A 190,658-nucleotide genomic window follows, 5' to 3' on the forward strand; every position below is an offset into this window, starting at 1 on the left:
TGAGGTGACCACGTTCCAGCCGGCACGGCCCTTGCTGATGTGGTCCAGCGACGCGAACTGGCGGGCGACCGTGTAAGGCTCGCTGTAGCTGACCGTCAGCGTACCCACCAGGCCGATGTTGCTGGTGGCGGTGGCCAGCGCCGAGAGGATGGTCAGCGGCTCGAAGCGGTTCAGGTAGTGCGGGCTGGATTTCTCGGTGATGTGGACGCTGTCGGCCACGAACAGGAAATCGAACTTGCCCTGCTCCGCCAGTTTCGCCTGCCGCAGGTAGAAATCGATATTGGTGCTGGCGGTTGGATCGGCATCCGGATGACGCCAGTCGCCCCAGCCGGGGCCGACGCCGTGCAGGATGAAACCGAGTTTGAGTTGACGCGACGCTTGTGATGTAGTCATGACGATGCTCCTGATATGGGATGGGAACCGGGGATGGGAACCGGAGTTAAGCCGGCCGGAAAAGCGTGGTGTCGACCAGCCGGCTGGCATCGACCCGGCGCGGGAACAGCTTCGCTTCAAAAAATGTATCGGCCACCTGCTGCAACTGCGTGACGATCTGCTGATCGACGGGGCGTAGCTGCGGACGGTCGCGATCGACCACCAGCTTGACCACATCGGCCGGTAAACCGGTCAGGCGCTGGAAGACTTCGGCGTACTCCTTGGGGTGCGCGTTGGCCCAGGTGTTGGACAGCGCAAGGCGCCGCAGTACGTCGGCCAGGGCGGCGCGCTTGCCCGGATCGGCCAGCGCAGCATCCGACGCGGCGATCACGCCGATGCCGGAATTGATGCCCACGCCGTCGCGCAACACGCGCGCGCCGTGGATCTCGGCGTTGGCCTGGTAGGTGCCGAAGGTGGCCCAGGCTTCGATCTTCCCGCTGGAAAAAGCGACGGCGGCGTCGCTCGGCAGCAGGAAGCCGGTGGTAACGTCGTCCGGCTTCAGCCCCGCCTCGCGCAGCGCGCCAAACAGCAGGTAATGCGCGACGCTGCCGCGCGCCGACGAGACGATGACGTTGCGGCCTTTAAGATCGGCGACGGACTTGATCGGCGATCCGGCGGGCACCAGTATCGCCACGCCGGTCGGCGACGACACGCTGGCCGCCACCACCTTGACGCGGGCGCCTCCCGCCGCCGCCGCAAGGGCCGGCGTGTCGGCCGCCATCGCGGTATCTACATCGCCCGAGACCACCGCCTCGAACAGCGGCGCGGCGCCCTGGAAGCTGGCCCATTGGATCTTGTACGGCACGTCGGCGAGCACGCCGGCCGCTTCCGCCTTGGTGCGCAGCAGCTTGACCTGGTCACCCAGTACCACGGTTACCTTGGACAGGTCGACCGGAGCCGGGGCGGCCGAAGCACCGGAATTCCCCGACTCGGCGGCCTTGCCGCAGGCGCCCAGCAGCGCGGCCGCCGGCAGCATCGCCAGCAAGCGCCGGATGCGATCGGGATCAGAAGTCATAAGTGACCTTGCCGTAGTAGTAGGCGCCGCTCGGCGCGAATGGCGCGGGGCCGTAGACAAAGCCGCTGCTGCCGGAGTTGGCGTCGCCCGGACCGTTGCGGTCCGGCTTGGTGTCGAACAGGTTGGCCGCCCCCAGTACCAGCTTGGCGCGTTTGGTGACGGCGTAGCTGACATCGAGGTCGGTCAACCACTTGGCGCCGAAATGGTAGTCCCTGGCGCGATCGGCGGTGGTTTGCCAAGTGGAGGAATCGTAGCGGGTGGTTTGCAGATTCGCCTCCACCGGTCCGATGAACCAGCGCGCCGACAATATCAGCTTGGTCTTGGGAGTCGCGGTCAGGTCGCCTATGCCGCCACCGGCCGAGTAACCGAACCATACCGAACTGCCACCCGGATTGGCGCCCAACGCCGTGATCTCCGATGGTGTGGCCTTGATATTGGTGATCCTGGTGCGATTCCAGTTGACCGCCGCGCCCCAGCGCACCAGTCCATAGCTGCCGTAGTCGCTGGTGATGTCGGCCACCAGGTCGGCGCCGCGCGTGCGGGTATCGACCCCGTTGGCGAAGTACTGCACCCACTCGGTGCCGGTCAGCCCACCGGCCACCAGGGTCGGCGCGAAGGCCGGGCCGAACATGTAGCCGGTGCGGATGATGCGGTCCTTGACCTTGACCTGGTAACCATCGAGCGTGATGTTGATGTTATCGGCAGGCTTGAGCACCAGGCCGATGCCGAAGTTGACCGACTTCTCGGGATCGAGGTCGCGCGCGCCGAACTGACGGGCCAATGCCGAATCGTTGCGTAGCAGCTTGGACAGGCTGGGCTCCACCACCCCGGTGACCGGGTTGATGTTGGTGCGGTTGTCGGTCTGGGAGTAGCCCGATTGCGTCAGCGAAGGCGCGCGGAACCCGGAACCGACGGTGCCGCGTACCGCGAACGTCGGCGAAAAGTCGTAGCGGCTGTTGATCTTGCCGCTGGCGGTATTGCCAGCACTGTCGTTGTAGTGCTCCGCGCGCACCGCGCCATCGACGAACAGGTTCTCGACCGGATAGAAGCCGATGTCGTTATAGATCGCCAGCACCGTGCGTTGGATGCGGGTCGCGTCGGCGGGCGACAACGCCACGCCGGCCTGCGCGCCAACGGCGGCCGGCTTGCCGACATTAGGATTGCCCTCCTGGTCGCCGGGTTTGAAGATGTAGCCGCCGTTGATGTAACCTAGCGGATCGCCGGCATAGGTGGTGAAGCGCTCGACGCGCTGTTCCAGGCCCCACGACCACTGCAATGGCTTTTTCAGGCCGATGTCAAATGCGCGCGTGAAGTCCTCGTTGGTGGTCCATTGTTCGAACTGATAGACGGCCAGGTTATCGAAGCTGGTCGGCGACGTCGGTCCCAGCGAGGGATTCAAGGTCAGGTTGCTGTATTGGCGGGCGCGGTTCTTGCCGTAGCCGGTGCTGATATCCCAGTTCCAGCCGGCGGTGCGCCCGCGCGCGCCGGCGTTCAGCTGGAAGTCGAAGGCACTCATATTATTCAGCGCGAAGTAGCCGTCCGGATAGACCTGCGCTAGCGTCGCCAGCCCGTTGGGACGGCGGAAGTTATTGCCAGCCACCGTGTTGCGGGTGCCGGCGGTGCCGAACGCGTACAGCGTGATGTCCTTGTTGAACGGTTTCTCGGCGTTGAAGGCCAGGTCGTAGGCTTCGATGCCCGGATCGCCGTTGTGCGCGCCGTCGCGGTTCCAGGTCGCGTTCTTGGGATTCGACGCGGGCGAATAGGCGACCAGATTGGTCGACGGGAAGTTGTTCCAGGACTGGCCGCGCTTGCGCAGCGCGGTGGCGACATGAACGAAGCCGTCCTCGCCCAGCGCGAAGCCAACGTCGCCTTCCAGCTTTTTGTTGGATAGGTCGCCGGCTCCGCTCTTCAACTCCCCATAGCTGGCCGAGATCTGGCCGCCGTGGTTACCCGTTTTGAGGATGACGTTGACCACGCCGGCCACCGCGTCCGAGCCGTATTGCGCGGCCGCGCTGTCCTTGAGCACTTCGATATGGTCGATGGCGCTGAGCGGAATGGTATCGGGGTCAATCGCGTTCACACCGCTGGTATCGCCGCCGCCATTGGTCAGCAGCGCCGAATTGTGGCGGCGCTTGCCGTTGACCAGTACCAGCGTGTAGGCCGGTCCCAGGCCACGGTTACTGACCGGGCGCACCACCGAGTTGACGCCGGCCTGGTTGGTTCCAAAGTTAAACGACGGCAGCAGACGCCCCAGCGCCTCGGCCAGCTCCGCGCGGCCGGTGTGGATCAACTGCTCGCCGCTGATCACGTCGATCGGCGCCGGGCTGTCCGCCACCGTGCGCGCCTCGCCGCGCACTCCGGTGGTAACCACCACGTCCTGCACCTGCCCCACGCTGGTCTGCGCCAGTGCGGTTGCGCCTCCCAGCAGGCCGGTCGCCAGCAGCGCCAGACGCAGGGACTTCAGTTTTGGTTGGTTTTTCTTATAATGCTGCATGCAGTGATTCCCTATATCGTGAAGGTTATTTTGGTCAGGCCAGGTACTTGGCAAAGCTACGGTCCCAGATTGGCTTGACATCGACGCGGCGCGCCAGCAGGCCGGCATCGGAAAACACATCGGCTACCTGCTGCTGCGACTTGATCGCCGCATCGTCCACCGCCACCAGCTTGTAGGGCTGGCTGCGCTGGGTGGCCTGGTTCAGGAAGAACTGCGGCGGCACGCCGGCGATCTGGCCGCTCTTGGCCGCCCATGGCTTCGGATTTCGGTTGATCCAGTCGTAGACCTTCGCTACGCGCTGAAGGTAATCGCCTATGGCGGCGTGCTTGAGCGGATCGGCGATCGCATTGGCAGATGTGCTGATCACATAGTTCCCTGACAGGTAACCGTCCGCCGTGCGCAGCACGCGCGCGCCCTCCTGGCTTTTGGCCAGTTCCACCACCAGGCCGTAGATCACCCACGCATCGAGCTGCCCGCTCTTGAACGCCGCGAAGGCGTCCTGCGGGGGCAGTGCCACCGGCTGGATATCCTTGAACCCAAGGCCGTTTTCCTTCAACAGCTGCAGCAGGAAGTAGTGCGAGGTGGTCGACCGCGCGTAGCCGATGCGCTTGCCCTTGAACTGGGCCGGATCGGTGATGGGCGAGCTTTTCGGCACCAGCACCACCTGGTTGTTGACGTCCCCGCGCAGCACCGCGATCACCTTTAACGGCGTGCCGCTGGCGGCGGCGAAGATCGGCGGGATTTCACTCATGGAGCCGAAATCCAGGGAACCCGACGCCAGTGCTTCGACGATCAGGTTCCCGGCCGCGAATTCGGCTAGCGCCGTCTTGTACGGGATGGCGGCGACGCCTGCCTCGTTGAAGTAGTAGGAGTCGCCGCCCTTGTAGGTGCCGACCCGCAGCGTGGTATCGCGCAGTTGTGCGGCCGCCGCGCGGGTGGCGTTGCTCCAGCCGCCCAGCAGCGCGGCCAGTCCGGCGCCGGCGCCCAATCGCGCGCTCCTGCGCAAAAATTGACGGCGAGTGTCGCCCTTCGAAGTGATCGAATCCATTTTTGATGCCTCTGTAAAGTATGTGTTTAGGGCGCGGGCGCTTCCGAGACCAGCGCGATGCGGGCGTAGCCGGCGTCGTTCAAGGTTCCCATCGTCTTGACGATGCGGCCGTAGGCCAGCGCCTGGTCGCCGCGCAGGTGGATGCGGCGCTCTTTGTCGCCGGCCGCTTCCTGCGCCATCAGCGGCAGCAGCGTATCCGGTGTCGTGGCGGTCTGGTTGACGAAGACCGTGCCGCTGGCATCGATGCTAACGACGATAGGCGGCTTGGGCTCCTCCAGCGGCTTGGCGCTGGACGTCGGCAGATCAACCTTGACGCCGGCCGTCATCATCGGTGCCGCCACCATGAAGACGATCAGCAGCACCAGCATGACATCGACCAGCGGCGTGACGTTGATATCGCTGACCGGACCTGGGCGGTGGGCCGGGCCTGAGGATAAACGGACGCCCATGTCAGGCTCCCTGCGCCGCCAGCGGCGTGACGTTGCGCGCGGCGCGGTCGGCCTTGGCCGGCGCGGCATCGATAGTCTCCACCAGCGCTTCACCCGCTTCCAGTTGGCGCGATAGCTGCACCTCCACCAGTCCGACCAGAGTGGAAAGACGGGCGGCATAACTGTTCAAATCACCGGATGCGCGGTTGTAGGCGACGACGGCGGGAATCGCCGCCACCAGTCCCAGCGCGGTGGCAAACAAGGCCTCCGCGATGCCCGGCGCCACCACGGCCAGGCTGGTGCTGTTGCTGGCGGCGATCCCCTGGAACGCGTTCATGATGCCCCAGACGGTGCCGAACAGGCCGACGAAAGGCGCGACCGAACCGACTGTCGCCAGTATCGACAGGCCTTTTTGCAGCTGCTCCACCTCGACGTTGCTGCTGATCTGGCCCACGCGGTTGATGCGTTCCTTCAGGCTGTCGCGCCCCGCCGCGTCGACATGCAGATGCTGGCGGTGGCTGGTGTGCCATTCATCGACAATGGCGTGATAGATGCGGGCGAACGGGTCCTGCGTATTTTGCTTGAGCTCCTGCGCCAGCCGCGTCAGCGAGCGCTGTCCGGCCAGCGCGCCGGTCCAGGCGACGGCGTTGCGGCGCAGGCGGGAAAAGCGCAGCAGCTTGTCGATGATGACGCCCCAGCTGGCGAGCGATGCCAGCACCAGCACCACCATGATGGATTTAACGATAAAGTCGGCCTGCTCGAACAGCTGCAACGGCGACAGATGAGCAACAGACTGGGCAACAACTTGGGTAGCACTCATGGCGTTTTCCTTGACTAGTTAATTTTGAAGACGATGTTCCCGGCCAGCAGATAGGTGCTACCGCCCAGATCTGGCAACCGGGGGAATGGCGCCGCGCGCCGAATCGCGTCGCGCGCCGCCTCGTCCAGCGCTTCCACGCCGGACGACTGGATATCGAAGGAAATCAGCGCGCCCTGCGGGTTGAGCGTCAGCCGGTAGCCGACCTTGCCCTGCTGGCGGCGCATCTTCGCTTCGCGCGGATAATCGGTATTGCTGTTGATGCGGGCGTAGACCTGGTTCACATAGTCGGTCGGAATGCCTTCGGTGCTGATCTGCTTGGGGGCGGCGGCCACCGGCGCGGGAGCCGGGGGCTGCGGCGGTGCCGGCGCCACCGGCGTCACCGGTCCGATGGGCGCGGCCTGCACCGGCGGCGCGGGCGGTGTGTAGGTCTCGGCCTGGTCGGCGGATGTCTCCACCGTCTTCGGCGTCGGCAAAGCCTGGGCCGCTGGCTTGGGCGGCGCCAGTCGCACCGGTTTCTCCTTCACCGGCTCCGGCTTGGGCGGCGCCAGTTCCTTCTTGGGCTCCGGCTGCAACCGAATCAGCTCCACCACCGGCGGTGTCACCGGCGGTTTGACGACGGCGCTGGAAAAGCTCCAGATGGCCAGCAACGCCGCGCCGTGCACCAGCACCGTACCGGCGGCACCGGGGCTGCGCAGCCAGCCGGCCGGCTTGGCGGCCGCCGCGTTCAGGTAGGAAGTAGCGAATCCAGCACTCAGCGCTACTGCGTCGACCTGGTCGGTCTGGTATGCGTCGTTAAATGACAATGTGGCGCTAGACATGATGGTCCTCCTTGATTAGTCGAACAGGTCCGGCTCTTCACGCGTGATGACGTCCCACAGCGGCTGGAAGCTGAACCAGCCGCCTGCGTCGGAGCCAATCTGGCCGGCCGTGTGCAACGCCACCTCGTGCGGAATCGGCTTGGTCGGACCTGCCGCCTCGGACAACAACTGCGCCTGGGCGGCGTTCTCGAAGGCGATGTACCGCCACACCGCCGACTCCACCGACGCACCGACCGTCAGCAGGCCATGGTTCTGCAGGATCACCGCCTTGCGCTGGCCCAGAGTGGCGGCGATGCGTTCGCCCTCGCTCGAATCGAGCACCACGCCGCTGAAGTCCGCGAAGATCGCGTGGTCCTGGTAGAACGCGCAGGAGTCCTGGGTCAGCGGGTCGAGCAGCCTGCCCTGCGCGGCGAACGCCTTGCCATACAGGCCGTGCGAATGCGCGGCGGCGATGACATCCGGCCGCGCCTTGTGCAGCTCCGAGTGGATCGCGAACGCGGCGCGGTTCAGCAGACCGTCGCCCTCCACGACCTTGCCGTCGTGGCTGACCAGGATCAGGTCCGATACGCGAATATGACCGAAGTAGACGCCGGCCGGATTGACCCAGAAGTGGTCCGGAAATTCCGGGTCGCGCGCGGTGATGTGTCCCGCTCCGCCCATGTCGTAGCCATAGCGCGCGAACAGGCGGAAGGAAACGGCCAGCCGCTCCTTGCGGTACTGGCGTTGGGCTTCGATGGTCGGCGGCGGTGGCGGCTCGGCGAAGATGACGCTGCCGTTGGCGTCGCGCGGCGCCGCGTAGATCGCCGGACGCGGTGTGTTTTTGCCGACCTGGCGCAGGTGGGGCCGCGACAGCGGCGCCGAGTACAGTGGTGATGAGCTACTCATGATGGTTCCTTGTAAGTTCAGTAGCCGCGCGCGGTGTCGACCACGTCGGTCAATGGTTCACCGCTGCGGAAGCGGTCCAGGTTCAGCACGAACTTGTCGATCAGCGCCGGCACGATCTGGTCGGTGCTGGGCGATATGTGCGGCGACAGGCGCACGCGCGGATGGCCATAGAACGCGTGCCCCGCCGGCAGCGGTTCGGGATCGGTCACGTCCAGCGTCGCCAGCGCCACCTTGCCTTCGTTGAGCGCGTCGAGCAGCGCCTGATGGTCGACCAGATTGCCGCGCGCGATATTGATCAGGTGCAGACCGGGCCTGGCGTGGGCCAGCGCGGCGCGGCTGATGGCGTGCCGCGTCTCGGCGGTCGACGGCGCCGCCAGCACTAGATGGTCCGAACGCGCCAGAAGTTGATCCAGCGAGTCGACCCGTTCGACGCCATCGACATCGAAAGGGGTGTCGGAACGGCGCAGCGCCACCACCTTGATGCCCAGCGCGAGCGCCCGCTGCGCCAGCGCCCGGCCAATCGAACCGAAGCCGTAAAGACCCAACGTGGTCCCCTGCACCAGGCCTAGCGTCAGCCGGCGCCAGTCGCTGGCCTGCTCCAGCCAGATTTGCGGAATATGCTTGGCGGCCGTGAAGATCGCCGCCAGCACGTATTCCGCGATCGCCACCGAGGCGGTGCCGCGCGCCGAGGTGACCACCGGCCCTTCGAACAGCCAATCGGGGTAGTAGTCGATGCCGACCGACGCCAGTTGCACCCAGCGCACCTCGCTCCACCCCGCCGGGGCTGGTGTCTTCAACAACGTCTGGCCTTTCGGCGCGGGCAGCGCGAACAGGACGTCCGCTCCCCGCGGCAGCGCCGTCAGCGGCCCAGGTGGCACGTCGCGCACGGCCAGGCCGGTGCGCTGGGCCAGCAGCGCGTTGACCTTGGGGTCGAACTGGCTGGCGACGATTATGTCGCCGTTCTTCAAGCTGGTCGTTTGGCTCATCGACTACTCCGTATTCAGGCGGCCAGGCGCGAAGGCTGGCCGGCTTGCTGCGCTTCGCGCTCGGCCACCGCCGCGCGCACCAGGGGAATCAGCTCGCGGCCGTACTGCAGCGCGTCCTGGATCGGATCGAAGCCACGGATCAGGAAGGTGGTCACGCCCAGTTCCCAGTACTTGAGCAGCGCGTCGCGCACCTGTTCCGGCGTGCCCACCAAGCCGGTGGAATTGCCGGCCGCCTTGGTCAGCGCCGCGATGCCGGTCCACAGGCGCTCGTCGACCACCTTGCCCTGCGCGGCGGTGTCGAGCAGACGCTGGGATCCTGCGTTCTGCGGCTGCTGCGGGCGTTGGCTGAAGAATGTATTGCCTTTGACCCGCTCCGTGGCGGTGGCCAGGATGGCATCCGCCTTGGCCCAGGCTTGGTCTTCGGTGGCGGCCAGCACGGGGCGCAGCGACAGGCTGAAACGGATTTTGTCGGCGCGGCCATGCTCGGCGGCGGCCGCCCTGACGCGAGCGATGGTCTCCGCCACCTGGGCCAGCGATTCGCCCCACAGCGCATACACGTCCGCGTGCTTGCCGGCGACTTCGATCGCCGCCTCGGACGAGCCGCCGAAGTACACCGGAATGTGCTGGTTGTTCAGCGGGCGCACGCCGGCGTTCTGACCTTTGAAGCGGTAGATCGGTCCCTCGTGGTCGAACGGCCCTTCCGAGGTCCAGGTCTTACGGACTACATCCAGATATTCGTCGGTGCGCTGGTAGCGCTGGTCGTGGTCGAGGAAGTCGCCGTCGCGCTGCTGCTCGGTATCGTCGCCGCCGCTGATGACGTGGACCGCCAGGCGGCCATCGCTGAAGTGGTCCAGCGTGGCGAACTGGCGCGCCGCCAGGGTCGGCGACACGAAGCCCGGACGATGGGCCAGCAGGATGCCCAGCTTCTCCGTCTGCGAGGCGATATAGGAGGCGACCTGGAAGCCGTCCACCGAGGCGCTGCTGTGGGCCACCAGCACGCGGTCGAAACCGGCGTATTCGTGGGCGCGGGCGACCGCGCCGAGGAAGCTCTTGTTGACGACGGACCCTTGCGGCAGCACGGTTTCGGATACTTCCTGGGTGGCGCTAAAGCCGATGAATTCGATGCTCATGATGCTTCCTTTGCAGTGATGGATGAAATACCGGCCACGCCGGACGAGGAGGTTTTTCTAGCGGCGCGGGCGGCGAAAGCCGCTTTGCCGCTGTTGACTAAAATGGTGTCGTTCTGCGGCGTGTGGATACGGCTGCATAGCACATCGCGGTAGTGGCGCTGTAGCGGGTTGGCGCGCGACAGGCCCGGATTTCCGCTTAGCTCAATCGCCTTCTCCACCACCTGGATCGCCTGGTTGGTGACCAGGTATTTGATGCGGAAGGCGTCCGGTGCCGGCACCGCGCCCTTGGCGGCGGCGTCGATCAGCACGCGGTTGGAGAACAGCCAGGCGTCCAGCTGGCCCAGCGCCTCCTGGAAGCGCGGCAGCGTCGAAAGCGGCGCGCCAAGGTTGGCGGGCACGCGTTCTTCCAGCCAGGTCGCCAGCCAGTCGCGGGCCGAACGGGCCACCGCATCGTAGATCGCCGACAGCAGCACCGACATCCATAGCAGCAGCGAGGCATCCAGATCCGGCGCCGCGCCGGCCGGCGCCACTTCCACCGCGTGGTCGAGCGGCACCAGCACATCGTCGAACACCACCTCGTGGCTGCCGGTGGCGCGCATGCCCAGGTGATCCCAGTTTTCGATCACGGTGATGCCCGGCGTGTCGCGGCGCACCAGCCAACTGCCGACCAGCGGTTCCGGATCGTCGCTGCGGGCCCAAACGCCCAGCCAGGTAAGGCGGGGTATGCCGGTCGAATAGATTTTCCGGCCGCTGATGCGCCAGCCCTCCGGCGTGCGCCGAGCGGTTGTCGCGGGCAGGCCGCCGCGCGCGGGCGTGCCCAATTCGGGTTCCACGCGCAGCGCGTTGATCAGCGCGCCGTCGCGCAGGGTCTCTTCGACAACACGCTGCAGCAGGTGGGGCGGCCACTTCGACTGCCGGCCCGACGCATGGTGCAGATACTGCATCGTCAGTACCAGCGCGGTGGACGGTTCGCCACGCGCCACGGCGGCCACCACGCGCGCGGTCTGCGCAAGGTTGGCGCCGAGGCCGCCGAGGGCGCGCGGCACGGTCAAACCGAGCAGACCCAGTTCGTGCAGGCGTTCGAAATTTTGATGCGGGAAGCTGGCGTCACGATCGTGCTGTTCGGCGGTGGCGGCGAATTCGGCGCTCAGGCCCTCCAGCAACGCGGCGAATTCCGGGCTGTCCAGCTGATGGGCGGGATCGATGACTGGCAGGCGAAGGACGGATGTGGTCATGATCAGATCGAGAAGTTACTGAAGTTGAACGGGGTATGGACCGGCGCCGGCACCTCCGGCTCGGGCGCCGGGGCCGGAGCATCTGTTTCCACGCCCAGCAACTGCAGCAGCTGGGCGCGAACCCGCTGGAACTCCGGCCGCTCGGCGCTGCGGGGACGGGGCTGTGCGATCGCGATATCGGAGACGATGCGGCCCTTTTCCAGTACCAGCACGCGGTCGGCCAGCAGCACCGCCTCGTCGACGTCGTGCGTCACCAGCAGCACGGATGGCCGGTGCTGGCGCCACAGCGCCAGGATCAGCTGGTGCATGCGGATGCGGGTCAACGCGTCCAGCGCAGCGAAAGGCTCGTCGAGCAGCAGCAACTGAGGCTCGCGCACCAGCGCCCGGGCCAGCGCCACGCGCTGCGCCTCGCCGCCGGACAGCGTCGCCGGCCAGGCGTTCTCGCGATGGTCCAGCCCCACCTCGGCCAGCGCCCGGCGTGCGCGTTCGCGCGGATGGTCGATCTTCAGTCCCAATGTGACGTTGCGCCAGGCGCGCTTCCACGGCATCAGACGGGGCTCCTGGAACACGGCGGCGCGGGCTTGCGGCACCTCCAAGGTACCGGAGGTGATGCGATCCAGTCCCGCCATTGCGCGCAGCAGCGTGGTCTTGCCGGAGCCGCTGCGACCCAGCAGCGCGACAAATTCGCCAGCGCGGATGTCGAGATTGAGCTGGTCGAGAATGACGTTCTGGCCGAAGTACTTGCTCAGCAGGCGTGCCTGCACCGGAGTGCGCGGCGGGACCGGCGCCTCGGGACGAAAGCTGGAGGCGCCGTCGTTGCGCGCGGCAATTCCGACACCGGGGCGGTCGAGTTGTATGGTTTGCATGCTCAGTCCTTGATGAAAGTCGGACGCCAGGCCAGCGCATAGTGTTCGATGGCGCGCACCAGCAAATCGGTGGCGAGGCCCAGCAGGCTATAGACCAACAGGCAAACGACGATGACGTCGGTGCGCATGAAGTCGCGGGCGTTGTTAATCAGGTAGCCCAGGCCCGCCGTGGCGTTGATCTGCTCCACCGCCACCAGCGACAACCAGCTGACACCGAGCGAGTAGCGCAGGCCGACCAGAAAGGATGGCAAGGCGCCGGGCAGGATCACATGAACGATCAACTGCGGATAACTCAGGCCGAACAGGCGCGCCGCCTCCACCAGCTTGGAATCGATGCCGCGTATGCCGCTGTACAGCGTCAGGTACATCGGGAAGGTGGTGGCGAAGGCGATGAGCGCGATCTTGGTGAACTCGCCGATGCCGAACCACAGGATGAACAGCGGGACCAGGCCGAGGAAGGGCAAGGTGCGCGCCATCTGCATCGTCGAATCGACCGCCACTTCGCCCTGGCGCGACAGGCCGGCGATCAGCGCCAGCGCGGTGCCCAGCGTGAGCGACACCGACAAGCCGGTGAGAACGCGGTGCAGCGACACCCACACGTTGCTGCCCATTTCACCGGATGCGATCAACTCGCCCAGCGTGACGAAGATCTGCGACGGCGCCGCCAGCACACGCTCCGGCAGGTAGCCGGTGCGCGAAGCCACTTCCCACAGCGCGAGCAGCACCAGCGGGCTGGCCGCGCGCCGCAACGCGGAGAGCAGAACGGAAGGCTTGGTTTTGGCGGGCGCCGTATCAGGAACTGATGCGGGAGACGATACTGGTACTGTCGCGGCGCCGTAGGCAGGAGTTGAAACCGACATGTCTTTGCTTCCCTATGCTGAGGATTCGAAGGCCTTTCGAGCCGTTGAAATCTAGTATAGGTAGCAAATGATTATGTCAAAACTAATTGTTTCGACTATTGATATATGATTTTCAGGAATAATTACAAACTAGCGCGCGGCCACCTTGGGCACCGCCTTCAGCGGTGCCTCGGCGAACGCGTGCTGCACCGCCTGCGCGAAGAAATCGATGGCGTGCTGCACCGGGCCTGGCTGCAAAGGCTGCACCAGCCAGATATCGAGCACCGGCTTGAAGTCGACCACGTTGACGATATCGAGCTGCGCCCGATGGCGGCTGCGCTCCAGTATCGGGCGCGGCATCAGTCCCAGACCCAGTCCGCTGGCGGCCAGTCCCAGTTGCAGGTCGGTGCCGAAAGTCTCGAGATTGATCTTGAACGACAGCCCCTGCTCCATCAGCGCGCGCGCCAACCCGGCGCGGAAGCCGCAACCGTCCGGATTGAGCACCCAGCCGGTGCTGAAAATGTCGCGCAGCTTGTAACTGCGCTTGGGCATGGCGCCCTTCTGCGCGACGATCACCAGCTCGATGCGGCCAAGCGTGCGCCCGCGCAGCCCTTCGGGCAGCACTTTCGTGGCAGGGAACAGCGCCACGGCGGCGTCGATCTCCGCGTTGGAGACCCGCTCGACCAGCTGGGAACCCCAGCCCGACGTCACTTCCGTATGCAAGCCGTCGAAGGTGCGGTTCAGCTTTTGCAGCGTATCGAGCAGCACCACGTCGCCGATGGTCTGAATGACGCCGATGCGGAACACGCCGGTGGGCGCCTGGTCCACCTGCACCAGGTCGCGCAGGCGATCCACTTCCAGCAGCACTTTTCCACACTGCTCGAACACCTGCTTGCCCATCAAGCTGGGTTTGGGCGGCTTGACGCTGCGGTCGAGCAGTTCCACTCCCAGCTCCTGCTCCAGGTTCTGCACGCGGCGCGTGATCGCCGACTGCGTCAGCCCCAGCGTCTCGGCGGCGGCGCTGACCGACTGGCTGCGCACCACCGCCACGAACGCACTGATGTCATCTATTTTCATGTAAGTATCGACGTAAGTATCGAATTAAGCCCTGCAAAAACAGACGCCATATTACCCCCTAATCAGAACTTGTAGTTCGCCCTGACATAGTAATAGCCGCCGTTGAACGGTATCTGTGCGGCCGCCGTATCATACTGATAGACGCCCAGATAGCGGCTGATGGGCGGCACCTTGGTCGGATAAACGTCGAACAGGTTGGTCGCGCCGGCGGCCAGTTGTAGCTTTTTAGTCACCGCGTAGCGTACTTCCAGATCGGTCAGCGTCTTCGGCTTGTTCTCTATGTGGTTGAACACCGTCGTCGAATAAATATTCGGTCCCGAATAAAAAGTCGCCTCGGTCGCGGTTTTGCCGTAACGGGTGGCGTGCAGGCTCACGCTCCAGTCGTCCAACGTCCAAACGCCGCCGATAATCAGCTTGTTCTTGGGCGTGGCAGTGGTCAGGTAACCGACTTGCTGGGCATTGAGCAAGGTCTGTCCGTTGCCGTCGTTGGCGACCTTGGTCACCTTGCTGGTATTGATGTTGGCGCTGAAGTCCCAGTCGATGCGGCCCAGGCTCCCCAGGTTGGTTGGATAGCCCGCGACAAAATCCAGTCCCTGCGTGCGGGTATCGACACCGTTAGCGTAGTAGCTGGCGCTCACCGACGACAAGCCGCTCGGCAAGCTGATGCCGGCCGCCGTCAACGCGTCGATGGCCGCCTGGCCGGTGTACGTGCCACCCTGGACGATACGGTCGCGGATCAAAATGCGGTAGGCATCGACCGTCACATGCAGATTCTCTATCGGCTCGGCGACCAGGCCCAGATTGAAACTGCGCGACTTTTCCGGCCGCAGCGCCAGGGCGCCCAGTTTGCGGGCCGCCTCCGAATTGACGGCCAACTGGCCGCCGGCCGTGGTGGGCGAGACGGCGAGGCTGGTGTAATTCGCCTGCGCCAGCGATGGCGCGCGGAAGCCGGTGCTGGCCGTACCCCGCAAGGCGAAGCGCGGATTGAACTCATAGCGCGTCGAAATCTTGGCGTTGCGGGTGCTGCCGGCGTCGCTGTAGTGCTCATAGCGGCCGGCCAGTTCGGCCTCCCACTGGCTGGTCAGCTTGGTCGAAAAATCGACATAGGCGGCCCCGATATTGCGCGAATGTTTGCCGGCGCTGACTGGAGAAAGTCCGGGCAAAGCCTGCGAGCCGCTACCGAAGTAGGACGCTTCGTCACCCGCCCCCACCTCATAAGTCTCCCGGCGAAACTCGGCGCCCAGCGCCACGCTCAAGGAGGAAGGCAAAAAACCGGTATCGAGCGCGCGGGCCAGATCCGCGTTGGCGCTTTGCTGGATATTCTTGTACTGCGCCAGATGGAAGCTGGTGGGCGTGGCGCCGGTGGCCGCGTACAAATCGGTGTTGGCGGAATCGACCATGTTGATTTTGACGTTGTCGATGCCGTAGCTGGCGCTCAGGTCCCAGCGCCATCCCGCCAGATCGGCACCTTTGATACCGGCGGTCAGCGCGGCATCGGTCTCGTTGCTGGTTTCGATGGGACTGAAGCCGTTCGGATGCACCTGCGGCAACCGCGACGGCAGCCGGTAGTTTTGATAGCTGCCGCCCGTGCGGTGGGCGGCGGTACCGAACGCATACAGCTCGACATCCTTATTCACCACGATGCCGGCGTTGGCACCAAACGACTCACGGCGGATTTGCGGGTCGCCGAGCGTGCGGTTGACGAAAGTGCCGGTGCGCTCGTCGGCGCCGCTGCGCATGCTGTGTTCATGCCGTCGGTATTCCGCGCTCAGATGCAAGAAGCCGTCCGCGCCGAGCGGCAGGCCGATATCGGCCGCGCCGCCCAGTGTGAAACCGTCATGCTTGTAGTACTCGCCGGCCGTGGCGGTCACGCTGCCACCCTGGCTCGACGATTTGAGTATGACGTTGATCACGCCGGCGATGGCGTCCGAGCCGTATTGCGCCGCCGCGCCGTCGCGCAGCACCTCGATATGGTCGACGGCGCTGACCGGTATCAGGTCGATATCGACCGGCGTGGCGCCCTGCTGCGAGCCTGCATCCGCCGTAATGTTGGCCGACGTGTGGCGGCGTTTGCCGTTCACCAGCAGCAGAACGTGATTGGGACTGAGCCCGCGCAACGTCAACGCGCTGGTCAGGTTGGCGGCGTCGCCGGTCTGGGCCAGCCGGTTGATCGACGGCAGCAGCTTGACCAGCGCGTCGCGTAAATCGGTCTGGCCGGTGCGCTGCAAATCCTTGGCGCTGATCACATCGATGGGACTGAGGCTTTCCCCGGCCGAGCGCTGAATATCGCGGGTGCCGGTGACGACGACATCCTGCACGATGGCGGCGGCCAGCGCCGCCGCTTCGGGTTCGGCTTCGGCGGCCATGGCCGGCGAGGCGGCCGCGTACAACAACGAAAGAGCCAATGCTACGGGACGAAGGCGTGGTCGGATCGATGACGGTTGATTCATGCGGTTCAGCTCCTGAAGGATATAAAAGTTATGGCTTGACGCGGGCGGCGACCAGGTCGATCTCCACCAGGGCGCCAGGCAGCGGCAGTGCGGCGACCTGCAAGGCTGTTCGGGCCGGCTTTGCCGGTTGCGCGGCGGTGCCGAAGAACTGGCCGAAGGCGGTATTCAGTCCGTTGAAATCGAGTTTGTTATCCAACTTCGGATCGCCCACCAGGAACACGCGCAACGAGACGACGTCGCCGAAGGTCAAGCCTTCGGCCGCCAGCGCGGCCTGCAGCTTGCGTAGTACCGACGCGGTCTGCGTCTCGGTACTGCCATACGCGGCCGGCGTTCCCTTCGGCGCGGCGGCGTCCGCGATATCCGGCAGCACACCGCTGAAATAGATGGTTTCCGCGTTGGCCGGCACCGTGACGGCGACCGAGATCGGGAAATTCGAATTGGGGATCGGCGTGCGCTTGATCTGCTGCGCCTGGGCGGCGGCGGTGGACAACAACAGGCTTGCGAAAAGTACTTTTGCGGTGGTTTTCATGGCGTGGTCTCTCATAGTGAAAAAAATCAGGCGGCGCGCTTGGCGACGGCAGCGCCGGAAGCAACGCGCTGTGCGATGGCGGCGATGGCATGATGGGCCGATAGCGCGGCGCCCTCCTGCCAGGCGCCGATCTGGCTCAGGTACTCGCCGGCGAAGTGGACGCGCCCCTCCGGCTTATTGAGTAATGTGTATTCCTTCTCCGCCGGCGTGGCCCAGTGCACCCAGGACCCAAGGCTGTACGGCACCTTGTGCCAGGCCACGCTGACGGGACGCTGCAGTTCGGCGCCGCGCCCCGGATGCACGCGGTCGATGACACCGCGCGAGGAAGCGAATTGCGCGGCCAAGGGTTTGGCGGTGAAATCTCGCGCGGCCTGGCCGATGTTGTAGCACCCGACCAGCACGCCGCTGGCCTTGTGAAAACCGCCACTTGGATACCAGATCAGCCCCGTCTCGTGCTTGACGATGGAGATGCCGCCGTAGATATGGGTATCCGTCTCCCAGAAGCGGCGCGACTGCCAGGCGATCTTGCTGGCGGTGTCGTAGTGGACACCGGTGATCGCGGCTTTCACCTCCGGCGAGAAATTCGTGTCGACCAGCGCCAGCACCGGCAACGGGAAAGTCGTTATGGCGAAATCGGCCGACAACACCTGCTCCTTGCCGCTGGCGCGGTCGCGTACCGTCACATCGACGCCAGTGGGCTTGTTGCGGATGGCCTTGACCTCGGTGTTCAGCCGCACGACATCCTTCAGCCGTTCGTGGAAGGCGTGGGGGATGCGGTCCATGCCGCCTACCGGCTGCAGCATCGTCGGCTGGAAGATCAGCAATTCATCGAAGATCAGCGAGGTCCAAAGATCCGGATCGAGCAAGGCCTCCAGCGACAGCGGCTCCTGGCGTTCGCCGACCTGCTCCGCCGATCCCGGAAAGACCTTGTAGCCGGAGCGTTCGGTGCCCTTGAACTCCGCCTTTGGCGTCAGGTCGCCATAGACCTTGAGGAATTCGACCAGCCGCGCGCGGTCGTCGGTGCTCAGCTCTTGATCGAGCGCGCCGCGATTGACCGACTTGGCCAACAGCTCGGAGATATGGCCGCGCGCGTCGTTGATGGCGCGCCGCAGCTGGATCGGCTGTCCGCCCTTGGCCGCATCGGGCAGAAAATAGGCGCTGCGGCTTGTGTTGACCTCAGCCTCCAGCTCGACGCCGAACTCGCGGCAATATCCGAGGATGGTCTGGTGATGGCTGGGCAAACGCGCCGGCCCCGCGTTGAAATAGTGGTCCGGCTCGAATTCGGCGGTCTGCGTGGTACCGTCGTCGTACTCAATGCGTGTGCCATTGCGGATCGTCCAATTACGGCCGCCAACGCGGTCACGCGCCTCCACCACCTGCACCTCGTAGCCTGCTTTTCGCAACTCGTAGGCCGACACCAGGCCGGCGACGCCCGCACCCAGCACCAGCACGCGCAAGCCCTTCCCCGAGCCGGGCGCCAGCTGCAAACCGGCGGTTTGGCCGGCGGCCGCGATCGCCGGCGCGCCCAATCCCAAGGTCGTCATCGCGGCGGCTGCGGCGGCGTAGCCGCTGGTGGCAGCAAGCTGCACAAGGAAGGTCCGACGCGACACTGTCATAAGTTAGCTCCACAAGTTGGTTAAGTCGGAGCGATCTTATGACGCGGATAATTATGTAGAAACTAATTGTTTATCATATTCAAATATGAATTTTGAGAATAATGTATTTACGTGGACGATATCTGCTGGCGCTATATCCAAACGCGAAACCATTCGTTCCAGCACCGGCGGCAGACGACCTACAATCGAAAGATAACCAACTTCCGGAGCCTTCATGTTCACCCCGCGCCGCCGTACCGTGCTATCCCTGTTTGCGCTGACATCCTTGCTGCCACTGGCTTCCTTGCCTGCGATGGCGCAAAAACCGTCGACGCTGCGCATCGGCTATCAGAAGTCATCCACCCTGCTCACCATCCTCAAGGTGCGCGGCCAACTGGAACAGGATCTCGCACCGCTGGGCGTCAAAGTCAGTTGGCATGAGTTCTCCAGCGGCCTGCCGCTGCTGGAGGCGCTCAATGTCGGCGGCGTGGATTTGAGCGCGGACGTGGCGGACACCGTGCCCGTCTTTGCGCAGGCGGCCGGCGCGCAGCTAACCTATTTTGCGCAGGAGTCGCCGTCACCATCTGCACAGGCGATCGTCGTGCGCGCCAACGCGCCGTATGCGACGGTGGCTGATTTAAAGGGGAAGAAGATCGCGCTGACCAAGGCGGCCGGCAGCCACTATCTGCTGATCGCGGCGCTGGACAAGACGGGCCTGCGTTTCAAGGATATCGAACCTGCGTATCTGACACCGGCCGATGGCCGCGCGGCGTTCGAGCGTGGCAGCGTCGCAGCCTGGGTGACTTGGGACCCGTACCTGGCAGGCGTGCAGCGGCAGTCGTCGGTGAAGATTTTGGCGGACGGCCGCAATATCGCCGACTACCAGCGCTACTATCTGGCCGCGACCAGCTATGCGGAGGCGCGTTCGGATGTGCTGGCGGTGGTTTTTGAGGCCTTGCGCAAGACAGGCAAGTGGGTCAAGCAATCGCCGAAGGAGGCGTCCGAGTTGCTGGCGCCGGCGTGGGGGCTGGATGCGAAGACGGTGGAACTGGCCAATAGCCGGCGTAGTTACGATGTGCGGCTTGTGCAAAAGGATGCGCTGGGAGAGCAGCAGCGCATTGCAGATGCGTTTTACGGCGAGGGCCTGCTGCCGCGCAAGCTGGATGCGACGGCCGTGCCGCTGTGGCGTGGCGCGAAATAGCATTTGGCGCAGCTTGATACATCGCGGAGACACGTAGGGCGGATTAGGCGAAGCCGTAATCCGCCATTTGTGAGCCGCCGACGAAGCATGCATTGGCGGATTACGCTGCGCTAATCCGCCCTACGTGATTGCCGGGTATGCAGCCGCCTCGGCTTCGCTCTGAATTTGAAGTATCCGTTCGTAATCGGTATCGCCTCGATATTCAAAGCCGCTGATACTCAACACCTCCATCGGCTCCCGCAACCGCGCACTCGGCCGCAGCAAAGCCGCGCGCAGCCGCAGCACCAACGCCTCCTCCACGCCGCCGCCCGCAATCAAAGGCAACCCCGGCGACACCACCGAATACCGCAACACCTTCAGCCCCCTCAACGCTCCCGAATCCTCCCGCGCCAGATACCCCCACGTCACACAATCCACCGCCGCGATATCGGCCGCGCCCTGGCGCACCATGCGCACGCTGGCGGCATGGCTACCCGACTGAATCACCCGGCCAAAAAAACGCCCGCCGCGCGAAAGCGGCGCCACCGCATGGCGCAGTACATTCATCCCGCTATTGGAGTTCAAATCATTGACCACCGCTACCAGCCCAACCGCATCGGCCAGCACATCGACCTCCGCCCCCTCGCGCACCACGATCACGCTCGAATAATCGCTACCCGAACACCCGGCGAAATCGTAGCAAGGCGTGGCGACCAATGTCACCTCACCGCGCAACTGGGTCATGTAAGGATAACCGCAAGTCTGGCTAAGCAGCAGATCCCGCCGCCGCCAGAACGCCGGCAGGTCCGAAGGCAATTCCAGCGACACCGCCTGTCCGGCCTCCTCCGCCAGGGTCACCACCAAGTCCTCATACGCCTGCCCAAGCCGCGCGGAGACGTTGTACATGGGCAGAGCGGCGATCCAGGTCATTTGGCTAATCCGGCATGTGGGGATGGACCGGCGCGTCGATCGCGCCGAAACCAAAACGGCGCATCAACCGTCCATAACCCTGGACATGAAAGCCGCCACTGCGCGTATTGTAAGCCAGTCGCCGCACCTTGTAGACACGCGGCAGCAAATACCACGGCACCGAAGGCAGGTCGTGATGAACCAGGTGCAGATTATTATTCAGGAACAGCACCCGCCAGACAAAGCCGGCTTCATTGAGCACGATGCGCTGCTTGTGATCCGCCGCCGGCCGGTGTTCATAGTACGAACGCACCATCGCCAGCGATTGCGCCGGATACGAGATCGCCAACAAATAGTACAGCGGCTCGACGCCGAAGGCCGACCGCACCCACCACAACATCGCCGCCAGCATGACGAGATGGCCAAGCCACATCGGCACGTTGCGCCATTCGCCGCGCAACGGTTCGCGCACCGCCTCGACCCAAGCGCCGGTGACAGCCAGCGCGGGTCCGACGAGCATTCGTCCCCAAAGGGTCTTGTTAAACCAGTGCAGCGCGCGCAAAGGCTTGCCCATGGCCGCCCACCGCGCGGGGGCGACGTAATTGCTCTCTGTGTCCAGCGCCGGCATCGTCAAATGAAAGTCGTTGTGGTGGCGCAGATGGCTGTCGCGGTATAACCCATACGGGTACCAGACCGCCAGCGGCAGATAGCCGAACAGGCGGTTCAGCGCCGGCCAACGGGTGGGATGGCCGTGTATCAGCTCGTGCTGCAACGACATGTACCAGGCGCACCACCAGATCATCAGCAACGTGGCGGGCACCGCGCCGACCTCACGCCAATATGCAAGCGTCAGCAACCAGCCGCCGTGGATGACGGCGATCAGCAGCCAGGTCGGCCACTCGCCCAGCCATAGCAAGCGGCTCCGTTCCGCAGCGACCTCGCCGCGCTGACGCGCATCGATATACTCGGAGGGCCGCTGCTTCAGCATCAGAATCTCGCTTTAACGCGCAGTCCCACAGTGCGGGGACGCGCCATGTACACCAGATTGCCAGGTTGGATGGCGATGTTGTTGGGTACGACGTCGCTCACCTTGGCGCCGTTGGTCAGATTGGTGCCGAACAGGCCGACCTCGTAGGCGCCGGTCTTGTACGTCACCGTGGCGTTGACCGTGTTCGACGACGGAATGCGCGCATAACTGCCCTGCTCCGGCGCGAAATTGGTGTAGGCGTCGCCGCGATACGCATAGCTGGCGGAGATGCCCACTTCGTCCGAACCGCGCACCGGGATGCTGTAGCTGGCGGTCGCGGTGGCCGACAAGCGAGGCGCGTACGGCACGCGGCTGCCTTCGGGGATGTTCTGCGCCGCGATGCCGGTCACCACGGTTCGCGTGGCGTAGGCGTGATTGTAGGCCGCGCTCAGTCCCACCGATGCACGCCGCGTCAGCTTGAAGGCGGTTTCCAGCTCCAGGCCTTCGCTACGGATCTTGCCGGCGTTTTGCGTGAAGTAGTAGGTGCAAGGCAGGCGGTTGAAGACCTGCACGTCCTTCCATTCGATCACATAGGCGCTGGCGTTGAAGGTCATGCGGTGGTTAAGCAGCGTGTTTTTCGAGCCGACCTCGTAATTCCAGAGGCTGTCCGGCTCGAAGGTGGTCGGCGCGTTGATGCCGCAGAAGTTGAAAGGCACCGGCTGGTTGTTGCCGCCATAGCGGAAGCCCTTGCCCGCCGAGGCGTAGAGCGTGTGGTCCGGGTCGAGACGGTAGGCGGCAACGAAGCGCGGATTGGCGCCTTTCGACGTCGCGCTGCTGTTACTGAGTGTCGGCTGCCCGACCGGCGCCGCCGGCGTGGCGCCGACCAGATTGCCGAACAAGCCGCTGAAACGCAGATCGAAGTCTTGCGTGCCACGGAACAGCCTCACGCCGGCCGTCAGGTCCAGCTTTTCCCAGACAGTGTACGTCGCTTCGGCGAACAACGCCGCCTGGCGCGATTTGGTGTTTTGCGCACCCGAGAAGAAATCGTCCGGATTGAAAGCCAGTTCATTGATCTGCGAGTTATAGCCCGGGAAGTTGCGGGTCTCGGCGTAACGCGCATCGAAACCGACCGTCGGCTCGTCCTGCAGCGTATTGCGTTTGCCCTTCTCGAAGAAGGCGCCGGCGGTCCACTTGAACGGACCTTCGCCCTTGGAATTGACGCGGAACTCCTGCGCAAAGTCCTCGACCTTGTTACCGATCGTGTAGGCGGCCTGCATCAGCGGATTTTGTCCGCCGAAGATGAACGCCGTCGCCGGATACTGGGCCGATGTCACGTACAGCGTGTCGCGATGCAGGTAGGAAGTCGAGGAAACCAGCTGCGCGCCGCCCAAATCGTAATTGACGCCGACGTTATACAGCTGCAGTTTGTCGTTGCTGGTCTGCGGGATGAGGGCAAAGGTGGTGTAAGGCGCCAGATCGCCGTAGGCGTCGTTGACGCCAGCCTTGACGTTGGAGGCGGTGACGCTGGCGTCGATCACCAGGTCGCGCGAGGCCTTCAAGCGCAACGCGGCCCTGCCCTGGCTGGTGGAGACGGCGTTGGTGATGGCGCCGTTATATTGGTTGCGGATGTAACCGGAGTCGTTGCCCGTGTAGGCGGTCAAACGAAGCCCAAGCACATCGCTTTTCAGTGGCAGGTTGACCATGCCGCGCAGGTTGTGATTTCCACCACCAAATTTGGAGGTGCTGGAGCCGACCGCCTCCACCGAGCCGAATAAATCGGTCAAATCGGGTTTCTGGGTGATCTGGCGGACCGCGCCCGCCATCGCGCCCGCGCCGAACAGTGTGCCCTGCGGGCCTTGCAGCACCTCGATGCGCTCCAGGTCCAGCACCTTCAGGTCCGGATTGGACGATTTCAGCGTCACCGGCATGTCGTCGATGTACACCGCGACCAGAGATGCGTCCTGAACCTCGGAAGGGACGATGCCCCGCACGACCAATCCACGCATTGTGATGTTATTGATGCCCGGCCCCTGCTCCTGGACCGACATCGCCGGCACCAGGCTGGCGATATCTGTCAGATTACCGAGGCCATATTTGGTCAGATTGTCCGGCTTGAGCACCGTAATCGCCGCCGGCACCTGCTGCACGTCGACCGCGCTGGCGGAACGCGTCGCGGTGACCTCCACTTTTTCTATCCGGTCGCCATCCTGCGGCGGCGCTGATGTCTGCGCCTGAGCGCCAGCGATGACGCCAACCGACAACACGGCCGCGACCCGATAATCCCTCTTCCCCATCATTTTTCCTTTTTAAGCAGGCTATACCATGAGAAAACAGTATATAGACCCGAAAAAGACTGGGAAAGGAAGATAAACGAGCTTGCTTAGAAGAAAATTGGAAAAGAAAGTAGCTGTGCGCCAACGTGGTACACCGCACAGCCGGAGTTTTGTGACGAGGCCACAATAAGACCCATGGATACTTCAAAAGCCCCCAAACACACGCCCGCCGCGCGCGCCCTACATCGCCAGATGATGGCGGTTCAGCGGACCATGTCCGCGCCGACGGTGGAGGAATCGATGCTGGCGTCCAAATGGGCGATGGCCTGGTACTCTCTGGTGCAGCGCAAGCTGGATCAACTCCAGCATGCGCCGAGGTACCTGCACTAAGAAGTTTGAAGCGAAGAAGTACGGATAGAGAAGCTGTTACGCGGCGACGTAGCAGCCGCCGGCACGACGTTCCATGCCGCTGCGATCCAGAACGGTGACGGTGCCGCGACGGTATTCGATCAAACCTTCTTCCTGCAGCTTGCCCGCCGAGCAGGTGATGCTCTCGCGGCGCACGCCCAGCATATTGGCGATCATCTCCTGCGTCACTTTCAGTTCGTTGGAAGTGGAGCGGTCCAGGCGTTCCAGCAGCCAGCGGCACAGCCGCTGCTCGATGCTGCCGTGACGGACACCGGCCACCGTTTGCGCCAGTTGGGCAAACAGCGCGCTGGTATGGCGCATCAGCTGTTGCGCAAGGGCGCCACCGCTGAAGAAGGCTTCGCGCAGCACCGCCGATTTGATGCGATAGCCGTAACCGGCGCTCTGCACCACCGCCGAGCAGTTGGCGCGTTCGGTTTCGTACATCGACACGCCGACCACGCCTTCGCGGCCAACGACCGCGATCTCGGTCGCGCCGCCGTCTTCGGTCACATACTGCAGCGAGACGATGGCGTTGGTCGGGAAGAAGGCGTATTCCATCTTGTCGCCGAAGTCGAACAAGTGTTTGCCGGCGGTCAGAGGCACCAGTTCGAGGTGGTCGAACAGGCTAACCAGCTCCTCACGCGACAGGGCCCGCAGCAGTTCGTTCTGCTGTGCGCCGACGATGCTGATGGCGGGCGACGGGGCAGCGGCAGGGGTGACTGCGTGCATTGCCAGTACTGCGTTGCCCGAGACGTTGGTGTGAGTAGCTTGTTGCATGGCGAGCCTCTTATAGTGTGTTTTATTCCGGTAGATCGTTGCCGACCTGATGGATACACTATATCCCCGCTATGTGCGCTAGCTCATAGGAGCGCGTAGGAGGCATATGTAGGCTGGGAACATAGCACTTTGTCATCCCAGTCCTACGCGATCCCTCTTGTATTCCTACCCTTCCGCCAGTGGGGTTTAAAACGCCCCGACATAATTCTCCGCCAGCGCCGTCGCCATCGCCCGCGAAGTGACGATATTCTCCAGCTCCGCGCGCTGCATCTCGCGCTCGAACGGCGTGGACTCGGCGAAGGTGTGCAGCAACCGGGTCATCGTCCACGAAAAATACTCCGCGCGCCAAATGCGCTTGAGCGCATCGTCGGTGTAGCTTGCAAGCCTCTCGCCGCTGCCTTTCTTGTAGAACTGCTCCAGCCCACGCGCCAGCAGCTTGACGTCGGAGACGGCCAGGTTCATGCCCTTGGCGCCCGTCGGCGGCACGATGTGCGCCGAGTCGCCTGCCAGGAACAAGCGGCCCGATTGCATCGGCGTCGACACGAAGCTGCGCATGCCGATGATATTTTTCTGGAATATCTTGCCTTCGTTGAGCTTCCAGCCATCGTGGTTTTCCAGGCGCGCGTGCAGCTCCGCCCAAATCTGATCGTCCGACCAGTTGTCGACGTGATCCGATGGGTCGCACTGGAAGTACAGCCGCTGCACCGTCGGCGAACGGGTGCTGACCAGCGCGAAGCCGCGGTCATGCTGCGCGTAGATCAGTTCCTCGGACGACGGCGCCGATTCGACCAGGATGCCGAACCAGCCGAAGGGATAGATGCGCTGAAAGTTCTTGCGCTGCTCCTGCGCCGGCATCGCCGGGCGGCTGACGCCATGATAGCCATCGCAGCCGATCACGAAGTCGGCCTCGATCGAGCGCGCCTCGCCGCCGTGCATGAAGGTGGCCGACGGCGTTTGCGTGTCGACGCCGTGCAGCGCCACCTCGCTCACCTCGAACAGGATCTGGCCATCGGCGGCCAGGCGCGCCGCCACCAGGTCCTTGATCACCTCATGCTGCGGATAGACGGTGATGGCCTTGCCGGTCAAACCCGTCAGGTCGATGCGATGGCGCTTGCCGCCGAAGGCCAGCTCGAAGCCGTGGTGCAGCGCACCCTGGCCGCGCATCCGTTCACCGACGCCGGAGTCGTTCAGGATATCCATGGTGCCCTGTTCCAGCACGCCGGCGCGGATGGTCGCCTCGATGTCGGCGCGGGAGCGGGTTTCGACGATGATCGACTCGATGCCGTCGAGGTGCAGCAAATGAGATAACAGCAGGCCGGCCGGGCCCGCGCCGATGATGGCTACTTGGGTACGCATGGTTGTCTCCGATGTGGTTTATGGATGCGATATAGATTCTTCTATGACGCCATCGTAGCGCCGCCGCGCCCTAAAAAAAATGGATGAAACGGCATAAAACTTGTACTATTTAGACAAACCGCCGATTGCACACCATGCCCTCCCCAGCCAAAGAACCACTCGCCGAGATACCCAAGTTTGCCCTCTACGGGGAGCAAACCCGCAAGGAAAACGCTGAATTCGTTCACATAGAGCTGATCGAAACGCGCAGCCGCATGTATGACTGGCATATCGATAACCACACCCATCCGGGGATGTTTCAGGTACTTTTTTTATTCGGCGGCGAAGTGCGCGCCAGCGTCAACGACGCGTTGTGGGAGCGGCGCGGCCCGGCCGTGCTGACCATCCATCCGTCGGTGGTGCACGGCTTCGATTTTTCGCCCGAGGCGCAGGGTTACGTGCTGACGGTGGACCAGAATGTGATTTTCTCGGGGGCCGACAACCAGGGCGATTTGTATTCCACGCTATTCGTCGAGCCGCTGGCGATCGATCTGGCGGGCCTGCCTGAGGTGCGCGCGCGTCTGGAGGCGCTGCTCCAGCAACTGCTGGCGGAAGCGGCCTGGCCGCAATACGGCCACACGCTGATGCTGGAGTGGCTTGCCCGCGCCGCCCTGCTGCTGCTGGTGCGCGTGCAGGCCGACCACCGCTTCGCCGACCAGTCTGGCCGGGGCGACTTCGAGTTATTCAGCCGCTTCCGGGCGGAGGTGGAGCGTCATTTCAAGGAGCAGTGGCAGGTTGGCCAGTATGCCGATGTGCTCAAGGCGTCGCCGGTACGCCTGAACCGCCTGTGCCTCAAGCTGTCCGGCAAATCCGCGTTCGACATCACGCAGGACAGGCTGATGCTGGAGGCGTGCCGCAAGCTGACCTACGTCCCGGCCAGCATCGCCAGCATCGCCTATGAACTAGGCTTCCAGGACCCGGCGTACTTCAGTCGCCTGTTCAAGAAACGCATGGGCCTCACGCCCAAGGAATTCCGCAAGAACGACTAAAGCAAGGCGTTCAGTTCCACCTGCATCTTGATCAGCGCCGGCAGGCAGCGCTCCACCATCTGGTCGAGCGGCATGCGCGCCGCGTGGACGCTGATGTTCATGGCCGCCACCACGTCGCCGCGAAAATTTTTCAGCGGGACGGCCATCGTGCGCAGTCCCAGCTCCAGCTCCTGGTCCACCAGCGCGTAGCCCTGCGCCCGGGCGCGTGCGATCTCCAGCGCCAACCGCTCCTTGCCGACGATCGTATGCTCGGTGATCTGTTCCGGCCGCACGCGGGCCAGAAAGGCGTCCAGCTGGTCCTGCGGCAGGCTCGCCAACAGCATGCGGCCGTTCGCGGTGCACCAAGCCGGCACCCGCGTCCCGGGTTGCAGGGTGGCGGACACCAACTGGCCGGCGCTGACCGCCGCGACGCACACCAATTGATCGTGATCGAGCACACCGACGGATGCAGCCTCCCCCACCGAATACGCGAGCCGGTACAACAGCGGCTGCGCCAAACGCGGAAGGCGCGCCGAATGCAGGTAGGACTGGCCAAGCCGCAGCACCATCGGCGTCAGCGAAAACAGTTTGTTCTCGTGCCGCATATAACCCAGATGCGTGAGCGTGATCAGGTAGCGGCGCGCCGCAGCGCGTGTCAGGCCGGTGCGCTCGGCCACTTCGGCGATGCTCAGGCGGCCGCGCTCCTGGTCGAACGCCTCGATCACCTGCAAGCCTTTTTCAAGGCCGGCGATCATGTCGCGCTTGGCTGGAACGTCGTTTTCGGTGCTCATAACGGAGAAAAATGAGATTTTGGGCGATATTCGCACAAAATGTGCGTATAGCGAATATAACACGCCCCAGGTGGCTTGTGACGGCATGCCCGCTTTCGTACCATCAGCTACAGAACACACACACCATCAGGAGACCAGCAGTGAAATTCGATGCTATCGCGCCCGGCGTCTATCCGGAGCTGATTTACCCAGAATATAAATCCACCCTCAAACGCGGGCCGGTGCAGCCGGCGCTACGCATCGTCGCGCCGGTCCCGGTGACGCAAAACATCGTGCCGTCGTCGCGCATCCTGCTGCCGAACGATATGGACCTGACCGCGCACGGCGAATCGGAACCGCTGGGCGAGAAGATCGTCGTCACCGGCCGCGTGCTCGATGAAGACGGCAAACCGGTACGCAACTCGCTGCTGGAAGTCTGGCAGTGCAACGCGGCCGGCCGCTATCGCCACAAGCGCGACCAGCACGACGCGCCGCTGGACCCCAACTTCAACGGCTGGGGCAAGATGATGACCGACGACGATGGCCGCTACCGCTTCGTCACCATCAAACCGGGCCCGTACCCATGGGGTAACCACGACAAGGCCTGGCGTCCGGCGCACATCCACTTCTCGCTGTTCGGGAACGTGTACGCGCAGCGCCTGGTCACACAAATGTACTTCCCCAGCGATCCGCTGTTCGACTACGATCCGATCTTCCAGAGCATTCCGGACCTGGCCGCGCGCCAGCGACTGATCTCGCGCTTCAGCCTTGAGCACACGGTCGGCGCCGAAATGCTGGGCTATGAATTCGACATCGTGCTGCGCGGCCGCGACGCCACGCCAACCGGCATCTGAGGGGTACCGACATGACCAATCCAGCAAAACCTATCACCACATCGCAGACCATCGGCCCGTTCTCGCACGCGGCATGGCAATGGGCAGTGGACCTCAGCGACGCCGCCAAGCCGGTCGACGTCATCACCATCAGCGGCACCATCTACGACGGCGACGGCGTGGCGATCAACGACGCGCAGATCGAAGCATGGCAGCCGGCGGCAGCCGAAGCGGAAGCATCGCAGCCGTTGGCCGGCTTCCGCCGCGTGCCGAGCGGCGACCAGGGCGAGTTCACTTTGCGCCTGTCGGCAATCCCGCAGGCGCCGGGCCTGCCGCTGGCCTATATCACCGTGTTCGCGCGCGGTTTGGTCAAGCACCAGTTCACCGCCGTTTTCCTGGAAGACGACGCCGGAATCGCGGAATCGGCGATACTTGAGCAAATTCCGGCAGTGCGCCGCCCCACCCTGCTCGCGGTCAAAACCGCCGATGGCCAGTACCGCTGGAACATCCACATGCAGGGCGCGCAGGAAACCGCCTTCTTCGACTATGTTTGAACCAGAACTGGAGCAGCAGTGAGTGTATCCATTTTCGACAGCTTCCTGACTACCACCGACATGATCGCTGTGTTTGACGACGCGGCCATCGTGCAGGCGATGTTCCGTTTCGAGGAAGCGCTGGCGCAGGCCCAGGCCGATGAAGGCATGATGGAACCGTCGGCGGCGCGCGCCATTGCCGGCGTCTGCAACGCGCAGCTCTATGACATCCCCGCCATCATCAACGCCGGGCGCCGCGCCGGCAGCCTTGCCATCCCGCTGGTCAAGGAACTGACCAAGACCGTGGCGCTATACGACGCGGAGGCCGCCGGCAAGGTCCATTGGGGCAGCACCAGCCAGGACGTCATCGACACCGCCATGGTGCTGGCGACGCGGGACGCGCTGCAACTGCTGGACGACGGCCTGCACGACCTGACCGGCCATCTGCTGGAACTGGCGGAGCGGCATCTGGCGACCCCGGTGCTGGCCCGCACCCTGATGCAGCCGGCCCAGGTGACCAGCTTCGGCTTCAAGCTGACCGGCTGGCTGGCGCCCCTGGTGCGTGCGCGCGTGCGCCTGCGCGAAAGCGCGTCGCGCGCGCTGCAACTGCAATTGGGCGGGGCCGTCGGCACGCTGGCGGTGATGGGAGAACAAGGTCCTGCGGTTGCCAACCGTGTCGCCGCCGCGCTGAAACTCAAGGTGGCCGAGGCGGCTTGGCACACCCAGCGCGACGAGTGGGTGCGTCTCGGCCTGGAAGTGGCGGTGTTGTCCGGTAGCCTGGGCAAGCTGGCCACGGACCTGAGCCTCATGGCGCAAGGCGAAATCGCTGAACTGGCCGAACCGTCCGGCAATGGACGCGGCGGTTCCTCGGCCATGCCGCACAAGCGCAACCCGGTATCGGCGATGATCGCGCTGGCCGCCGCAACGCGCACGCCGCAGCACGCGGCGGCGCTGTTGGCCAGCATGGGCCAGCAGCATGAGCGGGGCCTGGGCAACTGGCAGGCGGAACTCGCCGAGTGGCCGAACCTGTTCCTGAGCGCCCACGGCGCGCTGCAAGCGCTGAACGACGCCTTCGCCGGCCTGCAAATCGACAGCGCGCGCATGCTGCGCAATATCGACGCTTTGCAAGGGCTGGTGTTCGCGGAGGCGGTATCTGCCTATCTGGCGGCCACCATCGGCAAGCAGCCGGCCCACACGCTGCTGGAAAAAATGACCGGCGAGGCGCTGTCCAGCCAGCGCCACCTCGCCGACGTACTGGAGGAAGCTGTGAAACAGGACGACAAGCTGCGCACCCACGTCGATGCGGCGCATCTGCGCACGCTGTTCGATCCGGTCAACGCTACCGAGCCCGCACGACGGCTTGCGCAACGACAGCTGCAAAGCCTGCGTGGCGATATCGCCACGCTCAACCAAAAGTGAAGACACCATGAGCTACGATCCCATCGACCACGACTTCGAACGTGGCCTGAACAACCGCCGCGCCATCCTGGGCGACGCGTGGGTGGACCGGTCCCTCGGCAACGCCAACAACTTCAACGCCGATTTCCAGAACCTGATCACGCGCTTCGCCTGGAACGAGATCTGGGGACGTCCGGGCCTGGAGCAGAAGACCCGCCGCGCCATCGTCCTCTCCATCACCATCGCCCTGGGGCGCTGGGAGGAGTTCGACCTGCACGTGCGCGCCGCGCTGCTGGGCGACGAAGCCAATCGCCTGACGCCGGACGAATTGAAGGAAGTGCTGATTCAATCGGCCATTTACGCGGGTGTGCCGGCCGCGAACACCGCCTTCACGCACGCGCTGGTGATCCTGCGCGAAGTCGGCCCGCAGATCGGCTACGAACTCGAACCTGCCGCGCCCACCAACGCCAGCCACCCCGGCGTCGGCCGCGAAGGTAGCACCCAAGCCAAGCCATCGCTGCACTACACCGTGCGCGAACCGCGCAACGGCAAGGCGCCGCGCCACACCGTGGTGCTGAGCCACGCCATCGGCTGCGACCTGACGATGTGGGACGGGCTGGCGAACCAGCTGGCGGAAGATAGCCGCGTCATCGCCTACGATCACCGCGGCCATGGCAGCTCGGAGTCGCCGGCGGGCGCGTACACCATGGCCGATCTGGCCGACGACGCGGCCGCGCTGCTGCGCGAGCTCGATACGGGGCCTGTTGTGTGGGTTGGTTTGTCGATGGGCGGCATGGTCGGCCAGGAGCTGGCGTTGCGCCATCCTTCGCTGGTGCGCGCGCTGGTGCTGGCCAATACCACGTCGGGTTATCCGCAAGCCGCGCGCGACGCCTGGAAGCAGCGCATCGCCACGGTGAACGAGAGCGGCATCGACGCGATAGCCGATGCCGTCATGGGGCGCTACTTCCACGATGGCTTCCGCGCCGATCATGCGGCGACGGTCGCCCGCTTCCGCCGCCGCGTAGTCTCGACCGACACGGTCGGCTACACCGGCTGCTGCAATGCGGTCGGCACGGTCGACACGACCGCGCGCCTGGCGGCGATCCAGGCTCCAACCCTGGTGATCGCTGGCGAACTGGATCAGGGGACGCCGATCGAGATGTCGCAAACGCTGGCGGACGGCATCGCAGGCGCGAAGCTGGAGATACTGCGCCAAGCTTCCCACCTGAGCTACATCGAGCAACCGGCGGCCTTCAGCCAGGCGGTCCGCGCGTTCATCGCGGACCTCTAGACCGACAGGGGAGGCGCCTTAGAATCTATGGTGTATCCCGACACCATAGAAATTGACCGACGTCGCGGCCTTACGCTGCGACGCATCGGCATACAGGAACGTCCGCGTCGAAAGGTTGTACTCGTACCCTACCCCGATCTGTTTGGTCGGCACGACACCATCCGGCGACTTGCGGCCATAACCGGCCAACAGCGTTCCAGGGCCGATATCCAGATTCGCTCCCACCACCCAAGCCTTGGTCACCGAATTCACAGCCACGGTGCGATCCTGGTCCTGGCTCTGATAAGAAGCCATCAGCTTCAGATCGCGCCTTGGCTGAACCGAGGCGGCCACCGACCACAAACGGGTTTCAGCGGCATTCCGTTCCGACGCCAGCATCGCCCCGAACATGCCCGCCTTGTACACCAGCGTGGCCGAATATGGATTGCTGTTCAATTTCGAATTGGCCGGATACTGCGGCGCCGCCGCCGTTCCGCGCCCGATCAGCACCGGATTGCCAAGCGCCTCCTTGCTTGCGACCGTGACATTGAGCTGCAAGCCCGCCAAGATGGGCGAGTTATAAAACACCGCATTGGAAAAACGATTCGCCGACGAACCGGCCGGATCGAGCGGCTGGCTGTTGTAGCCCGCCACCATCAAGTCGGTTTCAAAACCGGCGGTGCTGGGCGTGCCGCGAAACGGCTCGAACGCCACGTTCGAATCCTGATAGGCGGTCAAGCCGCGCCCGATCCGCACCGTACCGAAATCGCCCTGAAGACCGACGCGGCTCTGCCCCTGGAACAGCGGACGCGATACCCCTTCGACGGTCCCGATATCCGGATCGTAGCGTATCTCCAGCTGGAACAAAGCTTTCAAGCCGTTGCCCAGATCCTCCACGCCCCTGAACCCAAGCCGGTTGTTATCGCGCCGTCCCTCGGTCAACGCGCCGCCGGTCTTCTTCGACACGCCCAGATCGATGTTGCCATACACGGTAACCCCGGACTGTGCCTGCGCCGCGCCGCTAGCCGCCAACAACGCCAACATCGCCAGCGCAAAAAACGATTTCGTCATGCTTTTTCCTTTCCATTTAAAACCGCGTGCGCCCGCTCGCGATCGATATCCTTCTCCCATACCGCCACCACCACCGTCGCCACGCAATTACCGACCAAATTGCCGGCCGCGCGCGCGATGCCGATGAACCAATCGACCGACAGCACCAGCACCAGCCCGACCACCGGAATGGCGGGTATCGCCGTCAGCGTGGCCGCGAGGATCACGATGGCGGAACCGGGTACGCCGTGCGCGCCCTTGGAAGTGATCAACGCGATCGCCAGGATGGACACCAGGTCGCCCGTCGCCAGCGGCGTGTTGGTGGCCTGCGCGATGAACACGGCGGCCAGCGTCAGGTAGATCGAGAACGCATCCAGGTTGAAGGAGTAGCCGGTGGGGATGACCAGTCCCACGGTGGAATCCTTGATGCCCATGAACTTCAACTTGCGCATCACCTGCGGCAGCACGCTGTCGGAGGAAGCGGTGCCCAGCACGATCAACAGTTCCTCGCGCAGGTAGCCGATCAGCTTGAAGATGTTGAAACCCGCCGCCCGCAAAATGGCGCCAAGGATGACGAACACGAAGACGATCACCGCGCCGTAGAACAGCAGCACCAGCATGGCCAGTTGCTTGAGCGAGCCGATGCCGTATTTGCCGACCGTGAAGGCGATCGCGCCGAACACGCCGATCGGCGCCAGCTTGATGATGAAGGACATGCACTTGAAGAAGGCGGTGGCCAGGCCATCGATCAGGGTCGCCACCGGCTGCGCCTTCTCGCCGATCAGCGACAGCGCGCAGCCGAATATAATGGAGAACAACAGCACCTGCAGTACGTCGCCGGAAGTGAAGGCGCTGACCACCGTGGTGGGGATCAGCTTGAGCATGAATTCGGCCAGGCCGGCCTTGCGCACGCCTTCCGCGTTATCGACATAGCTGGTCAGCGAGCTGGCGTCGAGCGTGGTGGCATCGATGTTCATGCCTGCTCCCGGATGAAAAACGTAGGCCAGCACGATGCCCAGCAACAGGGCGATCGTCGTCACCACTTCGAAATAGATCAGGGCCTTCAGGCCCACCCGTCCGACCTTGCGCAATTCGCCCGCGCCGTGGATGCCCTGCACCACCACACAAAACACGATCATCGGCACGATCATCTTGATTAATTTGATGAACCCATCGCCCAGCGGCTTGAGACTCCGGCCGATATCCGGGTAGAACACCGCCAGCAATATGCCCGCGCACATTGCGACGATGATCTGGCCAAACAGTGATTTGAAAAACCGCATTGCAATCCCTCCCTAGTTATTCAACACGCACAAAACATACCTTTGGTTTCTTTTCTCAAGCCCGTTCGATCTCTGATAATTATTTTTCACTTCTTAATTCATTGAAAATTGTTTTTCATTCAGCGTCAACATTTTCCTGTCGCTTGCATCGAAATATGCGTGGCGTAGTCGCATTCCTCCGACAACCGCAAACGCCGTGGCGGTGTATATTGGCGCTGCGGCGGGTGATCCTTGCGCGCCTATCCCTGGAATACGATCAATGACAAAAAAAACTCCTTTCATAGACAGCCTCTCGACCACGATCAAGCAGCATCTGGACCAGCTGCCGCAGGCCGAAAAGCGCCTGGCGAATGTGATACTGGAGTCGCCCGGCCAGCTGGCCAGCTATTCGGCTTCGGAAGTGACGCGTATGGCGGGGGTGTCCAACGCGACGATGACGCGACTGGTCCATCGGCTGGGCTATGAGAATTACGATCAGATGCGCCGCCTGGCGCGCGAAGGCAAGGACTGGGGCTCGCCGCTGTATCTGATGGATCGCCGCGAATCGGACGAGGGAGGAAAGGATGGCGGTCCGTTCGACCGCCATGTGTCGGCCAGCGTGCAAAACATCCAGCGCACTTTCGCGGGCATGTCGGCGGCACAGGTGGGCGAAGTCGGCACCGCGATCGCGAAGGCGCGGCAGGTGCGCGTGTTCGGCCAACGAAACAACTATTTTTTTGCCGCGTATCTGCGCTGGCAGTTCATCCAGTTTCGCAGCAACGTGTATCTACTTCCGGTATCAGGGGAAACGATGGCGGAGTATCTGGTGGGATTGCAGCCGAACGATATTTTCATCGTGTTCGGACTGCGCAGGCGCACGCCGGGCTTGGGAGCGCTGATCGCCGCCGTGGGGCGGGCAGGCGTGAAGACAGTGCTGATCACCGATTCGTCGAATCACAGCGACCTTGGCGCCACCTGGGTGTTGAAGTGCGATACGGTCAGCGCCACGCCGCTGGACAATCATGCGGCGGTGATGGCGCTGTGCCACGTGCTGGCGTCGCAGTTGATCGACAAGACCGGCCAGGCCGGCCGCCAGCGTTTGATCAAGATCGAGGAGCTGCACGCACAGCTCAATGAGCTGTGAGCGCGGCCGAATCAAAAATCACACGCCCGGGTCGCGCACCTTATCGACCTTGTCGAACTCCACGTTGAAGAAGGAGCCGCCCGTGGCCTCCGCCTTGCGGATATAAACCGTTTGCACAATATCGCGGGTGCCGGCATCGATGCTGACCGGCCCGCGCACGCTGGTCCACTCCATGCCCTTCATCGCCGCCAACAGCTTGTCGCCGTTGCTGTCGCCGGCGGTCTTCTTGAGCGCCGCATACAGCAGATGCATGCCGTCATACGCGCCGACCGAATGGAAGTTGGGCCGCATCCCCTTGTTCGCCTTGCCGAACGCCTCGACATACGCCTTGTTCTCCGCAGACGGATGCGCGGCCGAATAATGATGGCTGCTGACCACACCTGCGGCGGCAGGTCCGATGCTCGCCATCAGGTCGTCGTCCAATACATCCCCGGTGCAGATCAGGCGAATGCCGGCGCCGGCCAAACCGCGCTCGGTGAACTGTTTAAGCACCGCCGCGCCCTCGCCCGAAGGCACGAACACAAACAACGCGTCCGGTTTCAAATCCTTCACCTTGGCCAGGAACGGCGCGTAATCAGGATTGCGCAACGGCGCGCGCAAGCTCTCGACCACTTTTCCACCACCTTCGTTGAAATCCTTGACGAATACCTTCTCGGCGTCCAGCCCGGGGCCGTAGTCGCTCACCAGGGTCACCACGGTCTTCATCTTGTTCTTGGCGGCCCATTGCGCCATCGGCGCGGTCACCTGCGCCAGCGTGAATCCGGTGCGCACGATGTACGGCGAGCGTTGCGGAATGACCGACGTCGCGGCGGCCATCACGATCATCGGCACCTTGGCCTGCGTGGCCACCGGCGCGGCGGCGAAGGCCAGCGGCGTCAGGCCGAAGCCGGCCAGCACCTGCACCTTGTCGCGCGAGACCAGTTCCTGCGCCAGTCGCTTGGTGACATCCGGCGCTACCCCACCGTCGTCCTTGAGGATGATTTCGATCTGACGCCCGGCGACGGTGGCGCCGTTCTGCTGCATGAACAATTTGACTGCCGCCTCGATCTGGCGGCCGGTGGAAGCGAACGGTCCGGACATGGGCACGATCAGACCCACCTTCAACGGCTCGGCGGCTGCGGCGACGGCCGGCAGCACGCCGGCGGACAAGGCTGCAGCGCCCAGCAGGATGTGACGGCGATGCGTATTGATATTCTCTGACATGGTGTCTCCTTCTTGTTTTTTATAGGTCGAGCACGAGGGTCGGGCTTTTGGAACGGGAACAGCAAGGGGTGAACTGGTCGTTGGCCGCTTGTTCTTCTTCGGTCAAATACAAATCGCGATGATCCGGCACGCCTTCGATCACGCGTGTCAGGCAAGTGCCGCACACGCCCTGCTCGCAGGAAGCCGCCACAAACACGCCGGCGTCGCGCAGCACCTGCATCACGGTGACGCCGGCGGGAACAGTGTAACTCGCGCCGGTGGACGATAGTTTGACTTCGAAGGCCTGGTCGCCACCGGTGTCGACGGCTGCCGCGCCGAAGTACTCAAGGTGCAGCTGCGCCTCCGGCCACTTCTGCGCGGCGGCAGTCGCCTTCACGTAGTCGATAAAGCCGGCCGGGCCGCAAAAATAGATGTGGGTGTCGCGATCCAATCCTGCCAGCAGCGCGGCCAGATCCAGCTTTTGCTCGGACGCGCCGCTATCGTAGTGAAAGTACACCTGCTCGGCGAAGGGCGAAGCGGCGATGCGCTCGCGGAAGGCCGTACGCTCGGGCGAACGCGCACAGTAGTGCATCTCGAAATCCGCGCCTTGGGCCGACAACGCTTCCGCCATCGCCAGCACGGGTGTCACGCCGATGCCGCCAGCCAGCAACAGGCTGCGTCTGGCCTCCACCAGCGGGAAGTGATTTTTCGGCGCGCTGATGGTCAGCGCCGCCCCGGCGTGGATATTCTCGTGCATGCCTTGCGATCCGCCGCGCGATGCCGGATCGCGCAACACGCCGATCAGGTAGCGGTGGGTTTCGTGCGGCGGATTGCACAGCGAGTACTGGCGCACCAGATTCGGCCCCACATGCACGTCGATGTGCGAACCGGCGCTGAAGGCAGGCAGCGGCAATCCATCCGCGCTGACCAGCTCATAGCTGCAGATATCCTCCGCTTCGCTGGTGCGGCGCTCGACCCGGACGTTCAGCAAGTCGGCGCTCATGCCGCCTGCTCCGGCTTCCGTGGCGCGTTCTCCTTCTCCATCCACTGATCCAGAAGACGGCGCGACTGCACGCCACCGGCGTCGATATTCAACATCAGCAGCTTGCGATCGGGATGGCGCAGGATGTTCTGCTGCTGCAGCTCCAGCATTTCCTGGTCTTCGGCGAAGATCTTGCCCTGCCCTTCGCGTATGGTCGCCGTCAATTCCTTGTCCTCCGGCTTGAAGTTGCGCGCCATGCCCCAGAAGTACCAGTGCGACGTCTCCGTCTCCGGCGTGATGAAGTCGACCACGATGCTGGACGCCTTGAACTTCGGATCGGCGTCGTAGCCGCCATTGCCGGCGTGTGCCACGCCCACCTCGATCATCACGTGCGATGGCGGCGTGAAACGGCAAACCTGCCAGCGATCGACCGGCACGTCGTCGGCCAGGCCATTGCCGCGCAGGGCCGAGCGCCAGAACGGCGGCGCCATGATGTTTTCCATATAGCGGCTGGTGATGACTTCCTCGCCCTCGACGCGGGTGTTGACCGGCGCCTCGTCGATTTCCTTCTGGCCGATGCTCGACGCGTGCACATAGGTCTCGTGCGTCAGGTCCATCAGGTTGTCGATCATCAGGCGGTATTCACATTGAATGTGATACAAGCCGCCGCCGTAAGCCCATTCCGGATTGTCCGCCCATTCCAGATGGTGGATCAGGGCCGGATCGGCCAGTTCCTTGTCGCCGGTCCAGACCCAGATGAAGCCATAGCGCTCCTCCACCGGATAGCTGCGAATGCAGGGGAAGCCGCGCACACGCTGGCCGGGCATGCTGATGACCTTACCGTCGCAGCCCATCTCCAGGCCGTGGTAGCCGCACACCAGCTGCCCCTCGCGCACGAAGCCCAGCGACAGCGGCGCGCCGCGATGCGGACAAAAATCCTCCACCGCCGCCACTTTGCCCTCGGCGCCACGGTAGAAAACGATTTTCTCGCCGCAGATCTGGCGGCCCAAGGGTTTGGTTTCAATCTCGTCGGGCGTGCAAGCCACGTACCAGGTGTTTTTTGGATACATCTTGTCTCCTTGTTGGTTTTCAGCTTAACATTCAGTGCACTGAATATCGTAAAGTATAGACCGGAAAACGCGGAAGTAAACACCCAGGCCCAATTCTTTTTGTATTGCGCCGCACAAGCAGAGAATACGCCATGCCAGAAACCGAAAGCACTTTGACCAATTTATACGAACATCCCGGGCACTTGCTGCGCCGCGCGCAGCAGATATCGGTGTCGATTTTCTACGACGAGATGGGCGGCGAACTGACGCCGGTGCAGTACGCGATGCTGCGCAACCTGGCCGGCAATCCCGGCATCGACCAGGTCTCGCTGTCGTCCAGCAGCGGCATCGACACCTCCACCGGTGCTACCGTGTGCGCGCGGCTGGAGGAAAAAGGTCTGCTGGAACGCAAGGTCATTCCGACCAACCGCCGCCAGCGCGCGCTGACCATCACCCGCGCAGGACAACAGCTGCTGGACGATATGATCCCGGGAGCGCAACGCCTGCGCCGCCGCCTTCTGGCGCCGCTGAGCAGCGAGGAGCAGCTCAAGTTCATGGAGTTATTGACCAAGCTGGTACAGGAAAACAATGAGCAAAGCCGCGCGCCGTTGACTGCGCCGGCCAGCCCTTCGGTATTTGCGGGCGCGGCGCCTGGACGCGGTGCTAGCTAATTGAACGATTTGCTCGAGCCACATCATAGTTAAATGATCTCTTTTGCCCACCACCTCATCGTCAGACTATAGATCTTTGCTGAACAAAGTATTGATGTTATTGGCAGGCAAACTGTATAGATTATCTTTTGCCGAGATTGGAATACTCAACAGCCTTTTCGGGCGTGGCGTCATCTACGATTTAGGTCAGAAAAGCTTCCTTGCCGGAATAAGGCTGCGGGATGCGGAAGAAAGTGACAGTCGCCCATGTATTCGCTGCAGTCAGGAATCCACGCCGATTCTTCGATCTTACCGTCAAGGAATTAGGCTGATACTCCCGGAGTTCTATACGTTTTCAATATTTCTCGGAACTCATTTTTGATTAAATACCTCGAAAAAATAGGATCACCTCCAATCGCTAAATTTCTTTTTTTTACTATCCAATCATATTTCTTACATATTTTTATATAAGAAAGTTCGCCACGATCTAAATTTTCTTTTATTTCAGCCAACTGCGCGCGAAGATTTTTTTCTTCAAGATCCAAATATCGCAAGAACAAAATTTGGTTGATTATTGTCACTCTATTTCCTTTAGCCTCGGCTGCATCGATTGCCTGAGATTTCCTGCTACAAAGCGCAAGTAGATAATTATAGAAATTAATGTATAGCATTCCGTCCTCGTCTTCGTCTACTATTTTTGCCCCTCCATACATAGTAATTTGCAAATAATTAATTTTCTCAACTAATTTTAAATTATTTTTTATATCGTTAGAAAATATTATTCTCGGATAAATCGCATTTTTTGATTCAAGTTCATACGCTTCAATCGCTCCCGCACCAACCAATTTTTCACCATTGGTTCTAGAGAATTTATTGGATGCGCCACCTCGAACAAAGAACCCATCTTCTATGCAAGCAGTTGTGTATTCAATTATCCTCAATGCCGCTATAAGTACTGCATTTGCAGAATGAGTAAGCCTTACAGACTCAGGAATACTTTTTATACTTCTCGGGCTAAACGCAACAAAAATAGAATCAGAAATGAAGCAATAATCTATATTGTAATGTTTATATAGATCAAAACCACCTTCCTCTCCGATGGCTTTATAACTTTTTCTTTGCGACTCGGAGTTAGTAGCTCTAAATATATCAGCATTTTCTGTCATTTTATTGAGAAATTTTTCCGCAACTTTATCATCAGAAATTTTTCGAACAACTTCCGAATAACCAAGATGGTCGATAAAGAAACATATGGGCTCAAGCTTAATCACTGCTTCGTTTCTTTCATATTTACATTTATATCTATATCAGCACAGCACTTTAGAGCCGAAATAATCATCTAAGCGTGCAGCAGCACAAATAGGCAGATTTTTTTAACCTCGTCAGCACAAGTGACGAAGTGCACTTCCACAAATTCGCGGATTTTTTTTAATGACGTTTCATTTAAATCTCTGAGCAATTGTTGCTACCATCTTTGAACCCTTCACGTGCTCGGTTGAATCGCTATTTCTCCAATAAAGTTCCTCCCCCACAAACGAAAGATCTTTCTGGGGTGGGATAATTATGACTATAACTCCTAAACCAGAATAGGAGTTGTAATCGATGTGGGACAACACCGAGGCCTTAAGCTTTTCTGACAGTAACGACGCTTTAATGCCATTTTTTATTTTTGACAAATATTCCTCTGGAGAGATCCCAAGCACTTTCGCCTCTCGAACTACGCCAACCACATCCCGAGCACCAATCTTGATAGATTTTATTTTATCAATTTTTTCAATCTTCTGGGTGTCAGCAGATTTATTTGAAACACCGATGAGTAATTTACCACTCCGATCTGGGCCGTTGTTAGCAATTGCGCATATGGTATGAATAAGTTTATCAATCATCCCCGGATCAATGACGCGTTTCGGGCCAAGAGTTAGCAGGCCTTGTTTAAGCTCATAATCGGCAAGTTCAAGCTCCGACCGTCGAATTGTCGCGTTAATATCACTAGTTGCATGCCCACCGCCAACAGCCTTCCGTGGCTTTGCATCTATAAAGTAGCGGCCAATAATTCCCTTAACATGGTCAATATTTTTTCGGCGGTCTTCTGGTGACGTTCCTTTTCGACCGCTATCTAATTTAGAACCGATATTACTTATTGCTTTTTTCACTCCTGGATAATCGGAAATCTGTTTCTTTTCATTGATAATCAACTCATGCATTGCAAGTGCAACAGTGGAAAATATTGCGGGGAAAGGGTTGGTATTCTTTGTTTTGAATACTAGGTCTCTCAGCTTTACAGGTTTTCCAACATGACATACCTTTAATATCTCATCAATGCAGAGCTTAAATTCATCTCCTAAACTCTCCGCCCCATAAACTTTAAGAGCATTCTCAATTCTATCCGACTCTAAACTCTCTGGTTCGTACAAGTTATCTAACGCGTCTTTCGATCGTCCAATCAGCTGGCCACCAGCAATGCAAGCCGTAATGTCCGCAATACACTGCTCATCCAAACTATCACGTAAATCAGTAGATCTCAATATGCCTTGATTTACCCAAAATACTTCGTCTGCTTGAATATCGTATCCATGTTTGGTTTTCGGAAGGTCTACACTAATCGACGGCATCAACTTTAAAGGAAGAATCTCTTTCGATTCGTCTCCGCGAATTGTGCAGGCAATCTTACGGACCATATTGGAAAAATCATTCTGAATTCCAGACTGCCGCCGCTCTTGATCACTTAATCGATGGCCGTAAGTATTAATGCGATCGAAAACATCGTTGATCTCATTGTCTGAAGCATTGCGCATTACGGACAAGGCCATAACGTAATCGAGTAAAATACTCACCTCTTTAGAGTGCAAGTATTTTGCGCCTTTTATTTCTTTAAAATCACCATTCGTCGCGCGACTCTTTGCCGTAGGGAATAGTTTTAAATTAAAATATTTTTCCTCTGCCGTTGGGAAGCCATGTTCTATAAATGAGACGATAGCGTGCAAGCGTTGCAGCCCATCAATAATCTCAAATTTCCCGGATTTATCTTGGGTTTCAGCAATAAGAATTGCAGGAATGGGATATTTTTTTAAAATGGAATCAATCAATTTTTGTTTTTCTTCTAGAGTCCACACTAGCTTGCGCTGATACCGCCGATTTACAAAAAGCTGGTCGTTATTATACCAAGCGTAAATTGCTTGAATTGGTGTTGGTTGTGCGGCCATGTCAGACATTATAATTCCCTTATATTAATAACAAGCGTAGAACTCAGTTATTTCTTATCGTCATTTTTTCCACTCTTCATTAATAGGAGGGTTCTATCATCATCTTCTAAATAACGAGAATACAATACGAAAAATCACGATCCGTATGACAATTTTTAAATTTCAACGCCGAGTTGTAGTTCATTTGAGATCACAAACCAGAGTGTATGAAGGACTTAAACGATCCACAAATTATCTGATGACCTCCATAGCGAGTGCACGATACACAGATACTTGCCTTAGAAATTCTGCAATAAGTACTAGGATTGCGGATTCAATCGTAAGTAGCTACAAGAATAACGATTTTCCCATGAGGAAATCTCACACATTGTCACGACGCCAGAAGTATTCCGTGATCCTTGGACGTGTCACCAACAATAATCGTTATCTTCTTACTAACACAATTCCGTTTGAGTACTCAGCAGGTCAATACGCATTTTGTGCTAGGGCGCAATCGCGACCGCTCGATAGCCTTGTTGAAACGCCAGCCACCACAATTAGTCCGCAAACAGCTCGACGATCACTGAACGCAGCCACGCGTTGGCGCCGTCCTTGGCGAACTTGCGGTGCCAATACTGCTTCAGATCGAATCGCGGTATCTCCATCGGCGGCTCCATCAGCTTGATCGCCGCGAACTGCGCAAAGCTCTCCCCCACCGCGCGCGGCACGGTCGCCACCAGGTCGCCGGCCGAGATCAAAAACGGAATCGACATGAAGTGCGGCGTCTCCAGCACCACGCGGCGACGTATCCGCCTGCGTATCAGGAACTGCTCGAACAGTTCCTGGCTGCGGCCTTCGGCGCGTATCACCGCGTGGCCCATCTCCAGGAACTGCTTCATGCTCAGCGTCCGGCGGCGCTGATGATGCACGGAGCTGAGCAGGCAAACGAAGGAGTGCGAGAACAAACGCTGTTGGAAAAAATTGCGGTTCTTCAGATCCGGAAAATAGCCGACCGCCAGATCGACATCGCCCTGCTCCAGCGCCAGCGCCAGCTCGCGCGGCGGCATCGTCACGGAACAGATGCTGGCGCCCGGCGCGTCCCGCCTTAAGCGGTCGAGCAACCTCGGTAAAAAAGTCATCTCGCCGATATCCGACAGCGCCACCGTGAATTTGCGCTCGGTGGTGGCGGGATCGAACTGCACGCTGGCCAGCACCCCGGTCTCCAGCCGCTGCAAGATATCCCGGGTGGGACTGACCAGAGCCAGCGCGCGCGGCGTCGGCTCCATCCCGTGCGCCGTGCGAATGAAAAGAGGATCGCCGAGGGCCTTGCGCAATTTATTCAGCGCCACGCTGACCGCCGGCTGGCTCATACCCAACTTGCGCGCGGCGCCGCTGACACTGCGCTCCTCATGGATGGCCAGCGCCACCGGCAACAGGTTCAGATCGAATGTCGCCATGTTTTTGTCTCCCACCTCAATTTGAAAATCGCATAAACATTATGCAGTAAATTCTATTTTCAAATACGGCTACTTGCGTGATCATAGCCTCACAACAAAGCTGTAAAACAACCACAACGGAGACAACCATGTATCGCATTCCACTTACGCTGGCGGGCGCCCTGCTATCCATCTCTTTACACGGTCACGCGGAGGAAACGCAGCCGGTGCGCATCGGCGTCATCACCTCCCTAAGCGGTGTGGCAGCGCCTAGCGGCGAGCAAATGAAGGCCGGTATCGATACCTGGCTGCGCATGAACGGCGACACCGTCGCCGGCAGGAAGCTGGAAGTCATTTACAAGGACGATACGGGCGCCCAGGCCGATGTCGCCAAGCGCCTGGCGACCGAATTAATCAGCCGCGACAAAATCGACATCCTCGCAGGTTTCGTTTTCACGCCCAACGCCATGTCGGCGGCCGCCGTGGCGGACCGCGCAAAGAAACCAATGGTGGTCATGAATGCTGCGGCGTCGACGATCACCACCCGATCGCCGTACATCACGCGCACCTCCTACACCATCGCGCAGTCGGTCAAGCCGCTGGCCGAATGGGCCTACAAGACCGGCTCGCGCCGCGTGTTCTCCATCGTCGCGGACTACGCGCCGGGGCATGACGCGCACACCTGGTTCACCAGCAGCTTTACCGCGCTGGGTGGAGCCATCGTCGACAGCGTCAAAGTGCCGCTGACCACAATCGACTTCAGCGCCTACCTGCAGCGCATCAAGGATGCCAAGCCGGACGCCATCCACGTCTTCCTACCCAACGGCCAGCCCATGGTCTCGTTCATGAAGGCTTACAAGGAGAAAGGGCTGGATAAAGCCGGCATCCGCTTCCTTGGCGGCGAAGGCTGGGCCGATGAAGATGTCTTGAACGCCGCCGGCGAGGCGATGAACGGTATCTACACCGCCGGTTTCTACTCGTCGTTCCGCCCCGGCGCGGAGAACGCCGCCTTCACAGCGGCATTCGCCAAAACCGTCAACGGCCGTTTCAAGTCCAACTTCCAGGCAGCATCCGCCTATGACGGCATGGCCTTGATCGCCGCCACCCTGACCCGCACCAAAGGCAACGCCGACGGCCCCACTTTCATGGCCGCGCTAAAAGGCTACAAGGCCGCCAGTCCGCGAGGTACGGTCGGCATCGACGACAAGACCAACGACATCGTCCAGACCATCTACATCCGCCGCATCGACAAACTGGCCGATGGCCGCTACGGCGCCACCGAGATAGACCGCTACGACGGCGTGCGCGATCCCGCCAAACCCAACTAAATCAATCCACAGGAGTAAAGTCATGTTCCCTCTGAATCAATGGTATGTCGCGGGCTTCGCGTGGGAGTTGCAAGACAAACCGCTGGCGCGCACGCTGCTCAATCAACCCATCGTTTTGTTCCGCACCGCCGCCGGCGAGATCGCCGCGTTGGAGGATCGCTGCTGCCACCGCAGCGTGCCGCTTTCCTGCGGTTCCATCGATGGCGGCGGCATCCGCTGCGGCTACCACGGCCTGCTGTATGCCCCGAGCGGCGTATGCATCGAGATTCCGGGCCAGGTGAAAATCCCCGGCAAGGCCAAGGTCAAGGCCTATACGTCGGCGGTACGCAACCAGGTGATCTGGATCTGGTTCGGCGCCGATGCGGACAGCCAGCCGTCCGGCCCTCCACCCGAGGTGCCGGCCCACGACGATCCGCACTACCGCTACAAGGGCGGCGCCTTCCACTATCAGGCGCCGTATCAGCTGATCCACGACAACCTGCTGGACCTCAGCCACGTCGGCTACGTGCACGGCAAAACCATCGGCGGCAACGCCCGCACCCACATGGAGGCTCCCACCACGGTGACTTCCGAGGGCGACAACGTGCGCGTGGTGCGATGGATGAAAGGCTCGCAGCCGCCGGCCACCTACTCCGCCGCCTGGCCATTCAAGGGCGCGATCGACCGCTGGCAGGAAATCGACTTCAAAGGCAGCCATTTGCACATCTTCACCGGCGCCGTCGACGCCGGCGCCGAACCGCTCGACAATCCATTGCGCGGCGGTTTCCATATGCGCGGCTTTCACGGCATCACGCCGGAGACAGATACCACCTCGCACTACTTCTGGACCATGGCCAGTTCCGCCCATCCGGACCAGCCGGACAACGCGGAACTGGTCTACCGCCAGACCGAACAAACCTTCGAGGAGGACCGTGTGATCATCGAGGCGCAGTACCGCAACATGCTGCAGTTCTCCGGCGCTCCGATGATGGACATCCATGTCGACGCCGGTGCCAATCGCGCCCGCCGCATCATCGCGCAGCACATCGCCGAGCAGGCGTGACAGGGATGGAAGCGATCATCACTTCAATCGAGGACTGCGGGGACGTCCGCATCTTCAAACTGCGCGCCGCCGACGGCTCAACGCTCCCGCCATACGAAGCTGGGGCACATATCGACGTCACCCTTGGCAATGGCCTGACACGGCAATACTCGCTATGCTGCCGCCAGCCTTCAAGCGATAGCTACCGAATCGCAGTCAGGCGCGATCCGAACTCGCGCGGCGGCTCCGAGTGGTTGCATCAGGAGGCTGCGGAAGGCAGCACCCTGACGCTAGGCCAGCCGCGCAATGCCTTCTCGCTGCGGCCGTCGACAGGCATGCACCTGCTGTTCGCCGGCGGCATCGGCGTCACGCCGCTGCTGTCGATGACTTACGCGTTGCAGCGCGCCGGCCAGCCTTTCCAGCTAGCGTACTTCGTTCGCGGCGAAGACGCGATTGCCTTCATGGATGAGTTGGAGAACGGCCCACTGGCCGGCCACGTCGTCGTGCTCGCAGGCCTGACGCCGCAAGAGAACGCCGCACGGATCGAGGCCATGATGTATGCCGCACCTGCATCGGAAACCACGGTCTACACCTGCGGCCCGGCGGCGTTCATGGACGCCGTCATCGCTTTGGGCACGGCGCGCTTCGGCGCCAGTTCGGTACACAAGGAATCGTTCGGCGCTCCATCGCCGGCTGCGGGAGAGGCACCGTTCACCCTGCGGCTGGTGCGCTCCGGGCGCGACGTCGATGTCCCCGCCGGTAGCAGTGCGCTCGCATGCCTGCACGACGCCGGCATCACGATTGACTGCTCGTGCGAAGTCGGCGTCTGCGGCACCTGCCGCACGGTTGTACTGGACGGCCGGCCCGAACATCTCGACTCGGTGTTGAGCGACGCGGAAAAGCAGGCCAATGCCTGCTTCATGCCGTGCGTTTCCCGATCACTTACGCCAGTGTTGTATCTCGACCTCTAATCGCATTTCCTCCTGTCAAGCAAACACCTGTTGCGCTAACATGGTTTGTACCGGAACACCGGAAAACAATCCATAACAAGACAGGAGATAACATGAAATCATCCACCCTCGTCCCTTCGCTGGCGGCCATCATGCTGGCCGCCGCGCTGCCGGCGTTCGCGCAGAACGCATCCAAGGCGGAAGTCATTGCACTGGTCGACAAGGCCGTCGCAAACATCGAGAAAAAGGGCGCGGAAGATGCCTGCAAGGACTTCGCCGATCCCAAGGGAGGCTACATCCTGGGCGAGTTGTACGTCTTCGTCCAGGACGAGAAAATGAAGATGACCTGCCACGCGGCCAATCCAAAAATGAACGGCAAGGACATGTCGGAACTGAAGGACGCCAACGGCAAGCGCTTCACCAAGGATATGCTGGACGTCGCGATGTCGAACAAGCCAGGCTGGGTCGATTACACCTGGGTCAATCCGGTGACCAAGGCGCTGGAACCGAAGACCTCTTACATCCGACTGGCGGCCGGCAAGTACACCGTCGGCGTCGGCATCTACAAAAAATAAAGAATAAAAAAGGCGCGCCGCGATGGCGCGCCTGTAAATCTCGTCTGTAAGCCAAAAATTAGGCCACCGACACCAGCTTATCAAGCTTGTCGCCGTCGGCCAGCAGGCTGGCGCTGTCGGAATCATGGACGATGCGACCGCGATCGAGCACGATGGCGCGCTTGGTCAACGACAGCGCCAGGCGCGCGTGCTGCTCCACCACGATCACCGACATGCCCTCCTCCTCCACCAGCTTGCGGATCACCCGCACCAGCTCCTGCACGATGATCGGCGCCAGGCCCTCCATTGGCTCGTCGAGCAGCAGGATGCGCGGATTGGTCATCAGCGCGCGCGCGATCGCCACCATCTGCTGCTCGCCGCCGGACAACTGGTTGCCCATGTTGGTGCGGCGCTCGAACAGACGCGGGAAGATCTGATACACCTTCTGTAAATTCCACGGACCGGGACGCGCGACCACGGTCAAGTGCTCTTCCACCGTCAGCGACGGGAACATATGGCGTTCCTGCGGCACCCAGCCCAGGCCCGAGCGCGAGCGCTTGTGCGTCGGCATGCGCGCGATGTCGTTGCCGTCCCAGCGGATGCCGCCGCCGTGCAGCCGTGTCAATCCCATCAACGTCACCAGCAGGCTGGTTTTACCCACGCCATTGCGGCCCAACAGCGCCAGGCTGTCGCCTTCATTCATCGTAAACGACACATCTTCCAGCACGATAGACTCGCCATAGCCGGCGGTGACTTTATCGAGCGCCAGTAACTCACGCATGTTCGGCCTCCCCCAGATACACTTCCTTCACTCGCGGGTCCGCCGCGATTTCCTCCGGCGTGCCTTCGGTCAGCACCTTCCCGCCCACCATCACGGTGATGCGGTCGGCGAAGCGGAACACCAGCCCCATATCATGTTCGATAAAGAGCACCGTCACATCGCGCGGCAGTTGCGTGAGCACTTCGAACAGCTCCTTGCTTTCGGCCGAAGGGATGCCGGCCGCAGGTTCGTCCAGCAGCAGGATGCGCGGCTTGGTCGCCAGCGCAAGCGCTATCTCCACCAGCCGCTGCTTACCGTAGGCCATGCTGCGGGTGATGCTGTTAGCCTGGTCGGTCAGCTTCAAGGTGGCCAGCAGCTCCATCGCCTCGTCGATAACGTCCGGATGGTTTTCCACCGTCTTGTACCAGACCGACTGCAAGCCGCGACGCTCGCTGATGGCCAGCGCCACCGATTCCAGCACCGTCATCCCCGCGAACAAGGTGTTGAGCTGGAAGGTGCGCGTCATGCCGCGATGTACCCGCTCGTGCTGCGGCAGATTGGTGATGTCCTCGCCGCCCAGATAGACCTTGCCGCTGCTGGGCAAGAAGCCGCCCGTCAGCAGATTGATGAAGGTGGTTTTCCCGGCGCCGTTAGGGCCGATCAGCGCGTGGCGCGCGCCTGGTTCGAAGGTCAGGGTCACATCGCTGTTGGCGACGAATCCGCCCCAGCGCTTGCTCAGGCCTTCGGTGCGCAGTGTGGTGTCCTGGCTCATGCCTGCTCCTTACGGGATGGTTTGAAACGCTGGGCGATCTTCTCCAGGCCACCCAGGATGCCGCCGCGCGCGAACAGCACGATCAGCACAAGCAGCAGGCCGATATAGAACTGCCAGTAGGCCGGATTCAGGCCAGCGATATAGTCCTGCGCCACCATGAACACGGCGGCGCCGATCAGCGCACCGTACAGGCGCCCGGTCCCGCCCAGCACCAGCATGATCAGCAGTTCGGCCGAGCGCGGGAAGCCCAGCGCATCGAGTCCGACAAACTGCGTCGTCTGCGCCAGCAGCGCACCGGCCACGCCGGCGATGGCAGCGGCAGCGGTGAAGATGGCGATCAGGCGGCGATTGACGTTGACGCCCAGCGAAGGCATGCGGCGCACACCTTCGCGGATGCCGATCAGGCTCAGACCGAACGGCGACTTGACCACGCGGCGCAGCACCACGAACAGGATGAACAGCACGGCAAAGCTGTACCAGAAGGCCACCGTTCCGTTCAAGTCGAATTCGAACACGCCGAACAGCTTACCCACCATCATGCCTGACAAGCCATCGACACCACCGGTGATGAAGGACGCCTTGTTGGCCGCTTCGTGCAGCATCAGGCAGATGCCCATGGTGACCATCAATCGCGTCAAGTCCTGGCCGCGTACGACCAGGAACGATGTGACGAAGCCGAACACGCCCGCCACCACCGCGCCGGCCAACAGGCCGCTCAGCGGCTCGCCCCAGCCATGCACCGCCAGCAAACCGGCGGTGTAGGCGCCCAGGCCGAAGAAGGCGGCATGTCCCAGCGAGACGATGCCGGCGTAGCCCAGGATCAGATCCAGCGACAACGCGAACAAGCCGATGATCATGATCTGGCTAATCAGCACCAGATAGCCGGGGAAGAAGAAGTACGCGGCAACCGGCATCAGCCAGAAGACGATTTCCAGCGGCTTCCAGCGATCGTTCGGCAGGTTCAGTTGGCGTTTCTGTAGTGGCGTCATGACGGTCTTTGCGACTGGAACAGGTTTAACTGCGGTTTCGGTAAAGGCGTTCATGCTTTCCTCCGCACCAGGCCAGCCGGGAAGACGATCAGCAGCACAACCATCAGCGCATAGATGACGAAGGCACCGATTTCAGGCACGTAGTATTTGCCGGCGACGTCGAACACGCCCAGTATCAGCGCGGCCAGCAGCGGTCCCTTGATGGTTCCGGCGCCACCCACCGCCACGACAAGCAGGAAGTAGACCATGTATTTGATCGGGAAGGTCGGATCGAGGCCCAGCACGTCGATGCCAAGGCCGCCACCAAGGCCGGCCAAGCCGGAACCCAGCGCGAAGGTCAGGCTGAACACCAGGCTGACGTTGATGCCTAGGCCTGCGGACGCGGTTTGATTGTCGACCGAAGCGCGGATCTGCGCGCCGAAGCGGGTGCGCTCGATCAGCAGTCCAAGCGCGATGGTGATCAATACCACGATACCGATCAGGAACAGCCGGTAGGCGCCGACATCGAGGCCAAACAGCGATACCTGTCCATGCAGCCAGGCCGGCAGCGTGACCGGCTGCTGCGTCGGTCCAAAGAAGAAGGTGGCTGCGGCCACGGACATGAAGGTCAGGCCGATGGAGAACAGCACCTGATCGAGGTGGCTGGCCTTATACAGGCGGCGATACAGCGTCCGCTCCAGCACCAGCCCCACCAAGGCGGAGGCGATGAACGCCAGCGGCAGCGACGCCAGGAACGGCACGCCAAGGCGTGACAGCAGCATCACGCTGACATACCCGCCCAACATCGCGAAAGCGCCGTGGGCCAGGTTAATAAAGTTCATCATCCCCATCGTGACCGACAGGCCGACGCTGATGAGGAAAAGGAGGCTGCCATAGGCGATGCCGTCAAACAGCACGCCGGCGAGATTTCCTAGCATGGCTGCCTCCGTCGATACGCAAGGCGCTCGTTGGCGCCGTTTTTTTGCTTGTTCATTTTGTCTCCTGCACTTGGAACTGCATTAAATCACAGCGTAAATCAACGCGGCTTTACACCCTTTCGATGATCATCGCGATGCCCTGCCCCACGCCGATGCACATGGTGCACAGCGCATAGCGCCCGCCCGTACGCTGCAGCTGATAGGTGGCGGTGGTGACCAGGCGCGCGCCGCTCATGCCCAGCGGATGGCCCAGGGCGATCGCGCCGCCGTTGGGATTAACGCGTGGATCGTCGGCGCTCAGACCCAGTTCGCGCAGCACGGCCAGGCCTTGCGCGGCGAATGCTTCGTTCAATTCGATCAGGTCCATCTGCTCCAGCGTCAACCCGGTCTGGCGCAGCAGCTTTTGCACCGCCGGCACCGGACCGATGCCCATCACGCGCGGCGCCACGCCCGCCGTGGCCATGCCGACGATGCGCGCGAGCGGCTTGAGGCCGTGCTTTTGCATGGCGTCGCCACTGGCGATCAGCAGCGCGCAGGCGCCGTCGTTGATGCCGGAGGCGTTACCGGCGGTGACGCTGCCTTCGGGACGCACGACGCCTTTCAGCTTGGCCAGCGCCTCCATGCTCGTCGCGCGCGGATGCTCGTCCTGCGCGAAGACGACAGGGTCGCCTTTCTTCTGCGGGATCGACACCGGCACGATCTCGCGTTCGAAAACGCCTGCGGCGATCGCCGCCGCGGCCCGCTCCTGGCTCGCCAACGCGAACGCATCCTGGTCCAGGCGGCTGACGCTGAAATCCTGGGCGACGTTTTCCGCCGTCTCCGGCATCGTGTCGGTGCCGTAGGCTTCCTTCATCTTCTTGTTGACGAAACGCCAGCCCATTGTCGTATCCTGCAGCGAGGCGCTGCGCGAGAAGGCCGAATCGGCCTTGCCCATCACGAAAGGCGCGCGCGTCATCGATTCGACGCCGCCCGCGATCATCAGGCAGGCGTCGCCGGCCTGGATCGCGCGCGCCGCAGTGCCCACGGCATCCATGCCGGAGCCGCAAAGACGGTTCAAGGTGGTGCCGGGCACCTGCTCCGGCAGTCCGGCCAGCAGCGCCGACATGCGCGCGACGTTGCGGTTATCCTCGCCCGCCTGGTTGGCGCAGCCGTAGATCACATCGTCCACCTGGTCCCATTGGACGCCTGGATTGCGCTTCATCAGTTCGCGCAGCGGCACCGCGCCCAGGTCGTCGGCACGCACGTCCTTCAGCGCGCCGCCGTAACGGCCGATCGGGGTGCGGATCGCGTCGCAGATATATGCTTCGTTCATGTTTCGATCCTCGTATTAAATTCTGTTGTTGGCGGTGGCCGGCGGCAGCAGCTTGGTGCCGGTGGCCGCCTGCAGCTCTTCAAAGGTCAATCCGGGCGCCATTTCGCGCACCGCCAGACCGTTTGGCGTCACGTCCAGCACGGCCATGTCGGTATAGATGCGGTTGACGCAAGCGACGCCGGTCAGCGGATAGGTGCATTGTTCGACGATTTTGCTCTCGCCGGTCTTGGTCAGGTGGTCCATCATCACGAACACCTGCTTGGCGCCGATCGCCAGATCCATTGCACCGCCGACGGCCGGTATCGCATCGGGCGCGCCGGTATGCCAGTTGGCCAGATCGCCGTGCTCGGACACCTGGAAGGCGCCCAGCACGCAGACGTCCAGATGGCCGCCGCGCATCATCGCGAACGAATCGCCATGGTGGAAGTAGGCTCCGCCGGTCAGCAGGGTCACCGGCTGCTTGCCGGCGTTGATCAGGTCTTCGTCCTCTTCGCCCGGCGCGGGAGCGGGCCCCATGCCCAGCAGGCCGTTCTCGCTGTGCAGGAATACCTCGCGCTCGGACGGCAGGTAATTGGCGACCTTGGTCGGCAAGCCGATGCCCAGGTTGACGTAGGCGCCTTCGGGAATGTCCTGCGCCACACGGGCCGCGATCTGGTCGCGGCTATATCGATTAGTCATGCATCCTCCTGCACCACGCGTTGAACGAAGATGCCCGGCGTGACGATCACTTCCGGATCGAGTTCGCCCAGCGGCACCACCTTGCGTACCTGCGCGATCGCCACCTTGGCCGCCATCGCCATGATCGGGCCGAAATTGCGCGCGGTTTTGCGGTAGACCAGATTACCCCAGCGATCGCCCTGCAGCGCCTTGATCAGCGCGAAGTCGGCGTGGATCGGCGACTCCAGCACGTAGTGGCGTCCGTCGATCAGGCGCGTCTCCTTGCCCTCGGCCAGCAGCGTGCCGTAGCCGGTCGGCGTGAAGAAGCCGCCGATGCCGGCGCCGGCGGCGCGGATGCGCTCCGCCAGATTCCCTTGCGGTGTCAATTCCAGCTCGATCTCGCCGGCGCGGTACAGCGCGTCGAAGTGCTGGGAGTCGGCCTGGCGGGGGAACGAGCAAATAATCTTGCGCACCCGTTTGGCCTTGAGCAGCGCGGCCAGTCCGGTTTCGCCGTTGCCGGCGTTGTTGTTGACGATGGTGAGCTCGCGCGCGCCTTGCGCGATCAGCGCGTCGATCAGCGCCGATGGCATGCCCGCGTTGCCGAAGCCGCCGATCATGACGGTGGCGCCGTCGTGGATGTCGGCCACCGCGTGCTCCAGTGATTCAAAAGTTTTATCGATCATATCTTTGCCTTGATGATTCGTCGCCCGCTTGTCGTTTTACTTATGTGTTTTATTTTTCGTCTTGTGCGATAATCGAACTAATGATTGATTACCGCACAGCCAGTGTAGAACTTGCGCATGCCTTGGTCAAGAAAAAACGCCAATTAAATCCACCGTCTGCATTAAAATCACGCCATGTCAAAAGCCACCACCACCGAAACCAGCGCCGCCGAGGCGGATGACGAACGCGAACCGACCATCGCCGAGCAGATCGACGCGATGACCGATCCCAGTTTCATGACTTCCCTCGCCCGCGGCCTGGCCGTGGTACAGGCCTTCAGCGATTCGCGCAAGCCGCAGACCATCGCCAACATCAGCCAGAAAACGGGCATTCCGCGCGCGGCGGTGCGCCGCTGCCTGCACACACTGCGCGAACTGGGTTATGTGGACGCCGAGCTGAATAATTTTTCGCTGCGTCCCAAAGTGCTCACGCTTGGCTATTCCTATCTGTCGTCGACGCCGTTGACGGTGTCGGCCCAGCCCTACCTGAACGACATCAGCCGCACGCTCAATGAATCGAGTTCGATGGCGGTGCTGGAGGACGGCGAGGTACTGTACGTCGCGCGCGCGTCCACCTCGCGGGTGATGTCGGTGGCGCTCAACACGGGCAGCCGATTGCCAGCCTATTGCACCTCGCTAGGCCGCGTGATGCTGGCGCATCTGCCGCCCGATGAGCTGGAGCAGTATCTGGCCAAGACCAAGCTGCGTGCGATGACCGAGAACACGGTCGTCAACCAGAAGCGCCTGCGCGAAATCCTGGCCGACGTGCGGCGGGACGGCTATGCGGTCAACGACGAGGAGCTGGAGTTGGGCCTGCGCTCGATCGCGGTGCCGGTGCGCGGCGCCTCCGGCCAAGTGCTGGCGGCGCTGAACGTGGGCGCGCAAGCGGCCCGGGTCAGCGTCAAGCAGCTGGAGAAGGAGTTCCTGCCGGTGCTGCTGCGCGGTGCGCAGGAGTTGGCGATTCTGCTGCCATAGTTCCACGTAGGGCGGATTAGGCGGAACGCCGTAATCCGCCAAGAGCCGCCAATGCCGGCTTAGAAGCTGTGACGCAAACCGCCCATAACACCGTTCTGCGTCTTGCCAACGCCAACGGTGCCGCCGGCATCCAGCGCGATCGCCGACAAGCCGCTGTTCTTCATGCGGCCGATGCCGCCATAGACGGCGGTCCGCTTCGAGAAGTAGTAGGTCAGGCGCGCCGTCAGCATGGTCGCATCCGCGCTGCTGTTCTTCACGTCGCGCTTGGCCACCTGCGCGTCCAGCGTGGTCAATGGCGTGACCGGATAGCTCACCCCCAGGAAATACAGATCCGACTCCGTCAGCCCCGTTACCGCGCGCGTGGTGCGGTCGACCACGCCGGCGCCGATCTTGCCCTCGCCGACCTTGAAGTAACCGTTGACGGTAATGCGCTTGTCACTGTTGTCGCTGCTCGTCAGGCCGGCGGCGGCGCCGGTGTTCCCGTACAGGATGTCGTAGGACGCATTCAAGCCGTACGCCGGAATCTCGTAGCCGAACAACGCGGTGACCTGGCGGCAAGCCTTCGAATTGCCCGGCACCTCGCCGGCGCAGCCGGTGGCCGCTGGACCGCCGGCGGCCGACGAATCGCGCCCGGTGCTATAGGTTGCGCCCACCACGAAGTTATTGAAGTTACCCAGGTAGCCAATGGCGTTGTCGCTGCGCGCGTTCGGCAGATACGGATCGATGCTGCCGATCGCGAACAGGTTAGGCCCCATCACGTCGGCCTTCTGGCCGGCGATGTAGGTCATATTGATCTGGCGTCCCAGGGTGACGGTGCCGAAGGCGCCCTTCAACCCCACCGATGCCTGGCGGCCGAACAGGCGGTTGCCCTGCTGGCTGGTGCCGGTATCGAGCGCGAGGCCCGACTCCAGCGTGAAGACCACCTGCAGCCCGCCGCCCAGATCCTCGACGCCGCGGAAGCCGATCCGCGACGGGAAGGAACCCGTCAGCGAAGGCATCTTGGTCACGGAATCGCCGGCGGCATTGACGTTGGTGACGTGAACCAGGCCGGTGTCGAGCAGGCCGTACACGGTCACATTGGATTGCGCCATCGCTGCGGATGCGCCCATGCCTGCCAGAAGCGCCACGGCGCAACGGATACTGTTTTTCATTACTGTCTCCTGTTATTTTATTGGATGTGCGATTATCGAACATTAGGTTGTTAATCGCACATAAATTGGATACTATGATTGTCGCGGGACGTTGTCAAGAAACAGAACGGAAGCGATGACTCCACAAAACGACACTAAAATGGTCCCGACGTGGCGCTTCGCATCGCCCCACATAGACAAAAACAGAACCAGACAGGAGACCGGCATGACGATGAAAAAATTTGTAAATATTGCGACACTAGCGACACTTGCGGCCATCACCCTGGCCGCCGTGCCGCTGGCGCGCGCACAGGACACCATCAAGGTCGGCGTGATCGCCGCGTTTTCCGGCCCCTTCGCCGACTACGGCAAGCAGATGGAAGGCGGCATCAAAGCCTATATGGCGCAGAACGGCGCGACGGTGGCAGGCAAGAAGATCGAGATCATCGTCAAGGACACCACCGGCCCTTCGCCGGAAATCGCCAAGCGCCTGGCGCAGGAACTGGTCGTGCGCGACAAGGTCGACTTCCTGGCCGGCTTCGGCCTGACGCCGGAGGCACTGGCGGTTGCGCCGATCGCGGAACAGGCCAAGAAGCCGATGATCATCATGAACGCGGCCACGTCGATCATCACCACCAAGTCCAACTACATCGCCCGCTTTTCCATGACGCTGCCGCAAATTTCGGCGCCGATGGCGACATGGGCGGTGAAGAACAATATCAAGAAGGTCGTCACCCTGGTGGCGGACTACGGTCCCGGCATCGATGCCGAGGCCGCGTTCAAGAATGAACTGGTCAAGGGTGGCGGCACGGTGACCGAATCGATCCGCGTCCCGCTGCGCAATCCTGAGTTCGCGCCCTACATCCAGCGCATCAAGGACGCCAAGCCGGACGCGGTGTTCATCTTCGTGCCGGCCGGCGAGCAAAGCATCGCCTTCATGAAAGGCTATCGCGAGCGCGGTCTGGCCGAAGCGGGCATCAAGGTGATCGCCACCGGCGATCTGACCGACGACCACGTGCTGCCGGCGATGGGCGACTCCACCTTGGGCGTGATCACCACCTTCCACTATTCGGCCGCGCACAAATCTCCGGAGAACGCGGCGTTCCTTAAAAGCTTTGCGGCGGCCAATCCGAGTGGCGGCCGTCCCAACTTCATGGCCGTGGCGGCGTATGACGGCATGGCCGCGATCTATGAAGTGGTCCGCAAGCTGAATGGCAAAATCGACGGCGACAAGGCGATGGAGATCCTCAAGACGATCAAGCTCAATAGCCCGCGCGGCCCGATCGCGATCGATCCGCAAACCCGCGATATCGTGCAGACGGTCTATGTCCGCAAGGTGGAGAAGATCGGCAATGAGGTCTACAACGTGGAGTTCGACCAGTTCGCCAACCAGAAGGATCCGGGTAAATAAGGCGTTTCACATGCTGGCCGGCGGCGGCATCGCCGCCAGCACCACGGCGGCCAGCATGGCGCCGGCCAGCGCCACCGACTCCAGTTGCAACAGCGTTGTAATACGCGTCATCGCGCCGGTCCGGCCCACTGCCGCACCGGGGAAGCCGATGAATTTATTGTAACCGCCCACCGCGACGGCCAGCGCCACCAGCAGCAGCTTGACCGCCAGCGTCGTCTCGTAAGCGCCAGTTCCCACCTGCGCCCACGTGCCGAACACCCGCCACGCGTTGTAGACGCCACTGGCCGCGATGCCCGCCAGCGCGAACGTCGCCGCATCGGACAATAGTTCGAGATAGCGCGCCGGTGCGCCCGATTTCGATGAGGCCAGCGGCAATACCAGCCAGCCCGCCACCGCCACCGCCCCGACCCACACGCAGATCAGCAGCAAATGCAACCATTCGACCAACACGCCGGCCCTGAACAAGCCGTGTTCCGCCGCATGGCTGTTGCCAGCACGGCTGAAGGCGAAACCGCCCAACAGCAGCAGCGTGATCCAGTCGCGTCCCGGCAGCCGCCGGCCGAACCAGTACAGCGCGATGACCAGCAACAGACAGATGCCGCCCCCCGCGCCGATACGGCCATAGGCGCTGCGCGAGAGCAGCATCGAGAACGCATCTGCGGCCTCGCCCAGCGGCACGTCGGCCATCGCGGCGGCGGCGGCCCACAAGGCGGCGCAACTGGCCAGCAGTCCAGCCAACGCCGCCACGGGCATCGATTTATCCAGCGACGCGCGCGCCTTCAGCGCCCATGCCTGTTCGTCCGCCTGGCCGCCAGCGCGCAGCCAGCGGCCCGCCAATACCGCCGCCAGCATCCATGCCAGGGCGAGATTGAGCAGCAGCGCGCCGGCCGCCTGCAGTGTCGCCGTGGCGGTCAACTCACTTCACCGAAAAATTGTACTGGCCGTTGCGGCGATGGCCATCCGGTCCGACCGCCACCCAGCGCACGATGTAGCCGCCGGATTTAAGCGCGGGCAGATCGAGCTTCAACAGCCGCTTGTTGGTCGCGTCCACCGCCGCCTTGCCGACATCCGGAACCGCCTTGCCGGTTGCATCCTGCAGGACGATGGAGCTGAACGCCGGCTCCACGTCTTCATTGAAGGTCAGCGCGATCGCACTTGGCGCCTTGTCCAGTTGCGCGTTGGCGGCCGGCTCCGACAACTGGATTGTGGCGTGCGCCATTGCCAGCGGACTTGCCAGCGTCGCGGCGCCGAGGACGACACTCAGAACCAGGGATTGGAGTCGGTGCATGATGATTCCTTTTCAATGAACATGGGGTAGACATGACGTTCACTTTACAAGCTTCCCCCATAGGAAGGTCAAGCTTTTTCTGGCCCCGGAATCACACTCGACAGGAATGCGAAAAAACACCGTCCCATTCGGTAGTTTGTGCCGAAACACCGGGCCGTCCCGCGACATCCTAGCGTTCTTCTCGCGGCGCTGGCGCGGCCTGCGCCGGCTGGGTTAGCATGGCTGCTCGCCGCCTCCGATCGGCGGCATGTGAAAAGGAGTTACCGTGACAGACCAACTATCCGCGACGGCGGTCAGCTACCGCCGCATCACCGACAACGACGCCGAGGCGGCGCACCGCCTGTCGCTGTCGGTGCGCTGGCCGCACCGCCTGGACGACTGGCGCTTCATGCTGCGCCTTGGCGCCGGCTTCGTCGCCGAGGATGGCGAAGGCATCGTCGGCACCGCCATGTGCTGGAGCCATGGCACCGAGTTCGCATCGCTCGGCATGGTCATCGTCGACGCCGCGCGCCAGGGCCAGGGCATAGGCCGCAAGCTGATGTCGATGGTGATGAATGAACTGGGCAACCGTAACGTGCTGCTGCACGCGACCGAAGCGGGCAAGCCCCTGTACGAGAAAATGGGATTCAAGCAGACCGGCGAGATCCACCAGCATCAGGGCACGGTGTTCAAATCGCCGCTGATGCCGTTGCAGCCGGGCGAACGCATACGCCCTCTGGGTTCGCGCGACGGCGCCCGGCTGGCCGCGCTGGGCGCGCGCGCCGCCGGCATGCCGCGCAACACCGTGCTGGCGGCGATGCAGGACGTCGCCGAAACCGTCGTTATCGACCGCTACGACGAGGTGATCGGCTGCGCCATGCTGCGCCGCTTCGGCCATGGCTACGCCATCGGGCCGGTGATCGCGCCCGATATCGACCGCGCCAAGGCCCTGATCAGTCATTGGACCGGCACCTACGGCGGCGCCTTCCTGCGCATCGACGTCACCGGCTGGAGCGGCCTGAGTCCTTGGCTGAACGAACTCGGTCTGGTGCAGGTCGACAGCGTGGTGGCGATGGTACGCGGCGAGGCGCCGCTGTCCGACGCCGGTGTGCGGCAGTTCGCCGTCATCAGCCAGGCGCTCGCCTGAACGGCTTGGCGACGGCGCGGCAGAAAATGCTGCGCCGTCAAAAAAAACGCAATGAACGCGTGCCCGGCGGGGGCCGTTCCGCAAGCACCCGCTGACACAACGGTCCTAACATGGAGTCATACCACCACATGGATTTCATCATGACCGACACCTCCCTGGCGGACCTGGACCGCCAACACCTGATACACCCCGTCTCGAACTTCCGCGCGCATGAAAAGCGCGGCCCGACCATCCTGTCCTCCGGCCGCGGCGCATGGCTGCGGGACGACCAGGGACGCGAGCTGCTGGATGCCTTCTCCGGACTGTGGTGCGTCAACACCGGCTACGGCCAGGAAAGCATCGTTGCGGCGGCGACGGAACAGATGCGCCGGCTGCCCTACGCCACCGGCTACTTCAGCTTCTCGTCGGAACCGGCCATCGAACTGGCCGCGCGCCTGGTCGAACTGGCGCCGGCATCGCTGCGGCATGTGTACTTCACGATGGGTGGTTCGGACGCGGTCGACGCCGCGCTGCGCTACATCAGCTACTACAACAACTCGAGAGGTCAGCCGCGGCGCGACCAGTTCATCTCGCTGCAGCGCGGCTACCACGGCTCGTCCTCGGTCGGCGCCGGGCTGACCGCGCTGCCGGTGTTCCACCGCCACTTCAATCTGCCGCAACCGAACCAGCATTACCTGCCGTCGCCGTACGCCTATCGCAGCCCGGTCGGCGACGATCCTCAAGCACTGATCGCGGCCTCGGTCGCCGACCTGCGCGCCAAGGTCGCGGAGCTTGGCGCGGACCGCGTGGCCGCCTTCTTCTGCGAGCCGATACAGGGTTCGGGCGGCGTGGTGGTGCCGCCCAAGGGCTGGCTCAAGGCGATGGCCGACGCCTGCCGCGAACTGGGCATCCTGTTCGTGGTCGACGAGGTGATCACCGGCTTTGGCCGCACCGGCCCGCTGTTCGCCTGCGCGGCGGAGGACGTGGAGCCGGACATGATGACCCTCGCCAAAGGCCTGACCGCCGGCTACGCGCCGATGGGCGCCCTGATGATGTCGGACGCGATCTACCAGTCCATCGCCGACGGCGCAGGTCCCGACATCGTGGTTGGCCACGGCCAAACCTACTCCGCCCACCCGGTCAGCGCGGCCATCGGCCTGGAGGTGCTGCGCCTGTACCACGAGGGCGGCCTGCTGGCCAACGGCGCGGCGCAAACTCCGCTCTTCGAGGGCGGCCTGCGCGCGCTCTTCGCCCATCCGCTGGTCGGCGACGTCCGTAGCCGGGGGTTGCTCGGCGCGCTGGAACTGGTCGCCGACAAGGGTAGCAAACGCCAGTTCGACCCGGCGCTGCGCCTGCACGAGCGGATAACGACGGCCGCCTATGAAAACCGCCTGATCTTCCGCGCCTTCGGCGACAACATCCTCGGCTTCGCGCCGGCGCTGTGCTACACCGCCGACGAGTTCGCGATCATGTTCGAGCGTCTCAAGAACACGCTGGACCAGGTGCTTGAACAGCCGGAAGTGCGCCGGGCGGTGGCCTGACGCCGCCCGCTTTTCCCGCTAAAACCATCATGCTACAATCAGGCCGGCAACCACCCCAAGGCTGCCAGCCGAACAAGGGAAATCATGTTAGAAGGCGCGTTTAAACTGGATCGCATCGACATCCGCATCCTGTCCCACCTGCAGCAGAGTGGCCGGATTGCCAACGTTGATCTGGCCGATGCCGTGGGCCTGTCGCCCAGCCCCTGCCTGATCCGCGTCAAGCGGCTGGAAAAGGCCGGCTATGTCACCGGCTACGGCGCCCACATCGAGCTGGAAAAGATCGGCAACGTGCAGCTGGTGTTCACCCAGGTTACGTTGTCGGACCACCGCCGCGAGGACTTCACCAAGTTCGAGGCGGCGGTGCGCAAGATCGACGAAGTGGTCGAGTGCCACCTGGTCAGCGGTGGTTTCGACTACCTCCTGAAGTTCGTCACCACCGGCGTGGTGCACTACCAGACCATCATCGAAGGGCTGCTCGACCAGCATATCGGCATCGAGAAGTACTTCAGCTACATCGTCATCAAGTCGCCGTTCACCAAGGGCTACTACCCTGTCGATAAACTCTTCACGCAGAACTCCTGACCGCCGAAAGCGGCGCGGCATATTCTGCCGCCGCCGCGCGATATTCGCAATTTCCCCCGCTTCACCCTGCCCTCAACGGCCCCCTCCTCCTCCCCTCCGCCGCTACCATGGTCCTCAGTCCACCACACCGAGGGCATATCCATGAACCATACAAATTTAACGTTGACGCTGGAGCGGGAAGAGCTGCTTTGCGACGGCAATTACGTCGATGGCGCCTGGCGGCCCGGCCGCGCGGGCTCGCGTTACGCGGTTGTCAATCCCGCCGACGGCCTGGCCTTCGCCGAGGTGCCCGACAGCGATGAAGCCGACGCGCGCGATGCAACCGACAGTGCGGTCAACGCCTTCGAAAGCTGGCGCGCGCGCAGCGCCCGCGAGCGCGCCGCGCTGCTCAAGCGTTGGCACACGCTTATCCTGGCCAACAAGGAAGACCTGGCGCGCCTGATCTCGCGCGAGCAGGGCAAGCCGCTGGCCGAGGCGCGCGGCGAGGTGTTGTACGGCGCCTCGTACGTCGAATGGTTTGCCGAGGAAGCAGTACGTACCTACGGCGACATCATTCCGGAGCCGGTGCGCGGCCGCAAACTGATGGTGGTCAAGGAGCCGGCCGGCGTGGTCGCCGCCATCACGCCCTGGAACTTCCCGCTGGCGATGATCGCCCGAAAAATCGCCCCGGCGCTGGCCGCCGGCTGCACGGTGGTCGCCAAGCCGGCCGAGGACACGCCGCTGACGGCGCTCGCACTGGTGCGACTGGCGCACGAAGCGGGTATCCCGCCCGGCGTGCTCAATATCGTCACCGCCTCGCGCGAGAGCACCCCGGCCGTCGTCGGCGCCTGGCTGGAGGATGCGCGCGTGCGCAAGATCACCTTCACCGGCTCGACCGCCGTCGGTAAAAGCCTGGCGCGCGACTCGGCCGCCACGCTCAAGAAGCTGTCGCTGGAACTTGGCGGCAACGCCCCCTTCATAGTCTTCGACGACGCATGTCTCGAGGACGCCGTCGACGGCCTGATGGCGGCCAAATTCCGCAACGGCGGTCAAACCTGCGTCAGTCCCAACCGGGTCTACGTGCAAGCCAGCGTCTACGCGCGCTTCGCCGAATTGCTGACGGCGCGCGTGTCGGCGCTGGTGGTCGGCCCGGCCACCGATCCGGCGTCGCAAATCGGTCCCATGATCAACCGCCGCGCTCTCGACAAGATCGCCGCCCACGTCGCCGACGCCGTGGAACGCGGCGCCGAGCTGCTGTGCGGCGGCCGCCAGCCCGCCGGCGCCGACATCCCGTCGTCCACCTACTACGCGCCGACCGTGCTGGCGGGTGCCAGCCACGACATGCTGCTGGCGCGCGAAGAGACATTCGGCCCCGTGGTGGCGCTGTTCCGCTTCGCCACCGAGGACGAAGTGGTAGCCGCCGCCAACGACACGCCGTTCGGCCTGGCCGCCTACTTTTACGCGCGCGACGTCTCGCGCGTGTGGCGGGTGGCCGACCGCCTGGAGACCGGCATCGTTGGCATCAACGAAGGCGCGCTGGCGGCGGAATCGGCGCCATTCGGCGGCGTCAAGGAATCCGGCTATGGACGCGAAGGCTCGCGCTATGGACTGGACGACTACATGCACACCAAATATCTCTGTCTTGGAGGACTGAAGCAATGACCATGGAAACCTACCCGATCGAAATCGAGTTCCCCGACCTCACACCCTACGTTGAGGGCAATACCGGCATCCCCTATGTCTATACCTACGACAGCGGTGCGCCGGGGCCGCACACGATGATCAACGCCCTCACCCACGGCAACGAGGTATCCGGCGCGATCGCGGTCAAGGCACTGATCGACGGCGGCGTGCGGCCCCGGCGCGGCAGCTTGACGCTATCCTTCGCCAACATCGACGCCTATCTCAGCTTCGATCCCAAACGGCCGGACGCCTCGCGTTTCGTCGACCAGGACTTCAACCGCGTATGGATGCCGGCCACGCTGGACGACATGACGCTCGACTCATCCGAATTGCGGCGCGCGCGCGCCATGCGGCCGCTGATCGATAAGGTCGATTATCTGCTCGACCTGCACTCGATGCACGAGCGCAGCGCGCCGCTGACGGTGAGCGGCCCGCTGCAAAAAGGCATAGACATGGCCGTCAAACTTGGTGTGCCGGAGCACATCATCAGCGACGAGGGTCATCCCGAGGGCCGCCGCATGCGCGACTACGGCCAGTTCGGCGATCCGGCCAAGCCGCACACCGCGCTGCTGGTTGAAAGTGGCCAGCATTGGGAGGCCGCCGGGGTCGAGGTGGCGCGAAACTGCTGCGCGCGATTCCTGCTCTTGTGCGGCAACCTGGACGCCGCCGACATCCCGCCCGGCTGGCTCAAACCGCACCCGCCGTCGCAAAAAGTGATCCGCGTGACCGAACCGGTGGTCGCCAGCGGCACCGACTTCCGCTTCGCTGGCGAATACACCGGCCTGGAGACCTTCGCCGACGCCGGCACCCTCATCGGCTGGGACGGCGACAAGCCGGTGCGTACACCCTATCCCAACTGCGTGCTGGTCATGCCGTCGCTGCGCCAGTTGCGCGCCGGTGTCACGGTGGTGCGCCTCGGCCAACTACTCGATTAACCCAAAAGGAGATTAAACCATGCAAAGCAATTCCGTTATCCGCTTCAGCGACATCGCGCCGGAGGTCACATCGCAGCATCCGGACGAGGCCAATCGCATCAAGGGAAATCCGCTGCGCATCGCCCGCGAATACTTCGCCAACGACACGCACGGCGTGCGCGCCGGCACCTGGGAAGCAGGCGAAGGCATTTACCGCATCGCGCTGGGCGCCGACAAGCACGAGCTGTTTCACATTCTGACCGGCCGCGTGATCATTTCGGAACCCGACGGCGGCAACCCGCGCCAGTTCCTGCCCGGCGACACCGGCGTCATCCCGCCGGGGTTCAAGGGTATCTTCGAGATCGTCGAAGCGGCCAGTAAATTCTGGGTGGTCACGGAGCTGAAGGACTCCGCGACCGTCTGACATCAGAAGTAGCGCACCCAGGCCTGTTTCGAGGTGCGCTTGAAGTTTGCAAAGGCCTTGCACGGCACGTACAACACCGGCATCAACGCAACTGCGACCACCCACACAGGCCACAAGGAATCAACGCCGAAACGCGTGCCGTGATTGGCGCCGAACATCATGACCAGCGCCTTCTGCATATACAGCAACAGCAGCAGATGGAACAGGTAATAGAACATCGGCGCGCCGCCGAAGGTCGCGAAAGCGCGGGTCAGCAAATTATCGTGCGGCTCCAGCCACGCCAGCACCAGCATTCCGGTCCCTATCGTCATCAGCGCGAAATCCAGCGACGGCGGATACTTGGTGAAGTTCAGGAAGGACATCAGTGTCTTGACCGCCGTCTCCCCCTGCACCCAGGGCAGCTCCTCGCCGTAGATATTAAACCCGCGCAGCACCAGCAACAAAAGCAAGGCGCCGCCGCCGATCAGGCGCAGTAGCAGGCGGCGGCGCTCCGGCGCCATTGCACGCGCATACAGCGGACCGGCCGCATAGCCCAGCAGGATCACGCCTATCCAGGGCAGCAGCGGATAAGTGACCTTGACCTTGACCGCGCCGTCGGCGACCAGGAAGCCGCGATGCAGCAGCAAGGTCCATGCGTCGTAGGCGATGCTGCCCGGTTCAAAGCTGATCCAGGTCAGCGCGTTGTGGCCGGCCACAATCAGCGCGCCGACCGCGCCCAGCACCTTGAGCGGCAGCTTGTGCACCAGCGCCAGGAACATCATGGCCAGGCCGATCACCCAGATCACCTGCAAATACATCACCGGCTGCGGGAACGTGCCGACCCAGGCGAAATTGACCACCACCAGTTCCAGCACCACCAGCAGCAACCCGCGCTTGAACAGGAATCCTGTGGCGTCGCGCGGACCGGCGGCCGGATGCGCGTACAGCCAGGCCGACAGGCCGGTCAGGAACACAAACATCGGTGCGCAGAAATGCGCCACCGCGCGGGTGAAGAACAGATCCGGCGGCATGCTGTCGACGGTCATCGGATCGCTGATCGGCACGTGCAGATAGATCGCCTCGCGCACGTGGTCGAACAGCATGATCAGCATCACCAGGCCGCGCAGCACGTCGATCACGGCGATACGCGATTTGACCAGTTGCGCCGCCGGGTCCAGGACGGCGGTCCGGGGCGGCTTGACCCGGTCCTGGAACGCGGGTTTGAAAGTACTGGTGTGGTCCATAGTCGATTCTCTGTAGAGTTGAAAAGAAGTCCGGCGGCCACCGTAGCTCCGCCACCATGTCAATATTGTACGGAGCGGGTACGGGTTTTTCTGCTTAGTTATCCGTCGCCGGTGACGTTTCGACAGCTATGTAAGCCTTGCGACGGCATTTTCTACGGCCGGCAATCTATGCTGATCCGCCCATGGAAAACCGCCGCTTGTGCGCTGGCGGCCACGCGAAACGCGACAATCCCGCGACATAAATATGATGTAATGACATCCATGACAAAGCTCAGAGGCGCATCGATGAATTCCACGCTTTCCCCGCAGCAGAACCCAGCCTCCGCACTGTCCCGCCGCGACATGCTGCGCCGTCTCGCAGCCGGCGGCGTCCTGCTGTCGTCGTCAGGCTTGTTGTCGGCTGCGCCGGCACCCCGCAAGGGCGGCCAGTTGACCATCGCCACCCAGTCCAGCTCCACCGCCGACACGCTCGATCCGGCGCGCGGCGCGCTGTCGACCGACTACCTGCGCGCGCATATGTTCTTCAGCGGCCTGACCACGCTCGACGCGCACCTGGCGCCGCAGATGGCGCTGGCCGAGGAAATGGCCACCGACGACGCGATCACGTGGACGGTCCGCTTGCGCAAGGGCGTCGTCTTCCATGATGGCAAAGCGCTGACCTCCGCCGACGTGGTCTACTCGCTCAGGCGCCACAACGATACGGCCATCGGCTCCAAGGTGCGCGGCGTGGCCCAGCAGTTCGCGTCGGTGCGCGCGATCGATCCGCTGCTGGTGGAGATCACGCTGACCGGCGCCAACGCCGATCTGCCGGTGATACTGGCGACATCGCACTTCGTGATCATTCAGGACGGCACCACCAGCTTCACCACCGCCAACGGCACCGGCGCCTTCCGCTGCAAGGAGTTCACGCCTGGCGTGCGCACCATCGGTGTCCGCAATGAGAACTACTGGAGGCCCGGCCTGCCCCACCTCGACGAGGTGGCGCTGTTCGGCATACCTGATGAATCGGCGCGCATCAACGCGCTGCTGTCCGGTGATGTCGATTGGGTCAACGAGGTCAATCCGCGTTCGACCAAACGTATCAACGGCGAGCCTGGCTACATGGTCCTGGAAAGCCAGTCGGGCCTTTACACAGATCTGGTGATCCGCCAGAACCTCGGCTTCGGCCGCCATCCGGATTTCACGCTCGGCATGAAGTACCTGATAGACCGCGAACAAATGAAACGCGCCGCCTTCCGCGGCTACGCCGTCATCGGCAACGACCAGCCGCTGGCGCCGAGCAACCGCTTCCACTTCGCCGGCCTGCCGCAACGCCCCTACGATCCGGACCGCGCCCGTTATCACCTGGCGCGCGCCGGCGCATTGGGACAGACCTTGCCGCTGGTCGCATCGGTGGCGGCCGCCGGCTCCGTCGACATGGCGATGCTGATGCAGCAGTCGGCCCTGAAGGCGGGACTGAAATTGACGGTCAAGCGCATCTCGGCGGACGGCTACTGGTCGAACCACTGGATGAAATCCCCGATGGGCTTCGGGAACATCAACCCGCGTCCAAGCGCGGACATGCTGTTCACGCAGTTTTTCAAGTCGGACGCGCCATGGAACGAATCGGGCTGGCGGAACGAGCAGTTCGACCAGTTGCTGCTGCTGGCGCGTGCCGAAACCGACGAGACCAAACGCAAGCAGTTCTATGCAGATATGCAGGTGCTGGTGCACCAGAAGTGCGGCATCGGCATCCCGTTGTTCATCAATAATCTGGAAGCGTTCAGCAGCAAGGTACGGGGCACCTCCTCGCATCCCCTGGGATCATTCATGGGCTATACCTGCGCGGAGCATGTCTGGCTGGAGGCATAAAAGAAAAGCGGCGCCCGGGGCGCCGCTTGAAGATTGACCGCAAACGCTTCGTTACAGGCCGACCAGGCCGGCCAAACCACCGATGTCGCTGATTTCCTGATAGTTGTAGAACGGCGTGCCCGGCTCGTGGCCGCGATTGACGAAGGCCTTGTTCTTAATGCCGATGTCGTTGGCCGACATCAGGTCGTAGCGCATCGACGAGGACACGTGCAGGAAGTCGTCCGGTTTCGCATCCAGTTGATCGATCATGTACTCGAACGCGGTCAGGCGCGGCTTGTAGGCCTTGGCCTGCTGCGCGCTGTAGACGCGGTGGAACGGCACGCCGAGGTTCTTCACGTTGTGCACCAGCTGCGCGTCCATCGCGTTCGACAGGATCACCAGCGGGATCTTGTCGGCGATCTTGGCCAGACCCTCTGTCACGTCCGGGTGCGGGCCCCAGGTCGGTACGGCGGCGTAGATCTCGGCCACATCGGATTCGCGGAAAGGCACCTTCCAGCGGTTGGCCGTGCGCAGCAGCGAGTTGTAGACCACCTCGTAGTATGGCTTCCAGTCGCCCAGCACTTCGTCGTAGCGGAAGGCCGAGAAGTCCTTGCAGAACTGTTCCATGTCGTCGGCGCTGATACGATCGGCGAACAGTTTGCGCGCCATCGGCGACATCTGGAAGTAGATCAAGGTGCCGTAGCAATCGAAGCTGATGTATTTCGGTCTGAAGGTGATGCTCATGGTTGCCCTTTCGTTGATGATGGTCTGATATCGCGACAGATCCATGATATCCAACCTGGCGCCGCCAGAGGTGCCGACTATGCCCTTGCCGGCGCAGCAAAACGGCTTTTATGACCGCCGAATCAGCACGATTTGCCGCGTGGCGCCCGCGACAACCGCAGCTAATACTGCTCGTTCTCTTTATACTGTAGTTCTATCGACGCGCATTCGGCGGCTCATGGCCGGTTACGCCGTTCCGGCTAATCCGCCTTACGTGATTCACCCGCGAGACTAAATTTATGAGTGTATTGTACCGATCGGACGCCGCCCGCACGCAGGTCTGGGCGCGCTTTTTCGCCACCCATGCGCCGGACATCGATTTCCGCACCTGGCCTGACAATACGGGCGATTTGAACGACGTCGAATATCTGGTCTCATGGCAGGCCGGCGCCGAATTCCTGGCGTCGATGCCCAATCTGAAAGTGCTCTTCGCCTCCGGTGCCGGCATCGATCATATCGACTTCAGCGCCGTGCCGGAACACGTGACGGTGGTGCGCATGGTCGAACCGGGCATCGTCAACGGCATGATCGAATACACGACCATGTCGGTGCTGGCCCTGCACCGCAATCTCCTCGACTACGCCGACATGCAGTCGCGCGCCGAATGGCGGCCGATCCCGGTTGCGCCGGCATCGGCGCGCACCGTCGGCGTGATGGGACTGGGCGTGCTGGGACTGGCGGTGTTGGAACGGCTCGGCATTTTCGGCTTCCGACGCTTGGGCTGGAGCCGTTCGAAGAAAACGCTCGACGGCGTGGAGTGCTTTGCCGGCGACGACAGCTTGTCCGATTTCCTGCGCCGGTGCGACGTGCTGATTTGCCTGCTGCCGCTGACCGACGCCACGCGCGGCATCCTCGGCGAACGGTTGTTATCCCTGTTGCCGCGCGGCGCGGCGCTGATCAACGTCGCACGCGGTCCGCACCTGGACCACGGCGCGCTGCTGTCGGCGCTGGATTCCGGCCATTTATCGCGCGCCATCCTCGACGTCGCCGACCCCGAACCGCTGCCGGAAGATCACGCGCTGTGGCACCATCCCCGCGTGCTGATCACGCCGCACATCGCCAGCATGACGCAGCCCGATACGGCGGCCCCGGTGTTGCTGGCGAACCTGCGCCGGCACATGGCCGGCGAACCGCTGCAAGACGTTGTCAACCGCCAGCGCGGCTATTGAACGACGAAGGTGGTACTAACGCGCGTTTTCTTGTCCGCCATCGTCAACAACGCCGCCACCTTGCCGGCCTTGGCGGCACCTGGCGCCTTCGCCTCCAGCTTATTGCCGCCGGCGGGATTGAGTGCGAATTCCTGCTTGTCCGCCGCCGTCATCAACGTCACCTTGCCCGTCACTTCGGCGCTCGGCATGTCATCGCCGTCATCCTGCAGATACAACTCGACCTGATCGCCCTTCACCACCAGCTCCAGCCAGGTTTCCCCCACCGCCTGCACGATACCGCCATGATGCGCCACCGGCGTGCCGTGCGCCGCCGCGTAGCCACTGGTCATAGCCAAAGCAAGCACCATCGTGCCCAATATCCTCTTCATCATCGCTGCCTCCATGTCATTCAGGTTTATGTGCCAGCACGAACGACAGTGTGGCCAGATACTCGCTGCTGTCAAACTTCGCCGGCTGCTCGGACGGGCCGCGATAAATCGCCGCGATCACGTTCAGTCCCTGGTTGCGTACCTTGATGGTGACAGTGCCGTCGGCACCGGACAGCACCGGCTCCGCATCGGGATCGTTGACCATATCCTGCAACACCTGCGCCCCGGCCAACGGCTTCCCCTTGAACAGCACGCGCAGCTTGATCGGATCGCCCAGCATCGGCGGCAGCGCCGCCTCCACCGGAACGATCTGCAAAATCTGGTTAGGTAGAGGTCCGAGCGGTTTGCTCAATGGCTTGCGCAGGTGCACCGCATATTTGTACGTATGCTCGCTGATGATGTACTTGGGGATCTCGTCCTTCCCTTTTTTGTGGAAAACGCCATCCGGCGTCTTGGTCCACGTGCCGTTATCCAGGACCGCCGTCACCACGGCAGGCTGGTTGTCCAGATTGACCAGCACCAGACGCCCATCGGGCTGCAGCGAGGTCTCAACCGGCTTGCCGTCGGCGTCATAGCCACCGACGCTGGTCACCTGCGGCAACCGCTTGAGGGAATCCAGATCATCCGCGCCCACGCCATACAAAAACGCCAGTTGGGTGGCTCGCTGCGCGAACCAGATGCCGTGCGCCTGGGCCGGCGCCACGACGACAACACCCGCGAGCAAGGCAGTCGTGCACAAGGTGCATGCCAATTTTTTCAATGTCATCATGCTGATGGCGCTCCTCTTCAGAATTTGTAGTGCAGATTCAAAGTCGCGGTGCGGTCCGTTCCCGGAGACACCCACAACTGGCTGTATGAACTGGCGTAGTACTGCTTGTCGAAGATATTGTCGATGTTGAGCGACAGGCGCAGCTTCTTGGTTGGCGACCAGGACGAGATCAGCCTGGCCGTGGTGTACGCGGGCAGTTTGAAGTTGCTCGATACGGCCACGTCCCCCAACCGCTCGCCCACATGATTGACGCCGCCGCCGAGGGTCGCCATGCCGCCGGCGACCGCGAACGCCTGTGTCAGCACCACGGTGGCGCTCTGCCTCGGCACATTCGGGAAGCGGCTGCCGGTGCGGATCGTGTTGTCGCCCTTGGTGACGGTGGCGTCGGTGTACGCGTAGGCCGCCGACAGGCGCAGGTTGCGTGCGATCTCGCCCGACAAATCCAGCTCGATGCCCTTGCTACCCACCTCGCCGGCGGAGATCGAGAAGTCGGTGTTGGCCGGATTGGTGGTCAGCACATTCTCTTTGGTGATTTTATAGAGCGCCAGCGTTCCGGTCAGCTTGCCGTCGGCCGACTCCAGCTTCGAGCCGACTTCATAGGATTTGCTCTCCTCCGGAGCGAAAGCCTGGTTGTCGATGCTGATGCCGCTGTTCGGACGGAAGCCCTTCGAGGCTGTCGCATACAACGACAGCACCGGCAACGGTTGATATACGAGGCCGGCGCGCGGACTGGTGGCGCTCAGAGACTGCTTGTTCGACGCGCCGTTGCGGAAGTTCGTCACCGTTTGGTCGTAGCTGTCCCAGCGCACACCCAGCAGCGCCTTCCATTGCGCGGTCAAGTCGATCTGGTCCTGCGCGTAGAACGCATGCGCGCGCTGTTCTTCCTTGGTGTTGATCGACATCGTCATCACATCGGAGACGCCGCCGTAGACGGGATTGTAGATATCGATCGCGTAGGGGAAGGCGGCGCTCGGATTGCGGCGCAACTGGATGCGGCGGTCGTTGAATTTATAAGCATCGACTCCCACCAGCACATTGTTCGTCACCGGCCCGGTGTCGAACTTGCCGACCACCTCGACGCGGCCCGAGGCGTCGATGGCCGTGTAGTCGCGGCTGCGGTGCTGGCGGCGCACCGTGCGGCCATCGGCCTGCAGCGCGCTCGCTTCGCTGGAAACGCCCTTCAATTCGCTGTCCCGGTACGAGACACCCGATTGCAGCTTCCAGCGCTCATTGAATTCGTGCTCGACGAAGACCTGGTGGCCCAGGGATTTCACGACGGTCGGCCCGTCCGACGGCTCGCCCAGGAAGCGCGAATTGGGGATCAGCCCCAGTACGCCGCCCACCGCCAATACGCCCCGGTCGAACGGCACGCGCTGCTCGCTGGCCTCGACCTCGTACGAAACGCGGGTATGGTCGCCGATCAGCCAGATGAACGACGGCGAGAGGAACGAGCGCTCGGTTTGCACCGTATCGCGGAAGCTGTCGCCCTTCTCGTAGGCGCCGTTCAGGCGATAGGCCAGGTTTTCGCTGATCGGTCCGGTCAGGTCGAGCGCGGTGCGATAGGTCTCGTGGCTTGCGATCGAAACATCCAGTTCATACGACGGTTCGAAGCGCGGCTTCTTGGTCGTGATGTTCACCGTGCCGCCAGGTTCGCCGCGCCCGTACAGCGCCGACGCGGGGCCCTTGAGTACTTCCACGCTGGCGGTGCCGGCCGAGTCGCGCAAGCCGTTGTAGCCGCGGCTGGAGCTGAAACCGTTGACCAGATAGTCCGAACCGAAATTGGGGTCGCCGGTGAAGCCGCGCATCGCGTAGCTGTCCCATAGGCCACCCAGGTTGCTCTGGCGCGAGATGCCGCTGGTCAGATCGAGCGCGCTGGCCAGATTGGTCACGCCGACGTCGCGCAGCAGATCGGCCGTCAGCACACGCACGCTTTGCGGCAGGTCCTTGAGCAGCGTGTCGGTCTTGGTCGCGCCGGTCGCCGACAGCGCGCGGTAGTTCTGGCGCGAACCGCTCACCACCACCACTTCCCGGCCGGCCGGGGAATCGGCCTGCGCCGCCCCCTCCGCCACAGCCGCGGCATCGACAACGGCGGTGACGCCGGCATCGGCGGCGGGATCGGCATCCGCCGCCAGGGAGGACAGCGGGTAGGTCGCGGCCAGGAACAGGGCCAAGGTACAGTGACGGGTGGGATACATGACGAACTCCTGGTAAGGTGTGGATGTACTTGTTAATGCGTCTACTGGGATCGATTACAACATGCGTCCCCCACCGGTTTGTCCTGTAATCACCTTGTCACAAAACAGAAATACTTGTTTTACTGCCTGCAATCAGCACAGCTTGCTGACCTGAAGTCACCCGCACCGCGACGGTGCCGCGCGCGCCGCGATGCGCCAAAGCGGCGCGGCCCGGCGCCCGTTATTGGCGCATGAAATCGACCAGCACCGTCTTGTAGCGCAGGTTCGCCTCGTACGACTGGCGGCCCAGATCCTTGCCCATGCCGGAGCGTTTGAAGCCTCCCGTCGGCAGCACGTAATCGTCGCTGCGGCCGTAGCGGTTGATCCACACGGTGCCCGCCTCCAGCTCGCGCGCACAACGCAGCGCGCGGCCGATATCGGCGGTATGCACGCCGGCCGCCAGCCCGTAGGCGGGATGATCGCCCAGCGCCAGCGCCTCGTCGTCGTCGTCGAACACCTGCACCGTCATCACCGGCCCGAAGATCTCGTCGCGCACCGCCTCCATGTCCGCCTGGACCCCGGTCAGGATGGTCGGCTGATAGTAGCCGCCCTCGCCCTCGACCGCCACCAGCCCGCCGCCGGCCGCGACACTGGCCCCCGCCTCCACCGCGCGCCGCACCACGCCATCGATGCGCAGCGCGTCCTTGCGACTGATAATAGGAGACAGCGTCGTATCGCCGCTCCAGGTATGGCCCGGCCGCAGCGACTGGAACGCCGCCGCGATGCCTTCCACCAGTTGCTCGGCGACGCCGCGCTGCACGATCAGGCGCGACCCGGCCACGCACACCTGTCCGGCGTTGCCTGCGATGGCGCCGGCGACCATCTTCGCCACCCGCTCCAGATCGGGCGCGTCGGCGAATACCAGCTGCGGACTTTTACCGCCCAGCTCCAGGGTCACCGGCTTGGTGCCGCTCTCCGCGCATGCAGCCATGATAGCCGAGCCGGTACGGGTGGAGCCAGTGAAAGTCACCTTGGAGATGCGCGGATGACGCACCAGCGCATCACCGGTGGTGCGGCCGTCGCCCTGGATCACGTTGAATATCCCCGGCGGCATGCCGGCGGCGATCGCCAGCTCGGCCAGGCGGATCACGGAAAACGGCGTCAGCTCGGATGGCTTGAGCACCACCGCGTTACCGGCGGCCAGCGCCGGCCCTATCTTCCAGGAGGCCATCACCAGCGGGAAGTTCCACGGCGCGATGGCGCCGATCACGCCATACGGCTCGGCGATCGTCATGCCCAGCGCGTCGCTGCGCGTGGCCGCCACGTCGCCGCCCACCTTGTCGGCGAACTCCGCGAAGAAGCGCAGGCCCTCGGCGGTGAACGGAATATCCCAGGCGACGGCGTTGGCGATCGGCCGGGTCGAACCGACCGCCTCCAGCGCGGCCAGTTGCGCCACATCGGCCTCGATCAGGTCGGCCCAGCGCCGCATGACGCGGGCGCGCTCGCGCGGCGCCTGGCGCGCCCAATTACTTTTTTTGAAAGCTTGCCATGCGTTTTGCACGGCCATGTCCACCACGTCCGCGTCGGCCACCGGCAAACCGGCGTAGACGCGGTTATCGGAAGGCCGGCGCACGTCCAGACCGGACGCCGAACCCTGGCCCGGCACGTGAACGCCGCCGATGAAATGAGCGCTGGAGACCTTCACCAGGTCCGGATTGAAGCTGTGCATATAGCGTATCCTTTTAATAAGTGGAATGAAAACTGCATAGCCCCATGCTAAGCGCGGGAGCGCAGCATTTAATGCCGCCGGTCCGGCCGTGGATGGCGCAAGCTTGTGTAGTTTTCGGCGCAGCCGCCGTTCCTGCTGCGAGGCGCGAAGCGGGGCGGCGCCGGTGCTCGAGGGGTGCGGGATGCGCAGCAATCTGTGCTGCCGACGGCGGGCAAAACCGCGCATTCTGTCTCCCCGGCGCGAAAATTCAGGATATTGCGCAGCCGTGGCTATGGTGTAATGGTTTTAACAAAACGTCCAACCAAGGATAGATGCATGAAGCTTGAATCGTACTGGCTCGACACGGCGCCGAGGTTCCTCGGCGCGGCCAACGGACCTGTCCCTCCAAGGGCGGACGTTGTGGTCGTCGGCGGCGGCTTTACCGGGCTGTCGGCGGCGCTGGAGCTGGCCAAACGCGGCGCGTCCGTGATCCTGCTCGAGGCGGGCCGCATCGCCGGCGAGGCGTCTGGACGCAATGGCGGCCAATGCAACACCGGCCTGGCGCACGATTACGCCGACCTGTCGGCCCGCCTTGGCGAAGCGCGCGCCCGCGCCTACTACGAAGCCTACGACGCCGCCGTCGTCACGGTAGAAGAAATCATCGCGGCCGAAACCATCGACTGCGACTTCCAGCGCTGCGGCAAACTCAAACTGGCGGCCAAGCCGGAACACTACGAAAAGCTGGCGCGGGCCCACGAGCGCCTGCGCGCCAGCGTCGACCCCAACGTCGAACTGGTGCCGCCGGAGCGCATGAGCGACGAAATCGGCTCCACCGGCTTTTACGGCGGCCTGCTGCAGCGACAAGGCGCCCAGATGCACATGGGTAAATTCGGCGTCGGGCTGGGCCAGGCGGCGGTGCGCGCCGGCGCCCGCGTCTACGAAAACGCGGCGGTGCAAGCCATCGAGCGCACCGCCGGCGGTTTCCGGCTCAAGTCCGCGCGCGGCGACATCGACGCCGCACAAGTATTTCTGGCCACCGGCAATTCCAGCCTGGGTCCGTTCGGCTACTTCCGCCGGCGCCTGGTATCGGTGGGCAGCTTCATCATCGCCACCGCGCCGCTGTCGCCGCAGCTGATCAACGAGATCACGCCGACCCGCCGCAACTACGTCACCACCAAAAACATCGGCAACTACTTTCGCCTCACGCCTGACAACCGCCTGCTGTTCGGCGGGCGCGCGCGCTTCGCGCTCTCGAACCCGAAATCGGACACCAAGAGTGGCCGCATACTGGCCGACACCATGGTGCGCCTGTTCCCGCAGCTGGCCGGCACCGGCATCGACTACTGCTGGGGAGGACTGGTGGACATGACGGCCGACCGCCTGCCGCGCGCGGGTGAACACGAAGGCATGTTCTACTCGCTGGGCTACAGCGGCCATGGCGTGCAGATGTCGGTGCACATGGGCCGCCAGATGGCCGACATCATGGCCGGCAAAAAGGACAGCAATCCATGGCGCGATCTGGACTGGCCGGCGATCCCCGGCTACTCCGGCAAGCCCTGGTTCCTGCCGATGGTCGGCGCCTGGTACAAGCTGCAAGACATCCTGCACTGAGGCGCGACGATGAATACCACCATAGTCAAGCTGCTTCTCAGTCGTCTCGGCATCGGCGCCCTCACCTTGCTGATCGTCTCGATCGTCGTCTTCGGCATCACCAACCTGCTGCCCGGCGACGCCGCGCAGGAATCGCTGGGCCAGGCGGCGACATCTGAGGCGGTGGCCGCGCTGCGCGCGCAGTTCGGCCTCGATCAGCCGGCGCCCCAGCGCTATGCGCACTGGCTGATCCAGCTGCTGAAGGGCGACGCCGGCGTCTCGCTGGTCAACGGCCAGGCGATATCGGCGCTGATCGGCGACCGCCTGCCCAGCTCTCTGGTGCTGGCCGGCGCCACGGCGCTCGTCTCGGTGCCGCTGGCGCTGTCGCTGGGCATACTGTCGGCGATGTTCCGCGGCTCGCGCTTCGACCGGGGCATGAACATGCTGGCCGTGTCGCTGGTATCGGTGCCCGAATTTCTGATCGCCACCCTGGCGGTGCTGCTGTTCGCGGTCAAGCTGCGCTGGCTGTCGGCACTGTCGCACACGGCGGACATCGAGACGCTGGGCCAATTCCTGCGGGCTTACGCGATGCCGGTCTTCACGCTGTGCTGCGTGATCGTCGCGCAGATGGCCCGCATGACGCGCGCCGCCGTCATCGACCAGCTACGCTCGCCCTACGTCGAAATGGCGCGCCTCAAGGGAGCGCGCCCCGTTCGCATCGTCTTGATGCACGCGCTGCCCAACGCCATCGGCCCGATCGCCAACGCCGTGGCACTGAGCCTGTCGTACCTGCTCGGCGGCGTGCTGATTGTCGAAAGCATCTTCAACTATCCCGGCATCGCCAACCTGATGATCGACGCCGTCACCACCCGCGACATCCCGCTGGTGCAGGCCTGCGCCATGATCTTCTGCGGCGCCTACCTGCTGCTGGTGATGCTGGCCGATATCTGCGCCATCCTGTCCAACCCGAGGTTACGCAATCTATGAGCAGCTCCACCCTTGCCTCCCTCCCGCTTGTCCGCGCGCTCACCGGCGCCTGGTCGACCCTGTCGCCGGCCGCCCTGCTTGGCCTGGCCATCGTGGTGTTCTGGCTGATCGTCACGCTGGCAGGTCCGTCGCTGTCGCCGCACGACGCCTCGGCCATCGTCGACGCCGACGTCTTCGGCTCCATCAGCTGGCAATTCCCGCTCGGCACGGACTATCTGGGCCGCGACATGTTGAGCCGCATCCTGTACGGCGCCCGCTACACGGTGGCCCTGGCCCTGGCCGCGACCGTGCTGGCCAGCGCCACCGGCACGCTGCTCGGCCTCTACGCGGCGGTGGCCGGCGGCTGGTTCGACGCTTCGCTTAGCCGCGCCCTGGACGCGCTGATCTCCATCCCCAGCAAAATGTTCGCGCTGATGATGGTGGCCTCGTTCGGCTCCTCGGTGCCGCTGCTGATCATCACCGCCGCCCTGGGCTTCATGCCGGGCGCCTACCGCATCGCCCGCGCGCTGGCCGTCAACGTGCAGGCGCTCGACTTCGTGCAGGCGGCCAAGGCGCGCGGCGAAGGCATGGCCTATATCGGCTGCGTCGAAATCCTGCCCAACATGATCCGTCCGGTGCTGGCCGATTTCGGCCTGCGCTTCGTGTTCACCGTGCTGCTGTTGTCCGGCCTCTCGTTCCTGAGCCTCGGCGTGCAACCGCCGGACGCCGACTGGGGCTCGCTGGTGCGCGAAAACATCGGCGGCCTCAGTGAAGGCGCGCCGGCCGTGCTGATGCCGGCGCTGGCCATCGCCAGCCTGACCATCGGCGTCAACCTGCTGATCGATAACCTGCGCGGCAAACGGAAGGACGTCCGATGAAACCATTGGTACAAGTGCAAGGTCTGCGGGTGGTGGCGCGCAACGATGCAGGCCTCGAATTCCCCATCGTCAAAGGCGTCGATTTCGCCATCAATGAGGGCGAGGTTCTGGCCTTGATCGGCGAATCCGGCTCCGGCAAGACCACCATCGCCCTGTCGCTGATGGGCTATGCGCGCAACGGTTGCCGCATCGCCGGCGGCAGCGTGCGGATCGGCGACAAGCAAGTGCTGGAGCTCGACGACGCCGGCCTGTCCGGCCTGCGCGGGCGCACAGTCGCTTACATCGCGCAAAGCGCGGCGTCGTCCTTCAATCCTTCCCGCACGCTGATGGACCAGGTGGTGGAAAGCGCCGCCATCCACCACACGCTGACGCGCGCCAGGGCCGAAGCCAAGGCCGTGGAACTGTTCCGGGCCCTGGCGCTGCCGGACCCTGAGCACATCGGTGCGCGCTATCCGCACCAGGTCTCGGGCGGCCAGTTGCAGCGCGTGATGGCGGCGATGGCCTTCATCACCGACCCGGCGCTGGTGATCCTCGACGAGCCGACCACCGCGCTGGACGTGACGACGCAAATCGAAGTGCTGCGCGCCTTCCGCAACGTGGTGCGCCAGCTCGGCACCACGGCGGTGTATGTGTCGCACGACCTGGCGGTGGTGGCGCAGATGGCCGACCGCATCGTCGTGCTGCGCGACGGCGAAATCCGCGAAGACGGCGAGACCGCGCAAGTGCTGGAGGCACCGGCCCACGACTACACCCGCTGCCTGCTGGCGGCGGCCGAACCGGTGGAGCGCGATATCGGCGTCGTCGCGCCCGAGCCGCCGCGCATGCCGGTGCCGCTGCTGCAAATACGCGGCCTGTGCGCCGGCTATGGCCCGATCGGCCGCGACGGCCTGCCCGCCAAGCGCATCCTGACCGACATCGACCTGACCATCGAACGCGGCGCCACCGTCGGCGTCATCGGCGAATCCGGCTCCGGCAAGACCACGTTGGCGCGGGTGGTGGCCGGCATGGTTCCCAGCGCGCGCGGACAGGTGCTGCTGGACGGCGCGCCGCTGCCCGACGGCAGCCATGGCAGGACGCGCGAGCAGCATCAGCGCGTGCAGTTCGTGTTCCAGAACGCCGACACCGCGCTCAACCCGGCGCACTCGATAGGCGCCATTCTGGCGCGGCCATTGAGTTTTTACCTGCACCTGCGCGGCGACGCGCGCCGCAAGCGCGTGCTGCAGCTGCTCGACCTGGTCAAGCTTCCGGCCTCCATCGCCGACCGTCTGCCCGGAGAACTGTCGGGCGGACAGAAGCAGCGCATCAATCTGGCGCGCGCGCTGGCTGCCGGGCCGGATCTGATCCTGTGCGACGAAATCACGTCCGCGCTCGACACCGTGGTCGCCGCCGCCATTCTCGACCTGATGGCGGAACTGCGGCGCGAGCTGAAGGTGTCGTACATGTTCATCAGCCACGACATCAATACCGTGCGCGCCATCTGCGACGAGATCGTGGTGCTGTACGCCGGCCAGAAGGTCGAGTCGCGGCCGCGCGCGGCCCTGGGCGACGCGCCCTTCCACCCTTACACCCATTTGCTGGTATCGTCGGTGCCGAAGCTGGAAATGGGCTGGCTCGACACCGTCTGCGCGCGCGGCGCCGCCCATCTGCCAAGCCTGGCGCCATCGCCGCAAGCCTCGGACGCCGCCCTGTGCGGCTTCCTGCCTCGCTGCGGCGTGCGCATCGATGGCCTGTGCAACCGCCTGCCGCCGCCACGCCAGCAACTGCCCAATGGCGGCGAGATTCTCTGCCACCACACGCCCGCCGCGCTGATCCCGCTGCAAGCACCCCTACAACGTTTTGAGGAAGTCGCATGAATCCACGCTTCGTCCGGCTGGCGGAAACCGTCCGCGCGCCGGTGCATTTTCACATCGATGGCCACCCCGCGCAGGCGTTGCATGGCGACACGCTGCTGGTGGCCATCATGAGCGTCGCCCGCACCTTGCGCAGTTCCGAATTCGACGACGGGCGCCGCGCGGGATTTTGCCTGATGGGCGCGTGCCAGGATTGCTGGGTATGGACCGAACAGGGCGAGCGCCTGCGCGCCTGCTCGACCGAAGTGCGCGACGGCCTGCGCATCGTCACACGGAATACGGAGGCGGCATGGCTGAACCAGGCGTAATCGTCATCGGCGCCGGCCCGGCCGGCGTGCGCGCGGCCGAGGAACTGGTCGCCGCCGGCCTGCGTCCCATCGTCATCGACGAGGGACGGCGCGACGGCGGCCAGATTTACCGCCGCCAGCCGGAACACTTCACCCGCAGCTATGAATCGCTGTATGGCGGCGAAGCGGCGCGCGCGCAAGCCGTGCACCAAAGCTTCGACGCCCTGCGCGGCAAGATCGACTACCGGCCCGAGACGCTGGCATGGAATATCTCTGAAGGCCACCTGCATGTGGTGGGCAACCACCGCACCGAAAAGCTGCCCTACGCGGCGCTGGTGGTCTGCTCCGGCGCCACCGACCGGCTGATGCCGGTGCCGGGCTGGGAGCTGTCGGGGGTGTTCAGCCTCGGCGCGTCGCAGATCGCCCTCAAATCGCAAGCGTGTTCGATCGGCAGCCGCGTGGTATTCCTCGGCAGCGGCCCGCTGCTGTACCTGGTGGCGATGCAGTACCTCAAGGCCGGCGCCAACATCGCCGCCGTGCTGGACACCTCGCGCCTGCGCCACCAGATCGCAGCGCTGCCAAAGCTGCTGGCGCGCCCCCGATTGCTGCGCCAGGGCTTGTCGTACATCGCGGCCCTGCGCAAGGCCGGCGTGCCGGTACTGTCCGGGATAACGCCGGTCGCCATCGGCGGCGGCGCCGAGCAAGGCGTCACCGAAATGTCCTACCTCGACGCCGGCGGCAAACCGCACACGCTGGCATGCGACGCCGTCGCGCTGGGCTACCACCTGCGTCCGGAAACCCAGTTGGCCGACTTGGCCGGCTGCGCCTTCCGCTACGACGACGAGACGCGCCAGTGGTTCCCGCAAGTGAGCATGGAAGGCCGCAGCTCCGTGGCCAACGTCTACCTGGCCGGCGACGGCGCCCGCATCCTCGGCGCCGAGGGCGCGGAAAACGCCGGCCGCCTGGCCGCCCTGTCGGCGCTGGCCGATCTTGGCCACGCCACCGACGCCGGCCGCGTCGCCACGCTGGGCCGCGAGCAGGTCAAGATGGAATCGTTCCGCCGCGGCCTGGTGCGGGCCTTCCCCTGGCCGGCCACGCAGGCCGCCGCCCTGCCCGACGACACCATCGTCTGCCGCTGCGAATGCATCACCGCCGGTGAGTTGCGCCGCGTCGTCAACGACATGGGCGCGCAGGAGGCCAACCGCGCCAAGGCCTTCAGCCGCGTGGGCATGGGACGCTGCCAGGGACGCTACTGCGCCAACGCCGGCGCCGAGATCATCGCCCACGCCGCCGGCGTGCCGCTGGAAAGGGTCGGACGCCTGCGCGGCCAAGCGCCGGTCAAACCATTGTCCTTCCTGACCCGCGAGGAGCAGACCTAATGAGCAATCCAACACAGGCCGACGTCCTGATCATCGGCGGCGGCATCATGGGCGCCTCCACCGCCTTCTTCCTGCGCCAGCGCGGCGTCTCCGTGATTCTGCTGGAGCGCTGGCTGGTCGGCCAGCAGGCCAGCGGCGTCAATTTCGGCAACGTGCGCCGGCAGGGGCGTTTCCTGTCGCAGCTGCCGCTGTCCAACCGCGCGCACAAGGTGTGGCTGCGGCTTCCCGAGCTGCTGGGCGAGGACGCGGAGCTGGTGCGCGCCGGCCACCTGCGCTGCGCCTACGGCCAGGAAGGCGCGGACCGCATGGAGGTCTACGCCCGCGAAGCGCGCGAATACGGCCTGAATCTGGAGCTGCTGTCGACCGCCGCTATGCGCAGCCGCTATCCCTTCCTTGGCCCCGAGGTGATCGCCGGCTCGCTGTCGGCGGAGGATGGCCACGCCAATCCCCGCCTGGCGGCGCCGGCGTTCGGCCGCGCGGCGGCGCGCGCCGGGGCGCATATCCACGAGAATACCGAGGTCAAGTCGCTATCGAAGGACGGTGTGGATTTTCGCGCGGTGTGCGCCGATGGCCGCGAGTTCACCGCGCCGGTGATGCTGGTTTCCAGCGGCGCCTGGGGCGCCAGGATGGCCGCCCAGTTCAACGAGCCGGTGCCGCTGGTGGTGCGCGGACCGCAGATGGCGGTGACCGAACCCATGCCCTACATCGTCGGGCCGTCGATCGGCGTCGCCGCCACCACGCTGGAGGAGACGCTGTACTTCCGCCAGGTCAAGCGCGGCAATATCGTCATGGGCGGCTGCGGGCGCTCCAACTCCACCACCGAACCGCGCACCGCGCCGGTGCTGCCGGAGCACACGCTAACGCAGTTCAAGCAGATGGCGCGCCTGGCGCCGGTGGTGACGAAACTGAATATCATCCGCGTATGGAGTGGCGTGGAGGGCTATATGCCGGACGACCTGCCGGTGATGGGTCCCAGCGCGACCACGCCCGGGTTGCACTACGCCTTCGGTTTTTGCGGCGCCGGCTTCCAGATCGGACCGGGTGTCGGCGAAACGATGGCCGAATTGATCGCCACCGGCGCCACCGACACGCCGATCGCGCCGTTCAGCATCGCGCGCTATGCCGCCCCGGCCCACGTGCCGACCGCGCACGCGACGGCGGAACCTTAGCGGAAAGACAAGCATGGATCCCTCAAATATTTTTTGCGACGTTTGTCATCCGAATCCGCATCCCATGCGTTATAGCTGTGCAGGACAACGCAATCGGTGCCATTTGATCAACGTCGCACTATCAATAAATGAGACATCATGCAAGCATATCAAAACGCCAACGAAGCGGATTTCCGCTGCCAGCATACGATTAATCCCAACCTGACGCAGGCCGTGCGCTATTGGGCGAGTGAGTTCGACGTGCCGCCATCGAAGCTGCTCGAAGTGGTCCGTGAAGTCGGCCGCAACCTGCTCGAAGTGCGCAAACGCCTGTCGACCTAGGTCGGACAGCGACTATTTACTGAAAAGCCAGCGCGCGCAGCCAACGTGCGCGCCAGCTCAGCGTGAAGGCCACAGCCATCGCGCCGGCCGCCGACAGCAATACCCACAGCACGGTCCCGAAACTCGGGCCGTGGCCCCACAGGCAAAGCCCGCAAGCGCAGGCCAGCACGCATGCCGCGCGCCAGCGCCAGCGCCGCAGCACATGCGCTTCCGGCGCGGGGCGGCCGGCATTGCCTGGCAGCGCGCGCCAGTTCCCCTCCTGCGACAACGCCAGCCAGGCGAATGCCACATACGACATCGCCGCCGCGCCTGACATGGTCAGCAACTCAAGCACGTTTGATCCTCCTGACCGCCATCAGCGCCAGCAGGGCGGCTGCAAACAACCCCAAGTCCATGCCGGCGACCGCAAACTGCCCTTGCGCCAAAGCCTTGAGCACATGTTCGCCGGTCGTCGCCCAGTTCAGGGCGACCGCCAGCACACAGAGGCCGGCAATGGCCCACAACTGCTCGCGCCATGCGCGGGTATGCCGCCACCATGCGTGGCAAAACGCCAGTATCCACACCAGATAGAACACGCGGATTTCCATCCCCGCGCGGTCCACGCCCGCATAGCCGGCGTCCGCCGGCAGCAAGCGATTGGCGACGAAGAAGACCAAGGTCGCCAGCAAAATACCGGTTACGCTGCCGATGGTCAGGCCCTCCACGATCGCCACACCGGCCAGCCCGTGCTTCGCGTGACGCGCGCGGCGCCCTTCCAGCCAGAATAAAAAGCCGGTGGCTATCATCACACAACCGGAGAGCCCGCCCATAAAGTACAGCCAGCGCAATGTCCAGCGCTCGAAGCGGACGAAGTGCAAGCCAGAGAAAAAGCGCTGCACCGTCATCACCGGGCCGGCCTCGAAACGCGCCAGCACCTCGCCGGTGGCGGCGTCGAAGTAGATCTGGTCCAGGTTCATCGTCATGTCGTGGGCATAGGAGCGGCGCAATTCGACGTAGCTGTTGGCGTCCCCCGGATTCCACACCCGCACAAAGTATGGCTGGCCGCCCCGCCAGTCCCGCTCCGCGCGATCGCGCATGGCGTCCAGCGACGCCAGGGTCCCGGGGGTGTTCGCCGGCTTGCGGGTATAACGCCCATAGGCCTCGGCGGTAAACGCGGCCTTGTCCTTCGCGGTGTCGCCATAGGCGCCGTAATACGATTGCGGGAAATAGATCGTCATGAAGATGACCAGGCCCGACAAGGCGATCGCGAAATGGAACGGCAACGCCAGCACACCGGTCAGATTGTGCAGGTCCAGGGCGCTGCGCTGCAGGCGCTTGCGCGGACGGAAAGTGAAAAACTGGGCGAGGATCTTCTTGTGGACGATCACGCCGGATACCAGCATCACCAGCATCGTCATCGCCGCCACGCCGACCAGCCACTTGCCGGTCTCCAGCCAGTTCAGATGCAGGTGATAGTGGAACGGCACGATGAAACCCGTCGCGCCGGCCGAGCCTTGCGGCGGCAGGAAGGCGTAGCTCGACGGGTCGAGCAGGCGGCCATGTTCCACACCGTCGGCGCCGCGATAGGAGAACTCCATCACCGGCGTGCGCGCGGTGGGCAGGTCGACACGCCACTGCCGCGCGCCGGCCGGCACGCTGGGCACCACCGCCTGCGCGATGCGGTTCAGTGAAGGAACCATCGCCGTGTCAAGGGCCTGCAGCCGCGTATCGGGCAGCATCCAGCGATCGATCTCGTTACTGAAGACGCTCAATGTCCCCATCCAGAAGATGGCGAACAACAGCGCGCCGATCGTCACGCCAGCCCACGTGTGCAGCGCCGCCATGGATTTGGTCAAGCTGTCCCCCATCCCGCGCCCCTCAGGCGATCGAGCGCCATAGCGCCCACATGACGGCAGCGCCGGCGCCAAAGCCCAGCCAAAGGCGGCCGATATGACGCACGCTGAAGCCCCACAGCAGCAGCACCAGATACAGCACAAAGCCGAGCATCGCCGCCAACGCCACCGCCTCGGAGCGCGCCATGCCGGCGCGGGACAGCGCCACCGACCCGACGGCCACGGTCAACGCCGTCAGCGCGTAGCCGCCGCCGACGGCGCCCAGAACACGTAGCGCAATAAAGGCGGCGCGCGGCATGCGGCCGGTGCGCTGGTCGGACATGTCAGAACCGCAGCGCGTAACCGAGGCTCACCGTGCGCCCACGCCCCGCGAAGTAGCGCTTCGGTTCCACCAGCGCGCTTTGCGAGTAGTAGGTGATGTAGCCGCGGTCGAACAGATTGGCCATCGACAGGCGCAGTTCACCATTTTTCCCGAGCTTGTAGTTGGCGCTCGCATCGACCAGCGTGTAGCCGCCGAACTCCTTGGCCGGATCGTCGAACGACTGGCTGAACGCGTGCTGCGCCTGCACGAAGGTAGAGAATTTGCCGTTCCAGTCCGCGCTCCAGGTGGCGATCAGGCGATTCGGCGCCACGTTCAGGCCATCCAGTTTAGCGTCCAGCGAACCGTTTTCGTCGCTGTCGTAACGGCCCTTGGTGTAGGCGTAGGAGAGCTTGGCGCGTTGCGCCTTGGTGAACCGATGGCCCACGCTCAAGTCCACGCCCTCGATTCGCGTCTTCTCACGCGCCATCATGAAGGCGCCGTTGATCGGCACCACGCGCGTACCGAAATCCGAATCGGAGCGGAACAGGCTCGCGTCCAGATCCCAGGCGCCGCTGTGATAGCGCCCGCCCACTTCCACGCTCTTGGTCAGGATCGGCTGCAGATCGCGCATATTGGCCACGCTTTGGCCGGCCGTGTTGATGGAGCGGAGCACCCGTCCGATATCCGGCATGCCGAAGCCCTCGGAGTAGCTGGTGAACAGCGATACATCCTTGACCGGATTCCACACCAGCCCCGCGTTCATCAGCGTTTCGTTGAAATCGATGGTGCCGCCCTGGACCAGCACGCGCCGGTACTGCGCCAGGGTGCGGTAGGTGTCGATCTCCAGATCGGCCTTTTCCTTGCGCACGCCGGCGTGCATCGTCAGCGTATCGAGCAGTTTATATTCACCTTGCAGGAACAAGGACAGGTTGCGGTATTCGGATTGCGGCACGTAGGTGCGGCTGGTCAGATACAGGTCCTGTTTGCCCTTGTCGAACAGCGTGTCGAAGCCTACGGTCAGCTTCAGGCGGCCGTTCAACAGATCGTCGCGGCTCAGGCCCACCTTGCTGCCGTACTTGGAGGCGACCGAGCGCGATTGATCGTACAGCGTGCCGGTTGGCGCGATCAGCGGGTCCTGGAAAGTCGCCGAGATGTCCGCGCCGAACAGGCCCTCGAACTCCTGGTTGAACACCATCGCCGACAGCTCCATCCCCGCCAGATTAGCGTGGCGGTAGCTCAGGCTCGAGGTCCACACATCGTTCCACGGCGCCGTGCCGGGCGGCGTGCCTTCGATGGAGGTGGTTGGGATGCCCCGCGCCCGATCCCCCGCCACGGCCAGGTAGCCGGCCTTGGACTTGATCTTGTAGCGGTTGACCGAAACCTGCAGGCGCTGGTCGTCGTCGATCCAGTAGCCCAGCTTCGCCAGCACATCGTAGGTGCGCGAGTCCATCAGATCGCCCTGCGTGTTGTCGGTGCCGATCGAACGGCCCTTGCCGTCCAGGTACAGGCCCTGGTCCTCGTACGACAACGCAAACAGATACTCGAACTTGTCGTTGCGGCCATCCAGGCGATAGGCGGTCTTGTAGCTGGCCGTCTCGGAGCCGACATCGCTGGTCGGCAGCGTGGTCTGCACGTCGATCGACTGGTTGAACGCGCCCTTCTCCGGCCGCTTGGTGATGATGTTGATGGTGCCGCCGGTCGCGCCAAGGCCATTGATCGCGTTCGCGCCCTGCACCACCTCGATCCGCTCCACCATCGAAAAGTCGATCGTGTGCGCCTCGCGGCCGGTCGGCCGCATCGGATTCGATTGCGGCACGCCGTCGACCAGCAACAGCGGCGTGCGGCCGCGCAGCGTCTCGCCGGAGCCGTTCATCTTGCCGCGGCTGGGCGTGTACGACGGCAGCACGCTGCTCAACACATCGGACGAATTGCCCGATATCGCCATCTGGCGCTCGATCTCTTCCTGCTTGATGATGACCACCGTTTGCGGCGCCTGGTTGGCGGCGATATTGGAGCGCGAGGCCGATACCAGAACTGCCGGCACGGCGGCATCGTCGGCCGCCTGCGCCGCGACTTGGGCCAACGCGTGAGGCGCCGACAAGGCGGCGAAAATGGTGATGACGGCGCCAGGCAGGCGCGCACGCGGATACAACGTGGGATTCAGGGATTTCACAGGGTTTGGCTCTCCGGTACATGGAACCACCCGTACCGACCAACATGGGTCTAAGAAGAAATCCGAGGAAATCGCCGGCGATCGGTGGGTAGATGGTGTGCTGGCTGGCGCCGGGAACCGCGCGTGGCTTGCAAATAAGAATGATTACCATTATCAGGAAATCTTTCTGTTTGGTCAAGCGCCCTATTTGCCCCCATAAGTGCGGCAGTGCACTGTAGCAGGGGCGAATCGCTGCCACCATTGTGAAACCCGATACCATTTATTTAACATCATGCATCCACAGCACACCACCAACACGGCGGACTTCCGCTTCCAGACCACCATCAATCCCAACCTCACGCAGGCGGTGCGCTACTGGGCCGACGAATTCGATATCCCGCCGGCCAAGCTGCTCGAAGTGGTGCGCGAAGTGGGCCGCAACGTCTACGAGGTCAGGAAGCGCCTGTCCGCGTAAAGACTAGAAGGTATAGCTCCCCTTGACGTAATAGTAGGCACCGTTGATACCGAACGGTGAAAAGCTCGGATACACATAGGCGTGCGAATACCCCTGCGAGATCGCCTTGTCCGGATGACGGTCCAGCAGGTTCTTGGCGCCCGCGCTCAAGGTCAGATGCGAAGTGACGTCGTAGCCGGCCTCCAGGTCGACGATCACGGTCGGATCGATATGGTTGGTGTGATACGGCGCCCCGCCGGTGTCGCCATCGGCCACCGTCAGCTCCGTCACCCCGTAGCGGGTGACGCGCAGGTTGCCGTTCCACTCGCCGTTCAGATAGCGCGCATTCAATATCAACTTGTTCTTTGGTGTCGCATCGATCACGGGCGATGCCGACGCCGGATTCAGTCCCCCGGCCAGCGTAACATTCGTGATTCGGTTCTTGTTCACATTCCAGCCTGCCGTCCATTTCACCTTTCCGGCATCCCCGAAATCTGTCGCGTAGTCGCCCGAGGCATCGAGCCCGCGCGTGCGCGTGTCGACGCCATTGGTCAGATAGCTGACGGTGGCGTCGGTGATGCTCGGATCGAGCACGCTGCCATGCGCGACGATGGCGGCATCCGCCCCGGCCCCGCTCAAGGTGCCGGATCCGATGATGCGGTGCCGAATCTCTATCTGATAGGCGTCCAGCGACAGATGCAGGCGCGGCGCCGGTGCGGCCACCAGGCCGACGCTGACATTTCTGGACTTTTCCGGCGCCAGGCGCTTGGCGCCGGCCAGCGTGGCGGCGTCCGAATTGGCCGGCAGGACCACGTCCGCATACGTCGGACCGACGTTGGTGATCGAGTGGTACTCCTCTTGCAAGGTCGGCGCGCGGAAACCGTTGCTGACCGTGGCGCGCAGCGCCAATGCCGGTGAAAAGTCGTAGCGGCTGGTCAGCTTGGCGTTGAAGGTATTACCGAAATCGCTGTAGTGTTCCTGGCGTCCGGCGAAACTCAGTTGCCAACCCGGCGCGGGACGGTTGCTGACGTCGACATAGGCCGCGTAGTTAGTGCGGTTGTGGGTGCCGGCATCGTTCAGCGCATAGCCCGCGAAACCGTCCGGACCGAAGTCGTAGCGCGACGCCGCGTCGCCGGCGCCGAGGCGATAGGATTCGCGGCGCGCCTCCAGTCCCAGCGCCAGCAACAGCGGCGCCGACCAGCCGACGTCCAGCGATTTGCTGGCGTCGGCGTTGTTGGTCCATTGGGAGAAGGTGTACTGGCCGTCGTAGAAGCGCGTCGGCGAGGAACCGGTGTCGCGCAACAGCGGACGGTTGACGGTGTGCTTGACACCGATGGCGATGTCGTCGCGGCCATAGGTGGAGCTGACGTCCCACTGCCAGCCGGAGTCGCTGCGGCCCTTGATGCCGGCCGTGAGCGCATAGTCGTTTTCATTGGTGGTCTCCAGTGGACTGAAGCCGAGCGGATAGAAAGTCGGCGCCTTGGTCGGGGTGCGCCAGTTCTGCCAGCTCTCGGCCTCGCGATGGGCGGCGGTGGCGAAACCATACACCTCGGTGCCGCCATCCAGCTGCAGCCCCGCGTTCAGGGCGACGGTGCCGAAGCGGCTGCGCGGATCGCCGGCCACCCTGCTCGGATAAGGATCGGAGCCGGGCGAGCGTGGCACCAGCGGGGTGCCGAAGCCGGACGTGGTCACCAGATCGGCGCCGGTCTGGTTGGTGAAGTCATGGTCGCGCACCTGCGCCGACAGGTGCGCGAATCCATTGGCGCCCAATTTGAAGCCCTGGTCCAGCGAGACATCGCGCGTCAGGCCGTTGTGCTCATGGTGGGGATTGACCTTGCTGTCGCCATAGGTGCCGATCAAGGCATTGAGCTCTCCGCCGCTGCTGCCGCTCTTCAGGATGATGTTGACCACACCGGCGATGGCGTCGGAGCCGTATTGGGCGGCGGCGCCGTCCTGCAGCACCTCGATGTGATCGACCGCCGATACCGGGATCAGGTCCAGATCCGCTGGCGAGGAATACTGGTTGGGACCCGAGTCGGCGGCGATGCTGGCGGTGTTGTGACGGCGCTTGCCGTTGACCAGCACCAGCACGTGGTTAGGCCCCAGCCCCCGCAGTTGCACCGACCGCACCATGTTGCCGATGTCGCCGCCGACCGATTGCGAGTTATACGACGGCACCACCGTCGTCAGCGCGTCGTACAGGTTGCTCGCGCCGGTCTGCTGCAAGGCGTCGGCGGAGATCACCGAGATCGGCGTCGCGCTGTCGCGGGCCTTGGCGCCGGCGCCGCGCGTGCCGGTGACGATCACCGTTTCGACGGTGCTGTCGGCGCCGGGGGTAGCCGATGTCTGCGCACGCAGGTCTCCCATCGGCGCCGCCAGCATGGCCGTCAGCGCCAACTGCACCGCGGCCGCCATGACGGTCCGGTTGTATCGGTTCGAGCTATTTTTTTGATACATATTATTCCTCGCTTGATGTGTTTTGGCTGGGTTCAAAGCCAAACCATTACAACATCGCACGCGAGGCCATCCATCCCAATTTGGCGGGACTGGACGATATAAACGGTCGTTATGACGGCTGGCCGCAGCAGTTTGAGCGGCCGCCGTCGTGTTGTTACCTGCTGTTGGTCACTGAGCCGGCGATGGCACGCCCTGCGGCGCGCGGTCGCCGTGCGGCACCAGCCAGCCGCTGTCGCTCAGCCAATCGGCCAGGCGATCCGGCCAATGCACGTCGGACAGCCGCTCCGAGCGCTGCCCCATGTTGAACGCATGGTCGGTATCCGCATACATATGCAGTTCCGCCGACACGCCGGCCGCCACCAACTGCTGATACAGTGCCACCGCCGGCGGGCCGCAGCATTTGTCCGCCGATCCCGCGACGATGAAGGCCGGCGGCGCGTTCTGCACCGCCTTCGCCGGCACGCCGAGCGGCCCCGGATACACCAGCACCTGGAAGTCGGGCCGCCCGCTTTGCTGGTCGACCGCGTCCAGTTTCGCGCCCGCCGACACCGGTGGAGCCGGATTATCGGCCACCAGCGACACCAGTTCCCCGCCGGCCGAGAAGCCCATGACGCCGAGCCGGTTCGGATCGACGCCGAATTCCGCCGCGTGCGCCCTCACCCAGCGCACCGCGCGCCGCAGATCGGCGGCGGCGTCGCCCTCGATGCTATAGGTCGAACCCTGGTCGCGCGCCAGCCGGTACCTCAGCACGAAAGCCGTCACGCCGACGCGGTTGAGCGACTTCGCCGCCACCATGCCCTCGTTCATCCACACCAGCATGCGATGCCCGCCGCCGGGCGCGATGATGACCGCCGCGCCGTTGGCATGGCGCGCGTCGGCCTTGACCACCGTCAGCGACGGGTCGTGGATGTTGCTGACGTAGGTGTTCTGCACCGTCTCCGGCTCGCCGTGGCGCTTTTCCGATCCCGGCGCGCCGTCCGGCCAAAGCATATGCGTTTGCTGCGCGCCGGCCTGCGCGCAGACAGCCACCAGCATCACCAAAACCGCACGGCCTACACGTTTAAGCACCATTCAGACCTCCGGTCGCGTACAGCGCGCGGTGGGTCAGGATGAACAGCGTGCGTCCGCCCTCGCCGCCGAAGATCAGCTGCAGCGGGCGTTCCGGCACGTCGATGCGGCCGATCTCCTTGCCGTCGGGGGCATAGACGAAGATCTGGCCGTTGGCCACGTACACATTGCCCGCCGCGTCCACGGCCGCGCTCTCGCCGCCGCGATTGGCCGCAAGTTTGAGATCGGTGATGCCGCCGCCGGTACCGATCACGCCACTGAAGGTGCGGTTCTCGGAACCGTTGGTGAACACCACGCGGCCATTGCGCCCGGCCGACACCAGGCCATGGGTATCGAGGGAATCGGAGAAGCGCCAGCCCAGATGATTCGGCTGCCCCTGTTGGAACATGCGGTAGGCCGGCAGCACCAGCGTGCCATCCGGCGACACATACTCGCGCTTTTTCGGCAGCGCGACGTCGCGCGCGAACATCTCCGCCAGCGTGGTGAACTCGTAGGTCTCGGGATTGAGCTGGTCGCGGAATTCGCCGTTCTGCCAGAAGTTGACCGGCACCACGGTCTTCGCGCCTGCATGGGCCTTCACCGGGGTCGGCTTGATCAGCGTTACCTCGCCGGCCGGACGATCCGGATGGAAGGAATACACGGTACCCTCGAAGCCGTGCGACGACAGCACCATCAGCGCGCCGCTGTTGTCGATGGCAAGATTGATCGGGTCGAGCGGCGCGTCGCGCACCACCACCAGCCCCTTGTCCTTCGACCAGCTGTAGATGCGCTGGAAGCGGCGGTCGACGAAATACAGCTTGCCCTTGGCGTCGACCACGCCGCCGGCGATCGAATAGAAGCCCTCCTCCAGCTTCTCCACCTTGACCGGGTTGGCCGGCGGCGCCACCGGGTTGGCGACGATATCGAGCATCGCGAACTCGCGCTCGCGCACCTCCAGCTTGTGCGTGACATCCAGCAGCGTGTTCTCGAACGGGAATTTGCTGGCGCGCAGATAAGTGTCGCAACCGTTGGCGTCGCAGGTGGCGTAGCCGCTCTCGCCGTTGACGTGCACGTTGCGGAAGCGGATATCGCTGGAATTGGTCATCTTCACGGCGGCCGGCGCAGGTTTGATCGAGCGGGTGACGCGATAGGCGTGATAGTTCGCGAACAGGATGTTGCGCGAATTGCGGATCTCCAGCGACACCGCGTCCATGCCGTCGCGTACCTCCTGCTCCGTTTGCGGTGCCAGGAACTCCCAGTTTTCCACGTTATCGAGCACGATCTCGGCGCGCACATGGTGCTCGGCGGAGAGCTCGTAGACGCGGCCAGGCGTCTTGGTGTCTGAGACGTAGAACCCGGCCTGCGAGAAGGTGCTGGGCGACCAGACCGCGACAAAGGTGCCGCCACCGCCGTCGGTCACCCAGATGCTCGGATACTGGCGGTCCCAGTGCGCGGTTGGATCGAAGTCCGCGCGCTTTTGATACGGATCGCGGCGCACGCCATCGTAAAGGCGCGTGCCGTGGCCGCCCTGGATGCGGATGTCGTCGACCAGCGAATGTTCGCCGGCCTTCCACAGCAGGCCGACCGCGCGCGGATTGACTTCGCCGGTCGCCAGGCCGAAGCCGGAAACGATGGCGTCGCCGCCCTTGGCGCTTTCCAGCAGCGCCTTGGGTCCGTCCACGCCGGTGTACAGCGGCGAGCCATTCGGCAGCACCAGCTGCGTCAGCCCCGGATGCAGCGCGACGATCACCGTGTCGGGCTTCATGCGGATCGTATCGTTGACGATGTAAAAACCCAGCGGCAGGTACACCACGCGGTTGTTGTCGATGGCTTTCTGGATTGCCGCCGTATCGTCGGTCTGGCCATCGCCCTTGGCGCCGAGGGCGCGGGCGTTGGCCCATTGCGTGGTCGGCGGCAGCGCGCGCAACACGCGCTTGGGCGCGGCCGGCATGGCGCTCAACGGCGTGATTTTGGAATTGGTGCCGAACTTGCCGGTGCTGCCCACGCCCGGAAGCATCAAGCCGTAGTTGAATTCACCGACGCGGTAGATCGTCCCGGGCGCGGCGATCTTCTTGCCGCTGTCGCGGAACTGCGCGAAGACCGGCGTATTACGCGCGACAGCGTTGTCGAAACCGACCTGGGTGTAGACGTTGTCCTCGTTCGAGATGATGATCGCCGCCTTCGACACGTTCTCGAAGCGCACATCCTTACCCCACAACCAATCGCCGTAGCCGCGATCGATCTCGATGCCCACCTTGGTGTTGCGGATGGAGACGTTGATCATCGTCAGCCCGGCTTCGTGTTCGCGGATAGCGGCATCGCGCTGGCCCTCGAAGGTGGAGTCCATCAGCGTGAACTGCCAGGCCGGCGAAGTCTTCTCCGACAGGATGCCGTAGCGTCCACCGTAGAACTTCAGGTTGAAGCCCTCGTTGCCAACCTGGTAGATGCCGGCCAGCCCGGAGCCGATATGGAAGTCGATATGGCTCAGGTTCGAATGCTGCGCGGTGCGCAGACGCACGGCCGCCGCCGCCGGATTGCCGTCGCCGATTTCAAAATCGACATTGCTCATCGCCGAATAGAAGGTCGACGAATTCGCGTCGCGCACGTTCTCGCTGAACGGCACCGCGCTCGCCACGGGAACCGGCACCTTGCCGACAGTATATTGGTCGCCGCCGGTGAACACCACCATGTTGGCGACGCCTTTCTGGAAGCCGGGCGTGCGCTCGCCCAGCACCAGCACCGGCCGGGTCGCGCCAACACCGTACAGGCGCACCGCCAGCGGGATCAGGATGGTACGCGTGATGCGGTAGCGGCCCGACGGCAGGAACACCACGCCGCCCTCGCCTTTATTGGCGGCGCTGTCGACGGCTTTCTGGATCGCCGCCGTGTCGTCGGTGCGGCCGTCGCCGGTGGCCTGGACTTTGACGGCCAGCGCGTCGTCCGGCATGGTCTGATAGACGGAAACCGAGGGCGGCGCGGCCGGTGCTGCCCGCGCTCCGTCGAACGGGACGGCCAGTATCGCCACGGTAGCCATCAGCAACCGTGTTAAAGATAATTTCATTTCTTTAGTCCTTAGATAAAAATCGATAGGAGCAACACGAAAATCAGCCCGAAGACGCCAACCAGCGTCTCCATCAAAGTCCACGAGCGGAAGGTGTCCTTCAGCGACAGGCCGAAGTACTCCTTGAACATCCAGAACCCGGAATCGTTCACGTGGCTGCACATCAAGCTGCCAGCGCCGATCGCCAGCACCATCAGGCTCGGATCGATGCCCGAGCTCTCCACCAGCGGCGCGACGATGCCGGCCGCCGTCAGTCCCGCCACGGTGGCCGAACCAAGGCAGATGCGTATCAGGGTGGCCACCAGCCAGCCCAGCACCAGCGGCGGCACCGGCAGGCCGCCCAGTTGCCGGCCCAACTCCCCGCTGACGCCGGAATCGACCAGCACCTGTTTCAGCGCGCCCGCCCCGGCGATCACCAGCAGGATGGGCGCGATGTCGCGCAACGCGTCCTGCGCGCCGGACATCAGCGCCGGCAGGCTTTTGCCGCGCGCCAGTCCCAGGGTGACCAGTGCCACGGCCAGCGCGATCAACATCACGATCATCGGATTGGCCATGAAGTTGACGACCGACTTCAGTGCCGCATCGTCGGTGGGCACCATGGTTAGCGCGGTGGCGGCGGCCAGCAGCCAGACCGGCAGCAGCGCGGTGGCGAAGCTGTTGAAGACACCCGGCAGCTGCGCCTCCTCCAGCAGACCGGCGCGGAACATCGGCGCCGGCTCGCTATGGATACGCTTCAGGGTCATCGCGAATATCGGACCGGCGATGATCAAGGTTGGTATGGCGACGATCATCCCGTAAAACAGGGTGCGGCCCATATCGGCATGGAACTGCGCCACCAGCGCGGTCGGCGACGGGTGCGGCGGCAGGAAGCCGTGCGCGATCGACAGCCCGGCCAGCAGCGGTATCGCCAGCGCCACCGCCGGCCGGCCGCTCTGATACACCAGCGAGAACACCAGCGGCACCAGCAGCACGAAGCCGACGTTGTAATAAAGGGGAATCCCGGCCACGAAGCCGGTCAGGGTCAGCGCCACCGGCATGCGCGCGGAGCCGAACACGCCGATCAGGTAACTGGCGATGCGCTGGGCGGCGCCGCTGTCGGCGATCAATTTACCGAACACCGCGCCCAGGCAAACAATGACGATCAACGACCCAAGCAGGTCGCCGATGCCCTTGTCGATCGACTTGGGAATGCTATCGAGCGGCATGCCAAGCAACAGCGCGGCCGCCAGCGCCGCCACCACGAACGCCAGCAACGGCTGCACCTTGCCCCAGGCGATAAGAAGGGTCAGCAAGCCGACGGAAAAACCGACGGCCAGCATGCCCCAGACGGCCGGCGCCACGCCGAAAAGCGCCGCCAATGGACTGGAGATGTTCATGAAGGCGCTCCGCCGCGCAGGTTAGAAGTTGTAGCGGACACCGACGCGGTACACGCGGCCCACCACATCGTACAGCTGCGGGTTGATCCCGTAGCTCAGGTTGGCCTGCGGCGCGGCGGCCGGCGAAACGTCGCCGATGTTGTCGACCTTGAAGTAGGCTGTGGTTTTGTCATCGAACTTGTAACTGCCACCCAGATCGACGTAGAACGCGCCCTTCATCTTGTTGTCGAAGATGGTCGGATGGATCGTCGTGGCGACCGGGCAGTTGGTCTGGCACTCGATGAACTCGTTGCTGTAGACGCCTTTGCTGATCCAGCGCTCGGTCAGGGTCAGGCTGTACTTGTCGGTGTCCCACGACTGCGAGGCCAGGCCCTTCCACTTCGGCGTCGCGCCCTGGTTGGCGCCGGCGCCCTCGGACGGAATGGTGCCGACAACGCCAGGGTCGGTCAGGAAGCTGATGTTGCGGGTGACCAGCGCGCGCAGCGTCACGCGGCCCGGCAGGCCCTTGATGTTCATACGGTAGGCGCCTTCCAGGTCGTAGCCCTTGGCGCGCAGGGACGCCAGGTTGAACGCCTGCACGGTCACGTAATTGTTGATCGAGACCGGGCTGTTAAGCACCATCGCCTTACAGATTTCCTGGTTGCCGGCCACGCACAGATCGACTTCCTGCTGCGCGTTCAGCGACGAGATCACGCCTTTGACCTTGATATCGAAGTAGTCGATCGACGCGCTGAAGCCGGGCGCCCACGACGGCTGCGTCAGCACGATGCCTGCGGTGTTGTTACGGGCGATCTCGGGACGCAGGTTGACGTTGCCGATGGCGCGCTGCTGCACGCTGATGGTGTTGCCCTGGTAGGCGACGACGTTGTTGGTCACCACCTGCGCGGCGAACAGCTCGCTCAAGTTGGGCGCGCGCACGTCCTTGGACGTCACCGCGCGCAGGCGCAGGCCGTCGATGCCGGTCTTCCAGCTGGCGCCGAGCTTCCAGCTTTCCACGTGGCCGGAGGTGCTGTACTTGGTGTGGCGGTCGGCCATGTTGATATTGGCCTCGCCCCACGTGGCCGATTTGAGCACCGGCACGTTCAACTCCACGTAGGCTTCCTTGACGTTGTAGGTGCCGCCGGCGTTGTGGTAGTTACCGGCGTACCAGTTGTTACCGACGGCGGTGTTGAGCAGCGGGTCGGCCGGATAGTTGGCGTTGTTCTGGCTGTCCGGGAAGATGCCGTTGCCATACGGGTCGCCGGTGACCTTGTAGTGCTCGCGGCGATACTCGGCGCCGGTCGCCACGGCGATCGGACCGGCCCACGATTCGAAGGCCTCGCCGCTGAAGTTGACGCTGGCGACATCCTGGGTCTGCCGGGTGTGCTGGCGCGGACCGTTTTCCGGCGCGATGTACGACCAGGCGCCGGCGTCGATCGGGTTGTTGCCGATGATGTTGAGCGGCTTGCAGCCGGATGCCGCGGCGACCGGATTGCGGCAGACGATGGCGCCGTCGGGGGCGCGCACGGCGTCGATGGCGGCGTTGTAGCGCGCGTTGAGCGTCATGTCGTTGACGATGATATCGGTCTTGTTGGCGCCATGTTCGGCATAGGCGTCATACGACCATTCCTTGCCCAGCACCTGGAACTTGCCGGTGCCGCCGAGGACCACGCGCTCCATCTGGCGGGTCGGGTGGACGTTGATATTCTCCGGGAAGATGGCGTTGGCGGTACCGTACTGGAAGCTGGTGATGTTATTGGCCGCGCAGGCGGCGACGATCGACGCCGGCAGGTACGGATTGCTGCACTGGATGGTCAGGTTGGCGTTTTTGGCGGCGCCCGGATTCGGCGAGAAGGCCGCCTTCACCTTGCCAAAGTTGGCCGTCATGTAGATCTCATGATCGGGATTGATGTCGAAGCCGACGCGCGTATAGGCCACCTGGCGCGTCAGGTCCATCGCCAGGCTGGTGCCGGCGCCGACGCTGCCGCTCAAGTCGCCGCCGATGCACAGCGGATTGATACAGCCGGTCACCGCGCCGGTGCCGGTCGGCACACCGTTCGAGCCGTAGTTGAATTTGTACGGCTGGCCGTTGTCGCCGAAGGCCGTGCCCTGCAGCGGTCCGTTGGTGATCAGGCCATACTTGGCATACTGGTACTGCTGCGCGTGCAGCACCGAATAGTACTGAGGCTTGCCGTCGGTGGTCTGCGCCAGCGTACGGACCTGGTAGGCCGGGTTTTTAAACCACGTGCGGCCGTTCGCGCCCACCTCGCCGAATCCGGGCGACTCGATGCCCTTCTGGCGGCCGTATTCTCCGCTGACCTGCACGTGCAGGCGGTCGTCCATGAACGATTTTCCCCAGGCGGCCTGCAAGTTGCCGTTCTCGTCGTCGCCGTAGGTCGTCATCCCGCCCTGCACGTTGGCCTTGAACCCCTGGAAGCGTTTGTCGGTGATGAAGTTGACCACGCCGCCGACCGCGTCCGATCCATACGAGGCCGAGGCGCCACCGGTGACCACGTCGACGCGCTTGATCAGCAGTTGCGGGAACTGGCTCACGTCCGTCACGCCGGTGACGTTGGCACCGACCACGCGCTGACCGTCGAGCAGCGTCAGGGTGCGGATCGGACCCAGTCCGCGCAGGCTCAATGAGCTCAAGCCCTGTATGCCGCTGCTGGTGCTGCCGGTGCTGGTGGTACGGCCGGTGCTGCCTTGCAGCGCTGGCAGTTCGGCGATGCTGTTGAAGATATTCGGCTGCGCACCCTTGGCCAGGTCGTCGGCGCTCAAAGTGGTGGTCGGCGTGGGCTGCGTAAAGCCGCGCGCGGCGATGCGCGAACCGGACACGGTGACCACGTTCTGTACCGGCGCCGCCGCTTCCGGCGCGGCCGGAGCTTGGGCCGCCGCCGCGGGAGCGTTGTCCTGCGCCGTGGCGGCCTGCGCTTCGGCGCCGGCCGGGGGGGTTTGAGCCTGGACTTCAGCTTGAGCCCCGGCCTGGCCGGGCGCCTGAACCTGGGCCTGGGCCTGGGCCGACAGGGCGATCCAGCTGCAAGCGCTGGCGACGGCCAGGCGCATGATGGTGTTACGTGTAGGTGTAGTCATTTTAGTCTCCGTTTTTGGTCTGTAGTTGTTTGCGCGCGGTACTGCTGACGGTCCGCTGCGTTTTACTGCCTTTGCTGCGTTTTGCTCCCCCCGTATTTCCGTTACCTAAGTCCGTCAAGCCTGGATGCGGCCCTGCCCTCGCTGACCAATATCTGCGCGACCAGCTCCTCTGGCGGCGCCGTGATGGCCAGCGTGATGCCGGCCTCGTCGGCCTGTAGCGGTTGCAAGTCCTTGAATTGGCTGTCCAGCAGCGACGGCGGCATGTAATGCCCGACGCGCGCACGCATGCGGTCGGCGATCAGTTCGCGCGCGCCGCTCAGATGGGCGAAACGCAGCGCCGGATCGGCCGTCCGCAGCAGGTCGCGATAGCGGCGCTTCAGCGACGAGCAGGACAGCACCAGGCCGACGCCGGCCCGACGCGCCTCGGCCACCTTCGCCTGCAGCGCCAGCAGCCAATCGGCGCGGTCGTCGTCGGTCAACGCGTGGCCGGCCGACATCTTGGCGACGTTGGCCGCCGGATGGAACTGGTCGCCCTCGATGAAATCGACGCCTTGCGCCGTTGCCAGCGCCTGGCCGATCGTGCTCTTGCCGCAGCCGCTCACGCCCATGACGACCCAGCGTATCGCGCTATCCTGCGGGCTGCTGGAACTATCCATCCATCTCTCCAAGTTTAAGTTAGCGCTATCATTTCAGTTCTGAGTTATGCGCCTAGATCGGGGCGCGGTCTCTTGTCTGAATTGGGAATTTATCCGGGGATGTCAGCCAACATCAAGTTAGCGTTATCATCGGTAGGTGAACTTTAGCGCAACAGAGGATTTTGTAAAGGATTATTAATATTGCATCGCAGCACGCGAGCGACTATCGAAAGGTACGGCAACGCCTGCCAAACAGGCTCGCGGCAGCGCAACATGGCCGTGGCGGCCCCGCAACAGCGGGTCCAGCCGTGCGGTCGGCCGGTTCAACGAATAAACTTGTACCGCGAGGCCTCTTCCGCCAGCAAGCTCTCATCCTTGCCGCGCAGCCGGCCCATGTTGCGGCGATGCGCCGGCTCGGCGATGACCCTGTTGATCACCGGCTCCAGCACTCCACGCTCGCTCAGGTAGGCGGCGGCGCTGTCCGGCCCTTCCCGATCCGCCAGTTCGATGCCGGTTTTGACGATTTCCGACGACACCAGATCGGGACGAAAAGTGTGGCTACTGGACATGACAATCTCCTTCAAGAAGACAGATATTGTGCGCTAGTTGCACCAGTCCAGTGCGTGCGTTCTCTCACTTTGAGCATTTTAGCCACATCATTTTTTACTATCGCCTTGTCATCGTGGCGTCATACCCGCGAAGAACAAATCGGCCGCCCGCGCCACCATTTGCTGGATCTCCTTGAGCGACAGCACCGCCGGGTCACGCTGGAACACCCGTGGCGAAACCTCGGCAGTCATCAACGCCATGTACTGTTGAGCTGCCACCGTCGCGTCGGCGCGGCGGATCTCGCCGCGCGCCATCGCCGCCTCCAGCACCGACGCCAGCATCGCGATCGATTCGCTTGGCCCGGCGTCATGAAACAACTGTCCGACATCCGACCGCCCCGATTCGGCCACCACCATCCGATAGACCGCCAGCGCCTTCTTGTCGTTGGTCAGCACATGCAGCATGCGCTCGCCGAAATGGATCAGCGCCATCTCCAGCGCGGTGCGGCCGACCACATTGGCCGTCAACTCGCGCGTCGCGTCGGACAGCTGCGCCGTGGCGACGGTCCTGACGACGGCGCCGAACAACTCCTCCTTCGACGGGAAGTATCCGTATAGCGTCGCCTTCGAACCGCCCAGGCGCTTGGCCAGCTCGTTCATCGACGCGCCCTCGTAGCCGGCCTCCTGGAACAGCTCCGCCGCCGCCTCGATGATCGCCTGGCGGCGCGCCTCAGTACGTACTTTCATGCACACCCCATATCCAAACCCGAAAGTACATTTTATTGCATGTCCAGCGTGAATAACAGACTCGACAGTCCGCTCGGCGGCGTAATTCAGCTTGACAGCCGCCCGCACACCCATCAATACTGTACATGTTGGTTCAGTTTTAAAACATAAACTCTCCTCACAAAGGCACCACCATGACCACATTGCTCAAATCCAGCGCTCCGCTGTTGATCGCCACCTGCCTGGCGCTCGCCGGCTGCGCCACCACCCAGCCGGTTCCGTACGGCGGCCTGGCATCATCCGGCCAGCTGCGGCCCAACCTCAACGACCAATCGGGACGGATACCCTACAACTACGCCACGCAAGTGGACCTGCGCGACTACAAGAGCATCATCATCGATCCGGTGGTGGTGTATCGTGGCCAGGACAGCCAGTTCGAGGAGGTGACGGAGGAGGACAAGGCCGCGCTGGCGGCCTATATGCAAAGCGAATTCGAAGCGAGGCTGCGCGGCCGCTTCAACCTCACACGCGATCCCGGCCGGCACACGCTGCGCCTCAAGCTGACCTTGACGGGGGCAAAATCGAGCACGCGTTTTCTGAGCACCGCGTCGCGCTTCGATCTGGCCGGCGGGCCGTATAACCTGGTGCAGGCGGCGCGCGGCAAGGAAGGCGCCTTCACCGGTTCGGTGATGTACGCGGTTGAACTGTACGACGCGTCGACCAACCTGCTGGTCAACGCCTATGTCACCAAGCAGTATCCGGGGCCGTACAACCTGGGCGCCAGCCTGGGACTGATGGACGCCTCGAAGGCCGGGGTGCGCAACGGCGCCGACGCCCTGCTCGCCCAGCTCCGGTAGCGGGGCTGGCGGTTATTCGAGGTTCTCGTGATGGGCGGACGCGCCCTTCTTCCAGTACGCCGAAATCCGCGCAGCCTCGCGCGAAAAGCCCTTGTCGACAAACAGGATATCGCGCACCTGTTTGGCCATCTGCGCCTCGCCCGCGCACCAGATAAAGCCGTCGCCCTCGGGCAGTTGCATGGCGCGGAACGCCTCGACGATATCGTCCGGTGTCGGCACCAGCCGCACGCGCAGGCGCGCGGCGCTGGCGAATTCCAGCGCCGCGGCTTCCTCGCCGGTCACCAGCACCAGCACGTCGGCGGACGCCGGCAGCTCGTCCAGGCGGCGGCGGATCGCCGGCAAGGCGGTGGCGTCGCCCGCCAGGATCTGCCAGGTGTAATCGGCCGGGATGATCATCGATCCCTTCGGGCCGCCGATGACGGCCTGCTGGCCGACCCGCGCCTGGCGCGCCCAATCGGTCATGTGGCCCTCGGTGTGCAGCGCGAATTCGAGGGTCAGCTCGCGGGCGTCGCGATCGTAACGGCGCGGCGTATAGTCGCGCATCACGCGCTCGCCGGCGGCGTCGTGCAGGATGAACTTGACGTGATCGTCATACGACAATGAGACGAAATCGTGCAGGCTCTCGCCTTTGAATGTTACGCTAACGAAATTCGGCGCCAGTTGCTTCACGGCGCTGACCGTCACTTCGCGCGGCTTGAGTTCGTGACGAACACGCTGGATACGTTTATCATTCATGCAAATCACCTTTTAGTTGACAATGTCCTCAAATCTACAGAAACAAGTTAACGTTGTCAACCAATTTGGCAGCGGTCCGGCCGAAGCTGTTTTCGACTCGATCCATACGCTCATGCACATGTACCGGTCGATGCAGCTGCGCAGCCTGCGGGACACCGGACACGATCTCACGCACATGGAATACAAGGTGCTGGGCTTTTTCGCCAAGCATCCCGGCGCCAGCCAGAGCGAGCTGGTGGCGCACTCGGGGCGCGACAAGGCGCAGCTGGCGCGCCTGATGCGCGGACTGCGCGACAAGAAGCTGCTCGACGCGCAGGTCGACGAAAGCGACCGGCGCAGCGCGCGGCTGCGTCTGACCGACGAAGGTTTGACGGTCATCCAAGGCCTGCAAGCACTCGGCTCGGAAGTATCAAACCTGGCCGTCAGCGGCATGAGTGAAGAAGAATGCGCGCAACTACTATCCTTACTACAACGCGTAAGAACCAACCTGGAACGCGCCGACCCCACAGAGACACGTAGGGCGGATTAGCGCGACGCGCGTAATCCGCCATACATGCGCTCCACGCCAGCTCTTATTGCCGAATAAGTGTCCGAACGAATGACAGAAAAGAATCCGATGCTACCAATACTCGCCGTCAGCATTCCATTTCTTCTGTATATCTTAATCCCAATAAAGAGAAGTTATCGCTACGTTCTAGCATTTCTGATCAGCGTCTTTGTTTTCTCGCTTTTCCTGCCATCCCTACGCCAGAACCACCTCCTCTCCATGAGTGGCGTTCAGCACGTTGGCGTCCTAACGAAGAAGAACTGCGACACACAGAACAATCCATATGTCGAATATCGCTTCATAGTGAACAAAGCAGAAATCCCAGGCTCCGGCCGCCTTGGAAGCGGAAATCGAAGCTGTGCCGATATGAGGCTCGGCGATCAAGTTTTTATCACCTATATACCGGGGAATGAAGCCGTCAGCGTGCCGGAACGGGAAGTCAAAAGTAGCGTCGCACTTTATATCGCAGGCTTCTTGTCGCTTTATATCTTTCTGCTGTGGATCGGCAACGCGCAGGAAAAATTCAAAAGCAAGAAACAATCTTCGCGGGGATAATTCCGGCATTCATTCGGACTCGATCCCAGCCGTGAGAGGCTCGGCGCGCAGCAAGGGATGCGGATTGATCGCCCCGCCCACATCGTAGACGCCATAGTGCAGGTGCGGCGGAGTGCCTTTCGCATTGCCAGTACTGCCAACGAAACCCAGCACCCGGCCGACCTTGATGTGCATGCCCGCCTCCACATTGGCATAGCGATCGAGGTGGGCGTAGTAATGCCGCTGGCCGCCCGGCCCCATCACCCACACCACCCGTCCACCAAGGTTGTTGGTGCCGACCTTTAGGATGATGCCTTCGGTGCTCGACAGCACGCGGGTGCCGCGCTCGGCGAAAATGTCGATGCCTTCGTGCTTGCGGCCGGTGCCGCGCGCCCCACCCCAGGTATCGCGCAGCGCAGCCGCTCGCACGCCGTCGACCGGCATCGCCAGCAGCCCGGGCTTGGGCATCGCCGCCAGGCGCATCGGATAAAGCGCCCGTTCAATGGCCGGCTCCAGCAAACCGTGGCCAAGGATGAGGACGACGGCAATCACGAGCGCGCGCAGGAATATTCGCATGTCGGTTTCGATGTGGTCGGGGAATACCAACACATGGGGACGGAACGGCACATTCCCAGGCTTGACCCAACAGCTTGAAAAACCGCCCGCAGAAAGGACGACAAGCTTTCGCCAACTTCAGTTACTCAAGCGTTTGCACCGATTCAAGTCGCATCGATCGCCGCAATTACAATGCATCGGCCCACTCCATACCGGTCCATTCTTTTCAGCTCTCCGGATCATAGTAGAACTCACGAAGTTCTTGGGCACACCGGCAGGCCGAAGCAAGCCTGGCCGCCCAATCGACGGCGGCCGCCCTGGACGGGAGCTCAAGTACGCAAAATCCCCCGTCGAACTCTTTGGTTTGCCGATAGGTCTCGTCGGTGCAGCTTCCATCAGCTGCGACCATCAGCGAAGCGACTTCACTATTGATCCCCCCGGCAAAAACGTAAACCCCGGCAGCCTTGGCATCTCGGATCACCTTACGCGACGCCTCGGAAACAGCCGCCATGTCCTCGTCAGGAACATCCATCGCACTCGCTGGAAAGGAGATAAGAAATTTCGTCATGGTTAATCACCTGATTTTTCTCCAGGATGCCTTACGTACTCTATTTGAACGAGTAGGCCAGCGCAGTGAAGAACTGACGTCCGCGCGGATCGGTATAACTGGGATCGTAGCCGACAGAAAAACTGAACAACTGGTTCGAGCGCGGGGGATTCTTGTCGAGCAGGTTCTTGATACCGGCCCGTAGCCTCAGCGCCGTCGAAATTTGGTACGCGCCGGTCAGGTCGAGCAAGGAATAGGAGTCGACGCGATGGACCGACCCATCGGCCAGCAAGTTTTGGTCACGATAGCCGCTCAGGAAGGTTTGCTGCAGTGTCATGCTGAGCGGGCCACGGTCGTAGTCCAGGCTCACCGTATGACGCCACCGCTGGATTACCTGGTCGTTGGTGTACACGCCCAAGGCGCTGAGATCGGGGCCGTCGGCCGCCTCGCGCGTCTTGTAGTCGAACACATAAGTGCCGTTGAGCGTTACACCCAATCTGCCCAGACCGGTGGCCGGCGAGCGCCAGTTGAAGCCCAGATCGACGCCCGAGGTTTCCAGCGCGCCGATATTGCGCAGCCGCGAATCGATCGACAGAATCGGTCCCGGTATTCCCGGCAGCGCCGGGTCGGCCTCGCCGCGGATGATGTAGGCGGCATTGCGCACCGGGTCGGTAAAGTAGGAACCTTCCGGCGAGACAATCACATCTGTTTTCTTGATGCGCCAATAGTCCAGCGTTGCCGTGAGGTCGCGACGCGGTTCGAGCACCAGGCCCAACGAATACTGCTTCGACTCCTCCGGACGCAGCAACGGCGAACCACCCCTCAGCTTATCCGGTTGCAGGCCGCAGTAATCGGGATTTTCGGTATTGTCGATCGCCCCGACCTTGATGCAGCCGAGCGGGTCGTTGTAGATGCCGTTGGCCTGGCCTAGCCGCACAGGGCTGTACAGGTCGGCAAGCGACGGCGCCCGAAAGCCGGTGCCATACGAGCCGCGCACCACCAACTGCTTCAACGGATTCCAACGCACGCCGACCTTCGGATTGGTCGTCGAGCCCACGTCGTTGTAACGGTCATGGCGCAGCGCCAACTGGGCCTCCAGGCTCGTCAGCAAAGGCAGGTTGAACTCGGCATAGGCGGCCTTGACGTTGCGACCGCCCGAAAACGGGGTGGCCGTGCCTTCGCCCCGAATTTCCCCCGCCATCAGCAATGCAGACGGCGTGAACGACATTTTTTCGCGCCGGTACTCAAGGCCGAGCGCAATGGCGGCGCTGCCACCAGCCATCTCGAACAGGTCGCGCGTGGCCTTGACATCGAACGAGTCGGTCGTTCCGCGCGAGTGGCGCGCGAGGTCGTTGACCTTGGCGGCGGCCAGCAGGGCCCGCCCTTCAGGACCGGATGGTCCGAAAGGATTGATGATGCCGGACGCGAAAGCGTTATCGAACATCGTCGTCTGGACGTACCCATCGACATACTGGTCGTCGACCTTGTTCACGCTGTGATTGAGCGCCATGTCGTAATCCCAGCCCAGCGCTATCCCCTTGCCGCCGAGCACCATGCGCGTGGCCGTGGCATCGATGTCGTTGGTTCGTGGTCCGCCTTCGCTCAGGCGCATATTGACGTTGAGCGGTGTTTTATTGGTCGTCACTAGCGCATGTGGATAGTACTGTCCTGCCAGGGGATAAATCTCGCCGGAGATGGTCAATGCGCTGATGCGATAGGTGGTCGACGTTTTGTTGAGGAGCAATTCGCCGTACAAGGTTGTGTCCTTGTCGAGCGCGAACTGGCCACGCGTAAGCAGCGACACGCGTTTCGAATCCGGGAAGAGCTCGGTGTCCTGCATGTAATCGTACATGCACGCAGCCGCGCCGACGAAGCTCTCCGGCGCGTAGACCGTTGCCGGCGGATTGCAGGCCGGCGCACTTGGATTCATCCGGGGGCCGGTGGCAGAGGTGCCGTTGGCGCGCGTGCGGCGGAAGTTTGCGGGAAACGTATTCGAACTGCCCGAATCGAGATTGATATCGGGCTGGTAGGCCGAACCGATCCAGCTGCGCTGTGATGAGCGCAGGCTGCTCGTATCCTGGTAATCGAACACGCCCATCACGTTGTAGCGATCGGTCGCCAGATTACCGATGCCGCCCGACAAAGTTGCCATCGCCTTGCGCGCGCCGCCGTGCTGGGTGTCGGCATAGTAGGCGCTGGCGTCAGCGCCTTCGTAATTGCGGCGCGTAATGAAGTTGATCACGCCGCCGATCGCATCCGTGCCATAGATGGCCGAGGCGCCGTCCTTGAGCACTTCGACCCGGTCGATCGCCGCCGACGGGATCGCGTTCAGGTCGACGCCGGCGTTGCCGCCCGGCGAGGCAAAGTTGGCCAGGCGTCGGCCATTGAGCAATACGAGCGTTGACGACACGCCGATACCGCGCAGGTTGGCGCCGTTGAAACCACGCTGTCCGGCAATGTCGCTGAAACTGGCGCCATCGGTCAGCGCAGCCGCGTTGGCGGACACCTTCGACAGCAGTTCAGCCGCCGTGGTGGTCCCGCTTTTCTCGATGTCGGCTCGGGTAATCAACTGCACCGGCAACGCGGTTTCGGCATTGAGGCGCTTGATCGAAGAGCCGGTTATTTCAACTTTTGGCATCGGTTGTTCATCTTGCGCGGCGGCCGGAACGGCCAGCGTGGCCAGCAAACCGGCGGTGGCCGTGCGGCCAAAGGCCTCCAGTATTCGTACAGCGATACACTTTGGAACCGGCCGGTTCCCGCGCTCATCTACCATTCAATTCCCCCAGGTGATCGTTTTAAATTTTCCGTGTTCGCCACGGACGGCATCAATCAGCGCGCTCGTCAGTACCAGTCCGCAGGGAATAACGCGCCGGACGTGACGTCCAGGTGTTTATACAGCGGTACGCCTGTCCAGTCCGTGATATTGAAGACCGTATTCGAGTCCGCCAGCTTTTTTACTTCGACATTGGGGACTGTCAGCGGTGTTTTGGGTCCGCATACACTTGGCGGAACAGAGGGACGAACAAAATACACCGCACTTTCCGTCGTCGTCGAAGGGTTGGTGACCCGCTTCGCTGTAACAGGATTGCCGTTGCCATTTCCTTGGACCAGCAATGCGGTCTCGACGCTGATGCCGATGCCGCGCGCGGTGGTATTGCCGCTGGAGGATGCGGGCAGCACGCCGCCTATGCATCCGAAGGTGCCGCCCGGCGTTGTCGTCGGCGCCACTAGTCTTGAAATAAAGGCGATGAAGCGCCCCATGCGATCGCGGCTGTCGAAATGCGAATCGAAAATCATGTTTGCCAACGCTGGCGGTGCGATAAAGCCGCCTTGCAGACTCAAGGGATTTGGGTCGAAAGTGATATCCTTATAGTAAGGATCCAGCATCGATAGCTCCGAAGTGGCAGATTTATATAGTGCCGAATAATCGAATTGCCCGAGCACTGCCAAACCGGCGCTGGTGCCACCGACAGGGACATTTTTCTGCATCAATGTTTTTAACGTCTGTTCGAGGGCCGTACCTTTCCAAAAACGGATGTAATCACTCTGATCGCCACCCGCGATAAACACGACGTTGGCCTTAGCCAGGATGGCATTGACGGCCTGACTATTCGCCGCTTTTACGCTCGGAATCACCAGCGTCTCCACGGATGTCAGGCCCAGAGAGGCGCCGCCGACCCACATGTCAGCGATTGTATTCGAGGTCGACAGCGTCTCATCGCTATAAAATATGTAAGGGTTATAAGCCTCTGTTCCGGTGGCCCGAATGACCACAAAGCGTCCCCCGGTACCTGGTCCGATGCCTGCCCGTTGGATCAACCATCGGAAGGCGGGATCCACGTCGGGACCTCCACCCATCAGTACAAATGATGGCGTCGGAAGGACCGATGGTGCTGTCACAACGGCATTCACATCACCCGTTGCGAAATAGGAGTAGAGTGCGATTGGTTTCGCCGGTTCGAATTTTGCACCAGCATATACAGGACCGGCAAAAAAACCCGATGCCATAGCGAGTATTATCGCGCCTTGAGTTGAAAAAATCCGGATGATCCACTGGTGGAAAAAGCGTGTCAACATTTTAGAACTCCGGTAGCGATCGTTGAGGAACTGGCCACTCTGCGGCAACAACTATGAAAGTACTGGGATCTAACAACGACGCCGCTTGACAACGGCCGAGACCAACAGCAACCCACCCAGCATCATCGCAAAGACAGGTGGTTCAGGCACGGGAGAAATACCGACGGACAGCGTGCCGTAGTTCCACCTGCCCTCAGGTTCGTCAAACGCAAGGTCCTTGAATCCGTCATGAAACTCGAGGCGCAAAATGCCATCGGCACCCACTGCAAAAATCTGTCCCAGGTCGCCCAGATTCTGGAAGCCCGCGTAGTCTGCTGTCCCGTCAAAATCATCGCCATCGCCGGGCGTGAAAGTGACGCCTGTGCCCAGGGAATCGCTGAAGGTGATTTGCATTTCGGACAAGTAGCTGCCGACATAACTCGTCACGTTCACATCCCACTTGAGGCTGGTAATTGAAGCTCCGGACCCGACGTAAAAGTCCCACACCACATTACTCGCGGAACCTCTTTCGTCAAAATTGGGGATGTCTTCCGTGTGTATCAGCAGTTGGTACGGAACAGGACTGATCCCCTCTGCTCGCGCCATGCCAAAGCACATTGCCGCGGCAACCATCACCAGCGCCATCAGGCGCCGCACATAATTTAGCTTTGGCATGTTTTTTCCTCGTAAATAAATACGATCAAACGCAGAAGACTGGGCACACAACGCGTAGTAATTGTATAACTAACTTGTGCCGTCAAATCGGTCGATGTAAAAAAAACATGGGTGCGCGTCACACTTTATTGACCAGGCACTTCCCATCCACCCGCCAGCGCCTTGTACACGGCCACCAGCGTCGTGGCCGCCCCCGCCTGCGATTGCGCCAGCCGGTCGCGCGCCGTCAGCAGTTCGCGCTCGGCGTCGAGCACCGTCAGGAAATCCGTGGAGCCGACCGCGAACCGCTCGCGCGCGATCAGCGCCGCCTGCTCCGACGACTGCGCCGCCTCGTACAGCAACGCCGCCTGCCGCTGGCTGCGCGTGTACGACGCCAGCGCGCCCTCGGTCTCCTCGAGCGCCGTCAGCACCGCGCGCTCATAGGCGATCATGGCCCCATCGTTGCGCGCGTCGGCGGCCGCGATCTGCGCGCGGATACGCCCGAAGTCGAGCAAATTCCACGTCAGCTGCGCACCCAGGTTGTAGACATAGGCGGGCCCCTTCGCCAGTTCGCTCAAATGCTGCGCGTTCTGCCCCAATGTCCCCCCAAGCACGATTTGCGGGAACAGCGCGCTGCGCGCCACGCCTACTTGCGCCGCCGCCGCGCTGACCTGCGCCTCGGCCAACTGGATGTCGGGACGGCGCCGCAGCATCGCCGCCGGCGATCCGATCGCCGACAACTCGACCGCCTGCAATCCCGGCAAAGGCTTGACCGGCTCCAGCTCCGCGTCGAGCGCCGTCGGCTGCTGGCCACACAACACGGCGATGCGGTAGCGGGTGCGTATCAGCGCCGATTCCAGCGCCGGTATATTGGCCGCCGTCGATTTGACCAGCGCGCGCGCGCGTTCGCTGTCGAGCGCCGTGCCACGTCCGACGTCGAGCCGCGCGTCGACCAGTTTGAGCGCCTCGTTCTGCGTCTCCAGCGAGGAGACGGCCACCCGCAACTGCTCCTGCAAGCCGCGCAGGTCGAAGTAGTTGCGCGCCACCTCGGCCGCCACGCTCACCTGCGCCGCCCGCACGCCGGCCGCGCCCACCAATACATTGGCCTCGGCGGCGCGCCGGGCGTCGCCCAGGCGGCCGAACAAATCGGCCTCCCAGCTGACATCCAGCCCGGCCGAGTAGTTGTTGTTGGTGCTGACCACACCGGCGTCGTTCGGCCCCCTGATGCGCGCGGCGCCCGCGTTCACGCCGATGCTGGGCAACAGATTGGCGTCGGCGAAGCGGTTCAGCGCGCGCGCCTCGCGCAGGCTGGCGGCGGCCGAACGCACGTCGGTGTTGGCCGCCAGCGCGCGCTCGACCAAACTGTCCAGCAAGGGATCGTTAAAGCCGCGCCAGAACTGGCTGACCGGCTCCTCCGCCTTGGCGCTGGCCGGCGCGTTGGTGAAGCCGGCTCCCAAGACCGGTTCGAAATGCTTGGCGGGCGGCGCGCTCGAACAGGCGGCCAGCGCCAGCGAAACGGCGATGGCCAGGCCGGCCGGACGCAAGGACGCCATGCGGGGCGACGTGATCATAGGTCCTCCTTGCGTGGTTCGTGCGCGGATGGCGCCTTGTGCGCGCCGGGTGCACCCGCCGGACCGGCATCATCGATACCGGCGTGGAACGGATGCGCGGCAGCGTCGATTTCGCGCCGTAGTTCTTCCGCGTGGGCGCGCCGTTTCTCGGTGCCCTTGCGCAGCAGCGCGTAGAACACCGGCGTCAGGAAAATCCCGAACAGGGTCACGCCGACCATGCCGGAGAAGACCGCGATCCCCATCGCGCGGCGCATCTCGCTGCCCGCGCCGCTGCCGAGGATCAACGGTATCACGCCGGCGCAGAAGGCGATCGACGTCATCAAAATCGGCCGCAGACGCAGGTGGCAGGCCTCGATCACCGCGTCCACCATCGGCTTGCCCTGCTCTTCCAGCTCCTTGGCGAATTCCACGATCAGAATCGCGTTCTTGCACGCCAGGCCGACCAGCACCACCAGCGCCACCTGCGTGAACAGATTCAAATCCCCCGCCTGGCCGAACGGCGGGAAGTGCGACAGCCACACGCCGAACAACGCCGACAGAATACACATCGGCACGATCATGATGATGGCCAGCGGCAGGCTCCAGCTCTCGTACTGCGCCGTCAGCACCAGCACCACCAGCACCACCGACAGGAACAGCACCGCGCCCAGCGTCGGGATCTTGATGTCCAGCCCCGGCAAGGTCACGGAACGCGTCAGCCGGTCCTGGTAGGCCAGGTCGGTCCATTCGTACGACATGCCGCGCGGCAGGGTCTTGACCAGGCGTTCGATCTCCGCCTCCGACTGCCCGCTGGAGAAGCCGGGGTTGGCGGCACCGTTGATGTCCGCCGAAGGGAAGCCGTTGTAGCGCGTCACGCGGGTCGGGCCGAAGGTCGGATTGACCTGCATGACGGACCCCAGCGGCACCATCTGCCCGGCCGAATTGCGCGTCTCCAGCCGCACGATGCTGTCGGCGCGCGAGCGGAACGGCGCGTCGGCCTGCACCACCACCTGGTAGGTCTTGCCGAAGCGGGTGAAGTCGTTCACGTACAGCGAACCGAGATTGATCTGCAGGGTGTCGTAGATATCCTGCAGCGGCACGCCCATCTGCTTGGCCTTGGTGCGGTCGACGTCCGCGAACAGCTGCGGCACGTTGATGTCGTAGGTCGAATACGGCGTACCGATGCTCGACTTTTGATTGCCGTAGATCTGACCGAGCACGCCCCAGACGGCGCCATACAACGCCTGCTCCCCCTGGCTGCCGCGGTCCTGCACCTGCACTTTGAAGCCGCCCGCGTTGCCCAGGCCGTCGACCGCCGGCGGCGGCACCACGAACATGCGCGCGCCCTGGATCTGCTGGATCGCGCCATTGACCTTGCCGAGGATGGCATCCTTCGACAGGTCGCCCGAGGTGCGCTTCTCGAACGGCGCCAGGCCGAAGAAGACGATGCCCTCGTTCGGCGAGGCCGAGAAGCCGGCGATCGACAAGCCCGGGAAGGCGATCGAATCGGTGATGCCCGGCACCTTGAGCGCGATGTCGCTCATGTCGCGGATCACCTTCTCGGTGCGCGCCAGCGAGGAGCCGGCCGGCAGCTGCGCCACGCCGATCAGGTACTGCTTGTCCGGCGCCGGCACGAAGCCGCTCGGGATGCGCGTGAACAGCAGCCCTGTCAACACCAGCAGCACGCCATACACCACCAGCGCCAGCGACTTGCGACCCAGCAGACCGGTCACGCCACGGCTGTAGGCCGCGCTGCGGCGCTGGAACATGCAGTTAAACCAGTGGAAGAAGCGGCCGAACACCTTGTCCATCCCGCGCGAGAGGCGGTCCTTGGGCGCGTCGTGCGGCCGCAGCAGCATCGCCGCCAGCGCCGGCGACAACGTCAGCGAGTTGAACGCCGAGATCACCGTCGAAATGGCGATGGTGGCGGCGAACTGCTTGTAGAACTGGCCGGACAGGCCGGGCACGAAGGTCAGCGGAATGAACACCGCGCACAGCACCAGCGCGATGGCGATGATCGGCCCACTGACCTCGTTCATCGCGCGCACCGTGGCGTCGTGCGGCGTCAGGCCGTCGGCGATGTTGCGCTCGACGTTTTCCACCACCACGATGGCGTCGTCGACGACGATACCGATCGCCAGCACCAGTCCGAACAAGGTCAGGGTGTTGATCGAATACCCCAGCAACATCAGCACCGCGAAGGTGCCGACGATGGACACCGGCACCGCCAGCAGCGGAATCACCGACGCGCGCCACGTCTGCAGGAAGATGATCACCACCAGCACCACCAGCAGCACCGCCTCGATCAGCGTGTGCACCACTTTTTCGATCGACGTCTGCACGAAGCGCGTCGGATCGTAGACGATGTCGTAGTCGACGCCCTTGGGAAAGTTGGCCTTCAGCCGCGCCATCGTCGCCCGCACGTCGTCCGACAGCTGCAGCGCGTTCGATCCCGGCGCCTGGAAGATGGCGATCGCCGCCGCTTCCTTGTTGTTCAGCAGACTACGCAGCGAATAGGTGCTGGCGCTCATTTCGACCCGGCCGACATCCTTGATGCGCACCACGGCGCCGTTGGCCGGATCGCTGCGCACGATGATGTTGGAAAAATCCTCCTCCGTGATCAAGCGGCCCTGCGCGTTGACCTGCAACTGGAAATCCGTGTCGTCCGGCGCCGGCGGCGAACCGACCACGCCGGCCGCCACCTGCGCGTTCTGCTCGCGGATCGCCGCGACCACGTCGCCGGCCGTCATGCCGCGTCCCGCCAACTGCTGGGGATTGAGCCACACGCGCATCGCGTAGTCGCCCGCGCCGAACTGCAGCACCGATCCCATGCCCGATATCCGCAGCAGGTCGTCGCGCACATTGAGGTTGGCGTAGTTGCGCAGATAGAGCGCGTCGTGGCTGTTGTCGGGGCTAACCATGTGCACCACCATGGTCAGGTTGGGCGACTGCTTCTCGGTCGTCACGCCGATCGTGCGGACGATCTCCGGCAGCCGTGGCAAGGCGCGGTTGATGCGGTTCTGCACCGCCGTCTCGGCCTGCTCCGGCACCGTGCCGATCTTGAACGTCACCGTCAGCGCCATGCTGCCGTCGGCGGTGGCGCGGCTTTCGAAATACAGCATGTTTTCCAGGCCGTTGATCTGCTCCTCGAGCGGCGCGGCCACGGTCTCCGAAATCACGCGCGGATTAGCGCCCGGGAACTGGGCGCGCACGACGATCTGCGGCGGCGCCACCTCCGGATACTCCGAAATCGGCAGCTGGAAAATGGCCAGCACGCCGACCAGGAAAATGAACAGCGAAAGGACAGTGGCGAAGCGCGGACGATCAATGAAAAACCGTGAGATATCCATGCGTGCGCCCCTTAGCTCTTGGCGGCGGCGGGGGCGGCCGGAGCACCGGGAGCACCCGGCGCCTGCGCCGGAATCGGCATGCCCTTGTCATCGACCTTGAGCTGCTGCGGCGTGACGGGCGCGCCGGGCATCGCGCGCAGCAGGCCGTCGACGATCACCAGTTCGCCGGGCTTGACGCCGGTGACGGCGCGCATGCCGCCGATCAGCGCTCCGGTCTTGACCTCGCGCTGGTCGACGATGTTGTTCTTGCCGACGATAAGCACCACCTTGCGCGTCTGGTCGGTGCTGATGGCGCGGTCCATCACCATCGTCGCCGTGTACTTGCCGCTGCCGACCAGTTGGAGGCGTGCGAACAGTCCGGGCGTGTACAGGCCGTCCTTGTTGTCGAACACGGCGCGCCCGCGCATCGACGCGGTGGCCGGATTGAGGCGGTTGTCGACGAAGTCCATCTTGCCCGCGTGCGGGAAGCCCTCCTCGTTGGCCAGGCCGAGGCGCACCTCGTTGGGCGTGTCGCGCGACGACTGCCGCGAGCCTTCGCGCGCCGAGCGCATATATTTCAGGTAGATCGCCTCGCTGGCGTCGAAGTAGGCGTACACACGGTCGCTCGACACCACCGTGGTCAGCACCGGATCGCCGACGCTGACCAGGTTACCCTCGGTGATGTTGGCGCGCGAGGTGCGGCCCGTGACCGGCGCCGTGATGTTGGTGAACTCCAGATTGAGTCTGGCCTGCACCAGCGCCGCCTCGGCCGCCTTGACGCTGGCCTGGGCGCTCGCCAGCGCGGCGCGCAGCTGATCGATTTCCTGTTGGCTGACGCCGCGCACCGCCACCAGTTTCTCGGCGCGCGCCAGCTCGGTCCTGTTCAATTCACCCTGGGTTTTCGCCGCCAACAGCTGCGCCTCCAGCCGCGCCGCCTCGGCGGCGAACGGACGCGGATCGATGGTAAACAGCCGGTCGCCCTTGTTGACCACCTGCCCTTCACGGAAATGCACCTTGGTCAGCATGCCGGCCACGCGCGAGCGGATGTCGACCGTGTCCGGCGCTTCCAGCCTGGCCGTGAACTCGTCGAACTCCTGCACCTCGCGCTGGACCACCGGCGCCACCGACACCGGCGGCGGACCGCCGGCGTGCTGGCCGCCGTCGTCGCCCTTCCCGCAGGCCGCCAAGGTCAGCACGAGGCCGCACATGAAGGAATTTTTCGCCCAGCCCGAGCGTGACAGTACGGCCAGAATTTCCATCGTTGACTCCCAATAACGGTGACAAGCGGTAAGTTGCTGGTTGATACTAAATTAAGTAGTTGAATTCTGACAAAAAAATATTGGCTTGTCATTAACTTTAACCACCAAAGGGACTACAACGTTCGGAAAAAGCCGAAAAGCCCGTCATTTCGCCTCCTACCGGGCACCGAGCGCCAGTCCTACGCCGCACCTCATCCCCCATGACAAAATATTCGTCACACTCCCCGTGCACCTGAAGATCTACCGCTAGGCCCTCGACACCGGCGAGCCGCCGCGCATGCAGCACTACACCGTCCAAGCCGGCGACAAGGGCACGATGCTTCGTGCCCTTGTGGCCGGGCGGCCGCGCTCAGCGAAATCCGCGATCTACTGGTGCGGTGTATGATTTGAGCACAAGGAGGCGGTATGTCTTACAAAACCATCCTGGTCCACGTGGACCGCTCCAGCCGCACGGACGTCCGTGTCGCACTGGCCGCCCGCCTGGCGGGCGATCAACAGGGACACCTGGTCGGCGCCGCCGTCAGCGGCTTCGTTCAGGAACTGTACGGCGCCAATCCGATGATGATGGCCGCGCCCGTTCCGGTAGACGAGGTGGAGGCCTGCCGGGCAGAAGCCAACCGGGCGCTGGACAATTTCGAGAAGGTGGCGCGCGGCGCCGGCATCGATGCCGTTGAACGGCGCCTGAGCGACGACACGGCGCTGTACAGCATCGTGCTGCAGGCGCGCTACGCCGATTTGGTGGTGGTCGGCCAGCATGATCCGGACGACAGGAAAACCGGCGCGACCCGCGATCTGCCCGCATACGCGGCGCTACAGGGTGGCCGGCCGGTGCTGGTGGTGCCATATGCGGGCCAATTCCACAGCATGGACAGCCACGCGCTAGTGGCGTGGGACGGCAGCCGATCAGCCGTGCGCGCCGTCACCGACGCGCTGCCGCTGCTGCGGCGCAGCGCCAGCGTAACGCTGGCCTTGTTCAATCCGGGACGGCATTATGGCGTGCACGGCGATGTGCCGGGGGCCGACATCGCGCTGTTTTTGGCGCGGCATGGGGTCAAGGTCGAGGTGCTGCGGCAGGATACCCCGCCGGGACTGGATGTGGGCAATGCCCTGCTGTCGCTGGCGGCCGATATCGACGCCGATCTGCTGGTCATGGGCGCCTATGGACACATGCGCTGGCGCGAGGTGCTGATGGGCGGCGTCACCCGCACGGTTTTGCAGTCGATGACGCTGCCCGTCTTGATGTCGCATTGACCCCTGGCGCTTACGTGCTTTCGCTCTGGCGCACGATATCCAGGAAGGCGGCCACCAGCTTGACCGCGTGCGTCAGATCGTCCGGCGCCTCGCCCATATGAACACCAGCGCGCGGGTCACCGCACCTGGATGACGACCTTGCCCTTCGAGCGGCCGGTTTCGACGTAGGCCATCGCCTCCCTGGTCTGGTCGAACGGAAACACGCGGTCGACCACGGGGCGGATGGCGCCGGCGTCGATCAGCTCCGCGATCTGCCGCAGCTGCTCGCCGCTGGCGCGCATGTACAGGAAGGAGTAACTGACGCCGGCCGCCTTGGCCTTGCTGCGAATGCCGTAACTGAGCACCCGCATGACCAGCCCCACCAGCGCGTTCACGCCGCGCTCCCGGGCGAAGTCGGGGTCCGGCGGCCCGGCGATGCCGATCACTTTGCCTCCCGGCTTGAGGACGCTCAGCGATTTTTTCTGCGTCACGCCACCCTGCGAATCGAGCACCAGATCATAGTCGCGCAGCCGCAGCGCGAAATCGTCCTTCTTGTAGTCGATGACGATGTCGGCGCCCAGCTCTTTGAGCATGGAGGCGTTGGCCGCGCTGGCGGTCGTGGCGACGGTGGCGCCCAGATGCTTGGCCAGCTGGATGGCGACCGTCCCCACGCCGCCGGTGCCGGCGTGTATCAGCACCTTCTGGCCCTTCTTCAAATGGCCTTTTTCGACCAGCGCCTGCCACGCCGTCAGGGCGACCAGCGGCATCGCCGCCGCCTGCTCCATCGTCAATGTCTTCGGCTTGAGCGCCAGCGAATCTTCCTTGATCGCGATGAATTCGGCGAACGTGCCGATACGGTCGTCGTCGGGCCGCGCATACACCTCGTCGCCGACGTTGAAGCGGCGCACACCCGCGCCCACGCGCACCACCACGCCGGCCATGTCGTTGCCCAGGATGAGCGGCAGGCGATACGGCAGCAGCAGCTTGAATTCGCCGTCGCGGATTTTCAGGTCCAGCGGATTGACGCTGGCGGCGTGGATCTGCACCAGCACGTCGTCGGCGCGCAGCTCCGGCTCCGGCATCTCGCCGGCGCGCACCACATCGGCTTTGCCGTAACGGTCAATAATAAATGCCTTCATGTCTCTCTCCGGCGATGGTTATTGTTCCAGCACGGCGGCGACAGGGCCGACCGGCGGCTGCGAATCGAGCTTCAGGTCCTTGCGTATGCCCGCCTCCACCAGCGCCGCCGGCGCGAACCGGCGCAACGCCCGCAGGCGTCCGGCCACCACGCCCGACGTATAGCGCACCTTCGGGCGCGTGTCGCGCGCCGCCTTCAGCACGGTGGCGGCCACCACGTCCGGGCCGTCGGCCGTCTCCATCGCCTGCTTCACCGTGTCCGCCAGCGCGGCACGCAGCGCGCGGTACTCCGGCAGCTGGGCGTCGGCCTGCAACTGGTTGGCGTCGAACGGCGTCTTCACATAGGCCGGTTCGATCAGCGATATCCGCACGCCCTGGGTGCGCAGTTCCTGGTCCAGCGACTCCGAATACCCCTCCACCGCGTGCTTGGTGGCGCAGTACAGCGCCGCATACGGCAACGCCACGAAACCGAGCACGGAGCTGATGTTGAGGATGCGCCCCTCGCGCTGCCGGCGCATGTGCGGCACCACCGCGCGCGTCATCCGCACCAGGCCGAAGAAGTTGGTGTCGAAGATGGCCTGCGCCTGCTCCATGCTGCTCTCCTGCGCCGCCGCCGGCGCCACGCCGAAACCGGCGTTGTTGACCAGCAGGTCGATGCGGCCGTGGCGGCGCATCACCTCGGCCACCAGCGCCGCCACCGATTCGTCGCTGGTGACGTCCAGCGCCAGCATCTCGAAGCCGCGCTGCGATGCCGAGGTGCCCTTGCGGCTGGTGCCGTAGACTTTATAACCGGCTTGGGCCAGCAACTCGGCCGTTGCCTCGCCGATTCCGGACGAGGCGCCGGTAACGATTGCAATCTTATTGTTCATGGTGATGCCCTCATTGTGATCCCATTGACGGGAGTTGGTTCGAAAGTAAAATATGACGATCGTCATATTATAGTTTAAAAAAAACGGCCGTGACGGCCGCCGGCTGACGGACGACCTTTAGTCGCCCGCCGGTGAAAAATACTTGAGCGCCGCTTCGCGCAGCGATTTCGCCAGCGCGGGATCGTCCACCGCGCGCGCCAGCACCACCGTGCCGACCATCGCGCTGATCCTCACCATCGCCTCCTCGTGCGCGCTGCGATCGCCGCCCTCTGGTATCTGTCTTGCCACGATATCGATCAACTGCTGGATATGGCGCGTGGCCACGTGCCGCACTTCCGGCGCCTGGCGGTGCATCTCCGAGCCCAGCGCGGAGACCGCGCAGCCAGATTCGACGCCGTTCAAGTGTTCATCCGATAGATACGCCTGCATCAACGCCCGCAGCCCCTGCCCCTCGGGCGCGGCCTCGAAGACCTGGGCCGTCCACCCCAGCGCCTCGGCGCGGGCGCGGTCGGCCGCCTCGGCCAGCAACGCCTCGCGCGAGGCGAAGTGCGCATAGAAACCGCCGTGCGTCAGCCCGGCTTCCTTCATGATATCGGCCACGCCGGTGCCGTCGTAGCCGCTGCGGCGGATCGCCCGCGAAGCCACTTCCACGATGCGCTCGTGCGTCACCTCCTTGCGGGCCTGCGTGGCGCGCAGCCGTGGCGCTTTGGCTTTCGCCGTCGGTTTGGAATCATTCTGCATGACGATCATCATATACTATTTTTCAGGAACGCGCCAACCGGCGTTATTTTGATGATTACCCTTGCACAGGCGGCAACACAAAGTCGGGATACTTCTCCCGCAGCGCATCGAGCTCCGACAGCGTGCCGGACAGATGGCGGCGTACCGCGTTGCGGGCCTGCTCCGAGTTCCCGGCGGCGATGGCGTCGGCGATCTCGCTGTGATCGTCCAGTATGCGCCGGGCCTTGCTGTTAAGGGGAAGATGCAGGCGGCGCAGCCGATCCAGATTGCCGCTCAACCGGCGAACCAGATGCCACAAGTCGGCAACGTCGGCCGCCATGTACAAGGTCCGGTGGAATTCCAGGTCGGCGCGCGCGAAGCTTTCCAGATCGCCGCGCTCGAGGGCCAGGCGCTGGCGCGCCAGCAGGTCGGCCAGTTCGCCGTCCAGGGCCGGCGGACGGCGTCCGCACAGCTGGTGCGCGCTCTCCAGCTCCACCGACAGCCGCAGCACGTGCGCCTGGCGCGCCGAGGTCAGGTCGATGGCGCTCACGCGCGTCAGGTGCTGGGGATAGATGTCCACCAGGCGTTCCTCCTCGAGGCGCAGCAGCGCGTCGCGGATCGGCGTGATGGACAACTTGAAGTAATCGGCCAGTTGCTGCCGTGCGAGCACGGTGCCCGGCTCCAGCACATTGGTGACGATCTTTTCGCGCAAGTGTTCAAACACCTGCGCGGTGGCGTTACGTGTGCGATCCAAAGAAAAAGCGCCCGGCAGCGGTTGCAAAGCCATAGAGGGAGAGACTAGCGTGTGATAAGGGCTCATATATTAACATATCAGCATCACTCTCCGCCCCCGTGGGCCGCCTCACGGCGCGCGGTAAAACTCGATTTCGACAATCGACAACACCCCTTTGGGCGTGGTGTTGGCGCCGGTGTCGACGATCGCCTGGTTGGCCACCTCCGTCATCTTGACCGTGTTGCCCTCCTCCGCCACGCCGTTCAGCTCCACCTTGACCACGCTGCCCCGGCGCGGTTTGAGCGGCAGGGTCACATAGCCCAGGCTTTTCGGTGTCATGCCGGAGAAAACCACCTCCCCGTCGACCGAGATCCTGAGCGGGTAGCTGCGTTCGCGCCAGCCCGACAGCTTCATCGCGATCTCCTTCAAGGTGGCCGCTTGCGCCAGCCGGTAGGTGATGGACGGCGTGCCCTCCTCCGGTTTGCTGACCCACCTGGTGGTTTCGTCATCGTCATAGGAGTTGGCGACATCGGCCGCGTTGCTGGCCGCTTCGGCCGATGCCGGCCGCACCGCCACCCGCGTTACCTTGTACGACGGCGTGGCCGGCGTCGGCCCGCGCTCCAGATGCGGCGGCAGGTCCGCGCCGGGCAAGCGCGTCGACAAGCCGTTCGCCGACGCCGCCGGCAGCGCATCCAGCGCCAGCTCGGCGCCCGCCAGACCGGGCGCGCTGGCGCGCACTACGATCTTGCCGGCCTGCGTGGCGCTGCGGATCAGCACCCGGTTCACGCCCCCCTCGACCGGCAAGGTCCTGGCCAGCACGTGGTTGTTCGGGCCCTGCGCGATGCCGCCGCGCCATTCGGCCGGCCCTTGCAGATCGAAGCTGACGGTGTCCAGCGCGACCGGATTGCGGCGTCCCTGAGCGTCCACCACCTCCACCTGCACCAGCGCCAGGTCGGCGCCATCGGCCCGCAGGCCGGCCGGCGACGTGATCGACGTCAGTTTGAGCGCGGCCGGAGCGCCGGCCGTCGACAGCGCGGCTTCGCACACCTGTTTGCCGGCGGCGTCGAAGCCCACCGCTTTCAGCTCGCCCGGCTGCCACGCCACGTCGTCGAACGTGAACAAAAAGCGTTCGCTTTGGCGGCCCTGTCCAAGCGTCTTGCCGTTCAGCCGCAGCTCCACCTTGTCGGCGCTGGAGATCACCGTCACCGCCTTGGTGGTGCCGGCGGCGTAGTTCCAATGACCGACGATATGGGCGCGCGGCTTCTCGACATCGACCCAGCCGTCCCACATGACCTGGTGCGCGTAGAAGCCGTCTTTCGGTATGCGCATCGCATCGACCTCGCCGCTGCGGCGGTAGTTTTCGGCGCCGCGATGGTGGGTGTTACTGTCCGAGAAAACGATATTGACGCCGCCCGACGACACGCGCGTGCCGGTGCCGGGCCGCTCGCGCCAGTAGTCGTACCAGCGCTTGACGTTCTCGATCGCGTGCGTGTCCTGGTTGCGGTTATAGACGCTGGCGTCCTGGCCCTTGTGCAGCGGGCCGTCGCCGTCCTTGTGGAACGGCGGCGTCAGATCGTCCCAGAACTTGCGCGCGCCCTCGTCGCGCGAATACTCCATCGCCCACATCGGGATGCGCGCACTCTTGTTCACGTACAGCATCTCGCCACCATACTCGGCCACCTGCTGCAGGCGCGCGCTGAGCATCTCGCGGCTGCCGGAGGCGCGTCCGCCATGGGGGTCGAACTGGTCGCGCAGCGCCTTCATCTCCAGCATGTGCGGCTCGCTAACGCCACGGTTGCCGCTTTCGTAGAAGATGATGCTCGGGCTGTTGCGGTTGTAGATGATCGCGTCGCGCATGACCTCAATGCGCTGCTCCCAGCGCCGGCCGGTGACGTCGGCCTCCGAGTCGCCCGGCGGCATCGCCTGCATCAACCCAAGCCGGTCGAGCGATTCGACATCCTGCTTCCACGGCGTGATGTGCATCCAGCGTACCAGGTTGGCGTTGCTGGCCAGCGCCAGGCCGTTGCTGTAGTCGCTCAGCCAGGCCGGCACCGACATGCCGATCGCCGGCCACTCGTTGGAGGTGCGCTGCGCGTAGCCCTTCATCTGCAGCACGCGGTCGTTCAGCTTGACCATGCCGTCGGCGAAGCCGGTCTTGCGGAAACCGGTGCGCGTCGCCAGCGCGTCGACCGGTTTGCCGTCGACCTTGAGGATGGTCTGCACGTCGTACAGGTAGCCATAGCCCCAGCTCCAGAAGTGCAGGTCCTTGACCGGCGCGCTGGCCTTGACGACCGTCGTCGCGCCCGGCGCCAGCGTCTGCGCGGGCGAACCGAAAGCGGCCACTTGACGGCCTTCGCGGTCGCGTATCCGCACCTCGTAGGTGAAGCTGCGCGGCTGGTCGTAGTCGTTGCGCACCTGGGATTCGGCGGTCACGGTGGCGCGCCGGCCCGGAATATCGAAGTCGCTCGCGTACACATAGACGCCGGTGGTGCCCAGGCTCGAATACAGCGGCAAGGTCTGATACAGCTTGTCCGTCACGTGCAGGCGCACGTTCTTCGACAGGCCGCCGTAGTTGGCGTTGAAGTTCTTGTCCGACCACTGATAGCGCTGCCCGGTGGCCTTTTCGCGGTAGTCCCAGCTGTTATCGGTGCGCACCGCGACCGTGTTTTCGCCGTCGACCAGCGCGCCGGTGATGTCGAAGCCGAAGGCGTTGATGCCGTTCTCGTGCAACCCCATGCGCTTGCCGTTGACGTACACCTCGGCCGCCTGGCGCGCGCCCTCGAATTCCAGGAACACCTTCTGGCCGCGCGCGCCCGCCGGCAGGGAGAAGCGTTTGCGGTACCAGGCCACGCCGGTCGACTGGTCGACGATGTCCTTGCCGAAGGCGTCGTCCTCGTTCCAGGCGCGCGGCAGGGTCACGCGCTTCCAGGCCTGGTCGTCGAAGCCCGCCTGCGCCGCGTCGGCCGGATCGGCGACGGCCAGGCGCCAGTCGGGATTGAAGTTGTAGGTCGCGCGCTCGGCCCGCGCCGGAAACGGCAGCGCGATGCAGCAGGTGATCAAGAACGCCGGCAGGATCGTGGCCGGGAAACGTCGACGGGTCATATGGGCTTTCAGTGTGTGGAGCCGGCCCCAAGCCAACCCGCACTGAAATATTAGCATTTTAGTCGCCGTGAAAAAGCCTTCCGGACGCATTGATCAACAAGCTGAGCAAAGCCACGGAAACACGTAGGGCGGATTAGGCGGAACGCCGTAATCGGCCATCCATGAGCCGCCGGCGGAGCACGCATTGGCCGATTACGCTGCGCTAATCCGCCCTACGTGATTTATCTGGTCATCACGTTATCAGGTCATTACATCCTCGAGCAACTGCATCAGCTTGCCGAAATTGACGGGCTTGACCAGATAGCGGTCGAAGTCGCCCTTGCCGCCCGCTTTCTCCTCGACGTTGCCGTAGCCGGTGACGGCGATCAGCCGCGTGCCCGCCGTGTGCGGCTGGCCGCGCAGGCGGCGCGCCAGTTCGTGGCCGTCGATGTCGGGCATGCCGATATCGAGCAGGAACACGTCGGGCACCCGATCCGGCGGGATGGCGAGCGCCGCGCGCGGGTTGGTCATTTCCTCGACACTGTGGCCGACCGCCCGCAGGCACGTGGCCAGGGTCCACGCGGCGTCGGCGTTGTCGTCGACCACGACGATGCGCAGCGCCTGCCCCGCCTGCGGCGCCATCCCGCTTTGGGCCCCGTCGCCCGCATCGGCGACCTGATGGCGCGGCAGCCGGACCTCGAACACGCTGCCGGCGCCGGGCCCGCCGCTGCTGGCGCCGACACGGCCGCCGTGCAGCTCGACCAAACTCTTGACCAGCGGCAGTCCCAGGCCCAGCCCGCCCTGCGCCCGGTCCGGCGTGCGCGCGCCCTGGACGAACAGTTCGAACACATGCGGCAGCAGGTCGACGGCGATGCCGGCGCCGTTGTCGGCCACCGTAACGACCACTTCGCCGCCGTCGACACGCAGCGCCAGCTCGATCGCGCCCCGGGCCGGCGTGTACTTGGCCGCGTTGTTGAGCAAATTGGCCAGCACTTGCACCAGCCGCTTCTCGTCGCCGACCACCCGCGCCTGCTCGTAGGTGATCTGCGTACTGACCTTATGGCCGCGCGTTTCGATCAGCGGATTGACCTGTTCCAGCGCGGCGGCGACCACCTGCTTGCAATCGATCACGGTCTTGTTGAGCTCGACCATTCCGCGCGTCACGCGCGAGACGTCGAGCAGATCGTCCAGCATCGCAGACATGTGCCGCGCCTGGCGCGACAGCACCTCGCTCATGCGGGCGATGCGGGCCGGCTCCGGCGGCGCGATGGCCAGCAGGTCGGCGGCGGCGGTGATCGGCGCCAGCGGGTTGCGCAGCTCGTGCGCCAGCATCGCCAGAAAATCATCCTTTTGCTGGTTGCTGCGCGCCAGCTCGGCCTGGATGCGCTTGGTGTCGCTGATGTCGATGGTGATGCCGTCGAAGCGGGTCGGCGCGCCGTCGCGGTCGTAGTAGCTGCGGCCCTTGGCGCGCAGCCAGCGCTCGCGTCCGTCCGGCGCCAGCACGCGGTATTCGACGTCGTACCCTTTCTTGTCCGCCACGCTGGCGTCGACCGCCGCGCGGGTGGGTTCGCGGTCGTCGGGATGGATGCGGCTGTAGAAGATGTCGAAGTCGACCTCGGCGTCCTCGGGCAGGAAAAAATGCTCCTTGCACTTGTCGTTCCAGAAAATCTTACCCAACGGCATGGGACAGTAGAACGTGCCCAGCTCGCCGGCGGCGACGGCCAGCTCCAGGCGTTCGCCCGCCTCGGTCGCGCGCGCCTCGGCGTTGCGACGCCGCCCCTCGCCCTCGCGCATCAATTCGGCGAGTTGCCGCAAATCGTGAAGCGAGCGCGTCAAGTGGGCCGGCTGGCTGCTCACGCCCTGCCCGTCCTCGCTGGCCAGGATCGTCGTCAGATCGTAGACGCGGTGCAGGATAAAGCGCACGTGGCCGTCCTCGCCCCGCACCGGAATGTTGGTCGGCAGCCAGTACTTGGCGATGAAGCCGTCGCCATCGCGGTCCGGCACGTCGTAGCGTTGCACCTCCATCGCGTGCTGGCGCCCGGTGGCGACCACCTGCTCCAGCGACGTGCGCAGCCGCGCGGGACCGTCGGCCTCGGCCCCCGATGCCGGGAAGGCCTCGAACAGCGGGCGGTCGATGAGATCGGAGCGCTTGGTCAAGGTGGCCGCCAGGTACTCGTCGGATGCCTGGCGGATGACGAAATCCGGTGTCGCGTCGAGCACCAGGATGGCAACTGGCAGGGACTGCACAATCAGGGAGGTCTCAAGCGTCATGCGGATTTCTATATGAAATGCTGGCCCGGGCCGCCAGCGGCGAACCCCGAAAATTGGAAAGGATGTAACCAAGATTGTAGCATTTGCCGCCGCCAAACTGATGGGCAATACGGCCTACACGGACACAGGCAGCACTCCTACAGGCAATTGTAAAGGGCGCGTCTACTATATTCCCACAGCAAAGCTTTTCCATTGCTAACTTCAGGTTAAAAACCATCCGATTTACTTCGATCCACCCAGGAGACAATGATGAGCAAACCAACACAAGGCGGCAAGAACGGCGGCAACAGCAAACTGGAAGAAACCGGCACCGCCAAAAACTCCGGCAACGGCGGCAGCGGCAAAGGCAACAGCCAATCCGCCGCGTCCGGCAACAAGGCATCGGCCGGCGAGTCGTCGGCAAAACCGACCGCCGGCAAGTCTTCCTCCGGCTCGAAATCGAAATAACCATCCAACCACTTACCGATACGAGGCAAACGACATGAGCACCACCACCACCGCCAAGAACAAGGCGCCGCGCGCGCCGCAAAACGCCGATACCATCGACGCGATCGAACTGCTGACGCAGGATCACAAGACGGTCAAGGAACTGTTTGAAAAATACGAGAACCTGAGCGATCGTTCGACCGCCAGCAAGAAAAAACTGGCCACGCAAATCTGCCTCGAACTGACCAAGCACGCGACCGCCGAGGAAGAAATCTTCTACCCGGCCGTGCGCGAAGCCAGCGGCGACACCGAAGACCTGGTCGATGAAGCCACTGTCGAGCACGCTTCCGCCAAGGATCTGATCGCGCAGATCCTGGAAATGGAACCGGGCGACGATCTGTATGACGCCAAGGTCAAGGTGCTGTCGGAGCAGATCGAGCACCACGTCGAGGAAGAAGAGAAGGAAATGTTCCCTAAAGCGCGCAAAGCCAAGCTGGATTTGGCCGCGCTGGGCGAGGCCATCGCCGCGCGCAAGGAAGAGGTCGAGTTGCCGATGCCTTCCCTGCCGCATTAAATCAACTTCGGAAACACGTAGGGCGGATTAGCGCAGCGTAATCGGCCAATGCATGAGCCGCCAACGGCGCATACATGGCCGATTACGGCGTGCCGCCTAATCCGCCCTACGTGGATCCGTGGTAACTTTGGGCCGCAGCGCTTCGACGAAGAAGTCGAACGCCGCTCGCACTCGCGACGGTAGATTTTTGCTTGACGGTACCAGTATGAGTATTGGCGCCGCATCGAATTGCCATTCCTCGAGCACCCGCACCAGCTTGCCCTCCCGCACGACCTCCTCCACATCCCATTGCGAGCGCAGCACCAGGCCCAGGCCCTGCTCGGCCCAGTAACGCGCGGTTCCGCCGTCGTTGCTTTCCATCGCCGGATGGATGCGCACCGATTCGCGCCCGCCCAAGCGCCCGTGCGCAGCGCCCTGCTCCTTCCGAAAATGCCAAAGGGTGACGTCCTCGTCATTCTCGCGGATGCAAATGCACGGATGATTCAGCAAATCTCGCGGCGTGCGGGGCGCGCCGTGCTCGTTGAGATAGGCCGGACTGGCGCATACCCAGCGCTCGTTCCCGGCGATGGTGCGCGCCACCCACGACGAATCGCGCACGCTGCCGATGTGGAACACGATATCGGCCTCGGCGCGCTCGGGCCAGGGCGTCTCGCGCAGATCCAGTTGCACATTGAGTTCGGGATACAACCGGGCCAGCCGCACGATCAACGGCGCGATATGCTGGCGTCCGTAGCCGAACGGCGCCGCCACCCGCAGCTTGCCTTTCACGCTCTGCGCGCCGCGCCCGAACAGGTCCGGCAATTGCTCCAGGCGCGACAGCAGCGCGGCCGCCTCCTGCGCCAGCAACTCGCCGTCCGCGCTCAAGGTCAGCATGCGCGCGGTGCGGGTGGCCAGCGGCAGGCCCAGCTCGCGCTCCAGGCCGCGCAAGCGCATCGACAGCGCCGAGGGCGTGACGTTGAGCGCCCTGGCCGCCTCGCTCAGCGACTCGCTGCGCGCCAGGGTCGCCATCAAGCGCAGGTCTTCTATCTTGATCATTCAATTTTTCTTAAGCTTTTATTGTTTTCTATTTAAACACAAGTTGATGGATAAGACTTACATTAGACCCATGGGTTCATTCATCAAGGAGAAAATATGTCGGCGCTTACCGGTCTCAACACGCCTGCGGCCATCATCGATGTCCCGCGCATACAACGCAACATCGCGCGCATGCAAACCAGGATGGACGCAATGCGTGTCAACTTCCGTCCCCACATCAAAACCAGCAAGAGCGAACCCGTGACGGCCATGCAACTGGCCGCCGGAGCGCGCGGCATCACGGTCTCCACCTTGCTGGAGGCGGAGCGGTTCTTCGAGGCCGGCACCACCGATATCCTGTACGCGGTCGGCATGGTGGGCAGCAAGCTGCCGCAGGCGATGGCCTTGCGCCGGCGCGGCTGCGACCTGAAAATCATCACCGACAGCCTCGCTTCCGCCGAGACCATCGTGCGCTTCGGCAAGCAACACGGCATGCAATTCGAAGTCTGGATCGAGATCGACAGCGACGGCCACCGGTCCGGCATCCGGCCGGGGCTCGATACGCTGATCGAAGTCGGACGTCATCTGCACGAAGGCGGCATGCTGCTGGGCGGCGTGATGACGCACGCGGGTTCCAGCTACGAGCTCGACGATCCGATAAAGCTGGTCGCCATGGCCGAGCAGGAGCGCAAGGCTTGCGTCGACGCGGCCGAACGCTTGCGCGCCGCCGGCCTGCCGTGCGCGGCGGTGAGCATCGGTTCGACGCCGACCGCATTGTCGGCCCAGTCGTTCGCCGGCGTGACCGAGGTGCGCGCCGGCGTCTATGTGTTCTTCGATTTGGTGATGCACAACATCGGCGTGTGCGCGATGGACGAGATCGCGCTGAGCGTGCTGACCACGGTGATCGGCCATCAGGAGGAAAAAGGCTGGGCCATCGTCGATGCCGGCTGGATGGCCATGAGCCGCGACCGTGGCACGCAAAAACAGAAACAGGATTTCGGCTACGGACAGGTGTGCGACATCGATGGCACGCCGATCGCCGGCTATGTGCTCAGCGGCGCCAACCAGGAGCACGGCATCCTGTCACGGCGCGACGGCGTCGACGGCGGGATCGCCGCGCGCTTTCCGATCGGCACCCAGCTGCGCATCCTGCCCAACCACGCCTGTGCCACCGGCGCGCAATATCCGGAATACCAGGCGCTCGACGGGGATGGCGGCATCGCCAGTTGGCCCCGACTGCACGGCTGGTGAAAAATTCCACACCACGTAGGGCGGGTTAGCGAAGCGTAATCGGCCATGCATGCGTCACCGTCGGCGCATGCATGGCCGATTACGGCGTTCCGCCTAATCCGCCCTACGTGATGTAGATTGACGCACAGGTCATCAGCCCTTGCTGCCCGCCACCCACTTCATGCCGAAGTTGTACTTGCGATCCATCACCTCGTGCATGCTCTTGCCGCCCTCCGGCACGATGTAATCCACCAGCTTGGTCACCTGCAGCTTGCCGCCCGCGTTCTCGATCATCGCGATCGCGCACATGCGCTGGCTGGCGCCCTGGTCCAGGCGCACCTCGATCGGCGGCTGGTCCGGCACATTGATTGTGACCACGCCGTCGGTCGCCGCCCAATTCGGCGCGCCTTCGTAAATGAACGCGAAAATCAACGCCCGCTTGATCTCGTCGAACCGCTGGCCGTTGATCGTCAAATTCTCGCCATCGACATTGGCACCGGTGCGGTCGTCGGCGGCCAGCTGGATGTACGGCTTGCCGTCGAAATTGCCGAAGCTGTTGCCCAGCGCCTGCACCACGCCCTTGGAACCGTCGTTCAGCTCGTACATGCACGCCAAATCCAGATCCAGACCCTTCGACGCGCGCATGCCGCCGGTCAGCTTGGACAGGAAGCCGCCCTTCTCCACCGGCGCGACGGCGCCCGATCGTGCCCAGTTCAGATTGACGTGGATACGGCCGAAACCGCGCGACGCCGATTTCTCCAGCGAGATCTTGTCGCCACGCTTCTCCAGCGTGATTTTTGACAGCGACACCTTGGCCTGCGGCGCCGGCGCGGGAGCCGGAGCGGCCGAAGGCGCCGCAGCCGGAGCAGGCGACGACGCGCTCTCGCTGCCGCCGAAATGCGTCAGCAACGCCGACAAGCCGCCGTTGAAGCCTTGCCCCACGGCGCCGAAACGCCACAGTCCATCCTTGCGATACAGCTCGGCCAGAATCACCGCCTTCTCGTCCTGGAAGTCGGCACCGGCCAGCGGGAACTGCGCCACCCCGCCGACCGTCACGCTGCCCTGGCTCAGCGAACGCATGGCGCCGCTGTCGATGGCTGCCGTGAACACCAGCTTGGAGATCGACTCCGGCAACGCCGCCAGATTGACGGCAAAGCTGGAGCGTTCGCCGGAAATGGTCAGCTTGACCGCATCGCCCGGGCTGGCCAGCTGGTTGTAGAACACCATGTAACGGTCGTCCGACAGCCGCTCGGCCGCGTCGAGGCCGAAGCACGAGACGTCGGCGCTGGTGCCGCCTATCTTCAGTTCCACATCGACATTGAACGACTGGCCGCAGCCCAGGTCGTCGAGTTTGCTCTTTTGTCCACGCGAGAATTGTTTCATTTGGATCACCTCAGAATAGTTTGACTCGTTAACACCGGCGAAGTTGCAGACTGCATCGTCTCCTGCCCCTGTCTCGGATGGGACCCGAACAGGCGCGAGCGCTCAAGCGTGCTCTCGGCCCAGGCGCGATGTGTCGCCACCTCGCACATCGACTGGTTCATCGCGAACACCGCCGGGCTGTCCGGCCGCAGGATGGCGGAAGCCTCCTCCAGGTCGCTGGCGGAGACGCGGTAATGGCTTTCGATCGGCTCGATCTGGCTAGGATGGATCGCCGTCTTGCCCACCATGCCGTGCGCCAGATCCTCGTTGACCTCCTCGTCCAGCAGCTGCGGCAGGTCCAGATGCTCGAACACCGGCGCGGTCAGCGCGAAGCCGTGCGGCCGGAAGGTCGTCACCAGGCGGCCGATCACCGGCCCCAGCGGCGTGCGGTAGATCGTCATGTTGCGCGGCCGGCGCAGGCCCAGCAGCGCCAACAGGTCGTTGCCGCCGATGCGCAGCGCCACCACGCGCTCGCGGATGCCCGGCGAGCTGATCAGATGACGCAGCGCGTGCATCTCGGCGTCGTAGAACACCTCGGCCGTCTCCAGGGTCGGCATCAGCATGTGGGCCGTCTCCCGCACCAGATTGAAGTACATCGGCAGGTTGTACTGGGTGGCCTTGGGGATGACGAAGCCGGTCAGCTTGTCGGCGCCGGGCATGGCCAGCACGCGTGCCATCACGTCGAGGTTGCGCACGCGCACGAAGCGCTCGGCCTGGCTCGCCACCGGCATATTGGCCAGCACCAGCGACAGGTTGAACAAGGCGTAGCTGAGCTCGCGGTCGGCGACCGCGTCCTCGGTGCACATGATCAGCGAGCGCACATTGCCCAGGCGCGTGCCGCTGGCGACGTCCATCAGATATTTGTGGGTCGCCGGCACGTACAGCGAAGCCCCTAGTGTCTTAACCATCGGCGATACTCCTGATGATGGAAACGGCCTGGTAAGGCAGCTCCGGATCGAGTTGCACGGACACGTCTTTTTCGCGTGCCAGCACCAGCAAATGGGCGACGTCGGCGCTGGCCGCGTCGCGCACGATCAGTCTGTCCGGCGTGCGCCGCAGCAGCACGCGCGTGGCTTCGCCCAGACCGGGTTTGATCAGGTTGCGGTCGGCGATGGCGTGCACGCGCATGGCCGTCTCCATGTAGTCGCGCGAGACCCGCGCCGCCGTCGCGCGCGCGGCCTCGGTGGCGGCCTCGATGTTGGCTGAATCCGGCGCGGTGGTGGCGCCGGCCGGCTCGCTTGCCGGGCCGATGACCGCGTCGATCGCGGCCGGGCCTTCGGCCCACTGTTGCGCCAGTTCGACCAGGCGGTCGGCGAACACGCGCGACTGGTCCTGCGGCTCGAACTCGGCGTAGTACACGCAGCCGTGGAAATCGTCCGGGCCGATCTCGTCGTTCAGGATAGAACGGCTGACCAGGCCGGACACGGTGGCGTTCAAGATGCTCGACGGGATCAGGTAGTCGTCATGGCCGGCGGCGCGGGCGGCCACGCCGGCCAGGTCCGACAGCACGTACAGGCCGCTGTCGATGGCGCAGTGGTGGCGCGCGTTGAACACCGCCATGCTGGCGTGCAGCTCGGCCGCGATGACGCCCTTGCCGGTCCAGCCGTCGATGAAGACGATCGATTCGGGCGCGTGGCCCTGCGCCAGGATGTACTCCAGCGCGACCTGGTCGATGCCGCGGTCGCGGATGATGGACAGCGAATAATGCGCGACCTCGCGGCCGAACACGCCGCCCAGCAGGCGCTTGAGCACCACGCCGACCGGCGTGCCGGCGCGCGCCAGCGAGACCAGGGTCACCGGTCCGGCGCGGCGGCGGGCGATCAGGCCGGCCAGGGTCACGCAGTCGCGCGCCATGCGCTCCAGGTTGGCCGCGCAAGCCTGGCCGAACACGTCCAGGTAGCGCGGCGACGGCAGCGACTCGCGCGACAGCATCTCGCTGTAATGGCGCTGTCCCGACTGGATCAGGCGTTCCTTGTCGGGCACGTCGACGAACGAGGCCAGCGCCAGCGGCTTGAGCAGGAAGCGCACGTCGTCGCCGTGGTAGCTGCCGCTGAAATTCATAGCGGCTCCAGGGCGACCCCTGCCAGTTGCGTGCCGCGCGGCACGATGGCGTAGTCGCAGGCGGCCATGAAGCGCGCGTCCGAACGGCTGTCGCCGATGCCGAAGGTCAAAATCTGGCCATGCTCGGCGCGCAGCAGCCCGGTGACGTAGGCCACCGCGTGCGACTTGTTCAGCGCGTTGGGCAGGATGGCCAGGTTGTTGGCGTTGCGGTGCAGGAAGTAGTCATGGCCGCGCGCCTCGAGCCATGGGATCACCACCTCGCGCTCGATCGGCTCGAGCCGGGCGGCGATCTTGTCGGCGTCCTTGATCAGCAGATAGAACGGAATCGAGTAATCCTCGACGATGCGGCAGCGGCTGCTCTGGCCGGCGGCCTCGACGTAGGCGTCGATCAGGCGGCCCAGCTCGGCCAAGCCGTCCTGCGCGGCCAGCATCGCCGGGCGCATGCGTTCCAGCCAGCTGCGGTCGGCGCTACCGTCGGGCAGCAGCACCACGCCGCCGTAGTTGATCACGGCGTAGCTGGTGAAGTCGATCTTGACGCGGCTATAGGCGTCCTGGTTGCGCGCGGTCGCGGGAATGATGGTCATGCCGTCATTCATGAACTCGAACATCGCGCGCTGACCGGCGGTGGTGAACGAACAGGCGACGCCGTCCTTGAGCACGGCCGCCGGTTCGAGGTCGTCGCGGCCGGAACACTTTTCCAGCGATTGGAACAGCGTGTCGTCCAGGTCAGCAAACAGGAATTTCTTCAATCAGGGCCTCACTCTTAAAATGGAACAGCCGCGCCTTGAGCAGCGCGGCCAGCTCGAACAACGCGGCGTTGGGCGGCGTCTCGTGGCAAATGAAAACATGGTCGTACTGACCGGGGGCGACGTTGTATAAAAAATTGGGGATGCCTTCGCCGTAGTTGTCGGCGAACGCCAGCGTGTGCGCCACCGCGCCCCAACGGCGGATCGGCGAGCGCGTGGTCGACTGCACCAGCACCTCGACGCCATCGCGCACCAGCCCGGCGCCGAGCGCATAGGCGGCGTGCATGAACTCGCCCGTACCGAGCACCAGCACCTTCTGGCCGGCGCCGATGCCGGCGGCCAGGCCGGACACCAGCGCCTGCGGCGGGCGCAGCGGCGTGGTGCGGCCGCGACGGCCGAACTGGTCGCTGGCGCCACGCTCGGCGTCGGCGTCGAAACGCTGCGCCGGCGCCGCGCCGGATTCCATCGTACCCGCCGTGAAGCGGTAGCTGCCGTGCAGGCAAGCGCCCAGGGTCATCGGCAAGGCGCAGCGCTCCGCCAACGCTGCGACGCCCTGCTCGCCCATGAAATTGGTGATCACCGCGAGATGCAGGTGGCTAATGTCGGGTTGTACTTGGCGGCAAGCGTTCAACAGATTAACGAAGGTGTTACCGGTGCTGGCCTCGTCGTCGACCAGCACCAGCGAGCGCATGCCGGCGAACAGCGCGCGCTGCGCCGGATCGGCCGGCCAGTGCAGGAACTGGCGCGGCGCGTGGCTGTGCGCCTCCTCGAATTCGATCAGCGCTTCATTGCCGACCCGGTAGCGGGTGGTATGCAGGAACAGCGCCGGCTGGTCCGGATGGGCGCGTTGCCACGCCTCGAACATGCCCTGTCCCAGCCCGATGCCGGTTTCGGCCATCGAGATGAACACGACCGGTCCCGGCAACTCCGGCACGCCGGCGGCCAGGCTCTCGTGGATCTCGGCCATGCGTTGCGGCGTGACCGGCCAGTGCTTGCCCAGCACCTTGCTCAGGAACAGGAAGCCGCGCTTGGCGTTGTCGCGCGCGGCAAAGCCCAGCAGGCTGTCGGGCGGAAACTCGCTGCCGGTCACGCGCAGTTCCAGCGTCCCGGTCGGCAGTTCCACCTCGACACTGCCGTGAAGGGGTGCGGGAAGGGGCGCGGGAAGGGGCGCGGGAAGGGGCGCGAAAAGCGGCGATGGTCCGTTCATGGCAATGCCACCGCCGTGCCCAGCTCGCCCACCCGCATGCCGTCGCGTACCGCCAGTTGCCCGGGCGTGAAACCTTCATGGCCGTCGACAAAGCTGATCAGCGCCAGGTAAGGCAGGTTCGGCCCGGCCAGACAAGCCATGCCGATGCCGCCCGAGGCGCGCGCGTTGATCTCCAGCAGGCGCAGGCTGCCCTGGCCTTCGCGGAACTGCACGTTGAACATGCCGCTCAGGCCGAAATCGGCCGCCAGCTTGGCGCACGATTCGACGATGTCGGCGCGCACCTCGATCACCTGGCCGTGGCCGGGCTGCGGCAGTTTCTTGCGCGCCACCGCGCTGACCAGATGGCCGTTGGCGCCGACGCAATCGACGCTGTATTCGTAGCCGTCGAGGTATTCCATCAGCAGCATGGTGCGGAAGGTTTCCAGCTCGGCCAGGCCACGGCGCAGGTCGCCCAGGCCGATGCGGTAGCTGGAGCCGGCCAGCAGCAGCGCGGCGCTGCTGCGCTCCTCGTCCAGCACGCTGAAGCCGAGGCCGTAGACCGAACGCGCCGGCTTGACGCACAGCTCCTTGTGCAGCGGACGCAACTCGGCGTGGGCGGCCTCGAACTGGGCGATGTCCTTGAACACACGGAACTCAGGCGGCGGCGCCAGCGGCAGATCCACGCCGGCGTAAAAGGCGGCCTTGTCGTCGATCATGTCGAGCTTGTCGGAGGCGGCGGCGCTCAGCACGCGCACGCCATGCTCGAGGAAGCGCCCGCGCGCCGCGCTCAGCGCGGACGCGTGCTTGGCCGGCGCGAACACGTCGACCTTGTGCTCGCGGCAAAATTCCAGGCACCAATCGACATAGTCGGCCGCCGTCAGGCCTTTCGGCTCGAGGTGGAACTCGTGCGCGGCGCCGGCGGCCGCGGTATGGGCGTGCGGGTGCGTGTAAATGGTGTGGAACCGGCCGGCCTGGTCGGCCTCGCGGATGAGCGTGAGCACGTTCGCGATGGACGAGAAGGCGCTGTTATACCAGACGCGGCAAACCCGTTCCGGCGCGCTCACAGAAACGCCCCGGACAAAAAGGTGTGGCGTCCCGTGCTCAGATAAATGCTCATGCAGTCCTCATGTCGATCGATGGTAAAAACAATGTTGCCACGGCGCCGGCCCCACGTACCTTGCGCGCACGAGCAAACCGGGAGACGCTGGCCTCCCGGTTTGAACGTTCGGCGCGCGACGGGCGCCGGATTGGGTACTAGTACTAGATATTAAGCGTTGACGCCGAACGAGCGCGCCAGCGGACCGAGGCCGCCTTTGAAGCCCTGGCCGACCGCCTTGAATTTCCACTCGGCGCCGGCGCGATACAGTTCGCCGAAAATCATTGCCGTTTCCACAGAGCTATCTTCCGACAGATCGTAACGGGCCAGTTCGGCGTTGCCGTTGGCGTTCAGGCAGCGGATGAAGGCTTTGCCGACCATGCCGAAGTTTTGCTTGCGCTGTTCGGCTTCGTGAATGGTGACACAGAAGGACAGGCGGTCGATTTCGGCCGGCACGGTGGACAGGTCGACGGTCAGGGTCTCGTCGTCGCCGTCGCCCTGGCCGGTGGTATTGTCGCCGTTGTGGACCAGCGAGCCGTCGGTCGATTTGAGGTTATTGTAGAAGATGAAGTCGCTATCGCCGCGCACTTTACCGTCGGCCTTGAGCATGAAGGCGCTGCCGTCGAGGTCGAACGCCGCGCCGTCGGTGGAGCGTGGGTCCCAGCCCAGGCCGATAACGACCTTGGTCAGGCCGGGTGCTTCCTTGCTGAGGTTGACGTTACCGCCTTTTTGCAAACTGATCGCCATACTGGTCTCCCATTTAAAGTTTCAAATTATCAACACTCGTCCAGCGACCGGATGTCGCCGAACGGCCTTTAAATTTCATCCCCAAGTATGTGGCGACATTTGCGCGAAAATCAATACTGTCCGAATAGAATCTTTAAATGATTAACGTGCGCAGGCGTCGTAAACGGTATCGAACCAACCATCCGGCTTACACTTTCCATCTAGCAACGCCTGAATCCGCGCCACGCGGGTGGCATGCTGCTCTGGATGCAACATCGGATGGTATTGGTTGGGCGCCTTGATCATCGCCACCAGACCGATGAATTCCGCCTCGCTGGTCTCGTCGAGCGGCTTGCCAAGGTAGGTTGAGGATGCCATCGGCAGCCCGACGACCTGCTTGCCGTCCTGGCTGCCCATGTAGACGTCGGCCACATACAGGGCCAACTGGTTACGCTTGGGCAGTTTCGCGTTCAACACAAACGCCATGACGTCGCGCCCCAGGTCGAACTTCTTGCAGCAGTCGAAGACGCGGCTGTAAAAGCGCTGCAACACGCCGGAGACACCGGCGAGCGGGCGGTCGGACAGATAGAGGTCGCGCGCGACCGCCGACGAGATCGTGGCCACGCCCTGCCCTTCGGCCAGGCTCACGCCGGAGTGTTTGAAGAAAGTGGGATCCTCGACCCGCAGCAGGATGGCGGTCTGGCGCGCGGAAAGCGGCATCATCGGCGGCGCCGGCACCGCCTCCATGACGGCGTTGAAGGATGTCGACGCCCAGACGGCGACCAGCCCCAGATAGGCGGCCGCCAGCAGGAATATCGCCAGCACGGTCTTGCACGCGAAACGCATCACGACGACATCCTTGTCCCAAGCAAAAGATGCCAATTCTACGCTGCGGCACAGGCCGCTGTCATACTAATTAATACGGCGTAATCAATACAGCACCACCGAGCGGATCGACTCCCCGCTCTTCATCAAATCGAACCCTTCGTTGATGCGCTCCAGCGGCAACCGATGGGTGATCAGGTCGTCGATATTCAGCTTGCCCTCCATGTACCAGTCGACGATCTTCGGCACGTCGGTGCGGCCGCGCGCGCCGCCGAAGGCCGAGCCGCGCCACTCGCGTCCCGTCACCAGCTGGAACGGCCGGGTCGAGATCTCCTGCCCCGCCGCCGCCACGCCGATGATGAAGGACTTGCCCCAGCCCTTGTGCGTGCACTCCAGCGCCTGGCGCATCGTCGTGGTATTGCCGACACACTCGAAACTGTAGTCGGCGCCGCCGTCGGTGATCTGGACGATGCTGTCGACCACGTTTTCGACTTCCTTCGGATTGATGAAGTGGGTCATGCCGAACTTGCGCGCCATCTCCTGGCGCGCGGGGTTGATATCGACGCCGATGATCTTGTCGGCGCCGACCATGCGCGCCGCCTGGATCACGTTCAGGCCGATGCCGCCCAGGCCGAACACGACGACATTGGCGCCCGCCTCCACCTTGGCCGAGAACAGCACCGCGCCGACGCCGGTGGTCACGCCGCAACCGATGTAGCACACTTTGTCGAACGGCGCGTCCTCGCGGATCTTGGCCAGCGCGATTTCCGGCACCACGATGTAGTTGGAGAAAGTGGACGTGCCCATGTAATGGAACAGCGGCTTGCCGTCCAGCGAGAAGCGGCTGGTGGCGTCGGGCATCAGGCCGCGGCCCTGGGTCGAGCGGATCGCCTGGCACAGATTGGTTTTGCGCGACAGGCAGAACTTGCACTCGCGGCATTCCGGCGTGTACAACGGAATCACGTGGTCGTCTTTTTTCAGGGTCTTGACGCCGGGGCCGACATCGACGACGATGCCGGCGCCCTCGTGGCCGAGGATGGCGGGGAAGATGCCTTCCGGATCGGCGCCGGACAGGGTGTAGTAATCGGTGTGGCAAATGCCGGTGGCCTTCAGCTCGATCAGCACCTCGCCGGCCTTGGGGCCTTGCAGGTCGACTTCTTCGATGGTCAGCGGCGCGCCGGCGCGCCACGCGATGGCAGCTTTGGTTTTCATGGTCGGGTTCCCGTGATAAGACGATATTGGAACCCGCCATTGTGCCGCAGGCACCGGGCAAAGCGCGCCCGCACGGACGAGAATGGCCGGAAATGGTGCCATAATGACCGGATTTTAAGGACCAACAGTGACCACAAACACATGAACGCCAAGCCAGCGACGGCAGCGAGGACGGTCGATATCGTTGTCTATGCCGGCTTCAAGGCGATGGAAGCGATCGGACCGATGTCCGTTTTCGAGTACGCCAACCTGCACCTGCAACGCCGTGGCCGCGCGCCCGGCTACGACGTGCGCATCGCCTCGACCTCGATCGGCCCGGTGCGCTCGGACACCTTGATGTCGCTGGACGCCACCAAGGCGCTAAGCCCGCTGGCCCTGCCGGACGACGCCATCGTCGTCGGCGCCCGCCACATCCAGGCCGCGCTGGCCGCCGGCCCGGACATCGTCGAGTGGGTGGCGGCCTCGGCGCCGCGCCTCAAGCGGCTCGCGGCACTGTGTTCGGGCGCGTTTTTCCTCGCGGCGGCCGGCGTGCTGGACGGCAAACGCGCCACCACGCACTGGAGCGTTGCCGACCGGCTGCAGGCCGACTTTCCATCGATCTCGGTGGAGGCGGACGCGATTTTCATTCGCTCGGACAACCTGTGGACATCGGCGGGCGTGACTGCCGGCATCGATCTGGCGCTGGCGTTGGTGGAAGAGGATTTCGGCCGCGACCTGGCGCTGGAGGTGGCGACCGAAATGGTGGTGTATCTGAAGCGCCCGGGTGGGCAGTCGCAGTTCAGCGCGCATTTGCTGAGCGAGCGCACGGCCAAGCCCAACATCCGCGATATTCAGAACTGGATACTGGACAATTTACATGAGCGGCTGTCGGTCGCGAAGCTGGCGCAGCGGGCGATGATGAGCGAGCGGCACTTCACGCGCGTGTTCCAGCAGGAGGTGGGCGTGAGCACGCAAGCGTTCATCGAGTCGTGCCGCTTCGAGCGGGCCACGCAGCTGCTGGCGGATCTGGCGCTGCCGATCAAGACGGTGGCCGCGCGCGCCAGCTTCAGCGACGAAGCGCACATGCGGCGCGTGTTCCAGAAAAAGCTGGGCATCACGCCCAAGCTGTACCGGGAGCGGTTCGCCACGACGGGCATCGCACCGGGCCCGTAATTTACCAACGGAGACACGTAGGGCGGATCAGGCGGAACGCCGTAATCGGCCATCTATGAGCCGCAGGCAGCTCATGCATGGCCGATTACGCTGCGCTAATCCGCCCTACGTGTTTCCTCGTGAATCTTAGTGCGCGCCCGCGCTGGAGAATACGTTCATGATCACCACGCCGGCGATGATCAGCGCCATGCCGATCAGCGCCGGCGCATCCAGCTTTTGACCGAAGAACGCCCAGCCGACCGCCGTGATGAGGACGATGCCCACACCCGACCACACGGCATACGCGATGCCGACCGGTATCGAACGCAAGGTCAGCGACAGGAAATAAAACGCCACGCCATAGCCGACCAGCACGATCGCCGACGGCACCAGTTTGGAAAACCCCTCGCTCGATTTCAGCGCCGATGTCGCGATGGTTTCCGCGACGATTGCAATACCCAGCATCAGCCATTTGTTCATTGTGCACCTCCTGTTGAGTGGCCAGTATGCATAAGTTTCGCCGTCGAAACCAGTCTATTCAAACCTGCGGGACTGTGCGCAAATCAAGTAATTTCCGCCCTACAAATTGCGGCCGCCCTGTTGACCCCTCACGACGAGCCCGCATGATCGTCGTCAAATTTGCGAGAGAACTCGGCTCCTATACTGAACTTCACACCTTCCGCCGCACCCATCTGAGCGAGCTCGCATGTCAACTGGCCACAACGTCATCGTCGCGACCTTTTTATGGTTGGGCGGCGCGTGGAACGCGACCGCCACGGCGGCGGAGCCTGGGGCCGAGCCCGCGGCCGCGGGCGTGGTGACCGTGCAAACGGTCACCATCGCCGGCCATGATTTCTCCCAGTATTTCCTTGCCGCCTGGCGCGACAAGGAAGGCAGCGAGCACTACACGCTGTCGATCAACGAACGTCCGTCGGCGCGCCTGGGCAGCGAAGTGTGGATCGGCTTCGCGCAACGGCGCGTGTTCCAAACCCGCCTGCCACCGGCCCGCGCCGCCATCCGTTCGTTGGGCGAGAACGCGGCCGAGACCGTCTGGCAAACCGTGCTGCAAACCGACGTCGAGCGCAAGCTGATCGGGGACGCCGACCTGGCCCCCGATGAATTCTGATATCGCCACCCGATTCCTTCACCGCCACACAGAGGAGCCCGCCATGCCCACCTTCCGTTCGACCCATGCCCGCACCGCCGCCTGGCTCGCGGCCTGCCTTGCCCTGCCGCTGGCCGGCGGCGCCGGCGCGACGGACATCGTCTACCAGCCGGCGAATCCGGCGTTCGGCGGCTACCCGACCAACGGCCAGCATCTGCTGGCCGCCGCGACGGCCACCAACAAGCACGTCGGCAAGGACGGGTTGGGGCGCTCGATGCTGGACCAGTCGCCGCTGGCCCAGTTCAACCAGACGCTCGAGCGCACCGTGCTCAGTCAACTGGCGGCGGCCGCCACCTCCAAGCTGACCGGCGCCGACGGCAAGCTCGTGCCCGGCACCTTCTCCACTCAAAATTTCACCATCAACGTGGTCGACCTGGGCGGCGGCATGCTGCGCATCACCACCACCGACAAGGCGACCGGCGCCTCGACCTCGTTCGAGGTGGCGCAATGAACACCGTGATGCGATGCGCGGCGCCGCTCGCGGCCTTGTTGCTGTCGTCCGGCTGCGCCATCACCCATCCGCCGTCGGTCGCGCGCGAGGACGCCCAACTGACGCCGCCGACCGCCGCCACCGGCGACCTGCGCAAACTGCCGCCGCCCAAAGGCAAGGTGGCGGTGGCCGTCTACGGCATCAGGGACCAGACCGGGCAATACAAACCGGCGCCGGACAGCTCGTTCTCGACGGCCGTCACGCAAGGGGCGTCGTCGATGCTGATCAAGGCGCTCAAGGAATCGGGCTGGTTCATTCCGGTCGAGCGCGAAAACCTGCAGAACCTGCTGACCGAACGCAAGATCGTGCGCGCGCTGGAAATGCCGCAACCGGCCGGCACGCCGGCGGTGCAGATTCCACCGCTGCTGGCGGCGTCGGTGCTGATCGAGGGCGGCATCACCGCGTTCGAAAGCAATGTGCGCACCGGCGGCGCCGGCGCCCGCTTCCTCGGCATCGGCGTCAGCACGCAGTACCGGGTCGACCAGGTCACCGTGAGCCTGCGCACCATCGATATCCGCAGCGGCCAGATCCTGCAAAGCGTGTCGACCACCAAGACGGTCTACGCGTACGAAGTGCATCCGAGCGTGTTCAAGTTCGTCAACGTCAAGGATTTGCTGGAGCTGGAGGCCGGCATGACGCGCAACGAGCCCACCCAGCTGTGCGTCAACGAGGCGATCGAGGCAGGCGTGGTCCATCTGATCGTCCAGGGCGTGCGTGAGGGCCACTGGGCGCTGCAGGATTCCGCGCGCTGGTCCGATCCGGTGGTGCAGCGCTACGCCACGGATCGCGATACCCGCTACCACGCCGCAGGAGCGATGCCATGATCGCGCGGCTGGCGTTGGCGGCCGCCCTGCTTGCCGCCCGGTTGGCCACGGCCGGCGACCTGGCCGGTTCGGAGTTGCCGTCCGGCGGCTTGCTGAACGGCGGATCGTTGGCCACGGTCGGGCAACACGGCGCCATGAACACGCTCGCGGCCACCCAGCGCGGAAGAGAACACCGGCTGTCGGCATCGCAGCGCGGCAGGGAAAACGCGGCGACCGTGGTACAGGATGGATACGCCAACAGCATCGAGCTCCAACAGAACGGCAAAGGCAACGAGGCCACCATCGTCCAAGGCGGCGCCGGCAACAGCGCCCTTGTCGACCAGCACGGCAACGCCAACAGCGCGCGCATCGAACAGCACGGCAACGATGCCAGGGCCCGCGTGACCCAGACCGGCAACGGCAAGCGCGCCATCGTGATTCAGCATTAAAACCCATTTGAACAGGAGCGGCCATGAAACCTGCGATCCCCCCTCTCGCCGCCGGCTTGCTGCTGGCCTTTTCCAGCGCGTCCGCGCAGTTCCAGACCACCGCCGGGATTACCCAAAGCGGCTTCGGCAACCAGTCCTATGTCGAGCAGCAACAGGTCACCAGCGAATCGCAAGTGACCGTCACGCAGAATGGCAACGACAACAGCGTGGGCGACCCGGGCGGCCGGACCGGCGGCATCCTGCAGCGCGACACCAACCGCATGCGTATCTTCGTCAACCAGCTGGGCGACAACAACCGGGCGGCGCTCGCCCAGGACGGCGGCGATTTCGACGGCGCCACCATCAACCAGACCGGCACGGGCAATATCGCCATGGTGCGCCAGGATGGCGTGTACGAATCCGGCGTGCGGATTGAACAGAGCGGGGAGCGCAACCTGGTCGACGCTGGCGGAACACAGTCGCTGGCGTTCGGCTTCAGCGCGTACCAGACCGGGTCCGACAATGTAATCGGCCTGAACCGCAGCGACTCCGGGTTTGGCGGCCCATCGGTGTCCCAGGAAGGCGTCGGCAACCGCGCCACGCTCAACCAGCACAATGGCACGTACTCCTTCGTCGATGTCCGCCAGGTCGGCACCGGCAACGAGGCCACCGCGATCCGGATCGACACGCTGTTCGGCGACACGGACGTGGTGCAAAACGGCGCGCGCAATCGATCGACGAGCGTCACCAACGATCTGGATAACTTCGCCACAACCCTGCAGACCGGGAATGACAATCAGGCGGCCATCACTCAGCGGCTCAATTCCAACAGGTCGACCATCACCCAGCTGGGCAACCTCAACACGGCGTCGATCACGCAAACCGGCGCCGGCACACCCGCGTTCGAAACGCCGAACGTCGCCTGGATCACCCAAACCGGCGACGGCTTCTCGGCCAGCATCACGCAGACGGGCAGCGGCAACAGCGCGGGCATCCACCAGCATTGACCTCCGATCCTCAACGTTTTTTCATCACCGTAAGGAATGATCATGAACCATCCAAAATCCACCGCCGCCGTCGGCCTGGCGTTGTCCCTGGCGCTGACCGTCCCCGGCGCGTTCGCACAGGTCCCCGGCACCACGGCCACCGTCACGCAGACGGGCATCGGCAATCAAGCCTACGTCGACCAGAACCAGGCCAGCGAAGGCTCCGCCGTCTCCATTGCCCAGACCGGCAACTACAACATGGTCGGCGACCCCGCCAGCCGCACCGGCGGCATCCTGCTGCGCGATACGCCCGGCATGATCGTCGCCGTCAGCCAGATAGGCGACGCCAACCAGCTCACGCTTCAGCACATCAACGAAGGCGGCTTCTTCGGCTTCGCCTACCTCAATCAGACCGGCACCGGCAACGCCGTCAGTTTGGTGCAGAACGGCGCGTACGAATCGACCATCCGGGTGGAACAGCACGGGGAGCGCAACATAATCGACGACATCGCCACCGACGTCGGGGCGCTCAGCTTCCGCCCCGAGCAGTACGGCTCGGACAATGTCATCACCGTTAGACGGAACTGGTCGGGCTATGCGGGCTTGCCGATTTACCAGGAAGGCACGGCCAACCGCGCCACCGTCACCTACGACGACGCCTTTTACTCAGGCATGGGCATCAGCCAGACCGGCACCGGCAACGAGGCGCGCGGCAGCCTGACCTCGACAGGTTTTGCGACCGAGGCCTACATCAACCAGAACGGCATGGGCAATCTGGCGATCACCAACGTCTACGCAGCCGGCGGCGCGGTGACGACGCAAACGGGGAACGCCAACACGGCCACCGTCCACCAGAATTCCGGGTCGAACGGCGCGACCATCGGCCAGCTCGGCGCGCTCAACACGGCATCGGTGACGCAGGCCGGTCCCCTCTCCGACACGCCGAACGTCGCCTGGATCACGCAAATCGGTGAAGGCTTCGCGGCCGGCATCACGCAGACGGGCAGCGGCAACAGCGCCGGTATCCATCAGCACTGAGGCGTGGGCGATGCGCGGAGACACGTAGGGCGGATTAGGCGGAACGCCGTAATCGGCCATTTATGCGCCGCCAACGGTGCATGCATGGCCGATTACGCTGCGCTAATCCGCCCTACGTGCCTGCCAGGCTTTTGAAGGCCAACTTGCCGGCGGCGAGGTCTTCCAGCGCCGTGCCGACCGCCTTGAATACCGTGCGTTGCTCCGGCGACGTGCGGCCGGTGCATTGTCCGCGCGCCAGCGCCGCGAGGTCGCCGCGTATCTCCTCCGCCTTCAGGCAACCGGCGGCAATCGCGTTGAGGATGTCACCCGACTTTTGCGCGGCTTCGGCCGTGTCCACCCAGACGCCGGCGCCGGCGAAGCACGCCGGCTCGGCCTCGCACATCCGCGGCGTGAAGCCGCCCACCAGATCGACGTGGCTGCCCGCCGCCAGCCATTCGGCCCGCAGGAACGGTTCGCTGGCGAGCGTGGCGCACGTGATGATGTCGGCGGCGCGCGCGGCCGGTTCCAGCGCGGGCGCGACGCGGGCCGGCAAGCCCCGCGCCAGCAGCGCCCGCACCGTCCGCTCGGCGGCGCCGGCGGCTATATCCCAGACCATGATGTCGTCCAGTTGCCGCACGGTGGCGATGGCCGGCGCCAGCAGGCTGCCGACCCGCCCCGCGCCGCATACCAGCAGCGAGCGCGCATCCTTCCTGGCCAGGTAGTCGACGCCCAGCGCCGAGGCGGCGGCGGTGCGGCGCGAGGTGATGACATTGCCGTCGAAGATGGCCAGCGGCTCGCCTGTGGTGGCGTCGTGCAGGATATAGGTGGCGTGCAGGCCGGGCTTGTTGCGCTGGTGGTTGTTGCCGTAGATGTTGACGATCTTGACGCCGTAGAAGCCGTCGGCGTCCCAGGCGGGCATCAGCAGCGAGATGCCGGCGGTGTCGCCGGTGCCGATGTGGTGGGTGTGGCGCAGGGGGACGTCGGCGCCGGCGGCGAAGGCGTCTCGCAACGCCTGGATCAGTGCGGGGAACGGCAGCGCGTCGGTCAACAGCGATTCATTAGGCAGGAGCATGGGCATTCCTCTGATTCACGTAGGGCGGATTAGCGTAGCGTAATCGGCCATGAGCCGCCAGCGGCGCACGCATGGCCGATTACGGCGTTCCGCCTAATCCGCCCTACGTGTCTCCGTGGCATTCTACCTTCAGCGGTCAGCCGTACCTGCGAACATCGCCGCCATCGCCGTCACGTCCCGCCCCACGCCACGGTAGCCGACGAAGCGGCTGGCCTCGTCGAACATCGGCTCGCCGCTGACCTGCAGATACTGCACCCTGCCGTTGGCGGCGGTGCGCCGGTAGACGAAGTCGAGGAAAGGCTTGCGCTCGGCGATGTTGGCTTCCAAGGTCGCGCGCTCGGCCACGTCCCAGCCGTCGGCGGCGCTGGCGCCGATGCCGACCATGTCCATCACCGGTCCCGACCAGTGCCTGAGCTTGCCTTCGGCGTCCTGTTCCCAGTACCAGTCGCTCGACAGCTCGGCGAAACGCTGGAAGCGGGCCTCGCTGGCGCGCAACTCGGCCGTGCGTTCCATCACCTGGTGTTCCAGCTGCTGGTTGTAGCGGTTGAGCTGGCGGTGCAGCAGGCGCACTTCGAGCATGTTGCGGATGCGCGTCTCGACCTCGACCAGCTCGAACGGCTTGGCGACAAAGTCCTTGGCGCCGGCCTGCAGCGCGCGCAGCTTGTGGCCGGGCTGGGCGGTCACCACCAGCACCGGCACATAGCCGTCGGGCTCGATCGACTTGAGCGCCTCCAGCACCTCGAAGCCGTCCATGCCCGGCATTTGCAGGTCGAGCAGGATCAGGTCGTAGTGGTTGGCCAGGTGCAGCGCGCCGACGGCGAACGGGTCCATCGTGCTGCTGACCCGGGTGTAGCCGGCGTTGTCCAGCATGCGCTCGAGCAGCATGACGTTGGCCTCCTGGTCGTCGACGATCAGGATACTGGCGTTTAACAGCTGGGTGGCGTCTATCATTGCACTTCCTTGTGGGCGGCGGCGAACGCCAGCGCCAGGTCCAATGCGTCCATGAACTGGGCCACGTTGATGGGTTTGGTCAGATAGCGGAAGAAACCGGCCTCCACGCCTTTTTCTATGTCGCGCGGCATGGCGTTGGCCGACAGCGCCATCACCGGGATGTGGGCCGTGGTCGCGTCTTCCTGCAGTATCTTCAGGCAACCGAAACCGCTGACGCCGGGCAGGTTGATGTCCATCAGAATCACGTCCGGCTGGTAGGTGCGCGCCAGCTGGATGCCGGCATAGCCGTCGATCGCCGTCAACAACTTCAGGTCGGGGCGGCGCGTGATCAATTGCTCGACCAGGTTCAGGTTGGCCGGGTTGTCTTCGACATACAGCAGGGTGCGCGGCGCGGAGACCACCTGCGCATCGATATAGGTGCTCGTGTCGAACGCGGCCATCTCCAGCACCGGTTCGTCGCTGGCGGCCAGCTCGACCCAGAACGTGGTGCCGGCGCCGACGGCGCTGTCGACGCCGATGGAACCGTGCATCAGTTCCACCAGTTGCTTGGTGACGACCAGGCCGATGCCGGTGCCCTCCTCGCCGCCCTCCTCCTGGCCGAGGCGGTTGAACGGCTCGAACAGGTGGGCGATCTGCTCGCGGCTCAGGCCGGCGCCGGTGTCGGCCACGCTGACCCGCACCATGCCGTCGCTGCCCTCGCCGCAGGCCACCGTCACGCTGCCGCCGACGCGGTTGTATTTGATGGCGTTCGACAGCAGGTTGATCATCACCTGCTTGACGCGGGTGCGGTCGGCGTGGACGAAGAACGGCCTGGCCATCGGGCTGAACACGAGCCGGATGCCCCGCTTTTGCGCCTGCGGCCCCACCATCGCCTGGCAATCCTTGAGCACGTCGGACAGCCCCATCGATTCCTGCGACATCGTCACCTTGCCCGATTCGATCATGGCCAGGTCGAGAATCTCGTTAATCAGTTGCAGCAGATACCAGCCGCCCTTGAGGATCTGGTCGATCGAGCGCAACTGCGAAGGGGTCGGCGGCGGCTTGTCCGACGCCAGCAACTGGGCGAAGCCGAGCACGGCGTTGAGCGGCGTGCGCAGCTCGTGGCTCATGCTCGACAGGAACTCCGATTTGGCCCGGTTGGCCTTGTCCGCGATGGCGCGCGCGGCCTCCAGTTCGACATTGGTCTCCTGCAGCGCCAGTTGCTGCTCGCGCAGACGGGCGTCGAGCACGGCCTGCGCGTCCTCGACCTGCTTGCGGGCCGTGTTGTCGGTGCCGATCAGCAGATAACCGATGATCTTGTCGTCGCCGTCGCGCAGCGGACTGACCGAGACGATGGCGGGGAAACGGCTGCCGTCCTTGCGCACATAGGTCAGCTCGTACATGTCCTCGATGCCGCGCGAGGCCTTGAAGGCCAGCGCCTCGAAGCCGGGGCGGATGGTGGTGCCCAGCTCCAGGCTCAGCGCCTCGGCCCGCTCGATCATCTCCTGGGCGTCGGAAATACCGGCCGGCGTGATCAGGTTGACGACCTCGCCGGCGCTATAGCCGAGCATGCGCTCGGCGCCGACGTTGAACAGCTGGATGACGCCCTGGGCGTCGGTGGCGATGCAGGAAAAATTGGCGCTCTTGAAGATGGCCTGCTGCAGGGCGTCGGCCTTGAGCAGCGGCGCGTCGGTGTGGTGGGGGCTCATTGCGATCCTTGGCGTTGCAGCACGTCTGACATCAGCCGCGCGAATTCCTTTTTGACGACGTCGTAGCACTCGCACACCTCGGCCTCCAGGCCGACCCGGTCGAGCACGGTGATATGGCCGCGGCGGTAGCTGATGTAGCCGTTCTCCTGCAACTTGCCGGCGGCGACGGTGACACCCTCGCGGCGCACGCCCAGCATGTTGGCGATCAATTCCTGCGTCATCGTCAGCTCGTTGCCGGGCAGCCGGTCGAGCGTGAGCAGCAGCCAGCGGCACAGTTGCTGTTCGACCGTATGGTGGCGGTTGCAGACGGCCGTTTGCGACATCTGCGTCAGCAGCGCCTGCGTGTAGCGCAGCAGCAGCCGCATGACGGGGCCGGCGCGGTTGAACTCCTCCATCAGGATGTGCGACTTGAGCCGGTAGCCGTGGCCGGCCGTTTGCACCACCGCGCGGCTCGGCGTTGTATTTCCACCCATAAACAATGAGATGCCGAGGATGCCCTCGTTGCCGACGCCGGCGATCTCGGACGAGCCGCCGTTTTCCAGCACATAGTGCAGAGAAACGATTGCCGATGTCGGGAAATAAACATGCTGAAGTTGTCCGCCGGACTCGTACAGCACGTCGCCCAGCCGCATCATGATCGGTTCGAGGTGCGGCGACAGGCGCGCGAAATCGGACTCCAACAGGGCCGCGAGCAGGTGGTTTTGATTGGGGTCGTTGAGACGCATGGAGAAACTTGTTTTTCCAGTCGTCAACTAGGCGGGCTGCTGGGACGGTGAACGAGGACCGTCCGGCACAATAGCACATATTGCACGGCAACAATCCAATAGCCCTACACCCGCCCACTTTTCACCCTGGAAGCGCTGCCCCCAAGTTAAGCCGATTTTCGTAGGGCGGATTAGGCGGAACGCCGTAATCGGCCATGAGCCGCCGACGGCTCTTGGCCGATTACGCTGCGCTAATCCGCCCTACGTGGTTTAGATGAACGCTTAAGTTAGCGGCCTTGGGTCGTACCCAGGTTAAAAACGGCCCAAACCTCGTCCTTTGAAGGGGTTTCCGCCCAAGCCGGCCAGTATTGTCCTAAAATAAGCGCTTGAGTGGGAATGGCGACCGCGCCAGCGCACCAGCCGCACCGGGTTTACGCAGTCATCCTGCGCCCGGGACGGGAACATTAACTCCAAACACTACGCTTACAAGGGAATGACAATGTCAACACAAAAGTCAAAAATCATCTACACACTGACTGACGAGGCGCCGTTGCTGGCGACGTATTCCCTGCTACCCATTATCAAAAAGTTCACCGCGCCGGCCGGCGTCGATGTTGTCGCCAAGGATATTTCCGTCGCCTCCCGCGTGCTGGCCGAATTCCCGGAATTCCTGACCGACGCGCAAAAAGTCCCGAACACCCTGGCCGAACTGGGCGCCCTGACCCTCAAGCCTGAAGCCAACATCATCAAACTGCCCAACATCTCGGCCTCGGTGGCCCAGTTGCAGGCCGCCATCCGCGAACTGCAGGAAAAGGGCTACGCCCTGCCCGACTTCCCGGAAGACCCGAAAACCGACGAGGAAAAAGCCCTCAAGGCGCGCTACAGCAAGTGCACCGGCTCGGCCGTGAACCCGGTCCTGCGCGAAGGCAACTCCGATCGCCGCGCCCCCAAGGCTGTCAAGGAATACGCCCGCAAGCACCCGCACTCGATGGGCGAATGGAGCCAGGCGTCGCGCACCCACGTGTCGCACATGCACGGCGGCGACTTCTACCACGGTGAAAAATCGCTGACCCTGGACAAGGCCCGCAACGTCAAGATGGAACTGCTGACCGCGTCGGGCAAGGCCATCGTGCTCAAGCCGAAGGTCGCGCTGCAGGCCGGCGAGATCATCGACTCCATGTTCATGAGCAAGAAAGCCCTGCTGGCGTTCTACGAGAAGGAAATCGACGACGCCTACAAGACCGGCGTGATGTTCTCGCTGCACGTCAAGGCGACGATGATGAAGGTGTCGCACCCGATCGTGTTCGGCCACTGCGTGCGCATCTTCTACAAGGACGCGTTCGAGAAACACGCCAAGCTGTTCGAGGAACTGGGCGTGAACGTCAACAACGGCATGGTCAACCTGTACGACAAGATCGACAAGCTGCCGTCGTCGCAGAAGGAAGAGGTCATGAAGGACCTGCACGCCTGCCTGGAGCACCGTCCCAAGCTGGCCATGGTCGACTCGGCCAAGGGCATCACCAACTTCCATTCGCCCAACGACGTGATCGTCGACGCCTCGATGCCGGCCATGATCCGCATCGGCGGCAAGATGTGGGGCGCCGACGGCCGCACCGCCGACGTCAAGGCGGTCATGCCGGAATCGACCTTCGCCCGCATCTACCAGGAGATGATCAACTTCTGCAAATGGCACGGCAACTTCGACCCGACCACCATGGGCACCGTGCCCAACGTCGGCCTGATGGCCCAGCAGGCCGAGGAATACGGCTCGCACGACAAGACGTTCGAGGTGGCCGAAGGCGGCATCGCCAACATCACCGACCTCGACACGGGCGAAGTGCTGCTGACCCAGACCGTCGAAGCGGGCGACATCTGGCGCATGTGCCAGGTCAAGGACGCGCCGATCCGCGACTGGGTCAAGCTGGCCGTCACCCGCGCCCGCCAGTCCGGCATGCCGGCCGTGTTCTGGCTCGACACCTACCGTCCGCACGAAGCCGAAGTGATCAAGAAAGTCCAGCTCTACCTCAAGGACCACGACACCAGCGGCCTGGACATCCACATCATGTCGCAGACGCGCGCCATGCGCTACACGCTGGAACGCGTCTCGCGCGGCCTCGACACCATCTCGGTGACCGGCAACATCCTGCGCGACTACCTGACCGACCTGTTCCCGATCCTGGAACTGGGCACCAGCGCCAAGATGCTGTCGATCGTGCCGCTGATGGCCGGTGGCGGCATGTACGAAACCGGCGCCGGCGGTTCGGCGCCGAAGCACGTCAAGCAGCTGGTCGAGGAAAACCACCTGCGCTGGGATTCGCTGGGCGAATTCCTGGCGCTGGCCGTCTCGCTGGAAGAGCTTGGCATCAAGGAAGGCAACGCCAAGGCCAAGATCCTGGCGCAGACGCTGGACGTCGCCACCGGCAAGCTGCTCGACAACAGCAAATCGCCGTCGTCGCGCACCGGTGAGCTCGACAACCGTGGCAGCCACTTCTACCTGGCGCTGTACTGGGCCCAGGCCTTGGCCGCGCAGACCGACGACGCCGAGCTGCAAGCGCACTTCGCGCCGCTGGCCAAGGCGCTGGCCGAGAACGAAGGCAAGATCGTCGGCGAGCTCAAGGATGTACAGGGCAAGCCGATGGACATCGGCGGCTACTACTATCCGGACCCGGCCAAGACCGAAGCGATCATGCGTCCTAGCGCCAGCTTCAACGCGGCGCTGGAAAGCATCTGACGATCGGCTTGTGAATAACGCGGCGCCTGGCGCCGCGCCGCCACAGCAAAAAGGGAAGCCCGCGGGCTTCCCTTTTTTACGCCGGCGACGATCCCAGGTCCCACGGATTGATAACGACGACACCAGCCGCCTGGAACGGCGCTGTGTCGCGCGACGCGACGATAAAGCGCCGCGACGCCGACCAAGCCCTCACGACCGGGCTGGCTGCGGACTTCATCATCTCGGAAACGACGTTAGTGTCGAGAAGAATCATTCAAAACTGCGCGGCTCGGCCGGTGCCGTAGCCCTCGTCCGCTCCAAAGCCTCGACTTCCTCGTCCGTCAGGCCTATCCCTTGCGCCAAGGTGACCATGGCATCGCCAAGGCGCACTCGCCCCTGGGGTGTCACTGCTGCGGAAAGGATTTCACGAACCTCGGCCTCGGTGCTACGTCCGTGTTCGGCAGCACGCACGCGCAAGGCCCGGTGAACCTCGTCAGGGAGATTGCGAACGGTCAGCATTGCCATTAGAACACCTCATTGAGCGAGTCGTATGCATGCATATTATCGCATTGAATACACGCCCCGAACTCAATACTAATCAAATGCATCCCGCCAGACGCTGGTCGGCGTCGACGATGCCGACTACCGCTTGGATAGAAGCGCTACAAGCGCAGCGGCGGGCGGCGCGACGTGCGGCTCCCGGGTGGGCAGTCAACTTACCGACGAATACGCGGTAGGCTCCAGCAACGAGTTCTCGATGCGCTCGACGATGATGCCGTCGGCCTCCGACGCGGCGCGCGCGGCCACCCATTCGGGATCGGTGGCGAACGCATTCCACTTGGTCTCGCGCTCGGCCAGGCTTTCCCACTTCAGCATATAGGTCAAGGTCTGGTTGCTCGGACCGACCACCGTGGTGAAGAAGCCGGCCTGTTCGATGCCGTGCTTATGCCACAGCGGCAAGGTCACGTGCGAAAATCGTTTGTGCAAGGCCGGCAGCCGGCCGGCGGCGCAGTGGTAGACGCGTAATTCGTAAATCAACGGTGCTCTCCTCGAAGTAGTTGTGGGACGGCATATGATTTCGCCGAAGCGTCAATTCTACCCCGCCCGCTAGGGCTGGAGATCGCCCGGACCGGCGAACTCGACCCGGTTGCGGCCCTGCTGCTTGGCGCGGTACAACGCCAGGTCGGCGCGCCGCACCAGTTCCAGGCCGGCCGCCGGTTGCGCCGGATCGAACTCGGCCACGCCGAAGCTGGCCGTCACCGCCAAGGTGCGGCCCTCGCCGATGTCGAACGGCGTGGCCGCCACCGCCGCGCGCATCGCCTCGACCCTGCCCGCGCCGGTGGCCTGGTTCAGGTCCGTCAGCAGCACCAGGAACTCCTCGCCGCCGTAGCGCCCCACCAGGTCGTAGGCGCGCAGGCCGCCGGCAAGGCGCGGCACAAGTTCGCGCAACACGGCGTCGCCGGCCAGGTGGCCGTGGGTGTCGTTGATGCGCTTGAAGTGGTCCAGGTCCAGCAGGCACAGCAGGAACGTGCTGCCCTGGCGCCCGGACTTCAGGATTTCCTGGTCCATCATCTCCAGCATCGCCACCCGGTTCCACGCCTTGGTCAGGCCGTCGCGCAGCGCCCGCTCGCGCAAGGCTTCCTGCGACAATTCGAGCTCGCGCGTGCGCGACTCCAGCTCGACGGTGCGGGCCTTCACCAGGCTTTCCATCTCGGCGTTGTGGCGGCGCAGGCCGCGCACCCGGTAGCGGTACAGGCCCCATAGCGCGAGCAGGGCGACGACCGCGCACAGCAGGAAGAACCAGTCGCTCAGCCACCATGGCGGCAGGATCGAAAAGCGCAGCTCGCGCAGCTCCGACTTGCTCTGGGTGTCGATGTTTTCCACCGCGTATTGCAGCCGGTATTGGCCGGGCGGCAGCGCCGCGTAGCGCAGGCGCGGCACGGCGGTGGTGGTCCATTCCGTCTCCAGCCCGGCCAGCCGGTAGCGGAAACGCAAGGCGCCGCGGTGCTGGTAACTGAGGCTGGCCATGCTGAAGCTGAGCGCGCCGGCCGACCACGGCAGCGCGTCGCCGTCGCGCAAGGTCAGCGCCTTGCCGTCGCGATCGACCGCCTCGACGATGGCCGACATCGCGTACGGCGCGAACAGTTTCCCGGGCCGTTTGACCTGCGAGGCGCCGTTGGTGCTGGCCAGCCAGACGGTGCCGTCGACCTCCTCGTACAGCGGCCGGGCGTTCAATTCGTTCCACACCAGGCCGTCGCCGCTGTCGAACTGGCGCCACTGCTGCCGGTCCCACACCACCAGGCCGGAGTCGGTGGTCAGCCACAGCCAGCCATCGGCGTCCTCGTGGATGGCCGCCAGCGCCTTGTCGCGCAGCAGCGGCACGGCCTGCGCGCGCTTGACCAGGCCGCCCGGCCCCGCCTCGGCGCGCCATAGCGCGGAGGGCACCTGGCCCAGCCACAACGAACCGTCGGCGGAACAGGCCAGGGAGTCGAACTCCGGCTCTTCCTTGGCCCCCAACGGGTAGCTGTCCCAGCGCCCTTCGCGCAGGCGCCACAGCATGTGTTCGCTCAAAAACCACAACGTGCCGTCGCCGCTCTCACAACTGCGGCGCGTCCCCACCGCCAGCAGTCCGCTGCCCGCGGCCAGCCCGGCCGGCCGCATCGGCGCCGCGCCCGATCCCGGCCGCTCGATCACATACAGGCCTTCGGCGGTGCTGATCCACAGGCGCCCCTTGCGGTCGACCAGCAGTTTGAAAATCATCGGCATCTTGGCCACCTGCGTGACGGCGCCGCTGCGGGCGTCCTCGCGCATCAGCGAGCCGATGTAGCTGGAGGTCCACAAATTGCCGTCGTGGTCGAGCGCCATGCTGTTCCACTGCTGGGACGGATAACCGGGCACCGGCACGGCCCGCGTGGCGGCGCCCCCTTCCAGCATCGCCAGGCCGGAGCGGGTGCCGATGCGCAGGCGGCCCTGGCCGTCGCGCAGGAAGGCGAACACCATGTCGTCGGGCAGGCCCTGCGCCGTGCCCCAGTTTTCCCAGTTGTCGTAGCCCAGCCAGCGCGCCAGGCCATGGCCGCCAGTGCCCAGCCACAGCCCCTGGTCGCGGTCGACCAGCATGGCCGGCACGCCGCCACCCATCTTCAGGCCGTTGCCCGGGCCGAAGAATTCCCACCGTCCCGCGCTCCAGCGCGCCACGCCGTGGTCCATGGTCATGAGCACGCGCTGATCGCCGTCCTCCACCAGCGCGGTGCCCATGTTGGCCTTGCGCATGACCTCGCCCGGCGGCGTGCGGTCGATGAAGCGCTCGGCGCCCGGTTCGAGCACGATGACGTGGTCCTTGCCGCGCGCCCACAGCGCGCCATCGGCCGTCCTGCGCAGATTGAGCCAGTACTCGGCCGGCACGCCGTCGGCCGGGCCGCGCACGGTGACGCCGTCGGGACCGGCCACGCACAGCGCTTTGCCGCAGCCCATCCACAGCCGGCCGTCGGCGTCGGCCATGACGCTGCGGATCACGTCCAGGTCCGGTATGCGCCGACGTTGCTCCTCGGAGAAAAACAGGCGTGCAGACGCCTTGCCGTCCACCTCGGACGCCTGCAACAAATGGGTATCGCTCACGACCATCACGCTGCCGTCCGGCCCGTCGGCCAGCGGCTGGCCCGAATCGATCGCGAACGCCGCTCCCCCGCTAGCCACCGGAAACAGACGGCCGCCCGCGCGCACGTACAAGCCGTCCGAGGCGGCCACCCACAGGCGCTGACGCCGATCGGCCAGCAAGGCGACGATCTGGATGCCGGCCAATCCGTCGGCCTGGGCGAAGCGCCTGAACTCCGCGCCGTTGTAGCGGAACAGGCCGTTGTCGGTGCCGGCCCACAGGTAGCCGTCCTGGTCCTGGGCAAGCGAGCTGATCGACAGGTTGCGCAAGCCATCCTGCTGCGTCAGATAGCGCAGCGGCAGTTGCTGGGCGGGGGCCGCGCCCGGCCAAAGACAGGTCAGCAAGGCCGCGAGCGCGATCAGGACGGGAAAGGTGAACGGCATGGTGGCGAGCTCAAAATTAACAATGAAATTGCATTATAGCAATCAATCCGCGCCCAACTGTCGCGCGCCGCGCCTTTATTGCACGCCACCTCCCAATTGGTACATGACGCCGCGCCGGCGCGCTTCCTACACTGGTTTGGTCGTACACAACAAAACTTATAACGGGAGACACCATGCAATTAAAGACACATAGAAAAACCCGCTACCGGCTGGCCGCGCTGTGCGCAGCCGTGGCCTTGACGGCAACGGCCGGCGCGGCGCCGCCGAAAAAACGGCCGCAACCGGCCGACCTGGTGGTGCGCAACGGCCTCATCCACACCATGGCGCGGCCGGGCGAACAGGTCCAGGCCTTCGCCGTGCGCGGCGGCCGCTACGTGGCCGTCGGCGCCAACGCCGCCATCGACCGCCTGGTCGGCCCCGCCACCCGCGTGGTGGACCTGGCCGGCGCGATGGCCATGCCGGGCATTAACGACGTCCACATGCATCCGCTCGACGGCGCCTACGAGGATCTGTTCGCCTGCAACGTCGGGCCGGACAGCGACGTGCCGCAAATCGTCGCCCGCGTGGCCGACTGCGCCAGCCGCGCCGCGCCGGGCGACTGGATCGTCGGCGGCGCCTGGAGCAGCACGCTGCTGGCCCAGCTGTCGACGCCGGCCGCGCTGGCCGCGCTCGACGCCGCCGGCGCCGGCCGTCCGGTGGTGCTGCGCGACGACTCCTTCCACAACCGCTGGGCCAACAGCGCCGCGCTGCGTCTGGCCGGCATCACCGCCGCCAGCGTCTCGCCGGGCAACGGCGTGATCGACAAGGACCCGGCCACAGGCGCGCCGACCGGGCTGCTGAAGGAGTTCGCCGCCTTCGCCACGCTCGAACAAGCGATCCCGCCGCGCACCGACGCGCGCCAGTTGCAGGCCGCCGCCGCCGCCGGCGTCACGCTCGGCGGCTTCGGCATCACGGGGTTGCAGGACGCCTACGCCAACGAGGCCATGCTGCGCGTCTGGCGCCAGACCGACCGCGACGGCAAGCTGCCGCTGCACATGGTCGCCTCGCTGCCGGCGGCGCCGGCCGCCGGGGCGGACCAAGCGGCCACGCGCGCGCTGCTGGCCGGACGCCGGGACTACGCCGGCCCCCACCTGCACCCGAGCTTCGCCAAGCTGTTCCTCGACGGCGTGCCGCCGGCGCGCACCGCCGAGTTCCTCAGCCCCTACCTGCCCGACCAGGAGCACGGCGCCCACTTCCACGGCAAGAGCAACTACACCCGCGCGCAACTGGCGGACCGGCTGGCGGCGCTGGACCGCGAAGGCGTCGCCGTCAAGCTGCACGCCACCGGCGACGCCTCGCTGCGGCTGGCGCTCGACGCCATCGAGGACGTGCGCAAACGCAACGGCATGCCGGGACAGCGCCACCAGATCGCCCACGCCTCCTTCATCGCCGACAGCGACATTGGCCGCTTCAAGCGCCTCAACGTGACGGCCGACATTTCGCCGATGCTGTGGTATCCGACCGGGCCCGGCATGGCGATCGCCGCCGCCATCGGTCCCGAGCGGGCCAGCCACATCTTCCCGGTGCGCAGCCTGGTCAAGGCCGGCGCGCTGGTGGCCGGAGGCTCGGACTGGCCGGCCGGCCAGCCCACGCCCGATCCGTGGCTCGGCATCGAGGGACTGGTCACGCGCCGCGATCCGCTGCGGCGCATACCGGGCGCGCTGTGGCCGGAACAAGCGGTCGACCTCGACACCGCCCTGCGCATCTACACCATCAACAGCGCCACCGCGATGGGCCTGGGCGCCACCACCGGCTCGATCGCGCCGGGCAAGTCGGCCGACTTCATCGTGCTCAACCAGAACCTGTACGCCATCCCGGCCGAGCGCATCCACGAGACCAGGGTCGAGCACACCTATTTCCAGGGCCGCCAGGTCTACACGCGCGCACGCTGAGCCGCCCCGCCCGATCACCGCCGGCGCCAACGGGCGCCGCCACCCCCCTATTTGAAGGACACATCATGCGATTCTCCACCGCCCGCCGTTCGGCGTCGTCCCGTCACGCCAGCGCATTCGCCACCACGCTGGCGATTGCGCTGGCCGTCACCCTGCTGCCGCCCGGCGCCGCCCACGCCGTCGAAGGCGGCGCGCCGATCACGCCGTTCGGCGTCAACGACTTCGGCGCCGGCATCCTGCCGCCGCCGTCGGACCTTCCCGCCATTGGCATCCGCGCCACCACCTACCACGCCAACCAGTTGCGCGACGACCAGGGTCGGCACGCGCCCATCGGCGCCGACCTGACCGTCACCAGCGTCGGCGTGGCGCTGATCAAGATGACCCGCACCACCTTCTGGGGCGCCAACTACGGCTACGGCGCCGTGCTGCCCGTGCTGGACATGAAGCTCGACCTGGCTGTTCCCACCCCTGTCGGCACGCTGCGGCAGGCGGGCGCCGAGCGCGCGCAAGGCGACATCCAGCTGATTCCGGCGGCGCTGCAATGGAGCGCGCCGGGACTGTTCCAGTACGCCGCTCTGATGGTGCAGGCGCCCACCGGCGCCTACGACGCCGCGCGCCTGGTCAACCCGGGCACCAACCACTGGACCTTTTCGCCGACCTACGCGTTCACCCACATCGGCCGCGGCGGCTTCGAGGTGTCGTCGAGCATGCAGGTGAACTTCAGCACCCGCAACCGCGCCAACGGCTACCGCTCCGGCGCCGAGTGGCAGCAGGAGTTCGCCGTCGGCCAGCATGTGGGCGACTTCACGGTGGGGGTGGGCGGCTACGTGTACCGCCAGATCGGCGGCGACCATCTGCATGGCGCAGGGGTGGGCAACCGTGCCGGCGTGGCGGCGCTGGGTCCGGCCGTGAACTTCTTCCGCCCCGGCTCGGGCTTGCCCAACATCTGGCTGCACGCCTACAAGGAGTTCAACGCCAGGAACCGCTCGCAGGGCACGCAGATCGCCTTGCGGGCCGCCTTCGTGCTCTGACGCGCGGGGTAGCCTTCCTCAGGCCGGGCCGTCGCGCTCGATCAGGTGCGCGGCGGCCGACGTCAGCAGCAGTCCCACCAGCTCGGCCTGGCGCGTGGTGCCGGTCTTGGCGAACACCTGCTTGACCTGGCCGCGCACGGTGCCGATGCCGACGCCGCGCTGCGCCGCGTACTGTTCCAGGGTCTTGCCGGCGACCAGGCCGGCCGCCAGCCGCGCCTCGGCCCCGCTCAAGCCGAACAGGCAGGCGATCGCCTCGGGCGACATGGCCGCGCCGACGCCGGCGCGCGTCAGCACCAGGAACACCATGCCGTCGCCGCGTCCGGGCGGCGGACCGGCTGGCGCTTGTAGCGCCACGTGCAGCCGGCCGCCCTCGCCGCCCAGGGTCAAAAAGCCGCTGGCGCGGCGGCCGGCGGCGACATCGGCGACCAGCGCCCGCAAGCGCTCGGCGTCGGCGCGCCGGGCCAGCCGCAACCGGCCGTCGCGCAGGTCGATGCCGTCGCCGGCCCCGAGCAAGGTGTCGGCGCTGCGGTTGCGCCATTGCACGCGTCCCTCGCCATCGCACATCAGCATGCCCGCGCGCAGCTGGTCCAGCTGCTGGTGCAAACGCCGCTGCCGTTCGGCCTGGGCACCCAGCGCCAGCTGCAATTCGCACGCCTGGCGCACGTGCGGCGCCAGCGCCGCGAAACGCGCGACCTGTTCGAGCGAGAAGTCGCCGCCGTCGTCCAGGCCGCGGTGCAGCGCCAGCCCCAGATAGGCGCCCTCGCCGGCCGCGCACAGCTTGCCCATGAAATGTCCCAGGCCGCGCTCGGCCAGTTGCGCCCGCAGGCGCGCCTGGCCGGCGTCGCCCGGGTCGAACAGATCCGCGTCGCGCACCACCCGGTCCAAGCCCCGCGCGATGCGGTCCGGGGCGATGCGCGGATTGCCGGCGCCGGCCAGCTCGCTCTTGTGCCGGAGTTCCCCTTCGCCGGCCAGCGTGGCGTGGTCGGCGCTCGACCAGGCCACCGCCAGCCCGGCCCGGTCGCGCTCGATGCGCTGGACCACGGCCGAGCGCGCGCCGGTCGCGCGGCAGATCTGGTCGAGCACGCCGGGCCAGCGGCCCGGTTCACCGGGGCAGGCGTACAGGTGGAGCAACAGCTGGTCCGGGACGGTCATGGGCGAGTCCTTGGGCGTGGCTTGGGGCGAACCGTCAGTGGTCGGCCGGTCCCGCATATTCTACGCGGTTGCGGCCCTGCTGCTTGGCGCGATAAAGGGCCAGGTCGGCGCGCCGCACCAGTTCCAGCCCGGCCACCGGCTGCGTCGGATCGAATTCGGCCACGCCGAAGCTGGCGGTCACCGCCAGGGTGCGGCCCTCGCCGATGTCGAACGGCGTGGCCGCCACCGCCGCGCGCATGGCATCGACCCGGCCCGCGCCGGTGGCCTGGCTCAGGTCCGTCAGCAGCACCAGGAATTCCTCGCCGCCGTAGCGTCCCACCAGATCGTAGGCGCGCAGGCCGTCGGACAGGCGCGGCACCAGTTCGCGCAGCACGGCGTCGCCGGCCAGGTGGCCGTGGGTGTCGTTGATGCGCTTGAAGTGGTCCAGGTCCAGCAGGCACAGCAGGAAGGTGCTGCCCTGGCGCTGGGACTTCAGGATTTCCTGGTCCATCATCTCCAGCATCGCCACCCGGTTCCACGCCTTGGTCAGGCCGTCGCGCAGCGCCCGCTCGCGCAAGGCCTCCTGCGACAGTTCGAGCTCGCGCGTGCGCTCGCGCACCAGCCGCTCCATCTCGGCGTTGTGGCGGCGCAGCCCGCGCACGCGGAAGCGGTACAGCCCCCACAGCGCGAGCAAGGCGGCGAGCGCGCACAGCAGGAAAAACCAGCCGCTCAACCACCACGGCGGCAGGATGGAAAAGCGCAGCTCGCGCACCGCCGACTTGCTCTGGGTGTCGAGGTTCTCGACCGCGTATTGCAGCCGGTACTGCCCCGGCGGCAGCGCCGCGTAGCGCAGGCGCGGCACGGCGGTGGTGGTCCATTCCGTCTCCAGACCGGCCAGCCGGTAGCGGAAGCGCAAGGCGCCGCGGTGCTGGTAGCTGAGGCTGGCCATGGTGAAGTTGAGCGAGCCGGCCGACCACGGCAGCGCCTCGCCGTCGCGCAAGGTGAAGATCTTGCCGTCGCGCTCGGCCGACTCGACGATGGCCGACATCGCGTACGGCGCGAACAGCCGCCCCGGCCGCTTCACCTGCGAGGCGCCGTTGGCGCTGGCCAGCCACAGGGTGCCGTCGATGTCCTCGTACAGGGGCCGCGCGCTCAGTTCGTTCCACACCAGGCCGTCGCCGTTGTCGAACTGGCGCCACTCCTGCCGGTTCCACACCAGCAGGCCGGCGTCGGTGGTCAGCCACAGCCAGCCGTCGCGGTCCTCGTGGATGGCCGCGAGCGACTTGCCCTGCAATAGCGGGACCGCCTGCGCGCGCTTGACGAACCCATGCTCGCCCACCTCGGCGCGCCACAGCACGCCCGGGCTCTGGCTCAGCCACACGGCGCCATCGGCGGCACACGCCATCGCCCGCAGCTCCGGCAGCCCCACGTCCGATATCGGGTAGAAGTTCCAGCGCCCCTGGTGCAGACGACGCAGCGTGATCCCGGTAATGAACCACAAGGTGCCGTCGGGGCTCTCGCAACTATCCACCCCCGGGTCCAGCACCAGGCCGTTGTCCGGGGCCACGCCGGCGGGCCGCCGCGGCGCTTCGCCCGCCCCGGGCCGCTCGATCACGTACACGCCCTCGTAGGTGCTGATCCACAGGCGCCCGCTACGGTCGACCATCAGTTTGACGATCATCGGCAGCGTGGCCACCTGCGTGACGACGCCGGTGCGGCCGTCCTCGCGCATCAGCGAGCCGACGTAACTGGAGGTCCATATATTGCCCTGGTGGTCCAGCACCATGCTGTTCCATTGCTGGGCCGGATACCCGGGTACCGCCACGGCCCGCGTGGGCTCGCGCCCTTCCAGCATGGCCATGCCGGAACGGGTGCCGATGCGCAGGCGGCCGTCGCCGTCGCGCAGGAAGGCGAGCACCTTGTCGTCCGGCAGCCCCTGCGCCGAGCCCCAGTTTTCCCAATTGTCATAGCCCAGCCAGCGCGCCAGGCCGTGGCCGCCCGTACCCAGCCACAGCCCCTGGTCGCGGTCGACCAGCATGGCCGGCACGCCGCTTCCCATCTTCAGGCCGTTGGGCGGGCCGAAAAATTCCCAGCGCCCCGCGCGCCAGCGCGCCACGCCGTGGTCGACGTTGAGCAGCATGCGTTGGTCGGCGTCCTCCACCAGCGTGGTCGACGCCGTGGCCTTGCGCATGACGTCGCCTGGCGGCGTGCGGTCGACGAAGCGCTCGGCGCCCGGCTCCAGCACGATGACGCGGCTCGCCCCGCGCGCCCACAGCGCGCCGTCGGCCGAGCGCCGCAGATTGACCCAATCGTCCTCCGGCACGCCGGCGGCGGCGTCCCACACGGTCACGCCGCCGTCCCCCGCGCCCGGCTTGGTTGCACACAGCGACTTCCCGCAGCCCATCCACAGCCGCTCGCCGGCGTCCGCCATGATGCTGGTGAGCAACTTGAGCGCGGGCTGTCGCAAGATCTGTTCCTCGGTGAAGTAGTCGCGCACGCTGACCTTGCCGCCCTCCTCGGTCAGCCGCAGCAGGCGCTGGTAGCTCACCGCCAGCACGCTGTCCCCCGGCCCGTCCGCCAGCGGCTGGCCCGTCGCGATCCAGAAGTCCCGCCCCTCGCTTTTGACCGGGGCCAGGCGCTCGCCCACGCGCAGGTACAGGGTTTCGCCGGCGGCGATCCACAGGCGCTGCCGGCGGTCGGCCAGCAGGGCGCTGATCTGGGTGTTCAACAGCCCCTCGGCTTGGCCGAAGCGCCGGAATTCGGCGCCGTTGTAGCGGAACAAGCCATTGTCCGTCCCCGCCCACACATAGCCGGTATGGTCCTGAACCAGCGTGTTGATCGACAAATTGCCGAGCCCGTCCTGCTGGGTGAGGTAGCGCAGCGGCACCTGCTGGCCGGACGCGGCACCGGGCCAGGCCAAGGCGAGCAGCGCGGCGAACGCCAGGGCCAGTTGGGATAGGACATAAGAGTATGGCATGGACATAGTCATTGCAGTATAGCAACGATCATAGTGACAAGCAGGCGCTATGGCATGCTCTACGATAAGTCGTCCCAATTACGCCACAGCGCGGCCCCGGCGCGCCCCTACGGTGGCCAACATGCCCGTCGGAGTTGACAGCGCCGGCCTTCGCGCACAAACTTTATCGATGCAACCTGCCCCGCTTCCCTTCCGCTGCCGACTTGCCGCCATGCGCAACCGGGGCTGGCTGGCATGGGCACTGCTGTGTCCGGCTTTCGCGGCGAGCGCCACCACCGCCCCGATCGCCCCCACCGAGCACCTGGTGATCGACTACGTGGTGTCCAACACCCCGCAGCGCACCACCTGGGTCGGCATCATCGATGAATTCGCCGCCGCCAATCCGGACATCCGCATCATCCACCAGGGCTATCCGCAGGAGCAATACAAGCGGGGTTTCACGGCCCGCCTGCGCTCCGGCCGGGCCGACCTGGCGTTCTGGTACGCCGGCGAGCGCCTGGGCGACGCCGCCCGGAACAAACTGCTGTCGCCGCTCGACGCCGACATGGTCGCGCTGCTGAAGAAAAAAAAGTTCTCGCCGGCCACGCTCGACGGCACCCGCATCGACGGCGCCGTCTACGGTTTTCCGCTGTACTACTATGTCTGGGGCTTCGTCTACCGCAAGTCGCTGTTCGAGCGCCTGCAGATCCGCCCGCCGACCACGTGGGCCGAGTTCCTGCAAACGTGCGAGCGGCTCAAGACGGCGGGCGTGACGCCGCTGGCGGTGGGCGCCAAAAGCGGCTGGCCGGCGGCCGGCTGGTTCGACTACCTGAACCTGCGCATCAACGGCATCGACTTCCACCGCAAGCTGGTGCGCGGCGACGCGCGCTTCGACAGCCCGCAAGTGCGGCGGGTGTTCGACGTCTGGGGCGACCTGCTGCGCAAGGGCTACTTCCTCGAGGCGACGATGGAGCAGGAACCGGAGCGCGTCATGCCCTACGTCTACCGCGACCGGGTCGGCATGATGCTCTCGGGCAGCTTCGTCGCCTCCCGCTTTCCCGCCGCGATCGCGGCCGACATGGGTTTCTTCGGCTTTCCGAACTACACGCCGGGCATGCCCGCGTACGAGGAGGCGCCGATCGATGTGCTGGTGCTGCCGGCGGGAGGCTTGAATCCGCGCGCCCGCAAACGCTTCCTCACCTTCCTGGCCGAGACCGGCGCGATGCGCAAGATCGCCGAGGCCGACCAGACCCTGTCGGCGCAGGTGGACCCGAACCCGCGCCCGATCTGGCTGGGCGACGCCCCCGCCCGCGTGTGGGGCGCCGCCGCCGGGCTCACTTTCTTTTTCGACCGCGACGCCAAGGCCGAACTGGTCGGCCCCACCTACGAGGGCCTGCGCCGCTTCCTCAAGGCGCCGCACGACACCGACGCGGTGGTGCGCTACATCGACGAGGCGATCAGGAAAGCACGGGCGCCTCAAACCCGGCCTTGACCGGCGCCGTTGAGATTGACAGCGCTTGCCTTCGCGCACACACTTGGCCGATGTATCCAGCCCCGATCCAATCCCGTTCGCGATTCAACATAAGCAAGCGGGACTGGCTGGCGAGGGCGCTGGCGTGCGCGTCCCTCGCGCTGCCCGCCGTGACCGCCGCCACCACCACCACCACCACCACCACCACCACCACCGGGCATCTGGTGATCGACTACGTGGTGTCCAACACCCCGCAACGCACCACCTGGGTCGGCATCATCGACCAATTCGCCGCTGCCAATCCGGACATCAAGATTGTCCACCAGGGCTATGCCCAGGAAGAATACAAACGGGATTTCACCGCCCGCCTTCGGACCAGCCGGGCCGACCTGGTGTTCTGGTATGCGGGCGAACGGCTGCGTGACGCCGCCAGGAACAAGCTGCTGTCCCCGCTCGATGCCGACTTGGTCGCGCTGCTGAAGAAAAAGAACTTCTCGCCGGCCACCATAGAAGGCACGCGCATCGACGGCGAGGTCTACGGCTTTCCGCTGTATTACTATGTGTGGGGCTTCGTCTATCGCAAGTCGCTGTTCGAACGCCTGGGCATCCGCCCACCGACCACGTGGAGCGAGTTCCTGCGCGCGTGCGAACGCTTGAAGGCGGCGGGCGTGACGCCGCTGGCGGTCGGCGCCAGGAGCGGCTGGCCGGCGGCGGCCTGGTTCGACTATCTGAACCTGCGCATCAACGGTATCGACTTCCACCGCAAACTGCTGCGCGGCGAGGCGCGCTTTGACGATCCGCGCGTGCGCAAGGTGTTCGATGTCTGGGGCGATCTGCTGCGCAAAGACTATTTCCTGGAGGCGACGATGGGCCAGGAACCGGACCGTGTCATGCCCTACCTGTACCGCAATTATGTGGGCATGACGCTGGCGGCGAGCTCCGTGGCCTCAAGGTTTCCCGCCGCGCTAGCCGCCGATATGGGCTACTTCGGCTTTCCGGCTTATTCGCCCGACGTGCCCGCCTACGAAGAGGCGCCGATCGATGTGCTGGTACTGCCCGCGAGGGGCGTGAATCCGGGCCCCCGCAAACGCTTCCTGACCTTTCTGATCGAGACCGGCGCCCTGAGCAAAATCGCAGCGGCCGATCAAACCTTGTCGGCGCAGGCGGACCCCGCTTCGCGCCCGGTCTGGCTGGGCGAGGCGACGCACCGCATCTGGACCGGCGCGGCCGGGTTCACCTATTTCTTCGACCGCGACGCCAAGGCCGAGCTGGTCGCACCGTTGTACGACGGCTTGCGCCGGTTCCTGACCGCGCCCCATGACACGGAGCAAGTGGTGCGTCGTATCGACGATGGGGTGAAGAAAGCCCGGGCCGGCATGAAGTAGCGCCGGCGCGGAAAACCACTGCAAGGCGCGGCCGCGCCAAATAAAAGTCCATGCCGGAATTCGGATATTTTTATAACGAAATCGGCAATCACTGCCTTTTCGGACCCGCCCGCGCCGACGCGTGATAGATTCCTTTTTTTCCAATAAAGGAGACGCAACGATATGAAAAACCTGTTCACCAAGACCGCCTTGCTGGGCGCCCTGTTCGCGCTGAGCTGCGCGGCGTCGGCTGCCGAAGCCGCTCCGTGGAAATCGCTTTTCAACGGCAAGGACCTGGCCGGCTGGAGCACCTACGTCAGCATGCAGCCGACCACCGAGGGCATGAAGACGCCGACCTCGGTGCGCGGGGTGGACAACGACCAGCGCCGGGTGTTTTCCGTGGTCGACGGCATGCTGCGCGTCTCGGGCGAGGAATGGGGCAGCGTCTCCACCCTGGACGAATACGAAAACTTCCACCTGAAGTTCGACTTCAAATGGGGCATCAAGAAGTGGCCGCCGCGCGAGGGCGTGATGCGCGACAGCGGCCTGCTGTACTACGCGGTCGGCAAGGAAGGCGCGCAGGACGGGCACTGGATGCGCAGCCACGAGTTCCAATTGCAGGAAGGCGACTGCGCCGACTACCACAGCCTCGACGGCGTGGCGGTCGACGCCCATGTCGGCGACGCCAACCAGGGCGACTGGAAATTCTACCGCTACGAGCCGTCGCTGCCGCTGCGTAAAGACATCAAGGCGCGCATCCTGAAAAAAGGCAATTTTGAAAAGCCGAGCGGCGAATGGAACACGATGGAAGTGATCGCGGACGGCAAAACGCTGGTCCACATCGTCAACGGCCACGAGGTGCTGCGCATGACCAATTCGCGTCAACTGGTGAACGGCAAAATGGTTCCGCTCACGCGCGGCAAGTTCTCGATCCAGTCCGAGGGGGCCGAGGCGTTCTTCAAGGACATCCGGGTGCGCAAATTGGAGGCGCCGGTTCCGCCGACGGCGCCGGTCAACAAACCCGGCTGACGGCGCCCTACTCCTGCCGCACCCAGGTCTGGCTGCGGCCCAGCATCGGCACGCCGATGTAGCCGCGCACGTTGAGCTTTTTGCCGCCGTCGGCCAGCTGCACCTTGCTGGAGTACAGCTTGCCGTTGTCCGGATCGAGTATCTGGCCGCCGGCGTAGGCGTCGCCATCCTTTTTGAGGCCGCTCAAAATGACCAGGCCGACGATGGGCGCGTCCTTGTTGGCGCCTTCGCACTTTTCACACTTGGGGTTCTGGCTGTCGGCCGGCCCCGGGAACACTTTTTCGATCTTGCCCTCCAGGGTGCCGTTGGCCTCGGTGATGCGGATCAGCGCCCTGGGCTTGCCGCTGACGTCGTCGATGTTTTTCCATAGCCCGACGGGCGAGGCCGCCTGGGCCAGGACCGCCGGTGACACCAGCGCGGCGGCCAGCGCCAACGCGGCGACACATGACTGTTTGAACGTATGCATTGCAAAGGTCTCCTTGGTTACCATGATTAAATAAGGCGCGCCGGTCTGCTATCGCCGGCCGGCCCGCGAGCGCAGGGGCTGCGAGCGCCCCACGTACAGGAACGCCAGCGCCAGCGCGACTTCGAGCGCGACGGCCACCAGGATGTGGGGCGAAACGCGCCCGGTGGCGAAGTCGACGACACCGATGGCCGCCAGCATCAGGCCGATCAGCACCAGGCCCTTGGCCAGCGCCGAGCGCGCCGTCGACGGCTCGGCGTTCCTGGCCAGGAAGAACATGGCGGCCAATCCCACATACAACGCCGCCGAGCGCCGGCCCAGCACGGAAGCCGACGGCGTCAAGGCCAGCCCCCAGTCCGACAGCGGCAGACCGGGCGCCAACAACCACAGCGACCCGATCAACAGGAACAGCAGCGAGGTCGCGATGGACAATCCACGGAAGCTCAGTTTCATGGCCGCTCCCTTCGGGTCAGGCCGGCAGCAGGCGCGGGGCCGCCTTGCCGGTTTGCGTGGCGGCGAACAGCGCCCCGCGCGCGGCCTCGTAACGGTCGATCAGGCCGGCGTCGGCCACCGACGGCAAGGTCAGCGTTTCGCCCTTGTCGAACGCGGACAGGGCCGCGTCCACCATGTCGTCGGTCGTCATGACCGATTCCGGATTGAGCGCCGACAGCGGCACGCCGGAGTTGTCCCACACCTCGGTGGCGGTGGACGCCGGCAGCACCGCCTGGACCCGCACCCCGGTCCCGGCCAGCTCCTGCTCCAGTCCCCGGCTGAACGCCACCACGAAAGCCTTGGTGCCGCTGTAGACGGCGCTGATCGGCAGCGTGTGCAGGCCGAGCACGGAGGCGATGTTGATGATCGCGCCCTCGTTGCGCGCCTTCAGCCCCGGCAGGACCGCGTGCGTGAGGCGCGTGAGCGCCGTCAGGTTGAGCGAGATCTGCGACAGCGAGTGCTGCACGGGACTGGCCGCGACCGGCGCCAGGCGGGCGATGCCGGCGTTGTTGACCAGGATGCCAACGGCGGCGTTGGTCGACAGGATGTGCTCGACGCTGGCGACGCCGGCCTCCGTCGCCAGGTCGGCGACCAGCGCCCTGGCGCTCACGCCGTGTGTGGTCTCGATGCTCACCGCCAGCGCCTGCAGGCGGTCGGCGCGGCGCGCCACCAGGATCAGATCGTAGCCGCGTTGCGCCAGGCGGTCGGCGTAGACCGCCCCTATGCCCGACGACGCACCGGTGATTACCGCAATTTTTTTGGCTGGAACGGACATCGTTGGTTTCCTTATCGTTGAGTTGTACGGCCTGACGAGGTGGTGCAGCATTCGCCGCAGAAATATGATAACCGTCATATTGCCAGTTAAAAAAACGGCCAACCGTTTGCCCACCTCCACCGGCGTACTGACGGTGAATTTATGATGATCATCATATCCTACTTTACAGGAATGTGCAGAGCCGAATTTTCCGGGACGCGCAGGCCGGGTTCCCCGCATGGTCGGCGTCGCCCGGACGGCGCGCGCGATGGTTGCGCGCACGCGCTCGCAATGCGTGCGCGGCGCCTGCCTGGCCGTCGACGCTCAAGGCAACCTCAGGCCGCCTCCATGTTCTCGCCCAGCACGCGGTCGCGGTAGGCGCGCGGGGTGCAGCCCAGCTCACGCTTGAACACCAGGTGCATATATTGGGTGGAGGTGAAGCCGCAGCCCAGCGCGACGTCGGCGATGCTGCGCTCCCGGCCCTGCAGCCCGGCCTTGGCCGCCTCGAGCTTGAAGCGCAGGATCATGTCGTGCACGCTGCAGCCCAGTTCCTCGCGGAAATAGGCTTCCAGCGACGAGCGCGACACGCCCACGTGCTCGGCCACCTGCTGGGTCTTGATGCCCTGGCAGCCGTACTGGCGGATGAAATGACAGGCGCGCATCACCTGCGGATGCCGGATCCGCTGGTGCTCGCTGGAGGCCAGGATGTTGATGCCGGCCGGCGGCACCTGGATCCGGGTGTGCGGCAGGCGCACGCCGTGCAACATCTGGTCCAGCAGGTGGGCGGCCGTGCGGCCCATCTCCTGCGCGCCCTGGATCACGGAACTGAGCGGTATCCGGGTCAGCATGCGCACCATCGGGTCGTTGTCGATGCCGATCAGGGCCACCTGCTCCGGCACCTCGATGCCGGCGATGATGCAGGCTTGCAGCAGTTGGCGGGCGCGCGCGTCGGTGACGGCGATGATGCCGACCGGCTTGGGCAGGCTGCGCAGCCAGTCGATCTGCCCGCGCATCGATTCCTCCCAGGACGAGGCGCACGTGCCGTTGCCATGGAAGATCTCGCCCTCCATGCGGTCTTGCCGCATCAGGCCGAGGAAGGCGTTTTCGCGCTCCTGCGCCCAGCGGTTCTCCCGGGTCTTGGGCAGGCTGAACATGGCGAAGCGGGTCAGGCCGACGTCGATCAGGTGGTCGCGCGCCATTTTGATGAGCTTGTAGTTGTCGGTCGCCACGTAAGGCACGCCGACCGGATAATCGGCCGGATCGGCGTAGGAGCCGCCCACCGCCACCACCGGAACGCTGCAGTGCGACAAGGCGTCGGCCACGGCGGGATCGTCGAAGTCGGCGATGATGCCGTCGCCCTGCCAGCGCTCTATGCCGGACAGGCGCAGGCGGAAATCCTCTTCCAGGAACAAGTCCCAGGCCGCCCGCGTGCTACCAAGGTATGAAGCGATGCCGGCGGTAACTTCGCGATCGAAACTCTTATTCGCATTAAATAACAGGGCAATCCGACGCACTTTTGCAGTCATGGTCTTCGTCTCCGACTTATATATTTTATCCGGGCGCTTTATGGCAGCGCCTCGGTCAATAAATCCTTCGCCGCCCCCGGCTGGAAGCCACGTGGCGAAGTTGAACCAAGCATATAGTCGGCCCGGGCGCGCTGATAACGACCGCAAACGGATTTGTAGCACGGTGCAAAAAGTACGAGAAGTTCTGCAGGAAGTGCAAGAGATGTGCGAGAACGCCACTCGGACACGTCGCTTTTGGGAACGCAAGCAGGGCATTGCTGACAAACAATGCCCGGGGAGACACCGGATTATTTAAGTTTTTGTCAGCCCGATGATTGCCGATTTAAAAAACCGGCCTAACTTTATATTGCGGCGTTATTCAACGGCCTGATTTAAATGCTCCGGGTCCCTTTGATTTTATTTACGCCGCAACGGTTTTCCGTGGATATCGTAAACCGCCGCCTCCAGCCGCACCACCTTGCTGACGGCATGCTTGTCGGCGGCCGCCGCCGCGTCCGCCGCGAGGATGACTTTATAATCGCCCTTGGCCACTTTCCACGTTTTGCTGGCCGAGTCGTACATCGCCAGCAGGCGCGGATCGACGGCGATGGAGGCCTTCACGGCGCCGCCCGGCGCCACCTCGGCCTTATGGAAACCGACCAGTCGTTTCGGCGCTTCCCAGCGGGCGTTGACCGGGGCCACGTAGACCTGCGCCACTTCCTTGCCGGCCACCTTGCCGACGTTCTTGATCGTGAAGGACGCGCCGAGCACGCCGTCCTTGACGCCGGCCGACAGGTCCGACAGCGTGAAATCGGTGTACGACAAACCGTGGCCGAACGGGAACAGCGGCGTCAGGCCCTTCAGGTCGAACCATTTGTAGCCGACGGCGGCGCCCTCGTGGTAGGTGACGTCGAAGCGCCGGTCCGCCACTTCCGGATAGCCGTCCAGCGCCGGGCGGGGCAACTGCGACTCCGACTCCGGGAAGGTGGCCGGCAGGTGGCCGGACGGGTTGACCTCGCCGAACAGCACGCCGGCGATGGCCTCGCCGCCGCTGGTGCCCGGATACCAAGCCTCCAGCACCGACGACACCTTGGACAGCCACGGCATCGTCACCGGACCGCCGGTCTCCAGCACCACCACGGTCCTGGCGTTGGCGGCCGCGACGGCGGCGATCAGCGCGTCCTGCCGGTCCGGCAGCGACAGGTTGGGCATATCGAAGCCCTCGCCGGTCCATTGGGTGGCGAACAGCAGCACCACGTCGCTCTCGCCCGCCAGTTTGGCGGCGGCGGCCGGATCGGCGCCGTCGTGATAGGTCACCACCGCGTCCGGCAGGCGCGCCTGGATCGCCTTGAGCGGCGGGGACGGATAGATCATCACCGGGCCCGGCCAGGTCTTGGGCGTCAGTTCCGGCGCCGCGTTGCCGCCGGCCGGATACACCAGCGACGAGCCGCCGCCAGCCATCACCCCGCGGTCGGCGTAGCCGCCGATGACCGCCACGCGCTTGACCGATTTGTCCAGCGGCAGCAGGTTCGCGCTGTTTTTCAGCAGCACCATGCCCTCCTGCGCGTCTTTCATCGACACGGCGGCGTGCGCCTTGAAGTCGATGCCGTCGACGGCCGGCGCCACCGGATGGTCCACCACGCCGTGCTCGAACATCGCGTGCAGGATGCGGCGTACCATGTCGTCCAGGCGCGCCTGCGGCACCCAGCCGTTGAGCACCGCCTCCTTGAGCGGCGGGCCGAAATAGTCGGCCAGGTCGAACGGCATGCCGGATTGCTGGTCCAACCCGGCGTTGGCGGCCGGTATCGTGCTGTGCACGGCGCCCCAGTCCGACATCACCCAGCCCTTGAAGCCCCAGTCCTTCTTCAACACCTCGGTCAGCAGATACGGGCTTTCGCAGCCGTACAAACCGTTGACGCGGTTGTAGGAGCACATGACCGCGCCGGGGTTGCCGTCCTCTTTGGCGATCTGCAGCGCCAGCAGGTCGGACATGCGCGCCGAGCGGTCGTCGATCTTGACGTTGAGCGTGGTGCGCCCCGTCTCCTGATCGTTCAGCGCGAAGTGCTTCAGGGTCGACACGACGCGGTTGGATTGGATGCCCTTGATCTGCGCGCCGACGATCTTACCGGCCAGCAAAGGATCTTCGCCGCCGTACTCAAAATTGCGCCCGTTGCGCGGCTCGCGCATCAGGTTGACGCCGCCGGCCAGCAGCACGTTGAAGCCGTAGCCGCGCGCCTCGGCGCCGATCATGGCGCCGCCCTCGTAGGCGGTTTTCAGGTCCCAGGTGGCCGCGGTGTTCAGGCCGGAGGGCAGCGCCGTGCCGGGCCGCGCCTCGGGGCCGCCCTGGCTGGCCACGCCCAGGCCGGCGTCGGTCTCGCGCAGGTGCGGAATGCCCAGGCGCGGCACGCCGTAGACGAAACCGGCCGACTGCTTGTGCGCTTCCTCGGGACGCTTGGTCTTCTTCGATTCCATGTCGGCGCCAAGGTAGCCGTAGACCAGCTTCAGTTTCTCGTCCATCGTCATTTGCTTGAGCACCAGGCCGGCGCGCTCGCCGGCATCCAGGCGCGCGTTCATCCACGATTGCGCGCCGGCTTCGGCCGCCCAGGCGTCTCCATAACACAGGGCCACGGCGGCCGCCAACACGCTGATCTGCTTTTTGAAACTCATCGTTGCTTCCATCGGTATCGATTGACTGGTGAAAAAAAAGGGGGCGGCCGAAGCCGCCCCTAAAGTGCCTTTGGAGAGGCAGACAAACACAAGCGGGTTACATGAAAAAACCTGGTAGCCGAAGTGATGACGCATTGTGGAATCAGTGCCGCAATGCCGCAATTGCAATATTCGTCAATGTGGAATATGAAATTGCGCAGCGCCCGCGTACGGACAAATCATTGCGCCCGCCGGTGAATTTTGTAATTGCGCGCAAGGCCGGTCCGTGGCCCAATGGGCGCGCGCCCGTTTTTTATTACGCCATGGGCGCCATCGCCAAAACAAAACAGGAAGACACCGAATGTTGAAACGTACCCTCATCTCCTGCGCATTGTCGTGCGCGCTCGCGGCCGCGCTGCACGCGCCGGCCGCCGCCCAAACGGCGCCGGCCGCGCAGGCCACGCCGCCCGAATTCCCCACCGTGCTGTACGGCGCCGCCTATTACCACGAGTACATGCCCTACGAGCGCCTGGAAAAAGACGTGGCGATGATGAAGGCGGCCGGCTTCAACGTGGTGCGCCTGGGCGAATCGACCTGGAGCCTGTGGGAGCCGGAGGACGGCCGCTTCGAGTACGCGTGGATGGACCGCGTCATCGACGCCATGACCAAGGCCGGGATCAAGGTCATCATGGGCACGCCGACGTACTCGATCCCCGCCTGGATGGCCAAGCAGAACCCGGAAATCCTGGCCCGCAAGTTCAACGGCGTGCAAAACACCTATGGCATGCGCCAGAACATGAACACCGACTCGGCGGCCTACCGCTTCTACGCCGAGCGCCTGATCCGCAAGATCGCCACCCGCTACAAGGACAACCCCAACGTCATCGGCTGGCAGGTCGACAACGAGACCGGCACCTACGGCGCCGCCAACGACGACGTCTTCGTCCGCTTCCAGCACTACCTCGAGAAAAAATTCGGCACGCCGGAAGCGCTGAGCAAGGCCTGGTTCCTGAACTACTGGGGCCAGAACCTGCACAGCTGGGTGGACCTGCCGCGTCCGGACGGCGCCCAGAGCACCGGCTACAAGCTCGAGTGGTCGCGCTGGGGCCAGATGCGCGTGACCGACTTCCTGCAATGGCAGACCGCGCTGATCCGCGAATGCGCCTCGCCGCGCCAGTTCGTCACGCACGATTTCGCCGGCTCCATGCACGGCGACGTCAACGAGGTGGCGGTGTCGCGCAAGCTCGACATGCCGGCCGTGAACGTCTACCACTGGGGCCCGCGCGAGCACTACAACGGCGCCGCGCAGACCTTGGACGCCGACTTCACGCGCTCGCTCAAGCGCGGCAATTTCCTGGTGACGGAGACCAATGCGCAATCGACCGACTGGAGCTCGTCGTTCCAGTATCCGCCGTATGACGGCCAATTCCGCCAGGACGTCTACACCCACCTGTCCAACGGCGCCAACATGGTCGAATACTGGCACTGGTCGTCGGTCCACGCCAACCAGGAAACCTACTGGAAAGGCGTGCTGTCGCACGACCTGGAACCGAACCGCGCCTACGCCGAGATGAGCCGCACCGGCCAGGAGCTGAAGAAGATCGGCCCGCGCCTGGTCAACATGAAGATCAAGAACGACGTCGCCATCCTGTGGAGCCGCGATTCGCTCAACGCGCTCAACGACATGCCCTTCGCCAAGGAATCGCAATGGGGCGGCGGCGGCACCAAGGCCGACTACGGCTCGCTGGTGCGCCAGCTGCACCGCCAGCTGTACGACATGAACGTCGGCACCGACTTCGTGTTCGACGATACCGAGGATTTCTCGTCCTACAAGATGCTGGTGGTGCCGTCGCTGTACGTGGCCGACGACGCCCTGCTCAAGCGCATCTCGGACTACATCCGCAAGGGCGGCCATGTGGTGATGACCTTCAAGAGCGGCTTCGTCAACGAGAACGCGGCCGTGCGCTGGACCATGGCGCCGGGCCCGCTGCGCGAGGCGCTCGGTTTCCACTACCAGGAATTCTCCAACCTGGCGCAGCCGCTGGCCTTGAAGGGCGATCCGTTCCAGGCGGGCGCCGACAACCAGGTCAAGCACTGGGCCGAGTTCCTGCAGCTGGACACGGCCAAGGCGCTGGCCTGGTACGACCATTCCTTCTTCGGCCGCTGGCCGGCCATCACGTCCAACCAGTTTGGCGCGGGCAAGGTGGTGTACCAGGGCACCTATCTGTCGGACAAGCTGCAAAAGGCGGTGCTGCAGTCGTCGCTGCGCGAGCTGGGCATGGTGGGGCCCGACCAGCAATTGCCGCCCGGCGTGCAGACGCGCACCGGCACCAACGGCTTCAAACGCGCGGTGCACTACTACTTCAACTACAGTGGCGCCGAGGTGAGTTTCAACTATCCGCGCAAGGCCGGCACCGAGCTGCTGGCGGGACGGCGCGTGGCCGCCGCCGAGAAGCTGACCCTGGCACCGTGGGAAGTCGCCATCATCGAAGAAGACGGCAAGTGATCACGGGCCGGCCGTCTCCCCGGGGCGGCCGGCCTCCGCAGTTTCGGCCGGCGCCTTGTCGGGCTGGGTGGACATGGCGCGGAAGGCTTTCGGCGTGCAGCCGTATTCCTCCTTGAACAGGCGGTTGAAGTAGGACACGTTGCCGTAGCCGACCGAGTAGGCGATTTCCGCCACCGCCGCGCTGTTTTGCTCGGCCAGCAGCCTGGCCGCCTCCGTCAGGCGCAGCTTGTTCAGGTAGCTGGTGAAGGTCATGCCCAGTTCGGCCTTCAGCACCTCGTTGACCTTGTTGCGGTTGGCGCCGGTTCCCGCCACCACGCCTTCAAGGTCCAGCCCCTGGTCGGTGTAGTTGGTCGCGATGAAGCGCAATATCGAGGCTTTTTCCTTGTCCTTGAAAGGTTCCAGCGTCAACTGGCGGTAGGCGACCAGCGGCAAATCCTTGTGTATCTGGGTATCCCGGTTGGCGACCAAGGCGCGCGCCTGGCCGCGGAAAAACCATACGGCGAAGCCCAGCCAGCTGGCCAGGGTGAGCAGCGCCAGCGCGATCAGATAGCGGTAATCGCGCCCGCGCAAGGTCAGCTCGCTCACTTCCAAATAGGAGTCGACGTCGCGGCGGCTGTAGGGGGCGGTGCCGAAGACGATTTTCGACACCCCGTCCAGCGTATAGCCCTGCTCCGCCAAGTCCAGTTTCATCTGTTCGAACCACCACTGCGGCATGGTGAAGCGGGTCATGTCCAGCGATACCGGCACGCCCTGCTCGTTGCACGAGAAGTAGCTGCCGGGCGAGCGGTAGGTCTCGGGTTTGCCCAGCGTGGAAACCTTGGCGTCGTAGGTGGAAATGACCAGCGACATCGTGTTGGCCGGCGAGCATTTGGCCAGGAAACTGATGGTGGTGTACTTCGACCAGTCCATATGGGCGGGTTTGCCGCGCTTGTCGTCCAGCGCCAGCTCGGTGGAGACATAGGGGAATAGCGCCTTGTCGGTCAGCTTGAAGTCGAAGCGCATGCGCTCGCGCGACGGCGCCGGCATGCGCACCGACGAGGTTCCCGCCGTCGCCCGGTCCGAATAGGTGCGGTAATGCCAACGGGCGTCGTCCCGCTGCGCCGGCAACAGCGAAAATGTCGGATAGCTCCGATAAACGAAAAAGCCCGCCAGCAGCGCATCGGCGGCCACCAGGAACAGGAGCGCGATCAGCGCCCTCTTGTAGAAAGCTTGCATTGCGATATGTCTTCAGTCTCTTAAAAACACCTCTGCTCGGGTGCGCGCTCGCATCATAGCAGTTCGGTCCGCCAGCACGGCGACTGCGGGACGCGGTGGCGCATTTCCGCCACAACGCTCCCGACGCCCGGCGCGACCGGGACGGGCGCCCCGGCGGCCCATCGGGTAAAATTAACGCGCTGGCAATAAATCGCCCGCCTTCCCTCCACCAAAATCCGATGAGCCGCCTATGAAAATATCCACCACCCTGCCCGCCTGGGCCATCGCCGGACCGGTGGTCGGCTGGCTGGCACTGGCCGGCAAGGCGCTCGGCGCCCAGGAACTGCTGGGCGGCGCCTATCTGGTGGTGCTGGCCATCGGCCTGTTCTGGGGCGTGCTGGCGGCGGTGTTCCATGCCGAGGTGGTGGCGCACAAGATCGGAGAGCCCTACGGCACCCTGGTGCTGGCGGTGGCGGTGACCGCGATCGAGGTGGCGCTGATCGTGTCGCTGATGATCGCCGGCGGCGCCGAGACCACCGGCCTGGCGCGCGACACCGTGTTCGCCGCCGTCATGCTGATCCTCAACGGCATGGTGGGCATCTGCCTGCTGGCCGGCGGCAGCCGCCACGGCGAGCAAACCTTCACCTTGAGCGGCGTGTCGGCGGCGCTGACCACGTTGGCGGCGATCTCGGTGCTGACCATGGTACTGCCCAACTACACGACCACCACGCCGGGACCGTTCTACAGCGGCAGCCAGCTGATTTTCATCGCCGTGGTCTCGCTGGTGCTGTACGGCACGTTCGTGTTCGTGCAGACGGTGCGCCACCGCGATTACTTCCTGCCCGCCAGCGGCGGCGAGGACGAGCACGCGCCGGTGCCGCCGGCCAGGCTGGCCTGGTGGAGCGGCGCGCTGCTGCTGGTGTGCCTGGGCGGCGTGGTGCTGCTGGCCAAGTCGCTGTCGCCGGCGCTGGAGGCGGCGGTGCTCAGGATGGGCGCGCCCAAGGCCCTGGTCGGCATCATCATCGCGGCCGTGGTGCTGCTGCCGGAGGGCATCGCCGCCTACCAGGCCGCGCGCGCCAACCGCCTGCAAACGAGCTTGAACCTGGCGCTGGGCTCGGCCCTGGCCAGCATCGGCCTGACCATTCCGGCGGTGGCCATCGTCGCGCTGGCCAACGGCTGGACCCTGACCCTGGGCATCGACGTCAAGTCGACGGTGCTGTTGCTGTTATCGATCATCGTCACCTCGCTGTCGCTGGGCAGCGGGCGCACCACCATCATGCAGGGCACGGTGCTGCTGATGATCTTCGCGGTGTATCTGTTCGTGACGGTGGTGCCTTGAGCGCGCGCCCGCCGGGGTCACTTGCCCGGCGGCGCCCAGTTCTCGTACCTGCGGCCGATCCGCTCCATCGTTCCGTCGCGCCACATGTCGGCCACGGCGGCGTTGAGCCGCTCGACCAGGGCGTCCGGCACCGAATTGTTGCATGCCAAATAGACTTGTACCCGGTGAAACGATAGCAGCGGCGCCACCTCGGACCCGGTCATCCCGCGCGGCCCCCTGGTGCCGTTGCGAACGCTGACCGCCCACAGGTCTATGCGGCGCATCAGTAGCTTCTGCGCGTTCAACATGTCGTCGTTGACCGACTCGACGGCGAATCCGCGGACGCGCAAAAACTCGTCCCGGGCGTCGCCGTGGGCGGTGCCGATGCGCAGTTTGCGTGCGTCCTCCAGCGTTTTCAACGACAGTCCCGCGTCCACGCGGCCCCACAACTGCCATTCCGCGTAATCGGTCGCGCCCACCCATTTGAACAACGGCTCCCGGGCGGGCGTGCGCGTGGTCGAATAGACGCAGGCGTGTTCGCGCGTCAGGGCGCCGACGTAGGCCCGTTTCCATGGCAAAAGCTCAAGTGTGTAGGCGGTGCCGGTACGCGCCATGAGCTCGCGTATCTTTTCGGTTTCGCGGCCGGTGATGACGCCGTCCACGACCATGCTCGACGGCGGCATGCGCTCGGTGGCGATGCGCAGCGTGACGGCCGGCATGGCGGCCGTCACCGCCGTGGCGGGCTGTTTGGCGGCGATCGCCGGCTTGATCATGGCCAAAATGACAATGTAAAGTCCTGCTCGAATCCTCATGCCGTGTACCGCCCTGTTTTTTCCCTTCCCTTATATCGGCAAGTTTCGGCATAACTGAAATCCCCGCTTCAAGCCTCGACGTCGCAGATGCGGTCGCGCCCCGATGACTTGGCCTGGTAGAGGCGGCGGTCGACCCGGTCGAGGAAGACATGGGCGTCGTCCCCCGCGCCCGGCACGATGGTGCCCACGCCCATGCTGACGGTGACGATGCGGCCGACGCCCGAACGGGCATGCGGCAGCTGCGCTTGCGCCAGCAGCTTGCGGCAGCGCTCGGCCACGTTGCGGGCCGAGTCGGCGTCCGTCGCCGGCAGCAGCAGCACGAACTCCTCGCCGCCGAAGCGGGCGCACAGGTCGCGCGACCGCGAGGCGCCCGCGTCCAGCGCCCGCGCCACGCGGCGCAGGCACTCGTCGCCCTGCACGTGGCCGTAATGGTCGTTGTACTGCTTGAAGTAGTCGATGTCGACCACCACCACCGACAGCGGCTCGCCGGTGGCGCGCGCCTTGGCCCATTCGACCGGATAGAGGGTGTCGAACATGCGGCGGTTGGCGACGTTGGTGAGGCTGTCGCGGTAGGACAGCACCTCCAGCTCGCGCTGCAGTTGCAGGATCTTGTCCTCGGCCTGCTTGCGCTCGGTGATGTCGAACATGAAGCCGACCAGCGAATCGACGCTGCCGTCCCCGCGCCGCACCACATGCACCACGTCGCGGATCCAGACATAGTCGCCGTCGCTGGTGAGGGCGCGGTAGTCGGCCTCGTGGTCGACGCCTTTTTGCGACTGGGCGATACAGAAGTCGACCGTCTTCTGGCGGTCCTCCTCGTGGATGCGCTCGATCCAATCATTGGCCGAGAGCCAGCTGGACTGGCTCCAGCCGAGCAGCGACTCGATCTGCGGGCCGATATAGCTGAAGCTCATCGTGGCCCAGTCGATCCGCCAGGGAATGGCGCGGGTCGATTCGAGCAGGGTGCGGTAAACGCCGTGATCGGCGGTGGCGGCCGATTCGGCGCCGGCAAGCGTGGATTTCATCATTGAAGGAAGTTGGCGGGCACACACGCATTGTGCGCGCAAAACCCACTCTGCGCGCAAAACCGCGAACAACGCAATCAGGCATGGTGGTTCATGCACGGTTGCGCGCGCAGCGACGCCGCCAGCAGGTCGATGAAGTGGCGCACCTTCGACGACCCCAGCGTGCCATGGCGGTGCAGGATGTGCACCGGCCACGGCGCCTCCTCGTAGTCGGCCAGGATGATGCGCAGGCGGCCTTCGGCCAGGCCGGCGGCCACCTGGTAGCACAGCAGCCGGGAAATGCCCAGGCCGGCGAGCACCGCTTCGATCGCGGCGTCGTTGCTGGTGACGGTCAGGCGCGGCTTCATGCGCACCGTGGTCGGTTCGCCGGCGCCGCCGAACCGCCATTCCGCGCCGGGCGACACGCCCGCGGCCGCGATCACGGTATGGCGCTGCAGCTCGCCCGGATGATCCGGCACGCCGTGCCGGGCCAGGTACTCCGGCGAGGCGCACAGCACGCGCCGCACCTGGCCGACGCGCAAGGCCTTCAGGCTCGAATCGGGCAGATGGCCGATTTTCACGGCCACGTCGATGCCCTCGTCGACGAAGTTGACGTTCTGGTCGAGGAAATGGGCCAGCACCTCGACCTCCGGATAGCGCTTGAGGAACTCGACCACGCAGGGCACGACGAAGGACTTGCCGTACAGGACCGAGGCCGTGACCGACAGCCGTCCCTTGGGCGCGGCGTTGACGTCGGCGGCGGCCCGCCCCGCCTCCTCGATGCTGGCCAGGATCTCGCGGCTGTTGTCCAGGTAGCGCCGCCCGGCCTCGGTCAGGCGCACGTTGCGCGTGGTGCGCAGCAACAGCGTCACGCCCAGGCGCGCCTCGAGCGCGGACACGGCGCGCGTGACCGCCGCCGGCGACAGCTCGAGCCGCCGCGAGGCGCCGGAAAAACTTTCTTGTTCGCCCACCGCGACAAACACGCGCATGAGATGTATCTGGTCCATTGCCAAAGCGGTCCCCGTTGGAAGTCGTCGTAGCGGCCAGCTTGCCTGATTTCTTCCCGCCCGGGGCGGTGCGCCGCGCGGATGGCGCCGGATTCCCCCCCTGAAATGGGGGGCCACGACGGCGCCGGCACCATCGGGCCGGCGCGGCGGGCGTCACAGGCCGAGGATGCCCCGCTCCAGCGCGATCATCACCGCGTGCGCGCGGTCGCGCGCCTGCAGCTTGAGCAGGATGTTGCTCATGTAGCCCTTGACGGTTTCGCTCGAGATGCCCAGCGCCTCGGCGATGGCGGCGTTGGTGTTGCCGCGGGCGACCAGCTTGAGCACGTCCACCTCGCGCGCCGTGACCACCGTGCCGTTGCGGCTGCGGGCCATCGCCGATTCCAGCGACGGCGGGATGCTGCGTCCGCCCGCGTGGATGTGGCGCACCGTCTCGAGCAGGCTTTTGCGCACCGCGCTCTTGAACACGTAGCCGACCGCGCCGGACATGATGGCGCGCGCCGCATGGCAGTCGCCCTCGAGCGTGGTGAGCGCGACGATGCGCGCGGCGGGGAACTCGGCGCGGATGGCGGCGATGGCCTCGACGCCGCCCATGTCGGGCATTTGCAGGTCCATCAAGGTGACGGCCGGCCGCAGGGCGCGGTGCAGCGCGATCGCTTCGGCGCCGCTGGCGGCCTGGCCGACCAGGTACAGGTCCGGCTCGGCGGCGATGACGCTGGCGAGGCCCTGCTGGAACAGCGGGTGGTCGTCGACGCTCAGGATCGTGATCGGCAGCGGCTTGAAGGCGCTCATAAAAACCAGGGGCGAGTGGGAGCGCCCATTCTGACACAAGCGCGCCGTCACCGGTAGGCCAGCGCGGCCGGCAGCGAGACCTCGACGCTGGTGCCGGCGCCGGCCGCGCTGTACAACCGCAGCGCGCCGCCGATGCGCGCGGCGCGCTCGCGCATGCCGGTCAGGCCCCAGTGGCGCCCGCCCTGCGCGGCCGGCGGCGCGCCGGGCGCGGCATCGAAGCCCTTGCCCTGGTCGCGGATGGCCAGCGTGAACGCGGCCGCGCCATACGACAGCTCGGCGGCCAGCGTGGCGCAGGCGGCATGGCGCAACGCGTTGGCGATCGCCTCCTTGGCGATCGCGTACAGTTCGTCCTGGGCGTCGGCCCGCAGCGGACGCCGCTCGCCGCGCTCGTGCAGCGAGAACGCCACGCCGCGCTCGGCGCACGCGGCGTCGCCGGCAAGCGCCAGCGCCGGCGCCAGATCGGCGCGGCAGGCATGGTGGACGCGCAAGTCCAGCAACTGGTCGCGCCCCTCGTCGAGCACGGCGTCGGCGGCGTCCAGGGCGGCGTCGATGCGCGACCGCGCCGCGTCGTCCTTCGGCAGCGCGTTCTTGATGCTGTGGAAGCGCAGGATCAGGCCTTGCACGCTTTGCAGGAAGGTGTCGTGCAAGGTGCGGGCGATGCGCTCGCGCTCCTCGAGCTGGGCGCGCATGCGCTCGACGGCGCGCGCCGTCAGGCTGGCCAGCCGGCGCCGGTGCAGCAGATACGCGCCGGCGGCCAGCAGCGCGCCGCACGCCAGCTTGAACCAGAGGGTCTGGTGGAACGCCGGCGCGATGCTGAACGCCAGGCTGGCCGGCGCGGCGCTCCACAGGCCGTCCTCGTTGGCGGCCATCACCTCGAAGCGGTAGTCGCCGGGACCGAGGTTGGTGTAGAAGGCCTGGCGCAGCGCGCCGGCGTCGCGCCAGGCGTGGTCCTGTCCGACCAGGCGGGTGCGGAAGCGCGCCCGTTCCGGAATCGACAGCACGGCGGCGGTGAAGTCGATGCGCAGGTTGTGGGTGTGCACGGGCAGGCCGAGGCCGCCGGTGGCGCGGTAGCGTTGCGTGTCGGTGGTGAGCGCGGTGATCAGCGGCGTCGGCGCCACCGGGTTGCGGGAGATGCGGAGCGGATCGACCAGGCCGACGCTGCCGGAGGTGGCGTACCACAGGCGGCCGTCGCCGGCTTCGACCAGCGTGTCGAGCGGCAGCACCTGGGCCGGCACGCCCTCGTGGCCGTCGAGGTGGTCGAAGCGTTCGGCGGCGACCCGGCCGGCTTTTCCGTCCGCCGCCGTCGCGGCGGCCAGGTCGGCCGCGCCGATGCGGACCAGGCCGTCGAGCCCGTGCAGCCACAGCTCTCCCGCCGCCGTCTGCACGATGCCCGAGACGCCGGCGAACGGCCGGCCGGCGCTGTCGTCGAGCGCGATGAAGCGGCCGTTGTGGAAACGGGCCAGGCCCTGGTCGCCGCCGACCCACAAGGTGCCCCGGCGGCTGAACATGGCCAGCACGTTGCCGACCGCCAGGCCGTCGGCGGCGCCGAAGCGCCGGATGTTTCCCTGGTCGAGCATCGCCATGGCGTTGCCGGCGTAGCCTAGCCAGAGCCGTCCCCCGGCATCGGCATGCAGGGAGGTGGCGTCGCGACCGGCCAGCTCGGCGCTACCGCCGCCGGCCTGCCAGACGCCGTCCTTGAAGGTATGCACGCCGCGCCGCATGATCGACACCCACAGCCGGCCGTCGCCGGCGATCGCCAGCGCCTGCACCGGCTGCTGTATCAACGCCGGCGGCAGCGCCCAGCGCCGCACCGCGCCATCGCGCCGGCGCCACAGCGCATGGACGTTGCCGAACCAGAGCGTGCCATCGGCGGCGAGCGCGCCGGCGGTGGCCGACTCCATCGTGCTGGCGATACGGCGTCCGTCGGCCGCGATGGCGAAGGTCGGCGGCGAGAGCGCGTGCAACGACGAGTGGCTGTTGATCCAGACCTCGCCGTCGGCGCCGGCGGCGATGCTGAAATCGGTGCTGCCGGCCGGCATGTCCTGCACCGACAAGCGGGTTTCGCGTATGCGGTCGACGCCGTTCTCCGTCATGAACCACAGATTGCCCTCGCGGTCGTCGAACGGGCCGGTGAACACGCGCCTGGCGCTGAAGCCGTTGGGCGCCGGCAGCCGCTTCTTCAACTTGAAGTCCGGCGTGTACAGCCGCATGCCGTCGCCGGGGCCGATCCACCACGCGTTGCGCGCGTCGCGGTGCACGCTGTAGGGCATGACGCCGACCTCGGGCAAGGACAGCGGCGCCGACGTCTCCGACACCGGGTCGAAGATACGGGGCGGTACGCCGAAGCGGAACACCCTCACCCTGCCGTCGGGCAGCAACTGGCTCGGCTGCATGCTGCCGAAGCCGTCGACCCGGCGGAACCGGTGCGTGCCGGGTATCTGGCGATACAAGCCGTCGAGATGCGTGACGAGCAGCCCGCCATCGTGCAGGACATTGAAGGTCGGCTGATCGCCGGGCGGCACGCCGTCGGCCGGCGAGACCCGGCGCCAGCGCCCGCCGTCGAGCCGGTAGATGCCGGAGGGACTTGACAACCAGCGCGTGCCGTCCGCCGTTTGGGCGATTTGCAGGATGGCGCTGGGCGGCACGCCCTCGGCTTCGCCGTAGTGCCGCGCCGCGCCATGCTCGAACACGGAAACGCCCCCGTGCGAATAGCCCACCCACAACGCATCACCGGACAAGGCCAGCGAACGCACGTTGGGCGACAACAGCTTGTTGCCGGCGATATCGTCGAGCCGTTCGAAGCGCACGCCGTCAAAGCGGAACAGGCCGTCCGACGCGCCGAACCACAGCATACCGGCACGGTCCTGCACCACGGTCATCGGGTCCGAGGGCGCGCCGTCCTGCTTGGTCCAGGCTTTGTGGGACAGGTTGGTGCGCCAGAACGGCGGCGGCTCGCCGGCCGCCGCCGTGGCCATCGTTGCGGCCATGACCGTGGCCGTGCCGGCAAAGACCGCCGCGCACAAGGCGCGATGCCGACGCGCGCGGGGCGGGCCGGCCGGGAAAGCGGGCGACGGGAAACTCATACTGGCGGCATGCTTAGTAACCAAAAAGCAACAGATTACAGCATAGGCCGCCTAAGCTCAATGCCCACCGCCCGCCCTGATCGCGTCGCCGCGTTTAACGGCGACGGCGCGCGCGCGCCATCAGGCACAACATGCCAGCGACCATCAACAGCACACTGGACGGCTCGGGGACCGCCGTTACCCGAGTCAGGTCGCTGGCAGTGTTGACCGCGAAGACGGCTCCCGGCGCCGCGCCCGGCGGCAGCGACACCGTACCCAGGTCGCCATCGGCGCCGAGGTAGCTGGCATCGTTGAACAGCGACCAGCCGAAGGTCGTGCCCGCATCGCCGGCGCCCAACGTGAAGCCGACGTCGAACGACAGCACGCCGCCCAGGCTGACCGTCATGACCAGCTCGCCGCCAGCGCCGGCGTTGCCGAACACCAGCGGCCCCGGCGGCGTGCCGGTGACCGACCCGGTGATTTGGGGAGCGCCGGAAAACGCCCCCGCCAGATTGGTCACGGTCGCCGTGGCCGGCGCGGCGTCGGCCAGCCCGAGGAAGTACAGCCCCAGATACGCCGTACCGCCGCCGAGGGTGGCGGTGTCGATGGTGACGGTGTACTGCTGCGCGGCGCCGGCCTGCCCCGCTCCGCCCAGCATGCAGACGGCCAGCAACAGTTTCACCAGCAGGTCTTTCATATGGTTCATCGCGAAGCTCCTCAGTATTTAGCGCTGATCAGCTTGCGGCCATAGCTGATGGCCAGCTTGGACGGGTTGCTGAAGGTGGTGGTCAGGGTCACGCTCTGGCCCGGCGCCAGGTCGCCGGCGGGCAAGGTGATGTAGGGCGAACGATCCTCGACGCCGGTCGCGTTGTCGAGCGTGACGCCGTCGGTGAGGTTCTCCAGCCGGAAGTGCAACGGCCCCTTGATCGCCTGCTGGGTGATGTTGGTGATGGTCACCGTGCCGGTGTACTTCTGCGTGAAGCGGTTCACCGTCAGGCCGGACTGTTGCATCCTGACGCTGGCGCTGACATCGACCGGCGCCAGCAAATCGAAGCGCGAGCCGTGGAAGTGCAACTCGCTGTACGAGGAGATGCCGGGATAGGCTGGATCGGTCGGTGGCCCCGGATGGTCGACGCGCACCATGAAGTAGCGATAGCGCTCGTTTTCCAGTCCCGGCAGCACGGGAATGACCTCCATGATGAAGTTCTGGCCGCTGGTGTCGGTGGTTTCGCGGCTGGTCAGCAAGGTCCAGCCGGCGTTGTCGTTCGAGCCGTAGACATTGATGCCCTGGGAACGATTGCCGAACATGAAGCGCGCGCGGATGCCGAAGGCGTTGGCCGCGACGCGGTAGTTCTCGCCGAAGTCCAGGGTCACGACGTTGCGCAAATCGCCGGAGGTGGTGTTGTAGTCGTCGTCCACCAGCGAAGGGATGGCGCCCGGGCTCAGCAAGGTCGGCGTGACCATGTTCTTGCTCCAGTCCAGGCTGCCGTCCGAGGCCAGCCGTGGATTGAGCAACTCAAGCTTGCGCGTCACTTCCTGCACTTTTTTCAGCAGCGCCGGGAATTCGGCATCGGGCGCGGTGGCCATGGCCTTGCGCAACGGCGCCAGCTCGGCCTTGAACGTCGCCAGCGACGGCGTCGTATAGATAGCCCCCGCGTCATAGCCGCCCATCGCGGCGGCGAACGCCGTATGGCGGTCCGGCTGCACGCTCAGGCGCGCCGTCATCGTGCTGATGGAGACGCCGTCGGTCGCGCTGATGACCAGGTCCTGGATGCCGACCTGGTTCGCGGCCGGCGTCCAGCTCAGCGCGCCGGTCGTCGTGTCCAGGGTGGCGCCGGCCGGCAGGCTGACCGCCTTGTAGACCACGGTGTCGGCGGCGTTGGCGTCGGTGGCCGTGTAGACGGCCTGGTAAGGCATGCCCCGCACCACCAGCTCGGTTTCCGGGAACACCGGCATGGCGAAGCGCGGCGGCGTCAGCTGCGTGGGCGCGGCCATGTTGACGAAGTCCACGTCGACCGTCGCGCCCTCCGGGCCGGTGAATTTGAAGTAGATGATGTTGTCGCCCAGGCGCCTGCCGGCCGTCGCCGCGTTCGCGCTATCCGGCACGATGTAGCGCCATTGGCCACCGGTGTCCGGCACCGTCATCTCGCTCCACGGCCTGGCGCCCGCGGTCGCGCTGGCGGCCAGTTTGGTCACGGCGTTGGTGCGCACCATGATGCCGACCGGGGCGTACTTGCTGCGGTCGGCATAGCCGATGTCGTGGAACACCACGGTGGCGCCGGTCGGCGTCAGTTGCGCGCGCCCGTAGGTGCGCTCGCCTTCGGTCGCCGTGCTCCAGTCGCCGTTGAGGTAGATCGACTTGCGCTCGGTCTCCAGCATCCCCGTGTTGACGGGCAGCGGAACGCCGGTCAGCGCCTTCGGCAACGTCAGGAAGGCCTCGGCGCCCATGTCCTTGTTGTTGGGCGACGCCGGCCCCCACGGCGTGACGGGACCGTTGGCGTGCGCGGCCGCCGTCGCCAGATAAGGCGCCACGGTGTCGACGTCCACGCCCTCCTCGTACTTGTAGACGTTGTAGACCTCGGAGATGCCCTCGACCTGGTTCAGGCGGCCACGGTAGGCCTCGGAAATGCCCGAGGTGCCGCCGCTGGTGTCGGCCCAGGGCGTCTCGTGGCCCAGCATGAAGCGGGCGTAGGCGTTGGCGCCCATCAGCAGCCGGTTGCCGCCGAATTTGTAGACGCTGACGGCGTCGCCGGCGGTGGACGGCTTGCCGGTGTACGGGTCGACCTTGGTGCCCTGCGAGGTCACCAGGCGCAGCAGGCCGATCAGGTTGTCGACGTTGTCGCCGCCGTGGGCCTGGTCGCGCATCATTTCCTGGATTTGATAGAACGGGTAGCCCGCCGTGTTGTGCGGGTTGTCGGTGTCGATGAAAGGAATCAGGGGCAGGATGCCGCCGTTGATGTCCGGCCGGGTCGAGGTCGCGTTGACGGTCAGCCATTCCACCGTTTCGTCGTAGCGCGCGCGGTTGTCGGTGAAGATGGCGCCGGCCAGGCGGCCCACGATCGAATACACATGCTGGTTCATGAAACGCTCATTGCTGGCGAAGAAAGTGCGCTCCATCGGGTCGATCAGATTGTCCTTGAGCTTTTGCGTGTCGGTGGCGGTCCAGGCCAGCGGATACGCGGCATAGGCGGCGTCGGCCGGCGTGTAGCGCATGATCTCCGCCGCCAGCAGCATGCGGAACAGCGGCACGCCGGTGTGGATGTGGGCATCCGGGTAGTAGGCGTAGCCGTTGGGATTCATGTTGCTCCAGGTACGCAGGATGCGCATGGCGTTGCGGCGGTACTCGTTCTGGCCGGTCATGTAGTACAACAGCGATTGCGTCAGGGCGCCCTGCGAATCGTTGATCAGGCGGGTCTGGCCGGTGCCGTTGTTGAAGTTGGGCGTATTGGGCGTGTCGACCTTGGTGGCGTCGCGGTTGGTCGGCTGCAGGTTGATGTTGGCGTAGTTGCAGCAGACCGTGGCGAGGGTGTTGTAGTAAGTCTTGTACGGCTCGACGTCCGCCCTGACCTGTTGGCGGGCGTACTCGAGCTGCTCGAGCGTGAAGCCGAGCGCGGGATGCTTGAAGCCGGCCTCGCTGACCGTGGGCTGGGCTTGCGGGGTGGCGACGAAGTTGACGGCCGCCGCCGGCGCGGTGGAAAAAACCAGCAGCGCCGAGGCTATCGCGGCGCACAGCTTGCCACGGCGATGGGATGGCGCTTGCGGTCCTTGCCGCTTGACGCCCTGAAGTGTGTGATTGTCCATATGTCTCCTTATAGTTAGAAATGCTGATGGCCCTCTATCGATCCACGTTTGTTATCGATAACATATCAACTTAAAAAAATGCCTGATAAAGCATGGTTTAGAACGGCGAGCGGAAGTTATCGATAACATTTTTTGATGTGAAAGAACGTGTGATTAGTTGAGGAATAGCGAATTTACCACGACTGGCCGGATTTACTGTATCAAACTAGCAACAGGCATCCGGTCGGCACCGAGTGGAAAAGAGCAATGCGGTCGGCGCCCGTAACCACCACCACTATTTCGAGCCGCGAATTCAACCAGGGCGCGAGCGAGGCCAAACGGGCCGCAAGCAACGGACCGGTCTTCATCACGGATCGGGGTCGCCCCGCCCACGTGCTGATGACCTTTGAGGACTATCAGCGGCTCACCAAGCAGCGGCGTAATATCGCTGATACGCTGGCCATGCCAGATAATGCCGCCATCGAGTTTGAACCGCCGCGTGCGGACATCAAGACCCGGCCAGTTGACTTCTCATGATGTTTGTTCTCGATACCAACGTGGTGTCCGAACTGCGTAAAGTCCGCTTGGGCAAAGCCGACAGCAATGTGGCGGCATGGGCGGAAAGCGTTGATGCCTCCGACCTCTTCGTCTCGGCCATCACCATCATGGAACTGGAACTGGGCGTTCTGTCGGTTGAACGGAAGGACGCCGCGCAAGGGGCCATGCTGCGTTCCTGGTTGGACCAGCAAGTTCTGCCTGAGTTCGCTGGACGCACGCTGTCCGTCGATATCGCCGTCGCACAACGCCGCGCCCGACTGCATGTACCCGACAAACACGGAGAGCGTGATGCACTCATTGCGCAACCGCGCTCGTACACGGCATGACTGTCGTCACTCGCAACATTGCTGATTTCAAGTCAACCGGAGTCAGTCTCTTCAATCCGTGGGAGGCATCGTGATGTGGAAATAGCGGGGCAACCTCTGGGACTTCGGCACGACATACCGCAGGTGTATATCCAAGTGCAATTTACTTCGTTGTCCGACAACCAGGCCTCCTTTACAGTCCCCACTCACTGATGACTACAAAGGAGCAAGTATGAGTATGTGGCACAAGGTCGTCGCGTTATCGGCGCTGGCGCTGACGACCGGCGTACAAGCGGCAACCTATTACGTCGCGCCGGGCGGCAACGACGGCAATCCGGGTACGGTCGCCGCGCCGTGGAAATCCATTGCAAAAGCACAAACCGTCGCCGCGCCCGGCGACACCATCTACTTCCGTGGCGGCGACTATGTCTATACGGCCTCCCTCGCCAGCTGCGCCAGCGCGACGGACGTCGTGTCGGCAATCACGCTGGACAAGAGCGGCCAACAGGATAAACCGATCCGCTACTGGGCCTATCCGGGAGAAACGCCGGTATTCGATTTCTTCTCGATCACAGACAACTGCCGGGTGAAGGGCTTCAACGTCACCGCCGACTATCTGCATCTGAAGGGCCTGGAGCTGAGAGGCGCGCCGCAACAAGCGGGCAATCTGCAAAATAACGAATCCTGGGGCATCTGGATCAAGGGCAGCCACAACACCTTTGAGCAGCTCAATACCCATCACCACATGGGTCCCGGCTTCTTCCTCTCGAACGGCAGCTATAACCTGGTGCTGAACGTCGACTCGCATCACAACTACGACCCCTACAGCAAGTCAGGCGCGGGGCAGAATGCCGACGGCTTCGGCGCCCACATCAAGGCCAACAACCCGGGCAATGTATTCCGCGGCTGCCGTGCCTGGGCCAATACCGACGATGGCTATGATTTGATCAACGCCTACTCGTCGGTGCTGATCGAAAATTCGTGGGCGTGGCTGCAAGGCTACCTGCCCGGCACCACCACTTCGATCCCCGCCGGGAACGGCAACGGCTTCAAGCTTGGCGGCTATAGCGGCGTGTACCAACCCAACGCGCCGGTGCATACGGTGCGTTTCTCGGTAGCGTTCAGGAACAAAGCCAATGGCTTCTATGCCAATCACCATCCAGTCGCCAACCAATATTACAACAACACCAGCAGCGGCAATGGCGCCGGTTTCAATATGCTGGGCATCGATTCCAGCAACGCCGCCATAGCGCTTGGCATCGTCCGCAACAACCTGGCCTACGAAAACACGCCGGTCGCCAACGTCGGCGGTGCGGATGTGGCCCACAACAGCTGGAATTTGCCTGTCAGCGTCACGGCGGCGGATTTCCAGAGCGTGTCAACCGATGGCTGGGACGCGCCACGCCAGCCGGATGGCAGCTTGCCGGCATTGCCTTCCCTGCGACTGATCGCCGGCAGCGATTTGATCGACAAGGGAGTGAACCTCGGGTTGCCATTCACCGGCGCCGCACCGGATCTGGGGGCATTTGAAGGCAGCACACCGGTGCCCATCACCACCATCGTCACCAATCCCAGCCGCTGAACATGGCGCACCTGCCTAAGCCGCTGGCTGGCAAGCCTTAGGGAAACGCAATCAGTCATCCAGCACGGACAATACTCACCTTCCCCAACGCAAAAAGGGCAGCCACATGGCTGCCCTTCTTCAATACTGGAGCGGGAGAAGAGTCTCGAACTCTCGACCTCAACCTTGGCAAGGTTGCGCTCTACCAACTGAGCTACTCCCG

At 64.4% G+C, this 190,658-nt stretch carries 166 protein-coding genes and 1 pseudogene (1 of these 167 running past the window's edge); 58 read left to right on the forward strand and 109 right to left on the reverse strand.

Translation table 11 applies throughout. The annotated features are described in order from the left end of the window. The 18 genes from AC07P1_RS20090 to AC07P1_RS20175 all read right to left on the reverse strand — a co-directional run. A protein-coding gene (locus AC07P1_RS20090; protein WP_494697473.1) for an LLM class flavin-dependent oxidoreductase crosses the window boundary here: on the reverse strand, positions 1-393 show its 5' portion. 948 nt of this gene lie to the left of the window's left edge; 393 of the gene's 1,341 nt are visible here — the first part of the coding sequence; the start codon lies at positions 391-393; the stop codon falls past the left edge of the window. Positions 394-439: 46 nt separating this feature from the next. Further along, positions 440-1,447 (reverse strand): ABC transporter substrate-binding protein, encoded by a 1,008-nt coding sequence (locus tag AC07P1_RS20095; protein ID WP_494697474.1) that lies wholly within the window; start codon positions 1,445-1,447, stop codon positions 440-442. Beyond that, positions 1,437-3,941, reverse strand: a complete 2,505-nt coding sequence (locus AC07P1_RS20100) for a TonB-dependent receptor plug domain-containing protein (protein WP_494697475.1) — start codon at positions 3,939-3,941, stop codon at positions 1,437-1,439. Before AC07P1_RS20100 ends, AC07P1_RS20095 begins: the two co-directional genes overlap by 11 nt. Positions 3,942-3,975: 34 nt before the next feature. After that, the gene (locus tag AC07P1_RS20105; protein WP_494697476.1) at positions 3,976-4,989 is read right to left on the reverse strand and encodes an ABC transporter substrate-binding protein; all 1,014 of its coding nucleotides are present in this window, start codon (positions 4,987-4,989) and stop codon (positions 3,976-3,978) included. Between the two features lie 26 nt (positions 4,990-5,015). Next, the gene (locus tag AC07P1_RS20110; protein WP_494697477.1) at positions 5,016-5,438 is read right to left on the reverse strand and encodes an ExbD/TolR family protein; all 423 of its coding nucleotides are present in this window, start codon (positions 5,436-5,438) and stop codon (positions 5,016-5,018) included. Between the two features lies 1 nt (position 5,439). Then, the gene (gene tolQ, locus AC07P1_RS20115; RefSeq protein ID WP_494697478.1) at positions 5,440-6,237 is read right to left on the reverse strand and encodes a protein TolQ; all 798 of its coding nucleotides are present in this window, start codon (positions 6,235-6,237) and stop codon (positions 5,440-5,442) included. Positions 6,238-6,251: 14 nt separating this feature from the next. Beyond that, positions 6,252-7,055 (reverse strand): TonB family protein, encoded by an 804-nt coding sequence (locus AC07P1_RS20120; RefSeq protein ID WP_494697479.1) that lies wholly within the window; start codon positions 7,053-7,055, stop codon positions 6,252-6,254. A 15-nt stretch (positions 7,056-7,070) separates the two neighbouring features. Beyond that, complete coding sequence (locus AC07P1_RS20125) at positions 7,071-7,961, reverse strand: class II aldolase/adducin family protein (protein ID WP_494697630.1); 891 nt, start codon at positions 7,959-7,961, stop codon at positions 7,071-7,073. Then, complete coding sequence (locus AC07P1_RS20130; protein ID WP_494697480.1) at positions 7,958-8,926, reverse strand: D-isomer specific 2-hydroxyacid dehydrogenase family protein; 969 nt, start codon at positions 8,924-8,926, stop codon at positions 7,958-7,960. Before AC07P1_RS20130 ends, AC07P1_RS20125 begins: the two co-directional genes overlap by 4 nt. Before the next feature lie 14 nt (positions 8,927-8,940). Then, a complete protein-coding gene (locus AC07P1_RS20135) occupies positions 8,941-10,056 on the reverse strand; it encodes an LLM class flavin-dependent oxidoreductase (protein WP_494697481.1) in 1,116 nt (371 codons plus the stop codon). Further along, on the reverse strand, positions 10,053-11,291 hold the full coding sequence (locus AC07P1_RS20140) for an acyl-CoA dehydrogenase family protein (RefSeq protein WP_494697482.1): 1,239 nt from the start codon (positions 11,289-11,291) through the stop codon (positions 10,053-10,055). The genes AC07P1_RS20135 and AC07P1_RS20140 overlap by 4 nt, the downstream gene beginning before the upstream one ends. Before the next feature lie 2 nt (positions 11,292-11,293). Beyond that, a complete protein-coding gene (locus AC07P1_RS20145; RefSeq protein WP_494697483.1) occupies positions 11,294-12,157 on the reverse strand; it encodes an ABC transporter ATP-binding protein in 864 nt (287 codons plus the stop codon). A 2-nt stretch (positions 12,158-12,159) separates the two neighbouring features. Continuing rightward, complete coding sequence (locus tag AC07P1_RS20150; protein WP_494697484.1) at positions 12,160-13,017, reverse strand: ABC transporter permease; 858 nt, start codon at positions 13,015-13,017, stop codon at positions 12,160-12,162. A 129-nt stretch (positions 13,018-13,146) separates the two neighbouring features. Next, entirely contained in the window at positions 13,147-14,073 is a 927-nt protein-coding gene (locus AC07P1_RS20155) for a LysR family transcriptional regulator (RefSeq protein ID WP_494697485.1), read from the reverse strand. 62 nt (positions 14,074-14,135) lie between these two features. Next, on the reverse strand, positions 14,136-16,523 hold the full coding sequence (locus tag AC07P1_RS20160; protein WP_494697486.1) for a TonB-dependent receptor plug domain-containing protein: 2,388 nt from the start codon (positions 16,521-16,523) through the stop codon (positions 14,136-14,138). A gap of 28 nt (positions 16,524-16,551) precedes the next feature. Next, positions 16,552-17,052 (reverse strand): RidA family protein, encoded by a 501-nt coding sequence (locus AC07P1_RS20165; RefSeq protein WP_494697487.1) that lies wholly within the window; start codon positions 17,050-17,052, stop codon positions 16,552-16,554. Between the two features lie 26 nt (positions 17,053-17,078). Beyond that, complete coding sequence (locus AC07P1_RS20170) at positions 17,079-18,668, reverse strand: flavin monoamine oxidase family protein (RefSeq protein ID WP_494697488.1); 1,590 nt, start codon at positions 18,666-18,668, stop codon at positions 17,079-17,081. A gap of 51 nt (positions 18,669-18,719) precedes the next feature. Then, a complete protein-coding gene (locus AC07P1_RS20175) occupies positions 18,720-18,884 on the reverse strand; it encodes a hypothetical protein (RefSeq protein ID WP_494697489.1) in 165 nt (54 codons plus the stop codon). Here AC07P1_RS20175 and AC07P1_RS20180 point away from each other — a divergent pair. Further along, positions 18,883-19,848, forward strand: a complete 966-nt coding sequence (locus tag AC07P1_RS20180; protein ID WP_494697490.1) for an aliphatic sulfonate ABC transporter substrate-binding protein — start codon at positions 18,883-18,885, stop codon at positions 19,846-19,848. The genes AC07P1_RS20175 and AC07P1_RS20180 overlap by 2 nt on opposite strands. Positions 19,849-19,968: 120 nt before the next feature. Here AC07P1_RS20180 and AC07P1_RS20185 read toward each other — a convergent pair whose 3' ends face one another. From AC07P1_RS20185 to AC07P1_RS20195, 3 genes are read right to left on the reverse strand one after another with little or no spacing between them, the layout of a single operon-like run. After that, positions 19,969-20,757, reverse strand: a complete 789-nt coding sequence (locus AC07P1_RS20185) for a phosphate/phosphite/phosphonate ABC transporter substrate-binding protein (protein WP_494697491.1) — start codon at positions 20,755-20,757, stop codon at positions 19,969-19,971. 4 nt (positions 20,758-20,761) lie between these two features. Continuing rightward, a complete protein-coding gene (locus tag AC07P1_RS20190) occupies positions 20,762-21,724 on the reverse strand; it encodes a fatty acid desaturase (RefSeq protein WP_494697492.1) in 963 nt (320 codons plus the stop codon). Continuing rightward, complete coding sequence (locus AC07P1_RS20195) at positions 21,724-23,997, reverse strand: TonB-dependent receptor (protein ID WP_494697493.1); 2,274 nt, start codon at positions 23,995-23,997, stop codon at positions 21,724-21,726. Before AC07P1_RS20195 ends, AC07P1_RS20190 begins: the two co-directional genes overlap by 1 nt. 174 nt (positions 23,998-24,171) lie before the next feature. On the opposite strand from AC07P1_RS20195, the gene AC07P1_RS20200 reads away from it, so the two are divergent. Beyond that, positions 24,172-24,366 (forward strand): hypothetical protein, encoded by a 195-nt coding sequence (locus AC07P1_RS20200; protein ID WP_494697494.1) that lies wholly within the window; start codon positions 24,172-24,174, stop codon positions 24,364-24,366. Positions 24,367-24,402: 36 nt separating this feature from the next. Here the strand turns inward: AC07P1_RS20200 and AC07P1_RS20205 are convergent, their stop codons facing one another. Together AC07P1_RS20205 and AC07P1_RS20210 are read right to left on the reverse strand one after the other, a co-directional pair. Further along, the gene (locus AC07P1_RS20205; RefSeq protein ID WP_494697495.1) at positions 24,403-25,161 is read right to left on the reverse strand and encodes a Crp/Fnr family transcriptional regulator; all 759 of its coding nucleotides are present in this window, start codon (positions 25,159-25,161) and stop codon (positions 24,403-24,405) included. 186 nt (positions 25,162-25,347) lie between these two features. Continuing rightward, on the reverse strand, positions 25,348-26,517 hold the full coding sequence (locus tag AC07P1_RS20210) for a 4-hydroxybenzoate 3-monooxygenase (protein ID WP_494697496.1): 1,170 nt from the start codon (positions 26,515-26,517) through the stop codon (positions 25,348-25,350). A gap of 134 nt (positions 26,518-26,651) precedes the next feature. Here AC07P1_RS20210 and AC07P1_RS20215 point away from each other — a divergent pair, with 134 nt between their 5' ends. Beyond that, the gene (locus AC07P1_RS20215) at positions 26,652-27,545 is read left to right on the forward strand and encodes a helix-turn-helix domain-containing protein (RefSeq protein WP_494697497.1); all 894 of its coding nucleotides are present in this window, start codon (positions 26,652-26,654) and stop codon (positions 27,543-27,545) included. Here the strand turns inward: AC07P1_RS20215 and AC07P1_RS20220 are convergent. Beyond that, positions 27,542-28,315: an IclR family transcriptional regulator domain-containing protein gene (locus tag AC07P1_RS20220; RefSeq protein WP_494697498.1), complete on the reverse strand. Its 774-nt coding sequence runs from the start codon at positions 28,313-28,315 to the stop codon at positions 27,542-27,544. The two genes, AC07P1_RS20215 and AC07P1_RS20220, sit on opposite strands and share 4 nt — an antisense overlap. Positions 28,316-28,455: 140 nt before the next feature. On the opposite strand from AC07P1_RS20220, the gene pcaH reads away from it, so the two are divergent. The 4 genes from pcaH to pcaCD are packed head-to-tail and all read left to right on the forward strand — an operon-like array spanning position 28,456 to position 32,349. After that, complete coding sequence (pcaH, locus tag AC07P1_RS20225) at positions 28,456-29,148, forward strand: protocatechuate 3,4-dioxygenase subunit beta (RefSeq protein WP_494697499.1); 693 nt, start codon at positions 28,456-28,458, stop codon at positions 29,146-29,148. Between the two features lie 11 nt (positions 29,149-29,159). Further along, positions 29,160-29,681 (forward strand): peptidase associated/transthyretin-like domain-containing protein, encoded by a 522-nt coding sequence (locus AC07P1_RS20230; RefSeq protein ID WP_494697500.1) that lies wholly within the window; start codon positions 29,160-29,162, stop codon positions 29,679-29,681. 18 nt (positions 29,682-29,699) lie between these two features. Further along, complete coding sequence (locus tag AC07P1_RS20235) at positions 29,700-31,079, forward strand: lyase family protein (protein WP_494697501.1); 1,380 nt, start codon at positions 29,700-29,702, stop codon at positions 31,077-31,079. A 7-nt stretch (positions 31,080-31,086) separates the two neighbouring features. Then, positions 31,087-32,349, forward strand: coding sequence for a bifunctional 4-carboxymuconolactone decarboxylase/3-oxoadipate enol-lactonase PcaCD (pcaCD, locus tag AC07P1_RS20240; protein ID WP_494697502.1), 1,263 nt, complete (start codon positions 31,087-31,089; stop codon positions 32,347-32,349). Positions 32,350-32,367: 18 nt separating this feature from the next. On the opposite strand, the gene AC07P1_RS20245 is transcribed toward pcaCD, so the two are convergent. Both AC07P1_RS20245 and AC07P1_RS20250 read right to left on the reverse strand, forming a co-directional pair. Then, positions 32,368-33,399, reverse strand: a complete 1,032-nt coding sequence (locus AC07P1_RS20245; RefSeq protein WP_494697503.1) for a porin — start codon at positions 33,397-33,399, stop codon at positions 32,368-32,370. Next, on the reverse strand, positions 33,396-34,661 hold the full coding sequence (locus AC07P1_RS20250) for a C4-dicarboxylate transporter DctA (protein ID WP_494697504.1): 1,266 nt from the start codon (positions 34,659-34,661) through the stop codon (positions 33,396-33,398). Before AC07P1_RS20250 ends, AC07P1_RS20245 begins: the two co-directional genes overlap by 4 nt. Before the next feature lie 259 nt (positions 34,662-34,920). On the opposite strand from AC07P1_RS20250, the gene AC07P1_RS20255 reads away from it, so the two are divergent. Then, complete coding sequence (locus tag AC07P1_RS20255) at positions 34,921-35,784, forward strand: MurR/RpiR family transcriptional regulator (RefSeq protein WP_494697505.1); 864 nt, start codon at positions 34,921-34,923, stop codon at positions 35,782-35,784. Between the two features lie 18 nt (positions 35,785-35,802). Here the strand turns inward: AC07P1_RS20255 and AC07P1_RS20260 are convergent, their stop codons facing one another. The 3 genes from AC07P1_RS20260 to AC07P1_RS20270 are packed head-to-tail and all read right to left on the reverse strand — an operon-like array spanning position 35,803 to position 39,018. Beyond that, positions 35,803-36,987, reverse strand: coding sequence for an ABC transporter substrate-binding protein (locus AC07P1_RS20260; protein ID WP_315217156.1), 1,185 nt, complete (start codon positions 36,985-36,987; stop codon positions 35,803-35,805). 19 nt (positions 36,988-37,006) lie between these two features. After that, positions 37,007-37,969, reverse strand: coding sequence for a PDR/VanB family oxidoreductase (locus tag AC07P1_RS20265; protein WP_494697506.1), 963 nt, complete (start codon positions 37,967-37,969; stop codon positions 37,007-37,009). Then, positions 37,966-39,018 carry an aromatic ring-hydroxylating dioxygenase subunit alpha gene (locus tag AC07P1_RS20270; RefSeq protein WP_494697507.1) on the reverse strand — a complete coding sequence of 351 codons (1,053 nt, stop codon included), beginning with the start codon at positions 39,016-39,018 and terminating at the stop codon, positions 37,966-37,968. Before AC07P1_RS20270 ends, AC07P1_RS20265 begins: the two co-directional genes overlap by 4 nt. A 131-nt stretch (positions 39,019-39,149) precedes the next feature. Here AC07P1_RS20270 and AC07P1_RS20275 point away from each other — a divergent pair, with 131 nt between their 5' ends. Further along, positions 39,150-39,668: a MarR family winged helix-turn-helix transcriptional regulator gene (locus AC07P1_RS20275; RefSeq protein ID WP_494697508.1), complete on the forward strand. Its 519-nt coding sequence runs from the start codon at positions 39,150-39,152 to the stop codon at positions 39,666-39,668. A gap of 302 nt (positions 39,669-39,970) precedes the next feature. Here AC07P1_RS20275 and AC07P1_RS20280 read toward each other — a convergent pair whose 3' ends face one another. From AC07P1_RS20280 to AC07P1_RS20290, 3 genes are all read right to left on the reverse strand, one after another. Then, a complete protein-coding gene (locus AC07P1_RS20280; RefSeq protein WP_494697509.1) occupies positions 39,971-40,918 on the reverse strand; it encodes a hypothetical protein in 948 nt (315 codons plus the stop codon). 168 nt (positions 40,919-41,086) lie between these two features. Next, positions 41,087-42,859 (reverse strand): GmrSD restriction endonuclease domain-containing protein, encoded by a 1,773-nt coding sequence (locus tag AC07P1_RS20285; protein WP_494697510.1) that lies wholly within the window; start codon positions 42,857-42,859, stop codon positions 41,087-41,089. Positions 42,860-43,386: 527 nt separating this feature from the next. After that, entirely contained in the window at positions 43,387-44,286 is a 900-nt protein-coding gene (locus AC07P1_RS20290; protein WP_494697511.1) for a LysR family transcriptional regulator, read from the reverse strand. Positions 44,287-44,414: 128 nt separating this feature from the next. Between AC07P1_RS20290 and AC07P1_RS20295 the strand changes: the two genes are divergently transcribed. The 4 genes from AC07P1_RS20295 to AC07P1_RS20310 all read left to right on the forward strand — a co-directional run bounded on the left by AC07P1_RS20295 (position 44,415) and on the right by AC07P1_RS20310 (position 48,139). Then, positions 44,415-45,593: an ABC transporter substrate-binding protein gene (locus AC07P1_RS20295; RefSeq protein ID WP_494697512.1), complete on the forward strand. Its 1,179-nt coding sequence runs from the start codon at positions 44,415-44,417 to the stop codon at positions 45,591-45,593. Positions 45,594-45,615: 22 nt separating this feature from the next. Beyond that, the gene (locus AC07P1_RS20300) at positions 45,616-46,635 is read left to right on the forward strand and encodes a Rieske 2Fe-2S domain-containing protein (protein ID WP_494697513.1); all 1,020 of its coding nucleotides are present in this window, start codon (positions 45,616-45,618) and stop codon (positions 46,633-46,635) included. A gap of 5 nt (positions 46,636-46,640) precedes the next feature. Continuing rightward, positions 46,641-47,585, forward strand: a complete 945-nt coding sequence (locus tag AC07P1_RS20305) for a PDR/VanB family oxidoreductase (RefSeq protein ID WP_494697514.1) — start codon at positions 46,641-46,643, stop codon at positions 47,583-47,585. A 92-nt stretch (positions 47,586-47,677) separates the two neighbouring features. Further along, entirely contained in the window at positions 47,678-48,139 is a 462-nt protein-coding gene (locus tag AC07P1_RS20310) for a cache domain-containing protein (RefSeq protein ID WP_494697515.1), read from the forward strand. 58 nt (positions 48,140-48,197) lie between these two features. Here AC07P1_RS20310 and AC07P1_RS20315 read toward each other — a convergent pair whose 3' ends face one another. The 7 genes from AC07P1_RS20315 to AC07P1_RS20345 form a co-directional block, all read right to left on the reverse strand. Then, the gene (locus AC07P1_RS20315; protein WP_494697516.1) at positions 48,198-48,899 is read right to left on the reverse strand and encodes an ABC transporter ATP-binding protein; all 702 of its coding nucleotides are present in this window, start codon (positions 48,897-48,899) and stop codon (positions 48,198-48,200) included. Continuing rightward, entirely contained in the window at positions 48,892-49,650 is a 759-nt protein-coding gene (locus AC07P1_RS20320) for an ABC transporter ATP-binding protein (protein ID WP_494697517.1), read from the reverse strand. Before AC07P1_RS20320 ends, AC07P1_RS20315 begins: the two co-directional genes overlap by 8 nt. Then, positions 49,647-50,639, reverse strand: coding sequence for a branched-chain amino acid ABC transporter permease (locus AC07P1_RS20325; protein WP_494697518.1), 993 nt, complete (start codon positions 50,637-50,639; stop codon positions 49,647-49,649). Before AC07P1_RS20325 ends, AC07P1_RS20320 begins: the two co-directional genes overlap by 4 nt. Before the next feature lie 50 nt (positions 50,640-50,689). Next, positions 50,690-51,556: a branched-chain amino acid ABC transporter permease gene (locus tag AC07P1_RS20330; protein WP_315219626.1), complete on the reverse strand. Its 867-nt coding sequence runs from the start codon at positions 51,554-51,556 to the stop codon at positions 50,690-50,692. Positions 51,557-51,665: 109 nt separating this feature from the next. Then, complete coding sequence (gene pcaF, locus AC07P1_RS20335) at positions 51,666-52,868, reverse strand: 3-oxoadipyl-CoA thiolase (RefSeq protein WP_494697519.1); 1,203 nt, start codon at positions 52,866-52,868, stop codon at positions 51,666-51,668. Positions 52,869-52,883: 15 nt separating this feature from the next. Next, positions 52,884-53,546 (reverse strand): CoA transferase subunit B, encoded by a 663-nt coding sequence (locus AC07P1_RS20340; RefSeq protein ID WP_494697520.1) that lies wholly within the window; start codon positions 53,544-53,546, stop codon positions 52,884-52,886. After that, positions 53,543-54,208 (reverse strand): 3-oxoacid CoA-transferase subunit A, encoded by a 666-nt coding sequence (locus AC07P1_RS20345; RefSeq protein ID WP_494697521.1) that lies wholly within the window; start codon positions 54,206-54,208, stop codon positions 53,543-53,545. Before AC07P1_RS20345 ends, AC07P1_RS20340 begins: the two co-directional genes overlap by 4 nt. Positions 54,209-54,382: 174 nt before the next feature. On the opposite strand from AC07P1_RS20345, the gene AC07P1_RS20350 reads away from it, so the two are divergent. Continuing rightward, the gene (locus AC07P1_RS20350; RefSeq protein WP_494697522.1) at positions 54,383-55,222 is read left to right on the forward strand and encodes an IclR family transcriptional regulator domain-containing protein; all 840 of its coding nucleotides are present in this window, start codon (positions 54,383-54,385) and stop codon (positions 55,220-55,222) included. A 59-nt stretch (positions 55,223-55,281) separates the two neighbouring features. Here AC07P1_RS20350 and AC07P1_RS20355 read toward each other — a convergent pair whose 3' ends face one another. Then, a complete protein-coding gene (locus AC07P1_RS20355; RefSeq protein ID WP_494697523.1) occupies positions 55,282-56,373 on the reverse strand; it encodes a porin in 1,092 nt (363 codons plus the stop codon). Positions 56,374-56,578: 205 nt separating this feature from the next. Between AC07P1_RS20355 and AC07P1_RS20360 the strand changes: the two genes are divergently transcribed. Further along, positions 56,579-57,763, forward strand: coding sequence for an ABC transporter substrate-binding protein (locus tag AC07P1_RS20360; RefSeq protein ID WP_494697524.1), 1,185 nt, complete (start codon positions 56,579-56,581; stop codon positions 57,761-57,763). Between the two features lie 6 nt (positions 57,764-57,769). Here the strand turns inward: AC07P1_RS20360 and AC07P1_RS20365 are convergent, their stop codons facing one another. Continuing rightward, positions 57,770-58,678, reverse strand: coding sequence for a CopD family protein (locus AC07P1_RS20365; protein ID WP_494697525.1), 909 nt, complete (start codon positions 58,676-58,678; stop codon positions 57,770-57,772). A gap of 1 nt (position 58,679) precedes the next feature. After that, positions 58,680-59,051, reverse strand: a complete 372-nt coding sequence (locus AC07P1_RS20370) for a copper resistance CopC family protein (protein WP_494697526.1) — start codon at positions 59,049-59,051, stop codon at positions 58,680-58,682. Between the two features lie 265 nt (positions 59,052-59,316). On the opposite strand from AC07P1_RS20370, the gene AC07P1_RS20375 reads away from it, so the two are divergent. The 6 genes from AC07P1_RS20375 (at position 59,317) to AC07P1_RS20400 (ending at position 65,279) form a co-directional block, all read left to right on the forward strand. Next, a complete protein-coding gene (locus tag AC07P1_RS20375) occupies positions 59,317-60,177 on the forward strand; it encodes a GNAT family N-acetyltransferase (RefSeq protein WP_494697527.1) in 861 nt (286 codons plus the stop codon). Positions 60,178-60,317: 140 nt separating this feature from the next. After that, on the forward strand, positions 60,318-61,697 hold the full coding sequence (locus tag AC07P1_RS20380; RefSeq protein ID WP_494697528.1) for an aspartate aminotransferase family protein: 1,380 nt from the start codon (positions 60,318-60,320) through the stop codon (positions 61,695-61,697). 84 nt (positions 61,698-61,781) lie between these two features. Then, positions 61,782-62,279: an Lrp/AsnC family transcriptional regulator gene (locus AC07P1_RS20385; protein ID WP_209714768.1), complete on the forward strand. Its 498-nt coding sequence runs from the start codon at positions 61,782-61,784 to the stop codon at positions 62,277-62,279. A 141-nt stretch (positions 62,280-62,420) separates the two neighbouring features. Next, a complete protein-coding gene (locus AC07P1_RS20390) occupies positions 62,421-63,920 on the forward strand; it encodes an NAD-dependent succinate-semialdehyde dehydrogenase (protein ID WP_494697529.1) in 1,500 nt (499 codons plus the stop codon). Then, the gene (locus AC07P1_RS20395) at positions 63,917-64,876 is read left to right on the forward strand and encodes a M14 family metallopeptidase (protein WP_494697530.1); all 960 of its coding nucleotides are present in this window, start codon (positions 63,917-63,919) and stop codon (positions 64,874-64,876) included. The genes AC07P1_RS20390 and AC07P1_RS20395 overlap by 4 nt, the downstream gene beginning before the upstream one ends. A gap of 19 nt (positions 64,877-64,895) precedes the next feature. Continuing rightward, positions 64,896-65,279, forward strand: a complete 384-nt coding sequence (locus tag AC07P1_RS20400) for a cupin domain-containing protein (RefSeq protein WP_494697531.1) — start codon at positions 64,896-64,898, stop codon at positions 65,277-65,279. 2 nt (positions 65,280-65,281) lie between these two features. Here the strand turns inward: AC07P1_RS20400 and AC07P1_RS20405 are convergent, their stop codons facing one another. After that, positions 65,282-66,502, reverse strand: a complete 1,221-nt coding sequence (locus tag AC07P1_RS20405) for an acetyltransferase domain-containing protein (protein ID WP_494697532.1) — start codon at positions 66,500-66,502, stop codon at positions 65,282-65,284. Positions 66,503-66,787: 285 nt separating this feature from the next. Between AC07P1_RS20405 and AC07P1_RS20410 the strand changes: the two genes are divergently transcribed. Then, positions 66,788-68,353 carry an ABC transporter substrate-binding protein gene (locus AC07P1_RS20410; RefSeq protein ID WP_494697533.1) on the forward strand — a complete coding sequence of 522 codons (1,566 nt, stop codon included), beginning with the start codon at positions 66,788-66,790 and terminating at the stop codon, positions 68,351-68,353. Positions 68,354-68,404: 51 nt separating this feature from the next. On the opposite strand, the gene AC07P1_RS20415 is transcribed toward AC07P1_RS20410, so the two are convergent. Next, entirely contained in the window at positions 68,405-69,070 is a 666-nt protein-coding gene (locus tag AC07P1_RS20415) for a haloacid dehalogenase type II (protein WP_494697631.1), read from the reverse strand. 284 nt (positions 69,071-69,354) lie between these two features. Between AC07P1_RS20415 and AC07P1_RS20420 the strand changes: the two genes are divergently transcribed. Continuing rightward, a complete protein-coding gene (locus AC07P1_RS20420; protein WP_494697534.1) occupies positions 69,355-70,284 on the forward strand; it encodes a 2-hydroxyacid dehydrogenase in 930 nt (309 codons plus the stop codon). On the opposite strand, the gene AC07P1_RS20425 is transcribed toward AC07P1_RS20420, so the two are convergent. From AC07P1_RS20425 to AC07P1_RS20440, 4 genes are all read right to left on the reverse strand, one after another. Next, the gene (locus AC07P1_RS20425; protein WP_494697535.1) at positions 70,278-70,655 is read right to left on the reverse strand and encodes a hypothetical protein; all 378 of its coding nucleotides are present in this window, start codon (positions 70,653-70,655) and stop codon (positions 70,278-70,280) included. The genes AC07P1_RS20420 and AC07P1_RS20425 overlap by 7 nt on opposite strands. A 13-nt stretch (positions 70,656-70,668) precedes the next feature. After that, entirely contained in the window at positions 70,669-71,421 is a 753-nt protein-coding gene (locus AC07P1_RS20430) for a DUF4198 domain-containing protein (RefSeq protein ID WP_494697536.1), read from the reverse strand. 17 nt (positions 71,422-71,438) lie between these two features. Beyond that, a complete protein-coding gene (locus AC07P1_RS20435; RefSeq protein WP_494697537.1) occupies positions 71,439-73,616 on the reverse strand; it encodes a TonB-dependent siderophore receptor in 2,178 nt (725 codons plus the stop codon). 220 nt (positions 73,617-73,836) lie between these two features. Then, a complete protein-coding gene (locus AC07P1_RS20440) occupies positions 73,837-75,324 on the reverse strand; it encodes an aldehyde dehydrogenase family protein (protein ID WP_494697538.1) in 1,488 nt (495 codons plus the stop codon). A gap of 315 nt (positions 75,325-75,639) precedes the next feature. On the opposite strand from AC07P1_RS20440, the gene AC07P1_RS20445 reads away from it, so the two are divergent. The 8 genes from AC07P1_RS20445 (at position 75,640) to AC07P1_RS20480 (ending at position 83,743) form a co-directional block, all read left to right on the forward strand. After that, the gene (locus AC07P1_RS20445) at positions 75,640-76,914 is read left to right on the forward strand and encodes an NAD(P)/FAD-dependent oxidoreductase (RefSeq protein WP_494697539.1); all 1,275 of its coding nucleotides are present in this window, start codon (positions 75,640-75,642) and stop codon (positions 76,912-76,914) included. A gap of 9 nt (positions 76,915-76,923) precedes the next feature. Further along, positions 76,924-77,880 carry an ABC transporter permease gene (locus AC07P1_RS20450; protein WP_494697540.1) on the forward strand — a complete coding sequence of 319 codons (957 nt, stop codon included), beginning with the start codon at positions 76,924-76,926 and terminating at the stop codon, positions 77,878-77,880. After that, positions 77,877-78,737: an ABC transporter permease gene (locus AC07P1_RS20455; protein WP_494697541.1), complete on the forward strand. Its 861-nt coding sequence runs from the start codon at positions 77,877-77,879 to the stop codon at positions 78,735-78,737. The genes AC07P1_RS20450 and AC07P1_RS20455 overlap by 4 nt, the downstream gene beginning before the upstream one ends. Continuing rightward, entirely contained in the window at positions 78,734-80,590 is a 1,857-nt protein-coding gene (locus AC07P1_RS20460; protein WP_494697542.1) for an ABC transporter ATP-binding protein, read from the forward strand. Before AC07P1_RS20455 ends, AC07P1_RS20460 begins: the two co-directional genes overlap by 4 nt. Next, entirely contained in the window at positions 80,587-80,895 is a 309-nt protein-coding gene (locus AC07P1_RS20465) for a (2Fe-2S)-binding protein (protein WP_494697543.1), read from the forward strand. The genes AC07P1_RS20460 and AC07P1_RS20465 overlap by 4 nt, the downstream gene beginning before the upstream one ends. Continuing rightward, on the forward strand, positions 80,877-82,253 hold the full coding sequence (locus AC07P1_RS20470) for an FAD/NAD(P)-dependent oxidoreductase (protein WP_494697544.1): 1,377 nt from the start codon (positions 80,877-80,879) through the stop codon (positions 82,251-82,253). The genes AC07P1_RS20465 and AC07P1_RS20470 overlap by 19 nt, the downstream gene beginning before the upstream one ends. Next, on the forward strand, positions 82,253-83,422 hold the full coding sequence (locus AC07P1_RS20475) for an NAD(P)/FAD-dependent oxidoreductase (protein WP_494697545.1): 1,170 nt from the start codon (positions 82,253-82,255) through the stop codon (positions 83,420-83,422). Before AC07P1_RS20470 ends, AC07P1_RS20475 begins: the two co-directional genes overlap by 1 nt. A gap of 138 nt (positions 83,423-83,560) precedes the next feature. Next, positions 83,561-83,743 carry a DUF3606 domain-containing protein gene (locus AC07P1_RS20480; protein ID WP_090314197.1) on the forward strand — a complete coding sequence of 61 codons (183 nt, stop codon included), beginning with the start codon at positions 83,561-83,563 and terminating at the stop codon, positions 83,741-83,743. 16 nt (positions 83,744-83,759) lie between these two features. Here the strand turns inward: AC07P1_RS20480 and AC07P1_RS20485 are convergent, their stop codons facing one another. Genes AC07P1_RS20485 through AC07P1_RS20500 form a run of 4 tightly spaced genes read right to left on the reverse strand, consistent with a single transcriptional unit; the run spans position 83,760 to position 88,049 of the window. After that, entirely contained in the window at positions 83,760-84,077 is a 318-nt protein-coding gene (locus AC07P1_RS20485; RefSeq protein ID WP_494697546.1) for a DUF3325 domain-containing protein, read from the reverse strand. After that, positions 84,070-85,578 (reverse strand): PepSY-associated TM helix domain-containing protein, encoded by a 1,509-nt coding sequence (locus AC07P1_RS20490; protein ID WP_494697547.1) that lies wholly within the window; start codon positions 85,576-85,578, stop codon positions 84,070-84,072. Before AC07P1_RS20490 ends, AC07P1_RS20485 begins: the two co-directional genes overlap by 8 nt. A gap of 22 nt (positions 85,579-85,600) precedes the next feature. Continuing rightward, a complete protein-coding gene (locus AC07P1_RS20495; protein ID WP_494697548.1) occupies positions 85,601-85,897 on the reverse strand; it encodes a hypothetical protein in 297 nt (98 codons plus the stop codon). Between the two features lies 1 nt (position 85,898). Continuing rightward, positions 85,899-88,049 carry a TonB-dependent receptor gene (locus AC07P1_RS20500; RefSeq protein WP_494697549.1) on the reverse strand — a complete coding sequence of 717 codons (2,151 nt, stop codon included), beginning with the start codon at positions 88,047-88,049 and terminating at the stop codon, positions 85,899-85,901. 271 nt (positions 88,050-88,320) lie between these two features. Here AC07P1_RS20500 and AC07P1_RS20505 point away from each other — a divergent pair, with 271 nt between their 5' ends. Beyond that, the gene (locus AC07P1_RS20505) at positions 88,321-88,503 is read left to right on the forward strand and encodes a DUF3606 domain-containing protein (protein WP_494697550.1); all 183 of its coding nucleotides are present in this window, start codon (positions 88,321-88,323) and stop codon (positions 88,501-88,503) included. Between the two features lie 3 nt (positions 88,504-88,506). Here AC07P1_RS20505 and AC07P1_RS20510 read toward each other — a convergent pair whose 3' ends face one another. From AC07P1_RS20510 to AC07P1_RS20545, 8 genes are all read right to left on the reverse strand, one after another. Continuing rightward, complete coding sequence (locus AC07P1_RS20510) at positions 88,507-90,939, reverse strand: TonB-dependent receptor plug domain-containing protein (protein ID WP_494697551.1); 2,433 nt, start codon at positions 90,937-90,939, stop codon at positions 88,507-88,509. 168 nt (positions 90,940-91,107) lie between these two features. Then, positions 91,108-91,974 (reverse strand): alpha/beta hydrolase, encoded by an 867-nt coding sequence (locus tag AC07P1_RS20515; RefSeq protein WP_494697552.1) that lies wholly within the window; start codon positions 91,972-91,974, stop codon positions 91,108-91,110. Between the two features lie 25 nt (positions 91,975-91,999). Further along, positions 92,000-95,047, reverse strand: coding sequence for a glycosyl hydrolase family 28-related protein (locus AC07P1_RS20520; protein ID WP_494697553.1), 3,048 nt, complete (start codon positions 95,045-95,047; stop codon positions 92,000-92,002). An 11-nt stretch (positions 95,048-95,058) separates the two neighbouring features. Beyond that, positions 95,059-96,423, reverse strand: coding sequence for a gluconate:H+ symporter (locus tag AC07P1_RS20525; RefSeq protein WP_494697554.1), 1,365 nt, complete (start codon positions 96,421-96,423; stop codon positions 95,059-95,061). A 21-nt stretch (positions 96,424-96,444) separates the two neighbouring features. Continuing rightward, positions 96,445-99,495 (reverse strand): TonB-dependent receptor plug domain-containing protein, encoded by a 3,051-nt coding sequence (locus AC07P1_RS20530; RefSeq protein WP_494697555.1) that lies wholly within the window; start codon positions 99,493-99,495, stop codon positions 96,445-96,447. A gap of 101 nt (positions 99,496-99,596) precedes the next feature. Next, positions 99,597-100,151, reverse strand: coding sequence for a gluconokinase (locus tag AC07P1_RS20535; protein ID WP_494697556.1), 555 nt, complete (start codon positions 100,149-100,151; stop codon positions 99,597-99,599). Between the two features lie 302 nt (positions 100,152-100,453). Further along, on the reverse strand, positions 100,454-100,699 hold the full coding sequence (locus tag AC07P1_RS20540) for a hypothetical protein (protein WP_315219703.1): 246 nt from the start codon (positions 100,697-100,699) through the stop codon (positions 100,454-100,456). Positions 100,700-100,807: 108 nt separating this feature from the next. Further along, the gene (locus AC07P1_RS20545) at positions 100,808-101,425 is read right to left on the reverse strand and encodes a TetR/AcrR family transcriptional regulator (RefSeq protein ID WP_494697557.1); all 618 of its coding nucleotides are present in this window, start codon (positions 101,423-101,425) and stop codon (positions 100,808-100,810) included. Positions 101,426-101,598: 173 nt separating this feature from the next. Here AC07P1_RS20545 and AC07P1_RS20550 point away from each other — a divergent pair, with 173 nt between their 5' ends. Continuing rightward, positions 101,599-102,261, forward strand: coding sequence for a DUF3313 domain-containing protein (locus AC07P1_RS20550; protein ID WP_494697558.1), 663 nt, complete (start codon positions 101,599-101,601; stop codon positions 102,259-102,261). 12 nt (positions 102,262-102,273) lie between these two features. Here the strand turns inward: AC07P1_RS20550 and AC07P1_RS20555 are convergent, their stop codons facing one another. Beyond that, on the reverse strand, positions 102,274-102,996 hold the full coding sequence (locus AC07P1_RS20555) for a siderophore-interacting protein (protein ID WP_494697559.1): 723 nt from the start codon (positions 102,994-102,996) through the stop codon (positions 102,274-102,276). A 118-nt stretch (positions 102,997-103,114) separates the two neighbouring features. Here AC07P1_RS20555 and AC07P1_RS20560 point away from each other — a divergent pair, with 118 nt between their 5' ends. Continuing rightward, a complete protein-coding gene (locus AC07P1_RS20560; RefSeq protein WP_494697560.1) occupies positions 103,115-103,525 on the forward strand; it encodes a MarR family winged helix-turn-helix transcriptional regulator in 411 nt (136 codons plus the stop codon). A gap of 69 nt (positions 103,526-103,594) precedes the next feature. Then, positions 103,595-104,098, forward strand: coding sequence for a hypothetical protein (locus AC07P1_RS20565; RefSeq protein ID WP_494697561.1), 504 nt, complete (start codon positions 103,595-103,597; stop codon positions 104,096-104,098). Between the two features lie 9 nt (positions 104,099-104,107). Here the strand turns inward: AC07P1_RS20565 and AC07P1_RS20570 are convergent, their stop codons facing one another. The 8 genes from AC07P1_RS20570 to AC07P1_RS20605 form a co-directional block, all read right to left on the reverse strand. Continuing rightward, the gene (locus tag AC07P1_RS20570) at positions 104,108-104,653 is read right to left on the reverse strand and encodes a M23 family metallopeptidase (RefSeq protein ID WP_494697562.1); all 546 of its coding nucleotides are present in this window, start codon (positions 104,651-104,653) and stop codon (positions 104,108-104,110) included. 205 nt (positions 104,654-104,858) lie between these two features. Beyond that, entirely contained in the window at positions 104,859-105,200 is a 342-nt protein-coding gene (locus AC07P1_RS20575; RefSeq protein WP_494697563.1) for a YciI family protein, read from the reverse strand. Positions 105,201-105,240: 40 nt separating this feature from the next. After that, positions 105,241-107,817 carry a TonB-dependent receptor gene (locus AC07P1_RS20580; protein WP_494697564.1) on the reverse strand — a complete coding sequence of 859 codons (2,577 nt, stop codon included), beginning with the start codon at positions 107,815-107,817 and terminating at the stop codon, positions 105,241-105,243. 203 nt (positions 107,818-108,020) lie between these two features. Beyond that, positions 108,021-109,256 carry a cyanophycinase gene (locus tag AC07P1_RS20585; RefSeq protein ID WP_494697565.1) on the reverse strand — a complete coding sequence of 412 codons (1,236 nt, stop codon included), beginning with the start codon at positions 109,254-109,256 and terminating at the stop codon, positions 108,021-108,023. Between the two features lie 69 nt (positions 109,257-109,325). Beyond that, positions 109,326-109,910: a PEP-CTERM sorting domain-containing protein gene (locus AC07P1_RS20590; RefSeq protein ID WP_494697566.1), complete on the reverse strand. Its 585-nt coding sequence runs from the start codon at positions 109,908-109,910 to the stop codon at positions 109,326-109,328. A gap of 125 nt (positions 109,911-110,035) precedes the next feature. Next, a complete protein-coding gene (locus tag AC07P1_RS20595; RefSeq protein ID WP_494697567.1) occupies positions 110,036-111,460 on the reverse strand; it encodes an efflux transporter outer membrane subunit in 1,425 nt (474 codons plus the stop codon). Beyond that, a complete protein-coding gene (locus AC07P1_RS20600) occupies positions 111,457-114,789 on the reverse strand; it encodes an efflux RND transporter permease subunit (protein WP_494697568.1) in 3,333 nt (1,110 codons plus the stop codon). Before AC07P1_RS20600 ends, AC07P1_RS20595 begins: the two co-directional genes overlap by 4 nt. An 11-nt stretch (positions 114,790-114,800) precedes the next feature. Next, positions 114,801-116,027 (reverse strand): efflux RND transporter periplasmic adaptor subunit, encoded by a 1,227-nt coding sequence (locus tag AC07P1_RS20605; protein WP_494697569.1) that lies wholly within the window; start codon positions 116,025-116,027, stop codon positions 114,801-114,803. Between the two features lie 405 nt (positions 116,028-116,432). Between AC07P1_RS20605 and AC07P1_RS20610 the strand changes: the two genes are divergently transcribed. Beyond that, positions 116,433-117,278 carry a universal stress protein gene (locus AC07P1_RS20610; protein WP_494697570.1) on the forward strand — a complete coding sequence of 282 codons (846 nt, stop codon included), beginning with the start codon at positions 116,433-116,435 and terminating at the stop codon, positions 117,276-117,278. A gap of 116 nt (positions 117,279-117,394) precedes the next feature. Here the strand turns inward: AC07P1_RS20610 and AC07P1_RS20615 are convergent, their stop codons facing one another. The 6 genes from AC07P1_RS20615 to AC07P1_RS20640 all read right to left on the reverse strand — a co-directional run bounded on the left by AC07P1_RS20615 (position 117,395) and on the right by AC07P1_RS20640 (position 126,068). Then, positions 117,395-118,396: an NADP-dependent oxidoreductase gene (locus AC07P1_RS20615; RefSeq protein ID WP_494697571.1), complete on the reverse strand. Its 1,002-nt coding sequence runs from the start codon at positions 118,394-118,396 to the stop codon at positions 117,395-117,397. 18 nt (positions 118,397-118,414) lie between these two features. Next, a complete protein-coding gene (locus tag AC07P1_RS20620; protein ID WP_494697572.1) occupies positions 118,415-119,263 on the reverse strand; it encodes an oxidoreductase in 849 nt (282 codons plus the stop codon). Between the two features lie 117 nt (positions 119,264-119,380). Next, on the reverse strand, positions 119,381-120,016 hold the full coding sequence (locus tag AC07P1_RS20625) for a TetR/AcrR family transcriptional regulator (protein WP_494697573.1): 636 nt from the start codon (positions 120,014-120,016) through the stop codon (positions 119,381-119,383). 43 nt (positions 120,017-120,059) lie between these two features. After that, a complete protein-coding gene (locus AC07P1_RS20630; protein ID WP_494697574.1) occupies positions 120,060-120,737 on the reverse strand; it encodes a GntR family transcriptional regulator in 678 nt (225 codons plus the stop codon). A gap of 108 nt (positions 120,738-120,845) precedes the next feature. Then, complete coding sequence (locus tag AC07P1_RS20635) at positions 120,846-123,818, reverse strand: glycoside hydrolase family 2 protein (RefSeq protein WP_494697575.1); 2,973 nt, start codon at positions 123,816-123,818, stop codon at positions 120,846-120,848. 240 nt (positions 123,819-124,058) lie between these two features. Next, entirely contained in the window at positions 124,059-126,068 is a 2,010-nt protein-coding gene (locus AC07P1_RS20640; protein ID WP_494697576.1) for a hybrid sensor histidine kinase/response regulator, read from the reverse strand. Between the two features lie 249 nt (positions 126,069-126,317). On the opposite strand from AC07P1_RS20640, the gene AC07P1_RS20645 reads away from it, so the two are divergent. Both AC07P1_RS20645 and AC07P1_RS20650 read left to right on the forward strand, forming a co-directional pair. Continuing rightward, positions 126,318-126,515 (forward strand): hypothetical protein, encoded by a 198-nt coding sequence (locus AC07P1_RS20645; protein ID WP_494697577.1) that lies wholly within the window; start codon positions 126,318-126,320, stop codon positions 126,513-126,515. Between the two features lie 34 nt (positions 126,516-126,549). Further along, positions 126,550-127,068 carry a hemerythrin domain-containing protein gene (locus AC07P1_RS20650; RefSeq protein WP_494697578.1) on the forward strand — a complete coding sequence of 173 codons (519 nt, stop codon included), beginning with the start codon at positions 126,550-126,552 and terminating at the stop codon, positions 127,066-127,068. Between the two features lie 96 nt (positions 127,069-127,164). Here AC07P1_RS20650 and AC07P1_RS20655 read toward each other — a convergent pair whose 3' ends face one another. Continuing rightward, positions 127,165-128,103: a LysR family transcriptional regulator gene (locus tag AC07P1_RS20655; protein WP_494697579.1), complete on the reverse strand. Its 939-nt coding sequence runs from the start codon at positions 128,101-128,103 to the stop codon at positions 127,165-127,167. A gap of 96 nt (positions 128,104-128,199) precedes the next feature. Between AC07P1_RS20655 and AC07P1_RS20660 the strand changes: the two genes are divergently transcribed. After that, a complete protein-coding gene (locus AC07P1_RS20660) occupies positions 128,200-129,333 on the forward strand; it encodes a DSD1 family PLP-dependent enzyme (RefSeq protein WP_494697580.1) in 1,134 nt (377 codons plus the stop codon). Positions 129,334-129,465: 132 nt separating this feature from the next. On the opposite strand, the gene AC07P1_RS20665 is transcribed toward AC07P1_RS20660, so the two are convergent. The 9 genes from AC07P1_RS20665 to AC07P1_RS20705 form a co-directional block, all read right to left on the reverse strand. Then, positions 129,466-130,695, reverse strand: a complete 1,230-nt coding sequence (locus tag AC07P1_RS20665; RefSeq protein WP_494697581.1) for a TerD family protein — start codon at positions 130,693-130,695, stop codon at positions 129,466-129,468. A gap of 5 nt (positions 130,696-130,700) precedes the next feature. Continuing rightward, complete coding sequence (locus AC07P1_RS20670) at positions 130,701-131,642, reverse strand: HpcH/HpaI aldolase/citrate lyase family protein (protein ID WP_494697582.1); 942 nt, start codon at positions 131,640-131,642, stop codon at positions 130,701-130,703. Beyond that, entirely contained in the window at positions 131,635-132,795 is a 1,161-nt protein-coding gene (locus AC07P1_RS20675; RefSeq protein WP_494697583.1) for a cysteine protease StiP family protein, read from the reverse strand. Before AC07P1_RS20675 ends, AC07P1_RS20670 begins: the two co-directional genes overlap by 8 nt. Next, the gene (locus AC07P1_RS20680; RefSeq protein WP_494697584.1) at positions 132,792-133,544 is read right to left on the reverse strand and encodes an HAD family hydrolase; all 753 of its coding nucleotides are present in this window, start codon (positions 133,542-133,544) and stop codon (positions 132,792-132,794) included. The genes AC07P1_RS20675 and AC07P1_RS20680 overlap by 4 nt, the downstream gene beginning before the upstream one ends. Beyond that, the gene (locus tag AC07P1_RS20685) at positions 133,522-134,664 is read right to left on the reverse strand and encodes a phosphoribosyltransferase domain-containing protein (protein WP_494697585.1); all 1,143 of its coding nucleotides are present in this window, start codon (positions 134,662-134,664) and stop codon (positions 133,522-133,524) included. Before AC07P1_RS20685 ends, AC07P1_RS20680 begins: the two co-directional genes overlap by 23 nt. Positions 134,665-134,744: 80 nt before the next feature. Then, on the reverse strand, positions 134,745-135,791 hold the full coding sequence (locus AC07P1_RS20690) for an ATP-grasp domain-containing protein (RefSeq protein WP_494697586.1): 1,047 nt from the start codon (positions 135,789-135,791) through the stop codon (positions 134,745-134,747). Between the two features lie 203 nt (positions 135,792-135,994). Continuing rightward, positions 135,995-136,570, reverse strand: a complete 576-nt coding sequence (locus tag AC07P1_RS20695; RefSeq protein WP_494697587.1) for a TerD family protein — start codon at positions 136,568-136,570, stop codon at positions 135,995-135,997. A gap of 141 nt (positions 136,571-136,711) precedes the next feature. Beyond that, the gene (locus AC07P1_RS20700) at positions 136,712-137,395 is read right to left on the reverse strand and encodes a transglycosylase domain-containing protein (protein WP_494697632.1); all 684 of its coding nucleotides are present in this window, start codon (positions 137,393-137,395) and stop codon (positions 136,712-136,714) included. Between the two features lie 84 nt (positions 137,396-137,479). Next, on the reverse strand, positions 137,480-138,586 hold the full coding sequence (locus AC07P1_RS20705) for an S-(hydroxymethyl)glutathione dehydrogenase/class III alcohol dehydrogenase (protein WP_363498642.1): 1,107 nt from the start codon (positions 138,584-138,586) through the stop codon (positions 137,480-137,482). Between the two features lie 141 nt (positions 138,587-138,727). Here AC07P1_RS20705 and AC07P1_RS20710 point away from each other — a divergent pair, with 141 nt between their 5' ends. Further along, on the forward strand, positions 138,728-139,738 hold the full coding sequence (locus tag AC07P1_RS20710; protein ID WP_494697588.1) for a GlxA family transcriptional regulator: 1,011 nt from the start codon (positions 138,728-138,730) through the stop codon (positions 139,736-139,738). A gap of 126 nt (positions 139,739-139,864) precedes the next feature. Here the strand turns inward: AC07P1_RS20710 and AC07P1_RS20715 are convergent, their stop codons facing one another. Next, complete coding sequence (locus AC07P1_RS20715; protein ID WP_494697589.1) at positions 139,865-140,197, reverse strand: DMT family transporter; 333 nt, start codon at positions 140,195-140,197, stop codon at positions 139,865-139,867. Between the two features lie 226 nt (positions 140,198-140,423). On the opposite strand from AC07P1_RS20715, the gene AC07P1_RS20720 reads away from it, so the two are divergent. Genes AC07P1_RS20720 through AC07P1_RS20745 form a run of 6 tightly spaced genes read left to right on the forward strand, consistent with a single transcriptional unit; the run spans position 140,424 to position 144,627 of the window. Next, positions 140,424-140,843: a CsgE family curli-type amyloid fiber assembly protein gene (locus AC07P1_RS20720; RefSeq protein ID WP_494697590.1), complete on the forward strand. Its 420-nt coding sequence runs from the start codon at positions 140,424-140,426 to the stop codon at positions 140,841-140,843. Positions 140,844-140,886: 43 nt separating this feature from the next. Further along, positions 140,887-141,333: a curli assembly protein CsgF gene (locus tag AC07P1_RS20725; protein WP_494697591.1), complete on the forward strand. Its 447-nt coding sequence runs from the start codon at positions 140,887-140,889 to the stop codon at positions 141,331-141,333. Beyond that, positions 141,330-142,196 carry a CsgG/HfaB family protein gene (locus tag AC07P1_RS20730; protein ID WP_494697592.1) on the forward strand — a complete coding sequence of 289 codons (867 nt, stop codon included), beginning with the start codon at positions 141,330-141,332 and terminating at the stop codon, positions 142,194-142,196. The genes AC07P1_RS20725 and AC07P1_RS20730 overlap by 4 nt, the downstream gene beginning before the upstream one ends. After that, positions 142,193-142,624, forward strand: coding sequence for a hypothetical protein (locus tag AC07P1_RS20735; RefSeq protein ID WP_494697593.1), 432 nt, complete (start codon positions 142,193-142,195; stop codon positions 142,622-142,624). The genes AC07P1_RS20730 and AC07P1_RS20735 overlap by 4 nt, the downstream gene beginning before the upstream one ends. Positions 142,625-142,647: 23 nt before the next feature. Next, the gene (locus AC07P1_RS20740) at positions 142,648-143,610 is read left to right on the forward strand and encodes a hypothetical protein (protein ID WP_494697594.1); all 963 of its coding nucleotides are present in this window, start codon (positions 142,648-142,650) and stop codon (positions 143,608-143,610) included. 42 nt (positions 143,611-143,652) lie between these two features. Beyond that, complete coding sequence (locus tag AC07P1_RS20745; protein WP_494697595.1) at positions 143,653-144,627, forward strand: hypothetical protein; 975 nt, start codon at positions 143,653-143,655, stop codon at positions 144,625-144,627. 112 nt (positions 144,628-144,739) lie between these two features. Here the strand turns inward: AC07P1_RS20745 and lhpI are convergent, their stop codons facing one another. The 4 genes from lhpI to AC07P1_RS20765 form a co-directional block, all read right to left on the reverse strand. Then, positions 144,740-145,678 carry a bifunctional Delta(1)-pyrroline-2-carboxylate/Delta(1)-piperideine-2-carboxylate reductase gene (lhpI, locus tag AC07P1_RS20750; RefSeq protein WP_494697596.1) on the reverse strand — a complete coding sequence of 313 codons (939 nt, stop codon included), beginning with the start codon at positions 145,676-145,678 and terminating at the stop codon, positions 144,740-144,742. 129 nt (positions 145,679-145,807) lie between these two features. Next, positions 145,808-146,629: a response regulator gene (locus tag AC07P1_RS20755; protein WP_494697597.1), complete on the reverse strand. Its 822-nt coding sequence runs from the start codon at positions 146,627-146,629 to the stop codon at positions 145,808-145,810. Continuing rightward, positions 146,626-148,317 carry a PAS domain-containing hybrid sensor histidine kinase/response regulator gene (locus AC07P1_RS20760; protein ID WP_494697598.1) on the reverse strand — a complete coding sequence of 564 codons (1,692 nt, stop codon included), beginning with the start codon at positions 148,315-148,317 and terminating at the stop codon, positions 146,626-146,628. Before AC07P1_RS20760 ends, AC07P1_RS20755 begins: the two co-directional genes overlap by 4 nt. Continuing rightward, on the reverse strand, positions 148,314-149,042 hold the full coding sequence (locus AC07P1_RS20765; RefSeq protein WP_363498680.1) for a Crp/Fnr family transcriptional regulator: 729 nt from the start codon (positions 149,040-149,042) through the stop codon (positions 148,314-148,316). The genes AC07P1_RS20760 and AC07P1_RS20765 overlap by 4 nt, the downstream gene beginning before the upstream one ends. A 478-nt stretch (positions 149,043-149,520) precedes the next feature. Here AC07P1_RS20765 and AC07P1_RS20770 point away from each other — a divergent pair, with 478 nt between their 5' ends. Then, a complete protein-coding gene (locus AC07P1_RS20770) occupies positions 149,521-151,752 on the forward strand; it encodes an NADP-dependent isocitrate dehydrogenase (protein WP_494697599.1) in 2,232 nt (743 codons plus the stop codon). A gap of 76 nt (positions 151,753-151,828) precedes the next feature. On the opposite strand, the gene AC07P1_RS20775 is transcribed toward AC07P1_RS20770, so the two are convergent. The 4 genes from AC07P1_RS20775 to AC07P1_RS20790 all read right to left on the reverse strand — a co-directional run bounded on the left by AC07P1_RS20775 (position 151,829) and on the right by AC07P1_RS20790 (position 155,766). Then, the gene (locus AC07P1_RS20775; RefSeq protein ID WP_494697600.1) at positions 151,829-152,005 is read right to left on the reverse strand and encodes a hypothetical protein; all 177 of its coding nucleotides are present in this window, start codon (positions 152,003-152,005) and stop codon (positions 151,829-151,831) included. Beyond that, positions 152,002-152,256, reverse strand: coding sequence for a FitA-like ribbon-helix-helix domain-containing protein (locus AC07P1_RS20780; RefSeq protein ID WP_494697601.1), 255 nt, complete (start codon positions 152,254-152,256; stop codon positions 152,002-152,004). The genes AC07P1_RS20775 and AC07P1_RS20780 overlap by 4 nt, the downstream gene beginning before the upstream one ends. A 186-nt stretch (positions 152,257-152,442) precedes the next feature. Next, positions 152,443-152,769 (reverse strand): NIPSNAP family protein, encoded by a 327-nt coding sequence (locus AC07P1_RS20785; RefSeq protein ID WP_494697602.1) that lies wholly within the window; start codon positions 152,767-152,769, stop codon positions 152,443-152,445. 69 nt (positions 152,770-152,838) lie between these two features. Then, positions 152,839-155,766: a ligand-binding sensor domain-containing diguanylate cyclase gene (locus AC07P1_RS20790; protein WP_494697603.1), complete on the reverse strand. Its 2,928-nt coding sequence runs from the start codon at positions 155,764-155,766 to the stop codon at positions 152,839-152,841. A 173-nt stretch (positions 155,767-155,939) separates the two neighbouring features. Between AC07P1_RS20790 and AC07P1_RS20795 the strand changes: the two genes are divergently transcribed. Together AC07P1_RS20795 and AC07P1_RS20800 are read left to right on the forward strand one after the other, a co-directional pair. Continuing rightward, positions 155,940-157,697, forward strand: coding sequence for an amidohydrolase (locus AC07P1_RS20795; protein WP_494697604.1), 1,758 nt, complete (start codon positions 155,940-155,942; stop codon positions 157,695-157,697). 65 nt (positions 157,698-157,762) lie between these two features. Continuing rightward, entirely contained in the window at positions 157,763-158,728 is a 966-nt protein-coding gene (locus AC07P1_RS20800) for a SphA family protein (RefSeq protein WP_494697605.1), read from the forward strand. Between the two features lie 18 nt (positions 158,729-158,746). On the opposite strand, the gene AC07P1_RS20805 is transcribed toward AC07P1_RS20800, so the two are convergent. Next, on the reverse strand, positions 158,747-159,880 hold the full coding sequence (locus tag AC07P1_RS20805) for a helix-turn-helix transcriptional regulator (RefSeq protein WP_494697606.1): 1,134 nt from the start codon (positions 159,878-159,880) through the stop codon (positions 158,747-158,749). A gap of 34 nt (positions 159,881-159,914) precedes the next feature. After that, positions 159,915-162,836: a ligand-binding sensor domain-containing diguanylate cyclase gene (locus AC07P1_RS20810; protein WP_494697607.1), complete on the reverse strand. Its 2,922-nt coding sequence runs from the start codon at positions 162,834-162,836 to the stop codon at positions 159,915-159,917. 169 nt (positions 162,837-163,005) lie between these two features. On the opposite strand from AC07P1_RS20810, the gene AC07P1_RS20815 reads away from it, so the two are divergent. From AC07P1_RS20815 to AC07P1_RS20825, 3 genes are all read left to right on the forward strand, one after another. After that, a complete protein-coding gene (locus AC07P1_RS20815; RefSeq protein WP_494697608.1) occupies positions 163,006-164,307 on the forward strand; it encodes an ABC transporter substrate-binding protein in 1,302 nt (433 codons plus the stop codon). Between the two features lie 149 nt (positions 164,308-164,456). After that, the gene (locus AC07P1_RS20820; protein ID WP_494697609.1) at positions 164,457-165,671 is read left to right on the forward strand and encodes an ABC transporter substrate-binding protein; all 1,215 of its coding nucleotides are present in this window, start codon (positions 164,457-164,459) and stop codon (positions 165,669-165,671) included. 162 nt (positions 165,672-165,833) lie between these two features. After that, on the forward strand, positions 165,834-166,679 hold the full coding sequence (locus AC07P1_RS20825; protein ID WP_494697610.1) for a 3-keto-disaccharide hydrolase: 846 nt from the start codon (positions 165,834-165,836) through the stop codon (positions 166,677-166,679). Positions 166,680-166,686: 7 nt separating this feature from the next. Here the strand turns inward: AC07P1_RS20825 and AC07P1_RS20830 are convergent, their stop codons facing one another. From AC07P1_RS20830 to AC07P1_RS20850, 5 genes are all read right to left on the reverse strand, one after another. Then, complete coding sequence (locus AC07P1_RS20830) at positions 166,687-167,145, reverse strand: DUF2147 domain-containing protein (protein WP_494697611.1); 459 nt, start codon at positions 167,143-167,145, stop codon at positions 166,687-166,689. A 48-nt stretch (positions 167,146-167,193) separates the two neighbouring features. Next, positions 167,194-167,595, reverse strand: coding sequence for a hypothetical protein (locus AC07P1_RS20835; RefSeq protein WP_494697612.1), 402 nt, complete (start codon positions 167,593-167,595; stop codon positions 167,194-167,196). 16 nt (positions 167,596-167,611) lie between these two features. Next, on the reverse strand, positions 167,612-168,409 hold the full coding sequence (locus AC07P1_RS20840) for an SDR family NAD(P)-dependent oxidoreductase (protein ID WP_494697613.1): 798 nt from the start codon (positions 168,407-168,409) through the stop codon (positions 167,612-167,614). Between the two features lie 314 nt (positions 168,410-168,723). Further along, entirely contained in the window at positions 168,724-169,914 is a 1,191-nt protein-coding gene (locus AC07P1_RS20845; RefSeq protein ID WP_494697614.1) for a XylR family transcriptional regulator, read from the reverse strand. Between the two features lie 396 nt (positions 169,915-170,310). Then, positions 170,311-172,560 carry a glycoside hydrolase family 3 C-terminal domain-containing protein gene (locus AC07P1_RS20850; protein WP_494697615.1) on the reverse strand — a complete coding sequence of 750 codons (2,250 nt, stop codon included), beginning with the start codon at positions 172,558-172,560 and terminating at the stop codon, positions 170,311-170,313. Positions 172,561-172,661: 101 nt separating this feature from the next. On the opposite strand from AC07P1_RS20850, the gene AC07P1_RS20855 reads away from it, so the two are divergent. Together AC07P1_RS20855 and AC07P1_RS20860 are read left to right on the forward strand one after the other, a co-directional pair. Continuing rightward, positions 172,662-172,907 (forward strand): hypothetical protein, encoded by a 246-nt coding sequence (locus tag AC07P1_RS20855; protein WP_494697616.1) that lies wholly within the window; start codon positions 172,662-172,664, stop codon positions 172,905-172,907. After that, complete coding sequence (locus AC07P1_RS20860) at positions 172,901-175,045, forward strand: beta-galactosidase (protein WP_494697617.1); 2,145 nt, start codon at positions 172,901-172,903, stop codon at positions 175,043-175,045. The genes AC07P1_RS20855 and AC07P1_RS20860 overlap by 7 nt, the downstream gene beginning before the upstream one ends. Here AC07P1_RS20860 and AC07P1_RS20865 read toward each other — a convergent pair whose 3' ends face one another. Then, positions 175,046-176,260 carry a helix-turn-helix domain-containing protein gene (locus AC07P1_RS20865; protein WP_494697618.1) on the reverse strand — a complete coding sequence of 405 codons (1,215 nt, stop codon included), beginning with the start codon at positions 176,258-176,260 and terminating at the stop codon, positions 175,046-175,048. Positions 176,261-176,489: 229 nt separating this feature from the next. Here AC07P1_RS20865 and AC07P1_RS20870 point away from each other — a divergent pair, with 229 nt between their 5' ends. After that, positions 176,490-177,578 (forward strand): calcium:cation antiporter, encoded by a 1,089-nt coding sequence (locus AC07P1_RS20870; protein ID WP_494697619.1) that lies wholly within the window; start codon positions 176,490-176,492, stop codon positions 177,576-177,578. A gap of 17 nt (positions 177,579-177,595) precedes the next feature. On the opposite strand, the gene AC07P1_RS20875 is transcribed toward AC07P1_RS20870, so the two are convergent. The 7 genes from AC07P1_RS20875 to AC07P1_RS20905 form a co-directional block, all read right to left on the reverse strand. Then, positions 177,596-178,369: a substrate-binding periplasmic protein gene (locus AC07P1_RS20875; RefSeq protein WP_494697620.1), complete on the reverse strand. Its 774-nt coding sequence runs from the start codon at positions 178,367-178,369 to the stop codon at positions 177,596-177,598. Between the two features lie 68 nt (positions 178,370-178,437). Then, positions 178,438-179,394 carry a GGDEF domain-containing protein gene (locus AC07P1_RS20880; protein WP_494697633.1) on the reverse strand — a complete coding sequence of 319 codons (957 nt, stop codon included), beginning with the start codon at positions 179,392-179,394 and terminating at the stop codon, positions 178,438-178,440. Positions 179,395-179,471: 77 nt separating this feature from the next. Further along, positions 179,472-180,380, reverse strand: a complete 909-nt coding sequence (locus tag AC07P1_RS20885) for a LysR family transcriptional regulator (RefSeq protein WP_494697621.1) — start codon at positions 180,378-180,380, stop codon at positions 179,472-179,474. 153 nt (positions 180,381-180,533) lie between these two features. After that, entirely contained in the window at positions 180,534-181,169 is a 636-nt protein-coding gene (locus AC07P1_RS20890) for a response regulator (RefSeq protein ID WP_494697622.1), read from the reverse strand. A 47-nt stretch (positions 181,170-181,216) separates the two neighbouring features. After that, positions 181,217-184,156 (reverse strand): sensor histidine kinase, encoded by a 2,940-nt coding sequence (locus tag AC07P1_RS20895; protein WP_494697623.1) that lies wholly within the window; start codon positions 184,154-184,156, stop codon positions 181,217-181,219. Positions 184,157-184,346: 190 nt separating this feature from the next. Then, positions 184,347-184,937: an NF038129 family PEP-CTERM protein gene (locus AC07P1_RS20900; RefSeq protein ID WP_494697624.1), complete on the reverse strand. Its 591-nt coding sequence runs from the start codon at positions 184,935-184,937 to the stop codon at positions 184,347-184,349. An 11-nt stretch (positions 184,938-184,948) separates the two neighbouring features. Beyond that, positions 184,949-188,032 (reverse strand): putative Ig domain-containing protein, encoded by a 3,084-nt coding sequence (locus tag AC07P1_RS20905; protein WP_494697625.1) that lies wholly within the window; start codon positions 188,030-188,032, stop codon positions 184,949-184,951. A 246-nt stretch (positions 188,033-188,278) separates the two neighbouring features. Here AC07P1_RS20905 and AC07P1_RS20910 point away from each other — a divergent pair, with 246 nt between their 5' ends. The 3 genes and pseudogenes from AC07P1_RS20910 to AC07P1_RS20920 all read left to right on the forward strand — a co-directional run bounded on the left by AC07P1_RS20910 (position 188,279) and on the right by AC07P1_RS20920 (position 190,456). Then, complete coding sequence (locus AC07P1_RS20910) at positions 188,279-188,548, forward strand: type II toxin-antitoxin system Phd/YefM family antitoxin (protein WP_494697626.1); 270 nt, start codon at positions 188,279-188,281, stop codon at positions 188,546-188,548. Beyond that, positions 188,545-188,969: pseudogene (locus tag AC07P1_RS20915) on the forward strand (type II toxin-antitoxin system VapC family toxin). Before AC07P1_RS20910 ends, AC07P1_RS20915 begins: the two are co-directional and overlap by 4 nt. A gap of 137 nt (positions 188,970-189,106) precedes the next feature. Beyond that, the gene (locus AC07P1_RS20920; RefSeq protein ID WP_494697627.1) at positions 189,107-190,456 is read left to right on the forward strand and encodes a right-handed parallel beta-helix repeat-containing protein; all 1,350 of its coding nucleotides are present in this window, start codon (positions 189,107-189,109) and stop codon (positions 190,454-190,456) included. The last annotated feature ends 202 nt before the right edge of the window (positions 190,457-190,658 follow it).

It is taken from the genome of Duganella sp. GW821-FHT07F09 (assembly GCF_059418705.1).

Bases quoted from the DNA above. Each gene is read 5' to 3' on its own strand.
- AC07P1_RS20095 (WP_494697474.1), bottom strand. From the start codon at position 1,447: ATGACTTCTGATCCCGATCGCATCCGGCGCTTGCTGGCGATGCTGCCG.
- AC07P1_RS20100 (WP_494697475.1), bottom strand. From the start codon at position 3,941: ATGCAGCATTATAAGAAAAACCAACCAAAACTGAAGTCCCTGCGTCTG.
- AC07P1_RS20105 (WP_494697476.1), bottom strand. From the start codon at position 4,989: ATGGATTCGATCACTTCGAAGGGCGACACTCGCCGTCAATTTTTGCGC.
- AC07P1_RS20110 (WP_494697477.1), bottom strand. From the start codon at position 5,438: ATGGGCGTCCGTTTATCCTCAGGCCCGGCCCACCGCCCAGGTCCGGTC.
- tolQ (WP_494697478.1), bottom strand. From the start codon at position 6,237: ATGAGTGCTACCCAAGTTGTTGCCCAGTCTGTTGCTCATCTGTCGCCG.
- AC07P1_RS20120 (WP_494697479.1), bottom strand. From the start codon at position 7,055: ATGTCTAGCGCCACATTGTCATTTAACGACGCATACCAGACCGACCAG.
- AC07P1_RS20130 (WP_494697480.1), bottom strand. From the start codon at position 8,926: ATGAGCCAAACGACCAGCTTGAAGAACGGCGACATAATCGTCGCCAGC.
- AC07P1_RS20135 (WP_494697481.1), bottom strand. From the start codon at position 10,056: ATGAGCATCGAATTCATCGGCTTTAGCGCCACCCAGGAAGTATCCGAA.
- AC07P1_RS20140 (WP_494697482.1), bottom strand. From the start codon at position 11,291: ATGACCACATCCGTCCTTCGCCTGCCAGTCATCGATCCCGCCCATCAG.
- AC07P1_RS20145 (WP_494697483.1), bottom strand. From the start codon at position 12,157: ATGCAAACCATACAACTCGACCGCCCCGGTGTCGGAATTGCCGCGCGC.
- AC07P1_RS20150 (WP_494697484.1), bottom strand. From the start codon at position 13,017: ATGTCGGTTTCAACTCCTGCCTACGGCGCCGCGACAGTACCAGTATCG.
- AC07P1_RS20155 (WP_494697485.1), bottom strand. From the start codon at position 14,073: ATGAAAATAGATGACATCAGTGCGTTCGTGGCGGTGGTGCGCAGCCAG.
- AC07P1_RS20160 (WP_494697486.1), bottom strand. From the start codon at position 16,523: ATGAATCAACCGTCATCGATCCGACCACGCCTTCGTCCCGTAGCATTG.
- AC07P1_RS20165 (WP_494697487.1), bottom strand. From the start codon at position 17,052: ATGAAAACCACCGCAAAAGTACTTTTCGCAAGCCTGTTGTTGTCCACC.
- AC07P1_RS20170 (WP_494697488.1), bottom strand. From the start codon at position 18,668: ATGACAGTGTCGCGTCGGACCTTCCTTGTGCAGCTTGCTGCCACCAGC.
- AC07P1_RS20180 (WP_494697490.1), top strand. From the start codon at position 18,883: ATGTTCACCCCGCGCCGCCGTACCGTGCTATCCCTGTTTGCGCTGACA.
- AC07P1_RS20175 (WP_494697489.1), bottom strand. From the start codon at position 18,884: ATGAAGGCTCCGGAAGTTGGTTATCTTTCGATTGTAGGTCGTCTGCCG.
- AC07P1_RS20185 (WP_494697491.1), bottom strand. From the start codon at position 20,757: ATGACCTGGATCGCCGCTCTGCCCATGTACAACGTCTCCGCGCGGCTT.
- AC07P1_RS20190 (WP_494697492.1), bottom strand. From the start codon at position 21,724: ATGCTGAAGCAGCGGCCCTCCGAGTATATCGATGCGCGTCAGCGCGGC.
- AC07P1_RS20195 (WP_494697493.1), bottom strand. From the start codon at position 23,997: ATGGGGAAGAGGGATTATCGGGTCGCGGCCGTGTTGTCGGTTGGCGTC.
- AC07P1_RS20200 (WP_494697494.1), top strand. From the start codon at position 24,172: ATGGATACTTCAAAAGCCCCCAAACACACGCCCGCCGCGCGCGCCCTA.
- AC07P1_RS20205 (WP_494697495.1), bottom strand. From the start codon at position 25,161: ATGCAACAAGCTACTCACACCAACGTCTCGGGCAACGCAGTACTGGCA.
- AC07P1_RS20210 (WP_494697496.1), bottom strand. From the start codon at position 26,517: ATGCGTACCCAAGTAGCCATCATCGGCGCGGGCCCGGCCGGCCTGCTG.
- AC07P1_RS20215 (WP_494697497.1), top strand. From the start codon at position 26,652: ATGCCCTCCCCAGCCAAAGAACCACTCGCCGAGATACCCAAGTTTGCC.
- AC07P1_RS20220 (WP_494697498.1), bottom strand. From the start codon at position 28,315: ATGAGCACCGAAAACGACGTTCCAGCCAAGCGCGACATGATCGCCGGC.
- AC07P1_RS20230 (WP_494697500.1), top strand. From the start codon at position 29,160: ATGACCAATCCAGCAAAACCTATCACCACATCGCAGACCATCGGCCCG.
- pcaCD (WP_494697502.1), top strand. From the start codon at position 31,087: ATGAGCTACGATCCCATCGACCACGACTTCGAACGTGGCCTGAACAAC.
- AC07P1_RS20245 (WP_494697503.1), bottom strand. From the start codon at position 33,399: ATGACGAAATCGTTTTTTGCGCTGGCGATGTTGGCGTTGTTGGCGGCT.
- AC07P1_RS20250 (WP_494697504.1), bottom strand. From the start codon at position 34,661: ATGCGGTTTTTCAAATCACTGTTTGGCCAGATCATCGTCGCAATGTGC.
- AC07P1_RS20255 (WP_494697505.1), top strand. From the start codon at position 34,921: ATGACAAAAAAAACTCCTTTCATAGACAGCCTCTCGACCACGATCAAG.
- AC07P1_RS20260 (WP_315217156.1), bottom strand. From the start codon at position 36,987: ATGTCAGAGAATATCAATACGCATCGCCGTCACATCCTGCTGGGCGCT.
- AC07P1_RS20265 (WP_494697506.1), bottom strand. From the start codon at position 37,969: ATGAGCGCCGACTTGCTGAACGTCCGGGTCGAGCGCCGCACCAGCGAA.
- AC07P1_RS20270 (WP_494697507.1), bottom strand. From the start codon at position 39,018: ATGTATCCAAAAAACACCTGGTACGTGGCTTGCACGCCCGACGAGATT.
- AC07P1_RS20275 (WP_494697508.1), top strand. From the start codon at position 39,150: ATGCCAGAAACCGAAAGCACTTTGACCAATTTATACGAACATCCCGGG.
- AC07P1_RS20285 (WP_494697510.1), bottom strand. From the start codon at position 42,859: ATGTCTGACATGGCCGCACAACCAACACCAATTCAAGCAATTTACGCT.
- AC07P1_RS20290 (WP_494697511.1), bottom strand. From the start codon at position 44,286: ATGGCGACATTCGATCTGAACCTGTTGCCGGTGGCGCTGGCCATCCAT.
- AC07P1_RS20295 (WP_494697512.1), top strand. From the start codon at position 44,415: ATGTATCGCATTCCACTTACGCTGGCGGGCGCCCTGCTATCCATCTCT.
- AC07P1_RS20300 (WP_494697513.1), top strand. From the start codon at position 45,616: ATGTTCCCTCTGAATCAATGGTATGTCGCGGGCTTCGCGTGGGAGTTG.
- AC07P1_RS20305 (WP_494697514.1), top strand. From the start codon at position 46,641: ATGGAAGCGATCATCACTTCAATCGAGGACTGCGGGGACGTCCGCATC.
- AC07P1_RS20310 (WP_494697515.1), top strand. From the start codon at position 47,678: ATGAAATCATCCACCCTCGTCCCTTCGCTGGCGGCCATCATGCTGGCC.
- AC07P1_RS20315 (WP_494697516.1), bottom strand. From the start codon at position 48,899: ATGCGTGAGTTACTGGCGCTCGATAAAGTCACCGCCGGCTATGGCGAG.
- AC07P1_RS20320 (WP_494697517.1), bottom strand. From the start codon at position 49,650: ATGAGCCAGGACACCACACTGCGCACCGAAGGCCTGAGCAAGCGCTGG.
- AC07P1_RS20325 (WP_494697518.1), bottom strand. From the start codon at position 50,639: ATGACGCCACTACAGAAACGCCAACTGAACCTGCCGAACGATCGCTGG.
- AC07P1_RS20330 (WP_315219626.1), bottom strand. From the start codon at position 51,556: ATGCTAGGAAATCTCGCCGGCGTGCTGTTTGACGGCATCGCCTATGGC.
- pcaF (WP_494697519.1), bottom strand. From the start codon at position 52,868: ATGAACGAAGCATATATCTGCGACGCGATCCGCACCCCGATCGGCCGT.
- AC07P1_RS20340 (WP_494697520.1), bottom strand. From the start codon at position 53,546: ATGACTAATCGATATAGCCGCGACCAGATCGCGGCCCGTGTGGCGCAG.
- AC07P1_RS20345 (WP_494697521.1), bottom strand. From the start codon at position 54,208: ATGATCGATAAAACTTTTGAATCACTGGAGCACGCGGTGGCCGACATC.
- AC07P1_RS20350 (WP_494697522.1), top strand. From the start codon at position 54,383: ATGTCAAAAGCCACCACCACCGAAACCAGCGCCGCCGAGGCGGATGAC.
- AC07P1_RS20355 (WP_494697523.1), bottom strand. From the start codon at position 56,373: ATGAAAAACAGTATCCGTTGCGCCGTGGCGCTTCTGGCAGGCATGGGC.
- AC07P1_RS20360 (WP_494697524.1), top strand. From the start codon at position 56,579: ATGACGATGAAAAAATTTGTAAATATTGCGACACTAGCGACACTTGCG.
- AC07P1_RS20370 (WP_494697526.1), bottom strand. From the start codon at position 59,051: ATGCACCGACTCCAATCCCTGGTTCTGAGTGTCGTCCTCGGCGCCGCG.
- AC07P1_RS20380 (WP_494697528.1), top strand. From the start codon at position 60,318: ATGACCGACACCTCCCTGGCGGACCTGGACCGCCAACACCTGATACAC.
- AC07P1_RS20385 (WP_209714768.1), top strand. From the start codon at position 61,782: ATGTTAGAAGGCGCGTTTAAACTGGATCGCATCGACATCCGCATCCTG.
- AC07P1_RS20390 (WP_494697529.1), top strand. From the start codon at position 62,421: ATGAACCATACAAATTTAACGTTGACGCTGGAGCGGGAAGAGCTGCTT.
- AC07P1_RS20395 (WP_494697530.1), top strand. From the start codon at position 63,917: ATGACCATGGAAACCTACCCGATCGAAATCGAGTTCCCCGACCTCACA.
- AC07P1_RS20400 (WP_494697531.1), top strand. From the start codon at position 64,896: ATGCAAAGCAATTCCGTTATCCGCTTCAGCGACATCGCGCCGGAGGTC.
- AC07P1_RS20405 (WP_494697532.1), bottom strand. From the start codon at position 66,502: ATGGACCACACCAGTACTTTCAAACCCGCGTTCCAGGACCGGGTCAAG.
- AC07P1_RS20410 (WP_494697533.1), top strand. From the start codon at position 66,788: ATGAATTCCACGCTTTCCCCGCAGCAGAACCCAGCCTCCGCACTGTCC.
- AC07P1_RS20420 (WP_494697534.1), top strand. From the start codon at position 69,355: ATGAGTGTATTGTACCGATCGGACGCCGCCCGCACGCAGGTCTGGGCG.
- AC07P1_RS20425 (WP_494697535.1), bottom strand. From the start codon at position 70,655: ATGATGAAGAGGATATTGGGCACGATGGTGCTTGCTTTGGCTATGACC.
- AC07P1_RS20430 (WP_494697536.1), bottom strand. From the start codon at position 71,421: ATGATGACATTGAAAAAATTGGCATGCACCTTGTGCACGACTGCCTTG.
- AC07P1_RS20435 (WP_494697537.1), bottom strand. From the start codon at position 73,616: ATGTATCCCACCCGTCACTGTACCTTGGCCCTGTTCCTGGCCGCGACC.
- AC07P1_RS20440 (WP_494697538.1), bottom strand. From the start codon at position 75,324: ATGCACAGCTTCAATCCGGACCTGGTGAAGGTCTCCAGCGCTCATTTC.
- AC07P1_RS20445 (WP_494697539.1), top strand. From the start codon at position 75,640: ATGAAGCTTGAATCGTACTGGCTCGACACGGCGCCGAGGTTCCTCGGC.
- AC07P1_RS20450 (WP_494697540.1), top strand. From the start codon at position 76,924: ATGAATACCACCATAGTCAAGCTGCTTCTCAGTCGTCTCGGCATCGGC.
- AC07P1_RS20455 (WP_494697541.1), top strand. From the start codon at position 77,877: ATGAGCAGCTCCACCCTTGCCTCCCTCCCGCTTGTCCGCGCGCTCACC.
- AC07P1_RS20460 (WP_494697542.1), top strand. From the start codon at position 78,734: ATGAAACCATTGGTACAAGTGCAAGGTCTGCGGGTGGTGGCGCGCAAC.
- AC07P1_RS20465 (WP_494697543.1), top strand. From the start codon at position 80,587: ATGAATCCACGCTTCGTCCGGCTGGCGGAAACCGTCCGCGCGCCGGTG.
- AC07P1_RS20470 (WP_494697544.1), top strand. From the start codon at position 80,877: ATGGCTGAACCAGGCGTAATCGTCATCGGCGCCGGCCCGGCCGGCGTG.
- AC07P1_RS20475 (WP_494697545.1), top strand. From the start codon at position 82,253: ATGAGCAATCCAACACAGGCCGACGTCCTGATCATCGGCGGCGGCATC.
- AC07P1_RS20480 (WP_090314197.1), top strand. From the start codon at position 83,561: ATGCAAGCATATCAAAACGCCAACGAAGCGGATTTCCGCTGCCAGCAT.
- AC07P1_RS20495 (WP_494697548.1), bottom strand. From the start codon at position 85,897: ATGTCCGACCAGCGCACCGGCCGCATGCCGCGCGCCGCCTTTATTGCG.
- AC07P1_RS20505 (WP_494697550.1), top strand. From the start codon at position 88,321: ATGCATCCACAGCACACCACCAACACGGCGGACTTCCGCTTCCAGACC.
- AC07P1_RS20510 (WP_494697551.1), bottom strand. From the start codon at position 90,939: ATGTATCAAAAAAATAGCTCGAACCGATACAACCGGACCGTCATGGCG.
- AC07P1_RS20515 (WP_494697552.1), bottom strand. From the start codon at position 91,974: ATGCTGGTGGCTGTCTGCGCGCAGGCCGGCGCGCAGCAAACGCATATG.
- AC07P1_RS20520 (WP_494697553.1), bottom strand. From the start codon at position 95,047: ATGAAATTATCTTTAACACGGTTGCTGATGGCTACCGTGGCGATACTG.
- AC07P1_RS20525 (WP_494697554.1), bottom strand. From the start codon at position 96,423: ATGAACATCTCCAGTCCATTGGCGGCGCTTTTCGGCGTGGCGCCGGCC.
- AC07P1_RS20530 (WP_494697555.1), bottom strand. From the start codon at position 99,495: ATGACTACACCTACACGTAACACCATCATGCGCCTGGCCGTCGCCAGC.
- AC07P1_RS20535 (WP_494697556.1), bottom strand. From the start codon at position 100,151: ATGGATAGTTCCAGCAGCCCGCAGGATAGCGCGATACGCTGGGTCGTC.
- AC07P1_RS20540 (WP_315219703.1), bottom strand. From the start codon at position 100,699: ATGTCCAGTAGCCACACTTTTCGTCCCGATCTGGTGTCGTCGGAAATC.
- AC07P1_RS20545 (WP_494697557.1), bottom strand. From the start codon at position 101,425: ATGAAAGTACGTACTGAGGCGCGCCGCCAGGCGATCATCGAGGCGGCG.
- AC07P1_RS20550 (WP_494697558.1), top strand. From the start codon at position 101,599: ATGACCACATTGCTCAAATCCAGCGCTCCGCTGTTGATCGCCACCTGC.
- AC07P1_RS20555 (WP_494697559.1), bottom strand. From the start codon at position 102,996: ATGAATGATAAACGTATCCAGCGTGTTCGTCACGAACTCAAGCCGCGC.
- AC07P1_RS20560 (WP_494697560.1), top strand. From the start codon at position 103,115: ATGTACCGGTCGATGCAGCTGCGCAGCCTGCGGGACACCGGACACGAT.
- AC07P1_RS20565 (WP_494697561.1), top strand. From the start codon at position 103,595: ATGACAGAAAAGAATCCGATGCTACCAATACTCGCCGTCAGCATTCCA.
- AC07P1_RS20570 (WP_494697562.1), bottom strand. From the start codon at position 104,653: ATGCGAATATTCCTGCGCGCGCTCGTGATTGCCGTCGTCCTCATCCTT.
- AC07P1_RS20575 (WP_494697563.1), bottom strand. From the start codon at position 105,200: ATGACGAAATTTCTTATCTCCTTTCCAGCGAGTGCGATGGATGTTCCT.
- AC07P1_RS20580 (WP_494697564.1), bottom strand. From the start codon at position 107,817: ATGCCAAAAGTTGAAATAACCGGCTCTTCGATCAAGCGCCTCAATGCC.
- AC07P1_RS20585 (WP_494697565.1), bottom strand. From the start codon at position 109,256: ATGTTGACACGCTTTTTCCACCAGTGGATCATCCGGATTTTTTCAACT.
- AC07P1_RS20590 (WP_494697566.1), bottom strand. From the start codon at position 109,910: ATGCCAAAGCTAAATTATGTGCGGCGCCTGATGGCGCTGGTGATGGTT.
- AC07P1_RS20595 (WP_494697567.1), bottom strand. From the start codon at position 111,460: ATGATCACGTCGCCCCGCATGGCGTCCTTGCGTCCGGCCGGCCTGGCC.
- AC07P1_RS20600 (WP_494697568.1), bottom strand. From the start codon at position 114,789: ATGGATATCTCACGGTTTTTCATTGATCGTCCGCGCTTCGCCACTGTC.
- AC07P1_RS20605 (WP_494697569.1), bottom strand. From the start codon at position 116,027: ATGGAAATTCTGGCCGTACTGTCACGCTCGGGCTGGGCGAAAAATTCC.
- AC07P1_RS20610 (WP_494697570.1), top strand. From the start codon at position 116,433: ATGTCTTACAAAACCATCCTGGTCCACGTGGACCGCTCCAGCCGCACG.
- AC07P1_RS20615 (WP_494697571.1), bottom strand. From the start codon at position 118,396: ATGAAGGCATTTATTATTGACCGTTACGGCAAAGCCGATGTGGTGCGC.
- AC07P1_RS20620 (WP_494697572.1), bottom strand. From the start codon at position 119,263: ATGAACAATAAGATTGCAATCGTTACCGGCGCCTCGTCCGGAATCGGC.
- AC07P1_RS20625 (WP_494697573.1), bottom strand. From the start codon at position 120,016: ATGATGATCGTCATGCAGAATGATTCCAAACCGACGGCGAAAGCCAAA.
- AC07P1_RS20635 (WP_494697575.1), bottom strand. From the start codon at position 123,818: ATGACCCGTCGACGTTTCCCGGCCACGATCCTGCCGGCGTTCTTGATC.
- AC07P1_RS20640 (WP_494697576.1), bottom strand. From the start codon at position 126,068: ATGACGCTTGAGACCTCCCTGATTGTGCAGTCCCTGCCAGTTGCCATC.
- AC07P1_RS20645 (WP_494697577.1), top strand. From the start codon at position 126,318: ATGAGCAAACCAACACAAGGCGGCAAGAACGGCGGCAACAGCAAACTG.
- AC07P1_RS20650 (WP_494697578.1), top strand. From the start codon at position 126,550: ATGAGCACCACCACCACCGCCAAGAACAAGGCGCCGCGCGCGCCGCAA.
- AC07P1_RS20655 (WP_494697579.1), bottom strand. From the start codon at position 128,103: ATGATCAAGATAGAAGACCTGCGCTTGATGGCGACCCTGGCGCGCAGC.
- AC07P1_RS20660 (WP_494697580.1), top strand. From the start codon at position 128,200: ATGTCGGCGCTTACCGGTCTCAACACGCCTGCGGCCATCATCGATGTC.
- AC07P1_RS20665 (WP_494697581.1), bottom strand. From the start codon at position 130,695: ATGAAACAATTCTCGCGTGGACAAAAGAGCAAACTCGACGACCTGGGC.
- AC07P1_RS20670 (WP_494697582.1), bottom strand. From the start codon at position 131,642: ATGGTTAAGACACTAGGGGCTTCGCTGTACGTGCCGGCGACCCACAAA.
- AC07P1_RS20675 (WP_494697583.1), bottom strand. From the start codon at position 132,795: ATGAATTTCAGCGGCAGCTACCACGGCGACGACGTGCGCTTCCTGCTC.
- AC07P1_RS20695 (WP_494697587.1), bottom strand. From the start codon at position 136,570: ATGGCGATCAGTTTGCAAAAAGGCGGTAACGTCAACCTCAGCAAGGAA.
- AC07P1_RS20700 (WP_494697632.1), bottom strand. From the start codon at position 137,395: ATGCGTTTCGCGTGCAAGACCGTGCTGGCGATATTCCTGCTGGCGGCC.
- AC07P1_RS20705 (WP_363498642.1), bottom strand. From the start codon at position 138,586: ATGAAAACCAAAGCTGCCATCGCGTGGCGCGCCGGCGCGCCGCTGACC.
- AC07P1_RS20710 (WP_494697588.1), top strand. From the start codon at position 138,728: ATGAACGCCAAGCCAGCGACGGCAGCGAGGACGGTCGATATCGTTGTC.
- AC07P1_RS20715 (WP_494697589.1), bottom strand. From the start codon at position 140,197: ATGAACAAATGGCTGATGCTGGGTATTGCAATCGTCGCGGAAACCATC.
- AC07P1_RS20720 (WP_494697590.1), top strand. From the start codon at position 140,424: ATGTCAACTGGCCACAACGTCATCGTCGCGACCTTTTTATGGTTGGGC.
- AC07P1_RS20725 (WP_494697591.1), top strand. From the start codon at position 140,887: ATGCCCACCTTCCGTTCGACCCATGCCCGCACCGCCGCCTGGCTCGCG.
- AC07P1_RS20730 (WP_494697592.1), top strand. From the start codon at position 141,330: ATGAACACCGTGATGCGATGCGCGGCGCCGCTCGCGGCCTTGTTGCTG.
- AC07P1_RS20735 (WP_494697593.1), top strand. From the start codon at position 142,193: ATGATCGCGCGGCTGGCGTTGGCGGCCGCCCTGCTTGCCGCCCGGTTG.
- AC07P1_RS20740 (WP_494697594.1), top strand. From the start codon at position 142,648: ATGAAACCTGCGATCCCCCCTCTCGCCGCCGGCTTGCTGCTGGCCTTT.
- AC07P1_RS20745 (WP_494697595.1), top strand. From the start codon at position 143,653: ATGAACCATCCAAAATCCACCGCCGCCGTCGGCCTGGCGTTGTCCCTG.
- lhpI (WP_494697596.1), bottom strand. From the start codon at position 145,678: ATGCTCCTGCCTAATGAATCGCTGTTGACCGACGCGCTGCCGTTCCCC.
- AC07P1_RS20755 (WP_494697597.1), bottom strand. From the start codon at position 146,629: ATGATAGACGCCACCCAGCTGTTAAACGCCAGTATCCTGATCGTCGAC.
- AC07P1_RS20760 (WP_494697598.1), bottom strand. From the start codon at position 148,317: ATGAGCCCCCACCACACCGACGCGCCGCTGCTCAAGGCCGACGCCCTG.
- AC07P1_RS20765 (WP_363498680.1), bottom strand. From the start codon at position 149,042: ATGCGTCTCAACGACCCCAATCAAAACCACCTGCTCGCGGCCCTGTTG.
- AC07P1_RS20770 (WP_494697599.1), top strand. From the start codon at position 149,521: ATGTCAACACAAAAGTCAAAAATCATCTACACACTGACTGACGAGGCG.
- AC07P1_RS20775 (WP_494697600.1), bottom strand. From the start codon at position 152,005: ATGATTCTTCTCGACACTAACGTCGTTTCCGAGATGATGAAGTCCGCA.
- AC07P1_RS20780 (WP_494697601.1), bottom strand. From the start codon at position 152,256: ATGGCAATGCTGACCGTTCGCAATCTCCCTGACGAGGTTCACCGGGCC.
- AC07P1_RS20790 (WP_494697603.1), bottom strand. From the start codon at position 155,766: ATGCCGTTCACCTTTCCCGTCCTGATCGCGCTCGCGGCCTTGCTGACC.
- AC07P1_RS20795 (WP_494697604.1), top strand. From the start codon at position 155,940: ATGCAATTAAAGACACATAGAAAAACCCGCTACCGGCTGGCCGCGCTG.
- AC07P1_RS20800 (WP_494697605.1), top strand. From the start codon at position 157,763: ATGCGATTCTCCACCGCCCGCCGTTCGGCGTCGTCCCGTCACGCCAGC.
- AC07P1_RS20805 (WP_494697606.1), bottom strand. From the start codon at position 159,880: ATGACCGTCCCGGACCAGCTGTTGCTCCACCTGTACGCCTGCCCCGGT.
- AC07P1_RS20810 (WP_494697607.1), bottom strand. From the start codon at position 162,836: ATGCCATACTCTTATGTCCTATCCCAACTGGCCCTGGCGTTCGCCGCG.
- AC07P1_RS20815 (WP_494697608.1), top strand. From the start codon at position 163,006: ATGCAACCTGCCCCGCTTCCCTTCCGCTGCCGACTTGCCGCCATGCGC.
- AC07P1_RS20825 (WP_494697610.1), top strand. From the start codon at position 165,834: ATGAAAAACCTGTTCACCAAGACCGCCTTGCTGGGCGCCCTGTTCGCG.
- AC07P1_RS20830 (WP_494697611.1), bottom strand. From the start codon at position 167,145: ATGCATACGTTCAAACAGTCATGTGTCGCCGCGTTGGCGCTGGCCGCC.
- AC07P1_RS20835 (WP_494697612.1), bottom strand. From the start codon at position 167,595: ATGAAACTGAGCTTCCGTGGATTGTCCATCGCGACCTCGCTGCTGTTC.
- AC07P1_RS20840 (WP_494697613.1), bottom strand. From the start codon at position 168,409: ATGTCCGTTCCAGCCAAAAAAATTGCGGTAATCACCGGTGCGTCGTCG.
- AC07P1_RS20845 (WP_494697614.1), bottom strand. From the start codon at position 169,914: ATGACTGCAAAAGTGCGTCGGATTGCCCTGTTATTTAATGCGAATAAG.
- AC07P1_RS20850 (WP_494697615.1), bottom strand. From the start codon at position 172,560: ATGAGTTTCAAAAAGCAGATCAGCGTGTTGGCGGCCGCCGTGGCCCTG.
- AC07P1_RS20855 (WP_494697616.1), top strand. From the start codon at position 172,662: ATGAAAAAACCTGGTAGCCGAAGTGATGACGCATTGTGGAATCAGTGC.
- AC07P1_RS20860 (WP_494697617.1), top strand. From the start codon at position 172,901: ATGTTGAAACGTACCCTCATCTCCTGCGCATTGTCGTGCGCGCTCGCG.
- AC07P1_RS20865 (WP_494697618.1), bottom strand. From the start codon at position 176,260: ATGCAAGCTTTCTACAAGAGGGCGCTGATCGCGCTCCTGTTCCTGGTG.
- AC07P1_RS20870 (WP_494697619.1), top strand. From the start codon at position 176,490: ATGAAAATATCCACCACCCTGCCCGCCTGGGCCATCGCCGGACCGGTG.
- AC07P1_RS20875 (WP_494697620.1), bottom strand. From the start codon at position 178,369: ATGAGGATTCGAGCAGGACTTTACATTGTCATTTTGGCCATGATCAAG.
- AC07P1_RS20880 (WP_494697633.1), bottom strand. From the start codon at position 179,394: ATGAAATCCACGCTTGCCGGCGCCGAATCGGCCGCCACCGCCGATCAC.
- AC07P1_RS20885 (WP_494697621.1), bottom strand. From the start codon at position 180,380: ATGGACCAGATACATCTCATGCGCGTGTTTGTCGCGGTGGGCGAACAA.
- AC07P1_RS20890 (WP_494697622.1), bottom strand. From the start codon at position 181,169: ATGAGCGCCTTCAAGCCGCTGCCGATCACGATCCTGAGCGTCGACGAC.
- AC07P1_RS20895 (WP_494697623.1), bottom strand. From the start codon at position 184,156: ATGGCCGCAACGATGGCCACGGCGGCGGCCGGCGAGCCGCCGCCGTTC.
- AC07P1_RS20900 (WP_494697624.1), bottom strand. From the start codon at position 184,937: ATGAACCATATGAAAGACCTGCTGGTGAAACTGTTGCTGGCCGTCTGC.
- AC07P1_RS20905 (WP_494697625.1), bottom strand. From the start codon at position 188,032: ATGGACAATCACACACTTCAGGGCGTCAAGCGGCAAGGACCGCAAGCG.
- AC07P1_RS20910 (WP_494697626.1), top strand. From the start codon at position 188,279: ATGCGGTCGGCGCCCGTAACCACCACCACTATTTCGAGCCGCGAATTC.
- AC07P1_RS20920 (WP_494697627.1), top strand. From the start codon at position 189,107: ATGAGTATGTGGCACAAGGTCGTCGCGTTATCGGCGCTGGCGCTGACG.